Raw genomic sequence first — 225,857 nt, 5'->3', positions numbered from 1 at the left:
CTCCCGCCTACCGCGCCGCATGACCGTTGCCCCCGACATCGAGAACGCCCCGACGACGCATCCGCCGTCGTCGGTGCGTGATCGTGCGGCGACGACGACCCGTTTCATCGGAAACCGGCTCTCGACCCTGATCGTCCCGGTCACCAAGGCCGTCAACCCGATCCTCGCGACCGTGAGCGCGACCGGCTGGCTCGTCGCCGTGACAGGCGTGGTGCTTCTCGCCGCCGGGCGCGCGCTCGGCTGGTCGGAGCTCATCTTCCTCGGCGCCACTCTCGTCGCCGCGTTCGTCATCGCCGCGTTCTTCATCATCGGCCGCGCCCGCTTCACGGTGTCGGTGCGGCTGAACCCGCGCCGCGTCACCGTCGGCGAACGCGCCATCGGCGAGATGATCGTCACGAACGCCGCAAAGCGCACCTCGCTCGCGACGACGTTCGAGCTGCCGGTCGGCGCCGGGCTCGCCGTGTTCGGCGTGCCCGCGCTCGAGACGGGAGCGGCATCCGAAGAGCTCTTCGCCGTGCCGACCGAACGGCGCGCCGTCATCATCGCGGGCCCCGCGCGTTCCGTGCGCGGCGACCGGCTCGGCCTGTTCCGCCGCAGCGTCGACTGGACCGACCCGATCGAGCTCTTCGTGCACCCGCGCACCACCCGACTGCACCCGACGGCCGCGGGGCTCGTGCGCGACCTCGAGGGCCAGGTGACGAAGAAGATCACCAACAGCGACATGGCGTTCCACGCGCTGCGCGACTACGTGCGCGGCGATGACGTGCGCTACGTGCACTGGCGCAGCTCCGCCCGAACCGGTCAGCTGATGGTGCGCCAGTTCGAGGAGTCCCGCCGCTCGCAGCTCACGATCATCCACAGTTCGAACCGGCGCTACTACGCCTCCGACGATGAGTTCGAGATGGCGATCTCGGTGACCGCGTCGATCGCCTCCCAGGTGATCCGCGACGCCACCCAGATCAGCGTCGTGACCGAGGGGATGCTGCTGCGCACCCACACGGTGCAGGCCATGCTCGACGACTGCTGCCGCATCGACGGCGTCGACACCGACGAGCACGCGCGCATGTTCGCCCGTGAGGCGACGAAGCGTCTGCCCGACCCGAGCGTGCTCGTGATCGTCGCCGGCTCGCAGATGGAGCCCGCCGACTATCGCAGCATCCAGCGACTCTTCGGCGGCGAGCTCACGGTCGTCGCACTCCGCATCGCGCACGGCAGCACCCCGCGCGTGCAAGACGTCGCGGGACTGCAGGTCTACACGATCGGCCAGCTGACGGACCTGCCGAAGATCATGGCGAGGGCGCAGTGAGCGAGCAGCGAACGCGTCGCGAGAACAGGGCCGCGCGCACGACGAAGCCTCGGCGCACCGCGCCGCCGCGCACGCCGGGGACGGTGCGGGCGCAGGCGTGGGTCGACCTCGGCGTGATCAGCGGCCTGCTGGTCGTGGGCATGCTCGGCCTCACCCCGGTGTTCGGCGGCTACCGTCATCTCGTCGCCGGAGTCGGCGGGCTCCTCGTCGGCGCGGGCGTCGCGTATCTCTCGCATCGGCTGCGGGCGAACGCCATCACGACGGTGCTCGGGCTGTTCGTCGCCTACGTGCTGTTCGGCAGCGTTCTCGCGCTGCCGAACGATGCGCTGTGGTTCGTGCTGCCGACCGTCGACACGCTGCGCGACCTCGCGCTCGGCGCCGTGTTCGGCTGGACCGACGTCGTCACCCTCGGCGTTCCCGTCGAGGCGCCCGCGCGCCTCGCGGTGCTGCCCTACGTGCTCGGTGTCGCCGCCGGCGCCGTCACGGGCGTGCTCGCGCTGCGCTGGCTGCCGACCCGCTACCGCACGCTCTGGCGCTGCGCCATGCTGCTGATCGCTCCCGTCATCGTGTTCGCGGGAACGGTGCTCCTCGGCACCGCCGAACCGTTCCTGCCCGGCGTGCGCGGCGTCGTTCTCGCCGTCGGGGCGCTCATCTGGCTCGGCTGGCGCCGTCCCGAAGGCAAGAACATCAGCCTCTCGGAGCGCAGCGGCCTGCTGCGCGCCCGCGTGCTCGGCACCGCCGCGATCGGCGTCGCCGCCGTGCTGGTCGGGGGCGCAGCGGCATCCGCTCTCACGCCCGCGACCGAGGCGCGCTTCGTCCTGCGCGACAACGTGCAGCCGCCGTTCGACCCGCAGACCTACCCGAGCCCGCTCTCGTCGTTCCGCGAGTACACGAAGACCCTCAACGAGACCGACCTGCTGAAGGTCACCGGTCTGCGGCCGGGCGACCGCATCCGCCTCGCCGTCATGGACAGCTACGACGGCCACTTGTGGAACGTCGCAGGCCCCGAGCTCGCGACGGACGGCTCCGGACTGTTCGAGCTCGCGGGCCGCACGCTGCCGAAGGCTCCGCTCGCGACGATCGTCGACGAGCGCCGCGTGAAGGTCGACGTGCTCGGCTATCACGACGCGTGGCTGCCGACCGTCGGCGTTCCCGAGTCCATCGACCTCACGGGCCTCGACCGCAGCCACTCCACCGGCTTCCGCTTCAACGCGTCGACGTCGGCGGCCGTGCTCATCGACGGCGTCGACGGTGACACGGCGTACGGCATGCGCAGCGGCATCCAGTCCGTGCCCGGCGATGAGCAGCTCGAAGACGTGCCGGTCGCGAACGTGTCGATGCCGCCCGTCGAGAACGTGCCCGACATCGTCGTCGCCAAGGCGACCGAGTACTCCGCCGGCGCGAAGGCGCCCATCGACCAGCTGCGCGCCATCGAGTCTGCGCTCGTCACGAACGGCTACCTCAGCCACGGTCTCGAGACGGATGCCGCGTCCTCCCGCTCCGGCCACGGCGCCGACCGCATGGAGGAGCTGTTCACGCGCTCTCAGCTGATCGGCGACGAGGAGCAGTACGCGTCGGCGATGGCGCTCATGGCCCGCAGCCTCGGCTACCCCGCGCGCGTGGTCATGGGCTTCGCCCCCGAGAACGTCGTCGACGGCCGTCCCACGACCGTCACGGGCGAGGACGTCACGGCGTGGGTGGAGGTGCCGTTCGAGGGCGTTGGCTGGATTCCGTTCTACCCGACCCCCGACGAGACCGAGATCCCGCAAGACCAGAACCCGAAGCCGCAGAGCGAGCCGCAGCCGCAAGTGCGCCAGCCGCCGCGCACCGAGAAGAAGCAGGACGACCTGCTCACCGACAGCGACATCGACGACAAGGACGACAAGGACAAGAAGGACGCCTTCGCCCTTCCCGCGTGGGCGATCTGGTCGATAAGCGTCGTCGGCGGGCTCCTGCTGCTCTACCTCGTCCCGCTGTTCGTCATCGCGGCGGTGAAGGCGCGCCGCGCGAAGCGCCGTCGGCGGGCGGCGACCGCCGACGCGCGCGCCGCGGGAGCGTGGGACGAGTTCCTCGACCGCCACGAGGAGCTCGGCTACCGCGTGCCACCCGTCACCCGCACGGGCATCGCGCGCTCCCTCGCCGAACAGCGCCAGACGGATGCCGCCGGCACGGCGACCCTCGACGGCTTCGCCTTCGATGCCGACGCCGCCGTCTTCGCCGGAGACGCCCTGCCCGACGAGCGCGTCGACGCCCTGTGGCAGCACGCCGACGCGCAGTCCCGCGATGCACGCCGCGCGGTAGGCTGGTGGCGACGCCAGCTCAGCCGGTTCCGCGTGAGCCGCGCCCGCCGGCGTGCGGCGCGCTCCGATGCGCGGCGAAGGAGACGCGATGGCTTCCAGTGACAGCACGGAGAACACGCAGCCGGCCACCTGGAACGGCCGGCCCATTCCGCCGCGCCCGCCTCTTCCCGCCGCCGAGCCGTCGACTGACGAGCGGCCAGCCGCTCCGCGCCGCTTCATCGGCATGCCGCCCGGCATGCAGGCCGAGCTCGACACCGTCCCGGCGGGGGAGCGGCACGTGCCGGCGCCGCCCGCCCCGCCCGAGAACGTCGATGCTGCTGACGCACCGGTTCTGGTGTTCCCCGGCGACAAGCGCGTGGCGCTGACGGGCAGCATCCTCGTCGGCCGCGACCCCGGCCCGCACGACGGGTACCCGGATGCCGCTCTCGTCCCGCTCGGGGACCGCAGCGTCTCGAAGACGCACGCGGTCGTGCAGTTCTCCCGCGGCGGCGTGTGGGTGACCGACCTCGGCTCCACGAACGGCACGAACATCGTCGACCTCGCCCAGCGCGAGACGGTGTGCGTCCCCGGCGTCGCGACGGCCGCGTACGCCGGCGGCGGCATCCTGTTCGGTACCGTGCTCGCCACCCTCGCACCCGGGGATAGCGATGGAGGGCTCTGACGGCGGGGACCCCCGCCTGGTCTCTCTCGCGCTCGCCGCATTCGCGGTCGTGCTGTACCTCGCGCTGCTCGTCGCCTCGTTCGGCGTGATCAGCCTCGTCACCGACACCGACGTCATCGACACCAAGAACACGGGCCTGCTCGTCGGCCCCGCGATGTCCGGATCGGCCCTCGTCATCGTCGCCGTTCGCCTGGCCGGCGTCGCCATCCGCCACGTGCACGACACGGAGCACGGCTTCACGACCGCGCGCATCCCGCTCGGCGCCGGAGTCGTCACCGGCATCTGCGCCACGCTCGCCTACGTCGCGATCGGTGCGATGCTGCGCGCTCTCGAACAGTCCCAGCTCGTGGAGCTCGTGCTGTTCGGCGGGCACCAGCTGCTGCGCCCGTACGCGTGGACGGCGGGAATTCTCGCGCTCGTCGTGCACGTGCTCTTCGCCGTCGTGCTCGCCACACGCGGCAACAAGCCGGGCCGCCCGCTGTGGCCGTGGGAGAAGTGAAACCGAGTCGCTCTCAGAGTACGGTTGAGGCATGGAGCGGACCCTCGAGGCGCTGGTCGGCCGGGCCGTCGACGCGTGGATCGCGTGGCTTCCCCGGTGGAAGCCCGCTACCCACCGCACGCGCACGCGACTCTGCCGGCGCTGCATCGGCTCTCCGTTCCTCGCCGCCGCCGGCCTCGACGGCGACGTGCCGCACGCCGTGCAGCACGCACTCACCACCCGCATGAAGGGCATCATCGACACGGTCGTCGACGACTACACCGAGCACAACCTGCCCCTCCTGGCCAAAGAGCTGCGGGAGACCGAGAAGCGCAAGGAGCTCAGCTACCGCCCCGAGGTCGGCCTCGACCCCGAGTTCGACGGCCTGCAGCTCGACCCGGACCCGGTGCCGGGGGAGCCGTTCCTGTTCACCCTCGGCGAGCTCGCCGAGGACGGCGGTGTGCCCGAGTCGCTGCGACCCATCGAGCTGAGCGAGGAGGAGAAGCAGGCGCTGCGCACCGAGATCCGCCTCGCCGACGAATGCGCCGACCACGCCGGCCGGCTCGTGTGCCTCGCGCTGCAGGAGCACCGGATGCGCGCGCGAGAAGCCGTGCAGCGCATCATCGAGCCGCAAGTCGACGCCATGCTCGACGCGCTCTCCGAGAGCCTCGACATGCCGCCCACCCGCTGGTGAGCGCGGCAACATGCCGTCATGCGCTGCCGCATTCCGTCGGCGCCTGTGGTATTTGACCGCCACCGCGCGTGCGATTATCATAGATCGGGTGTGCGCTTTGCCGTGCGCTTGAGTCGTGCCTGAGGGCGCGCTCGGCGACGTCGGGCATGCACAACCGGGTCGGTTCGGTATGGAACGGCCCCCACGGCATATCCACCACGAAGACGCGTCAGTTCTGGCGAGCCGGTGGATCGTGGCGGTGCGCAGGCGACTGAGCACCTCACCATCGCAAACCCGCTGTCACCGTGCAGCACAACAAGGAGAAGCAGTGCCAACTATTCAGCAGTTGGTCCGCAAGGGTCGCTCGCCCAAGGTCACCAAGACCAAGGCGCCCGCTCTTAAGGCCAACCCCCAGCAGCGCGGCGTGTGCACGCGTGTGTACACCACCACCCCGAAGAAGCCGAACTCGGCGATGCGCAAGGTCGCTCGTGTGAAGCTCTCCAACGGCACCGAGGTCACCGCGTACATCCCGGGTGAGGGCCACAACCTGCAGGAGCACTCGATGGTGCTCGTCCGCGGCGGTCGTGTGAAGGACCTCCCCGGCGTGCGCTACAAGATCGTTCGCGGCGCGCTTGACACCCAGGCCGTCAAGAACCGCAAGCAGGCTCGCAGCCGCTACGGCGCGAAGATGGAGAAGAAGTAATGCCTCGTAAGGGACCCGCACCCAAGCGCCCCGTCGTTGCTGACCCCGTCTACGGCGCCCCCATCGTCAGCCAGCTCGTCAACAAGATCCTCGTCGACGGCAAGAAGGCCCTCGCCGAGCGCATCGTCTACGACGCGCTCGAGGGCGTCGCAGCCAAGAACGGCCAGGACGCCGTCGTCACGCTCAAGAAGGCGCTCGACAACGTTCGCCCGTCCATCGAGGTCAAGAGCCGCCGCGTCGGTGGTTCGACCTACCAGGTGCCGGTCGAGGTCAAGCCTCACCGCGCCAACACCCTCGCACTGCGCTGGCTCGTGAGCTACGCGAAGGGCCGCCGCGAGAAGACGATGACCGAGCGTCTCACGAACGAGATCCTCGACGCGTCGAACGGTCTCGGCGCCGCTGTGAAGCGTCGCGAGGACACGCACAAGATGGCCGAGTCCAACCGCGCCTTCGCCCACTACCGCTGGTAGCGGGCTGGTGACGCTCCGCGCCACCCGCGCGGAGCGTCACCCCACAACACCGCATTCTCATACTCCGGAGGAACCCCGTGGCACAAGACGTGCTCACAGACCTGAATAAGGTTCGCAACATCGGCATCATGGCGCACATCGATGCCGGTAAGACAACTACCACTGAGCGCATCCTGTTCTACACGGGCGTCAACCACAAGCTCGGTGAGACCCACGACGGTGGCGCGACCACCGACTGGATGGAGCAGGAGCAGGAGCGTGGCATCACGATCACCTCCGCCGCTGTGACCTGCTTCTGGAACAAGAACCAGATCAACATCATCGACACCCCTGGACACGTCGACTTCACTGTCGAGGTGGAGCGCTCGCTGCGCGTGCTCGATGGCGCCGTCGCCGTCTTCGACGGCAAGGAGGGCGTCGAACCCCAGTCCGAGACGGTGTGGCGTCAGGCCGACAAGTACGACGTCCCGCGCATCTGCTTCGTCAACAAGATGGACAAGCTCGGCGCCGACTTCTACTTCACGGTCGAGACGATCAAGAGCCGCCTCGGCGCGAAGCCGCTCGTGCTCCAGCTGCCGATCGGCGCGGAGAACGACTTCGTCGGCGTCATCGACCTCGTCAACATGCGCGCCCTGGTCTGGCCGGGCGACGCGAAGGGCGACGTCACGATGGGCGCAAAGTTCGAGGTGCAGGACATTCCCGCCGACCTCAAGGACAAGGCCGACGAGTACCGCACCCTGCTGCTCGAGACCGTCGCGGAGACGAGCGACGAGCTCATGGAGAAGTACTTCTCCGGCGAGGAGCTCACCGTCGACGAGATCAAGGGCGCGATCCGCAAGCTCACCGTGAACAGCGAGATCTACCCCGTGCTGTGTGGCTCCGCGTTCAAGAACCGCGGCGTGCAGCCGATGCTCGACGCGGTCGTCGACTACCTTCCGTCGCCGCTCGACGTGCCCGCCATCGAGGCGCACGACCCGCGCGACGAAGAGAAGATCATCCTCCGTCACCCCGACGCGAGCGAGCCGTTCTCGGCTCTCGCGTTCAAGGTCGCCGTGCACCCCTTCTTCGGTCGCCTTACCTACATTCGCGTGTACTCGGGCCACCTCGACAGCGGTGCGTCGATCGTGAACTCGACGAAGCAGAAGAAGGAGCGCATCGGGAAGATCTTCCAGATGCACGCCAACAAGGAGAACCCGGTCGAGTCGGTGACCGCGGGCCACATCTACGCGGTGATCGGCCTCAAGGACACCACGACGGGCGACACGCTCTGTGACCCCAACGACCAGGTCGTGCTCGAGTCGATGACCTTCCCTGAGCCCGTGATCGAGGTCGCGATCGAGCCGAAGACGAAGGCTGACCAGGAGAAGCTCGGCACCGCGATCCAGAAGCTCGCCGAAGAGGACCCGACGTTCCGCGTCGAGCTCAACGCCGAGACGGGCCAGACGGTCATCAAGGGCATGGGCGAGCTTCACCTCGACATCCTCGTCGACCGCATGAAGCGCGAGTTCAAGGTCGAGGCGAACGTGGGCAAGCCCCAGGTCGCTTTCCGTGAGACGATCCGTCGCACGGTCGACCGCCACGACTACACCCACAAGAAGCAGACCGGTGGTTCGGGCCAGTTCGCGAAGATCCAGTTCGCGGTCGCCCCGCTCGAGGTCGAGGGTGACAAGACGTACGAGTTCGAGAACAAGGTCACGGGTGGCCGCGTTCCGCGCGAGTACATCCCGTCGGTGGATGCCGGGTTCCAGGACGCTCTCCAGGTCGGCGTTCTCGCGGGCTACCCCATGGTCGGCGTCAAGGCGACGCTGCTCGATGGTGCGGCTCACGACGTCGACTCCTCGGAGATGGCGTTCAAGATCGCCGGTTCGATGGGTATGAAGGAAGCCCTCCGCAAGGCCAACCCGGTTCTTCTCGAGCCGCTCATGGCCGTTGAGGTTCGTACTCCTGAGGAGTACATGGGTGATGTCATCGGCGACCTCAACTCTCGCCGCGGCATGATCCAGTCGATGGAGGACGCGTCGGGTGTCAAGGTGATTCGCGCCAACGTCCCCCTCTCGGAGATGTTCGGATACGTCGGTGACCTGCGGTCGAAGACCTCAGGCCGTGCCGTGTACTCGATGCAGTTCGAGACGTACGCCGAGGTCCCGAAGGCCGTTGCCGACGAGATCGTCCAGAAGGCAAAGGGCGAGTAGCCCCTAGGCTGGGCGGCGTGCCTTTTCTGGTATGGCGCCCAGCCGGCACCTAGTAACATAAGTACACAAAATCCCGTAGAGAACCGGTCGCAATCCAGTGCCCGGTGTATCTACACGAGAGTCCTGAGGAGGACCCACAGTGGCTAAGGCCAAGTTCGAGCGGACCAAGCCGCACGTAAACATCGGAACGATCGGTCACGTCGACCACGGTAAGACCACGCTCACCGCAGCGATCTCGAAGGTTCTTGCCGACAAGTACCCGTCGGACGTCAACGTCCAGCGTGACTTCGCCAGCATCGACTCGGCTCCGGAAGAGCGTCAGCGCGGCATCACGATCAACATCTCGCACGTCGAGTACGAGACGCCGAAGCGTCACTACGCTCACGTGGACGCCCCTGGGCACGCCGACTACATCAAGAACATGATCACCGGTGCGGCTCAGATGGACGGCGCGATCCTCGTGGTCGCCGCCACCGACGGTCCGATGGCTCAGACGCGTGAGCACGTGCTGCTCGCGAAGCAGGTCGGCGTTCCGTACCTCGTCGTTGCTCTGAACAAGTCCGACATGGTCGACGACGAGGAGATCATGGAGCTCGTCGAGCTCGAGGTCCGCGAGCTCCTCTCGAGCCAGGACTTCGACGGCGACAACGCTCCCGTCGTGCGCGTCTCGGCTCTCAAGGCTCTTGAGGGCGACGAGAAGTGGGTCCAGTCGGTCCTCGACCTCATGGAGGCCGTCGACAACAACGTTCCCGACCCCGTGCGCGACAAGGACAAGCCGTTCCTCATGCCTGTCGAGGACGTCTTCACGATCACCGGTCGTGGAACCGTCGTCACCGGCCGTGCCGAGCGCGGTACTCTCGCCATCAACTCCGAGGTCGAGATCGTCGGCATCCGCCCGACGCAGAAGACCACGGTCACCGGTATCGAGATGTTCCACAAGCAGCTCGACGAGGCCTGGGCCGGCGAGAACTGTGGTCTGCTCCTCCGCGGCACCAAGCGCGAGGACGTGGAGCGTGGCCAGGTCGTCGTGAAGCCCGGTTCGGTCACCCCGCACACCGAGTTCGAGGGCACCGCGTACATCCTCTCCAAGGACGAGGGTGGGCGCCACAACCCCTTCTACACGAACTACCGTCCGCAGTTCTACTTCCGCACCACGGACGTCACCGGCGTCATCACGCTGCCTGAGGGCACCGAGATGGTCATGCCTGGCGACACCACCGACATGTCGGTTCAGCTGATCCAGCCGATCGCCATGGAAGAGGGCCTCGGCTTCGCTATCCGTGAGGGTGGCCGCACCGTCGGTGCCGGCACCGTCACCAAGATCAACAAGTAGTCTCCGGACTGCAGATCTCGAAAGGGGTCGGGCCTTCGGGTCCGGCCCCTTTCGCATGCCCGCTCCCCACCCGAAGAGGGGGGAGGGAAACTTCTCGAAAATAGCTGAGGAAAGCTCAGCTAAAGGATATGCTTGCCCCACTGCAGAGAGCAGTGGCGCGCCGAGCGGGAACGGACGATCGGGTTCAACGTTCCATCCCAAGGGCTTGCGTGCGCCTGCCGCGGCGTTCGACGCCGCCCACCGATGGCCCCGCTCCCCTCGCGGGGCCATCGGCTGGCCCTTGTGAGCGCTCTCCGGCCGCGGGAGAATGGGCCACAGGTTCAATCGACGGAAGGAGCTCCCATGGGATTCGACGATCTGGTGAACAAGGGCAAGAAGCTCTACGAGCAGAATCAGGACTCCATCGACAAGGCGATCCACAGCGAGAAGGCCGAAGGCATCAGCGACGACCTGCTCGATCGCGCCTCGGAAGGCGCACGCCGCCTGGGCGGCGGCAGGTTCGACGAGCAGATCAAGGGCGGCCGCGACGCCGCCGACAAGGCGATCGGCGACGAGTAGCCTCAGGACATGCAACGAGGGCGGATGCTGCGACGCGCAGCATCCGCCCTCTCTCATGTTCCGCTACGCGACTTCCGAGAGCCGACCGTGCTTCATGCGCAGCCGGCGCTCGGCCCGTCGTGCGACGGAGGCGTCGTGCGTCACGATCACGAGCGTGAGCCCGCGCTCGTGTGCCGCGCCCTCCAGCAGCGCCATGATCTCGTCGCGCGTGTCCTCGTCGAGGGAACCCGTCGGCTCGTCCGCGAGGAGCACGCGCGGCTGCTTCACGAGTGCACGGGCGATGGCGACGCGCTGCTGCTGTCCGCCCGACAGCTGACCGGGCAAGTGCCCGAGCCGATCACCGAGACCGACCTCGGCGAGGGCCGCAGCCGCGCGGGAGCTGCGCTCTCCCGCCGCAAGATTCAGCGGAGCGAGCGCGCACGCGACGTTCTCGAGAGCCGTGAGCGTGGGGATGAGGTTGAAGCTCTGGAACACGATGCCGATGGTCGAGGCGCGAAGCGCGGTGAGCCGGCGCTCGCTCGCCGCCGATACGTCCACGTCGTCGAGCAGCACCGTGCCGCTCGTGGGCGTGTCGAGGGCGCCGAGCAGCTGCAGGAGCGTCGACTTGCCGCCGCCTGTGGGGCCCTGGACGGCGACGAACTGGCCGTCGGGGATCTCGAGATCGACGTCCTTCAGGGCGGTGACGGCCGTGTTCTTGCCGGCGTACTTCTTGGTGACGTTCGTGAGGGTGTACATGGGTGTCCTTCTGTCAGGAGATTGAGCGGAGGGCCGCGGCGGGACGCAGGTGGGAGGCTCGCCAGCCGCCGATGGCGCCGGCGATCAGCCCACCGAGAACGGCGAGGCCGACGGCGAGGGCGATGACGGTCACGTCGACGGGGAGCGAGAGCGTGAGCGGAGTCGCGGATGCGGCTGCGTCGGACGCCCCGCCGGGAAAGCCGCCGTCCATCCTGCCGGGGCCGGCCGCCGCGGTGGTCGCCGAGCCGCTGAGTGTGATGCCGACGGCATTCAGGATCGCGATCGCCGCGCAGCCGATGGCGACGCCGATAGCGCCGCCGATGAGACCCTGCGTGACGGACTCGGCCGCGACCTGCCGCACGACGCGGCCGCTCGTCCAGCCGATCGCCTTGAGCGTGCCGAATTCGCGCGTGCGCCGCGTGACGCCCGACACCGTGAACAGGGCGGCGATGAGGAACGCCACCGCGATCACGAGCACCGAGAGCCAGAGGCCGAGCGACGACACGAGCTGCGTCGCCGTCGCGAGGGAGCCCGAGACGCTCTGCGCGAGGTCCGCTTGCGTCGACACCGTCAGATCGGGCAGTGCCGTCTCCACCGCGTCCTGCACGTCCGAGACCTCGTCTGCAGAGGCCGCGGAGACGTACACCGTGCTGAGCGTGCCCTCCGCGCCCGCGAGGGACTGCGCGACGTCGAGCGGGATGTACGCGTCCGCCGCAGTCGAAGCCGCGTCGGTGGTCGAGGCGACGGTGCCGACGACCGTGAACTCCGTGCCGCCGAGCGTGAGCGTGTCGCCGACGGCGAGTTCGGAGGCCGTGGCGTAGGCGGCGTCGAGGATGACGACGTCGGCTCCCGCGTCGTCGGCGCGCAGCATCCGTCCGTCTGCCGTCTCGACATCGGAGAGCGGGCCGACGGATGCTGCGCCCGGTGTGACGCCGAGCACCGCCGTGGCATCGACGTCGAACGATCCGCCGCCGCCCGGTCCCGCGTCCTGCGGCGCCTGCCCGGCGCTCGGCGGGGCTGCGGCCTGCGACCGGTCGGGGACCTCGCCGCTGAAGTTCGTGTTCGTGAGCGAGAGCACGCCGGCGGCATCCTTCACCCCGGCCGTGGCGGCGATCGTGTCCAGCGCGGAGGCGTCGAACCCGGTCGTTCCGAACCCGAGCGTCAGGCGCGACTGGGAGAACTGCTGCCCATCGGCATCCGAGCTGCCCTCGCCCGGGTCGAAGTCGAAGCGCTGGCCGGGTCCGTCGCCGCCCTCGGTCGGAGCCTCGGCCTTCTGCGACACCGTGATGTCGGTGCCCACGCCGTACACCGAGCTCAGAGCATCGGCCTGCGCGCTTCGCACGGCGGCGGAGAAGGAGGCGACGAGCATCACGAGGGCGATGGCGATCGCGAGTGCGATGGCGACGATGGCGCTCTGCCGTTTTCGGTTGCCGAGCTCTCGGCGAAGGTAGGTGATGAACATGCGCTTCCTCTGATCGGCGGGCGTCGATTCCGCCCGCATCCGATCGCCAACGCTAGGCAGAACGGCTATCGAAACCTCATGAACGAGCTATCGGGAAGCCGTGGTCGCCGGGTGCCGAGACAGCGTGATCCAGCGCGGGATTCCGCGGAACGCGCGCGCGACACGCCCGGGTTGCAAACAGGGCGCATTTCTGGCAAACTCAACTAGTTCAATATTTCGGACGCGCCCTGCGTGGTGCCCTCCGGATCACTGCCAGGCAGTGCATAGACGTCAGAGTCTAGGCCGCGGGCAGCAGGACAACGACTTAACCAACACACTCCCGACCGAGTAGAACTCTGCCCGGGATCCGGCGGACTGCCGGCGTGCTGGTGAAGCTTGACAGAAAAACAGTGGTGCGACAGCAGTGGTGCCTCGCGCAGACGGGCTCGCCGGTCTGCGCACACAGAAGAGCGTCCAATGCGAGAGCTATTCGTAAGACGCAAGACAGAGAGTGAGTCACACAATGGCGGGACAGAAGATCCGCATTCGACTTAAGTCGTATGACCACGAGGTCATCGACACCTCGGCGCGCAAGATCGTCGACACGGTTACCCGCGCGGGTGCCACGGTCGTCGGCCCCGTGCCGCTTCCGACGGAGAAGAACGTGGTGTGTGTCATCCGTTCTCCCCACAAGTACAAGGACAGCCGCGAGCACTTCGAGATGCGCACGCACAAGCGGTTGATCGACATCGTCGACCCGACCCCGAAGGCCGTCGACTCGCTCATGCGACTCGACCTGCCGGCCGACGTCAACATCGAGATCAAGCTCTAAGGGAACGCATGTCTACGCAGAACAAGACCAGCAAGGGTCTGCTCGGCAAGAAGCTCGGCATGACCCAGGTGTGGGACGAAGCAGGCAAGGTCGTTCCCGTCACCGTCATCGAGATCACCCCGAACGTGGTCACCCAGGTCCGCACCCCCGAGCGTGACGGCTACAACGCCGTCCAGATCGCCGCGGGCGAGATCGACCCCCGCAAGGTGACTCAGCCCCTCGACGGGCACTTCAAGCAGGCAGGCGTGACGCCTCGCCGCCACCTCACCGAGATCCGCACCGACGACGCTTCCGACTACTCACTCGGTCAGGAGCTCACGGTCGACGGTGTCTTCGAAGCCGGCCAGAAGGTCGACGTCGTCGGCACGTCGAAGGGTAAGGGCTTCGCCGGTGTCATGAAGCGCCACAACTTCCAGGGCGTGTCCGCCTCGCACGGTGCTCACCGCAACCACCGCAAGCCCGGCTCGATCGGCGCCTCCTCGACGCCGAGCCGCGTCTTCAAGGGAATGCGCATGGCCGGCCGCATGGGTGGCGAGCGCGTGACCGTTCTCAACCTCAGCATCCACTCGGTCGACGCCGAGAAGGGCCTGCTGCTCGTCAAGGGCGCTGTTCCCGGTGCGCGTGGTCGCATCGTTTTCGTTCGCAACGCAGTGAAGGGAGCGTAGTTCAATGGCTACCTCGCTCGACGTTCTCGACACCAAGGGCAACAAGGCCGGCTCGGTCGACCTGCCCGCTGAGGTGTTCGATGTTCAGACCAACATCCCGCTGATCCACCAGGTTGTCGTGGCACAGCAGGCCGCCGCGCGTCAGGGCACTCACAAGACCAAGGGTCGCGGTGAGGTCTCCGGATCCGGCAGCAAGCCGTTCAAGCAGAAGGGCACCGGCCGCGCTCGTCAGGGCTCGGTCCGCATGCCGCAGCACATCGGCGGTGGCGTCGTCCACGGTCCCGTGCCGCGTGACTACGCCCAGCGCACCCCCAAGAAGATGATTGCGGCTGCGCTTCGCGGCTCGCTCTCTGACCGCGCCCGCGGTGGCCGCATCCACGTCGTCGAGACGTTCGCCGTCGCCGATGAGCGCCTGACCAAGAACGCCGCCGAGTACCTCTCGAAGGTCGTCCAGTCGAAGAACGTCCTGATCGTTCTCGAGCGTGGCGACGACGTGAGCCTCCGCGCCGTGCGCAACATTCCGTCCGTGCACGTTCTCAGCTACGACCAGCTCAACGCCTACGACGTGCTCGTCTCCGACGACATCGTCTTCACGAAGGGCGCCTTCGACGGATTCGTCGCGGGTCCCGCCTCGGGCAAGTCGGTCAAGGCTGCTGCAAGCTCGGCTGAAGCAACTGAGGAGGTCTCGGCATGAGCCAGACAGGCAAGGACCCCCGCGATATCGTCATCGCGCCGGTCGTTTCGGAGAAGAGCTACGGACTGATCGACGAGGGCAAGTACACCTTCATCGTCGACCCCCGCTCGAACAAGACCGAGATCAAGCTCGCCATCGAGAAGATCTTCGGCGTGCAGGTCGCTTCCGTGAACACCCTGAACCGTCAGGGCAAGACGCGTCGCACCCGCTTCGGCATCGGCAAGCGCAAGGACACCAAGCGCGCCATCGTCACGCTGAAGTCCGGTTCCATCGACATCTTCACGGCTGTCGGCTAGGAGTACAGGGATAAACATGGCTATTCGTAAGTACAAGCCCACGACCCCGGGCCGCCGCGGCTCGAGCGTCTCGGAGTTCGCCGAGATCACGCGCTCGACGCCGGAGAAGTCGCTGCTTCGTCCGCTGTCGAAGACCGGTGGTCGCAACAACCAGGGCCGCATCACCACGCGTCACATCGGTGGTGGCCACAAGCGCCAGTACCGCGTCATCGACTTCCGTCGTAACGACAAGGACGGCGTGAACGCCAAGGTCGCTCACATCGAGTACGACCCGAACCGCACCGCGCACATCGCGCTGCTGCACTTCCTGGACGGCACCAAGCGCTACATCCTCGCTCCCGAGAAGCTCAAGCAGGGCGACATCGTCGAGTCGGGTGCGGGCGCGGACATCAAGCCTGGCAACAACCTGCCGCTGCGCAACATCCCGACCGGTACCGTCGTGCACGCGATCGAGCTGAAGCCGGGCGGGGGAGCCAAGCTCGCCCGCTCCGCCGGAGCCTCGGTGCGTCTCGTCGCGAAGGACGGCCCCTACGCCCAGCTGCGCCTCCCCTCGGGTGAGATCCGCAACGTCGACGCCCGCTGCCGCGCCACCATCGGCGAGGTCGGCAACGCCGAGCAGTCGAACATCAACTGGGGCAAGGCCGGCCGCAGCCGCTGGAAGGGCGTCCGCCCGACCGTCCGCGGTGTCGTCATGAACCCGGTCGACCACCCGCACGGTGGTGGTGAGGGCAAGACCTCCGGTGGTCGCCACCCGGTCAGCCCGTGGGGCCAGAAGGAAGGCCGCACCCGCCACCCGAACAAGGAGAGCGACAAGCTCATTGTTCGCCGTCGTCCCACCGGCAAGAAGCGTAAGTAGGAGTTAGAGAAGATGCCACGCAGTCTGAAGAAGGGCCCCTTCGTCGACGAACACCTGCTCCGCAAGGTGGTCACCGCGAACGAGGCCAACAGCAAGAACGTCATCAAGACCTGGTCGCGCCGCTCGATGATCGTGCCCGCGATGCTGGGTCACACCATCGCGGTGCACGACGGTCGCAAGCACATCCCGGTGTTCGTCACCGAGAGCATGGTCGGTCACAAGCTCGGCGAGTTTGCCCCGACCCGCACCTTCCGTGGACACGTGAAGGACGACAAGAAGGGCCGTCGCCGCTAACGCGGTGACGTGAAGGAGGAATAGAAATGGTGGAGTCGATCGCACGCGTGCGACACATCCGCGTCACCCCCCAGAAGGCTCGCCGCGTCGTCAACATGATCCGCGGCAAGCAGGCGCAGGAGGCCCTGGCCATCCTGAAGTTCGCCCCGCAGGGTGCTTCTGAGCCCGTCTACAAGCTGGTCGCCTCGGCCATCGCCAACGCTCGCGTGAAGGCGGACGCCGAGAACAGCTTCCTCGACGAGCAGGACCTGTACATCACCAAGGCATTCGTTGACGAGGGTGCGACCCTCAAGCGGTTCCAGCCGCGCGCCCAGGGCCGCGCCTTCCGCATCAACAAGCGCACCAGCCACATCACGGTTGTCCTCTCGACGCCGGACGAGGTCGGAGCAGCCACGGCAACAAAGAAGGCGAGCAAGTAATGGGCCAGAAAGTAAACCCGTACGGCTTCCGTCTTGGTGTCACGACCGACCACGTGTCGCGTTGGTTCGCCGACAGCACCAAGCCGGGCCAGCGTTACAGCGACTACGTAGCCGAGGACGTCAAGATCCGCAAGCTTCTGACCACCTCGCTTGACCGCGCCGGTGTGTCCCGCATCGAGATCGAGCGCACCCGCGACCGCGTCCGCGTGGACATCCACACGGCGCGCCCGGGCATCGTCATCGGCCGCCGCGGCGCCGAGGCAGAGCGCATCCGCGGTGAGCTCGAGAAGCTCACCGGCAAGCAGATCCAGCTGAACATCCTCGAGGTCAAGAACCCCGAGGCCGACGCTCAGCTCGTCGCGCAGGGCATCGCCGAGCAGCTCTCGGCTCGTGTGGCCTTCCGCCGCGCCATGCGCAAGGGCCTGCAGGGCGCACAGCGCGCCGGCGCGAAGGGCGTCCGCATCCAGGTGTCGGGCCGTCTCGGCGGCGCCGAGATGAGCCGCTCGGAGTTCTACCGCGAGGGCCGCGTTCCGCTGCACACTCTGCGCGCGAACATCGACTACGGCTTCTACGAGGCTCGCACCACCTTCGGCCGCATCGGCGTGAAGGTCTGGATCTACAAGGGCGACGTCACCAACAAGGAACTTGCTCGCGAGCAGGCCGGCTCCAAGTCGGGCCGCGAGCGCAACGACCGTCCCCGCCGTGCCCCTCGGGCCGCTGAGGCGCCGGTCGCAGAAGGAGCCAGTGCTTAATCATGTTGATTCCCCGCAGAGTTAAGTACCGCAAGCAGCACCGTCCGGTTCGCACCGGTCAGGCTACCGGCGGCACCAAGGTCAGCTTCGGCGAGTACGGCATCCAGGCTCTCTCGCCCGCCTACGTGACCAACCGTCAGATCGAGGCAGCTCGTATCGCGATGACCCGTCACATCAAGCGTGGTGGAAAGGTCTGGATCAACATCTACCCCGACCGCCCGCTCACCAAGAAGCCGGCTGAGACCCGCATGGGTTCCGGTAAGGGCTCGCCCGAGTGGTGGGTCGCAAACGTCAAGCCCGGCCGCGTGCTCTTCGAGGTCGCGGGTGTCGATGAGACGCTCGCCCGCGAGGCGCTCAGCCGCGCAATCCACAAGCTGCCCCTCAAGGCACGCATTATCAAGCGCGAGGAGGGCGACGCGTAATGGCGATCGGATCCAAGGAGCTCACTCCCGCAGAGCTCGACACTTTCGAAGACGAGCGACTGGTTGACGAGCTGCGCAAGGCGAAGGAAGAACTCTTCAACCTTCGCTTCCAGGCGGCGACCGGTCAGCTCGAGACCCACGGACGACTCCGTGCTGTCAAGCGCGACATCGCCCGCATCTACACGGTGATCCGCGAGCGCGAGCTCGGCATCCGCGCCACTCCGGCGCCTGTCGAGGTCCCCGCGAAGGAGACCCGCAAGAGCAAGAAGGCCAAGGCTGCCGAAGAGGCCGCCGAGGCTGACGAGACGAAGGAGGCCTAGTCATGGCTGAGACTGCAAAAGCAGCATCCGAGGCCGCGACTGCGTCCGCCCGCGGCTACCGCAAGACCCTTCGCGGCTACGTCGTCAGCGACAAGATGGAGAAGACCATCGTCGTCGAGGTCGAGGACCGCGTGAAGCACCCGCTGTACGGCAAGGTCATCCGCCGCAGCTCCAAGGTGAAGGCTCACGACGAGCAGGGCCTTGCCGGGATCGGCGACCTCGTGGTCATCAGCGAGACCCGTCCGCTGAGTGCCACCAAGCGGTGGCGCCTGGTCGAGATTCTCGAGAAGGCCAAGTAAGCCTCGCGCTTGCTTTGAGAAGGAGTAGGAAATGATTCAGCAGGAATCACGGCTCAAGGTCGCCGACAACACCGGCGCCAAGGAGCTGCTCACGATTCGCGTTCTCGGCGGATCGGGCCGTCACTACGCGGGCCTCGGTGACACCATCGTTGCGACCGTGAAGGACGCCATCCCCGGCGGAAACGTGAAGAAGGGCGACGTCGTCAAGGCCGTCATCGTTCGCACGAAGAAGCAGACCCGTCGCCAGGACGGTTCGTACATCAAGTTCGATGAGAACGCAGCAGTGATCTTGAAGAACGACGGCGAGCCCCGCGGCACCCGTATCTTCGGACCGGTCGGTCGCGAGCTCCGCGACAAGCGGTTCATGAAGATCGTCTCGCTGGCACCGGAGGTTATCTAAGTCATGGGAGCAAAGATCAAGAAGGGTGACCTGGTTCAGGTCATCAGCGGCCCGAAGCAGGACCGCGGTGGATACCGCGGCAAGCAGGGACGTGTCATCGAGGTGCTCGTCGAGAAGAACCGCGTGATCGTGGAGGGTGTCAACTACGTCACCAAGCACGTTCGCCAGGGACAGTCGCAGCGTGGAACCAAGACCGGCGGTCTGGAGACCCACGAGGCGCCCATCCACATCTCGAACGTCGCGCTCGTCGACCCCGACAGCAAGAAGCCGGTCAAGGTCGGCTTCCGCAACGAAGAAGTCGTGAAGGACGGCGTCTCCAAGACGGTCCGCGTTCGCTACGACAAGAAGTCTGGTAAGGACCTGAAGTAATGACAGATACCTCAGCTGCTGCGCCCGCTGGCAAAATCCAGCCGCGCCTCAAGCAGAAGTACAAGACGGAAATCTCCGACCAGCTGAAGCAGCAGTTCGGCTACACGAACGTCCACCAGGTTCCCGGCCTCGTCAAGATCGTCGTGAACACGGGTGTCGGCGAAGCCGCTCGCGACAGCAAGGTCATCGACGGCGCGATCGCCGACCTGACCAAGATCACCGGCCAGAAGCCCGTCGTCACCAAGGCGCGCAAGTCCATCGCGCAGTTCAAGCTGCGCGAGGGTCAGCCCATCGGTGCGCACGTCACCCTCCGTGGCGACCGTGCATGGGAGTTCCTCGACCGCCTTCTGTCGCTCGCGCTTCCGCGCATCCGCGACTTCCGCGGACTGAGCGACCGCCAGTTCGACGGAAACGGCAACTACACCTTCGGTCTGACCGAGCAGTCCGTGTTCCACGAGATTGACCAGGACAAGATCGACCGCGTTCGTGGCTTCGACATCACCGTCGTCACGACCGCGAAGACCGACGACGAGGGTCGCGCGCTGCTCAAGGCGCTCGGCTTCCCGTTCAAGTCGAACGAGGCCGCCGCGTAAGCACGGCCTCACATGGGGCCGGCGGCCGCCGGCCCCATACACACCACAGGTCGACATTCGTGTAACGGGTGCTCGAAACCTGGTGACCAAAGGAAAAACACATGACAATGACAGATCCGGTCGCAGACATGCTGACCAGACTGCGCAACGCCAACTCGGCACACCACGATTCCGTGTCGATGCCGCACTCGAAGCTCAAGGGCCACATCGCTGAGATCCTCACCAACGAGGGCTACATCAGCGGTTGGAACGTCGAAGACGCTCGAGTCGGCCAGACCCTCACACTCACCCTGAAGTTCGGCCCGGACCGCGAGCCCTCGATCGCCGGCATCAAGCGCGTATCGAAGCCCGGCCTCCGCGTCTACGCGAAGTCGACCGAACTGCCCAAGGTCCTCGGTGGCCTCGGCGTCGCCATCCTGTCCACCTCCTCCGGTCTTCTGACGGACCGCGAGGCCGAGAAGAAGGGCGTCGGCGGGGAAGTCCTCGCCTACGTGTGGTAACGCGTCATGTCACGTATTGGAAAGCTTCCCATCGAAATCCCCGCCGGGGTCGATGTCACGATTGATGGCCAGAACGTCACGGTCAAGGGCCCGAAGGGCGAGCTGACGCTCGCCGTCGCCGCCCCGATCGTCGCGAAGGTCGATGACGGCCAGGTCGTCGTCAGCCGTCCGGACGAAGAGCGCGAGTCTCGTTCGCTCCACGGCCTGACCCGCACGCTCATCGCCAACAACATCATCGGCGTCACCCAGGGCTACTCCAAGGGCCTCGAGGTCGTCGGCACCGGTTACCGCGTGCAGCAGAAGGGCCAGTCGATCGAGTTCGCGCTCGGCTTCTCGCACCCCGTCGTCGTCGAGCCGCCCGCGGGCATCTCGTTCACCGTCGAGGGCAACAACAAGCTCACGGTGTCGGGCATCGACAAGCAGGCTGTCGGCGAGACCGCAGCCAACATTCGTAAGATCCGCAAGCCCGAGCCGTACAAGGGCAAGGGTGTGCGCTACGCCGGCGAGGTCATTCGCCGCAAGGCCGGAAAGGCTGGTAAGTAAGCATGGCTGTCAAGACCAAGTCGTCAGCCCGCGACCGTCGTCACGCACGTCTTCGCAAGAAGATCGCGGGCACTGCGGACCGTCCCCGTCTCGTTGTCAACCGCTCGGCACGTCACGTGTTCGTGCAGGTCGTGGACGACGCCAAGGGCCAGACCATCGTGTCGGCCTCCACTCTCGAGTCGGACCTGCGCTCGTTCGACGGCGACAAGTCCGCCAAGGCCAAGAAGGTCGGCGAACTGGTTGCCGAGCGCGCCAAGCAGGCCGGGATCGAGTCCGTTGTATTTGACCGTGGTGGTAACCGTTACGCCGGGCGCGTCGCGGCGATCGCCGAAGGTGCTCGAGAGGGTGGACTGAACCTGTGAGCGAAGCAAAGAAGGAGCAGGACGTGGCTACTGACCAGACTGCTGAGAAGCCTGTCGAGACGGCAGCCGGTTCCGAGCCGCGCACCGAGGACACGCGTGGCGGCAACCGCCGCGGCGGACGTGACCGCAACCAGGGCCGTGACCGTGGCGGTCGCGACCGCGGCGGACGCGACGACAAGAACCAGTTCCTCGAGCGCGTCGTCACCATCAACCGCGTGTCGAAGGTCGTGAAGGGTGGACGTCGCTTCAGCTTCACCGCCCTCGTCGTCGTCGGCGACGGCAACGGCGTTGTGGGTGTCGGCTACGGCAAGGCCCGCGAGGTTCCCCTCGCGATCTCCAAGGGCGTCGAGGAGGCGAAGAAGAACTTCTTCCGCGTGCCTCGCGTCGCCAACACGATCCCGCACCCCGTCCAGGGTGAGGCCGCGGCCGGCGTCGTGCTGCTGCGTCCGGCGGCCGCCGGTACCGGTGTTATCGCCGGTGGTCCGGTTCGCGCCGTCCTCGAGTGCGCGGGCATCCACGACGTGCTGAGCAAGTCGCTCGGTTCGTCGAACACCATCAACATCGTGCACGCGACCGTCACGGCGCTCAAGCAGCTCGAGGAGCCTCGTGCTGTTGCAGCCCGCCGCGGCAAGGAGTATGACGAGGTCGCTCCTGCCAAGCTGCTGCAGATCGAAGCGCGTGCCGCCGAGGCCGCTGCCGCAGCAAAGGTAGGTGCGTAATGGCCGGTCGTCTGAAGGTCACGCAGATCAAGTCCAAAGTTAGTGAGAAGCAGAACCAGCGCGACACGCTGCGCAGCCTTGGGCTGAAGCGCATCGGCGACGTGGTCGTCCGTGAGGACAACGCGCAGAACCGCGGCTACGTCAACACTGTTTCCCACCTCGTGAAGGTTGAGGAGATCGACTAATGGCTGACGAGAAGAAGGACGTCACGGAAGAGACGACCGCTCCCGCCACGAAGGCCGCCAAGGCCCCCGCCAAGAAGCCGGCCGCGAAGAAGGCGGATGCTGCAAGCACCGCCGAGAAGAAGGCCCCTGCCAAGAAGGCTGCGGCGAAGAAGGCCGACGAGACCGCGGAGCCTCGCGTACCGGTTCTCAAGGTGCACCACCTGCGCCCCGCGCCCGGTTCCAAGACCGCACGCACTCGCGTCGGCCGTGGTGAGGGTTCCAAGGGCAAGACCGCGGGCCGCGGCACCAAGGGCACGAAGGCCCGCTACCAGGTCCGCCAGGGCTTCGAGGGTGGCCAGCTTCCTGCGCACATGCGCACACCGAAGCTGCGCGGCTTCAAGAACCCGTTCCGTGTGGAGTACCAGGTCGTGAACCTCGAGCGCCTCGCCGAGCTCTACCCGAAGGGCGGCGACGTCACCGTCTCCGACCTCGTGGCCAAGGGCGCCGTTCGCAAGAACGAGAAGGTCAAGGTTCTCGGCAACGGTGACATCGCCGTGAAGCTGAACGTCGAGGTCGACAAGGTCTCGGGTTCGGCGGAGCAGAAGATCGTCGCCGCCGGCGGCTCCGTCAAGTAACACGACCGGTCGTACGGCTCGCTCGTTTCGCGTGAATCGTGCCCCGATTGTTCGCTGGGCCCAGTAATCGGCTAGATTCGATTGCTGGGCCCTTCGACTTCGGACGGCTCAGAACGTCATGGCGAGCCGTACCCCACGGTTCAACCCAGGAGGCCCTTGTTGTTTAGCGCTATTGCGCGGATCTTCCGCACACCCGACTTGCGTCGGAAGATCGGCTTCACCCTCGGCATCATCGCCTTGTACCGACTCGGCTCGTTCGTGCCGACGCCGTTCGTCGACTTCGAGAACGTGCAGAAGTGTCTCGCGCAGAACCAGGGAACGCAGGGCCTGTACGAGCTCGTCAACCTGTTCTCCGGTGGCGCGCTCCTCCAGCTCTCGATCTTCGCCCTCGGCATCATGCCGTACATCACGGCCTCGATCATCACCCAGCTGCTCCGCGTCGTCATCCCGCACTTCGAGACCCTCCACAAGGAAGGCCAGGCGGGCCAGAGCAAGCTGACGCAGTACACCCGCTACCTCACGATCTTCCTCGGCGTCCTGCAGTCGACGACGCTCATCACCGTTGCGCGAAGCGGCGCACTTTTCGGCACGAACTCGAGCGCCGAGTGCAGCTCCCTGATCACCGACGACACCTGGTACGCCGTGCTGCTCATGGTCATCACCATGACCGCAGGGACCGGCCTCATCATGTGGATGGGCGAGCTCATCACCGAGAAGGGCATCGGCAACGGAATGTCGCTGCTGATCTTCACGTCGATCGCCGCCACCTTCCCGAGCTCGCTCTGGGCCATCCAGCAGTCGCACGGCTTCGAGACGTTCCTCCTCGTGCTCGCGATCGGCATCGTCATCGTCATCGCCGTCGTGTTCATCGAGCAGTCGCAGCGCCGCATCCCCGTGCAGTACGCGAAGCGCATGGTGGGCCGCCGCACCTACGGCGGAAACAGCACCTACATCCCCATCAAGGTGAACATGGCCGGTGTTATCCCGATCATCTTCGCCTCCTCGCTGCTGTACCTCCCCGCGCTCATCGCCCAGTTCAACCAGCCCGCCGCCGGGCAGGAGCCTGCCGCGTGGGTGACCTGGATCACGACGTACCTCACCAAGGGCGACCACCCGCTCTACATGGCGCTGTACTTCCTGCTCATCGTCGGCTTCACCTACTTCTACGTCGCGATCACCTTCAACCCCGAAGAGGTCGCCGACAACATGAAGAAGTACGGCGGGTTCATCCCCGGCATCCGCGCCGGGCGCCCCACCGCCGACTACCTCGACTACGTGCTGACCCGCGTCACGCTGCCGGGTTCGCTCTACCTCGGATTGATCGCCCTGATCCCGCTGATCGCCCTCGCGACAGTCGGGGCCAACCAGAACTTCCCGTTCGGTGGCGCGTCGATCCTCATCATCGTCGGTGTTGGGCTCGAGACGGTCAAGCAGATCGACTCGCAGCTGCAGCAGCGACACTACGAAGGGTTGCTGCGATGACCTCTCCATCCGAACAGCCCGGTGTGCGCCTGCTCATCGTCGGGCCCCCCGGAGCCGGCAAGGGAACTCAAGCGGCGGTGATCGCCACGACCTTCGGGATCCCCGCGATCTCCACCGGCGACATCTTCCGCCAGAACATCAAGGACGGCACCGAGCTCGGCAAGCAGATCGACGCGATCGTGTCGACCGGCGGCTACGTGCCCGACTCGCTCACGAACGCGATCGTCGCCGACAGGCTGGGCCAGGCGGATGCCGCGAACGGCTTCCTCCTCGACGGATACCCCCGCACGGCGGACCAGGTCGCCGAGCTCGACCGCATTCTCGCGGCATCCGGCACCGCCCTCGACGGCGTCGTGCAGCTCACCGCCGACCGCGACGAGGTCGTCACGCGACTGCTCAAGCGCGCCGCCGAGCAGGGCCGCGTCGACGACACCGAAGAGGTCATCCGGCACCGTCAGGACGTGTACCACGAGCAGACCGAGCCGGTCATCGAGGCGTACCGCGAGCGCGGTCTCGTCGTGAGCGTCGACGGCCTCGGCACGATCGACGACGTGAGCGCGCGCGTGCTCGACGCCCTCGCCTCGCGCGGCGTCGCCGTCTCCGCCTGATGCGCCCCGTCCGCCGCTCGATCTACAAGTCGCCCGCGCAGCTGCGCCTCATGCGCGAGCCCGGGCTGCTCACCGCCCGCGCCCTCGACGCCGCGCGCGAGGCCGTGCGGCGGGGCGTGACAACGCTTGAGATCGACGCCATCGCCGAGCAGACCATCGTCGCCGGCGGCGGCAAGCCGAACTTCAAGATGGAGCCCGGCTACCATCACACCCTGTGCGTGTCGGTGAACGACGAGGTCGTGCACGGCATCCCGGGCGACCGCGTGATCCGGCCCGGCGACATCGTGTCGATCGACTGCGGCGCCGACGTCGGCGGCTGGAACGGCGACTCGGCGTGCACGGTCGTCGTGCCCGACCCCGATCGGCCCGAGCTCGTCGCCGCCCGCGAGCGGCTCTCCCGCACGACGGAGGGCTCGATGTGGGCCGGCATCGCACGCCTCGCGCGCGCCGCGAAGCTCGGCGAGATCGGCGACGCCGTGCAAGGCTACATCGAGGACAACCCCGACGCCGACGGCCGCGAGTACGGCATCATCGAGGACTACATCGGCCACGGCATCGGACGCTCCATGCACGAGGAGCCGCCCGTGTTCAACTACCGCGTGCGGCTGCCCGGCCCCGCCGTGAAGCCGGGCCTCGTCGTCGCGATCGAGCCCATGATGGTCGAGCGCTCCGCCGACACCCAGGTGCTCGACGACGACTGGACCGTCACGACCGTCGACGGCGGCATGGCCGCGCACTGGGAGCACAGTGTCGCCGTGCACAAGGACGGCATCTGGGTTCTCACGGCCGCCGACGGGGGAGCCGCGGGCCTCGCCCCCTTCGGGGTCACCCCCACGCCCATCGCCTGAGCGATCGGATGCCGCCGGCGGCGGTATCGTCTGAGCATGGCACGCGCGTTCCTCATCACCCCGCTGCCCGCAGACTCCGCGGACACCGACTTCGAGGCGCGCCTGCGCCCGATCCTGCCCGAGGAGCGCGTGCTCAGCATCCACGATGCCGGTGCCACTCGCGGTGACGGCGTCTTCGAGACCGTCGGCATGACCGCGGGCATCGTGCGCAAGGCCGAGGCGCACGTCGAGCGGCTCGCGGCCTCGGCCGCGAAGATGGACCTGCCCGCGCCGCACCCGGGACAGTGGCTGAATGCGATCGAGCGCGTAGCGCGAGAGCTTCCCGACACGGGAGCCGCCGTCATCCGGCTTGTGATCACGCGCGGGCTCCCGGACGCCGGGCCGACGTGCTGGATCGTCGGCCAGCCGAGCCCCGCTCACGTCAGCGAACGCGTCGACGGCGTGCGCGTCGTGCTCCTCGACCGCGGCTGGCCCATCAACATCAACTCCCGCGCACCGTGGATGCTCGCAGGAGCCAAGACCCTCTCGTACGCGCCCAACATGGCGGCGCTGCGCGAGGCGCGCCGCCGTGGCGCCGACGACGTCATCTTCACCTCTCTCGAGGGATTCGCGATGGAGGGCCCGACGTCGTCGCTCATCGTGCGCATCGGCGACACCTTCGTCACGCCCGCCGCCGACGACGGCATCCTGCCCGGCACGACGCAGCAGGAGCTGTTCGCCTGGCTCCGCGCCCAGGGCCGCCAGACCGCGTCGCGGCGCGTGCTCGCCGACGAGGTGCGCTCCGCCGACGCCGCGTGGCTCGTCTCGAGCGTTCGCCTGGTGGTGCCGGTCACCGCGATCGATGGCGCCTCGACGCACGTCGATGCCGACCTGACCGCCCGCATGAACGAGGCGCTGCTCGCCGGCTGACCGCGGCGACTTCCCCTGTCACGAAGTGCGCTCTGAACGCCCCTGAGGGAGCACTTCGTGACAGGGGAAGACACGAGAGCGAAGGCGAGCGCCCGCTCAGCCGTCCATTGTGCGCACGAGCTCGTCGATGAACCCCGCGAAGTCGCGGCTCGCGCGAATGATGCGGTTCACGTCCTCGCGCTCCGAGAACACCTCGACGAACTGGTCGAACACGTCCTGGAACTGCGCGCGACCCGCCTCGCTGAACGCGATGAACGCGACGACGTTCACGCGACCGTCGCCCCACGGCAGGCTGTGCTCGTTCACCGCGATCGCGATCGACGTGCGCGTTGCCGTCATCGCCATCGCGTGCGGCACCGCGAGCGCCTCGGTGAACGCCGTCGACGACATGCGCTCACGCTCGATCGCCGCGCTCACGTACGCCTCGTCGACGATGCCGAGCTCGGCCATGCGCGCGCCGAGCAGCCGGATCATGCCCTCCTCGTCGAGCCCCGACACGTCGCGCACGAACAGGCGCTCGTCGAAGTAGCGCAGCAGCTCGTCGCGGATCGCCGCTCGTCTGCCCTGCCGGCGCACGCGGCTGAGCGTTGCGCGCACACGGTCGACGTCGCCGGGGCCGAAGAACGGCTGGATCCGCACGATGTTCTCCGCCGGCACGGGCGGCGCGATCGTCGTGAGCACGATCTCGGCATCCAACCGGTCCCACGGCACGTCGCTGCGGGCGATGACGCGCGTGACGACGAGGGCGTCGCCGAGCGACTGCGCGACGCGTTCGCGCAGCATCGCCTGCATGTCGTAGTAGTTGGGGCACACGATGATGCACGTCGCGAGGTCGTCGCGCCGCGTCTGCTGGTGCAAGTGCGCGCCCACGTGCATGGCGATGTAGGCGATCTCGTCGTCGTTGACGTCGATGCCCGTCGCGTCGTGCAGCTGGCTCGCGATGAACACGGCGAGCTCGTAGATCATCGGGTACGCCGACTTGATCGACTTCGTCAGCGGGTTGCGGGAGAACGCCTGGTCCTCGGCGCGCTCGAGCAGGTTCCGCACGTGCAGCGTGAGCCGGGTGAGGAAGTCCTCGTCGCTCAAGTCGACGAGGTACTCCTCCGCGGCGCGAGCGACGATGGCGCGCATCCGGCCGAGGTCGTCGTCGGAGAGATAGTCGGATGCCGCGGCCGCGGCGGCCGATTCGGGCCCCGGAGCCACGGCTCGCGTCGCGAGCAGATACGAGAGGTACCGGATGTCGCTCTCGTCGAGGCCGGGGGAGAAGTGCGTGGCCGCGAGAGAGCGCAGGATGCCGCCGAGCTCGGCCTCCGCGCCCGTCGACTTGCCCGTGTCGCCGATGGGCTGGTGCTTGCCCGCGCGGTCGGCGGCGATCGCGATGTGCAGCAGCACGTTGTCCATGCCGTAGTCGTTGATGTAGTAGCCGTGCCGCTCGAGCGCCGCGATCAGGTCGGTCTTGAACGAGCCGAGGCTCTCCGACTCGAACTCGCGCTGGATCGCGTCGAGCGCGGCCATGCCGTGCTCCGACTCCTCCCGGAAGAGGCGGGAGAGCAGGCGGCGCTGCGCGAGCTCCGAGCCCACGAGCGACACGCGGCTGCCGGCACGGCGCACCGCGAGGCCCGTGTCAGCGATGAGACCGCGCACGCGGGTGAGGTCGGCCTCGAGCGTCGAGTCGCTCACGAACAGGGCGGCGGCGGTGTCGTACACGTCGACGCCGTCGTCGGCGTCCACGAGCAGTCGCACGAGCCGGTACAGCCGCTCCCGCGGCGCGTCGCCGGGCGCGATGCTTCCCGTCTGAGCCCGGAACGCGGCGTAGCCCTCCGCGTTGAGCCGGTACCCCTCGGGACCGGAGTCGATGATCGTGTGCGGCTCCGCCTGCGTCTTGAGCGCCGCGATGTAGCTGCGGATGCTGCGCGGGGTCACGCCGATGGCGTCGGCGAGGTCGGCGGCGGTGAGCCACTCGTGCGAGCGCACGAGCAGTCCCATGAGGCTGCTCTGCCGGTCCTTGCTCACGCCGCTCCTGTCTGTCCCCGGTATCGAGTCAACCAGCTTCTGCGCTCGCGTGCGGGATTTCCGGGGCCCCGGCGCCTTCCTCCCCGGCGGAAGGTTGCGTGCTGGCCCCGACACGACCCGCGGGCGAGAGTGGAGGCTGGAGCTGAAAGCAGGCGGAACAGTGAAGATCCTTGTGGCGTGCGGTGCCGGAGCGTCGTCGACGTTCGTGGCGCTGCGCGTGCGTCGCGCCGCCGCTGCCCGCGGCATCGACCTCGCGGTCACGGCGACGCCGCTCAGCGCGCTCCCGGGCGCGCTCGCCGGCGCCGACGTTCTGCTGCTCGGCGCGCACCTCGCCGACCGCGCCGACGAGCTCGCCGTGATGGCTCGCGCGGCCGGCGTAGCGGTCGCCGTGCTGCCCGAAGCGGCATCCGCGAACGCTGACGGCTCCGCCGTTCTTGACCTCGCTCTCGACGTCGCTGGAGCAGGCCAATGATCCGCCACTCGTTGTGCCGCGCCGGGCACCCGGACTATGGTGATCAGCACAGCAGCCCTCAGCGACGAAGGAGGACCCCATGGCAGAACGCACAATTCGGATCGGATCGTCGCACGGACTGCACGCTCGCCCGGCCAAGCTCTTCACGCAGGCGGCAGCCGGCTCCGGCGCCACGGTCACGATCCGCAAGGGCGACAAGGCCGTCAACGCGGCGAGCATTCTCGGAGTCATCTCCCTCGGCGTCGACTTCGGCGACGAAGTCACGCTCACAGTCGAGGGCGGCGACGACGAGAAGGTCATGGGCGAGCTCGAGGAGCTGCTCGTCACCGATCACGACGAGGCCTGACCGCCCGATGCGCGGGGCGGCCTCGAGCAAACGAGGAGGTCGCTGATGGAGTACACGGGAACAGGAATCGGGCAGGGCGTCGCCATCGGGCAGACGATCCGCATGCCCGACCCGCTGCCGGAGCCGCGCGATGAGCGCAGCTCGCGCGGCACCGACGAGGAGTCGGCGCGCGCCGCCGCGTCGATGGCCGCCGTCGCGCGTGAGCTCGAGAAGCGCGGCGCCTCCGCCGGCGGAACCGCGAAGGACGTGCTCGAGGCGCAGGCCATGATGGCCGAGGACCCCTCCCTCGTCGAACTCGTGACCGCGGGCATCAGCGACGGGAAGACCGCCGAGCGGGCCGTGTTCGAGGCGTTCGCCTCCTTCCGCGACCAGCTCGCGGCCATGGGCGGCTACCTCGGCGAACGCGCCGCCGACCTCGACGACGTGTCGCAGCGCGTCATCGCCGACCTCGCCGGCGTTCCCGCTCCCGGCGTCCCGCAGCCCGCCGAGCCGTTCGTGCTCATCGCGCGCGATCTCGCGCCCGCCGACACCGCCCTGCTCGACCTCGACAAGGTGCTCGCGCTCGTCACGAGCGACGGCGGCCCCACCTCGCACACCGCGATCCTCGCCCGCGAGAAGTCCATCGTCGCCGTCGTCGGCACCGCGAACGCGCTCGACATCGCCGACGGCACGACGGTCGTTGTGGATGCCGCCGCCGGAAGCGTCCTCACGGACCCGTCCGCAGAGCTCGCCGCGCACGTGACGCAGCGCATCGCGGAGCGCTCCGCCGCGGCATCCGGCCCCACCGGCCCAGGCGTGCTGGCCGACGGCACGGCCGTGCCGCTGCTCGCGAACCTCGGCTCGAGCGACGGCGCCGACGCCGCCGTCGCCCTCGGCGCGGAGGGCGTTGGCCTGTTCCGCACCGAGTTCCTGTTCCTCGACGCGGGAGACACCGCGCCGAGCGTCGAGCAGCAGCGCGAGCACTACGTGCGGCTGCTCACCGCCTTCGCCGGCAAGAAGGTCGTCGTGCGCGTGCTCGACGCGGGCGCCGACAAGCCCCTGCCGTTCCTCTCGAACGCGGAGGAGGAGAACCCCGCACTCGGCCTTCGGGGCTTGCGCGCCCTGCGCGCCCGCGAGGAGATCCTGCGCGACCAGCTCACGGCGCTCGCCGAGGCCGACGCGCAGACCGATGCGGACCTGTGGGTCATGGCGCCCATGGTCTCGGGCGTCGAGGAGACCCGGTACTTCGTCGAGCTCGCGCGGGAGCTCGGCATCAAGACGGCGGGAATCATGGTCGAGATACCCTCCGTCGCCCTGCTCGCCGAGAAGGCGCTCGCCGCGTGCGACTTCGCGTCGATCGGCACGAACGACCTCACCCAGTACACGCTCGCCGCGGACCGGCTGCTCGGCTCCGTCGCGAGCTTCCAGGATCCCTGGCACCCGGCCGTGCTCCGCCTCATCGGCGAGGTCGGCCGCGCCGGCGCGCAGCTCGGCAAGCCCGTCGGCATCTGCGGCGAGGCAGCCGCGGATCCGCTGCTCGCCGTCGTGCTCGTCGGCCTCGGCGCGACAAGCCTCTCCATGTCGCCGTCGGCCCTGCTCGACGTCCGACTCTCCCTCGCCGGCTTCGACCTCGAAACGGCACAGAACCTTGCCCAGATCGCCCTTGCCGCCGATGACGCGGCATCGGCAAAGTCGGCCGTGCGCGACGCGGCCGACACAGCACAGAAAGTGAGACAACCATGACATCGACGTCTGCACCGTCGAAGCCGGGAGGGGCGCGCGTCCACGTCCAGCGCTTCGGCACGTTCCTCTCCGGCATGGTGATGCCCAACATCGGCGCCTTCATCGCCTGGGGTCTCATCACCGCCTTCTTCATCCAGACCGGGTGGACGCCGGTTCCTCAGCTCGGGGGCTTCCCCGACGCGGCGGGCAACGAGTACACGGGCCTCGTCGGCCCGATGATCACGTACATGCTGCCGCTGCTGCTCGCCTACACGGGCGGCAAGATGGTCTACGACACGCGCGGCGGCGTCGTCGGCGCGATCGCGACGATGGGCGTCATCGTCGGCAGCGACGTGCCGATGTTCATCGGCGCCATGATCATGGGACCGCTCGCCGCGTGGCTCATGAAGAAGGTCGACGCGATCTGGGACGGCAAGATCAAGGCCGGCTTCGAGATGCTCGTCAACAACTTCTCGGCCGGAATCCTCGGCGGCCTGCTCGCCCTCGCGGGCTTCTTCGGCATCGCTCCCGTCGTCACGTGGCTCAGCCACATCCTCGAGACCGCCGTCGGCTGGCTCGTCGGCATGCACCTGCTTCCGCTCGCGAGCCTGCTCGTCGAGCCCGGCAAGGTGCTGTTCCTCAACAACGCCATCAACCACGGCGTGTTCACGCCGCTCGGCGTCGACCAGGTCGCCCAGCAGGGCAAGTCGATCCTGTTCCTCATCGAGGCGAACCCCGGACCTGGCGTCGGCATCCTGCTCGCGTTCATGTTCTTCGGCGTCGGCATGGCGAAGGCGAGCGCACCCGGTGCGATCATCATCCAGTTCTTCGGCGGCATCCACGAGATCTACTTCCCGTACGTGCTCATGAAGCCCATGCTGATCATCGCGGCCATCGCGGGCGGCATGACGGGCGTCGCGATCAACGCGGCCTTCCAGACCGGCCTCCGAGCGCCCGCCTCGCCGGGAAGCATCATCGCCGTGCTCATCCAGACGGCGCCTGACAGCTACGTCGGCGTGATCCTCTCGGTCGTGGGCGCCGCCGCGGTGTCGTTCATCATCTCCGCTGTCATCCTGCGGGCGTCCCGCAAGCGTGACCTCGCAAGCGAGAACGCCGGCGACCTGAGCGCCGCCATCGCGCAGACCGAGGCGAACAAGGGCAAGAAGTCGAGCGTGCTCGGCACCATGGGCAGCGCCGCCGCCGAAGGCGCAGCGCCCGAAGCGCAGACGACGACGATCGCAGGCCCCATCGACAACATCGTGTTCGCCTGCGACGCTGGAATGGGCTCGAGCGCGATGGGCGCGTCCGTGCTGCGGAACAAGCTCAAGAAGGCGGGGGTCACCGACGTGAAGGTCACGAACCAGGCGATCGCGAACCTCACCGGTGACGCGGACCTCGTCGTGACGCAGAATGAACTGACGGAGCGCGCGCGGCAGAAGTCGCCGAACTCCGTGCACGTGTCGGTCGACAACTTCATGAACAGCCCGAAGTACGACGAGGTCGTGCAGCGGGTGAAGCAGAGCAAGGGGGACAGTGAGTGAGCGATGACATCCTGACGAAGGACAACGTGGTGGCCTCGGGGGAGGCCACCACGCGGGACGAGGCGATCGCCGAGGCCGGCCGGATGCTGGTTCAGGCGGGAGCCGTGACGGACGCGTACGTCGACGCCATGCGCGATCGTGAGAAGACAGTGTCGACGTACATGGGCAACTTCCTCGCGATCCCGCACGGGACGAACGAGGCGAAGGACGAGATCAGCCGTTCGATGCTCTCCTTCGTGCGCTACACGAACCCGATCGACTGGGACGGCGACGAAGTCCGCTTCGTCGTCGGCATCGCCGGGGTCGGCAACGAGCACCTCGAGATCCTGTCGAAGATCGCGATCGTGTTCTCGGAGGAGGAGTCGGTGCAGCAGCTCATCGACGCCCCCGATGCGGACGCGCTGTACGCGCTTCTCGAGGAGGTAAACGAAGAATGAAGGCTGTTCACTTCGGCGCGGGCAACATCGGGCGCGGCTTCGTCGGCCTGCTGCTGCACGACGCCGGCTACGATGTCGTCTTCTCCGATGTGAACCCCGTGCTGATCGACCAGCTCAAGGCGGCCGATCGGTACACGGTGCACGAGGTCGGTGAGGGCGGCGTGGACCGCGTCGTCACCGGCTTCGACGCCGTCAACTCCGCCGAGAACGAAGACGCGGTCGTGCAGGAGATCGCGACCGCCGACGTCGTCACCACGGCGGTCGGGCCGAACGTGCTCCGGTTCATCGCGCCCGTCATCGCCAAGGGGCTCGCCGCCCGCTCGGCGGATGCCGCGCCCGTCGCCGTCATGGCGTGCGAGAACGCGATCGGAGCGACCGACACGCTGCGCGAGTCGATCATCGAGAACGCGGGCGGCGACTGGGCGACGCTGCAGCAGCGGGCCGTGTTCGCGAACACCGCCGTCGACCGCATCGTTCCCGCCCAGGACGCCTCGTCGGGCATCGACGTCACCGTCGAGGCGTTCTACGAGTGGGCGATCGAGCGCGGACCCTTCGCCGGGAACGAGCCGCCCATCACGGGCGCCCACTTCGTCGACGACCTCGCCCCCTACATCGAGCGGAAGCTCTTCACCGTGAACACGGGGCACGCCTCGACCGCGTACTTCGGGTTCCTCGCGGGCATCGACAAGATCTCCGACGCGATCACCGACCCCAACGTGGGGGCGAAGGTGCGCCGGGTGCTCGAGGAGACCTCCGCCTATCTCGTGCAGACCCACGGTCTCGACGTGGCGACGCAAGACGCCTACCGGGAGACGATCCTCACCCGCTTCGCGAACCCGCACCTGCCCGACACGGTGCAGCGCGTCGGACGCCAGCCGCTGCGCAAGCTCAGCAGACACGAGCGGTTCATCGGACCGGCCGCCGCGATCGCGGAGAACGGCGGCTCGTGCGACGCGCTCATCGAGGCGATCGGCGCGGCCCTGCAGTTCCACATCCCGGAGGACGAGCAGAGCCAGGAGATGGCCGATCTGCTCGAGGAGCTCGATGCGGCGCAGTTCACCGAGCAGGTGACGGGCCTCGAGCCGCGGCATCCGCTCTTCGACCGGGTTCGCGACGAAGTCGCCGCCGTCAAGCGGCCCTGATTCCCGCCGGGCTCGACCCGCACCGCACAGCGCAACCTCAACTGGCGCAACGGCCATTTATCACATACGATTGTCTGTTGGTGCATTGTGCACGCCGCGCGGCGTGTCTTCCGGCACCGAAATCCAACGCACGACCAGTGCGACAAACCTGAGCGACAGTGAGTCTATGGCCAAAAAAGACGGTGTCATTGAGATCGAAGGATCTGTGATCGAGGCGCTGCCCAACGCGATGTTCCGTGTTGAGCTGACCAACGGTCACAAGGTGCTTGCCCACATCTCGGGCAAGATGCGCCAGCACTACATCCGCATCCTCCCCGAGGACCGCGTGATCGTGGAGCTGACCCCTTACGACCTCACCCGCGGCCGGATCGTCTACCGCTACAAATAAGTCGCGCTGTAAGTAACGGCTGAGCACAGCCATGCCCGAAAGGCAGAGCCGTGCTCTTCACGAGGACAGCGAACAGAGGAACAACATGAAGGTCCACCCCAGCGTCAAGCGCATCTGCGATCACTGCAAGGTGATCCGTCGGCACGGACGCGTGATGGTCATCTGCAAGAACAACCCGCGCCACAAGCAGCGCCAGGGCTAGCAGACGCGGCGCACGTCGCCGCACGCAACACAAATGAAAAACGGCAGTTCCAGAACCCGTAACGGGGGACACCCAGGGGCGGAGGCCCTGGCACCGGAACTGCTCCACACCTCCACTTACTCCAAGGAGAAGCCATCATGGCACGTCTCGCCGGCGTAGACATTCCCCGCGAAAAGCGCGTGGAAGTCGCACTGACGTACATCTACGGTGTGGGCCGCACGAGGGCCCTCAAGACCCTCGCCGACACCGGAATTGACGGGAACATCCGCGTCAAGGACCTCACCGACGACCAGCTCGTCGCACTTCGTGACTACATCGAGGGCAACTTCAAGGTGGAGGGTGACCTTCGCCGCGAGGTGGCCGCTGACATCCGCCGCAAGGTCGAGATCGGCTCGTACGAGGGCATCCGCCACCGTCGCGGTCTCCCGGTTCGCGGTCAGCGCACCAAGACCAACGCCCGCACCCGCAAGGGCCCGAAGCGCACCGTGGCCGGCAAGAAGAAGGCCCGCTAGGTCCGGCCTCGCCTCAAGGATTCAGGAGATAACCAATGGCAGCACCAAAGTCGGCCGTTCGTAAGCCGCGCAAGAAGGAAAAGAAGAACATCGCCGTGGGCCAGGCCCACATCAAGTCGACGTTCAACAACACGATCGTCTCGATCAGCGACCCCTCGGGCGCGGTCATCAGCTGGGCGTCCTCCGGTGGCGTCGGCTTCAAGGGCTCGCGCAAGTCGACCCCGTTCGCCGCACAGCTCGCCGCCGAGTCGGCCGCGCGCCAGGCGCAGGAGCACGGCATGAAGAAGGTCGACGTCTTCGTCAAGGGCCCGGGCTCTGGTCGCGAGACGGCGATCCGTTCGCTCCAGGCCGCCGGTCTCGAGGTCGGATCGATCAACGACGTCACGCCGCAGGCGCACAACGGATGCCGCCCGCCGAAGCGTCGCCGCGTCTAAGCACTTCATACCCGAGATCGGGCCGGAACACCCGGCTCGATTCTCGGGGTTAACACAACTCAATATCCCGTCAACGCAAGTGTCATATAGCGGACACTTAGCCGAAAGGAATACATAGTGCTTATTGCACAGCGTCCCACGCTCGCCGAGGAGAACATCTCGGAGTTCCGCAGCCGCTTCGTCATCGAGCCGCTGGAGCCGGGCTTCGGATACACCCTCGGCAACTCGCTTCGCCGCACCCTTCTCTCGTCGATCCCCGGCGCCGCCGTCACGAGCGTCCGCATCGACGGCGTGCTGCACGAGTTCAGCACGATCCCCGGTGTGAAGGAAGACGTCACCGAGATCATCCTCAACATCAAGGGCCTCGTCGTCTCGAGCGAGCACGACGAGCCGATCACCGCGTACCTGCGCAAGACCGGCTCCGGCCAGGTCACCGCCGCTGACATCTCGGCTCCCGCCGGTGTCGAGGTGCACAACCCCGAGCTCGTCATCGCGACGCTCAACGAGAACGCGAAGTTCGAGCTCGAGCTCACGATCGAGCGCGGCCGCGGCTACGTGTCGGCGAACCAGAACCGCAACGAGTTCTCCGAGGCTGGGCAGATCCCGATCGACTCGATCTACTCGCCCGTTCTCAAGGTCACCTACCGCGTCGAGGCGACTCGTGCCGGTGAGCGCACCGACTTCGACCGCCTCGTGGTCGACGTCGAGACCAAGCCCGCGATCACGCCGCGCGACGCGATCGCCTCGGCGGGAAGCACCCTCGTCGAGCTCTTCGGCCTCGCCAAGGAGCTCAACAACCAGGCCGAGGGCATCGAGCTCGGCGCGGCCCCCGCAGAGGCCGTGCTCTCGAGCGAGCTCTCGGTTCCGATCGAGGACCTCGACCTGTCGGTCCGTTCCTACAACTGCCTCAAGCGCGAGGGCATCAACACGGTGTCCGAGCTCGTCGCCCTGAGCGAGACGCAGCTGATGAACATCCGCAACTTCGGCCAGAAGTCGGTCGACGAGGTTCGCGACAAGCTCGTCGAGATGGGGCTCTCGCTCAAGGACTCGGTTCCCGGGTTCGACGGCGCGCACTTCTACTCGGGCTACGAAGACGAGAACAACTAACGGCCTGTCGCCTCGACAGCCCGAGATGATTTTGGAGAAATACGAGAATGCCTAAGCCGACTAAGGGACCCCGCCTCGGAGGCGGCCCGGCGCACGAGCGCCTGCTGCTCGCCAACCAGGCCGCAGCCCTGTTCACCCACAAGCGCATCACGACGACCGAGACGAAGGCAAAGCGCCTGCGCCCCGTCGCCGAGCGTCTCATCACGTTCGCGAAGCGCGGCGACCTGCACTCGCGCCGTCGCGTGCTCTCGAGCATCGGCGACAAGACCGTCGTGCACGAGCTCTTCACCGAGATCGCGCCGCTCGTCGCCGAGCGTGAGGGCGGCTACACCCGCATCACGAAGATCGGCAACCGCAAGGGCGACAACGCTCCCATGGCTGTGATCGAGCTCGTTCTCGAGCCCGTCACCCCCAAGGTGAAGAAGTCCTCGACAAAGACGGCCGCGAAGCCCGTCGAGGAGGCCCCTGCGGAGACGACCGAGGCTCCGGCCGAGGAGACCGCGCAGACCGAGGCTCCGGCCGAGGCTGAGGCTCCCGCGGAGACCGAGGCTTCCGCCGAGGACGAGTCGAAGTAACGACCGCGCGCCTGTCGAAGGCCCCGGCATCCGCACGGATGCCGGGGCCTTCGCGCATCCGGCGGGAGGCGTCCCAGGGTGGGCCGATATTCTGGGCGCATGGCTGATACCAGCGCACCACTTCAGGACCGTGTCACCGCCCCCGCCGAGCTGCCGCTCCCGCAGCATCCCGACGTCGCCACCTGGCGTCCCGCGAAACGCGACGATCTCGACGACATCATGACGATGCTGGATGCCGTCAGACGGGCGGATCACCCGGCGTGGTCCGTGACCCGTACCGAGATCGACGACGCCATGGGATCGTCGATGCTCGACCTCGCCACGGACTCGCTTCTCGCGCTCGACGAGAGCGGAACGGTCATCGCGTTCGGCATCGCCGCTATCGCACAGGGCCAGGCGACACGCGTGCAGGTGTACCTCGACGGCGCCGTGCACCCCGACTGGCGCGGCCGCGGCATCGGGCGGCTGCTTCTCGCCTGGCAGCGCGACCGCTCGCTGCAGCTGCTCGCCGCGAGTGACAAGCCGCTTCCCGGCTGGAGCATGCTGCACGAGGCCGAGAGCAACGTGCCCGCCCAGCACCTCGCCGAGCGCGCCGGTTTCACCCTCACGCGCTACTTCACCCAGATGGTGCGTCGGCTTGACGAGCCGATCGAGCCGATCCCGGCGAAGGCCGACGTGCAGATAGTTCCGCTGTCCGCCGACCTCATCGAGGCCACGCGGGTCGCACGCAACGACGCCTTCCGCGACCACTGGGGCAGCCAGCCGATGACCGTCGAGCGCTGGGGCCACTTGACCTCGTCGCCCGAGTTCCGCAACGACCTCTCCCGCGTCGCAGTCGTACCGGGGGAGGACGGTTCACGGCGCGTCGTCGCGTTCGCGCTCACGTCCGTCAACGAGTCCGACTGGGACGCCGCAGGGTACGCCAAGGCCTACATCGAGTACGTCGGCGTCGTGCGCGACCACCGCGGCCAGCGCCTCGCCCCCGCGGTCATCGCTGCCGCCCTGCAGGCGCACAAATCCGCGGGCATCGAGCGCTCCGAGCTCGACGTGGACTCCGACAGCCCAACGGGGGCGAACACGCTCTACCAGAGCATGGGCTTCAGCCTCGGCGATCGCGACCTGTCGTACGTGCTCGAGGTGTGACCCTCACCGCGCGACGGGCAGGTTGTGGCCGTGCTGCGTCCCCGCGGCCGGCGGCAGATCGGCGAGCGCCTGCAGGGCAGCGGCGATCGACTTCGCGTACACCTCGCCGCCCTTCTCGCCGGGATGGATGCCGTCGCCGGCGAGCAGCTCCCTCGAACGCGGCTCGATGTCGCCGCACCAGTCGGCGAGCACCGTCGTACGGTGTCGTGAGGCGAAGTCGCCGAGCTCGGCGTTGACGCCGGCGATCCAGTCGCGCGGCGCGAAGGCGCTCACGAGAACGAGCTGCCGCTGCGGGCCAAGCACGCGCGCGACGTCCGCGAGCGTGGACTTTGAGATCGGCCCGTTCGTGCCGAGGCCGAGCACGACCGTTCCGCGCAGCCGACCCTCGTCGTCGAGTCGCCGCAGGATGCCGGGAGCGGCATACATCGAGCGCGACACCTTCGCGTCCACGTCGATGCCGGGAAACGCCTCCTGCAGGGCCGGCGCCGCCGCGAGCATGACGGAGTCGCCGACGGCCGTGATGTTGTCGCCCGTGACCGTGGGTCGCGTCGACGGCTGCGCGCTCGGCGCCACGCTGCGCGTGTGCGCCGCCTGCCGGGCGTGCGCGATGAGCGCCTCGACAGTCGACTTCTGCGGAGCGACGGCGATCGCCGTCAGCGTCGAGCCGGCGAGGGCGACGAGTACGAGGGCCGTGCTCGCGGCCACGATCGTGCGCGGCGTCCGCGTCCGCACGGCCCGGCCGAACGCGCGCACGCACCCCGCGAAGCCGCGCCGACGCACCGGGTTCTCCGCGAAGCGGAATGACAGCTCCGCGACGACGAGCGTGATCAGAACGGCGAGAACGGATGCCGCGAGCGGCGGCGCCTGGCTCGTCGCACCGCCCGCGCCCGCGAGCAGCAGCGTGAAGATCGGCCAGTGCCACAAGTAGATGCCGTACGAGCGGCGGCCCATCCAACGCAGGGCGCCGGCGTCGAGTCGCGCGCCAAGCCGAGAGTCCGGCCGGATCGCCGCGGCAATCACGACGACGGTGAGCACCGAGGCGACGGCGAGACCGCCGCGATATGTGGCGTCCGCGGCGTCACCGAGAACGACCATCGCGACGCCGATCCCGACGAGAGCCGCTGTTCCGGCCGCGTCGATCGCGATCCGCGTCGCGCGACCGGCGGCGCGGGGCAGCCCCGCACCGAGCCTGCCCTCGAGCAGCACAGCGAGCGCCGCCCCGATCAGCAGCCCGAACGCGTGCGTGTCAGTTCCGTAGTACACCCGGGTCGCGTCACCGCCCGGCATGAAGAGCGTCGCCATCCAGATGGCCGAACCTGCGGCGGCGACGACGAGCACGGCCGCGCGCGCCCAGCGGGAGCGCACGAAGAGCAGGGCGAGAAGCAGCAGCGGCCAGACGATGTAGAACTGCTCCTCGACGGCGAGCGACCAGAGCGTGCGGAACATCTCGGGCGAGAGCTGGTCGAAGTACGAGCCGCCTCCCGCGACCGCGACCCAGTTGTAGCTGAACGTCGCCGCGCCGAGGATCTGCCGGCCGATGCGCACGAGCACGTCCCCGCCGACAAGCAGCGCCGCAGTCGTCGACGCCGTGACGACGATGACGAGGGCGGGAAGGATGCGGCGGGCGCGGCGCCCCCAGAATGAGCGGAGATCCACGCGCCCTGTGCTCGCTTTTTCGCGCAGCAGAAGGCTCGTGATGAGGAAGCCGGAGATGACGAAGAACACGTCCACGCCGATGAACCCGCCGGGAAGCGCGCGAGGGAACAGGTGATACACGAGAACCGCCGCGACGGCGATGGCGCGAAGGCCGTCGAGGCCCGCGTAGTGGATGCGGCCGGCGGCGAGAGCGAAAGTGGGGGCGGGTTCGTGACTCATAGTGCGACCGCCTCAGGGTAGCCCGTCCGTGTGCGCGAGCGATGAGAGAGCGCTGGGTGGCGCGCATAGACTGGCAGCCGTGATCGATCCGAGCGCCGGCACCGTGCGATTCCGCCTGGATATCGCCTATGACGGCACCGATTTCTCCGGCTGGGCGCGCCAGCCGGGGCTGCGCACCGTGCAGGGCGTGCTCGAAGACGCCATCGCGACCGTGTTCGGCCGCCGCGGCGACGAGCCCCGTCTGGTCGTCGCCGGTCGAACGGATGCGGGCGTGCACGCGACCGGTCAGGTCGCCCACGTCGACCTCGCCGAGCGGCACATCGACGTCCTCACCCGCCAGCGCCGCCGCGGCTACCCCGAGCAGTCGGCGGCCGAGGCGCTCGCGCGGCGGGTCGGGGGAGTGCTCGGCAGAAACAGCGACGTCGTCGTGATGGCTGCCGGAGAGGCGCCCTCCGGCTTCGACGCGCGCTTCTCCGCCTCCTGGCGCCGCTACGAGTACCGCATCGCCGACGCGGCGACGGGACGCAATCCGCTCGAGCGGCGCACTGTCGCGTGGCATCCGGGCCGCCTCGACGTCGACGCCATGGACGCCGCCGCCCGCTCGCTCGTCGGCCTGCACGACTTCGGCGCCTACTGCAAGCCGCGCGAGGGCGCCACGACGATCCGCACGCTGCAGGACTTCCGCTGGAGCCGCGATGCCGCGGGCCGCGTCGTCGCCGAGGTGCGTGCCGACGCGTTCTGCCACAGCATGGTGCGCTCGCTCACGGGCGCGTGCGTCGCCGTCGGGGAGGGGGCGCTCGCCGCCGCCGATCTCGTTCGCCTCCGCGATGCCGCTGAACGAACGAGCGCGTTCAAGGTCATGCCCGCGCACGGACTCACCCTGGTGCAGGTCGGCTACCCCGAGGACGAGCTGCTCGAGGCGCGCACGCTGCTCACACGCGCCAAGCGCACCCTGAGCTCGAATTGACCGCGACCGGGCGTGTCGCCTAGGATTGTTCTTTGGTGTCGTGGCTTCTGCAGCACGCACCCGAAGTTGAGCCCTCCACGTGCGGCGTTCCGGTTCCGGAACACCCGACGGAGCGGGATTCACGATCGTCCAACTTACGACAAGAAAGCAGCACTACTGTGACGCGCACTTACTCCCCGAAGGCTAATGAGATCCAGCGCGACTGGATCGTCATCGACGCCACCGACGTCGTGCTCGGCCGCCTGGCCAGCCACGCAGCGGTCCTCCTCCGCGGCAAGCACAAGCCGACGTTCGTCAACCACATGGACGCGGGTGACTTCGTCATCATCGTCAACGCCGACAAGGTCGCCCTGACCGGTCAGAAGGCCGAGAAGAAGAAGGCCTATCGCCACTCCGGCTACCCGGGCGGGCTCAAGGCCGTTACCTACGCCGAGCTCCTCGAGAAGAACCCCGTTCGCGCCGTCGAGAAGGCCGTTCGCGGAATGCTCCCGAAGAACTCACTCGGTGCCGCACAGCTCAAGAAGCTGAAGGTGTACGCCGGCAGCGAGCACCCGCACGCCGCGCAGCAGCCGAAGCCGTACACGTTCGACCAGGTCGCCCAGTAAGCGCCGACACAAGCTAAGGATTCATACAGTGGCGAAGATCGCAGACTCCATCGAAACCCCGGAGAACTACTCCACCGAGACGCCGGCTCAGGCCGCCGAGGCGGCACCGCGCCCGGCCCTCAGCGTTCCCGGCGCAGCCGTCGGCCGCCGCAAGCAGGCAATCGCCCGCGTGCGCCTCGTCCCCGGCACCGGCGTGATCACGGTCAACGGCCGTGCGCTTGCCGACTACTTCCCGAACAAGCTGCACCAGCAGCTCATCACCGACCCGTTCACGGTGCTCGACCTGACCGGCGGATACGACGTCATCGCTCGCATCTCCGGCGGCGGCCCCTCGGGCCAGGCCGGCGCTCTCCGCCTCGGCATCGCCCGCGCCCTGAACCAGATCGACGTCGAGAACAACCGTCCGAAGCTCAAGTCGGCCGGCTTCCTCTCGCGTGACGCCCGCGTCAAGGAGCGCAAGAAGGCCGGTCTCAAGAAGGCCCGCAAGGCTCCTCAGTTCTCGAAGCGCTAGTCAGCGAACAGCAGGCTCTTCATGGCTCGACTGTTTGGGACTGACGGAGTTCGCGGACTCGCGAACGGTCTCCTCACAGCCGACCTCGCACTCGGCCTTGCTCAAGCCACCGCAGTGGTGCTTGGGCAAGGCCGTCGTGCTGAGGCGCGGCGTGCTGAGGGGAAGCGTCCCGTCGCCGTCGTCGCTCGCGACCCGCGCGTCTCGGGGGAGTTCCTCTCCGCCGCCGTCGCCGCTGGCCTCGCGTCGAGCGGCGTGGACGTGCTCGACGCCGGCGTGATCACCACGCCCGCGGCCGCGTTCCTCGTGCAGAACATCGACGCCGACTTCGGCTTCATGATCTCTGCGTCGCACAACCCGGCGCCCGACAACGGCATCAAGATCTTCGCGTACGGCGGGACCAAGCTGCCCGATGTCGTGGAAGAGCGCATCGAGGAGCACATGCTGCGCGAGCAGCTGCTGCCCACCGGTGCCGACGTCGGCCGCATCCGCCGGTTCGCGGACGCCGAGGACCGCTACCTCATCCACCTGCTCGGCAGCCTCCCGCACACGCTCGACGGGCTGCACGTCGTCATCGACTGCGCGAACGGGGCGGCCGCCGGCGTCTCCCCACAGGTGTTCTCGGACGCCGGCGCGAAGGTCACCGTGATCGGCAACGACCCCGACGGCATCAACATCAACGACGGTTGCGGCTCCACGCACATCGACAAGCTCGCCGAGGCGGTTCTCGCGCACGGCGCCGATGTCGGGATCGCGCATGACGGCGATGCCGATCGCTGTCTCGCGGTCGACGCGAACGGCACCGTCGTCGACGGCGACCAGATCATGGCGATCCTCGCCCTGTCGATGAAGGAGCGCGGCACCCTCACCGACAACACGCTCGTCGCGACGGTCATGAGCAACCTCGGACTGCGCCGGGCGATGGCCGAGAACGGCGTGCAGATGCTGCAGACGAAGGTCGGCGACCGTTACGTGCTCGAGGCCATGAACGAGCAGGGCCTCGCCCTGGGCGGCGAGCAGTCCGGCCACGTGATCATGAGCGAATTCGCGACGACGGGCGACGGCATCCTCACGGGTCTTCACCTCGTGAGCGAGATGGCGCGCACGGGCAAGTCCCTCGCCGAGCTCGCGTCCGTGATGACGGTGTATCCGCAGGTCATGGTCAATGTGAAGGATGTGGACAAGAACCGGGCGCACTCGGATGAGTCCGTGCTGAAGGCCGTCGCTGACGCCGAGAACCTGCTCGGCGAGACCGGCCGCGTGCTTCTGCGGCCGAGCGGCACCGAGCCCCTCGTGCGCGTGATGGTCGAAGCGGCCGATCACGACACGGCCGGCCAGGTCGCCGAGCAGCTCGCGAACGTCGTGCGGGAAAACCTCAGCATCGCCTGACTCTCCCTCGAACGCGAATCGGCGCCCCGCACTTCCGCGCGGGGCGCCGATTCGCGTCTCGTCACATGGTTCGGCTCGAGCCGACGACGTCGCGGGACTTCCAGTCCTCCCAGCCCGGCTGGCCGGCCATGAACTCCTGGACCTGCTCGGTCGTCGCCTCGAGGGTCGGATCGTGGGAGAGGTAGTGCTTCGTCTCCCGGGCGATGAGCCCGGAGAGGATGAGCAGGCCGATGAGGTTCGGCAGCGCCATGAGTCCGTTCATCATGTCGGAGAACGCCCAGACGACGCCGAGCTCGACCGTGCAGCCGATGAAGACGATGAGCGAGAACACGATGCGGAACGGCATCACCGCCCGCCGGCCGAGGAGTCGCTCGATGTTGCGCTCGCCGTAGTACGACCAGCCGAGGATCGTCGAGAACGCGAACATAACCAGGCCGATCGTCACGATCCAGTGCCCCCATTCGCCGGGGAGGCCGTGGGAGAACGCCTCGCCGGTCATGAGCGCCGCGGAGATCTGCTCACCGGTGTTCGGGTCGATCTCGTTCCAGGTGCCGGTCGTGATGATGACGAGTCCCGTGCAGGAGACCACGATGATGGTGTCGATGAAGGTCTGCGTCATCGACACGAGTCCCTGCCGAACCGGGTGGCTCGTCTGCGCGGCGGCGGCAGCGATCGCCGCAGATCCCATGCCGGACTCGTTGGAGAAGATGCCGCGTGCGACGCCGAACTGCACGGCGATGATGATGGCGGAGCCAGCGAAGCCGCCGACCGCGCTCGTTCCCGTGAACGCGTCGGTGAAGATCTGCGCGAACGCCGCCGGCACCTCGCCGATGTTGGCGATGAGGATGTAGAGGGCGCCGATCACGTAGAAGATGATCATGATGGGCACGAAGCCGGCCGTGACCTTGCCGATCGACTTGATTCCGCCCACGAGCACCATGAGGGCGAGCACCGTGAGGATGATGCCGGTGACCCACGTCGGCACGTGGAAGCTCGACTCGACGTTCGTCGCTATCGAGTTTCCCTGTGTCATGTTGCCGATGCCGAAGCAGGCGATGACGGCGAAGATCGCGAAGGACAGGCCGAGGATCTTGCCGAGCGGGCCCTTGATGCCGCGCTCGAGGTAGTACTGGGGACCGCCCGACTTCTCGCCGGCGGCGTCGGTGCCGCGGAATCTCACACCGAGGAACGCTTCGGAGTATTTGGACGCCATCCCGAGAAGGCCCGTCACCCACATCCAGAACAGCGCGCCGGGTCCGCCGATGCCGATGGCCGTCGCGACGCCGACGATGTTGCCGGTTCCGACGGTCGCCGCGAGCGCCGTCGTGAGTGCTTGGAACTGGGAGATGTCGCCCTCGGATCCGGCATCCTTGCGTCGAAGGATGCCGAGACGCAGAGCGGCGCCGAGTTTGAGGAACTGCAGTCCGCCGAGGCGAATCGTCAGATAGAGGCCAGTGCCGAGAAGGAGCGGAATGAGGAAGTACGGTCCCCAGATGATTCCGCTCAGCCACTCGAATGCTGCCTGAAGTCCGCCTAAGTCCATGCGCTCCCCCTCTGTGCGCCCGTGCACGATGGCCCTATCTTAGGGGGTAGGCCGGGGCGGCAGAGGGCAACTCAGGCGCGTGCCGCGCGCCGGGCCGCGCGACGCTGCTTCTGCCACTCCCAGAATCGGGCCAGCATGCGCTTCAGCCAGCCGGAGAGTCGACGTGCCCAGCGGAACTCGGTGCCGAGGACGGCGAGTCCGAGGAACACGATGAGCCAGCCCGGCCCCGGGAGCGGAACGAGGACGAATCCCGTCAGAACGATGAGGATGCCGAACACAGCGAGCGCTATGCGGTAGCCGCGACGCAGTCGCGGGTAGCCGTCGAGGCGAGCGCGCAGCTGTCGCAGCATCCGATGAAGGGGATGGCTGCTGCTCTCGCCGCGCACGATGTCTGCGCTGATCTCGGACTCGAACGCCATGCGCCCAAGGTAGGCGGCGTGACTGCGAATGGGCAGTGAATGCCGCGGCTCAGATCTTGCGGAGCAGCACGGAGCTGACCGTGTGATCGCGCTCCTTGCGCAGCACGAGCTTCGCGCGAGCGCGCGTCGGACGGATGTTCTCGACGAGGTTCGGCGCGTTGACTTCGTCCCAGTAATAGCGCGCCTTCACCCTGGCCTGCTCGTCGTCGAGCTCGGTGAAGACGTTGAAGTACGAGTTCGGGTTCGAGAAGGCGCCGCGCTTGAGCTCCATGAAGCGCTCCTCGTACCAGTGCGCGATATCGCTCGTGCGCGCGTCGACGTAGACGCTGAAGTCGAACAGGTCGCTGATCGAGAGCTGGCCCGTCGACGCGGGCTGCAGCACGTTGAGACCCTCGACGATGAGAACGTCCGGCCGGCGCACGACGATGCTCGCATCGGGCACGATGTCGTACTGCATGTGCGAGTAGAACGGAGCGCGCACTTCCGCGGCGCCCGACTTCACCTCGGTGATGAAACGCAGCAGCGCGCGCCGGTCGTAGGACTCGGGGAAGCCCTTGCGGTCCATGATGCCGCGGCGCTCGAGCTCGGCGTTGGGGTAGAGGAAGCCGTCGGTCGTGATGAGCTCCACGCGCGGGGTGTCGGGCCAGCGTGCCATGAGCTCCCGCAGGAGGCGGGACACCGTGGACTTTCCGACGGCGACGGAACCGGCGACGGCGATGACGAAGGGGGTGCGGCCGGTGGACTCGCCGAGAAAGTCCTGGGTCGAATCGTGCAGGCGCTTCGCGTTCGCGACGTAGAGGCTCAGAAGTCGGCTGAGCGGAAGATAGACCTCGGCGACCTCGTTGATGTCCATGCGGTCGCCGAGGCCCCGCAGCTGGACGATCTCCGCGTTCGTGAGCGGCGACTGCATGTTCGGGGCGAGCATCGCCCACCGAGCGCGGTCGATCTCGACGAACGGCGTCGTGTGTACGGGAATTGCGCCTGTGGCTCTCGCAAGGGGCATAAAACGTCATTCTATGGGGAGGATGCAGCACAGTGGCTCGCCGCACTTCCGTCTCAGCTGATCGATGGCGCTCGTTGACGAACTCCGGAGAGGGCGGATCGTATGGGTCGCCCTCGATCCGACCAGCGGACACGAGCAGCGTGGCCACCGCCCCGTCCTCGTCGTGTCGGGGGAATGCGTACTTGCGAACGGTGACGACGCTCTTCATCGCGGTACCCGTGACGACGGTGAACAGAGGCTGGCCCAACCATGTGCTGCTCAAGGGGGAACTCGGGCCCGACCGAGCATCCTGGGCGATGACGGAACAGCCGCGCACGCTGAACCGAGACCGGGTCACCGCCGCTGCCGGCTTCGTCACGCCGGAATGCCTCGATTCCGTCACGATGTGGCTCTCGGACTTCCTCGACCTGCGACCATAGGCGACAAGAGTCACCCTCGCGCGAAAGGCGGAGACTTTGCCCTACGTGAACGGCAAGCGCATCGCTCAGATCATCGCCGTCGTGCTGGCGCTCGCCGCTGACGCGATGATCCTCTTCGGCACCCGCTACACGGACGTGACCTCAGATTCGAGCGGTCACGAGAGCACTGTCACGCGAAGCTTCCTCGAGGTGAACGGCCCGATGATCCTCATTTCGCTCGCCGTTCCCGTGGTCGTCGCGGCGCTTCCGCTGTTCTTCCCTCATCGCGGCTGGCAGGCCGCGTCGGTTGCGAGCGTCGTGCTGCTGGCGATCTTCGTGTTCCTCGGCGCACTCACGATCGGAGTGTTCTTCATGCCGGCGCTCATCGCTGCCATCGTGGGACTTGCGATGCGCCGGCCGGCGGTCACCCCTCGAACGGCGTGAGCTCGCCGAGCACTTCGTTCATCGCTTCGGCCGTCGACGGGTGCGTGTAGATGCGGTTCCTCAGCTGCGTCGCCGTCACTCCGGCGTCCATCGCGAGCGAGACGAGGTTGATCACGTCCTGCGCGTCGACGGAATACCAGGTGCAGCCGAGCACGGCATCGGTGTGCGCGTCGACGACGAACGAGATCACGCCGCGCGGGTCGCCCAGGATCTTGGGTCGCGGGCACGCGGCTATCTTCGCGACGGGCTTGCTCGAGGCGAGAACGGAATGTCCCGCGGCCGCTGCCTGCTCGGCTGTCAGCCCGACGGATGCGAACGGCGGAACGGTGAAGATCGTCGTCGGCACCGCTGTGCGGTCTGCCGTCGATCGGGTCGCATCGCCGGTCAACTGGTCGAGCACGATGCGGAAGTCGTCGAGCGAGATGTACGTCTGCTGCGGGCCGCCGTTGCAGTCGCCCACGGCGTAGACGCCGTCCGCGCTCGTGCGCAGCTTCTCGTCGACGACGATGTACCCGCGCTCGTCCACGTCGATTCCGGCCGCATCGAGGCCGAGGTCGTCGGTCGGGACCGAACGCCCGGACGCGAGAAGCACGGCGTCGCCGTTCCAGGTCCGCTCGCCCGCGTGCACGGTGAACTCGTGCCCCACCCGTTCGATCCGGTCGACCGAGAACCCGAGGTGCATGCCGATCCCGGCGTCCCTCAGGTCCTTCTCGAGCTCTGCGACGGCCGCCCGGTCGCGGCCGGGCAGCAGGCGCTCGGACCGTCCGAGCAGGTCGACCTGCGTGCCGAAGCCCGCGAACATCGTCGCGAACTCGACGCCCACGACGCCCGCGCCGATGATGACGAGCCGCGAGGGCCGCGGGGACGCGTGCTGAATCGTCGTCGAGTCGTACACTCCCGGCTCGTCTGCGCCCGGAATCCGCGTGCGGCCCGGCGTCGTCCCCACGTTGACGACGACGTTCTGCGCGAGCACCGTGACGGTCCCGCCGGCCGTCTCGACCTCGAGGCGCCTCGGTTCCACGAATCGCGCTCGGCCGTCGATCACGGTTGCCGAGTCGAGATCGTCGACCATGTGGAAGTTCACGTCGTTCATGGCGCCCGTGAGGGTGTCGCGACGCACGACGGACGTGGTGAACCAGTTGTCCGGATCATCGGAATCACGGCGCGTGCTCGCACTCGTGATGAGAGCCTTCGTCGGCACGCAGGCGACGTTGATGCACGAGCCGCCGTACATGCGCGGCGACTGCTCGATCAGTGCGATCTTCCGGCCCGAGGAAGCGAGGGTTCGCGCGAGGGTCTTGCCGCCTTTGCCCCAGCCGATCACTGCAAGCTCCACGTCGATGGTGTCCATGCGCTCCTCCTTGATCGCCGCTCGTTCGGCTGACCTCAGGGTATGCCGCCCGCGCGGTCGGACGCTCAGCTTTGTGCCCGTAAACTTGGGCCCATGTGTGGAATTGTGGGATACGTCGGCCAGCGCGACAGCATCGACGTACTGATGAACGGCCTCAGCAGGCTGGAATACCGCGGATACGACTCGGCGGGCGTCGCCGTCATCGGCGAAGACGGAACCCTGAGCACGCGCAAGCGCGCCGGCAAGCTCGCCGTTCTCGCGGAGGACGTCGCGGAGTCTCCCGTTCCGCAGAGCAGCACGGGCATCGGACACACGCGCTGGGCCACGCACGGCGGACCGACCGATGACAACGCCCACCCGCACTTGAGCGCCGACGGAAAGCTCGCGCTCATCCACAACGGCATCATCGAGAACTTCGCGGCGATCCGTGACGAGCTGCTCGCCGAGGGCTACACCTTCGCAAGTGAGACGGACACCGAGGCTGCCGCGATCCTGCTCGGCCGCGAATACGAGAAGACGGGCGACCTGCGTGCGGCGTTCCGACGCGTCGTGGGCCGCCTCGAGGGCGCGTTCACCCTCCTCGCCGTGCACCAGGACGAGCCCGACCTCGTCGTCGGCGCCCGCCAGAACTCCCCGCTCGTCATCGGGTTGGGCGAGGGCGAGAACTTCCTCGGCTCCGACGTCGCCGCTTTCGTCGAGTTCACGCGCTACGCCCTCGCGATCGGCGAGGGCCAGATGGTCGCGATCACGCCCGAGGGCGTCGAGGTCACCGACTTCGAGGGCAACCCCGTCGAGTCCACGCCCTTCGAAGTGCAGTGGGACGCGTCCGCCGCCGACAAGGGCGGCTGGTCGAGCTTCATGGCCAAGGAGATCAGCGAAGAGCCCGAGGCCGTGGCGAACACGGTCCGCGGTCGCGTCGGAGATGACGGGCTCGTGCACATTCCCGAGCTCGAGGGTCTCGACGAGCTTTTCGGCACGATCTCCCGCGTCGTCGTCGTCGCGTGCGGCACCGCCTCGTACGCCGGCATGGTCGGCAAGTACGCCATCGAGAAGTGGACGAAGCTTCCCGTCGAGGTCGCCCTCAGCCACGAGTTCCGCTACAGCGACCCCGTCATCGACGAGCACACGCTCGTCGTCTCGATCAGCCAGTCCGGCGAGACCATGGACACGCTCATGGCCGTCAAGTACGCCGCGGCCCACGGCGCGAAGACGCTCTCGATCTGCAACACGCAGGGCGCGACGATCCCGCGCGAGTCCGACGCCGTCGTCTACACGCACGCCGGCCCCGAGGTCGCTGTCGCGTCGACGAAGGCCTTCGTCGCGCAGATCACGGCCCTTTACCTGTTCGGCCTGCACCTCGCACGCGTTCGCGGCACCCTGTCCGAGCAGGCGCTCGCCGAGAACATCGCGCAGCTGCAGTCGGTGCCCGACAAGATCGCCGAGGTGCTCACCCAGCAGGACGAGATCGCCCAGCTCGCGCACTGGATGAGCGACTCCCGTGCGGTGCTGTTCCTCGGCCGCCACGTCGGCTACCCGATCGCGCTCGAGGGCGCGCTCAAGCTCAAGGAGCTCGCCTACATCCACGCCGAGGGCTTCGCCGCGGGCGAGCTCAAGCACGGCCCCATCGCCCTGATCGAGCCTGGCCAGCCCGTCTTCGTCGTCGTGCCGAGCCCGCGCGGCTCGCAGACGATGCACGCGAAGGTCGTCTCCAACATTCAGGAGATCCGCGCCCGCGGAGCGAAGATCATCGCGATCGCGGAGGAGGGCGACGTCGCCGTGCTGCCGTTCGCCGACACCGTCGTGCGCGTCCCTCTCGCAGCGCCGCTGTTCGAGCCGCTTCTCGCCGTCATCCCGACGCAGATCTTCGCGATGGAGCTCGCCACGGCGAAGGGGCTCGACGTCGACCAGCCGCGCAACCTCGCCAAGTCGGTGACCGTCGAGTAGCCATGAGCGCCGGTGAGCAGTGATCGTCGGAATCGGCGTCGACCTCGTCGACCTCGCGCGCTTCGAGCGGGCCGTCGACCGCACGCCTCGACTGCGTGAGCGGCTGTTCGCTGAGAGCGAACGGATGCTGCCGCTGCGCTCGCTCGCGGGCCGCTACGCCGCGAAAGAGGCGCTCATCAAGGCGCTCGGCAGCTCCGACGGTGTGCGCTGGCTCGACATCGTCGTGGACAAGTCGCCCGCGGGCGACCCGGGATTCACCCTATCCGGGTCGACGGCCGACGTCGTGCGGCGACGCGGGATCACGGCGCTGCACCTGTCGATGACTCACGATGCGGGAGCGGCCATCGCTTTCGTCGTCGCCGAGCGCGCAGAGGAGGCGGGCGCATGACGCTGTTCCGCGAAGCCGTCGTCGACCTCGGCGCGATCGCCGAGAACTATCGCGTGCTGCGCGAGCGCGTCGGCGTGCCCGCGCTCGCCGTCGTGAAGGCCGACGCCTACGGTCACGGCGCCGTGCCGGTCGCGAAGACGCTCGAAGCGGCGGGCGCCGACGCGCTCGGCACGGCTGACCTCGACGAGGCGCTCGCCCTGCGGGCCGCCGGCATTGCCGCTCCCATCCTGTGCTGGCTGCACGGCCCGGACACCGACTTCGCACCAGCGGTCGCGAACCGCATCGAGGTCGCCGTCTCGAGCGTCGAGCAGCTCGAGCGCCTCGCACGCGCGGCCCGTGCGGCCGCGGCATCCGATGTTCCCGTGCACGTGAAGATCGACACGGGACTCAGCCGCAACGGACTCGCGCCCGAGCTCGCGACCGAGCTGTTCGCGCGCGCCGCCGCACTCGAGAGCGAGCGCGTGCTGCGCGTGCGCGGACTCATGACGCACGTGTCGAACACCTCGCCGGAAGACGACCGCGCGGCGCTCGAGCTGTTCGCGCAGCTCACCACTGCCGCGCGCGACGCGGGGCTCGACCCCGAGCTGCTGCACGCTGCCGCGACCGCTGCCGCGCTGCGCATCCCCGATTCCCGGCTCACGATGGTGCGCCTGGGCATCGGGCTCTACGGCCTCACGCCGTTCGACGACGAGTCGAGCGCCGAGCTCGGCATCCGCCCCGCCATGACCCTGCGCGCGCAGGTCGCGGCCGTGCGGCGGGTGCCCGCTGGCGCCGGCGTCTCCTACGGCTACACGCACCGCACGCCCCGGCCGACGACGCTCGCGCTCATCCCGCTCGGCTACGCCGACGGCATCCCGCGGCAGGCGTCCGGCTACGCGACGGTGGCGATCGGCGGCGTGACGTGTCGCAACGTCGGTCGCATCGCCATGGACCAGTTCGTCGTCGACGTCGGCGACGCCGACGTGCGGGTCGGCGACGAGGCCGTGCTGTTCGGCGACGCGAGCGCGGGCGTGCCCTCCGCCGACGACTGGGCGGCAGCGGCATCCACCATCAACTACGAGATCGTCACGCGCATCGGCGATCGCGTGCCGCGCACTTGGATCGGCGCATGATCCAGATTCCCTCCACGACCGTGCTCGACACCGCCGACGACATGCACGCCTTCGGCGTCGAGCTCGGGCGGACGCTGAGCGCGGGCGACCTGCTCGTGCTCACCGGTCCGCTCGGCGCCGGCAAGACAACGCTCACGCGCGGCATCGGCGAGGGCCTCGGCGTGCGCGGGCCGGTCACGAGCCCCACGTTCGTTCTCGCCCGCACCCACCCGAGCCTTTCCGGTGGCGCGCCGCTCGTGCACGTCGACGCGTACCGCCTCGGCGACGCGATGGAACTTGACGACCTCGACATCGACTTCGCGGGCAGCGTCGTCGTCGTCGAATGGGGCAGGGGCATGCTGCACGGCGTCGCCGAGTCGTGGCTCGAGGTCGAGATCGACCGTCCGACGGGAGCCGTCGAGGCCGTCCACGGGGACGGGACGGATGCCGGCGACGAGGCCGACGAGCCCCGCACCGTGCGCATCAGCAGGGGCGCCGCCAGCGCGTAGGCTTGAGGCGTGCTTCTCGCCATCGACTCGTCCATCGGAACCTCCGTCGCGGTCGTCGACCACGATCGCGGCATCATCGCCGAACGCTCGAGCGACGACACTCGCGGGCACGCCGAGGTCGTCGGAGCGCTCATCCGCAACGTGCTCGAGGCGGCGGGCGTGCGCCCGGCCGAGCTCTCCGCGGTCGCCGCGGGCATGGGCCCCGGGCCCTTCACAGGACTGCGCATCGGCATCGCCGCAGCGCGCGCGTTCGCGTTCGGCGCCGGCAAGCCCGTGGTTCCGGTCGTCAGCCACGACGCGATCGCGGCCGACTGGTACGCGGCCGGCGGAACGGGGGAGCTGCTCGTCACGAGCGATGCCCGCCGCCGCGAGGTGTACTGGTCGCGCTACAGCGGAATGGATGCCGCCGGGCTGCCGATCCGCGTCGACGGGCCCGGCCTTGCCAAGCCGGCCGACGTCGAGGCGGGGGAGGCGACGCGATTCGACGCCGTCCGCGTTCCCGCGGGGCAGCTCGGCATGATCGCCGAGAACACGTGGGCAGCGGGCCGTGCCTTCGCGGCCGACGAGCCGCTGTATCTGCGCTCGCCCGATGTGTCGCCCTCCGCGGGCAAGCGAGTGACGGCGTGAGCGCGCTGCGTCGTGCGACCGCGGACGACCTCGACGCGATAATGCTGCTCGAGACGGTCACGTTCGCACCCGACGACTGGTCGCGCGACTCGATGCGCGCCGAGCTCGAGAGCGAGCACACGCGCTACCTCGTCGCCGAAGCGGAGGACGGCGCGATCATCGGCTATGCCGGAGTCCTCGCGCCGAGCGGCAGCACCGACGCGGACATCCAGACGATCGCCGTCGCAGCCGAGCAGCGCCGCGCCGGCATCGGCCGCGCCCTCATGCGCGCGCTCATCGCGCATGCGGCATCCGTCGGCGCTCGCGCCGTGTTCCTCGAGGTGCGCGCCGACAACCCCTCGGCCCAAGAGCTGTACCGCACGCTCGGCTTCAGCGAGATCGGCGTGCGTCCCCGCTACTACCGCGGCGGCATCGACGCCGTCGTGATGAAGCTCGACCACCCCGAAAACCGCACAGGAGCAGCATGAACCGCGAGAACCCGCTCGTGCTCGGCATCGAGACGAGCTGCGACGAGACCGGAATCGGCATCGTGCGCGGCTCGCAGCTGCTGTCGAACACGATCTCCTCGTCGATGGAGCAGCACGCGCGCTACGGCGGCGTCGTGCCCGAGGTCGCCGCGCGCGCCCACCTCGAAGCCCTCGGCCCCGCCCTCACCGCTGCCGTCGACGAGGCCGGCATCGCCGTGAGCGACATCGACGCCGTCGCCGTCACGAGCGGCCCCGGTCTCTCGGGCGCCCTCATGGTCGGGGTCGGCGCTGCGAAGGCGCTCGCGCTGTCGCTCGGCAAGCCCATCTACGCCGTCAACCACCTCGTCGGACACGTCGGCGCCGACATCCTCGACGACCGCGGCGAGCCGTTCGAGTACCCCACGATCGCGCTGCTCGTGTCGGGCGGTCACACCTCGCTGCTTCTCGTGCGCGACCTCACGAGCGACGTCGAGCTGCTCGGGGAGACGATCGACGACGCGGCGGGGGAGGCGTTCGACAAGGTCGCGCGCATCCTCGGCCTGCCGTACCCGGGCGGCCCTCAGATCGACAAGGCCGCCGCCGAGGGGGACCCGACGGCGATCCGCTTCCCCCGCGGACTGAGCCTGCCGAAGGACATGGCGAAGCACCGCTACGACTTCTCGTTCTCGGGACTCAAGACCGCTGTCGCGCGTTGGGTCGAGCAGAAGCAGGATGCCGGCGAAGTCGTGCCCGTCGCGGACGTCGCCGCATCGTTCCGCGAGGCCGTCGCCGACGTGCTGCTCACCAAGGCCGTGAACGCCTGCAACGACTACGGCGTGCCCCGACTGCTTCTCGGCGGAGGCGTCGTCGCGAACAAGCGCATTCGCGAGCTCGCGGTGGAGAGAACGGATGCCGCCGGCATCGCGCTGCGCATCCCGCCGCTGTCGCTGTGCACCGACAACGGCGCCATGATCGCCGCGCTCGCCGCCCAGCGCATCATGGCCGGGCACGAGCCCTCGACGCTCGATTTCGGTGCTGACTCGACGCTCCCGGTGACCGAGATTCAGGTAGCGTGAATCCAAACGCCGCACGCGCGAGGAGGGCAGAGATGACAGAGGCGAACGAGCCGGACGTGCCGCCGCGTCCGCCCCTGCCGGTCCAGCCGTCGCGCGAGCAGCCGGAGGGCCAGCCGCAGGTCCAGCAGGAAACGGACGCCTGGGCGCGCCCCGGCGGCGACCCCGCACGCGCTCCGTGGAACCAGCCCGCTCCGCCGGCCCCGCAGCAGACACCGCAGGTCCCCGACTACGGGCAGCAGAGCTACCCGTCACCCGGCTATCCGCAGGGTCAGCAGGCGCCATACGCGCAACCGCCGCAGGCGTACCCGCCGCAGCCCTATCCGGAGCAGGCTCACGCCGAGCACGCGCCGGTCGGATACGGCGGCTATCCGCAGCCGCAGGCCCGGCCGCGCACGCCGAAGAAGGGCCTCGCGGCCCTCGTACTCGGCATCATCGGCGTAATCGGAGGCGTGTTCTTCGGCTGGACGATCCCGCTCGCGGTCATCGCGATCATCCTCGGCTTCATCGCACGCCGCAACCCGAACGACGACCGCACCTTCGCACTGTGGGGCATCCTCACGGGGTTCGCGGGGACTGTCTTCGCCCTCGGCTGGTTCACCTACAGCATCATCTACGTCCTGACGAGATGACCCTCGTCGCCACAGAAAGGCACCCCTCATGAGCGACACCCCGCAACAGCCCGGCCCCCAACAGCCCGGCCCCCAGCAGCCGCAACAGCCGCAACAGCCTCAGCAGCCTCCGCAGTACGGGCAGCAGCAGCCGCCGTCGTATCCTCAGCAGCCGCCCGCGTACGGCCAGCAGGCCCCGGCGTACGGGCAGCAGCCCGCCGGGTACGGGCAGTACGGCTACCCTCAGCCGCCGCGCACGAACGTTCTCGCGATAATCGCGCTCGTCGCCGCGTTCGTGTTCTCGCCGGCCGCGATCGTGTGCGGGCACATCGCCCGCAAGCAGATCCGCCAGACCGGCGAGCAAGGCGACGGGCTCGCCCTCACCGGCCTCATCCTCGGCTACATCTTCACCGCCATCGCCGTCATCGCCATCGTGATCTGGATCATCGCGCTCATCGCGGTGATCGGAACCGTCGGCGTGACCGGAGGCGCCATCAACTCCTAGTCGTCTGAGGCGCCGCCCGCCCGCTCGACAACGAGCGCGGTGTGGCGGCCGTCGACGCGCGTGAGCACGAGCGTCGCCGAGCTCGCCCCGCGCGGGTTCAGGCGCTTTCGGAACGCCGCGGGATCCAGATCGACGCCGCGCTTCTTGATCTCGAGCGTGCCGATCTCGTTCTGCTTCACCCACCGACGCAGCGCCTTCTCGTCCAGCGGCATCCGCTCGATCACCCGGAATGCCGTCGCGAACGGCGTCGCCGTGAGCTCGTCTCCGCTGAGATACGCGATGCCGTCGCTGAGCGGCGCCGCCCCGATCTGTCGGGCGAGGTCGCCGATGAGTCGCGCCCTGATCACGGCGCCGTCCGGCTCATAGAGGTACTGCCCGAGCTCGCGCACGGGCTCGTCCTCGGCGTCCGAGGCGGCCGACAGCTCGTGGCTGCCCTCCCGGCCGAGAACGAGAGCAGAACGACGGATGCCGTCACGGGCGAGGCCGCCGAACCAGAGCCCGAGCTCGACGACGCTGCCGTCGACGCTCACCCACTGCGCCTCGGCGGCGTCGGGAATGATGTCGCGGTCGATGCCGGGGCCGAGCTTCACGCCCGTCGGCATCCGACTCGCCGTGTCGAAGACGAAGTCGAGCGACGGCGTGTAGTCCTCGGGACGGGTGAGCCTCGCCGTGTTCTGGTGTCCCGCCGTGCGCCTGGCCGGGTCGAAGTAGACGGCGTCGAACTCGGACAGATCGACGTCTTCCGCGCGCGCATGCCGGGCGGTCGCCGTGTGGAACGGGGCGAGGTTGTAGGCGGCCATCGTCGCGGTCACCTCGTCGGCGTCGACGGCGGTGACCTGCAGATCGAGAGCGGCGAGGGCCATCGCGTCTCCGCCGATGCCGCAGCCGAGGTCGGCGACGCGCGTGAGCCCCGCTCGCGCAAACCGCCCGGCGTGCAGGGCCGCGACCTTGAGCCGCGTCGCCTGCTCGAGGCCCGCTTGCGTGAACAGCATCCGATCGGCGAAGCCGCCGAACTTGGGTCGCGCGTGGCGCCGCAGACGGGACTGCGTGAGCGCGGCGGAGACGAGCTGCGGGTCGTGACCCGCCTTGCGCAGCGCCGACACGGTGGCGACGAGGTCGGTCGCCTCGCCCTGCGCCGAGACCTCGTCGAGCAGGGCGAGGCCCGTCGGAGTGAGAAGCAAGACCAGCTCGGCGCGTTCCATTCCGTCAACGTATCAGCACGTGGCCGCACGCCCTCAGCGAAACCCGACCCACAATTGGCACTCACGTTGCACGAGTGCCAGTGCATCCGTAAACTTGCAGTTAGCACTCGCGTAGTGAGGGTGCTAACTCAAGTCTTCTTACGAGAAAGAGGTCAACCGTGTCGGTCTCCATCAAGCCGCTCGAGGATCGCATCGTCATCAAGCAGGTCGAGGCAGAGCAGACAACTGCGTCGGGTCTGGTCATCCCTGACACCGCCAAGGAGAAGCCGCAGGAGGGCGAAGTTGTCGCCGTCGGCCCCGGCCGCATCGACGACAACGGCAACCGCGTTCCGCTCGACGTCGCCGTCGGCGACAAGGTTCTCTACTCGAAGTACGGCGGAACCGAGGTCAAGTTCGGCGCTGACGAGTACCTCGTGCTCTCGGCTCGCGACGTTCTCGCAGTCGTCGAGCGCTAAGCTCACGCTGCAAAGCGAAGACCCGGCGGTCACCCGCCGGGTCTTCGCTTTTCCCGCCTACACTGTGGGGCATGGCCGCCCCACGTGTCTTCGTCTTCGACATCGACGGCGTCGTGCGCACCTTCCGTCCCGAGCGCATGGCCGCGCGGCTGCGCGACGAGCTCGATGCACCGCTCGGCGTCATCGAGCGGGTCGCGTTCAGCGAGCCACTCGCGCGCGAGCTCGTCGAGGGCCGGCTGACGCGCGCCGCGTGGGTCGAGGTCGTGGCCGAGCGCGTCGCCCGTCACGCGCGGCACCCGGAACACGCCGCCTCCGTCGTCGCCGAATGGGCGAGCGACACGGGCCAGCTTGTGCCGCGCACGATAGCGCTCATCGACGAGCTGCGACGCGAGCACCCCGTCTTCGCCCTCACGAACGGCACCGACACGACGCGGCAGGAGCTCGAGGCACACGGGATCCTCGGTCATTTCGTGCGCGTCCTGAACTCCTACGAGATCGGCGTGGCGAAGCCGGACCGCGCGTGCTTCGCGGCCGCGCACGCGGGCATCGAGGCCGCTCTCGGCCACGCCGTGGACGCGGCATCCGTGCACTTCACCGACGATCTCGAGAACAACGTGGCCGCCGCGACCGAGTTCGGCTGGCACGCTCGCGTGTTCACGGACGCGGAGTCGCTCGCGCGCTCGATCAGGCAGCTGCTCGGCACCGCGAACTGAGCCGAGCCTCCGCCTGCGGAAAAGCCGGCCGTCCGGACCGGCAGGCACCCGGATCGGGCCGGCGGAGCGGTACTGTCGTGACAGTGAGTTCTCCTGCGACATCGGCCGTCAGCCGGCCCGGCATGGGCTATGCCGCCTCGGCGTACATCCTCTGGGGCGCGCTCCCGCTGTACTTCGTCGCGCTCCTGCCCACGGGGCCGTTCGAGGTCGTCGCGCTGCGGATTCTGTTCTCGCTCGTGTTCTGCGCGATCCTGCTCACCGTCATGCGCGGCTGGCGGGCGTTCCTCGGCCTGTTCCGGTCAGGTCGCGTGATGCTCGCGATGGCAATCGCGGCAGCGCTCATCTTCGTCAACTGGCAGACCTACGTCATCGGCACCCTCTCCGGACACGTCGTCGAGGCGTCGCTCGGATACTTCATCAACCCGATCGTGACCGTGTTCCTCGGCGTCGTCTTCCTGCACGAACGGCTCCGCGGCCTGCAGTGGGTCGCCGTGGGCATCAGCATCCTCGCGGTCATCGTTCTGTGGGTCGCCTACGGCAACCTGCCGGTGATCGCGCTCGTCCTCGCGTTCTCGTTCGGCCTGTACGGGCTCATGAAGAACCGCGTCGGCACGCGCGTCGACGCCGTCTCGGGGCTCACCCTCGAGACGCTGTTCCTCGCACCGGTCGCTGCCGTCGAGCTCGTCTGGGTCGGCATGACGACGGGCATCGTTTTCGGCACGGCGGGGGCGACGAACGTCGTTCTCCTCATCGGCTCTGGCGTCATCACGGCGGTTCCGCTGCTGCTGTTCGCCTCGGCCGCCCGTCGGCTGCCGCTCGTGTACATGGGACTGTTCCAGTATCTCGCCCCGGTGCTGCAGTTCATTGTCGGCGTCGTGATCATGCGCGAGCCCATGCCGCCCGAGCGCTGGGTCGGCTTCGGTCTCGTCTGGCTCGCTCTGATCGTGCTCACTGTCGACATGGTGCGTCACTCCCGATCGGTGCGGCGCCGCACGCTCGAGCTCACGTGAGCGGCGCTGGCGCCGCTCGCTCTCACACCTCGAGGGCGAGTGCGGCCGTGACGGCGCTGACGAGCCAGTCTCGGTAGCGGCTGAACGACCAGCCGGCCTGCGTGACGAGCTGCTCGTGGCTCTCGGGCGACATGAGGAACGAGAGCGAGTCTGCAAGACGGTTGAGCTGCTTCGCGTCGCGCTTTCCCGTGACGAGACCGCGCTCGTAGAAGAGGTGCGCGGCGGCACGGTAGTCGGCCTTTCGGCGCGAGCTGAGACCGTCGAGCGCCTCGCGGACGGCGGGCTCCCCGGACGCGGCGCTCACGAAAGCGGACCAGAGCCCGCTCGTGCGCGCGTTTGCCTCGGCGATGAACCCCACGGCTTCCGCGAGGAAGGCGTGGTCGTCGGGAATCTGCATGATCCGCTGCAGGTCGGGGCTCTCGGTCAGCGAGCGCTGCCCCTCGGCGCCGCCGAACGCCGTCTCGAACGCGGAGAGCAGCAGCCGGCCCTTCGGACCGTGCACCTTCACGCTCTCGACGGAGACTCCCGCCCCGGCGGCGATATCCGACAGCGATGTTCCCGCATAGCCCTTGTCGGCGAAAGCGCTCGACGCCGCGGCGAGGATTCGGCTCTTCGTCTGCAGCGCCTGTTCTTCACGCAGGCGCGACCGGTAGCGGCGCGGGGCAGGAGAGGACGAATCCGCGGATGACATATTGACTACCCTTCAAATGTAGTGAATACTTCTCACATTCATTCAATTCTAGATCAGAATCGAGAAGACATGACCTCCATCCTCGTGTGCAGCACTCCGGTGCACGGCCACGTGACCCCCGTGCTCGCGGCTGCACGCTTTCTCGTCGACCAGGGGCACGCCGTCTACCTGCTCACCGGCGCCCGCTACGCCGATCGAGTGGTCGCGACCGGCGCCACCTTCCTGCCCCTCCCGGCGGAGGCCGACTACGACGACACGGACATGGATGCCGCGTTCCCCGGTCGTGTCGGCCGCACGGGTCCTGACGGCATCCGGTATGACATGACGACGATCTTCCTCGCCCCCGCCATCGCGCAAGCCGCCGCGGTCGACAGCGCTGTCGCCGAGTACGCAATCGAGGTCGTGCTCGCCGAGAGCCTGTTTCTCGGTGCCGCCGGTCTGTGCGCGAGGCCGCGGGCGGCGCGACCGCCGATCATCAACCTCGGCATCGTCCCTCTCGGTCTCAAGCATCCCGATGTCGCCCCCTTCGGGCTGGGGATTCCGCCGCTGCCCGGGGCAGCCGGTCGGCTGCGGAACGCGCTGCTCACTCTCGTCGCCGAGAAGGGCATTTTCGCTCCCGTGCAGCGGGAGGCAGAACGAGTGGTCCGCGCGATCAGCGGCGCCGAGCCGCGCGGGTTCATTCTCAACTGGCCGTCAGCGGCCGACGCGATCGTTCAGTTCACCGTGCCCGAGTTCGAGTACCCGCGCACTGTAATCCCGGAGAACGTGCACTTCGTTGGCCCGATCTCTCGCACGCAGCCCTCCGACACCCCGCTGCCCCGTTGGTGGGGCGACCTCGACGACGGCCGTCCCATCGTGCACGTCACACAGGGAACGGTCGCGAACCGCAACTTCAACGACCTGCTCCTGCCGACGATCCGCGGCCTCGCCGCCGAGGACGTCTGGGTCGTGGCGAGCACCGGCGGCCGCCCGGTCGCCGAGCTCGACGGGGACCTGCCCGCGAACGCCCGCGTTGCCGACTACCTGCCGTATGACCGGCTCCTGCCGCGCACCTCGGCGTACGTCACGAACGGTGGATACGGCGGCGTGCACTATGCGATGGAGCACGGCGTGCCGATCGTGATCGCCGGAACCACCGAAGACAAGGTCGAGGTGTCGGCGCGCGTCGCCTGGTCGGGCGTCGGACTGCGTTTGCGCACGAACAGCCCGACGGCGAACCAGGTCGCGGCGGCCGTGCGGCGAATCCTGCGCGAGCCGGAGTTCGCCGCGCGCAGCGCAGCCGTGGGCGCCAGCATCCGTCGATCGTCGGGTCTCGCCGGATTGGAGGGCGTCGTTCTCGCTCACGCAAAGGGCCTCCGTCACGCGGCATAAACACCCGTGCCCGATGGTTACCATGGATTACCGGCGCCACACCCCTCTCTTCGCCGGTTCTCCCACCCACCCTCGAAGGGAAGCAATGGACAACACGGACCCGTTCGGTTACGTCGGCCTCACCTATGACGATGTGCTGCTTCTTCCGGCGCACACGAACGTCATCCCGAGCGAGGCGGACACCTCGTCTCGCCTGACAAAGCGGATCACCGTGGCAACGCCCCTGCTCTCCAGCGCGATGGACACCGTCACCGAGGCGCGCATGGCCATCGCCATGGCGCGCGAGGGCGGCATCGGCATCCTGCACCGCAACCTCTCGATCGCCGACCAGGCCGAGATGGTCGACCTCGTGAAGCGCAGCGAGTCGGGCATGATCATCGACCCCGTCACCACGACCGCTGACGCTACCGTCGCCGAGGTCGACGAACTCTGCGGGCAGTTCCGCGTCTCCGGACTCCCTGTCGTCGACGAGGCCGGGGTGCTGCAGGGAATCGTCACGAACCGCGACATGCGCTTCGTTCCCGATGACGAGAAGTCCACGACACCGGTGTCGCAAGTGATGACCCGGATGCCGCTGGTCACCGGCAAGGTCGGCATCTCGCCCGACGACGCGATCGCGCTGCTCGCGAAGCACCGCATCGAGAAGCTCCCGCTCGTCGACGACGCCGGCGTGCTCACGGGACTCATCACCGTCAAGGACTTCGACAAGAGCGAGAAGTACCCGCTCGCGACGAAGGACGAGAGCGGCCGCCTGCGCGTCGGCGCGGCCATCGGCTTCTTCGGCGACGCGTGGGAGCGCGCGTGCGCGCTGCGCGACGCGGGCGTCGACGTCCTCGTCGTCGACACCGCGAACGGCGACTCCGAGGGCGTGCTCGAGATCATCCGCCGCATCAAGTCCGACCCCTCGTTCGAGAGCGTCGACGTCATCGGCGGCAACGTCGCGACGGGCGACGGCGCCCGCGCGATCGCCGAGGCCGGAGCGGATGCCGTCAAGGTCGGCGTTGGCCCGGGCTCCATCTGCACGACGCGCGTCGTCGCGGGCGTCGGCGTGCCGCAGGTCTCCGCCGTGTACGAGGCGTGGAAGGCCGTGAAGGACCTCGACGTGCCGATCATCGCCGACGGCGGACTGCAGTACTCGGGCGACATCGCGAAGGCGCTCGTCGCCGGCGCCGACTCGGTCATGCTCGGCTCGCTGCTCGCGGGCTGCGACGAGTCGCCGGGCGAGCTCGTCTTCCAGGGCGGCAAGCAGTTCAAGACCTACCGCGGCATGGGCTCGCTCGGCGCGCTGCAGACGCGCGGGAAGAAGACGTCCTACTCGAAGGACCGCTACTTCCAGGCGGACGTGCCGAGCGACGACAAGCTCATCCCCGAGGGCATCGAGGGGCAGGTGCCCTACCGCGGCCCGCTCTCGGCCGTCGCCTACCAGCTCATCGGCGGCCTGCGTCAGTCGATGTTCTACGTCGGGGCGCGCACGATCACCGAGCTCAAGCAGCGCGGGAAGTTCGTGCGCATCACGCCCGCCGGACTCAAGGAGTCGCACCCGCACGACGTGCAGATCGTCGTCGAGGCGCCGAACTACCGCAAGTAGGTGACCTCGAAAACGACACGGTCGTGGATGCTGTCGTTGCGCAGCTTCCGCGGCCGTTTCGCGTTCTGCCTCGCCGTGCCATCGGGCACGGAACCGCCCGCCGGATCATCGTGCTGGGTGAGGCCGCGGTCATTCGCATCGCACGCGATACATCAGCCTCTGTGGAACGCGAGCGCTGTGTTCGAGCCATGGGCGCCGTCAGGCCGCCGCGATAGGGTGGAGTTGTGAGCATCGAAACCGAAATCGGCCGCGCCAAGCGGGCGCGCACCACATTCTCGTTCGACGACGTCGCGATCGTGCCGTCCCGACGAACGCGCGACCCCGAAGACGTGTCGACGACGTGGACGATCGACGCCTTCACCTTCGACACCCCGTTCATCGCCGCGCCGATGGACTCGGTCGTCTCACCGACGACGGCGATCATGATCGGCAAGCTCGGTGGCCTCGGCGTCCTCGACCTCGAAGGCCTGTGGACGCGCTACGAGGACCCGGAGCCCGTGCTCGCCGAGATCCGCTCGCTGCCGAGCGACCGCGTCGTCGAGCGGCTTCAGCAGCTGTACGCCGAGCCGATCAAGGCCGAGCTCATCACGCGTCGCCTCGCCGATATCCGCGAGGCGGGCGTCACCGTCGCCGGCTCGCTGTCGCCGCAGCGCACGCAGGAGTTCTACCAGACGGTCGTCGACGCGGGCGTCGACATCTTCGTCATTCGCGGCACAACGGTGTCGGCCGAGCACGTCTCGCAGAACCAAGAGCCGCTCAACCTCAAGAAGTTCATCTACGAGCTCGACGTCCCCGTCATCGTCGGCGGTGCCGCGACCTACACGGCCGCGCTGCACCTCATGCGCACGGGCGCGGCGGGCGTGCTCGTGGGCTTCGGCGGGGGAGCGGCGTCCACGACGCGTGCGACCCTCGGCATCCACGCCCCCATGGCGACGGCCGTTGCCGATGTCGCCGGCGCTCGCCGTGACTACCTGGACGAATCCGGCGGACGCTACGTGCACGTCATCGCCGACGGCGGTCTCGGCACCTCGGGCGACATCGTCAAGGCGATCGCGTGCGGCGCCGACGCCGTCATGCTCGGCACGACGTTCGCGCGCGCGACCGACGCCCCGGGCGGCGGCTACCACTGGGGAGCGGAGGCGCACCACTCGCTGCTGCCGCGCGGCAACCGCGTCGAGGTCGGCACGACGGGCACGCTCGAAGAGATCATCTACGGCCCCGCCGTGACGCCCGACGGCACCGCGAACCTGCTCGGCGCCCTCAAGCGCTCGATGGCGACGACCGGGTACAGCGACCTCAAGGAGTTCCAGCGCGTAGAAGTGGTTGTCGCGCCCTACAGACTGCGTTAGCGTCGAACCTGAGGGCGGAGCGCCGTAGCCGCCCGGTTGGAGGTTCGAATGAGCGCCAGGAAGACCGTCGCACGGTCACGCAAGCTCGGTCCCGACGAGCGAGCCGAAGCCATCGAGGCGATGAAGTCGAAAGAACTCGACATCCTCGTCATCGGCGGCGGCATCGTGGGAGCGGGAAGCGCGATGGATGCCGTCACGCGGGGCCTCTCCACCGGCATCCTCGAGGCCCGGGACTGGGCGAGCGGCACATCGAGCCGGTCGTCGAAGCTCGTGCACGGCGGCATCCGCTATCTCGAACAGCTCGACTTCGGACTCGTGCGTGAGGCTCTGATCGAGCGCGGCCTTCTGCTGCAGCGCATCGCGCCCCACCTCGTGAAGCCCGTGCGCTTCCTGTACCCGCTGACCAAGCCGATCTTCGAACGGTTCTACATCGGAACGGGGATGCTGCTGTACGACATCTTCAGCTACACGGGCGGCCGACCGCCCGGAGTGCCGCACCACCGGCACCTGTCGAAGCGGCAGCTGCAGAAGTCGATCCCGTCGCTGCGCAGCAACGCCTTCGTCGGGGGCCTCACCTACTACGACGCGCAAGTGGACGACGCGCGCTACACCGCGACGCTCGTGCGCACGGCCTCCTCGTACGGGGCGCACGCGGCGAGCCGCGTGCGCGTCGAGGGCTTCCTCAAGGTCGGCGAACGCGTCGTCGGCGTCAAGGCGCACGACCTCGAGACCGACGAGCACTTCGAGGTCAAGGCGAAGCAAGTCGTCAACGCGACGGGCGTGTGGACGGACGACACGCAGTCGATGGTGGGGGAGCGCGGCCAGTTCAAGGTGCGCGCGTCGAAGGGAATCCACCTCGTCGTTCCGCGTGACCGCTTCCAGTCGACGATGGGCATGATCCTGCGCACCGAGAAGAGCGTGCTCTTCGTCATCCCGTGGGGACGGCACTGGCTCATCGGCACGACCGACACCGACTGGCACCTCGACAAGGCGCACCCCGCTGCGACGGCCGCCGACATCGACTACCTGCTCGAGCACGTGAACGCCGTGCTCGCGGTTCCGCTCACTCGCGACGACGTCGAAGGCGTGTACGCGGGCCTTCGCCCGCTGCTCGCGGGGGAGAGCGACGAGACCTCGAAACTCTCGCGCGAGCACATCGTCGCGCACTCGGTCCCCGGCCTCGTCGTCGTCGCCGGCGGCAAGTGGACAACCTATCGCGTGATGGCGAAGGACGCGATCGACGCGGCCGTCGACGCTCTCGACGGCAAGATCGCCGAGTCCGCGACCGAGAACATCTCGCTGCTCGGCGCCGAGGGCTACCAGGCGGCGTGGAACAAGCGCGGCAAGATCGCCCGCGCGTTCGGCGTGCACAAGGCGCGCGTCGAGCACTTGCTCAACCGCTACGGCGTGCTCACCGACGACATCCTCGACCTCATCCGCGACCGGCCCGAGCTGCAGGAGCCGCTGCCCGGCGCCGACGACTACATCAAGGCCGAAGTGATCTACGCGGCGACGAGCGAGGGAGCGCTGCACGTCGAGGACGTGCTCGCGCGTCGCACGCGCATCTCAATCGAGGCGTGGGACCGAGGCGTCTCGGCGGCTCCCGTCGTCGCGGAGCTCATGGGCGAAGTGCTCGGCTGGGACGAGGCGAAGAAGGAGTCCGAGGTGCAGCACTACCTGCAGCGCGTCGCCGCCGAGCGCGCTTCGCAGCAGCAGCCCGACGACGAGTCCGCCGAGCGCGTGAGGCTGGAGGCTCCCGACATCTCACAGGCCTGAACGCGGCGCGGCGGATACTCCGTCGCGGTGCTCCCTGCAAGCCCCCAGCGGCACAGGGAGCGTTCAGAGGGTGCGCCGATAAACTGGCAGTCTCGGCAGTGAAGAGCGCTCGCCAGACGGAGGACCACGTGATCGGCAATGCAACAACTCGGTTCAGCAATGCCGCTTTGCTCTCCGTCGCGAGCACGCTGCCCTCACGCGTGACGACCTCGGCTGACATCGAGCTGCGACTCGCCTCGGCCCTCAAGAGGCTCCGCCTGCCGGGCAGCCTGCTCGAGCGCGTCGCGGGAGTGATGGAGCGGCGCAACTGGGCGCCTGACGAGAACTCCGACGACGCGACGGTGGCGGCGGGCAAGCGCGCGCTCGACGAGGCGGGCGTCGCGGCATCCGACATCGGACTGATCGTGAACACCTCGGTCACGCGCAAGCACCTCGAGCCCTCGGTCGCCGTGCGCCTGCACCACGGGCTCGGACTGCCCAGCTCTGCCGTGAACTTCGATGTCGCGAACGCGTGCCTCGGCTTCGTCAACGGCATGAGCCTCGCGGCCGGCATGATCGACTCCGGGCAGATTCGGTACGCCCTCATCGTGAACGGCGAAGACGCCGACGAGATCCAGACCAACACCGTGACCCGGCTGCTGCGCGACGACGTGAAGCGCGACGACTTCATGAGCGAGTTCGCCTCGCTCACGCTCGGCTCCGGCGCAGCGGCCGCCGTGCTCGGCCCCGTCGACGGTCACCCCGGCGGGCACCGCATCCTCGGCGGCGTCACGCGCGCCGCAACGCAATTCCACGGCCTGTGCGTCGGCAGCACCGACGGCATGTTCACCGACGCGAAGGCGCTGCTCAAGGGCGGCCTCGATCTCGTCGTCTCGGCGTGGAAGGAAGCGTCGAAGGACTGGAACTGGGGCGGCATGGACCGCTACATCACTCACCAGGTGTCGTCCGTGCACACCGACGCGATCGTGAAGGCCGCGAAGCTCGACCGGCGCCGTGTGCCGGTGACCTTCCCGTGGCTCGGCAACGTCGGCCCCGCCTCGATCCCGATCACGCTCGTCGAGGAGGCCAAGAGCCTCGTGAAGGGCGACCGCGTTCTGCTCATGGGCGTCGGCTCCGGCCTCAACACGGCCATGATGGAACTGGCGTGGTGACAGCCCGACCGACCCGGCTCCCCGCATCTCGGCCGACTCTCGGTCTCGCCGAGCTCGACGCGCGCCTCAGCCGCCTCATCGAGGTTCCCGGAGGCGGCATCGACGCGGGCGAGACGCGCACGTGGCACTACCTCGACAACATCGACCGTCTCGCCGGTGAACGGCCCGCGGGAACCATCCTCGCCGTCCACGGCAACCCCACCTGGTCGTACCTGTGGCGCCGCATCGTCACCGCGGCCGCCGACCGTGAGCAGCCGTGGCGCGTGATCGCCGTCGACCAGCTCGAGATGGGATTCTCCGAGCGCACCGGCGCACACCGCACGCTCGCGCAGCGCGTCGACGACCTCGGCGCCTTCACCGAAGCGCTCGAGCTCGAGGGACCTGTCGTCACGCTTGGCCACGACTGGGGAGGCGTCATCTCGCTCGGCTGGGCCCTGCATCACCGCGAGCTGCTCGCCGGCGTCGCCGTCCTCAACACCGCCGTGCACCACCCCGCCGGCCGACCCATCCCCGCACCGCTGCGTCTCGCCGGTGCCCGCGGCATGCTCGCTGCGGGCACGCAGGCGACGAGCGCGTTCCTCGACGTCACTCTCTCCCTCGCGCACCCGCCGCTCACGCTGCCCATCGCCGCCGGCTACCGCGCTCCCTACCGCTCGGCGGCCCGCCGCGACGGGATCCGCGGCTTCGTCGCCGACATCCCCGCCGACGACCGGCACGAGAGCCGCCCGGCGCTCGACGCCATCGCGGAGGGTCTCCGCAGCCTCGACGTGCCCGCGCTCATGCTCTGGGGCCCCCGCGACCCGATCTTCAGCGACCGGTACCTCGACGACCTCATCGACCGGATGCCGCACGCCGACGTGCACCGCTTCGAAGGCGCCGGGCACCTCATCGCCGAAGACGCGCCGTACGCCGACGCCATGCTCGACTGGCTCGCCGAGCGCGTCGCGTCGACAGGTGGGACGGATGCCGCCGAGTCGGCGCCCGCTCCCACGCCGTTCACTCCGCTGTGGAGCCGCCTCGAGGAGCACCGCGACGACACCGCGCTCGCCGTCGCGGACATGTCCGTAACCGAGCCCGTTCGCGTGAGCTGGTCACAGCTGGCGCGCCGCGTGCGGCAGCTCGCCGCCGGGCTTCACTCGATCGGCGTGCGCAAGGGCGACCGGGTCTCGCTTCTCGTGCAGCCAGGCCCCACCCTCACGGCCGTCGTCTACGCGTGCCTTCGCATCGGCGCCGTCGTCGTCGTGGCCGACGCGGGACTCGGCGTCGCCGGCCTCGGCCGCGCCATCCGCGGCGCACAGCCCGACGTGCTCATCGGCGACGCGAAGGCGCTCACGGCGGCGCGCGTGCTCGGCTGGCCGGGCACGCGCGTGTCGACGACGACGCTTCCACGCGGCTCCGCCGCGGCGCTCGGCGTCGCCCACACGCTCGTCGAGCTGACCGAGCGCGGTTGCGACGAGGCGCTCCCGCCGGAACCCGAGGCCGGCGACGAGGCCGCCGTGCTGTTCACGTCCGGTTCCACAGGCCCGGCGAAGGGCGTCGTCTACACGCACGCCGAACTGTCGGCCATGCGCGACCTCATCGCCGACCACTTCGACGTGACCGCCGACAGCGGACTCGTCACGGGCTTCGCGCCGTTCGCGCTTCTCGGTCCCGCGCTCGGCACCCGCTCGGTCACCCCTGACATGGACGTCAGCCGACCCCGCACGCTCACGGCGGCCGCCGTCGCCGCCGCCGTTCGCGCCTCGCACGCGCGCATCGTGTTCCTCTCACCCGCGGCGATCCTCAACGTCGTCGACACGGCGAGCGAGCTGACGGACGGCGACCGCGAGGCGCTCGCCGGCGTCGACACCGTGCTGTCCACAGGGGCGCCCATCAGTGAGCAGCTGCTCGCGTCAGTGGCGCGCGTCCTGCCGAATGCGACCGCGCACACCCCGTACGGCATGACCGAGTGCCTGCTCGTCACCGACACGACGCTCGACGGCATCCGCGACGCGAGCGCCGCTCCCGACCGTGGCGTGTGCGTCGGCCGGCCGATCGGCGAAGTCCGCGTGCGCATCAGCGCCCTCGACGAGGCAGGCGCGGCGACAGGGGAGCCCGGCGAGGAGCCGGGCGTGCTCGGCGAGATCGTCATCTCCGCACCGCACCTCAAGGACCACTACGACCGGCTCGCCCTCGTCGACCGCGCGTCGCGCCGTGACGTGCCGACGGACGGCCGCTGGCACCGCACGGGCGACATCGGCCACCTTGACGCCGACGGCCGGCTCTGGGTCGAGGGCCGACTGCAGCACGTCATCTCGACAGAACATGGACCCCTCGCTCCGGTGGGGCCCGAGCAGGACATCGAATGCGTCGACGCGGTGCGCCGCGCGGCCGTCGTCGGCGTCGGACCGCAGGGAGTGCGCCGAGCCGTCGCCGTCGTCGAGACCATCGAACCCGCCCGCGCCGCGCGGCTCGCGGCCCCCGACCTCGCCGCCGCCATCCGCGACAGCTGCGCCGAGCCGCTCTCCGCCGTCTTCGTCGTGCCGCAGCTGCCGTGCGACATTCGGCACAACTCGAAGATCGACCGCTCGCGACTGTCCGACTGGGCCGAGCGGATGCTGTCAGGCAGCCGGGTGACCGCGCCATGATCGTCGTCGCCACGGGAGCAAGCGGCCTGCTCGGCCGCTCCGTCGCCGAGCGGTTGCGCGACGCCGGGCACGAGGTGCGCGCCCTGCAACGCCGACCGAGCGGCGTCTCCGGGGTGACCGATGCGATCGGCTCGGTGACGGATGCCGCGGCCGTCGCCGCCGCCCTCGACGGCGCCGACGCCGTCGTCCACATGGCGGCGAAGGTGTCGCTCGCCGGCGACCCGCGGGAGTTCGACCGCGTGAACGTGGACGGCACGCGCATCGTCCTCGACGCGGCACAGCGCGCGGGCGTCTCCCGGTTCGTTCAGGTGTCGTCTCCGTCCGTCGCTCACGCAGGCAGTTCGCTCACCGGTGTCGGGGCGGAGCCGGCGGTTCCCGAGCGCGCCCGCGGCGACTACGCGCGCACGAAGGCGAAGGGCGAACTGCTCGCCCTCGGCCGATCGAGCAGCGACTTCCCTGTTATCGCGGTGCGCCCGCACCTCGTGTGGGGACCGGGCGACACGCAATTGGTCGAGCGCATCATCGACCGTGCCCGGCGCGGGACGCTGCCGCTTCTGAACGGCGGGACGGCGCTCATCGACACGACCTACATCGACAACGCGGCGAGCGGCATTGTCGCGGCGCTCGACGCCGCCCCTCGAGTGGCCGGCCGCAGCTTCGTGGTCACGAACGGTGAACCGCGACCCGTCGCCGAGCTGTTCGCCGGCATCTGCGCCGCCGCAGGGGTTCCCGCGCCGCGGTGGAGCGTTGCCGCGGGACTCGGCAAGGCGGCCGGAAGCCTCGTCGAACGGCTGTGGGCGATCCGGCCGGGGGAGGACGAGCCGCCGATGACGCGCTTCCTCGCCGAGCAGCTCTCGACCGCGCACTGGTTCGATCAGCGGGAGACCCGCGCCGCGCTCGACTGGGCGCCTGCCGTCAGCATCGACGAGGGCTTCGAGCGGCTTGCGCAGTACTACGGCGGCCACAGCCTGCCCACAGCGGCGGCTCGATAGGCTCGACTCGTCCCCTGTGGGACCTGTCTTCGAAAGAGTGAGCACCATTTCCCGACGCGACCCGGACCAGCCCGTCACGCTGCTTCGCACCATGCTCTCGGCGCGTTGGCTCGCGCTGCTCGTGCTCGCCCTCCTTGTCGCCGCGGCCTTCGCCGCCCTCGGCAAGTGGCAGCTCGAACGCGCCTACCGTGCCGCACCCACCCAACAGACCGCGCCGACGGAGACCGTCATGCCGATCGGTGACGTGGTGAAGCCGCGCAGCCTGCTGCGCGATATCGCGGTGGGGCAGCGCACAAGCGTGGACGGCACGTTCGAGCCGAAGGACTACATCGTCATCGCCGACCGGATCAACGGCGACGACACCGGGTACTGGGTGAGCGGACACCTCGTCACCGACGCGGGCGATCACCTCGCCGTCGCGCTCGGCTGGACCGCGACCCGGGAGAAAGCGGTGGAGGCCGCCGAGCGACTGAACGCCGAGCCGGCCGGCGCGGCGGAACTGACGGGGCGCGTGCTCTCGACGCAGTTCCCCGAGGTCGACGAGAAGCGGCCGTTCGAGCTCACCACGATGGCGGTCGCGGCGCTCGCGAACCGCTGGCACGACATGGCCGACGGGCAGGTGTACGAGGTGTACCTCGTCTCAGCCGAAGCGCCGGCCGGTCTCGAGACCATCGACGCTCCGCCGCCCGCCCAGGACGTGGAAGTGAACTGGCTGAACATCTTCTACGCCGTCGAGTGGGTCGTGTTCGCCGGCTTCGCCGTGTTCCTCTGGTACCGGCTCGCGAAGGACTCGTGGGAGCGCGCCGAAGAGGTGCGCGAGCTCGCGGCATCCGAAAATCAGACAACGAGTGAGAACGTAAACTAGACCCATGCGCTTTGAACCCCGTGCCCGCGATCTTCCGCGCATTCCCGGAGCCCTGAAGTTCTACCAGGTCGCCTCGATCATCACCGGAACGCTGCTGCTTCTGCTGTGCGCCGAGATGGTGATGAAGTACGCCTTCGGCCTCGAACTCGAGCTCGGCGGGGCGTACGGGTTCCTCGCGTTCGTGCCGAGCGGAAGCGTCGCCGCGATCAACCTGTCGATCGGCATTCTGGTCGTGCACGGCTGGTTCTACGTCGTCTACCTGTTCAGCGACTTCCGACTGTGGAGCCTCATGCGCTGGCCGATGATGACGTTCCTGCTCATCGCGCTCGGCGGCGTCGTGCCGTTCCTGTCATTCTTCGTCGAGGCCCGGATGGCCCGGCGCGTCAGAGCCTATCTCGCGGAGCGCGCAGCGCGCGACGCCCAGACTGTGGAGGCAACCCATTAGCGAGCAGCCCACGGCCCAGCGGCCTGTTCTCGTCGTCGACTTCGGAGCGCAGTACGCGCAGCTCATCGCCCGCCGCGTGCGCGAGGCCGGCGTGTACTCCGAGATCGTGCCGCACACGATCTCGGCGGACGAGGTGCGCGAGAAGCAGCCCGTCGGCATGATCCTCTCGGGCGGACCATCGAGCGTGTATGCCGACGAGGCGCCGAATCTCGACGAGGGCATCTTCGACCTCGGTGTCCCGACGCTCGGCATCTGCTACGGCTTTCAGGTGATGGCCCGTGCCCTCGGCGGCGAAGTGGCTCACACCGGTCAGCGGGAGTACGGGTCGACGCAGGCGACGCTCGCGGGTGACGGCGGGGTCCTGCTCGCCGAGCAGCCCGCCGAGCAGACCGTGTGGATGAGCCACGGCGACTCGGTCGCGAAAGCGCCCGAGGGCTTCGAGGTGCTCGCCTCGACGGCGTCCACACCCGTTGCCGCGTTCGGCAACGCGGACCGCTGCCTGTACGGCGTGCAGTGGCACCCCGAGGTGAAGCACAGCGCCTACGGCCAGGACGTGCTCGAGAACTTCCTGCATGACGCCGCAGGCATCGCGAACGACTGGAATCCCGGCAACGTCATCGCCGAGCAGGTCGAGCGGATTCGGGCCCAGATCGGAACCGGAAAGGTCATCGCCGGTCTCTCCGGCGGCGTGGACTCCGCCGTCGCGGCCGCGCTCGTGCACAAGGCCGTCGGCGACCAGCTCACGTGCGTGTTCGTCGACCACGGGCTGCTGCGGCAGGACGAGCGTCGGCAGGTGGAAGAGGACTACGTCGCCGCCACCGGCATCCGACTGGTCACCGTCGACGCGGCCGACACCTTCATCTCCGAACTCGCCGGGGTCAGCGACCCGGAGCAGAAGCGCAAGATCATCGGTCGCGAGTTCATCCGCACCTTCGAGCGCGCGCAGGCCGACCTCATCGCCGAGTCGCTCGAAGACGACGGCGACCCGATCCGCTTCCTCGTGCAGGGCACGCTCTACCCCGATGTCGTGGAATCCGGCGGCGGCACCGGTGCGGCGAACATCAAGAGCCACCACAACGTCGGCGGACTTCCCGAGGACATGACGTTCGAGCTCGTCGAGCCGCTGCGCACCCTGTTCAAGGACGAAGTGCGAGCCATCGGGCGCGAGCTCGGGCTGCCCGAGGCGATCGTGGCACGCCAGCCGTTCCCCGGGCCCGGACTCGGCATCCGCATCGTCGGCGAGGTCACGGCCGAGCGACTCGAGCTGCTGCGCAAGGCCGACGCGATCGTGCGCGCCGAGCTGACCGCCGCCGGGCTCGACAGCGAGATCTGGCAGTGCCCGGTCGTGCTGCTCGCCGACGTCCGCTCGGTGGGCGTGCAGGGCGACGGCCGCACGTACGGCCACCCGATCGTGCTGCGGCCCGTGAGCTCCGAGGACGCCATGACGGCCGACTGGACGCGACTGCCGTACGACCTGCTCGCGCGGATCTCGAACCGCATCACGAACGAGGTCGAAGACGTCAACCGCGTGGTGCTCGACGTCACGTCGAAGCCGCCGGGGACCATCGAGTGGGAGTAGCCTCCCGCTGAGAACGGCGCGCCTTCCTTCGGGAGCCGCGCCGTTCTCATTGTGGGGACCTCCAGACCATCGAGGCGGACCGGTTAGCTGCGTCCTCGCGTGGCGGCGACTCTGGTTCCGGCCAGTCGGTCGTGCACGCCGCGGCCCGACCCCACGAGCACACTGCCGACAAGGGCGCCGAGCAGCGGGTACGTCACGATCGTCGCTGCGAGCGTGCGCCGATCGCCGCGCTCGAAGCCGCCGGAGGCCGCTCCGATGGCGACCTCATGGCCGATCTGCCACGGAATGCCGATCTTGACGACGTTCCGCAGCAGCGCCGTTCCCCAACCAACTCGTTGCCCATCATCCGTGCTCACACGGAGACCCTCTGCCTTCTTGCCGGGCGTAGCGCCATCCCGGCTCTCTCGCGCTGCGGCAAACAGGGTCGCCGCGGCGGGAGGGACCATGCTCAGCGCCGTGACGAGGCGACGACTCGGCGCGCGGCCGGTCGCTTGCAACACGAGTCCGAGCGGCAGCATCGCCGCGGCGAACCCCGCGTACACGACGCAGTCCCGCGCATACGCCTTGCCTCGCTTTATCGCCAGGTGATGCATGCGCCCAAGGGTAGTCGGTCGCGTGGACACGCGAGCGACTGTGTTGCGTGCACAGGGCGAGAGGGGCAGGATGCTGGAATGAAGCCGTTGACCGCCGAAGACATCCGTTCATCGTTCGTCAATGCGACGCCGGAGCAGCTCGACCGCCTGCCAATACCGGGATTGCACGAGACCCTGTGGGACGAACGCGAGTATCTCGGCTGGCGGGATCCGCAGGCGGCGCGACTCGGCTACCTCGTGCATTGGGCCGACGATCGCCCCGTCGGAATCGTTCTTCGTGCCGCGCCTGGCGGTCTGCGACCGGGCATCGCCGCGATGTGCTCGCTGTGCCACTCGTCACAGCCTGCGACGCAAGTGCGCATGTTCACCGCGCCGAAAGCGGGGGAGGCCGGCCTCAACGGCAGCACGATCGGCACCTACCTCTGCGAAGACCTCGCCTGCTCGCTCCTGATCCGCATCACCCCGTCGCACCCGGGACTGCCTCACAACATCCACACACGAGCCGAAGGACTGCTCCAGCGAGTTCAACGGTTCACCGCCGACGTGATGAAGACGGCCTAGCCCAAAGCGCAGAAGAAGCTCCGTCGTCTCGGGCGGAGCTTCTTCGGGAGTGCGAAAGGTCAGTCGCGGGAGATCGCGAGCATCCGCAGGATCTCTAGGTACAGCCAGATCACGGTCATCATGACACCGAAGACGCCGGTCCAGCCGAACTTGCGGGGCAGGCCGTTCTGGGCACCCTGCTTGATGAACTCGAAGTCGAGAACGAGCGAATACGCCGCCATGATCACGACGAGGACGCCGAGGATCAGGCCGAGCGGAATACCGGCGATCTCAAACGAGCCGCGCAGGCCCCACGGGTCATCGTTGGCGCCGGTCCACATGAGCACCAGGTTGACAACCGAGAAGATCAGGTAGCCGATCATGGCGATCATGAAGACCTTCGTGGCGCGAGCGGACGCGCGAACCTTGCCGCTCGCGAAGAGGGCGAGGGTGACGCCGAACACCACGACCGTGCCGATGAGCGCCTGGCTGACGATTGCCGGGTAGAGCGTCTCGAAGAAGCTCGAGATGCCGCCGACGAAGACGCCCTGCACTGCCGCGTAGCTGAGCACGAGGGGAGCCGAGGGGCTCTTCTTGAAGATGTTGACGAGCGCGAGCACGAAGCCGACGATCGCCGCCGGGATCGCGAGTGCGGGGATGAACCAGCCGATCGCGGCGCCCACGAGCAGGATGCCGAAGGCGATGACCGACTTGCCCAGCGTGTCCTCGACCGTCATGCGGTCGGTCTGCGCTGCCGTAGCGGCCGGCTGGTCGTACATCTGCTGCAGCTGCTCGGCGGTCAGCGTCGCCTGCTGCTGAGCGGCGACGGCGCCGCCCTTCTGGAAGCCGGCGTTGCGGAAGGCCGGGTTGTCGATGGCCATGAGGCGTGATCCCTACTCTCAATCGGGGGTTGGAATACTTATGTCAACGCTATCGGACCGAGCATTGTTCCTGCCTGTCGAAGGGCTGATTATCAGCCGAATGTGACCTGCTCCCGGTTACGCGACGATGTTCCTGCTCGCGAGCGATTCGGCGCGCTCTCGCGTGAGTGGCCCGTCGACGATGATCATCGAGTACGTGCGCACGAGGGGAGTCCCGGGTTTCACGCGCGCGGCGGCGCCCCAGGCGAGGGCCGAGCCGACCGCCGGATACTCGGAGACGCGCACGAACCAGGGGTCGGCGGACTCCGGAGGGGCGAGGAAGACCACGCCGGCGCGACCGCCATCGAACGTGGCTTCCCACGCAAGCCAAGGTGTGACGGTACCGTGCGTCTGGCTCTCGACCTCCCGCTCGGCCGTGAAGACGTGAGTATCGGTGCAGGGCGCGAACCGCCAGAAGAGGCCGCCGTAGCCGGCGCCCGGTCGACCGTTCGACGCCGGGCTGCCGAGGGATACCGCGTGGTCGCCGGCGGTCGTGAGAGAAGTCTGCAGCGTGAGCTGCCAGCAGCTCTCGTCGATGTGCGACCACCGCAGGCGTCGGCGCTCCCGCAGCATCGTTCGTCCATCCGCGTCGAGCCACGCGAGCTCCTCGAGCGGGCCGGTCGGCTCCGGGGTCAGCCCGGAACGGACGATGCGGCCCTGGTCGTGCCGCCACTCGTACCGCGAGCCGGCGCGAACGAAGGTGGGACCGCCCCAGAAGTTGACGCCGTCGACATCGGGCACGGCGACGCCGACACCGAGATGCCAAGGATGGTCAAGCGGCATCGCGTCGGTCAGCACCGTGCCCTGCAGGGTGCTGACCGGATGCAGATACGGCCGGGGTGAGAGCGCGCGTTGGAGGGCCGTGCCCTCGTTCTCCCGGGCGGCTGCCGTGCTCTCCACGGTGAGCGTGAGACTGCCCGCCTCGGGCCGAGCCCAGGGGAGGCCGAGTTCTTGGAACGTCGCGCCGGCCGCGCACGCGCGCCGTGCGGCATCCTCAATGTTCCTGACAACGGGTCGCGCGGATGAGCCCTCCCCGATCCAGGTCACGAATTGCTGTGGGATCGGCTGCGGCGCGGGCGCGATTCGAATCGACTCGAGGACCTGCATGTACGCGCCGGAGTCGGCGAGGGAACTCAGCAGCGGAGTGCCCGTCTCTCGGTGGTCGAGGAGGTTCTCGAGCAAGTCCGTGCGCTCGAACGTGAGACGCCGGAGGTCGTCGCCGACGGAGACGACGACCTCATCGGTCGTGTAGGAGAGCGTGATGGTCCCGAGAGCGCCGTCGATGCGCACTTCGGGCTCCGTCTCAGCGGCTGCTGCCAGCGTCAGGGCGCACGTCACCGTGTGCCCGCGCGACGTGATGATGCGCACGACGGAGGTGTCGTCGCTCTCGACGTCGTGTGCGCGGTAGAGGTCCGCCTGGATCGAGCGGACGTCGTCCGCCTGACGCGCGCCGGCAAGCGCGAGCGCTGTCGCGACGGCGTGCGAGAGGGCGTTGGTGGCGACGCCGTCGACGACGGGAACTCCGTCGAGCATGCGCCGACCCGCCCACCGCGCCCGCGCGAAGTAGGCGCGGTCGCGCGACCACAAGCCGATCGCGGAGATCGCTCGGACGTCGCCGATCTCTCCTCGAGCGATGATCGAGGCGATCTCGGGCAAGGCGTGCGAGCCGAGACTTTGAAAACCGACCTGGATCCGCGCGCCGGCGGCATCCGCGGCTGCCGTGAGCCTGTCGAAGTCCGCCGCCGAGGCGACCGGGGGCTTCTCGAGGTAGACATCCGCTCCCGCCGCGAGCGCACTCAGGGCGAGCGGCATGTGGGTGGGGATCGGCGTGGACACGATCACGATGTCCACGTGCGACGTGGCCTCCAAGAGCGACCCGAGGTCAGCGTAGACGGGCACACCGTCAAGCTCGCCGGGCTCGGCCCCGGCGGGGTCCGCCGCAGCGACGAGACGGACCCGGCCGAGCGCCTCGAGTCGCGCCAGATTGCGGCGGTGGATCGCGCCGAAGCCGTGGATGCCGACGAGGGCGACCCGCGCTGGTGTCGCGGGGACCCCGCGCCCCGTGCTCATGCTTGGGCCGGCTCCTGCTCGGTGGTGTCACTCGTGATGCGTCCGCCCGCGGTCTCGGGCGAGAAGAACGCCGCTATGGACGAGATCGCCGCAACGACGAGCGTGAAGCCGCCGATGACGAGGGGGATGGATGCCGATCCGGGAGGGGCGACGAGGGTGAAGAGGCTCGGCAGGAACGCCACGAGGAGCAAGGCGATGTTCTGCGAGATCGCGAAGCCCGTCACGCGCGTGCGCGTCGGGAAGAGCTCCTGGAAGAAGCTCGCGAACGTCGCGTTCCACATCTGGTACAGCACGCCGAACATGAGAATCGCGAGAGCGACGGTGAGGACGACGTTGTTCTGGCTGACCGCCCACAGGTAGGCGAACGACAGGACGCCGGCGCTCAGGGGACCGAAGATCATGAACGGACGGCGACCGATGCGATCGGAGATGCGGCCGAACACGGGGATGAGCGCGATCGCGACGAGGTTCGCGATGACGGGAATCCACAAGTAGGTCGACGCGCTCATGTTCACACCGTAGGCCGGCTGGGTCGCATACGCGGTGCCGAACACGACGACCGTCGTGCCGATGACGTTGGCGAAGCCCATGCAGACCGCGCGCACGATCGTGCGCCAGTTCTCGCGGAACACCTGCAGCACGGGGGCTCGCATCACCCGCTGCTGCGCCGTCTCCGTGAGGAACACCTCGGTCTCCGCGACGCGACTGCGGATGACGAGCCCCGCGATGATCACCACGACGCTGAGCAGGAACGGGATGCGCCAGCCCCACGCCTCGAACGCGTCGGAGGGAAGCAGGCCGGCGAGGGGGATGAAGCTCGCGGACGCGAGGATGCTGCCGGCCTGCGTGCCCTGGAGGCTGAAGCTCGCGTAGAAGCCGCGCTTCTCACGCGGTGCGTGCTCGACGATCATCGCGCTCGCCCCGCCCAGCTCCCCGGCCACGGCGAAGCCCTGGATGAGGCGAAGCGCGACGAGCAGGATCGGCGCGAGCATGCCGACTTGCGCGTAGGTGGGCAAGATGCCGACCGCGAAGGTGCACACGCCCATGAGGAGCATCGCGAACACGAGCACCTTCTTTCGGCCGTGCTTGTCACCGAAGTTGCCGAGCACGAAGGCGCCGAGCGGCCGGGCGACGTACCCCACGCCGTAGGTTGCGAGGGAGGCGATGAGAGCGATCGCCGGCGACTCGTCGGGGAAGAACACTTGCGGGAAGACAAGCGCAGCCGCCGAGGCGTAGATCGTGAAGTCGAAGTATTCGAGGGCGCTGCCCACCCAGCCACTTGCGGCCGCCCGCCGTGACATGGATCGCGTGTTCGCGTGACCGTCGCGCTTCGGCACTGCGTCGTGCATGTGAGTTCCTTCCGGTCGACTCTGACAGCTTCCGCCGGAGACGGAGCTGCGGGGAAGCGTTTTCCAGAACACCATGAAACGATTCAGCTGTCAAGAAGAAATTCTGCCGCGATCCTCGCAGGCGCACCGCATAGCCTGGGACGATGACTTCGCTGCCCGCCAACTCCGCGCCGCGGCGCCCGCTCATCATCGGGCATCGCGGCACTCCCGGCTACCGGCCCGAGCACTCCGCGTCGAGCTACGAACTCGCGATCGCGCTCGGCGCCGACGCGCTCGAGCCCGACGTGGTCGCCACGCGCGACCGGGTGCTCGTGCTCCGCCACGAGAACGAGATCGGCGGCACGACCGACGTCGAGCAGCATCCGGAATTCGCCGATCGCCGCACGACGAAGCTCATCGACGGTCACGAGGTAACCGGGTGGTTCACCGAGGACTTCACGTGGGCGGAGCTGTCGACACTGACGCTCAGGGAGCGCATTCCCGACGTGCGGCCCGACAGTGCGAGCTTCGACGGGCACGAGCGGATGCTGCGCCTCGCCGAGCTGTTCGACATCGTGCGAACGGGGTCCGCCGAGCAGGGGCGGCGCATCGGGCTCGTCATCGAGGTCAAGCACCCCACGTACTTCGCGGAAATCGGGATGCCGCTCGACGAGCTGCTCGCCGCCGAGCTCGCCGGCAGCGGCTTCGACAGCTCGACCGGACTCGTTATCGAGTGCTTCGAGCTCACCGTTCTCGAGCAGCTCAAGAAGCGGGGCGTCGACGCGCGGTACGTGTACTTGCTCGAGAAGAAGGGGGCCCCGGCCGACCGCGTCGCCGCCGACGGAAAGAGCGCACGCCCGTTCGCGGACGACCTCACGGATGCGGGCCTCGACGCTCTTGCGAAGCGCGTCGACGGCATCAGCGTCGACAAGTCGTACCTGCTGCCGTGGACGAAGCCGGGGAAAGCGGTCCGCGACCTCGTGTCACGAGCGCACAAGCGAGGCCTCGACGTGTTCACCTGGACGCTGCGCCCCGAGAACGTCTTCCTCAGCAAGCCCAACCGCCGCGGCGACGACCGTGCGGCGTTCGGCGACTGGGAGAGCGAGTTCGCGCAGATCATGGGCACGGGCGTGGACGGCGTCTTCGCCGATCACACCGACCTCGCCGTCGCGGCCCGCGACGCGCTCAATACGGAAGGCTGATCCACTCCTCCATCTTCTTCAGACACGTCTCGACGGTCGCCTCGTCGGACTCCATCACGAACGCAAGAAGGTGGAGCGGCTCATAGCGGTGCCGCCGTGTTCCGGCACTCGGAAACTCGCTGCCGGTGCGCGACCGTCGAGTCGAGCGGATGGGCCGGCTGTCAGCTGCACAGCTTAAGCTGGAAGGGACATGACGAGCACCCCCATCTCTGACGCGCACGGTTCCGGATCCGCTTCGACACCGGTGATCGTCGACTGGCCGACGGCGACCATTCCGGGCGGCGAGAACGCAGCATCCGATCACTTGCTCGACGGCCTCAACCCTCAGCAGGCGGAAGCCGTCGAATACCGCGGGCAGGCGCTGCTCATCGTGGCCGGCGCCGGGTCGGGAAAGACGCGCGTGCTCACGCACCGCATCGCGCGCCTCATCGAGAACCGCGAGGCATGGCCGAGCCAGATCCTGGCGATCACGTTCACGAACAAGGCCGCCGCCGAGATGCGCGAGCGCGTCGAGGGGCTCCTCGGCGGCCGCGCCGAGGGCATGTGGATCTCGACGTTCCACTCCGCGTGCGTGCGCATCCTGCGACGCGAGGCCGACAACTTCGGCTTCAGCAAGAACTTCACGATCTACGACTCGTCCGACTCGCGCGTGCTGCTCAAGCGCATCATCAAGCAGCACGATGCCGACGTGCTCGGCTTCACGCCGGCGAACGCGTCGGCGAAGATCTCCAAGCTCAAGAACGAGCTTGCGGATGCCGAGAGCTACGCGCGCAACGCGAACATGTCCGATCCGAACGAGGTCGCCTTCATCGAGATCTTCCGCGACTACGAGCGCGCGCTGCGCTCCGCGAACGCGTTCGACTTCGACGACCTGATCGCGCAGACGGTGTACCTGTTCCGGGCGTTCCCGCAGGTCGCGGCGCTGTACCAGAACAAGTTCCGACACGTCCTCGTCGACGAGTACCAGGACACCAACCACGCCCAGTATTCGCTCATCCGCGAGCTCACGCGCGAACCGGAAGGCGCTGGTTACCTGCCGGGCACGAACCCGGGCGCAGCACTCACCGTCGTCGGCGACTCCGACCAGTCGATCTACGCCTTCCGTGGCGCCGACATCCGCAACATCGTCGAGTTCGAGCGCGACTTCCCGGGCGCGAAGGTCATTCTGCTCGAGCAGAACTACCGCTCCACCCAGAACATCCTCTCCGCCGCGAACGCCGTCATCGCCAACAACTTCGACCGCAAGGACAAGAAGCTCTGGACTGACGTGGGCGACGGCGAGAAGATCATCGGCTACACCGGCTACTCGGGTCATGACGAGGCACAGTTCGTCGCCGACGAGATCGAGAAGCTGCACTCCGCGGGCCTCGCCTACAACGAGATCGCCGTCTTCTACCGCACGAACGCGCAGACGCGAGCGCTTGAAGAGATCTTCGTTCGCTCGGCGCTGCCCTACAAGATCATGGGCGGCACGAAGTTCTACGAGCGCGCCGAGATCAAAGACGCCTTCGCCTACCTCACGGCCGTCGTGAACCCCGCCGACGAGCTCGCGGTGCGCCGCATCATCAACACGCCCAAGCGCGGCATCGGGCCCGCGACCGTGACGCAGCTCGCGAGCTTCGCCGAGAACGCGGAGACGACGCTGCGCGACGCCCTGCGGGAGGCGTCGACGCTCGGCTTCGGCCCGAAGATGACGCGGGCCATCAGCGACCTCTCCGCCGTTCTCGACGAGGCCGCCGCGCTCGCCGAGAAGGGCAAGGTGAGCGAGGTGCTCACGACGCTCATCACGAAGAGCGGCCTGATCGACGCGCTGCGCTTGAGCCGTGATCCGCAAGACGAGGCGCGCGCCGAGAACCTCGACGAGCTCGTCGCCGTCACCAAGGAGTACGAGCGCAACAACCCCGACGGCACCCTCATCGACTTCCTCACCGAAGTCGCTCTCGTGGCGGCCGCGGACGATATCGACGACGCGAGCGGAACCGTGTCGCTCATGACGCTGCACACCGCGAAGGGCCTCGAGTTCAACACCGTGTTCCTCACCGGCATCGAAGAGGACCTGCTGCCGCACCGCATGTCGGCGAACGAGCCCGGCGGACCGGCCGAAGAGCGCCGGCTGTTCTACGTCGGCATCACCCGAGCGCGCAAGCGCCTCTACCTCTCGCTCGCCATGACCCGCGCGCAGTACGGCGAGACGGCCGTGGCGATGCCGAGCCGCTACCTGCAGGAGATCCCTGCCGAGCTCATCGAGTGGAAGCAGTCTCCCGGCAGCGCGAACTCGCGCGGCGGAACACAGCCGCGCGCGCTCAACGCGAGACGGTGGCAGTCGAATCGGGGAGCGGATGCCGCGGCGCTCCCGCCCGCCGAGAAGAAGCAGTGGCCGAACCGCGTCACCGGCACCGTGCGCGACAACGGCGACCTCGAACTCGCGCCCGGCGACCGCATCCGCCACACGGACTTCGGCGAGGGTCGCGTCAACAACGTCACGGGAGAGGGCAGCAAGCGCGTCGCGCACGTGCAATTCGAGACGGCGGGCGCGAAGAAGCTCTTGATTAAGATCGCCCCCATCGAGAAGATCTGACATGAGCACCCCAGCGGAGGCGCCCGACGACGGCGCCGAGTCCCGGCGTGCCCGCCCGGAGTCCCTCAAGCAGTGGGCGCGCAACCTGCACGCCCTCGACATCGAGGTCGCCAGCCGTGCGGGCCTCGCCGTCGCGATCCCGCTCGTCGTGCTCGCGCTCCTCGGCCGACTCGACCTCGCCATTTACGCCTCGTTCGGCGCGTTCACCTCGCTCTACGGTCGCCGCGAGGTGTACCGGACGCGGTTGCGCACAGCGTCCACCGCGGCTGTCGTCCTCGTCGCGTGCATCACCGCCGGCGTGCTCGTGTCCCAAGCCGGCAGTCCCCTTGTCGCACTGTCGATCGGGCTCCTCCTCGTCGTCGCCGTCGGTGTCGTTCTGAGCCGCACCCTCTCGCTCCACCCGCCGACGCCGATCTTCTACGTGTTCGCCTTCCTGGTCTGCGGCATCGTGCCCGTACCGGGCGGCAACGTCGGCGTCGCGATCCTCATCGGCGTCGCCTCCGCCGTCCTCGCGCTCGTCATCACGATGTCCGGCTGGCTGCTGCGTCTCGGCCGCGACGTGGACCGCATCACGGCGAGCTTCAAGATGCTCAAGCCGCTCCCGCGCCGCGCCGACGTGCGCCCGAACGCGTGGCGCGATCCCGGTGTGTGGCTCAACATCGGCCAGCTCCTCGTCGGCGGCTTCCTCGCCGGGCTCATCGGCAGCGCCGTGGGGCTCGGGCATTCCTACTGGGCGGTCGTGAGCGTCATCGCCGTCGTCCCTCCTGTGCGCGCCGCGCACTCCATCACGCGATCCATCCATCGCACGCTCGGCACGTTCGCGGGCGTCATCGTCACGGGACTCATCCTGTGGGGGAGCCCGCCCGTGTGGCTGCTCATCATCATCGTCGCGCTGTGCCAGTTCGGCGCTGAGATCTTCGTCGGCCGCCACTACGGCACCGCCCTCGTGGTGATCACGCCGCTCGCCCTGCTCATGGTGCACTTGTCGAGCCCGAGCCTGCACGTCCCCGACCTGCTCCTCGACCGCGCCGTCGAGACCGCCATCGGGGCGCTCGTCGGCATGGTCATGGTGCTGCTCGCGCGCCTCGTGCGCGTTCCGGCGGAGAGGCCCTGATCCCGAGAGGCTAACTCCCGAAAACCCCGGGCGGTAGCGCGCCCTACCCGGCAGCTTCGCGCATTTCCGCTCGCACCTGGCGCAGGCAGCGGATCGCCGGCAGGTGACGGATGCCGCGGGACAACCGTGGCCACACGAGTCGCGTAACCGAGATCACGGCGTCGAAGCGTCGCTGCCGCGCGTCCGACCACGGCAGCCTGTAGGCGGCGCGCACGGATTCGGGCAGGAGCCCGGCCGTCATGAGCCGCGCGAGCGGCATCGCGGCGCGCAGCCACACCGGGCCGACACGCGGATGCAGCAGGTCCCGCGCGACCCGGCGGGCCTCGTCGCTGACCTCGAGCGCGGCCAGCGACTCGTTCCAGTAGGTCTCGAACGCGGCCCGATCGGCGGGCCAGAGCGCCGCCGGCATCCCGACGCCCGTGCCGAGCACCGCGTACTGGCGGTACACGCGATCCGCGACTTTCTCGTCGAGAGGACCGATGACGCGCTCGTGCAGCACGAGCGCCGTGCGGTACAGCGTGGCCGCGACCCAGAGCTGCAGCTGGGGGTCGAACGCCGAGTACGCGGGGCGCCCGTCAGCGGCATCCGCCCGAACCGGCCTGTGCGCGCGATTCACGGCTCTCGAGACGAAACGTCGCTCGGCGCCCGTGCCGTACACCTGCACGTACACGTAGCGCAGCGTCGCATGCAGCCTGTCGAGCGGGCGCGAGGCGAAGTCGCTGTGCTGCGCCACCCCGAGCCCCACGCGCTCGTCGGCGATCTGCAGCAGGATCGCCGCGCCCCCGCCCGCGACGAGAACCGACTCCGCCGCCATATCGCGAATGCCGTGAATCTGACGCATGGCCACAGGGTACGGCGTTCCGCTGAGTGAGCGCGGCTGGGGACATCGTGCCGCGCAGAGTACAGTGGAGAAGGCGAATTTTCTCTCGGCGTCGAGATACTCCGGTGTCGGGCTCGCCTCTCACATCGCACACCGAACGCAGCTGAAGCGGTTAGGAACCTACGTGGATCTTTACGAGTACCAGGCTCGAGACCTGTTTGAGAAGTACGAGGTCCCGGTGCTCCCGGGAATCATCGCGGACACGCCGGAGGAGGTGCGCGCAGCAGCTGAGAAGCTCGGCGGAGTCGTCGTCGTCAAGGCCCAGGTCAAGACCGGCGGCCGCGGCAAGGCCGGCGGCGTCAAGGTCGCGAAGAACCCCGACGAGGCGGAAGAGGCCGCGAAGGCCATCCTCGGGCTCGACATCAAGGGGCACGTCGTCAAGCGCGTCATGGTCGCCGGCGGCGCACGCATCGCGCAGGAGTTCTACTTCTCCGTTCTGCTCGACCGCGCCAACCGCTCGTACCTCTCGCTGTGCAGCGTCGAGGGCGGAATGGAGATCGAGCAGCTCGCCGTCGAGAAGCCCGAGGCGCTCGCCCGGGTCGAGGTCGACCCGCTGACCGGCATCGACGAGGCGAAGGCCCGCGAGATCGCCGAGGCCGCGAAGTTCCCCGCCGAACTGATCGAGAAGGTCGTCCCCGTCTTCGTCAAGCTCTACGGCGTCTACACGGGCGAGGACGCGACACTCGTCGAGGTCAACCCGCTCGTGCTCACCGAGGAGGGCGACATCATCGCCCTCGACGGCAAGGTCTCGCTCGACGAGAACGCCGGCTTCCGTCACCCCGGCCACGAGGAGCTCGAGGACAAGGCCGCCGCCGACCCGCTCGAGGCAAAGGCGAAGGCTCAGGACCTCAACTACGTCAAGCTCGACGGCGAAGTCGGCGTCATCGGAAACGGCGCCGGCCTGGTCATGTCGACCCTCGACGTCGTCGCGTACGCCGGTGAGAAGCACGGCAACGTCAAGCCCGCGAACTTCCTCGACATCGGCGGCGGCGCCTCCGCCGAGGTCATGGCAGCCGGTCTCGACGTCATCCTCGGCGACGAGCAGGTCAAGAGCGTCTTCGTGAACGTCTTCGGCGGCATCACCGCGTGCGACGCCGTCGCGAAGGGCATCGTCGGCGCGCTCGCCGAACTCGGCTCGGCCGCGAACAAGCCGCTCGTCGTGCGTCTCGACGGCAATAACGTCGACGAAGGCCGCCGCATCCTCAACGAGGCGAACCACCCGCTCGTCACCCTCGCCGCCACGATGGACGAGGGCGCCGACAAGGCCGCCGAACTCGCCAACGCCCGCTGAGACCACCAGAGCTTTAGGAACTGCAGAGATATGTCAATCTTCCTCAACAAGGATTCCAAGGTCATCGTCCAGGGCATCACGGGCGGTGAGGGAACAAAGCACACCGCCCTCATGCTCAAGGCCGGCACCAACGTCGTCGGCGGAGTGAACGCCCGCAAGGCCGGCACGACCGTCAAGCACGGTGAGACCGAGCTTCCCGTGTTCGGCACCGTCAACGAGGCGATCGAGAAGACCGGCGCCGACGTGTCGATCGCGTTCGTGCCGCCCGCGTTCACGAAGGACGCCGTGATCGAGGCCATCGACGCGGAGATCCCGCTTCTCGTCATCATCACCGAGGGCGTTCCCGTCGGCGACTCCGCCGAGTTCTGGGCCTACGCCAAGGAGAAGGGCTCGAAGACGCGCATCATCGGCCCGAACTGCCCCGGCATCATCACCCCGGGGGAGTCGCTCGTCGGCATCACCCCCGCCAACATCACGGGCAAGGGACCGATCGGCCTCGTCTCGAAGTCGGGAACGCTCACCTACCAGATGATGTACGAGCTGCGCGAGATCGGCTTCTCGACGGCGATCGGCATCGGCGGCGACCCCATCATCGGCACGACGCACATCGACGCGCTCAAGGCGTTCGAGGCGGACCCGGAGACCAAGGCGATCGTCATGATCGGCGAGATCGGCGGTGACGCGGAAGAGCGTGCGGCCGACTTCATCAAGGCGAACGTCACGAAGCCCGTCGTCGGCTACGTCGCCGGGTTCACGGCTCCCGAGGGCAAGACCATGGGACACGCGGGCGCTATCGTCTCCGGCTCTGCGGGAACCGCGCAGGCCAAGAAGGAGGCTCTCGAGGCCGCCGGCGTCAAGGTCGGCAAGACCCCGAGCGAGACCGCGGAGCTCATGCGCGAGATCATCTCCGCGCTGTAGCCAGATTCCTCGCAGGGCCCCGTCGCGTCGACGGGGCCCTGCGGCGTTTCGCGGGTAGGCTTGCCACCGGATGAACCGCCTCACTGCCTCCCTGCTCTCCGCTCTCGAAGCGTTCATCGTCGTGGCCATCGGCGTGTTCATCCCGCTCGTCCCGCTGACCGTGCTCTGGGGCGTGCAATACGGCTTCACCGTCGACTGGATGGTGTTCTGGCGCGCTGCCTGCGACATCTGGCTGCTCGGGAACGGCGTCGACCTCACGGTCACGCTTGACGAGGCGACGCTCCAGGTCGTCGGGATCAAGGATGCCGCCGCGCCGTTCGCCGTGACGATCGCCCCGCTCGCCTTCGCCCTGTTCACGGTGCTCATGGGGGTGCGCACGGGACGCCGCGCCGGACGCACCGCGGCGTGGCTGCAAGCCGGCAGCACCTCCGTCGTCGTCTTCGCCCTCGCCTCCGGGGCGATCGGCATCAGCGCCGTCAACGCCGTCGCGACGCCGTCGCTCCTCCAGGCCTTCTGCCTTCCCGCTCTGGTCTGGCTGCTCGGCCTCGCGATCGGAACGGGCATCGAACTCGTGCGCGCCGACGAGTCGGCCGAACCGCTGCTTGCCCGGCTCTCCGAGCTGCGCGACCGCGTTCCCCGTCACGTCGAGATCGTGCTCCTCGCGGGGCTGCGCGGTGCAAGCCTCGCCGTCGCCGCGACCGTGGCCGCTGCGGCCGTCACCGTCGCCGCCGGAACGTTCCTCAACTTCAGCACCGTCGTCTCCCTCTATCAGGCCTCCCAGCTCGGGGTCATCGGCGGCATCGTCGTCACGATCGGGCAGATCGCGTTCATGCCCAACATCGTCATCTGGGCGCTCGCGTGGTTCACGGGATCCGGCTTCTCGCTCGGCACCGGCTCGACCGTGGCGCCGGCGGGAACCGTGACGGGCCCGGTACCCGGCATCCCGCTGCTCGGCGTGCTGCCGAACCAGGACTTCACGTTCGGGTTCCTCGGCCTCGCCGTGCCGATCATCGCGGGCTTCCTCGCCGCCGTCGCGGTGCGCAAGAGCGTGCTCGCCGGCATCGGGGGCCGGTCCAACGCCCTGTGGCTCGCGGTCACCGCCGTGGTCATCGGCGTCATCGCCGGAATCCAGGTGCTGCTGCTCGCCTGGTGGTCCGGGGGAGCGGCCGGCCCGGGCCGCTTCGTCGAGATCGGTCCGGCGCCGTTCGCCGTCGGCGGCCTCGCCGCCGTGCTCGTCGCCGTCGGCTGTCTGATCGGCATGGCGTCGGGCAGCGCCGAGCACTCGCTCGCGCACCGTCATGACGAAAGGGCGCAGAACGCCGACCGCTAAGATGAGGGAGTGCTCTCACTGGTCGTCCTGATCTCCGGCGGCGGCTCCAACCTCCGCGCTCTTCTCGAAGCGGCATCCGACGCCGAATACCCCGCTCGCGTCGTCGCCGTCGGCGCCGATCGCGACGCCACTGGACTCGCGCACGCCGAGGAGTTCGGCATCCCGACCTTCACCGTTCCCTACAGCTCGTTCCCCTCGCGGGAGGCGTGGGGAGAAGCGCTTCTCGAGCAGATCCGCGTGTGGAACCCCGACCTCGTCGTCCTCTCCGGACTCATGCGCCTGCTTCCCGCGAACTTCGTCGCGCAGCTCGCGCCGAACCTCATCAACACGCATCCCGCCTACCTGCCCGAGTTCCCCGGAGCGCACGCCGTGCGCGACGCGATAACGGCGGGCGCGGCCCAGTCGGGAGCGTCCATCATCGTCGTTGACAACGGAGTCGACACCGGATCGATCATCGTGCAGGAGCGCGTGCCCGTCCTCGAAGGGGACACCGAGCACAGCCTGCATGAGCGCATCAAGCCCGTCGAACGCCGTCTGTTGGTGCAGACCGTGCTCGATATCGCCAACGGTCTCGACCTGACGAAGGTCTGACCCGTCACCAAAGGAGCAGCAATGAGCGGACCAAGCCACGACAAGAGCCTCTATCGCGAACGCGATGTGATTCCGATCAAGCGGGCGCTCATCTCGGTGAGCGACAAGACGGGCCTCATCGACCTCGCCTCCGCTCTCGCGAACGCGGGCGTCGAGATCGTGTCGACCGGGTCGACCGCGCAGACGATCCGCGACGCCGGCTACCCCGTGACCGACGTGTCGACGCTCACGGGCTTCCCCGAGTCGCTCGACGGTCGCGTCAAGACCCTGCACCCGAGCGTGCACGCGGGGCTTCTCGCCGACCTGCGCCTCGAGTCGCACGAGCAGCAGCTCGCCGACCTCGGCATCGAGCCGTTCGAGCTCGTCGTCGTCAACCTGTATCCCTTCGTCGAGACCGTCGCCTCCGGAGCCGAACCCGACGACATCGTCGAGCAGATCGACATCGGCGGCCCGTCCATGGTGCGCGCCGCCGCGAAGAACCACCCCAACGTCGCCGTCGTCGTCTCGCCCGAGAGCTACAGCCTCGTCGTCGACGCCGTCGCCGCGGGCGGAACGACGCTCGAGCAGCGCCGCGCGCTCGCCGCCCAGGCGTTCTCCCACACGGCGGCGTACGACACGGCCGTCGCCGGCTGGTTCACGGATGCCGCCGAGGGCTTCGGCTCCTCGCTCACCATCCAGGCCGAGCTCTCGCACGTGCTGCGCTACGGCGAGAACTCCCACCAGGAGGCCGCCCTCTACCTGCGCGCCGGCGGACAGGGCATCGCCCAGGCCACGCAGCTGCACGGCAAGGAGATGAGCTACAACAACTACACCGACGCGGATGCCGCCGTGCGGGCTGCCTTCGACTTCGCCGAACCGGCGGTCGCCGTCATCAAGCACGCGAACCCGTGCGGCATCGCCGTCGCGAAGCCGAAAGCGATCGACCCGATCGCGTCGGCGCACCGCCGCGCCCACGAGACCGACCCCGTGTCCGCGTACGGCGGGGTGATCGCGGCGAACCGCGAGGTCACGCTCGGCATGGCGGAAGCCGTGAAGGAGATCTTCACCGAGGTCATCGTCGCTCCGGCGTACGAGGCGGACGCACTCGCTCTGCTGAAGACGAAGAAGAACCTGCGCATCCTGCAGCTGCCCCAGGGATTCGCGCTCGAGCCGCTCGAGGCCAAGCAGATCTCCGGCGGACTGCTCGTGCAGCAGGCCGACCGCTTCGACGCCGACGCCGACATCACGACCGGCTGGCAGCTCGTCTCGGGCGAGCCTGTCGACGCGGACACCCTCGCCGACCTCGCGTTCGCGTGGAAGGCGTGCCGCAGCGTCAAGTCGAACGCGATCCTGCTCGCCAAGGGCGGCGCCGCCGTCGGCGTGGGCATGGGGCAGGTGAACCGCGTCGACTCCTGCGAGCTCGCGGTGCGGCGCGCCGGCGACCGCGCGGCAGGCTCGGTGGCAGCATCCGACGCCTTCTTCCCCTTCGCCGACGGGCTGCAAGTGCTGCTCGACGGCGGCGTGAAGGCCGTCGTGCAGCCGGGCGGCTCGGTGCGCGATGAGGAGGTCATCGCCGCGGCGAAGGCCGCGGGCGTCGCGATGTACTTCACGGGAGAGCGTCACTTCTTCCACTGATCGACGCGGAAGGCCCGGCGCATCCCGTGTGGTGCGCCGGGCCTTTCGGCATCCCGTAGGCTCGGAGGATGACCGTCACCTGGGCCCGTCGCGTCCTCGCCTCTCTCGCTTCCGCTGTTCTCGTCGCGATCCTCGCCCACGTGGCCGCCGTGCTGCCGTTCTTCATCATCAGCCAGCTCTCGCCGACGGTGCTGCCCGCCGCGAGCGAGTACTTCGTGCTCGCGAGCCTGTTCACGTTCCTGCTGCTGTTCATCGGCGGAATGCTCGGCGGCCTCACGAGCTGGCGGTGGGCGCTGCCGACCGGAATCATCGTCGGCATCGTCGCTCCCGTCATCGGCACGATGCTCAGCCACGTGCAGCAGGGCGGCCAGCTCACGGGCGAGGTCTTCGGACTCCTGATCGGCACTCTCGTCGGCACGAACGCCATCTACGCGCTCGCCGTGTTCATCGCGACCCCGACCCTCGGCCGCGCGGTGTACAAGGCCACAGTCGGGTTCCGGGAGGCGCCGCGCGCGGCGGAGCGCCGCATCGCCATCGTGCGGATGCCCGCAAAGAATCTCGCGCAGGGCATCGCCGCCGCTCCCGCCGAGATCGACATCGAGCGCGCCGATGAGCAGTGGGACGCCTACACGGCCGCGTTCGAGGAGCACGGCTGGACGACGACGGAGGCGCCGTCCGCCGACCAGCTCGCCGACTCCGTCTTCGTCGAGGACACCGTCGTGCTGTTCGACGAGCTCGCCGTGCTCACGCGCCCCGCGCTCGACACGCGACGCGGGGAGGTCGACGGCGTCGAGGAGACCGTCGCGGGCCTCGGTCTCACCGTCGAGCGGATCATGGCGCCGGGGACCCTCGAAGGCGGCGACGTGCTCAAGGTCGGCGACACGGTCTACGTCGGACGCAGCGCGCGCACGAACGCGGAGGGCATCCGCCAACTGCGTCGCATCGTCGCGCCGTACGGCTACTCCGTCGTGGGCGTTCCCGTGACGAAGGCCCTGCACCTCAAGACGATCGTCACGGCACTTCCCGATGGCACCTTCATCGGCGACCCCGACCTGATCGACGAGCCGGGGCTGTTCCCCGGGTTCCTCGCGGCCCGCGAGACCGTCGGCGCTCCCGTCATCGTGCTGAGCGACGACACGCTCCTGCTCTCGGCATCCGCACCGAAGACCGCCGAACTGCTCGAGGACCTCGGCTACACGGTCGTGAGCGTGGACATCTCGGAGTTCGAGAAGCTCGACGGCGGCGTCACGTGCATGTCGGTGCGGGTGCGCTGAACCCGCTCTTGCGCTTCCCGCCCGAGCGGCCATAGTCTGTAAGGCTGTGCGCCGCGCCCTTGCGGCGGCGGCACGAACCGCGAGAGCCAAGGAGGACGAGATGAAGACAACCATCAGCGCCGTGCAAGGCGTCCGTCCGTCCGGATTCCCGCAGTACGTCGGAAGCCCCGGGCCCGTTCGCGCCATGTAGCGCTCCCCAGCCGAAACCCAGCCCACCGCCGGAGCGACTCCGGCACCTTCCCGCCGCCCTCGCCGGGAGAGCACAACCGACACCGCGCTCGAGGCCGCCCACGCCTCCGCGCCGCCGCAACAATCTGAAGCGAGACCTTCATGTCCGGCCCTGCCGACACCACACGCACGTCACAGCTGACGACCGCTCGCGCCATCTGGCGCATCTACCCCTTCGCCAAGCACGCCATCCCGCGCATCAGCCTCGGCATGGTCGCCGCGCTGCTCGGCTCCCTCGTCGCGCTCGCGATCCCCATGGTTCTCGAGCGCCTCGTGAACGGCGCGCTCGCCGAGCGGGACCCGGCCGAGATCCTGCCCGCCGTCGCGCTCGTGCTCGGCCTCGGCGTCGTCGAAGCGCTCATGATCGCACTCCGCCGCTGGTTCGTGCTGCTTCCCGGCACGACCGTCGAGGCGAAGATGCGCAACGAGATCTACCGCGTGCTGCAGGACCTGCCCGTCGCCTTCCACGACAAGTGGCCGTCAGGGCAGCTGCTCTCGCGCATGATGCAGGACCTCAACCTGATCCGCCGGTGGCTGTCGTTCGGCATCGTGCTTCTCGTCGTCAATGTGCTCACGATCATCGTCGGCTCCGCCGTGCTGTTCACCTGGCACTGGCTGCTCGGCACCGTCTTCCTCGTCTGCGCGATCCCGGTGTGGATCTACGGCTACGCGTTCGAGCGCAAGTACCATGCCGTCGCGCGCCGCAGCCAGGACCAGGCCGGGGATCTCGCCACGGCGGTCGAGGAGGCCGTTCACGGCATCCGCGTGCTCAAGGCGTTCGGGCGTGGCAAATACGCTCTCGAGGGCTTCGCGACGCGCGCCGAGACGCTGCGCGGCACCGAGATCGAGAAGGCGAAGGCCATCGCCGGCATCTGGTACTGGCTCATCCTGCTGCCCGACGTCGCGTTCGGGCTGTGCCTGGTCTCGGGCATCTGGCTCGCCTCGATCGGGCAGCTGAACGTCGGCGAGCTGTTCGCGTTCTTCGCGACGGCGACGGTGCTGCGCTTCCCGATCGAGTCGATCGGCTTCCTGCTGTCGATGACGTTCGACACGCGCACGGCCGTCGACCGGGTGTTCGAAGTTCTCGACGAAGTGAACACGATCACCGACCCTGCGGCTCCGGCGCGAATCGACAACCCGCAGGGTCGCCTCCAGTTCGACGACGTGCACTTCCGCTACCAGGACTCGCCCGAGCGGCTGCGCGACCTGATCGACGGCGTCGACCTCACCCTCGAGCCGGGTGAGACCATGGCGCTCGTCGGGCTCACGGGGTGCGGGAAGACGACGCTCACCGCGCTCGCGACCCGCCTCTACGACGTCACGGGCGGAGCCGTTCGGCTCGACGGCGTCGACGTGCGCGAGCTCACCCGCACGGAGCTGCGCCGGCACATCGCAATGGCGTTCGAGGACGCGACGCTGTTCTCGGCATCCGTGCGCGAGAACGTTCTGCTCGGCCGCGATGATCTCGAACTCGACTCGGCCCAGGCGCAGCGCGTGCTCGACGACGCCCTCGCGATCGCGCAAGCGCAGTTCGTGCACGACCTGCCCGACGGCCTCGACACGACAGTCGGCGAGGAGGGTCTGAGCCTCTCCGGCGGGCAGCGGCAGCGGCTCGCCCTCGCGCGGGCGGTCGCGGCGGCGCCGTCGGTGCTCGTGCTCGACGACCCGCTGTCGGCGCTCGACGTCGACACCGAGGCGCTCGTCGAGGAGGCCCTTCGCCGCGTGCTCTCGTCCACGACCGCGCTGATCGTCGCACACCGCCCGTCGACGGTCGCGCTTGCCGACCGCGTTGCGCTCATGCAGAACGGACGCATCGCCGACGTCGGCACGCACACGGAGCTGCTCGCGCGCAGCGAGCACTACCGCTATGTCATCTCGTCGCTCGAAGACGAGCAGAGACGCGAACGGGCCGCGGGACGGCCGGAACGAGAGGAGGCGACGCGATGAGCGCTACCGACGTTCGCGGTGTCACCGGTGAGGAGCGCGACGACTTCACGCGCGAGGAGAGCCGCCAGATCCGGCGGCGCTCACTGCGGCTGCTCGGCTCGCTCCTGCAGCCGCTGCGCTGGCGCGTCGTCACGACGATGCTTCTCGTGATCTGCGCGACCGGGACGAGCGTCGCCGGCCCGGCGCTCATCGCGTACGGCATCGACACGGCCCTGCCCGCCGTGCTGGACCGTGCCGACTGGCTCCCCGCACTCGGCGTCGGGGTCGTGTACCTCGTCACCGCGATCGCGGCAGCGACGTTCATGTCGAGCTACGTCGTCGCGAGCGCGCGCATCAGCCAAGCGGTGCTGCTCGATCTGCGCAAGCGCGTGTTCCTGCACACGCAGAAGCTGAGCCTCGAGTTCCACGAGTCGTACACGTCTGGTCGCATCATCTCTCGGCAGACGAGCGATCTCGACGCGATAAAGCAGCTGCTCGATGAGGGGATCAGCCAGCTCGTCAACGGCATCCTGTACATGGGGTTCATCGGCGTCGCGCTGTTCCTTCTCGACTGGACGAGCGGAATCGTGCTGCTGTGCTCGCTCGTGCCGCTGTACGTGCTCACGCGCTGGTTCCAGAAGCGCTCGCAAGTGCTGTTCCGCTACTCGCGCGTCGTGTCGGCGAAGGTGATCGTGCAGTTCGTCGAGACCATGACGGGCATCCGCGCGGTCAAGGCGTTCCGCAAGGAGAAGCGCAACGAGAAGCGGTTCGGCGAGCTCGTCGAGGACTACCGCGACGTCAACGCGAAGACGATCCAGCTGTTCGGAATCTACGAGCCCGGCATCATCCTCATCGGAAATGTCACGGTCGCGGCCGTGCTGCTCGTCGGCGGCTTCCGCGTCGTGAACGGCGACCTCGAGATCGGAGCGCTGCTCGCGGCGGTGCTGTACGCGCGGCGCTTCTTCGATCCGATGGAGGAGATGGCGATGTTCTACAACGCCTACCAGTCGGCGGCCGCGGCGCTCGAGAAGATCTCGGGGGTTCTCGAGGAGCGCCCGAGCGTGCCCGATCCCACGTCGCCCATCGACCTGTGGACGGCGCGCGGTCGCGTGAGCTTCGAGGACGTGCGGTTCGCGTACAACGCCGAGACCGTCGTGCTTCCGCGCTTCTCGCTCGAGATCCCGGCGGGGCAGACGATCGCGCTCGTCGGCTCCACGGGAGCAGGGAAGTCGACGCTCGCGAAGCTCATCTCGCGGTTCTACGATCCGAGCGAGGGCCGCGTCGCCCTCGACGGCGTCGACTTGCGGATGCTGCACCCGAAGGATCTGCGCCGGGCGATCGTCATGGTCACGCAAGAGGCGTATCTCTTCTCGGGAACCGTCGCCGACAACATCGCGCTCGGCCGGCCCGACGCCTCCCGCGACGAGATCATTTCGGCGGCGAAGGCGGTGGGCGCGCACGGCTTCATCGAGGAGCTGCCCGACGGCTACGACTCCGACGTGAACAAGCGCGGCGGCCGCGTCTCGGCGGGGCAGCGGCAGCTCATCTCGTTCGCGCGAGCGTTCCTCGCCGATCCCGCTGTGCTCATCCTCGACGAGGCGACGGCGTCGCTCGACATCCCCAGCGAGCGGCTCGTGCAGCAGGCGCTGCAGACGCTGCTGGCCGACCGCACCGCCGTGATCATCGCGCACCGGCTCTCCACCGTCGCGATCGCCGACCGCGTTCTGGTCATGGAGCACGGCCGCATCGTCGAAGACGGAACGCCGGCCGAGCTCATCGGCGGCACGGGACGCTTCGCGCAACTGCACGCCGCCTGGCGCGACTCCCTCGTGTAGCGGCCTCGCACGGCGGCATCCGCTTTCTCACGTCCGGCCATCCGGATGCGGGAATCGGATGCCGCTACGCTTGGCCCTGTGGAGGTCCAAGCAGAGTCGCGCATCGCCCGCGCCGTGCACACGCTGCCACCCGGGTACTTCGCGCTCGTCATGGCCACGGGAATCATCTCGCTCGGCCTGAAGCTCGAGCACTTCGACGCGGCCTCGCTCGTGCTCTTCATCATCGCAGGGCTCGGCTACGCCGTGCTCGTCGTCATGACCGTGTGGCGCCTGCTGCGCTATCCGAGAGCTGTCGTCGACGACTTCGCCGGGCCGCGCAACGGCTTCTCGTTCTTCACGTTCGTCGCGGGCACGAACGTGCTCGGCGCGCGCATCGCCGCCGAGGGCACGACGCTCGTCCCCGGCATCCTGCTCGGCGTCTCGTTCGCCGCGTGGCTCGTGCTCGGCTATGTCATCCCCGGGCTCGTCATCGCGCGGCACCCGGGCGCCGACATTCTGAAAGGCGTCAACGGCACGTGGTTCATCTGGTCGGTCGCAAGCCAGTCGGTCGCCGTGCTCGCCGCCTCGCTCGAGCCGACGGCGGGAATCATGAGCGACGCCCTCTCGATCGTCGCCGTTCTCTCGTGGGGGATCGGCCTCATCCTGTACGGCGTGATCGGCTGCGCCGTCGTCATCCGCGTGCTCACGCGCGGCATCCCGGCCGAGGAGCTCGGGCCGCCGTACTGGGTCACGATGGGCGCGGGCGCCATCACGGTTCTCGCAGGATCGCGCATCGTCGAGATGACGGACACCGCGATGGTGAGCGTCGTGCGCGCTCCCGTCGCCGCGGCGGCCGTGGTGTTCTGGGCGTTCGCGACGTGGCTGATCCCTGCGCTGCTCGGCGTGGGGCTGTGGCGGCACCTGATCAAGAAGGTGCCGCTGCGCTACGAGGCCTCGCTGTGGAGCATGGTGTTCCCGTTCGGCATGTATGCCGTCGCGGGCATCTACCTCGGTCAGGCCGACGATCTGCCCCTCGTCGGGCGCATCGGCGGCGCGTTCCTGTGGGTGGCGCTCGCCGTGTGGGCGGCCGTGCTCGTAGCGATGCTCGCGGATCTCGCGGTGACGTGGCGCCGGCCAGCTCCGCGCGCCGACGTGGACGGCGCCGGCTGACATCACGTGCGGACACGTCGGCCGTCGTCGTCAGCAGGCGGCGCCGGCGATCATGAGCGCACATCGGAAAGGGCGGACTCGTCGCCCATCTTGTCGGTGCTGATCACACTGAGCCGGCCATCCGCTTCAAGAACGACGGCGCCGGCCGAGCTGACGTCGCCGATTCCCGAGTTGCGGATCTTCTGCATCACGTCTTCACGGGTCAATCGGGTCTTCCTCAGCGCACGCTCCTCATACAGGCCGTTCTTCAGCAGCAGCACGGGACGGCCGGCCACGAGACGTTTTGCGCGACCGAGGCGAGAGGTGATCAGTGCGAGCAGAAACTGCAAAGCGGCGAGCGTGAGGAATGCTGCCGTCCCGACCGCCCAGGTAACCTTCGAATCAAGCAGGATGGTGGAAAGCGTCGAGCCGATGGCAACCGTGACGACGAAATCGAAGGCGTTCAACTGCGACAGGCTCCGCTTCCCTGCAACCCGGAGCACGATGATCAGGGATGCGTAGGCGGCGCTGCCGATCAGAAGTGTTCGGGCGACGGACGTCAACGATTCAAACCACATTTCGGCTCCAAGGATCGGCGTACAGGGTGTCGCGAGCCTAGCCGCCGCTGGGGCTGAATGTCAGGGCATTGCGCATCGCCGGCCCTTGTCGTCAGCCGCCGGCGCCCTCTCGAGCGTCAGCGGGACGCCACGGATCGCGGGAGTGCGCGAGCCACACCAGCTGGGGATTGAGCGCTCTAATCAGCCGCTGCCCTTCGGTCTGAGGATGATCCAGCTCGCCGAACCATACGGCGGCGTCGCCCGCAATCACGACCGGCTGCTCGTCGGCATCGATGACGACGACCTGTGTGCCGCGCGTGTGGCCGGGAGCGGGAAGGAGCCGGATGCCGGGCAGCAGTTCGAGCTCACCGTCGACCGGAACGTAGCGCAGATCCACGTCGGGCGGGTCGACCCACTCGGGGATGGTGTAGTCGGTCTCGGTACGGGCGTCGAGGAGCTCCTGCCGTTGCACGTAGATCGGCGTGCCGGCGAACAGATGATTGCCGCCGCAGTGGTCGAAGTGCAGGTGCGTGTTGACGACGAGATCGATGCCGTCGAGGTTGAAGTCCTGCTCGCTCAGCGGCAGCAGCCGGGGATCGAGATCGGCGACGGCGGGGTGGAGCCGCGTCATGCCGGTGTCGACGAGAACGCGCGCATCGGGGTGCTCGATGACGTGGACGTAGACCGGCATGTGCTCGCCATCGGCCGAGAGATCGGCGACGTGCACTGGCGTGACGCTGATTGCAGCGGCGTTCATCGTGAAACGGCCGTGACGACGTGGGCGGCGAGCGTGACCGCGGTGGGATTCACGAGTACCTGAAAGTCCCTCATGGCGTCACCCTAGAGCCGGCAGCAAAAATTGTCACGGGCGAGTGATCGCCTGGAAGGACCCGATCGGGAGGGTCAGGCCCGTGCGCCGACGTGAATCGCGACGGCTGACATGGGATGGAGCACAAGGGTCGTGCGCCCCTCGGCGTCAACCGTCACGGTCTCCGCGCTGCAGCCGCTTGTCGTCGTCGCGTGAGCGCCGCCCGTGATGACGTCGCAGTAGTCCCCGGCCGGGAGGCCGGTGTCGAGGGTCGTTGTGATCGGCTCGGCTCCCGCGTTGAGTGCAACGAAGCCGAGGTCGCCGCGGGCCCAGGCGGCGGCGTCGCCCTCGCTCCACTCGCGTGTAACCGGAGCGTCGCCGACCGCGTTGTGGAAGCTGACCATTCCCGCGATGCCCGGCCAGCGGTGCTGGCACACCCAGTCGCCGTCCGCGAACGCCGTTTCGGAGCCGACGTCGTCGGCGCACGTCGCCGGCAGCACATTCCCGGCCGCGTCCTGGGCGGGGCCGGCGTCGCGGTCGGTGAAGGCGTAGCCAGAGTGCAGCTGCACGGTGCCGTAGCCGACGCCGAGCGTGAGCACGTTCGCGAGCAGATACTCGGCGCCGTCGGCGTAGCTCAGCGTCTCGCCGTTGCGCTCAGTGTCGTGGTTGTCGACGAAGACGACGGCGTCGTGAGCGGGCAGGTAGCCCCAGTCCTCGCCGAGCCCCGTCGCCTGCCCGACGGTCGCCGACTCGATCATTCCCTTCACGTCGCGTCCCCAGCCGAACTCGAGAACGCGCCCGTTCGCCGTGTAGTCCTCAGGCTGGATCGGCTCGCCCGCGCCGCGAATCACCTCTTGCTCGACGAACGTGCCCTCGGGGAGCCGGTCCACGATCGCGGCGATGTCATCGGCGGGGATGTGCTTGGCCGCATCGATGCGGAAACCGTCGACGCCCAGCGCGAGCAGATCGTCGAGGTAGGCGACGATCGCGTCCTGCACGTGCGGCTTCTCGGTGGCGAGGTCGGCGAGGTTCACCAGCTCGCAGTTCTGCACTTCGAACGCGTCGTCGTAGACGCTGATGTCATCGCCCGGCGTTATGCCGCAGTGGTGGAAGTCGTCCCCCGTGTAGAGGTCCGGATAGTCGTAGTGCGTGTAGCGGCTGCCGGCGAAACCCGTGCCCGGCTCGTCCTGCCCTGACATGTGATTGATGACGGCGTCGGCGATGACCTTCACGCCGGCCTCGTGGCACGTGCCGACCATCGCCGCGAACTCGTCGCGTGTGCCGAGGCGCGAGTCGACGGCGTAGCTCACGGGCTGGTAGCTCGTCCACCACGCGGTGCCCGTGATGTGCTCGTTCGGCGGACTTGTCAGTACCCAGCCGTACCCGGCGGGGCCCAGGAACGACGTGCACTCGGCGGCGAGCGAGCTCCACGGCCACTGGAACATCTGCACGCCCACATCGCGCGCGTTCGCCGGCCGCGGCCCGGGGGAGCAGGCGGCGAGGGCGATTGCGGCGACGGTGGCGAGGGCGATCGCCATAACGCGGCGCAGCACGCGCGGCATCCATCGTCTCGAGTGTTCCATCTCGCCCCTCACCGCATTGTGTAAACGCTTGCAGGTAGTGAGTGTAGCGGACGCGTCAGCGCACGAAGGCCTCGCGCGTGAGCTTGTAGCCAGAACCGGATGCCGCAACCGGCGTGCCCTCGGCATCGTAATGCTCGCGGGCCGTGTTCTCGTGGCAGGTCGGCGGCTTGCCGGAAGCCTGCACGACGCGCCACCACGGGACGGTGCTGCCGTACAGCGACATGACCCGGCCGACGCCCCGTGCCGAGCGCGAACCGATGCTCGCCGCCACTTGGCCGTAGCTCATGACCCTGCCCGGCGGGATGTCGTCGACGACAGCGAGCACCGCCTCGACGAAGTCCTCGTTCACGACGCCCCGACGCCGCTCAGAAGTCGAGGCGGCCGATAACCTCGCCGTACTCGGTCTCGTCGACCGGCTTGAAGCCGACGGCGAGGAAGAACTTCTCCGGTCCCACGTCGCCGGGCTCGTAGATGACGTTGAGGTGGTCGAAGCCGCGCTTGCGGGCCTCCGCGCCGAGCGACTCGACGGCGAACTTGCCGACACCGCGCCGCTGCGCTTCCGCGTCGACGTTGATGCGCCACAGCACGCTCTTGAAGACGTCTTGCATCGCATCGTGGTCGAAGTTGCCCTGGATGAAGCCCACGACGTCGTCGCCGTCGAGGACGACGCGCTGCCAGGTGGTCGCCGGGTTGCTCACAGCCGCGGCCACCGAGTACGAGACGGGAGCGACGAATTGCTCTTGTCCTGGCTTGAGCGAGAGGGCGTTCACCGCCACGATGGTCGACGCCGACAGTTCCACCACTCGCAAATCACCCATGGCAACAGGCTAGTCGGAACCGCTCGTGACCGGAAGCCTATGACGCCCCAGCCCGCTCGTGCTCACGAGTTGCAGACCTGAACGACCTTGCTCTCGGCGTTCTCCGCCGCAGTGAGGCTGTCGCTGAGCTGCTCCGAGTCGACGTCGTCCGAACCCTCGACTGTCGCGTCGGCGGCAGCGGCGAACTGCGCGTTGAAGGTCTTGAGCGCGCTCGTCATGCCGTCGGCCTTCGCCCTGACCTCGTCATGGCTGATCTTCGACACCGAGGATTCGAAATCGCCCACCGCTGAGTCGAGGTCGGTCTTCGCCGTGGCCGGGTCCTCGAGCAGCGACCCGCTCGAGGTCGAGATCGCCGTCACGAGCGCCTGATCGGCGTCGCTGAAGACGGCGCAGGCCTCGGCCTTGCTCTGCCCTCCCGCACACCCGGTGAGGGCCGCAGCGAGCACAGCGCTCGCCGCAATCGTGATCGTTCCGCGCGTGCGCGCCATTCTGCCCCCTCGGTAGCCTCAGCAGAGGGTAACAACCTCACCTGCGCGACGGGCGCCGGATTCCATCAGGAGAGAACCGCGCGTTTGTCAAAGCCCGATTTGTACGGTGTACTAACAAACATGGATCGCGAGCACATCGACGTCGCGGCGACGCTGCTGCCCGGATTCGCCGGGACCGTACTGCCGGACTGGCTCGCGGAACGGCTGCGGCACGGACTTGCCGGGGTGTGCCTGTTCGGACCGAACATCGTCGAGCCGGCCCAGCTGAGGCGGCTCACGGACGCGATCCGGGAAGCGAATCCGCGCGCGCTCATCGCAATCGACGAAGAGGGCGGCGACGTCACCCGATTGCACTACGCGAGCGGCTCTCCGTATCCCGGTAACGCCGTGCTCGGTCGCATCGACGACGAGACGACGACACGCCAGGTCGCGACCGCCGTCGCGGCCGAGCTCGCACGTGCCGGTTGCAACCTCGACTTCGCCCCGAGCATCGACGTCAATTCCAACCCCGCCAATCCCGTCATCGGCGTCCGCAGCTTCGGCGCCCCGCCTGAGCTCGTCGCCCAGCACGGGGTCTGGTGGATCGAGGGCCTGCAGCCCGGCGGTGTCGCCGCGTGCGCCAAGCATTTCCCCGGTCACGGCGACACGGCGGAGGACTCGCACCTCGCCCTTCCGACCGTCGACGTTGACGAGGCGACGCTCGAGGCCCGAGAGCTTGTCCCGTTCGAGGCCGCGATCCGCGCGGGCGTCGCCGCGATCATGACGAGCCACATCATGCTGCCGCAGCTCGAGCCTGATCATCCCGCGACGATGTCGTCCACGATCCTGCAGCAGCTGCTGCGCACGCGGCTCGGCTTTGACGGGCTCATCGTCAGCGACGCCCTCGACATGGCCGGCGCGAGCGCCGCGATCGGCATGGCGGAGGCCGCCGTGCGCGCGCTCTCCGCAGGCGTCGACCTGCTGTGCCTTGGCACGAACACCGCCGCCGAGCAGCTCGACGAGATCGAGGCGGCCGTTCGTTCGGCGATCGCCGTCGGGCGCTTGAGCGCCGAACGCGTGTCGGATGCCGCCACGCGGACGCTCGCGCTCGCCGACCGCTACCCCGTCCTTCCCGCGGCGGAGGACGGAACCTCTCCCGCCGGCGAGGTTGTCGACCTGGATCGCGTGCGCGAGAGCTTCACCGTCGACGTCCCCGCCGAGGTGCTGGCCGCGTACGCGCGACCCGGAGCCATCGTGCGCCTTGAGGCGACCGTGAACATCGCCGTCGGCACGGCCCCGTGGGGGCCCTTCGCCGACCACGACGCCTGGCCCGACGTTCCGGTCATCGGCGTGCCGATCGATGACGCGGCTCCGCTCAGCGACGACGAGCGCACGCGGCTTCTCGAGGCGGTGTCCCGCGCCGCAGGCGGCCGAGCGGTGCTCGTGATCGGGAAGAGCAACGACCGCTACCCGCGCGCTCGCGCCGTGATCGACGCGCTGCGCGCGGACAGCCCCGACACGCTCGTCGTCGACATGGGCTGGCCCTCACCCGACTCATCGACCGCCGACATCGCGACCTTCGGCGCCTCCCGGCTCGTCGGCCGCGCGCTCATCGCCCTGCTCACCGCCCACACACCCAAGGAGAACCGTGGCTGAAGTCATCATCGTCGACAGCGCCGACCAGGCAGGCGAACTCATCGCCAGCGAGATCATTGCGGTGATCACGGCCAAACCCGACGCTGTGCTCGGCCTCGCGACCGGCTCGACGCCGCTTCCCGTCTACCGGGCTCTCGCCGCCCGCCGAGACGAGGTCGACCTCTCGCGGGTGTCAGCGTTCGCCCTCGACGAGTACGTGGGCCTGCCCGTCTCGCATCCGGAGAGCTACCGCTCCGTCATCACGCGCGACGTCGTCGAGCCCCTCGGCCTCGACCCGCGTCGCGTGCACGTGCCGAACGGGAGCCTCGACACGATCCAGCATGCGGGCGCCGACTACGAGGCCGCGATCGAAGCAGCCGGCGGCGTGGACCTGCAGATCCTCGGCATCGGCACCGACGGGCACATCGGCTTCAACGAACCCGGCTCGTCGTTCGCCTCCCGCACCCGCGTGAAGACCCTCACGATGCAGACCCGGCGCGACAACGCGCGCTTCTTCGACTCGATCGACGACGTTCCCATGCACTGCATCACGCAGGGCCTCGGCACGATCAGCCGGGCACGGCATCTCGTGCTGCTCGCGTTCGGCGAGGGCAAGGCGCACGCCGTCGCGGGAGCCGTCGAGGGCCCGCTCACCGCTTCGCTTCCCGGCTCGGCGCTGCAGCTGCACGAGCGAGCGACAGTGCTCGTCGACGAGGCGGCCGCTTCCCAGCTGCAGAACGCCAACTACTACCGGCACGCGTACGCGAACAAGCCGTCCTGGCAGGGTCTGTAGGAGCTCAGGTTCGCCGTTTGAACCATCGGCGCCGACGAGGGGCGGATGCCGCGGCGGCGGCTTCTTCAGCGGCGCGCTGACGCGCGGCCTCACGGGCGCGCGCCGCGCGCCGCTCGCGCCATCCGACGAGCTCGTTCTCGACATCGCGAGTGGGAGTGATGACGGGCGGTCCGCCCATCAGTTGACGGCGCGCTTCGATGACGCGTCGGTTGAAGTCCTCGACATGCGCGCGCACGTCGGCTTCTCGCGTGATCGCGTCGAGGGTCTCGTGGAACTGCTCGTGCTCGACGCGCAAGCGCAGGGCGGGCGGTCCGAGCCCCGTGAGGTGCTCGGTCTCGATCTTGCGCCGGATCCACCAGTCCGGGTCATGGCTGCCGCCGATGTTGGGCAGCGGCTTGCCCGCTCCGGGAAGGTTGTCGAAGGCGCCGGCGCGCCTGGCCTGCTCGAGGGAATGCTCGACGAACGCCGCCCGGCGTTCCGCAGTGAAGGTGGGCTTCTCCTGCTCGACGCCGTCGTCGGGGTTCTCGCCGCGCGCTATCGCCTCCTGCCGGCGGGCCTGGTCGGCGCGATACTGTGCGGCGGCCTCACGGGGATCCTTCACGCTCGCACCTCCTGCCCCGATGGTAATACGCGGGTTCGGGCGTGCACAGAGCGCGCATGCCGCCCCTCGGTGAACGAAGGGCGGCATGCGCGCGCGGTTCTGCGGCTGCGGCTAAGCGGCATCCGATCGTGTCGTCGGCGCGGCCGGCTCGGCTGTGGCCGTGTTCTCCGCGGGGTCGTCGGTGACGTCGCGGATCTCCTTCTTGAAGATCTTGGCCGACTGGCCGACGCTGCGCGCGAGGGCCGGCAGCTTGGGCGCGCCGAACAGCAGCAGGATGATGAACAGGATGATGACGAAGTGCCATCCGGTGAGGTTGGCGAGCATGAGGACCTCCGTGTCTGGCGCTCGGAACGACGATTGCCTCAAGCATAGGCGCAACCCCTTGAGAAGTCGGCACGTGCGCCGGAATCATGGGCCGCATGGGACGGCTCAGAGACGGATCGAGCGGGTTCATCTACGGCGTCGACGTTCCGCGGTTTCGTGACGCGGACGGCGACGGTTTCGGAGATCTGCGAGGCGTGGCGGAGCGCATCCCGTACATCGCCTCGCTCGGTGCCGAATGGGTGTGGCTGCTGCCGTTCTATCTGAGTGAGCGACGCGACAACGGCTACGACGTCACCGACCACACCGAGGTCGATCCGCGGCTCGGCACGCTCGACGACTTCGACGCCCTCGTGGGGCGGGCGCACCGCTATGGGCTCAAGATCATGCTCGACCTCGTCGTGCAGCACACGTCCGACAGGCACCCCTGGTTTCTCGCCTCGCGACGCCATGACGAGCGCTATCACGACTACTACATCTGGTCGGATGTTCCCGTGCACGAGGACGGCGACGCCACGATCTTCCCCGGAGAGGAGGACGGCGTGTGGCAGGAGGATCCTGTGACTCGCCAGTTCTACCATCACCGCTTCTACAGCTCGGAGCCCGACCTCAACGCGGGCAGTCCTGCGGTGCGCGAGGAGATCATCGGCATCGCGATGTTCTGGGCGCGGCGCGGGGCCGACGGGTTCCGCATCGACGCCGCCCCGCACGTGCACACGGCCGTCGCTGGGCATCCCGGAGCCCCGTTCTCGTTCTACGACGAGCTGCGTGTGGCGCTCGACGAGGTCAACGCCGACGTCGAGCTCATGGCCGAGGTCGACGCCCACCCGCGGCAGATGAACGACTACCTCACAGGACGCCGCGTCGATGCGATCCTCGGCTTCACCTGGAACAACGCGGCGTACCTCGCTCTCGCCCGCGACGAGCCCGGCCCGCTCGCCGGCGCGAGCGGATCGATCGCCGAGCACACGGATGCCCGCCGCTGGGTGACGTTCATACGCAACGCCGACGAGCTCGACCTCGAGCAGCTGACGGATGCCGAGAGGCAGGAGGTGTTCGAGCGCTTTGCGCCCGAGGGGCGCATGCAACTGTATGGGCGCGGCATCCGTCGCGGCTGGGCGCCGATGCTCGGGCGCGAGAACCGCTACCGGATGAGCCTGAGCCTGCTGTTCGCCGCCCCGGGGACGCCGCTGCTGATGCACGGGCAGGAGCTCGGCATGGGCGACGACCTCGGCGTCGACGGGCGCAGCTCCGTTCGGCTCGCGATGCAGTGGACGAGCGGACACCTCGGCGGGTTCAGCGAGGCGTCGACGAGCGGCATGATGCTGCCGGCGCAGGCGAGCAGCGAGTTCGGCTACGCCAACGTGAGCGTCGCGGAAGAGGAGTCGCACGCGGACTCGATTCTGAACACCGTGCGCGAGCTCGCTCGCGTGCGCGCAGCGCGCGTCGCGCACGGCGACGACGTGAACGTGCGCGCGGAGGGCCCGCTGCTCGTGACGGAGACGACGAACAGCCGGTCGCTGCACAACTTCCGGGACGAGCCCGAGCGCGTGCCGGGCGGCGTGCCGTCGGCGGCATCCGTCTCCCGCATCCCGCGGGAGGCAGGCGGGGAGACCGGCGATGAGCTCGCCGGATACGGCTATGTGTTCTGGACGACGGAGGAGGAGCGATGATCATCGGATACCACGCATCGCACGAGCAGTTCGGGCCGCGAGAGCTTCTCGAGCTCGCGCTCGAGGCGGAGGATGCGGGCTTCGACGCGGTGTCGAGCTCGGATCACATCGCGCCGTGGGACGTGAAGCGGGAGAACGTGTGCGCGGCCGCGTGGCCGTGGCTCGGCGCGGTGCTCGAGCGCACGCGGCTCTCGGCGACGGTCGTGACGACGCCCGGCTACCGGTATCCCGTTCCCGTGCTCGCGCAGATGATCGCGACGCTCGCGGAGCTCAGTCCGGGCAGGTTCCGTGTGGCGCTCGGCAGCGGTGAGGCGCTCAACGAACGCTCGAGCACCGAGCGGTGGCCCGACAAGGACGAGCGCGATGCACGGCTGCGGGCGGCGGCGACGGAGATATCGACACTGCTTGAGACGGGGCGAACGAGCGAGAACCGGCTGTACCTGCGGCCCGAGGTGCCGCCCGAGGTCGCTGTCGCCGCGGTCACGGCGTACACCGCGGGCTCGGTTTCGACGTGGTGGCGCTCACTCGTCACGATCGCGGACACGCCGCCCGCAACGCAAGAGCGCATCGACGCGTTTCGCTCCGGCGCGGGCGAGGGCGCCCGCATCGCGCTCAAGGCGCAGTGCTCGTTCGCCTCCACCCGGGAGCACGCGGAACGCGAGGCGGTCGCGCAGTGGCGCAACCCCATGCTGCCGCCCGAGAAGCTCGCGGAACTGCCGACGCCCGAGGCCTTCGCCGCTGCCGGCGAGCAGGTCTCGCGGGACACCGTGATCGAGAAGATCCGGCCGATCAGCAGCGATCGCGAGCTCGGCGACTGGCTCGACGAGCTCGCCGCGTTCGACGTGGCGGAGATCACACTGCACAACGTCTCGGCGCACCAGCGGGAGTTCGTGCAGGCGCTCGGGCGTCTCGGCCTGGACCGCTGGCGTTAGAAGACCTTGCCGGGGTTAAGGATGCCGTCGGGGTCGAAGACCCGCTTGATCTCGCGCTGCAGCTCGAGCTGATCCGCGCCGAGCTCGTGGCCGAGCCAGCGCTTCTTCAGCAGGCCGATGCCGTGCTCGCCCGTGAGCGTTCCGCCGAGTCGCAGCGCGGCCTGGAACACTTCGCCGGCCGCCTCCCATATCTCGTCGGGAACGTCGGCGCCCTCGAAGATGAAGTTCGGGTGCAGATTGCCGTCGCCCGCGTGCGCGAGCGTGGGAATCGTCAGGCCGTACTTGCGCTCGACCTCGGCGATCGCGTCGAACATGTCGGGCAGCCGCGTGCGCGGAACGGAGACGTCCTCGATGAGCGTCGTGCCCATGGCGGCGAGCGACGGATGCGCAGCGCGTCGTGCGGCGAGCAGCGCTTCGGCTTCGGCGCGGTCAGTGGTCAGCTCCGCATCGCCGCCGAGTTCGGTGATGATCTCGAGCGCGCGGCGGGCCTCGTCGGCTGCGGCCGGGCCGTCGAACTGCACGGCCAGGTGCGCCGTGCCGCGCGTGGAGAGGCTGCTGCCGACGTAGGCGTCGATCGCGTTCAGCGTGGGCTGGTCGATGAGTTCCATGATCGCGGGCTGCAGGCCGGCCGCCGTGATCGCCGCTGATGCCGCCGCGGCATCCCGAACCCCGGGGTAGAACGACGCGATCGTCGCGACGGCGCCCTCGACGGCGCGGCGGATGCGCACCGTCGCCTCGACGATGACGCCGAGCAGGCCCTCAGAGCCGACCATGAGCGCCGTGAGGTCGAAGCCCGTGACGCCCTTGACACTGCGGTGGCCGAGGGTCAGCAGCCGCCCGTCCGCGAGCACGACCTTGAGACCGAGCACGGCGTCGCGCGTGACGCCGTACTTCGCGCACAGCAGGCCTCCCGCGTTCGTCGCGATGTTCCCGCCCACGCTTGAGATCGCCTTCGAGGCGGGGTCGGGCGCGAACCACAGCCCGCGCTCGCCGAGGATCTCATTGAGGCGGCCGTTCAGGATGCCGGGCTGCACGACGGCGAGCAGGTCGGCCTCGTTGATCTCGAGCACCTGGTCCATCGCCATGGTGGAGAGCACGATCTCGCCGGCGCTGCCGATCGCGCCGCCCGCGAGCCCCGTTCCTGCGCCGCGCGTCACGACCGGCGTGCGCGTCTGGCTGGCGATGCGCATCGTCGCCTGCACGTCCTCGATACTCCGGGCCTCGACGACCGCGAGCGGGGGAGCGTCGGAGCGGTGCCCCGATTCGTCGACTTGAGCGGATGCCAGTCTGGCGGCATCCGTCGTCACCGCGTCGCCGAGCGCTTCCTTGAGCAGGGCGAGTGCATTCGTCATGTCAGCCGATTTCCCGTCGTCCGTTGATGATTCCGCTCACGATAGCGATGATCGCGAACACGACAGCCACGATCGGCTGGCCCATGTCCCACCAGGCGAAGACCGCGGTTCCCATGACGGCGATCTCGACGATCGCCTTTCCGAACACGTCCATCTGGAACACGGCCTTGGGGGAGCGGAACAGCCCCCAGAGCACGATCGCGATGACGGGCGCGCCGATGCCGACTACGATGTTCCACGGGAAGGGGAACTGCACGAATCCCCAGATTCCGAGGCTGATGATGGCGAAGATCTCCAGCAGGAAGCGGATGACATCGTTGACCGTGACGCGGACGGGAGCGGGGGTTGAAGTCACCCTGCAAGTCTATGCGGGGCAGAACTCGTCCGCCTTCGGCCATCACACCCAGCGGTACTCGTACTCGGGTCGGCCGGGGGTGCCGTGCCGGGGCGCCTTCACCGCCTGCTTCTGCTGCGCGAGGTACTCGAGGTAGCGGCGCACCGTCACGCGCGACAGATCGAGCCGCGCGCCGACCTCGGTCGCTGACAGCGCGGTCCCCGCGGCGCGAAGTTCCGCGGACACGGCGGCGAGCGTCTCGTCAAGCAGCCCCTTGGGCAGCCGGCCCGGGCTCACGGTGCGCAGAGCGCCGAGCGCGCTGTCTATCGACGCTTGCGTGGCGAGCGGCCCGGTCTCGGTGAGTCCAAGCCGGAATCCGCGATGGTTCTCGAGCTTCTCCCGGAACACCGCGAACGTGAACGGCTTGATGAGGTACTGCGTGACGCCGGCCGAGATCGCGTTGCGCACAACGTCGAGGTCGCGGACCGCCGTTATCGCCATGATGTCGACGGTGTAGCCTCGCCGCCGGATGCGGCGGGCGACGTCAAGCCCGTGCAGGTCGGTGAGGGTCATGTCGAGAAGGATCAGGTCGATCGGCTCCTCACGCTCGGCCGCCTTCTTGAGCAGATCGAGCGCCGCCGCGCCCGTCGGCGCGATTCCCGCAACGACGAAGCCCTGCACGCGCTGCACGTAATCGGCGTGCGCTTGGGCGGTGAGCGGCTCGTCGTCGACGACGAGAACGCGCAGGTCTCGTTCACCGCTCATCGTCTGTGCTCCCTGCTCGAGCGACGAGGGGAATCGTGACCGTGAAGATCGCGCCGCCGTCGGAGTCCGCCTCGAGCGTGCCGCCGAGTCGCGACACGGCCTGCCGCACCAGAGCGAGGCCGAGTCCGTGGCCGCCGAGAGCGGCATCCGCCGTCTTCGTCGTTCCGCCCAGACGGAGGATGTCATCGATGCTCGTCTCGTCGAGGCCCGGTCCGGAGTCGGCTATCGAGATCACGAGCACTTCGCCGGCCGCGGAGAAGTCGGCCCAGACGGTCCGCTCCGCGGAGCCCGCGGCGGCGTCGAAGGCGTTGTCGAGAAGATTGCCGGTCACGGTCACCAGGTCGAGGGCGTCGAGAGCGTTCTTCGGCAACGATCCTTGGGCGGAGATGACGAGGCGGATGCCGCGCTCGTGGGCTTGCGCGGCCTTTCCCACGAGCAGCGCGGTGACGAACGGCTCGTCCAGCGCCTGGACGAACTCGTCGGTCAGGCGCTGCGACCCCTGCTCGTCCCGGACGGCGAGGTCGAGCGCCTCCCGCTCACGGCCGAGTTCGATCAGCGTCGCGACGGTGTGCATGCGGTTCGCGTGCTCGTGAGTCTGAGCTCGGAGCGCCTCGGACAGCGACCTCATCGACTCCAGTTCCCCCGTCAGCGCCTGGATCTCGGTGCGGTCGCGCAGCGTCGTGACGGTGCCGAGCGACTGCGCGGCGCGGCGGCCACGCGAGAATCGCACTCCGCGCCCCTCCGGCTGCGCCGCTCGCTGCTGGTTCACGACCAGGATGCGGTCGCGCGTCACGTGCAGCTCGTCCTCGACGACGCGACCGGACGCGAAGAGCGCGCGCAGCGAGGCGGGCAGGTCGAGTGAATCGACGGTCGTTGTCTCGCTCTCGCCCGTCGGCGGCAAGCCCAGAAGCGCGGCGGCCTGGTCGTTATAGAGGACGAGGCGTCCCGTGCCGTCGACGAGGACGAGCCCCTCCCGCAGCGAGTGCAGCGCGGAGTCGTAGTACACGAACAGACGTCGCAGCTGCTCGGGGCCGTAGCCGAGCGTGACGCGCCGAAGGTAGCGGCTCACGAGCCACGCGCCGAGGCCGCCGAGAGCGATCGCGGCAAGGGCGACGATGAGGATCTGGGGAAGCGCCGCCGCTTGAGCGACGGACAGGGTCTCGACAGTCACGCCGACCGCGACCATCGCCGTGATGCCGCCCGTGTCATCGAAGATGGGGGCGATGGCGCGCACCGAGGGCCCGAGCGTGCCGGTGTACTGCTCGACCTGGCTCCTGCCGTCGAGCGCAGCGGCAATGCTGCCGATGTACGGCTTCCCCAGCTCTTTCGGGTTGGGGTGCGTGTAGCGAGTGCGGTCGCGATCCATGATCGTGATGAAGTCCGCCCGCGCGCTCTTCATCACGCGAAGGGCGTATGGCTGCAGTCGTGCGGTCGGGTCGGCATCCTGAACCGAATCGATGACGAACGGGTCGTTCGCGAGGGTCTCGGCGAGGCTCAGCATGCGCGTTCCCGTCGCATCGCGCACCATCGCCGTCGTCTTGACGTACGACGTGATGCTGAGCGCCGCGCAGATGATCAGGACAAGGAGGATCTGCGCGAGAAACAGGCGCGCCGCAAGCGAGAGACCGCCCACCGCGGGGCGCGCTTCTGCGACAGCGCTGCGAGTTCCCATCCGGCTTCTCCTCGTGATCGTCATCTAGCTTCGCACCTCGCGCCGGTCATTCCACGACCGTTATGTACGCAATCGTGACAGCGCCGCAGCTCGCGAGAACCATGGGCAGGTATCACGAACCAGACCATAGGAGTTGACATGGCAATGACGCCTGAAACACGTGTGCCCCGCAAGAAGGATCGCACGCACTGGCTCTACATCGCGGTGATCGCCGCCGTCGTGCTCGGTGCCGCTATCGGACTGATCGCCCCCGAGGCGGGCATCGCGCTCAAGCCGCTCGGCACGGCGTTCGTCGCGCTCATCAAGATGATCATCGCGCCGATCATCTTCTGCACCATCGTGCTCGGTGTCGGCTCGGTCGCCAAGGCGGCGACGGTCGGCAAAGTCGGCGGACTCGCACTCATCTACTTCCTCGTCATGGCGACGTTCGCCCTGGTCATCGGACTCGTCGTGGGCAACCTCGTCCACCCGGGAAGCGGTCTCGACCTGAAGCCCTACGATGCCGCGGCCGGCGGCAGCTCCGGTGGCGCCGTCGACTTCCTGCTGTCGTTGATCCCCGGTGACATTCCCGTGCTGCCCACGCTGGTTCTGGCGCTGCTTGTCGGCTTCGCCCTGCAGTCGATGGGCAAGGCCGGAGAACCGGTGCTCACCGGCATCCGCCACATTCAGGCGGTCGTCTTCAAGCTCATGATGATGATCATGTGGGCTGCCCCGATCGGCGCGTTCGGAGCCATCGCGGCGGTCGTGGGGGCCACGGGCTGGGCGGCCATCGGCTCGATGGCGATCCTTATGGGGGCGTTCTACCTCACGTGCGCGGTGTTCATCGTCGTCGTGCTCGGCGGCATCCTGAAGCTCGTCACGGGCCTCAACATCTTCGCCCTCATTAAGTACCTGGCGCGCGAGTACCTGCTGATCTTCTCGACGTCGTCGTCAGAGTCCGCGCTGCCTCGGCTCATCGCGAAGATGGAGCACACCGGCGTCTCGAAGGCCGTGGTCGGCATCACGGTTCCGACCGGATACTCGTTCAACCTCGACGGCACGGCGATCTACCTCACGATGGCGTCGCTGTTCGTGTCGTCGGCGATGGGCATGCCCATGAACCTGGGCGAACAGGTGTCGCTGCTCATCTTCATGATCATCGCGTCGAAGGGCGCCGCGGGTGTCACGGGGGCCGGCCTTGCGACTCTCGCCGCCGGGCTTCAGTCGCATCGTCCGGAGCTGCTCGACGGCATGGGTGTGATCGTCGGCATCGACAAGTTCATGTCGGAGTGCCGCGCGCTGACGAACTTCACGGGCAACGCTGTCGCGACCCTGCTGATCGGGAAGTGGACGCACGAGATCGACGTCACGCGCGCTCGCGCCGTGCTCGCCGGCGACCTGCCGTTCGACGAGTCCTCGCTCGACTACGACGTGCATGCCTCGACATCATCGGATGCCGCGCTCGAATCAAGTGACGCGGCTCCGTCGGAGCGTCCGACCGTCGCAGAAGCTGTGCCGACTCGCTGACCGGTCCCGCCCGAGCGCACGATCGTTCGCCGTCATCGCGGTGAACCGATCGTGCGCTCTCGCGTTCTCGGCCCTTCCCTCACGGACCGGGCAATATAGCCCGCGCACGTTCGATAGTCGAGGTCTGGCGTCGTGTCGCCTTCCGAAGCGAAAGTAGGGGAAGCCGCAGACAAGTTGCGCTGGAGGGGATCATGTCGGGAAACCTGGAGCAGTCGTCGTCGCGCAAAGCGACCACGACAAGCACGAGCAAGGAACAGCACGCGCCTGCGCCCGATGACGCTCGCAAGCCGCAGACGCCTCCGCAAGTGTCGAAGCCGTCATGGAAATACGTGGCCAAGCGCGCCCTTGCCGAGTTCTCCCGTGACCGCTGCACGACTCTGGCGGCCGCACTGACCTACTACAGCGTCCTCGCGATCTTTCCCGGCCTCTTGGCGGTGCTGTCCCTCGTGGGCCTCTTCGGCCAGGCGAAGCAGACGACGGAGCTCATCCTCCAGGTGCTCGGGCAAGTGGCGGACAAGGAAGTCGTTCAAGTGCTGAAACAGCCGATCGGGCAGCTCGCCAGCACCAACGCCGCGGGGTTCGCTCTTGTCTTCGGTCTCCTCGGCGCGATCTGGTCGGCCTCCGGCTACGTGAGCGCCTTCTCGCAGGCGATGAACACCGTCTACGAGATCGACGAGGGCCGCCCGTTCTGGAAGCTGCGCCCGGTCGTGCTGCTGCTGACCGTGATTCTCCTCATCATCGCCGCGATCATCGTGATGCTGCTCATCATCTCCGGCCCGATTGCCCAGGCGATCGGCCAGACCATCGGACTGGGAAGCGTCGCGCTCACGGTGTGGAACATCGCAAAATGGCCGGTCATCGCGATCCTCGCCGTGATCGCGCTCGCGATTCTGTACTACGGCAGCCCGAACGTGAAGCAGCCGAAGTTCCGCTGGATGAGCATGGGCGCGTTCGTCGCGCTCATCATCATGGTCATCGCTTCGCTCGGCTTCTTCTTCTACGTGGCGAACTTCGGGCACTACCAGAAGACCTACGGGAGCATCGCGGGCGTCATCGTAATGCTGCTGTGGCTCTGGATCGTGAACCTCTCGCTCCTGTTCGGCGCCGAGTTCGACGCGGAGATGGAGCGTGCACGCGAACTGCAGGCGGGCATCGAAGCGGAGGAGAGCATTCAGCTTCCACCTCGCGACGACCGCAAGAGCAAGAAGATGCAGGAGAAGGAGGCGAAGACGATCAAGGAAGGCCGCGACCTGCGTCGCCGTTCCGTGCGAAACCGCGAGGAGAGCTCCGGCCGGGGCTGATACCCGACCGGCCCCGCGCTACGCTGCCTGCCGTTCCAGCGCCGCCGCCATGCGCACGATCGCCTCGCGCATCACGGGTCGGGGCATCGCGAAGATGAATCGCGCGCTGCCGACGCCCGCGACACCGCACGCGCTGCCGTCGGTGAGGCCGACGCCCGCGTGCTCGCGGAAGTGCTCGCCGGGGTTCTCGATTCCCGTGTCGCGGAAGTCCAGCCAGCCCACGTAGGTGCCCTGCGGCATCGACACGCGCACACCGGGCAAGTGCTGCTCGACGAGCGAGACCAGCTCGCGTCGGTTGCCGTCCAGGTAATCGACGACGCCGTCGAGCCACGGCTGCCCCTCGCGATACGCGACGGTGTTCGCGATCGCGCCGAGGTTCGAGGCTCCGTGACCGATCCACATGCCGATCTCGTCGAGCACCGCCTGATCCGCGTCATTGCTGACGATGAGCTGCGCGCACTTCAGGCCCGGCAGATTCCACGCCTTCGACGCGGACACTCCCGTGATCGTGTGCCCGGCCGCCACGTCGGAGACCGTCGCGTACGAGACGAGCTCGCTGCCCGGATAGACGAGCGGCGCCCAGATCTCGTCGGAGAAGACGCGGCCGCCGTTGCGATCGACGACCTCGCTGACCCCGGCGAGCTCCTCGCGCGTGAAGACGCGGCCGAGGGGGTTATACGGGTTGCACAGGATGAGCACGTCGCCGCCGTCATCGTAGGCGCGCTGGATCACGTCGAGGTCGAAGCGCCACACGCCATCGTCGTTCAGCATCGGCACCTCGATGACCTCACGGCCGAGCGTCGGCGGAACGAAGAGGAACGGCATGTACGAGGGCGTCGGCACGATGACCTTCGAGCCGGGCTTCGAGAAGTGCTCGATCGTGACTTCGAGCGCCTTGATCACGTCGGGAACGGGGAAGACCTGCTTCGCGGTGATTTCCCAGCCCTGCTTGTCGCGCAGCCGCTCGGCGGTCGCCTGCTTGAGCTCGTCGCCCATCGCCGGCGGCATGTACCCGAACACTCCCGCGTCGACAGCCTCGTGCAATGCGGTGCTGATCACGGGGGCGACGCCGAAGTCCATCTCGGCGACGAACGCGCCAATCGGGACATCGGGGTCTGTCCACTTGAGCCCGCCGGACGCGCGGAGCACGTCGAGCGTCTTTGCATCGATCTCGTCAGCGAATGTCATTGCTGTCTCCTCAGGAGTGGGACGTGGCGGCCGAGGGTTCGTCCTCGTCGCCGATTTGGTTGAGATAGTTGTAGATCGTGAACCGCGTCACGTCGAGTTCGCCGGCGATGAGCTCGACGGCATCCTTCAACATGAACAGGCCGCGCGACTTGAGATCGCGCACGACCTCCACTTTGTGTCGCTTCTGCATGAGGTCCACGGGAATGCCCGTGGCGGTGATCGCCTGCCGGATCAGGTGCGCGGCCAGTTCATCGACGTCGTGCACGAACATCTCGGGGCTGCTCTTCTCCGACACCGCCCGCACCGCCGGCTCAATCGTTCCAGCGGCCGACGCGCCGAGCATCCCGCCCGCGATGTGCTGGATCTGCTCCCACACCGTCATGTCCGCGTTGACGCACAACGCCGCAACCGGGTTGCCGCTCACATCCTTGATGATCATCGTCGAGGAGCGCAGCCGGCGCCCGTCCGGCAGACACGTCTCGTAGCCCAGACGGTTCTCGAAACGACCGGATGCCGCTTGCTCAAGCAGCAGGTCGGTCGCCGGATCGCCGATCGAGCGGCCCGTGACGGTGCCGCTGATCGCGACGATCGAGTTCGGCAGCTTGCTCAGGTCATGCAGCGTGACTTCGCAGTTCGCCGGCATGGTGTGCCCGAGCGGCTCGACAAGTGCAGCGAAGACGGCGATGAGTCGCTCGCCATCGATGCTCGGGGTGATCGTCATCGGCCATCTCCTTTGATTGAAGCAAACGTAGAACAAACTAACTCCGAGTTGCAAGCTTCAAAAATCTGTTGACAGATTCAACAAGAGCCTCTAGCGTTTCCACAACCTCAATTGGTGCCTCCCCACGGAGCAAGCCGGAAGGATTGACAAAGATGTCAACCACCACGTCAACGGAACAGCTGAATCAGGACAATCTCAAACGAACGATCAGTACGCCGGCCGCGGTCGGCGTCGCGTTCAACCAGATCGTCGGTGGCGGCATCGTCTCGCTTACCGGCGTCGCCATCGCCCTCACCGGCGGCGGCGTGAGCATCGCCTTCGTCCTCGCCGTCGTCTCGATCCTCATCGTGTCGATGCCGTATGCGGCGATCGGCTCGGCCATGCCGGCCACGGGAGGCGTCTACACCTACTCGACGCGGCTCATTCACCCGATCGCCGGCTACGCCGCGCTCGTCGTGAACTTCCTCGCGCAAGCGAGTCTCGGCCTCTACGGCGTCGCGGCGGGACAGTACATGCACAGCCTCAACGAGTGGTTCGACCCGACACTCACGGCCGTCGTGCTCATCGTCGCGTTCTACTTCGCGAACCTCATGGGAGCTGTCATCGGCGCGCGCGTCGGGCTTGTCATGTCGGCGCTCATGCTCCTCGGCTTCGGCCTGTTCATCGTGCTCGGTCTCGGCGGCGTCGACTGGGTCGCCTATCCGCCCATGCTGCCGAACGGCTTCTCGAACCTGATCCAGGCCGCCGCGCTGCTCACCTTCGCTACCGGAGGCGCCACCGTTGTCGTCGAGCTCGGCGGCGAAATGAAGAACCCCGGCCGCGCGGTGCCGATCTCGCTCATCGGCGGAACCGTGCTCGCGGGAATCATGTACGTGTTCATCGCGATCGTCGCGGCGGGCATTCTGCCGATCGAGCAGGTGGCGAACCAGCCGCTCAGCCTCGTCGCCGCCGAATTCCTGCCGCCGGCCGCGTGGGCGTTCTTCATCCTCGGCGGCGCGATGATGGCCGTGATCAGCACGATGAACTCGCAGCTGCTGACGGGATCGAAGAGCCTGCTCGCGGCGATCGACGACGGCTGGTTCCCGAAGCGCCTCGGTCACGTGAACAAGAAGTTCGGCACTCCGCACTACTTGCTCACGATCCTGCTCGTCGTCGGGCTCGCCCCCGTCGTCGCCAACGTGCCCCTCGACGTGCTCGCGAGCGCCGTCTCCGGCATCGCCCAGCTGATCTTCGTCTTCGTGCTGATCGCGTCGCTCCGGCTTCGATCGGTTCGGCCCGACCTGCACAAGGCCGCGATCTTCAAGCTGCCGGCTGGCGTGCACTGGGGGCTCGCACTCGTCGGCATCGGCGTCTGCTGCTACCAGTCCTGGCTGCTGATCTCGTCCGGCGTCTCGACGCAGATGCTCATCGTGCTTGGCTGCGTCGCCGTGGTCGCAACCGTATGGGGCGTCATCCGCTACCCGCATGTTCGCCGGGTCCTGCGGGCACGCGACGAGGCGCAGCGCGCCGCGAGCGGACTGCACGACCTGCCCTCGTCTCGCCTCTCGGCGCACGACGTCGAGCGCGAATCCATCATCGACTTCGAACCCTGAACCGAAGACTCAACCGGAAAGAAGGAATCACTCGCCATGACGTCGACCGAGACCGTGCACTATCACGATGCAAACGACAAGTCATTCGCCCGCCACTTGCGGAAGGGAGCTCCCGAGGCCTTCGCGAAGCTGCTCGAATTCGACGACGCGGCATTGCGCAGCGAGTCGAAGGTCATTCCGCGCAAGTACACGGAGCTGATGGCACTCGCCGTCGCGCTGACCACGCAGTGCGTGTACTGCATCGAGGCGCACACGAAGGCGGCGAAATCCGTGGGGGCGACACAGGAGGAGGTCGCCGAGACCGTGCTCACCGCCGCGGCGTTGCGGGCGGGCGGCGGCGTCGCCCACGGCTTCCTCGCCATGAAGTTCTTCGACGGAGAGGACTGACGGCGTAAACGCAATCGGCGGCGCACCGGCTTTCACCGGTGCGCCGCCGCCGTGCGACTACTTGAAGATGATCGTGCGGGCTCCGTCGAGAAGCACGCGATTCTCAGCGAACCACTTCACGGCCTGCGTGAGCGTGCGGCTCTCCTCGTCCTGGCCGATCGCCACGAGCTGCTGCGGCGACTGCGAGTGATCCACGCGCACGACGTTCTGCTCGATGATCGGCCCCTCGTCGAGGTCACTCGTGACGAAGTGTGCGGTAGCGCCGATCAGCTTGACGCCGCGGGCGTGTGCCTGACGGTAGGGGTTCGCGCCCTTGAAGCCGGGGAGAAAGGAATGGTGGATGTTTATCGCCCGGCCCTCGAGCGCGTCGCACAGCTCGGGGGAGAGGATCTGCATGTAGCGGGCGAGAACGACGAGCTCGATGTCGTGCTCGTCGACGATATCGAGGATGTGCTTCTCGAACGCCGCCTTGCTGGCAGCATCAACGATCGGGCGTGACTCGAAGGGCACGCCGTAGAACTCCGCGAGCGAGCGCAGGTTGCCGTGGTTCGCGAGCACGAGCGGGATCTCGATCGGCAGGTGCCCGGCGCGCTGCCGGAACAGCAGGTCGTTGAGGCAGTGCGCTGCAGTGGAGCCGAGCACGAGGGTGCGCACGTGCCGGCCGACGATGTCGACCTTCCACGTCATGCCGAACTTCTCGGCGACGGGCGAGAGCGCTGCCTCGAACTCCTCCCGCGTCGCGGGGGACTGCACTTGCAGACGCATGAAGAAGCGGTCGGTGTCGACGCTCGCGAACTGCTGGCTCTCGGTGATGTTCCCGTTCGCGGCGACGATCGCGCCGCTCACGTCGTGCACGATGCCGGGCTTGTCCGGGCACACGAACGTGAGCACCCAGTGGTTGTGGTGTTCGAGCGGGGTCTCGGCAAACGATGAAGCGGAAGTCACCCCCTTAGATTAGCCATTCCTCGGTGATCGGGGCCCGACATGGCTCAGCGCCGCGCGGGAGGCACACCCACGCGGCGCTGAGGTCGAGGTCAGACGATCTACTCGTCGTCGGGATCTTCAGGATGCCGCTGCAAGTGCACGATCGACACGGCCATCCCTCCCCAGACGGTCACGATCGCGATGATCATCATGACGATTGCGGAAGCGCTCATGACTCATCCTCCTTTCGCAGCGAGCGCCGACTCGGCACGGACCCGGCGGGTCCGGCCTCGAACGTCGGCTCGGCGTCGTTCACGGCGGCGAACTCATCCGTCTCCGCGTGGTGCCGGGAGATCTCCTTCGCGTCGATCTCCCGGTCGAGGATCGGCCCGGCAACCGGTTCGCCGTCGAGGTCCGCGTCGTGCAGCGCCGACTTCGGCGACCAGCGGATCTTCGACAGCAGGTACGCGATGACGATGAGCGCGATGGCCATGCCCCAGCCGAACGTGTTCACGAACCACGTGGGCATGTCGTTGTAGCCCTCGCTGATGCGTGTCTGCAGCGAGTCGATGAGCGTGTAGCCGAGCACGATCGGGGTGAGCCCGCCGACGAAGATCTGCCACGTGCGGCCCATCTTTATCGACGAGGTCTTGTTCAAGTGATCCCGCAGCGTCGGCAAGGCGGTGAAGCCGGCCGTGAGGAACACGACAACGACGAGCGCGACGGCGACGATGCCGAAGCTGTTCACGAACGCGTCGGTCACGTCGAGCAGGTTGAGTCCCGTCGTCGTGGGGAACAGGATGATCGACACGACGGCCATCGGGATGCCGACCCACAGCGTCGCCGAGACGCGGCCGAGGCCGAGCTTGTCCTTCACCGCCGAGATGACGACCTCGAGGATGCTCACGAGCGAGGTGAATCCGGCGAACACGAGCGAGGCGAAGAACAGCACGCCGAGGATCGCGCCGCCGGGCGCCTGCGAGATGATCGCCGGGAAGCCGATGAACGCGAGGCCGATTCCCGAAGCCGCGACCTCGTCGACTCCCGTGCCCTGCTGCGTGGCGATGAAGCCGAGCGCCGCGAACACGCCGATTCCGGCGAGAAGCTCGAAACCGCTGTTCGTGAATCCGACGACGAAGCCGCTTCCCGTGAGGTCCGTCTTCTTCTTCAGGTACGACGAGTACGTCAGCATGATGCCGAACGCGACAGAGAGCGAGAAGAAGATCTGGCCGTACGCCGCGATCCAGATCGAGCTGTCCGAGAGCCGCGACCAGTCCGGGGTGAACAGGGCATCGAGGCCCGTCGACGCGCCAGGGAGGAACAGCGACTGCACGACGAGGATGATGAACATGAGGAACAGCAGCGGGATGAAGATCATCGACGAGCGCGCGATGCCCTTCTGCACGCCGAACGCGAGGATGCCAACGGCCGCGACCCACACGAGAACGAGGGGGATCGTCACGCCCGGCACGAAGTCGAAGCCGACGTCCACGTTCTCGCTCACCTGCAGGTAGTCGTTCATGAGGAAGCCGGCAGGGTCATCGCCCCACGCCTTCGTCACCGAGAACACGGTGTAGCACGCGGCCCACGCGATGATCACCGCATAGTACACGGCGATGACGAAGCAGATGAGAACCTGCCACCAGCCGAACATCTCCGACTTCCGGTGCAGCCGGCGGAACGCCATCGGCGGCGATCCCCTGAACTTGTGGCCGATCGAGTAGTCGAGGAACAGCAGGGGAATGCCCGCCGTCAGGAGCGCCACGAGATAGGGGATGATGAACGCGCCGCCGCCGTTGTCGTACGCGACATACGGGAACCGCCAGATGTTGCCGAGTCCCACCGCCGAGCCGATCGCTGCGAAGATGAACGCGTTTCGGCCCGAGAACGTCTCGCGCCGGCGCCCGAGCGCAGGTGTTGTGTCTGCTTTCACTTTGCACCTCATTGTTTGAGTGACAGTGCCCCCATGATGCAGCAGTTCACGGCAGAATCACAGCATCCCGTGCCAGTGGAGCCGAAACTCGTCCTCGATCTCGCGGTGTCGTAGAATGTTCAGCGGTCGCCGGTTCTCGCGCGGCCCTGGGCGCGCACATCGGCGCGTAGACGAACTCGGATGCCGCCGACACCGGTGCAGCCCTGAGTGAACGCCGTTGTTGGATTCTTCCGATGACAACTTCCCCCATCCCTATCGCGCCGCGATCGGTGCGCGTTCCGACCGACCGTCGACCGTTCCCGTGGCTCGGGCTCATCATCCTGTCGCTCGGCGTCTTCCTCTCCATCTCGAGCGAGGTGACGCCGACGGGCCTCATGCCCGAGATGAGCGGCGAGCTCGGCGTGAGCGAGGCCCAGATCGGCCTGCTCGTGTCGTTCTTCGCGTTCACCGTCGTGATCACGAGCGCGCCGCTCACAGCGTTCACGCGACGTGTGCCGCGCAAGCCTCTCCTCATCGGCGTTCTGGTCGTGCTCGGCCTCGCGAACCTCGCGACGGGTCTCGCGCCCACCTATCCGCTCATCATCGTCGCGCGCGTCGTCGGCGGTCTCGCGCACGGCCTGTTCTGGTCGATGGTTCCGGCGTACTCCGCCCAGCTCGTTTCTCGCGAGCAGCTCGGCCGCGCCGTCTCCGTGACGCTCGCGGGCGGCACGCTCGCGCTTGTTCTCGGCGTCCCTCTCGCGACGGCACTCGGCCACGCGGTCGGCTGGCGCTGGGCGTTCGTCGCGATCGCCGTCGCGCTCAGCCTGGGCGCGCTCGCCGTCGCGCTCTGGCTTCCCGCCGTGCGCAAGGACCGCATCGAGCATGCGGATGCCGCGACGGGCGCGCGCCGGGACCCCACCGTCCTCCCGGTCGTGATCGTGTGCATCACCGTCGCGATAGTGATGATCGGCAACTACGCCTTCTACACGTACATCGCGCCCTACCTCATCGGGCCGCTGTCGGTTCCCGGCGATCTCGTGAGCGTCGTGCTCTTCGTCTACGGCGGCGCCGGTGCGATCGGGCTCGTTCTCACGGGGACGCTGTTCGCGCGCCGCACCCGCCTCGGACTCGTCATCGGCCTCGCCGTGACCGCCGCGGCCGTCGCGCTGCTCGCGGTCTCCGCCGCCGTTCCCGTTCTCTCGTTCACGGCGCTCGTGCTCTGGGGCCTCGCGTTCGGCATGGTGCCGCCGCTGCTGCAGACGCGCATGCTGCAGACGGCGAGCGACCGCTTCCGCGACACGGCGAGCGCGTTCTACACCACGGCCTTCAACGCGGGCATCAGCGGCGGCGCCTTCGTCGGGGCGCTCCTGCTGCCGCGGTTCGGCCTCGAGGCGCTGCCCGTCGCGAACGTCGTCCTCACGCTCGCCGGCCTCGTCATCCTGCTCACGGTCATTGCGAGGGGGCGCCGGCACCGCGCCATGTGACGGAAGTGCGTGTGACGGATATGAGCGGCTCTAACGCCCGCGGCATCCGACATATTCCTCTCTGGGAATCCGCCACCGAGAGCGGAGATCTGACCGGTGCCGCGAAAGCGCGCCCGGTAGACTGGGGAAAACCACCGCTACCACCTCGGAGACGCGCGCATGGCAGTGCTCTTGGCCGCATTTCTCGTGCTGTCAATTGTCACGCCCTCACTCACGAACTGGCTCTCCACTCGCGTCTTCTACCTCATCGCGGCGCTGCCGTTCGCGGCCTTCATCGTCACGCTCGCGCAAGGGCCGCTCGTTCTCGGCGGTGCAGAGGCGACCGAACGCTACCCGTGGATGCCGCTGCTCGACGTGTGGCTCTCCTTCCGCGTCGACGCGCTCGCGTGGGTGCTCGCACTCGTCGTCACGGGTGTCGGCGCGCTCGTTCTGCTGTACTGCGCACGCTACTTCTCGGCTGACGAGCCGGGACTCGGTCGCTTCGCCGCCCTGCTGCTCGCGTTCGCGGGCACCATGTACGGACTCGTCGTGAGCGACGACATCATCGTGATGTTCATGTTCTGGGAGATCACGAGCATCCTGTCGTATTTGCTCATCGGGCACTACACGGGCCGCAAGGAATCCCGCGGCGCCGCGCTGCAGGCGCTGCTCGTCACGACGTTCGGCGGGCTCGTCATGCTCATCGGCGTCGTCATGATGATGGTCGAGACCGGCACGTCGTCGATAGCGGCGATGGTCGCAGACCCGCCGCACGGCGCGGTGACGGCGACCGCGGTCATCCTCATCCTCGTCGGCGCCCTGTCGAAGTCCGCGATCGTGCCGTTCCACTTCTGGCTTCCCGCGGCCATGGCGGCGCCGACCCCCGTGAGCGCGTACCTGCACGCCGCCGCGATGGTGAAGGCGGGCATCTACCTCGTGGGGCGCTTCGCCCCCGGCTACGCCGACTCGCCCGGCTGGATGCCGACGCTCATGGTGCTCGGCGTCGGCGCGATGCTCGTCGGCGCGTGGCGCTCGCTGCGGCAGTACGACCTCAAGCTCGTGCTCGCGTACGGCACCGTGAGCCAGCTCGGATTCCTCATGGTCATCTCGGGCTTCGGCACGCACGACGCCGCGCTCGCGGCCGTGGCGCTGCTGATCGGCCACGCGCTGTACAAGGCCACGCTGTTCCTCGTCGTCGGCATCATCGACCACCGCGCCGGAACGCGCGACTGGCGCAAGCTCTCGGGCGTGGGCCGCAGCGCGCCCGTGCTCGCGACTGTGGCCGCTCTCGCGTGCCTCTCAATGGCGGGCGTGCCGCCCCTCCTCGGCTTCGTCGCGAAGGAGGGCGTGTTCAGCTCCCTCCTCGACGCCGCGTTCGCCGGCGACGGGTGGGCGCTGTTCGCGCTCATCGGTACGGCGATCGGCTCGGTGCTCACCGTCGCCTACACGTGCCGCTTCTTCTGGGGCGCCTTCGCCCGCCGCGCCGACGTGGAGACCACGCAGCTCGCCCCCGACGGCGGCAGCATCCTCACCGCTCCCATCGTTCTCACGATCGGGACCGTCGCCTTCGGCCTCGGCGCGGGGCTTCTCGACCCCGTCATCGCGCCGTATGCCCAGTCGTTCACGGACGACGGGCACGCGCACATCGCGCTCTGGCACGGCTGGCAGCCGGCCCTCGCCCTCTCGGCGATCGTGCTCGGCCTCGGGTTCGTGCTGTTCTGGCAGCGCACGCTCGTGGCGCGGCTGCAGGACGTCGTGCCCGCGTGGTTCGAGGCCGCTCGCGGCTACTGGCTGAGCATGCGCACGATCGACAGGCTCGCGGCGCGCAGCACGATCTTCGCCCAGCGCGGCGGCCTCTCGCAGTACCTGTCGACGATCCTCGTCGTCTTCGTCGCCCTCGTCGCCGTCGCTCTCGCCGTCAACGATACGTGGCCTTCCGGCATCCGCCTCTACGACTACCCGGCGCAGATCGTGATCGGCCTCGTGATGGCGACCGCTTCCGTTCTCGCGGCGCTCGCCGGACAGCGCATGACCGCTGTGCTTCTCGTCGGCGTCACCGGCTACGGCCTCGTCGCGCTCTTCGCCCTGCACGGCGCACCGGATCTCGCGATCACGCAAGGACTCGTCGAGATGGCGACGATCGTGATCTTCGTGCTCGTGCTGCGCCGGCTTCCCGTGAAGATCGCGCAGCACAACCGGCCCGAGCAGAAGAAGCGGCGCGCGCTCATCGGCATCCTCGTCGGCGTCACGATGGGCGTCGTCGGAACCGTCGCGCTCGCAGCCCGGCAGGCCGAGTCGATCGCCGCGGAGCTGCCCCGCCTCGCCGTCGAGGAAGGGCACGGCCGCAACATCGTCAACGTCATGCTCGTCGACATCCGCGCGTGGGACACGATGGGCGAGATCTCGGTCCTCGTCGTCGTCGCCACCGGTATCGCGAGCCTCCTGTTCGTCTCGGGCCGGCTCGGCGCGATGCCGCGCATGGAGGGCTCGCGCTCGCAACGCCGGCGGGCCAACCGTCGCCACGTCGTGAAGGATCCGCTCGCGCCCGCCGAGGAGCCCACCGAGACGCGGCACACGTGGATCTTCGCGGGACGCACGCTCTCGACCGACCACCGCTCGATCCTGCTCGAGGTCGTCATCCGGCTGCTGTTCCACCCGGCGATCCTCGTCTCCGTCTACCTGCTGTTCGTCGGGCACAACGCTCCCGGCGGGGGATTCGCCGGCGGCCTCCTCGCAGGCCTCGCCCTCATCGCGCGCTACCTCGCGGGCGGCCGCTTCGAGCTCGCCGAGGCTGTCACGATCGACGCGGGCAAGATCCTCGGCACGGGCATCGTTCTCGCCGCGGGAACGGCCGCCGCGTCGCTCTTCTTCGGCGCGGATATTCTCACCTCGGCATACATCGAGGGCGATGTGCCGCTTCTCGGTCACCTCTCGTTCGGCACCTCGACCATCTTCGACATCGGCGTGTACCTCGTCGTCGTCGGGCTCATCCTCGACATCCTGCGCAGCCTCGGCGGCGAAGTCGACCGGCAGCTCGAGGACTCCGAAGTCACGCTCGAGGCGAGGGGAGGTCACCGATGACGGCATCCCTCACTCTCGTCATCGTCATGGCGGTCGTGTACGCGGCCGGCGTCTACGTCATGCTCGAGCGCAGTCTCACGCGCGTGCTCATCGGCTTCCTGCTCGTGGGAAACGCCACGAACATCCTGATCTTCATCATGAGCGGGCCGAGCGGCTCCGCGCCGATCGTGAGCGACACGACGTCGGACGCCCCGATGGTCGACCCCGTGCCGCAAGTGCTCATGCTCACCGCCATCGTCATCAACTTCGGCATCACGGCGTTCCTGCTCGCACTCATCTACCGGTCGTGGTGGCTCGCGCGGCTCGGCGACCAGGGCGACACGGTGCCCGACGAGCACAAGGGCGAGACCGAGCAGTCGACGGATGCCGCTTTCGACGCCGTCGACCAGGACGACAAGGCGATCCAGGACATCCTCGACGCGAGCGATGAGCACGCCACGGAGGCCGACGCGCACAAGGGGGACGAGAGATGATCGAATCGCTCCTCCCGCTCGTCGTCGTCATCCCGCTGCTCGGGGCGGCCGTCACGCTGTCGCTCGGACGCCGCAGCCGCCTGCAGGTCGTCGTCAGCACCGCGAGCCTCGTGCTCGTGACGCTGCTGAGCTTCGCGCTCCTCTTCGACATCGACCAGAACGGCACAGCGGTCGTGGGCATCGGCGGCTGGGAGCCGCCCTGGGGGATCGTGCTCGTCGCCGACCGGCTCTCGGCGATCATGCTCGTGATCTCCGCCCTCATGCTGCTCGGCGTCCTCATCTTCTCGATCGGGCAGGGAATCGCCGACAACAGCGACGAAGAGACGCCGGTGTCGATCTTCCACCCGACCTACCTCGTTCTCGCGGCGGGCGTGTTCGACTCGTTCATCGCCGGCGACCTTTTCAACCTGTACGTCGGATTCGAGATGCTCCTCGCCGCGAGCTACGTGCTTCTCACGCTCGGCGGCACGGGCTCGCGCATCCGCGCGGGCGTGACCTACATCGTCGTGAGCCTGACCTCGTCGATAATCTTCCTCGCCGCGATCGCGCTCATCTACGGCGCGACGGGAACCGTCACGATCGCGCTCATCTCCGAGCGCATCCGCGACCTGCCGATGGACATCCAGATGATCCTGTGCGTCGCGCTGCTCGTGGCGTTCTGCATCAAGGCCGCCGTGTTCCCGCTCTCGTTCTGGCTGCCGGACTCGTACCCGACCGCGCCCGCTCCCGTGACGGCGGTGTTCGCCGGACTGCTCACGAAGGTGGGCGTCTACGCGATCATCCGCACTGACAACGTGCTGTTCGTCGACGTTCCGCTGCGTGTGCCGCTCATGGTCGTCGCGTTCTTCACGCTCATCGTCGGCATCCTCGGCGCGCTCGCGCAGGCCGACATCAAGCGGCTGCTGTCGTTCACGCTCGTGAGCCACATCGGCTACATGATCTTCGGCATCGCCGTCGGCGGCGAGCTCGCCCTCGCTTCGACCGTGTACTACATCGTGCACCACATCGCGATCCAGACAACGCTCTTCCTCGCCGCCGGGCTCGTCGAGCGCGTGGGCGGGACGACGTCGATCTCGAGGCTCGGCGGCGTGCTCAAGGCCTCCCCGATGGTCGCCGTGCTGTTCTTCATCGGTGCGATGAACCTCGGCGGGATTCCGCCGTTCTCGGGCTTCCTTGGGAAGGTTGCGCTGTTCCAGGCCGGACTCGCCGACGCCGACTGGCTCACCTATGTGCTCGTCGCGGCAGGCGCGGCTACCTCGCTGCTGACCCTGTACGCGCTCGTGCGCGTGTGGAACATGGGCTTCTGGCGCAACCGCGGCGAAGTGCGCGGATACTCGTCGCCGCTCCTCGCCTCGCTGCACGAGAGCCCTGACGACTCGGGCTCCGTCATGACGAAGAGCATCTCGAAGCTCATGCTCGGTGCGACGACCGGCATGGTCGCGATCACCGTCGCGCTCACCGTGCTCGCGGGCCCGATCCTCGACTACACCGCGCGCGCGGCCCACACGCTCATCAACCCCGACAACTACGTGTCGGCCGTATTCGGAGAAGACCGATGAGCCCGCGGCTGGCTCCGGGCGAGATCGGCGGGCAGGTCATGCTCGGCGCCGGTCTCGTGCTGCTCTGGATGCTGCTGTGGGGACAGTTCACGTGGCTGTCGCTGCTCACGGGACTGATCCTCGCGCTCGGCGTCTCCGTCGTCTTCTACCTCCCGGCCGTCGAGATGAGCATCCGCATCAACCCGTGGTACACGGCGGTGTTCCTGCTCCGGCTGCTTTTCGACATCTGCCGGGCGTCCGTGCTCGTCTCCTGGCTCGTGCTCAAGCCGCGCTACGAGCCGAGCAACGCCATCATGGCGATTCCGCTGCGCACGCGCTCCGACCTCATCATGACGTGGACGGCCGAAGCGATATCGATAGTCCCCGGCTCGATCGTCGTCGACGTCGACCGCGAGGTGTCGGTGCTCTACGTGCACACGATCGACGTGCACGACGACGCCGAGATGGCCGCGTTCGAGCGCGAGGTGCTCATGACGGAGAAGCGCATCACGCTCGCGCTCGGAACGAAGGCTGACATCGCGCGCGTGCGGGCCGGCGAGCCGGCCTCGCACGGACGCGGAGAGAGCGAGGAGGACGAGACATGATCATGAACATCCTGATCGGCATCGCGATCGTTTTGTTCGGCGCCGGCGCGCTCGTCGCCCTCTATCGGGTCGTGCGCGGGCCCAGTCTGCTCGACCGGGTCATCGCGACTGATGTTCTGCTCGTCACGGTGATGTGCGGGCTCGGCGCGGAGATGGCGATAAACCGGCACACGACGACGCTGCCGCTGCTGCTCGTGCTCGCGGCGTTCGCGTTCATCGGCTCGGTCAGCGTCGCGCGGTTCATGGGTGGGAGGGATGACACATGACCGGTGACGTGCGTGACTGGATCACGATCATCCTCGTGCTGCTCGCGGCCGTGCTGTGCCTCGCCGCGGGAGTCGGCCTCGTACGGTTCCCCGATGTTCTGTCACGACTGCACGCCGCGACGAAGCCGCAGATCCTCGGTCTGATCGCTGTGACGGCCGACGTCGCCATCAACAAGCCGACGATCGCCACGATCACCCTCGTGATAGCGATCATCTTCTTCCAAGGGCTCACGGCACCGATCTCGGCGCACATGGTCGGGCGCGCTGGCTACCGGAGCGGGAAGGTGCACATGCCCTCGCTCATTCGCGATGACCTGGCGCACCGGATCGAGCAGGCCGACCGCGAGAAGCGAGACTAGCTCTCTACCCGCCGCGATGGTGGCTGCGTCCGAACGCGACGTCGGTGGCTGAGGGGTGGATATCGGCACGAAGCTGGATCACTGACGGACTTCGGGAGAACGCCGCCAAAGCCGGAACATCTTCCACTTCTCCTCCACAGACCGATCATTGGCAAGGCTTTGTGCTTCGCACATATGTTCTAAGTCAATGTCGGTGGCTGCTGGTTGACTATCGTCATGAAATGCGAAGAAGAAGTGCGGGGCAGACCCCATGATCCCGGTGGCCCCCGGCCGTCGGGGGGACCGGCTCGCGGGCATGGTCGACACGATCGTCGCCCAGCAGGGCCGTATCGCGCGGGCGCAGGCGAAGATGACCGGCCAGCTGGTGAACGTTCTCGAGCTCGCCTTGTCGAGTCCGGAGGTGTTCACCGGCGCAGTCGAGGGCCGGACCGGGGAGCAGGTCCGGCGCTCCCTCACGTCGGAACTCGCGCTCGCGTTGCACCTTTCCGACCAGAAGGTGCGCTCCCTGCTGTCCACGGCGGAAGTGCTCGTGGCGGAACTGCCCGACACGCTGCGATCGTTGAAAGCGGGACGGATCACGATGCAGCACGCGGAGTGCCTCGTCCGAGAGTCCGTCGGCCTCGACCGGGAGGACGTGAAAGAGTTCGAGCGCGCGGCGTTGGAGTTCGCCGAGACCAGCACACCGCCGCAGCTGCAGACCAAGGCGATCCGTATCCGGGAGGGACTGAACCCGGACACGATCACCGAACGCCACACCAGCGCCGTCGAGGAACGGCGGGTGGAGCTGTGGAAGGGGCACGACGGAATGGGCTGGGTCGCCTGCTACGGCCCCATCGATGTTGTGCAGAGCCTGCACAACGCCTGTCATACGACGGCGAAGTCGCTGCGCGCGGCGGGAGATGAGCGCACCATCGCCCAGCTCATGGCCGACGTGTTCAGCGACGCGACCATGGCCGGCCTCACCCGCGAAGCCGCCAGCGAAGACGGCGACTCCAGCCGGGCGATCCGTCCCAGCGTGCACGTGACCGTGCCGGTGATGACCCTGATCGGGCTGAGCAACGAGCCGGCGGATCTGGAGGGGTACGGGCCGATCGACCCGGACACCGCCCGCCGGCTCGCCGCGCAGGCGCCAAGCTTCACAAGGCTGCTGACCCACCCGGAGACCGGGGCGGTGCTTTCCGTCGGACGAGACCGCTACGCCGTACCGGCGGACCTGCGGAAGGCGATCGAGATCCGAGATGTCACGTGCTGCTTTCCGGGGTGCAACCGGCCGGCACGCCAATGCGATATCGATCACCGTGTCGATTGGCAGTACGGCGGTGAAACGAACATCGACAACTGCCAGAGCATGTGTCGTTCGCATCACACCCTGAAACACGCGACCACTTGGGCCGTCGAACGTGACGACAGCGGTGCCGTGATCTGGACCTCACCCCTCGGACGCTCGTACCGGATCCGACCAGAGTCCAACGTCGGATTCGAACCCACCGACACTCTCAACGGAAGCGCGCCCTGCGTCGAACCGACCGTCGACGAGGAGCCTCTCGGAATCGAAACGGTGACACCGAGCCCCGACGACGAGAAATGGGCCGACCACTACCCAGACGAACCCCAGTTCTGATCGTGCCGAGGTACTCGGCATGAAGTGACCGGAGAGCGCCTATAAAGGAGTCTCGACCAACGCCCCGGGCGAGCAGTCAGCGCAGTTGATCGCCCGCCGCCCAGACGGAACGCACCTCGAGGGCATCGTTGAGCAGGACCGCGTCTGCCGCGAAGCCCGGCGAGAGACTCCCGAGACTCTCGTCGGCGCCGATCGCGCGCGCGGGCACGCGCGTGAGAGCGTCCACGGCGTCCGGGAGCGACAGGCCGACGTCGGTGACAGCGCGCCGCAGCGCCTCGTCCTGCGTCAGGGTCGAGCCGGCGATGGAGCCGCCGTCGACGAGGCGAGCCACGCCGTCGGTGACGGTGACGGCGAGGCCGCCGAGCGTGTAGGCGCCGTCAGCCGCGCCGGCGGCGGCCATCGCATCGGTGACGAGGGCGACCCGGCCGGGAGCGCTTGCGAACAGCAGCCGCACAACCTGCGGGTGCACATGGGTGCCGTCGTTGATGACTTCGATCGTGACGTCGTCGCGGCTGAACGCGGCGACCACCGGACCGGGAGCGCGGTGATGAATGCCGTTCATGGCGTTGAACGCGTGTGTCAGCAGCGTCGCCCCCGCGTCGAACGCGGCGCACGCCATGTCGAAGTCGGCGTCGGTGTGCCCGATGGCGACGGTGACGCCGGCGCGCGCGAACGCGCCGATCGCCTCGAGCCCGCCCGGCAGCTCGGGCGCGATCGTCACTTGCCGGAGGGTGCCGCCGGCGGCATCCAGAAGCGTGTCGACGGCATCGCGCGACGGAGCAGTGAGCAGCTCGGGCGTGTGCGCTCCCTTGTGCCCGACGTCGAGGAACGGCCCTTCAAGGTGTGAGCCGAGGATGAGCGGGTCGCGCCCCGCGAGATCGGCGATGACTCCGGCGCGGGCGGCGAGATCGTCGACGGATGCCGTGACGAGGGAGAGCACGGAGCGCGTCGTGCCGTGCGCGCGGTGCACGGCGACGGCCGTCGCGATCGCGTCGGCGCCGTCATCGTACGCGGCGGCGCCTCCGCCGTGACCGTGGATGTCGATGAATCCCGGGGTGAGGATGTCGCCCGCGGCGTCGACGACGGCGGCGCCCTGGGCGAGGGCGCGCCAGGCGTCGCCCGTGCCGCGCCCCGCGACGGCGGCATCCGACCCGAACACCACCCAGGCGTCGTCGGTGATCGTGCCGTCGGTGACGAGGCGGGCGGAGTGGATGACGGTGCTCATGCGGCGATCTTCACATCGATGCCGCACGCGACGAAGGCGGCGCGCTGCTCGTCGCTGAGACCCGCGTCAGTGATGAGGGTGCGGAACGTCGAGATGGGCGCGACGGACGCGAAGGCGCGGCGGCCGAGCTTGAGGGAGTCGGCGATGACGACCGCGTTCGCGGCGCGCTCGGCCATGAGCTGGTTGACGCGGGCCTCGCCTTCGTCGTGAACGGTCGCGCCGAACGCCGGATCGATGCCGTTGACGCCGATGAACGCGATGTCGATGCCGAGCTGGCCGAGCACGTGGTCGGCGTACGGGCCGGTGAGCTCATAGGAGCGCGCGTGCACGACGCCGCCCGTGACGACGACCTTGATGTGCGGGCGCAGCGCGAGCTGCGAGGCGATGTTGATGGCATTCGTGACGACGGTGAGGCCCGGCGCTCCGGAACTCGACTGCAGGTCGCCGCGCGTGGCGAGTTCGGAGGCGACGGCGGTCGACGTCGTTCCTCCGCACAGCCCGACGATGTCGCCCGGTCGCACGAGCGCGCTCGCCGCACGCGCGATCGCGGCCTTCTCGTCGGCGCGCTGTCCGCGCTTGTAACGCAGCGGGAGGTCGTACGAGACGGAGTGCCCGACAGCGCCGCCGCGCGTGCGCGTGAGCAGGTTCTGGGCGGCGAGCGTGTCGAGGTCGCGCCGCACCGTGGCGGGCGACACGTCGAGGGCGGTGACGACGTCGTCGACCTCGAGCTGGCCGTTCTCGGCGAGCAGGTCGAGCACGGCCATGAGGCGCTCGGAGCGGTTCATGCGGTCTCCTCCAGGGCGAACAGGCGCTGCAGTCGCGCGGCTTCAGCGGAGAGCGCCGCGCGCGCGGGAGCGATGTACTTGCGGGAATCGACGACGGCGGGGTTCTCGTCGAGAACGCGGCGAAGCGCGTGCGTGAAGAACCCGTTCAAGTGCGTCGACACGTTGATCTTCGTCATGCCCGCCCGCACCGCGGCCGCGAGCACGTCATCGGCGACGCCCGACGAGCCGTGCAGCACGAGCGGAACCTCGAGCGCGGCGTGCAGGCGCGCGATGAGCTCGAGGTCGAGGGCGGCGACGCGCTCGGTCATGGCGTGCGAGGAGCCCACGGCGACGGCGAGTGCGTCAACACCCGTCTCGGCGACGAAGCGCACCGCCTCCTCCGGATCGGTGCGCACGCCCGGAGCGTGAGCGCCGTCCTTCCCGCCGATCTCTCCGAGCTCTGCTTCGACGAAGACCCCGGCCGAGTGCGCGGCCTGCACGATGCGGCGGGTCGCCGCGACGTTCTCGGCGTAGGGCAGCGTGGCGCCGTCGAACATGACCGAGCCGAACCCGAGGTCGATCGCCTGAAGCGCGAGCGACTCGTCCTCGGCGTGGTCGAGATGCACGGCGACGCGCGCCGACGACTCCTCGGCCAGGGCGAGACACGCGCGACCGATCGGGGCGAGTCCTCCGTGGTACTTCGCGCAGTTCTCGCTCACCTGCAGGATCACAGGCAGCCCCGTCTCCTCGGCGGCGGTGACGAGTCCTTCGGCCGTTTCGAGGTGGATGACGTTGAAGGCGCCGACGCCGGTTCCCGCGGCCGCGGCCGAGGTGATGATCGAGCGAGCGGGGGTGAGGGTCATCGGGACTCCAGCGGTTCGACGGCGACCTCGGCGGCGAGATCGGGATGAGAGGAATGGATGCTGCCCGCGAGCGGCATGAGCACGGCCGCCGCTGACCAGGCCACCGCCCGGCGCAGCAGCGGCTCGAGCGCCGCGTTCGGATCGCGGGCGAGGCAGGCGGCGAGGGCGGCGACCGCCGCATCGCCCGCGCCCGTGGGGTTGCCGCGCAGCACGCGGCCGAGTCGGCCGCTCAGCACGGCGGCATCCGGGTCTCTGGGCACGGCGATCATGCCGTCCTCGCCGAGCGAGACGACGACGGTCCCCGCGCCGAGGGCCTGCAGCGCGCGGGCTCCCGCGACCGGGTCGTTCTCGCCCGTGGTGTCGGCGAGCTCCGCGCGATTGGGCTTGAGCACGCTCGCTCCCGCTCGTGCGGCGCCGAGCAGCTGTTCGCCGGTCGCATCGGCGATGCTCGGGATTCCCGCGTTGCGCGCGAGGGCGGTGAGACTCGCGGTGAGCGAGGCCGGCGCCTCGGGCGGGCAGCTGCCCGACACGACAAGGCACCGTGCCTCGGGCAGCCGGGAGCTCACGACGTCGCCGAGCTCGATCCACACCGTCTGCGGCTGCGGCGTTCCGGACTCGTTGAAGATCGTCGTCGTTCCCGTGCCGGTCTCGACGAACGCCGTCGACCGGCGCACGCGCTCGGGAGTGCCGACGAACGAGTGCGGCACGCTCGCAAGGTCGTCGGCGAACGCGACTTCGCTCGCGCTCACGGGCGCGATCGCCGTCACCTGCTCGCCCTGCTCGGCGAGCACGCGAGCGACGTTTATGCCCTTCCCGCCCGCGCGCAGCACCGCGGGCGCCACCCGATGGGTGCCACCCGGTGTGACGTGATCGAGCGTGATCGTGGCGTCGAGGGCGGGGTTCGGGGTGACGGTGATGATCATGCGTGCTCCAGGACGGCCCGTGCCCGCATGGCCGCGCCCACGAGCCCGGCGTTCTCGCCGATGCTCGCGTGCATGAGCTGCGGCCGGCGGTGGAAGGTGAGGAAGCGCTCGAGCCGTTCCGCGAGCGGCACGAACAGCGCGTCGCCGGCCTGCGCGAGACCGCCGCCGAGCACGATCGCCTCGGGCGCCAGAAGCGCGACCGCGTGCGAGAGCCCGAGGGCGAGGGCGTCGAGGGCGCTCGACCAGACGGCAGCGGCATCCGCATCGCCCGATTGCGCGCGGGCGAGCACGTCCTTGGCGCCCGTGACGCCGGCGCCCGCTACACGGTTGTAACGCCGCGTGATCGCGCCCGCCGAGGCGATGGCCTCGAGGCAGCCGCGACCGCCGCACGCGCACGATTCGCCGTCGGGCGTGATGACGGAGTGGCCGAGCTCGCCCGCGTAGCCGCCCGCGGCATACGGCTCTCCGTCGATGAAGACGGCGGCGGCGATTCCCGTGCCGATCGTGACGACGAGCACGTCGCGGAACCGCGACGACGGACCGAGGCGGTATTCGGCTTCGCCGGCCGCGCGCACGTCGTGCGTGAACGAGGCCGGCAGCCCGAACTGCTCGGCGGCGAGACGCCGGAACGGCACGTCGCGCCAATTGAGGTTCTCCGAGAACAGGCCGATGCCCGTCTCGTCGTCGACGACGCCGGGGGCGACGAGCCCGATGGCCTCGGGAACGACGAGCGGATGCTGCGCCCGCAGCTCGCGCGCGAGCTCGCCGAGCAGCGGGAGCACCGCCCGCTCGGTGTGCTCGGGCTGCACGGGCGTCGGCGTGCGCCGCACTCCGAGCAGCGCGCCGTCGGCGTCGACGAGCGCCGACTTCATGTCGGTACCACCCACGTCGAACGCGAGCACGGGTGCGCCGGCGCCCAGCAGCGGGCTCATGCGTCGAGGATGACCGAGCGCGTCAGGTTGCGCGGCGTGTCGGGGTCGAGGCCCGCGTCGAGGGCGCGCTGCAGGGCGACGCGCTGAGCCCGCACGAGGTCCGCGAGCGGATCGATTTTCGCGTTCTCGAAGTGCGCTCCCGCCGCGCCGACCTGGCCGGCGAGCCCCTCGGGCGCCTCGCCGAACATCCACGTCACTCGGCCGGGCGCGGCGATCGCGATGGGGCCGTGCCGGTACTCCATCGCGGAGTACGACTCCGTCCACGACTGCGAGGCCTCGCGCATCTTGAGGGCGGCCTCGTGCGCGAGTCCCGTCGTCCAGCCGCGGCCGAGGAACGAGAACTGCTCCGCCTGCACGAGCTCAGCCGGCAGTTCTTCCGCGAGCACGGCGTGCGCGTCGGCGATCTGCTGGCTCACGTCGGCGCCGGTTGAATGCCGGAAGAACGTGAGCGCCGTCGTCGCGAAGCGGGTCTGCACGACCGAGGTCTCGTCAGCGTAGGGGAACGCGATGACTTGGTCGACCATGTCGACGATGGGCGTCGCGGTGTCGCCGATCACGGCGACCGTGCGCGTCGAGCCGCCGAGATGCTCGAGGAGCTCGAGGACCTCCGTCGTGGTGCCCGAGCGGGTGAGGGCGACGACGGCGTCGTAGTCGCGATCGATGAAGGCCTCGCTCGCGGCGAAGGCGTCGGTGATGCCGAGCCCCGCGCTCTCCCGCAGCGCGGCGTACGACTGCGCCATGAACCAGGACGTTCCGCAGCCGACGACGGCGATGCGCGCGCCGGCGGGAGGCAGCTTTCCTTCGTCGCCCTGTGCGATCGCGCGCGACCACACATCGGGCTGGCTGGCGAGTTCTGTGGCCATGTAGGCGCCGGGCTGTGACATCGAAGTTCCTCTCAGAAGTGCGTGAAGTTGATTATTGCACGCATACTTCAATCACAAAAGCTCACGAAGTGCCCATGAGCGAGCTCAGGCGGGGCCGAAGCGGATGCCGGCGGCATCAAGCCGCGGCAGCAGCGCCGCGACCCGACGCGGCACGTCTGTCGCGGCATCCGCCCAGGCCATGTCGGCGACGCCGAGGACCCGCGGGAAGACCATGGCCTCGAGGTCTGCGCTCGTTTCGATCGTCTCCGTCCACACGGGCGCCTCGATGCCGAGGATGTGCTCTTCGCCGACGTCCGGCACGAGTGTGGCCGGGTCCCAGTCGACGACCTGCGCGAGCGGCGTCGGCGCTCCCGTCCACTCGAGGCCGAGGGGATACCCCGCCTCGGGCTTGATGTCGAGGTAGACGGCGTCGGCGGGGGAGAGGATGAGCGAACCGCCCTGCTCGACGATCGATCGCGCGCGCTCGCCGGCGTCGTCCTGCGGCACGCGGTAGCTCCAGTACTGACCGATCGTGCCGGCGGGGAGACCCCGGCACAGCCCGATCTCGTGCCAGCCGATCGGGGTCTTCCCGTGAGCGGCGATGATCGCCGTCGCGCGTTCGATGAACCGGCAGAAGTCCTCGTCCTTCGTCGCGAACGACTCGTCGCCGCCGAGGTGGACGTACGGCCCGGGAGTGAGGGAGGCGATGTGCCCGACGACCTCGTCGATGAAGCGATAGGTGACCTCCGCCTCGATGCTGAGGGACGAGAAGCCCACGTCCATGCCCGTGAACGGGGCGATCGCGTATCCCTCGGGCGCGAGCTCCGGGTACGCCACGATCGCGGCGTTCGTGTGCCCCGGCATGTCGACCTCGGGCACGATCGTGACGAATCGGGATGCCGCATGCCGCACGACGCGCTCGAAGTCGGCCGTGGTGAGGAAGCCGCCCGGCCCGCCGCCGACCGCGCTCGCCGCGCCGGAGCGTGTGAGCTCGGGCCAGCCCGGGATCTCGAGCCGCCAGCCCTGGTCGTCGGTCAGGTGCAGGTGCAGGTGGTTGATCTTCACGGCCGCGAGCTGGTCGATGAGCCGGATGATCTGGTCGGCGTCGAAGAAGTGGCGCGCGATGTCGAGCATGACGCCGCGGTAGGAGAAGCGCGGAGCGTCCTCGACAGTAACGGCGGGCACCGCCCACGCGGCATCCTGAACGGTGTCCCGCTCGATCTCGGCGGGCAGGAGCTGGCGCAGCGTCTGGATGCCCGCGAACAGCCCCGCATCATGCTCCGCCGTGATCGTGACCGCAGCCGCGTCGGCGCTCAGCGCGTAGGCCTCGGACGCGTCGCCCGCAGCGCCGCCGCCGGCGAGAACGATGTCCCCCTCGCTCCGCTCGCCGGCCGTGACGGGGAGCGCGAAGCCGGTGGCCGGGCGCAGCAGCCCCGCGAGGTACTCGCCGAGCTTCGGCCGCCGCGTGACGATGCGCGTCTCGCGACGCAGCAGGAAGAGGTCACCGCCCTGCTCCTCGACGACACGCGGACGGGGAATGAGGACGGGGATCACACGGCTCCAATCGACGCTGACGTTCGAGCGAGAGTCTAGGGGAGGGCAGACCGGATGCCGGGAGCACGCAGTAGCGTGGGGCCATGGCCAACCGCGCACCCCGCCTTGATCCCGTGACACTGTCCGGGCTGGTCGACGCCGACCTCGACGACTTCCTGCCGGGGGACCGCCGCGAGGGCGAGCGGATCGCCCGCGCCGATCTCGCCGGCCGCACGCTTCCCGACGTCGAGTTCCTCGAGTGCGCGATCGATTCGGCAGCCATCGAGGGCCTCAAGGCCCGCGGCGCGCGACTTCTCGAGTGCACGATCGCGAACGCGGACGGCGCCGTGCTGTCCGCGCCGTCCGGCACGTTGCGCGACGTCGAGCTGACCCATTCCCGCATCGGCTCGGCCGAGCTCTACGACGGCCGGTGGGACCGGGTGCTCGTCAGCGACTGCAAGCTCGGCTACGTCAACCTGCGCGGCAGCGCGCTCATCGACGTCGTCTTCGAGGACTGCCGCATCGACGAGCTCGATCTCGGGCAGGCGCGGGCGACGCGCGTTTCGCTCGCAGGCTGCCGCATCGACACTCTCGACGTCACGGGCGCGACCTTGCGCGACGTCGACCTTCGCGGTGTCGAACTCACGCGCATCACGGGCATCGGGGGACTGGCCGGAGCCATCGTCGACGAGGATCAGCTGCTGCGCCTCGCGCCGCTGCTCGCCGGGCATCTCGGAATCACGGTGGCCTGAGGTGCAGCCCCTCGACGACGACAACCTGCTCGCGGTCTCCGACCGCTACGCGCGCTTCGCCCGCTCGGAGGCGCACGGGAACTCCGCGTTCTACGAGGCCGTGTGCGAGGCGATCGCCGTCGACGAGGAACTCTGCGCGCGCATCGCCGAACTCCCGCCGGCGAAGCAGCAGCCCAACCTCGTTCTCGCCTCCGCGCGCTATCTGGATGCGCCCGAGCATGCGCCCGCCGACTTCACGGCGTGGCTCGTCGACGCGTGGCCCCGCGTGCGAGCGGTCGCGCTCGAGCACCGCACGCAGACGAACGAGCCGAACCGCACGGGCGTTCTGCTCACCCTCCTCGCGCAGATCGACGGCCCCGTCGCGCTCATCGAGGTCGGCGCCTCGGGCGGATTGTGCCTGTTCCCCGACCGCTACAGCCACACGTACGACGACGCGCACCGCCTCGATCCCGACGACGGCCGCTCCGCCGTCGTCACCCGCTGCGAGACGACGGGAGCCGTGCCGTTCCCGACGCGGATGCCGCGCATCGTGTCGCGCACGGGTGTCGACCTGCACCCTCTCGACGTGTCCCGGCCCGAGGACGCCCGCTGGCTGCGGGCACTGGTCTGGCCGGGGCAGCGCGAGCGTGAGGAACGGTTGGATGCCGCCATCGGCATCGCCCGCACGACTCCGCCCGCGCTCATCGAGGGCGACCTCAACGAGCGCATCGGGGATCTCGTGGCCGCCGTGCCGAGCGGGGTGACGCCCGTCGTGCAGCACACGGCCGTGCTCGCCTACCTCGACGCTGCTGGCCGAGATCGCTTCTTCGATCAGATGAGGTCGCTGCCCGCCCGCTGGATCTCCTACGAGGGTCGCGGTGTCTTCCCGCGCATCGATGCGCAGGTCCCAGGCGGCGTCCGCGCCGATGAGAATCGGTTCATCGTCTCGTTCGACGCGCGACCCGTCGCGTTCGCCGCGCCGCACGGGCAGCGCCTCGACTGGATGTGAGCGCTTTCTCCGCGCGGTGTGCAAGCCTTGCGGGGGAGGTGCCGAGTGAGCGAGCCGACTGAGACCCAGACCCGCATCGATGAGGCGATCGCCGAGGACCGGCTGTCCGATGTCGCCCGGCTTCTCCGCGAGCTCGGAACGCGCGAGATCGTGCACCGGATCGAGCACAGTCCGCGCCGTCGCGCCGCCGTGGTGTTCCGGCTTCTGCCGAAGGCACGCGCCGTCGACGTATTCGAGAAGCTCGGGACCGCGACGAAGGGCGAGCTCATTCGGGGGCTGCAGGACGCCGACGTCACTGCGCTGTTCGCCGAGCTGCCGCCCGATGATCGCGTGACGCTCCTCGACGAAGTGCCCGCGACTGTCGCGCAGCGGCTGCTGTCGGGGCTCGACGAGAGCGAGCGCGGGGTCACCACGATCATGCTCGGCTACCCGAGCCGCTCGGTCGGCCGCCGCATGAGTCCGGAGTTCACGCTCGCGCATCCGGAGTGGCGGGTCGCCGCCGCGCTTGAGAGCGTGCTCGCCGACGTCGATCGCGCCGACACGATCTACGCCGTACCCGTCACGGACGGCGAGCGGCGCCTCGTCGGCATCGTGAGCCTCAGGGAGCTGCTTGCGAACGACGGCGACACGCTCATCGGCGACATCATGCGCCCCGTCATCTCGGTGACGGCGAGTGAGGACGCGGAGGATGCGGCTCGGTTGTGCAGCCAACAGGGACTTCTCGCACTGCCTGTCGTCGACCGCGAGACGCGCCTCGTCGGAATCCTCGCCGCCGACGACGCGAGCCGCATCCTGCGCGAGGCCGAGGCGGAGGACGTCGCTCGCGCGGGAGGCAGCGAGCCGCTGCGGCGGCCCTACCTGTCGACGTCGATCCTGCGCATCGCGCGCTCTCGCGTCGTGTGGCTGCTCGTGCTCGCCGTCTCCGCGCTCCTGACCGTGCAAGTGCTTGAAGTGTTCGAGGCGACTCTCGGCGATATGGTCGCGCTCGCCCTCTTCATCCCGCTGCTCACGGGAACCGGCGGCAACACCGGATCGCAGGCGGCGACGACGATCACGCGTGCGCTCGCCGTGGGCGACGTGCGCACGCGCGACATCGCGAAGGTGATGCTGCGCGAGGTGCGCGTCGGCATCCTGCTTGGCCTGCTGCTCGGTACGCTCGGCTTCGCACTCGCGTCAGTCGTCTACGATCTGTCCCTCGGAATCGTCATCGGCACGACGCTGTTGTGCATCTGCGCTATGGCGGCGACAGTCGGCGGGTCGATGCCGCTCATCGCGAAGAAGATCAAGGTCGACCCGGCCGTCTTCTCGACGCCGTTCATCACGACGTTCTGCGATGCGACGGGACTGCTCATCTACTTCTCGATAGCGAAGGCCGTGCTGGGAATCTGAGCGGCTGGCTTTCCTGCGCCAAATGGCTATGGTGAGGCCATGGGCACGTTCACGGAGAGGCTGAAGGCGGCGTTCACGCGGCCGAAGCGCAGGCATGTCCCCGCCAAGCAGATCGACCGCTGGGAAGGCGAGGGCGGAGCGCTGCCGCCCGAGGAAGCGCCGGTGGAAGAGCGGACGGAGAGCCCGCGAAGCGAGGACTGAATTGCGACGGTCGCCGACGGCATCCGCTGTTATGCTTGACCCGTCGCGACTGGCGTATGAGATGGGCCACCATCGGGGAGCGACAGTGCATCCTCGTTCTTGAGGCGGATTCGGCCGCACGCCTGGGCCGAAACGGTTACGATCCAGTCCGCCCGTCACGAAGGAGCACCCATGACCGACACGTTCAACGCCCCGCTCGCGGAGGTCGACCCTGAGATCGCCGAGGTCCTCGAGAAGGAGCTCGGCCGGCAGCGCGACTACCTCGAGATGATCGCGAGCGAGAACTTCGTTCCCGTCTCGGTGCTGCAGTCGCAGGGTTCCGTGCTCACGAACAAGTACGCCGAGGGCTACCCGGGGCGCCGCTACTACGGCGGCTGCGAGTACGTCGACATCGCCGAGTCGCTCGCCATCGAGCGCGCGAAGAAGCTCTTCGGCGCCGAGTACGCGAACGTCCAGCCCCACTCGGGCGCTTCCGCGAACGCCGCCGTGCTATCGGCGATCGCGACTCCTGGCGACACGATCCTCGGTCTCGAGCTCGCCCACGGCGGCCACCTCACCCACGGGATGAAGCTCAACTTCTCGGGCAAGCTGTACAACGCCGTCTCGTACGGCGTCGACCCTGAGACGTTCCTCGTCGACATGGACGTCGTGCGCGACAAGGCGCTCGAGCACAAGCCGAGCGTGATCATCGCCGGCTGGTCCGCCTACCCGCGCCAGCTCGACTTCGCCGCGTTCCGCGCGATCGCCGACGAGGTCGGTGCGACCCTGTGGGTCGACATGGCGCACTTCGCCGGTCTCGTCGCCGCTGGCCTTCACCCCTCGCCCGTGCCGTACGCCGACGTCGTCTCGTCGACGGTGCACAAGACCATCGGCGGCCCCCGCTCCGGCTTCATCGTCTCGCGCGACACTGCTCTGGCGAAGAAGCTCAACTCCAACGTCTTCCCCGGCCAGCAGGGCGGCCCGCTCATGCACGTGATCGCGGCGAAGGCGACGGCGTTCCTTCTCGCGGCGACTGACGAGTTCAAGGACCGGCAGGAACGCACGCTGAGCGGCGCGAAGCTGCTCGCCGAGGCGCTCACCTCCGACGAGTCACGCGCCGCGGGCGTCAACGTCCTCACCGGGGGCACCGACGTGCACCTCGTGCTCGCCGACCTGCGCGAAAGCGCGCTGTCGGGGCAGGACGCCGAGGACCGCCTGCACGAGGTCGGCATCACGGTGAACAAGAACTCCGTGCCGTTCGACCCGCGCCCGCCGATGGTCACGAGCGGCATGCGCATCGGCACGCCGGCGCTCGCCACCCGCGGCTTCGGCGATGCCGAGTTCGCGGAGGTCGCCGACATCATCGCTCTCACGATGCGCCCCGACGCCGACCTTCCAGGACTGCGCGAGCGCGTGGCGAAGCTCACGCAGGCGTTCCCGCTGTACCCGGGCCTGCAGCAGTAGTCGGGGAGCCGAGCATGACCGCACAAATCCTCGACGGCCGCGCGGCGTCCGCTGAGATCCGCGCCGAACTCACCGAGCGCGTCGCCGCGCTGAAGGCGCGCGGCGTCACACCGGGAATCGCGACGGTGCTCGTCGGCGCCGACCCCGCCTCGCAGCTGTACGTCGGCATGAAGCACAAGCAGTCGGCAGCGATCGGGATGAACTCCATCCAGCGCGAACTGCCAGCCGACGCGACGCAAGAGGACGTGGAAGCTCTCATCGACGAGCTCAACGCCGACCCCGCATGTCACGGCTATATCGTGCAGCTGCCGCTGCCGAAGCACCTCGACACCGATGCGATCCTCGAGCGCATCGACCCCGCGAAGGACGCCGACGGACTCCACCCGACGAACCTCGGCCGGCTCGTGCTCAACGTCAACGCGCCGATCGCGACGCCGCTGCCGTGCACGCCGCGCGGGGTCATCGAGCTGCTGCTGCGCAACGACTACGACCTCAAGGGCAGGCACGTCGTCGTCGTCGGCCGCGGCGTCACGATCGGCCGCTCGATCGGGCTGCTGCTCACTCGCCGTGACCTCAACGCGACAGTGACCCTCACCCACACGGGCACCGTCGACCTGCCGAACTACCTGAAGCAGGCTGACGTGATCGTCGCCGCCGCGGGCGTCAAGCATCTCGTGAAGCCCGAGGACGTCAAGCCGGGAGCCGCCGTTCTCGACGTCGGCGTCACGCGGGAGGCGAATCCCGAGACCGGCAAATCGAAGGTGTTCGGCGACGTCGATCCGGGCGTCGCCGAGGTCGCCGGCTATCTGTCCCCGAACCCGGGCGGCGTCGGTCCGATGACCGTCGCGCTGCTCATGACGAATGTCGTCGAGGCGGCGGAGCGCCAGCTGGCCTGAGCGCCGGCAGGCGCATCAGACCGCCGTGCGGCCCACCAGGTGGAACACGCGGCTGAGCTGCCGGTACGGGTCGCGCCGCGCGGCCTCGAACTCGACGTCGACCATCGCCGCGAGCCGCTCCCGGTCCGACGTGTCGACGTGAGCCCCGCCGAACTCGAGCCAGTCGGCGAACAGCCACACGCCGTACCAGTCGACCGGTTCGACGCCGCGTGCACGCAGCAGCCCGCTGAGCGACTCGACCGTGTCGGCGCGTGACGGCACTCCGAGCACGCCGATCTCGGTGTCGGCGTCGAACGAGGCGAGCGCATCCGACCAGCGCTGCTCGAGCGCGGGCCGGACGGCCATCGTGGCCGCATTGCCCGTCATTATCGACAGGATGCCGGCAGGCGCGAGGAGCCGGCACAGCTCGTCGACCATCGGCTCAGGGTCGTCGAGGTAGCCGAGCACGCCGTGGCACAGCACTGCGTCGAACCGCCGGCCGTTCATGGCCCGTGCGGCATCCGTGCCGTCCCCCTCGACAAGGCTCACCCGGCGGGTGATGTCGGCGGGAAGCAGCGCGAGCCGTCGCCTCGCCTTGTCGAGCATCGCGGGCGACGAATCGAGAAGCGTCACGTCTTAGCCGGCCGCGGCGAGCGGGAACGACTGGTGTCCCGCCCCTCCACCGACGTCGAGAACGCTCGCGGGCGCTTTCGGCAGGTGCTCGAGCAGCTGCCGGTGCAGCACACGCGTTCGCACGTGACCTTTCGCCGAGGCGTAGGCCTCGTCGGCGAAGACGTCGGCCAGGCTGGCCCAGATGTCTGTGCTCACAACGTCACCATACGCGGGGTGCTGGCCTGCTCACACGTGAACGCGGATCCCGCCGCGGCTCACCCCGTGTTCTGCAGGCCCGCGGCAACGCCGTTGACCGAGAGCAGAAGCAGGCGGCGCGCCTCATCGAGCGCGTTCTCCGCCTCACTCGTGTCGGTGCTGCGCAGGAAGCGCAGCGCGCGCAGCTGCAGCAGCGAGAGAGCGTCGACGTACGGGCTGCGCAACCGGACGGCGCGCTGCAGCACGGGCCGGTTGTCGAGAAGATCGTCGCTTCCGCTCGCGATGCGCGACCACTTGCGCGTCAGCTCCATCTCGTCGAGAACGAGCTTCGCGAGCTCGTCCCGACCGCCGAGCGCGAGGTAGCGCGCGGCGATGCGAGCGTCGGTCTTCGCGAGCGACATCTGCACGTTGTCGATCATCGTCGTGAACAGCGGCCACTCGGCGTACGCCTTCTTCACCTGCTCGGCGTCGCCGACGGATTCGAGGGCCGTGCCGAGCCCGAACCAGCCGGCGAGGTTGATGCGCGCTTGCGACCATGAGAACACCCACGGGATCGCGCGCAGGTCCTCGAGCGACTCGACAGAGAGCCCGCGGCGCGCGGGACGCGAGCCGAGAGGAAGCAGGCCGATCTCCTCCTGCGGCGTCACTTGCGCGAACCACGGCGCGAAGCCGTCTGCATGCACGAGCTCGTAGAAGCGCTCGCGGCTCGAGTCGTCCATGGCCTTCGCCATGTCGGCGAACTGCGTCGCGGCCGAGTCGTTGAGGCGCCCATTCGACGGACTCGAGGCGAGCAGCGTCGCCGAGGCGATCTGCTCCAGGTGACGCACCGCGATCGTCGGGTTGCCGTACTGGGCGAAGATGACCTCGCCCTGCTCGGTGAGCTTGAAGCGTCCCTCGACGGAGCCGGGCGGCTGTGACATGACGGCCTCGTTGGCCGGCCCGCCGCCGCGGCCGAGAGCGCCACCGCGACCGTGGAACAGAGTGAGCACGATGTCGTTGCTCTCGGCCCACTTGACGATCTCGTCTTGAGCGTCGTAGAGCGTGAGCGTCGCCGAGACGGGGCCGACGTCCTTCGAGGAGTCGGAGTAGCCGAGCATGACCTCGAGCCGGCGCCCGGTCTGCTCCAGGCGGGCGGCGACCTCGGGCAGCCGGATCATCTCGTCGAGGATCTGCGGCGCCGCATGCAGGTCGGCGAACGTCTCGAACAGCGGAACCACGTCGAGAACCGGGGGAGTGGCCGTGCCATAGGCGTAGCGGGCGAGGCGGTAGACGTTCGCGATGTCCTCGGTCGACTGCGTGAAGGAGATGACGTAGCGTCTGGCGGCATCCACCCCGTACCGGTCCTGGAGGATGCCGATCGTGCGGAACACGTCGAGCACTTCGTCCGTCATCTCGCTGTGCGAGGCACCGGCGTCGAGTTCCGCGAGGGCCTGGCGGTGCACTTTGGAGTGCTGGCGCACTTCGAGCTCGGCGAGGTGGAAGCCGAAGGTCTCCACCTGCCAGATGAGCGTCTGCACCTCGCCGTAGGCGTTGCGGACATCGCCCGCGTCGACGAGGGAGGACTGCACGATGCGCAAGTCATCGAGCAGCTCCTGTGGGACCGCGTAGGCGAGGTCGGCGTTGCGGCGTCGCGTGGCGGCGATGCGCTCCGCGATCATGAGCACGACGCGCCGGTGCGGCTCGTTCGGGGAACGCGTCGCTATCTCGTTCGTGAGCTCGTCGGCGAGGCCGCGCTGGCGCTGCCAGAGCGCGAGAAGGTCGGCGCTCGGCGGAGTGTCGCCCGCGTCGAGCGTGAGGGTGCGGCCCACTCGGCTCGCCGCGTGCTCGAGACCGAGCAGCACGTGCTCGGACTGGATCTCGGCGGCCTGCCGGGTGATCTTCGCGGTGACGTTCGGGTTGCCGTCGCGGTCGGCGCCGATCCAGCTGCCGAAGTGCACGAAGGCGTGCGACTTGGGGGGAAGCGTTCCGGCGGCCTTGCCCGTGAGGCGGTCGTCGATGAGGCGGTACACCTCGGGCACCGTCTGGAAGAGCGTCTGGTCGAAGATGTTCATGGCCGTGCGCACCTCGTCGAGGGGCGTCGGCCGGGTCGAGCGCAGTGGGGCCGTGCGGTACAGCGTGTTGATCTCGCCGAGCAGCTGGCGCTTGATCTCGACGCGGGCGGAGCTGCCAAGACGTGGGTCGTCGTTCTCGGCCACGAGCTCGCCGATGCGGCGGATCGACGAGGCGACAGCGCGACGCCGCGCCTCTGTCGGGTGCGCGGTGAGCACGGGCCGGAATTCGAGGCCGTCGAGCATCGCCTGGGCGCCGTCCTCGCCGAGTTCGGACACGAGCGCGTCCATCGTCGCGGTGAACGAGCTCGCCACGTCGCCGTCGGCGTCGGGTTCGCGCTCGAGCAGCACGCGCACACGGTGCCGCTCCTCCGCGAGGTTCACGAGGTGGAAGTAGCACGTGAACGCGCGCGCCACCTGCTCCGCTCGCGCCGCAGTGAAGCCGTCGACGAGCTTCTCGGCCTTCTCGAAGGCTTCGGAGTCCTCGTTCTCGTAGGCGGCGATGGTGAGGCCGCGCAGCTGCTCGACGTCGGTCAGGAGATCCTGACCGCCCGTCTCGATGAGCACGCGGCCGAGCAGCTCACCGAGCTGGTGAACGTCGGCGCGCAGGGCTTCCGGCACGTCGAGGTGCTGGCGAGCGCGAACGATGGAGATTGCAGACGTAGGGGGATATGAGTCCGTCATTGTTCTTTCAGGCTAGCGAGAACTGCGTTGTCGCGGTAATCGACCGCGTCATATTCGGGCTCAGCGCACGCGACCGGCGCCGTCGGCGGCGCGCACCGTGAACAGCTCGGGCTCCCGGAAGCCCGCGTCGGCGAAGGCGCGCGTGACGGCATCCGACACCGCATCGATGCGTGCGGCGTCGACGAGCGCTATCGCGGCGCCGCCGAAGCCTCCGCCGGTCATGCGCGCGCCGAGCGCGCCGCTGCGCTGAGCCGTCGCGACAGCGAGATCAAGCTCGGGAACGGAGATCTCGAAGTCGTCGCGCATCGACACGTGCGAGGCGTCGAGCAGGGAACCGATCGCGCGCGGGCCCTCGGTGCGCAGGGTGCGCACGGTGTCGAGGACGCGCTCGTTCTCGGTGAGGATGTGACGGACGCGGCGGAAGGTCACATCGTCGAGCTCGCGCTCGGCCCGCGGGAGATCGCCGACGTCGAGGTCGCGCAGCGAGGAGACGCCCAGCTCTCGGGCGCCCTTCTCGCACGATGCGCGCCGCTCGGCGTAGCCGCCGGTCGCGTGCTCGTGGTCGACGCGGGTGTTGATGACGAGCAGCTGCAGGCCAGCCTGCTCGAAGCCCAGGTCGATGATCTCGGAGTCGAGCGAGCGGCAGTCGAGGAAGACGGCGGCGTCGCGGCGGCCGAGGAGGGATGCGCTCTCGTCCATGATCCCGGTCGGGGCGCCGACGGCCTTGTTCTCGGCGAGCTGGCCGATGCGGGCGAGGGTCGGCGCGTCGAAGCCGAGCTGCCATTCGTCGTTCAGCGCCGTCGCGACGGCGCACATGAGCGCGGCGGACGACGAGAGGCCGGCGCCCGTTGGCACGTCGGAGGCGACGTGGGCGTCCACGCCCGACACGGCCGACAGATCGGCGCCGAACCGGCCGAGCGCCCAGATGACGCCGAACGGATACGCCGACCAGCCGCTCAGCGTGCCGGGCGCGAGGGCCTCCGCGGCGAGGTCGTCGAGAGCGGCCGTCTCTGCGGCATCCGCGAAGTCGCTCGAAATGCGCACGGTGCGGTCGTCGCGCGCGCCGACCGCGACGACCGTCGAGCGATCGATGGCGAAGGGCAGCACGAACCCGTCGTTGTAGTCGGTGTGCTCGCCGATGAGGTTGACGCGGCCCGATCCCTGCCAGAGCCCGTCGGGCGTTCGACCATAGCGCGAGGTGAAGCCGTCGGCGGCGGTCTGCGGGGAGAGTGTCATCGGGACTCCTGGGGCTCGACGGGGTGGGCGCGGTCGGCGCGGGCAATCGCGTCGCGAAGGTTCTGGGCGGCGGTCTCGGGCGGGATGTCGCCGATCCACGCGCCCATCGCCGCTTCGGACCCGGCGAGGTACTTGAGCTTGTCGGCGGCGCGACGGGGCGAGGTCAGCTGCAGCATGAGCCGCACGCTGTCGCGACCCGTGTGCACGGGCGCCTGATGCCACGCCGCGATGTACGGCGTCGGTGTGTCGTAGAGGGCGTCGACGCCGCGCAGCAGGCGGAGATACAGCCCCGCGAGCTCATCGCGCTCCTCGGCCGTGGTCTCGGCGAAGTCGGCGACGTGCCGGTGCGGCAGCATGTGCACTTCGACCGGCCAGCGTGCCGCGAACGGCACGAAGGCGCTCCAGTGCTCGCCGCGCAGCAGCATCCGATCGCCGGCCTGCTCACGCGCGAGGATGTCGCCCATGAGGCTCGGCCCATAGGAGTCGATGGCGGCGAGCAGTCGCTGGGTGCGCGGAGTCACGTAGGGGTAGGAGTAGATCTGGCCGTGCGGATGCTGCAGCGTGACGCCGATCTCGACCCCGCGGTTCTCGAACGGGAATACCTGCTGCACGCCGGGGAGCTCGGACAGCGCTCGCGTGCGTTCGGCCCACGCTTCGATGACGGTGCGGGCTCGCGTGCGGCTGAGTGAGCCGAACGAGCCTTCGCGGGCCGGCGAGAAGCACACGACCTCGCAGCGGCCCACAGATGTGCGCGTTCGCTCGAGGCCGATCTCGGCGAGGTCGTCGAGTCCGGAAGGGGCGTGGTCGTCGACGGTGAGCGGGCCGAACGACGGCGAGCGGTTCTCGAACACGGCGACGTCGTAATCGCTCGGCACTTCCGACGGGTTCGTCGGCGACTGCGGAGCGAGCGGATCGAGCTCGGCAGGCGGCAGGAACGCGCGGTTCTGCCGGGCGGCTGCGATCGAGATCCACTCGCCCGTGAGGGGGTCCTGGCGCATCGTCGCCGTCGCCGGTCGAGGGTCGAGTTCGCGGGCGTCGGCCGCGCGCTCGCGGGGGAGCGTCGTGCCCGGATCGTCGAAGTAGATGAGCTCGCGGCCATCGGCGAGGCGGTGCGACTGCGTCGTGATGCCGCCGCTGAGAACTGTCGAAGAGGGGGAGGTCATGCGTTCCGTCCGTCGTGGATCTGCGCACCGAATCTAACGCTTGCGTATTGAAAAGTAAAGTAAAGTAAGCGAAACTGTGCGAGTGACGGATGCCGAGACCCTGCCTGCCGAGCTTCGCCGCGTTCGCATCCGCGAGCGGCTCGAGCAGCGCGGCTACATCCGCGTCGCCGATATCGCGCGCGACTTCGCGGTGTCGGGTGTCACGGCGCGCGGCGACCTCGACGCTCTCGTCGAGTCGGGCAGCGTGAGGCGCGTGCACGGCGGAGCGGTGTCGGCCGGCGCTGTTCCCGAGTCGCCCGTCGAGGAGTCGGAGCGATCGGAGGCCGAGTCCAAGCGCGCCATCGGCCGCCGCGTCGCCGCGATGATCGACTCCGGGCAGAGCGTCTTCCTCGACGTCGGCTCGACGGCGCTCGCCGTCGCTCGGGCCCTCGTCGAACGCGCAGACCTCCGCGATGTCGTCGTGATCACGAACGGGCTGTCCACGGCGCTCGCCCTCGAAGCGGCGGTGCCGCGGCTCAGCGTCATCGTCACGGGCGGCGCGCTCCGCCCGCTTCAGCACTCCCTCGTCAACCCGATGGCGCAGCAGATCATCGGCAGCGTGCATGCCGACCTCGCCGTGCTCGGCTGCAATGGCGTCGACGCAACTGCAGGAGTCACGAACGTGAACCTGCCGGAGGCGGAGATCAAGCGCGCCATGATCGCGGCATCCGACCGAGTGGTCATCACTGCCGACGCGTCCAAACTGGGCCGCGTGACCGTCGGCCACGTCGCCGACCTCGCGGACGTCGACACGATCGTGACGGATGCCGCCGCGGAAACCGCCGCGATCGAGGAGCTGCGCCGTGCTGGAGCCGCCGTGCTTCTCGCGTAGCGGCGATCAGAGGGGGAGGGCCCGGTCCTCGACGACGGTCTTCATCACGAGCGTCGACGTGAGGCGCTGAACCCCCGGGAGTCCGGAGAGCACCTCGTCGTAGAACGTCTGGAACGCCCGCAGGTCGCGTGCGATGACGCGCAACAGATAGTCCGGATCGCCGAAGAGCCGTTGCGCCTGCAGAATGTGCGGGATCTCGCCGATCTCGCGCTCGAACGCGATGAGCGTGTCGCGTGATGCATCGCGCATCGACACGAAGACGAGCGTCTCGAACCCGAGGCCGAGGGTCGCCGCGTCGAGCTGCGCCTTGTAGCCGGTTATCGCTCCCGACTGCTCGAGGGCGCGCAGCCGCCGGTGGCAGGGTGAGAGGCTCAGCTTCACCCGCTCCGCGAGCTCGGTGAGTGAGAGCCGGCCATCGTTCTGCAGCTCGGCAAGTATCTTTCGATCCACGGCGTCCATGCATCACATTCTTGCTCAGTAGTCCGCAGAGTGTCGAAACAACGGAAGCACTTTTCGGCACAATGCTCATAGTCTTCTTCTGTCGCGGCGCACGGTGCGTGCGGAAGGGAGCAGACGTGGCCATCGGAACCGTCGTCGCGTTCTGGGCGGTGTCATTCATGTTCGTGATCACCCCGGGCGCGGACTGGGCATACGCGATCTCGGCCGGGCTGCGCAATCGCACGGTGCTTCCGGCTGTCGGCGGCATGCTGAGCGGACACTTGCTCGCCGCCCTCGTCGTCGCCGCGGGCGTCGGCGCGCTCGTGGCCGGAGCCCCGGTTCTGCTCACGGTGCTCACGATCGCCGGCTGCGCCTACCTCGTCTGGCTCGGCATCGGACTGCTCCGGCGGCCGGCGGCGCCGTACGCCGGCGAAGCCGTCGGGGAGGCCGAGTCCCCGTGGCGCCAGGTGCTCACGGGCTTCGGCGTGAGCGGACTGAACCCGAAGGTGTTCATCCTCTTCGTCGCCCTCGTACCGCAATTCGCCGACGCGCACACGAACTGGCCCATCGGCGTCCAGATTCTCGTGCTCGGCCTCGTGCACATCGCGAGCAGCGCCCTCGTCTACACGGGAGTCGGCGCCGGAGCTCGCGTTGTGCTTCGCGCTCGCCCGAGCGTTGCCCGCATCGTCACGCGCTGTTCGGGCGCCGCGATGATCCTCGTGGGTATCGCGCTCTTCGTCGAGCGACTCGTGACCGCCTGATCGCTCGCGCCTGCGGTTAGTGTTGCGACATGACCGAGGAATCATCGATCTCCTGGCGCGCCGTCGTCGCAGCGCTCGCCAATGCCGAGGCGCGCCGCGCGTACGCGCACGTCGTGCTCGGGCACGACGTGGCCGACGCGCCGCCGAAGAGCGTGCGTCAGCTCGAACGTGCCGGTCTGATCGTCGCGGACGGCGATCGCTTCATCGCCGACGGCTCTGCGTTGCGAACGCTTCTGCGTGAGACCGCTGAGGAATCGCCGCAGGCAGGGCCCGAGCGCTACCTGCGCCGGGACGGCCGCGTCGACCGATACCCCTCGAAGCCTGACGATCGCGTCGAGCTCCTGGGATTCATCGCCGCCCACGTCATCGCTCCCGACGAGCGCCTCGCCGAGCCCGAGCTGAACGAGCGGCTCCTGAGGTTCGACGAGGACACCGCGAGGCTTCGGCGGCACCTTGTCGACTACGGCGTGCTGTCGCGAACGCCGTCGGGATCCGAGTACGCGCTCTCGCCTGCGGGGGAGTTCTCGCCACACTGAGGCGCTGCAGCTGTGTGCCGCGGAGAGGGTGCTTTCCGGGCGGCGCGCAAGTCCTTGCGAAGCAGCAGTCCGCGAGCGTAACTTGTTAGCATTGCTAATTTGATAGGCTAACAATCTATGCACGCAGCATCTGCTACAACTCGAGAGCGTGCCGATTCGTGACCAGCGCGACCTTCCGGTCTCTTGCCGGCTACAACTATCGGCTGTGGGCGGCGGGCGCCCTCGTTTCGAACGTCGGGACGTGGATGCAGCGCACCGCCCAGGACTGGCTCGTGCTCACCGAGCTCACCGACAACAACGCGGTAGCGGTCGGCATCGTGATGGCACTGCAGTTCGGCCCTCCCGTGCTGCTGCTCCCGGTCACCGGCTGGGTCGCTGACCGCTTCGACCGGCGCCACGTGCTCATGGCCACTCAGTCGGCGATGGGCGTGCTCGGCCTGCTTCTCGGTCTGCTCACGGTCACGGGCGTCGTGCAGCTCTGGCACGTCTACGTGTTCGCGTTCCTGCTCGGCTGCACCGCCGCATTCGACGCTCCTGCCCGTCAGGTCTTCGTATCGTCGCTCGTCGAACGCCATAACCTCTCGAACGCGGTCGGCCTGAACTCGGCGTCGTTCAACATCGCGCGCATGATCGGGCCCGCTGTCGCCGGGCTGCTCATCGCGGTCATCGGCACGGGCTGGGTGTTCCTGATCAACGCGGCCTCCTTCGCCGCGGTGCTCGCCTCGCTCGCGCTGCTGCGCAAGCACGAGCTGTACTCGACCGAGCGCGCGAGCGGCGGCAAAGCAGGATTGATCGAGGGATTCCGCTACATCCGGCACCGTCCCGACATCATGGTGATCCTCGTCATCATCTTCATCATCGGAACGTTCGGCCTCAACTTCCCGATCTTCACCTCGACGATGGCGACGACGGTGTTCCACAAGGGCGCCGGGGAGTTCGGCGTCCTCTCCTCGATCATGGCGATCGGCTCCGTCGCGGGCGCCCTGCTCGCCGCCCGACGCGAACGACCGCGCATCAGTCTGCTGTTCGCGGGCGGCGCCGTCTTCGGGGTCGGCTGCACCTTCGCCGCGGTCGCTCCCGGCTACTGGCTGTTCGCGGCATCCCTCACCATCATCGGAATCTCCGCGCAGACACTCACGACGAGCGCGAACAGTGTCGTGCAGCTCTCAACCGACCCGACGGTCCGAGGGCGGGTGATGGCCATCTACATGGCGATCTTCATGGGCGGCACCCCCATCGGTGCGCCCATCGTCGGCTGGGTCGCCGACACCTTCGGCGCCCGCTGGGGCCTCGCGGTCGGTGCCGGTTCCGGCTTCGCGGCGGCCATCGTCGGAGTGCTCTACCTCGTCAAGTTCCACAACATGCGCGTGCGCTTCGCCAACCGCCGGCTCCGGCTGCAGTTCGGCGACGTCGAGCAGGCGCAGGAGGAACTCGCGACGCAGGAGATCTCGATCCAGCGCACGAGCGGATCGTGAATTGCGCGTCTTCCCCGTGTCGGCCGGCCGCCATAGAGTGTGATTCGTGCCAGCACCTGTCATCGAAGCCACGAACCTCGTCAAGAAGTACAAGGACTTCGCCGCCGTCGACGACATCTCCTTCGCGGTGTCGCCCGGCGAATCGTTCGGGCTGCTCGGCCCCAATGGCGCGGGCAAGTCGACGACCATGCGCATGATCGGCGCCGTCTCCACACGCACCTCGGGCACTCTCAGCGTTCTCGGACTCGACCCGAACGACGCCGGCCCGGAGATTCGGTCGCAGCTCGGCGTCGTCCCGCAGGCCGACAACCTCGACGAGGAGCTGCGCGCTCGCGAGAACCTCCTCGTCTACGGTCGCTACTTCGGTCTGCCGCGCCGGCTCGTGGCCGGTCGCGCCGACGAGCTGTTGGCGTTCGCGCAGCTCGAGGACAAGGCGAAGGCGAAGGTCGACGACCTCTCCGGTGGCATGAAGCGGCGCCTCACGATCGCCCGAGCCCTCATCAACGACCCGCGCATCCTCCTGCTCGACGAGCCCACGACAGGTCTCGACCCTCAGGCCCGCCACATCCTGTGGGACCGCCTGTTCCGCCTCAAGGAGCAGGGCACGACGCTCGTGCTCACGACCCACTACATGGACGAGGCCGAGCAGCTGTGCGACCGCCTCGTCGTCGTCGACAAGGGCCGCATCATGGCCGAGGGCTCCCCATCGGCGCTCATCCGACAGTACTCGTCCCGCGAGGTGCTCGAGGTGCGCTTCGGCTCGCAGAACAACCACGTGGTCGCACGCGACCTCGAGAACGTCGGCGACCGCCTCGAGGTGCTTCCCGACCGCATCCTCATCTACTCGGCAAACGGCGAGGAAGCCCTCAGCGCCCTCACCTCCCGCGGCCACAACCCGATCACGAGCCTCGTGCGCCGCTCGAGCCTCGAGGACGTGTTCCTCCGCCTCACCGGCCGGAGCCTGATCGAATGACCACCCCGACCATGACGACGACGGATGCCGCTCGCGCGCGGTCCGCCTCCCGGGCGACGCGCCGATGGGGAGCCTGGTACGTTGCCGAGCACCGTTTCCGCAGCATGCTCGCCTACACCCAGACCGTGATCGCCACGGGCATCGGATCGCCGCTCATGTACCTTTTCGCCATGGGCGTCGGACTCGCGAGTCTCGTCGACGCGAACGTCGAGGGCAACGGGCTGAGCGTGAGCTACCTCGTCTTCGTCGCTCCCGCCCTCCTGGTCATGGCGTCGTTCCAGGCGGCATCCGAGGAATTCAGCTATCCGATCATGCTCGGCTTCAAGTGGAACCCGATCTTCACGGGCATGGGCGCGAGCCCGCTGACACCGGGCCAGATCATCGACGGGCAGGCCATCGCGACGACCGCCCGCCTGATCGTGACCTCGGTGCTGTACTTCGTGTTCATGCTGCTGTTCGGCGCTGTCCCCGGACCGTACGGCTGGCTCGCGCTCGTCCCGGCCGTGTTGACAGGCCTCGCCTTCGGCGCCCCGCTCATGGCCTACACCGCGACCCTCGAGCGAGACAGCGGGCAGCTCGCCATGGTCATGCGCTTCCTCGTGCTTCCGCTCACCCTGTTCTCGGGCACGGTGTTCCCGCTCACGCAGCTGCCGTGGTTCCTGCAGTGGATCGGCTGGGTCTCGCCGCTCTGGCACGGCACAGAACTCGCGCGCGTGTTCGCGTACGGCCACGTCGAACCGGTGTGGCTGAGCGTCGTCCACGTCGCGTACCTCGTGCTGCTGGCCGCGATCGGGTGGATGCTGGCACGGCGCGTCGCCGCACGAAGGCTCAACCGATGACCGCGCCGACTGTCGCCGCGCGCCGGCGCGGCGCCTCCGCGATCTACGCGGGCAACGCCCGCTCCGTCATGCTGCGCGGCTGGCGCGCCACCGCGAGCACGAACTGGCTCGTCATGCTCTCCGGCTTCTTCGAGCCCATCTTCTACCTGCTGTCGATGGGCATCGGTCTTGGCGCGCTCGTCGGCAACGTGGAAGGCCCGGGCGGGCACGAGATCCCGTATGCGGCTTTCATCGCTCCCGCGCTTCTCGCCGTCGCGGCGATGAACGGCGCCGTCTACGACTCCACGTGGAACGTGTTCTTCAAGATGAAGTTCTCGAAGATCTACGAGGGGATGCTGTCGACCTCACTCGGTCCGTTCGACATCGCTCTCGGCGAGATCTCGCTCGCCCTCATCCGCGGCGCGCTGTACGCCTTCGGCTTCATGGTCGTGATGCAGCTGCTCGGCCTCAACCTGTCGTGGTGGGCGCTGCTCGCGTTCCCGTCCGTGCTGCTCATCGCGTTCGCGTTCGCGAGCTTCGGCATGGCCGTGACGAGTTACATGAAGACGTTCCAGCACATGGACTGGATCAACTTCTTCCTCATGCCCATGTTCCTGTTCTCTGCCACGTTCTACCCGCTGAGCGTCTACCCGGAATCCGTGCAGTACGTCATCCAGGCGCTGCCGCTCTGGCACGGCGTCGAGCTCGTGCGCGGGCTCACGACGGGCGTCGTCAGCGTCGGGATGCTGTGGCACGTGCTCTACTTCGCCGTCATGATCGTCGTCGGCCTCGTGTTCACGACCCGGCGCCTGCGCGCCCTGTTCCTCGACTGAAGGCGCTGCTCGAGGATCTGCGGGGCGACCTGTGATCCGAGACGTCGACGCATCGGCCGAGCTAGGATCGCCGTTGCCGGGTCGGCCACTCATGCGTCGCGATCGGATGCAGAGTCTTCGGTCGGCGTGGAACCGGGCCGTCGCCCTCGTCATCGGCCCAGCGTCGCCCGTACTGATCTGGGATCTCTCCCCATCCCCAGTAGGGAAGCGGCGCCTTGGGGCGGATTCCCAACTCTTCCATCGGGTCGATCTTCTGCTCATGGACCCGACACAGGTGCTTCCAGTCGTCGCCCAAGTCGAAGACGAAGCGGAATTCGTCCCCCGGTTTCACGGTACGAGCAACGGTGGTCGTATCGATGTCGAGCGAAACCTCAAGAGGACCGAACGGGTCGGACGCGAACTCGATTCCCGTTTCCACGTCCATGATGTCGCGTCCATCAGCGAGCGTGAACATCGACAGGTGCGATTTGTCCCACCGCGCGAACGCATCGTTGATGGCATCCGCGAGCTGCGCGAAAGTGTGCGAGGGGCCGACCGCGAAGTAACGCCCGGGCCACGGCCACGGATACGTCCCCCGACCACCGATCAACTCGACAGAAACGGAGAGCCAGGTTCGCGCCATGGCATCAGGATGCCACGTGTGGCGGCTTGAGGTCGACACTGAGTCGTTCATCCCGCAGGAGGTTTCGTTCAGCTCCGGCATCCATGACCGTTTCCTCGTGCATATCGACGTGGAAGTCTCCGGGTGGGAACAGTCGTGCTGTGGCGAGCCGTTCGCGGTTGGTGAGGAGATCAGCTGGACCCTCAACGCCGCCCCGCCGAGACTCCGCCGGGCGGGCTGCCGCGTTACTACGAGGAGCATCACGGGCAGATGCCCGACGAGATTCGCGAAGCGGCGCGCGGCGAGGCGGTCGCGCTCGGCTCCGACGAGATCATCGGCCGTTCGCGGGATGGGGCCATCGTGTCGTTCGGCACGCGCGCTCCCACGTTCGCGGGACGTCGCTATGCGCCCTGGCGGTGAACGGGGTCACACGCCAGGGTTCGCGTCCCGCATCTCGCGCGCAAGCGCTTCGCTCGCGTAGGGGCCGTCGCCCGCGAGCTCCTCGGTGATGCGGCGAACGGTGTCCGCGGGGCGGGACTGGCTCATCTTGACCTTCGCCACGAGCTTCTCGGCGCGCAAGCGGAATCCGACCGTGCCGCGCATGAGGCGCCGCGAATACTCCGACTGCGCGGGGGAGTCGTGCAGCAGCCGCGGATGCGACATCCGGTTCTCGGATCGTTCGACGAGGCGCTCGAGGACCGCCATGTTCTCGTCATCGCTCAGGATTTCGGGCACGCCGCTCAGGTGCACGGTGACGAAGTTCCACGTCGGCACGGCCGGCCCCGGTTCGTACCAGGCTGGCGAGACGTAGCCGTGCGGCCCCTGCACGATAACGAGCATCTCGTGCGCGCCGAGCTCGTGCAGTTCCTCATCGGGACGTCCCATGTGGGAGACGACGCTGAGCGCATCGCCTTCGCCCTCGAGCAGCACGGGGTAGTGCGAGGCGACGAGGCCCGTGCTCGCGTTCGACACGATCGTCGCCCACGGGTTCTCGCGGATGACGCGCGCGATGACCTCAGGGTCGGTGAGCTCGTAGACGGGATTGTGACGCATGGTCGCAGTCTACGAGAGCGCCGTCAACGCGGGCGGCGCGCCGTTAACGGCGCTCGCGCCGCCGGACAGCGTCCGACGGCGCGAAGCCGAATGTGCAGTGAAGGCTACGCCTCCATGTCGACGTCCTTCGTCTCTTTGCTGACCAGCAGCGCGACGAGGGTGATGAGCGCCATCGCCGAGAGGTAGATGCCGACCCAGAACGGGCTTCCCCCGCCGGCGCTCCACAGGGCGACGGCGATGAACGGCGCCACCGCGGCGCCGAGGATCGACGAGACGTTGTAGCTCACGCCGGAACCGGTGTAGCGCACGTTCGTCGGGAACAGCTCGGGCAGCAGAGCGCCCATGGGGCCGAACGTGGATCCCATGAGGAGGAAGCCGATGATGAGGAACGCCATCACTGCCACGTGTCCGCCGTTCAGCAGCGGAACGAACAGCAGGCCGAACACGACGATCGCGAGGGTCACCCAGATGAGCGTGCGGCGGCGACCCCAGCGGTCGGCCCAGGGGCCCGACAGCAGGGTGAAGATGCCGAAGAACACGACGCCGATGATCGACATGAGCACGAAGTCGATGTACGAGTAGCCGAGGCCCGCGACGGCGGCATCCTTCGCCGTCGTTCCGTAGCTCAGCGTGAACGTCGTCATGAGGTAGAACAGCACGTACGTGGCGAGCATGAAGAACGTGCCGAGGATGAGCTGACGCCAGTTGTTGCGCAGAACCGTGCCAAGCGGGATCTTGCGCACGGCGCCCTGCTTGACGGTCTTCGAGAACGCCGACGACTCGACGAGCTTGAGCCGCACCCACAGGCCGACGATGACCATGACGACCGAGAAGAGGAACGGGATGCGCCAGCCCCAGCTGAGGAACGCCTCGGACGGGCCGCCGTCCTGCCCAGGCTGCAGGCCCGCGATGATGAGGAACAGGCCGTTGGCGATGATGTAGCCGATCGGCGCGCCGAGCTGCGGGAACGTGCCGTACCAGGCACGCTTTCCCTTCGGCGCGTTCTCGGTGGCGACGAGCGCGGCGCCCGACCATTCGCCGCCGAGCGCGAAGCCCTGCGCGAGACGCAGGATCACGAGAAGCAGCGGCGCGAACCAGCCGACCTGGTGGTACGTGGGCAGGAAGCCGATGAGGAACGTCGCGATTCCCATCGTGAGCAGTGAGGCGACGAGCGTGACCTTGCGGCCGCGGCGGTCGCCGAGGTGGCCGTAGAAGATCGCGCCGAGCGGGCGAGCGACCATAGCGGCGCCGAACACCGCGAATGATGCGAGCAGCGCGACCGTCGGGTCGCCGGTCGGGAAGAAGAGGTGCGGAAAAACGAGGACGGCGGCGGTCGCGTAGACGTAGAAGTCGTAGAACTCGATCGTGGTGCCGACCATGCTCGCGAGGATGACGCGCGAGCGCGGGTTCGCCGGAACGGGAACCTCGGGTGTTGCAAGAGGTGTCTGAGACTGGGACATGAGCCTTCGATTGCGATGTTGAGCTGCGGTCGGCAGCCGGAGCGCAGGGTGAGCGGCTCGACGGGAGCGACAAGAACGGATCGTCCGCTTGTGGCGGGACCTAGCAACACTACGCCTCGCCCATTTTCGAGACAAAATCCGCCGCAATCAGGAGCAAGAGCTTCCCTCTGCCGGAATCATGGAACCCATCGAAGGTTGGATGCCGCCGCACGAGGCGCTGGCTAGGCTGAGGAACATGGAAACTCTGTTCAATGTGCTGCACGTCGTGGCGGCCGTGTTCATCGTCGGCCCCATGGCGATCCTCCCGATGACGGCGATGCGGGCCGTGCGCGCCGGAAACGGTGCGCAGGTCGCCGTGCTCGCAAAGTCCACGATGATCTTCAGCTGGCTGTCGGTTCTCGTCGTGGTCTTCGGCTTCGGCATCATGGGCATGTCGGAATACGACATCTCGATCTCGACGCCGTGGATCCTGTGGTCGATCATTCTGTGGCTCGTCGCGATCATCCTCAACCTCGTTCTCGTCGTGCCGACGATGAACAAGGCTGCGCGCGCGCTCGCCGACGGCGCGGCAGAGGGGTCGGGATCGGGCTACCCCGCGATCGCCGCGGGCAGCGGACTCACCACGATCCTGCTCATCGCCGTCGTCGTGCTCATGGTCTGGAAGCCGTAGCCGCGCGGCCGCAGAAAAGATTTGGGGCTATCGAATGTCGCGCGATATTCGATAGCCCCAAAGCGTTTCTGGCTCCGCGCCCGGAGCGGGGGAGACGTCAGCCCCGCAGGGTCGCGAGCACGTGGGCGGTCGCGATCGCAGCCTCCGCGGCCTCGCGGCCCTTGTCCTCCTTCGAGCCGGGGAGCCCCGCCCGGTCGAGGCCCTGCTGCTCGTCGTCGAGAGTGAGCACGCCGAAGCCGATGGGCTTGCCCGTCTGCACGGAGACCTGCGTGAGGCCGCTCGTCGCGGCATCCGACACGTACTCGAAATGCGGCGTTCCGCCACGGATGATGACGCCGAGCGCCACGACGGCATCCGCTCCGCCCTCAAGCGCGGCACGGGAGGCGACGGGAAGCTCGAAGCTCCCCGGCACCCGATGCACCGTGAACGTCGCGCCGGACGCTTCGAGCGTGCGCACGGCGCCGTCGATGAGTCCGTTCATGATGACGTCGTGCCAGCTCGCGCCGATCACGGCGATCGTGAGGCCCGTGCCGTCGACGTCGAGTGTGGGGGAGCCTTCTGCGCTCATGTGTTCCTCTTTCTCGGCTTTCTCGGTTGTCAGTTCGGGGTCGCGCCCGGGGTGATGGGCTGCTCGAGCTGGTGGCCCATGCGGTCGCGCTTCGTCGCGAGGTACTCGGCGTTGAACGGCCCGATGCCCACGACGAGGGGCACGCGTTCGGTCACCGTGATGCCGTGCGCCTCGAGCTGGTGCACCTTCTCGGGGTTGTTCGTGAGCAGCCGCACCTCGCTCAGTCCGAGGTCGGCGAGGATCGCCGAGGCAGCCGTGTAGTCGCGTGCGTCGGCGGGCAGCCCGAGGGCGAGGTTCGCGTCGAGCGTGTCGAGGCCCTCCTCCTGCAGCTTGTAGGCGCGCAGTTTGTTGATGAGGCCGATGCCGCGCCCCTCGTGGCCGCGCAGGTAGATCACGACGCCGCCGTGCCGCTGGATCGTGTCGAGCGCCGCGTCGAGCTGGGGCCCGCACTCGCACTTGAGCGAGCCGAACGCCTCGCCGGTCAGGCACTCCGAGTGCACGCGCACGAGCGCACCCGCGTGAGGCTCCCCGGCGATGACGGCGACGTGGTCGGCGCCCGTCGCGCGGTCGCGGTATGCGCGGATGCGGAACGTGCCGTGCGTCGTCGGCACCGTCGTCTCGACCTCGAAGATCACCTCTCGCGACTCGGGCACGCTCGCTCCGCCGGAGGCCTCGCACACCGAGGAGGCGTCCGGGTTCGCCTCGATGTAGCGGATGAGCTCCGCGATCGTGATGACGGGAACATCGGATGCCGCTCCGAGCTCGATCAGCTCGGGCAGGCGCATCATCTCGCCGTCGTCGCGCGTGACCTCGCAGATCGCGCCGACGGGGCTGAGCCCCGCGAGCTTCATGAGGTCGACGGCGGCCTCGGTGTGCCCGTTGCGCTCACGCACGCCGCCGTCGACGGCGCGAAGCGGAAGCACATGGCCGGGGCGGATGATGCTCGCGGGCGTCGACGCGGGGTCGCCGAGCGTGCGCAGCGTGTGGGCGCGGTCGGCGGCACTGATTCCCGTGGACACGCGGTCGGACGCGTCGACGGAGATCGTGTAGGCGGTGCCCCGCGGGTCCTCGCTCTCGGTCACCATGAGCGGCAGCTGCAGGCGGTCGGCGATCTCGTTCGTCATGGGTGCGCAGATGTAGCCGCTCGTGTGCCGGATCGTCCACGCGAGCCACTCCTGCGTCGCAAGCTCGGCCGCGAGGATGACGTCGCCCTCGTTCTCGCGCGATTCGTCGTCGGCCACGAGAACGGGCTTGCCGGCGCGCAGCGCCTCGAGCGCCTCTGGGATCGTGGCAAGGCTCATGAGTCGCTCCTCCCGGCTTCCGCCCAGTCGGCCGCATCGCGCGCGAGCATCCGCTCGACGTGGCGGGCGATGATGTCGGTCTCGACGTTGACGGTGTCACCGACGGTGAGGGCTCCGAGCGTCGTCGCCGTGAGCGTCTCGGGGATGAGGGAGACCTCGAACCACTGCTCGCTGAGCTCGGCGGGGGCGACGGCGCTCACGGTGAGCGAGGTGCCGTCGACGGCGACGGAGCCCTTGTCCACGATGAGCCGTGCGTGCTCAGCGGGAACGTGGAAGCGCAGCACGCGCCAGTTCTCCTCGTCGCGCACGCTCGCCACGCGCGCCGTGCCGTCGACGTGGCCCTGCACGATGTGTCCGCCGAGCCGCTCGCCGACCGAGGCGGCGCGCTCGAGGTTGACGGCGTCGCCCACGTCGATGTGCTCGAACGTCGAGACGGCGAGGGTCTGGCCCATGACGTCGGCGGTGAAGCTCTCGGCGTCGTGCTCGACGACGGTGAGGCACACTCCCGACACGGCGATCGAGTCGCCGTGTCCCGCGTCGGACACCGCGAGCGGCCCGCGCACGGTGAGCCTCAGCGAGCTGCCGCGGCGTTCGATGGACGCGACGGTGCCGATCTCTTCGATGATTCCCGTGAACATTCAGTTCCTTCCCTTCGGGCGCAGGGTGAGTCGGACGTCGTCGCCCACGCGTGCGACGTCGATGAGCGAAAGGCGGTGGGCCTCGGCGATATTCCCGACCCCCAGATCGGTGAGCGCGAGGTGGTCCCCGCCGAGCACGGCGGGAGCGAGGTACACGACGAACTCGTCGACGAGCCCCGCGCGCACGAACGCCGAGGCGAGTGTGGGCCCGCCTTCGACGAAGAGCGAGCGGATGCCGCGCTCGCGCAGCGTCCGCAGGTCGGATTCGAGGTCGCGGCCGTCGAGCCGCACGTGCGGGTGCGGATGCTGCCGCAGCAGCGCGTCGACGGGCAGGTCGCGGATGCCGAAGACGACGGGAACGGGCTGGTCCTCGTAGAGTTCGCCGGTGGCCGTGCGAGCGGTGAGTGAGGGATTGTCGGCGAGCACCGTTCCGGTTCCCACGGCGATCGCGTCGCTGCGCGTGCGGAGCCGGTGCACGTCCGCGCGGGCCTGGTCGCCCGTGATCCACTTGCTCGAGCCGTCGGCGGCCGCCGTTCGCCCGTCAAGCGAGGACGCCCACTTGAGCATCACGAGGGGCCGGCCCGAGCGGGCCGTGGTGAGCCAGTCGCCGAGGAACGCCTCGGCCTGCTCGCGCAGCACGCCGCTCTCCACCGACACACCGTTTGCGGCGAGGCGTGCTCCGCCCCCGCTCGACACCGTGCCGGGGTCGTCAACGGCGTAGACGACGCGCGCGATGCCCGCGTCGAGGAGGGCGTCGACGCACGGTCCCGTTCGCCCGGTGTGATTGCACGGCTCGAGAGTGACGATCGCGGTCGCGCCGCAAGCGGCATCCGACCCGACATGCGAGAGCGCGTCGACCTCAGCGTGCGCGGATCCGGCGCCGCGATGCCAGCCCTCGCCGAGCACGGTGCCGTCGGGCGAGACGATGACGCAGCCGACCTGCGGGTTGACGCCGCGCGTCGGGCCGTTCGCCGCGAGCTCGAGGGCGCGACGCATGAGCTGCTGCTCGCGTTCCGTTGCCACCGGCTCTCCCTCATTCAGGGCTCCGGGTGTGGTCGCACGGCGACGGCGTCACCGCGGACGGGCGACGCCTCGTGCTTCCTCCCTTCCGGACTCGAGCCGTCGTAGACGACCCATAACCGTCGGTTCCGGAATTTCACCGGATCAGCCTCCGTGAGGAGGTTCGCGGACTGTCACCGCCGGTTCGGACTCTCACCGACCCCGGAGCACGTTGCTGTCACCCATGCTAGTCCACGCGCGCTCGGCGGCGGCTGTGTGACGGCGAGTGACGGTCGCGCGCAGTCAGGAGCTCGCGTCGAGCAGCATCCGAGCCGTCGTCGCGTCGACGATCAGGTCGGTGACGAGTCCGGCCGCGAGCGCCCCACGCAGACTCTGCAGCTTGCTCTCGCCCGCGACGATGCAGACGCGCCGCGCGACGCGGCGCTGCACCTCGAGGTCCGGGCCGGAGGAGCGCGTGTTGATCTCGATGCCGTCGTCGGAGCCGTCCTCTCGGTAGAACACCGTCGCTACGTCTCCGACGACCCCGGCCGCCTGCATCGCCTGCAGATCGTCCTCGTCGAGGTATCCGCCCACGTACACGTGGCTCGGCACGACGGCAAACGGGGAGCCGAGGCCGAACACGGTCATGTCCATCTCGCGCTGCATGTCGAGAACCCGTTTGACGCTGCGTTCGCGCCACATCGCCCGCTTCGTCTCGGCCGAGTCGAACAGCGCGGGCACCGCGAACTGCTGAACGGCAGCGCCGTATGCGGTGCCGAAGCGCTGCAGCAGCTCGCTCGCGTACACGAGGCCCGTCGTGCGCGGGTTCGCCGCGCCATTCAGCTGCACGATGCGCGAATTGTGCGTGTGCTTGGTCACGAGATGGCGTGAAACCGCCGTCATGGTCGCGCCCCACGCGACGCCGATCGACATGTTGGAGTCGACGAAGGTGCCGAGAATTCGTGCAGCAGTGAGCGCGACGCGCTCGAGGCGATCGACGTCGCTCGACTGATCGGGCACGGGAACCACGTGGGCGACGACACCGAACCGGCGGTTGATGTCGGTCTCAATCTGGTGCGGCGCGTCGAGCGGGGAGGACACCCGGATGCTCACCAGTCCGGTGTCGCGGGCATGGCTCAAGAGGCGAGAAACCGAGGATCTCGAGGTGTGCAGCTCCGCCGCGATGGCATCCATCGTGAGGTCCTGGAGGTAGTACAGCTGGGCGGCCGTGAGTGCGTCGCGCGTCTTCCCCGTGAGCGGATTCGAGGGGGTTCGGGCCATGGCGTCCTCCTTGCACGTTTGTGCACTGCGTTTGAACGCCAGTGTAGCGATGGCCAAGATGAGGGTGATGGCAGCGAGCGCCGCAGGCTCGCCTGTCCGAATGCAACGAGGAGTGGTTCCCATGGTGAGTGACAAGTCTGGCCCCACGACGGCACGCGACACGGTACGAACGCTGCGAGAGCGGCCGCACGCGCAGGTTCTCATCATCGGCGGCGGCATCAACGGGCTCTCGACATTCCGCGATCTCGCCCTGCAGGGCGTCGACGTGACCGTCGTCGAACGCGGCGACTGGGCCTCGGGAGCATCGTCGGCCTCGTCGCACATGATCCACGGCGGCATCCGCTACCTCGAGAACGGCGAGTTCCGGCTCGTGCGCGAGTCGGTGCAGGAGCGCAACGGTCTCGTGAAGATCGCTCCGCACTACGTGAAGCCGCTCGAGACGACAGTGCCGATCTTCTCGACGTTCTCGGGAATCCTCTCGGCGCCGCTGCGCTTCCTTACTCACAAGCAGGGCAAGCCGCAGGAGCGCGGCGCGCTGCTCATCAAGGTCGGCCTGTGCCTGTACGACTCGTTCTCGCGCGACGGCGGCTCCGTTCCGCGGCACACCTTCCGCGGGCGGGCGAAGTCGCTGAAGGCGCACCCGCAGCTGAACCCCGACCTGAAGTACACGGCGACGTACTACGACGCGTCCGTGCACGACCCCGAGCGACTCGCCCTCGACGTGCTGCACGATGGCCTGGCTGCCGGACCCCACGCTCGCGCGGCCAACTACGTCGAGGCCGTTGGCTTCGACGGCGGGGGAGTGACCCTCGCTGACACGGTCACGGGCGAGCGCTTCACGATGACCGCCGATCTCGTCGTCAACGCGAGCGGGCCGTGGACCGACCTCACCAACCGGGCACTGGGACAGGACACGACATTCATGGGCGGCACAAAGGGCTCCCACATCGTGCTCGACAACCCGGAGCTGCTCCAGGCGACCGGCGGCAACGAGATCTTCTTCGAGCACGAAGACGGCCGGATCGTGCTCATCTACCCGCTCAAGGGCCGCGTCATGGTCGGCACGACCGACATCGACGCCGACCCCGCAGAGCCCGCCGTCTGCACGGAAGAGGAGGTCGACTACTTCTTCGACCTCGTGGGGCACGTCTTCCCCGATGTCGCTGTCGACCGCTCGCAGATCGTCTACCGCTTCTCCGGCATCCGCCCCCTGCCGGGACACGGCGACACGCAGCCCGGGTTCGTGTCGCGCGACTACCGCATCGTCACGGGCGAGCTCGACGGCACCCCGCTGCTGAGCCTCGTGGGCGGCAAGCTCACGACCTTCCGGGCGCTCGGGGAGCAGCTGGGCGACGAAGTGCTCGCCGTTCTCGGCCGCAGCCGCAGCGTCTCGACGCTCGGCATGCCCATCGGCGGCGGACGCGACTACCCGGCGACGCCCGCCGCCCGCACGGCGTGGCTCGCGGCGCACAGCGACGCCCTCTCACGTGAACGCGTCGACACGCTGCTCGAGCGCTACGGCACGCGAGCGGCATCCGTCATCGACGAGCTCGAGGCGGCAGGCGATGACGCCCTGCAGACGGCGCCCGACTACTCGGCGCAGGAGCTTCGCTACCTCGCGCGCACCGAGCAGGCCGTGCACCTCATCGACGTTCTGAAGCGTCGAACGAGCCTCTCCTTCACAGGCAGCGTCACCGACGCCGTCCTCGACGAGACGGCACGCATCCTCGCCGGCGAGTTCGGCTGGGACGAGAGCGCGATGGCCGCCGAGCGCAACTCCGCCGCTCGCACGCTGCGCGACACGCACGGCGTCGCCGTGACGATTCGAGAGGAGAGCCAGACGCACGCATAATGCCGGGCTCACCCGGCCCTCTTGTTCCGAGCCTTGCTCACGGTTAGGTTCGAATCTAAGGAACAAAAATTCATCCGCAACACGTGCGGCAGGCGCAGCAGCCTGCCGACATTCCACTCATCTGGAAGGTCAAAGAAGACACATGGCACTTGGTTCTATATTCATCTCCGAAGTCGTGGGAACGGCCCTGCTGATCCTGCTCGGTGGCGGCGTCGTCGCCAACGTCGTGCTCGCCAAGACGAAGGGCTTCAACGGCGGCTGGCTGCTGATCAACTTCGGCTGGGGCCTCGCGGTGTACGTCGGCGTCGTCGCCGCAGCCGTCTCAGGCGCCCACCTCAACCCCGCGGTCACGCTCGGCATCGTCACGAGCGGCGCCGAGAACTTCGTCGACGGTGTACCCGTCACCGTCGGCACGACGTTCCTCTACTTCGGGTCGGAGCTGCTCGGCGCATTCATCGGCGCCATCCTCGTCTACCTGACGTACAAGAAGCACTTCGACGAGTCAGATGACCCATCGGCGAAGCTCGCCGTGTTCTCGACCGGGCCGGAGATCCGCAGCTACGGCTGGAACCTCCTCACCGAGATCGTCGGCACGTTCGTTCTCGTCTTCGTCGTCATCGCCTTCGGCCAGCACGGCGACGCGAAGGGTCTCGCCGCCCTCGGCGCGCTTCCCGTCGCGCTTCTCGTTCTCGTCATCGGCATCTCGCTCGGTGGACCGACCGGGTACGCGATCAACCCCGCCCGTGACCTGGCGCCGCGCATCGCGCACGCGATCCTGCCGATCAAGGGCAAGGGACCGAGCGACTGGGGCTACTCGTGGGTGCCCGTGGTCGGCCCGCTCATCGGCGGTGCGATCGGCGGCTGGGCCGGAACGGCAGGCCTGCTACCGGGACTCGTCTAAGCAACGGCGGGCTCAATGAGAAGCCAGTCGTTTCACATACAGAAGTCAACACAACAAAGGAGTTACCGCCATGGCTGACTACGTAATCGCTATCGATCAGGGCACGACCAGTTCGCGAGCGATTCTCTTCGACAAGGCCGGGACCATCGTCTCGACCGGGCAGCTCGAGCACGAGCAGATCTTCCCGAAGGCCGGCTGGGTAGAGCACGACCCGAAGGAGATCTGGAACAACACGCGCGAGGTGATCGGCCAGGCCCTGTCGAAGGCCAACGTCACACGCCACGACGTCGCCGCCGTGGGCATCACCAACCAGCGCGAGACGGCCGTCGTATGGGACAAGACCACGGGCGAGCCGGTCTACAACGCCATCGTCTGGCAGGACACCCGCACGCAGTCGATCGTCGACGAGCTCGCGAAGGACGGCGGCGTCGAGCGCTTCAAGGACATCGTCGGGCTTCCGCTCGCGACGTACTTCTCGGGCACGAAGATCAAGTGGATCCTCGACAACGTCGACGGCGCACGCGAGAAGGCCGAGGCCGGTGACCTCCTCTTCGGCACGACCGACACGTGGGTGCTCTGGAACCTCACCGGCGGCACCGACGGAGGCGTGCACGTCACCGACGTGACGAACGCGAGCCGCACGATGTTCATGGACCTCGAGACGCTAGAGTGGCGCGACGACATCCTCGAGGTGTTCGGCGTGCCGAAGTCGATGCTCCCCGAGATCAAGTCGTCGAGCGAGGTCTACGGCCACGCGCACAGCTCGAGCCTGCTGCGCGAGACTCCGATCGCCGGCATCCTCGGCGACCAGCAGGCCGCGACGTTCGGTCAGGCCGCCTTCCAGAAGGGCGAGTCGAAGAACACCTACGGCACCGGCAACTTCCTCATCTTCAACACGGGCGAGGAGATCGTTCGCTCGAAGAACGGGCTGCTCACGACGCTCGGCTACAAGCTCGGTGACGCCAAGCCGCACTACGCGCTCGAGGGATCGATCGCCGTCACCGGATCGCTCATCCAGTGGCTGCGTGACAACCTCAACCTGATCAACTCCGCTCCGGAGGTCGAGAAGCTCGCGGAGACGGTCGAGGACAACGGTGGCGTGTACATCGTCCCCGCGTTCTCGGGGCTGTTCGCGCCCTACTGGCGTCCCGACGCCCGCGGTGCGATCGTCGGCCTCACCCGGTATGCCAACAAGGGGCACATCGCACGAGCGGCGCTCGAGGCGACCGCCTTCCAGACGCGGGAGGTGCTGGATGCCGTCAACGCGGACTCCGGCGTCAACCTCGAGGAGCTGAAGGTCGACGGCGGCATGGTCGCGAATGACGCGCTCATGCAGTTCCAGGCCGATGTTCTCGGCGTCCCGGTCATCCGCCCGAAGGTGACCGAGACCACGGCGCTCGGCGCCGCCTACGCGGCAGGTCTCGCCGTCGGCTTCTGGTCGGACCTCGACGAGCTCTCTGCCAACTGGGCCGAGGACAAGCGCTGGGAGCCGCAGATGGACGACACCGAGGCCCAGCGTCAGCTGCGGCTCTGGAAGAAGGCCGTCACGAAGACCTTCGACTGGGTTGACGAGGACGTGCAGTAACGCGACTCGCGACACGCGAGGAGGCCGGGGTGCGCACGCGCCCCGGCCTTCGCCGTGTCAGCGCCCGATCAAGGCGGGCAGCTCCGCGAGGGACGTGATCGTCGTGACCCCGTGCTCGCGGGCGATCGCCGCGGCGTCCGCGTCGGAATCGTGACCGTGGCCGATCGCTCCCTCGGGCAGCTCCTCGCCGAAGCGGTTGAGCCACACGCCGGTGAGACCGGCGGATGCCGCGCCCGCGGCATCCGTGATGAGCCGGTCGCCGACATACAACGCCTCCGCCGGGCTGACGCCGTACGCCTCGCACGCCACCTGGAAGATGCGCGGATCGGGCTTCGCCACGCCGACAGTGCCCGAGGCGATGACGTGGGCGAAGCGGTGCTCGAGCCCCGTCTGGGCGAGCTTGACCTGCTGGTAGCCGGCCTCGCCGTTGGTGATGACGCCGATGCGCGCTCCCGCCTGCTCGACGGCATCGAGGCACGCGAGAGCGTCGTCGAACAGCTCCCACGAGTCGCGGTAATGCTGGAAGTAGTCGTCGTACCAGGCGTCGGCCGCGTCGGGATCGAGCACGATGCCGTGCGCGGCCGCGAACTCGAGCGCCCGCGTGCGGCGCTGCTCGGCAAAGCTCAGCTCTCCCGAGAGGTAGCGGTGGTAGTGCGCGTCCTCGAGCTCATGCCACAGCGCGGCGACATCGACCTCGCCCACACCGTAGGGCGCGCCGAGCGCGCCGACGTGCGCGTGGATGCCGCGAATGACGGCGCCTCGATGATCGAGCAGCGTGTCGTCGAGATCGAACAGTGCGAGCCTGATCATGCTCACGCCCTGGCGAGAAAGCCGACCCGCTCGTACACCGCAGCGAGCGTGGCCTCCGCGACCTCGTTCGCGCGCGCCGCGTTCACGGCGAGCAGCCGGTCGAGCTCCGCCGGATCGTGGAGAAGCTCGAGGGCGCGCGAGCGCACGGGCTCGAACTCGGCCACGACCACCTCGGCGACGGCCTTCTTGAAGTCGCCGTAGCCGCGGCCCGCGAACTCGTCGGCTATCGCCTCGTGGCTCGCGCCCGTGAGCGCCGAGTACATCGACATGAGGTTCGAGACGCCGGGCTTGTTCTCGCGGTCGTAGGCGACGACGCCCTCGTTGTCGGTGACGGCGCGCATGATCTTCTTCTGCGTCACCTTCGGCTCGTCGAGAAGCCACAGGATGCCCGCGGGCGACTCCGCCGACTTCGACATCTTGGACTCCGGCGTCTGCAGATCGTAGATGCGCGCCGAATCGGCCGGGATCTGCGCCTTCGGAATCGTGAACGTGTCGCCGAAGCGCGAGTTGAAGCGCTCGGCGAGATCGCGCGTGAGCTCGACGTGCTGGCGCTGGTCGTCACCGACCGGCACGACCTCTGTCTGGTACAGCAGGATGTCCGCCGCCATGAGCACGGGGTAGGCGAACAGCCCCACGTTCGTGGCGTCAGCGCCGTACCGCGACGACTTGTCCTTGAACTGCGTCATCCGGCTCGCCTCGCCGAACCCGGTGATCGTGTTGAGCACCCACGCCAGCTGAGCGTGCGCCGGCACGTGCGACTGCACGTAGAGCGTCGAGCGTGACGGCTCGATGCCGGCGGCGATGTACTGCGCAGCGGTGCGGCGCGTCTTCTCGCGCAGCTCCGCCGGATCCTGCGGCACCGTGATCGCATGCAGGTCGACGACGGAGAAGAACGCGTCGTAGTCCTCCTGCATCTGCTTCCACTGCACGAGGGCGCCGATGTAGTTCCCGGCGTGCAAGGAGTCGGCGGAGGGCTGCATGCCCGAATAGAGACGGGGTTTTGTCATGAGAGTGTCCTGAAATCTGGAGGAAGAAGAATGGATGCCGCCGCGCGCGGCGCTGCTCAGATGCGGTAGTCGACGACCACCGGGGCGTGGTCGGACCATCGCGTGTCCCACGAGTCCGCCCGGTCGATCGCGTAGTCGTTCACCGTCTCCGCGAGCGCGGGAGTGGCGACGTGATAGTCGATGCGCCAGCCCGTGTCGGTGTCGAACGCCTTGCCGCGCTGCGACCACCACGTGTAGGGGCCCTCGATCTCGCCGTGGAATCGGCGTCCGACGTCGACCCAGCCCAGCCCGGTGCCCGTGCTGCCGTCGGCTCCCGTGACGCTCTCGCCCGCGGGACCGAAGAAGCGATCGAAGTACGCCCGCTCCTCGGGGAGGAAGCCGGCCTTCTTGCGGTTGCCCTTCCAGTTCTTGATGTCGAGTTCCCGGTGGCCGACGTTGAGGTCGCCGACGACGACGGCGAGCTCGCTGTGCTTCTGCAGTTCGGGAAGCCGCTCGGTCATCGCGTCGAGGAACTGGTACTTCTCGACCTGCTTGGGCGTGTCGACGACCCCCGAGTGCACGTAGCACGACACGACGGTGACGACGCGGTCGCCGACCTCGTAATCGGCCTCAAGCCACCGGCCGGCGCTGTCGAACTCGTCGGGACCGAGCTCGACGCGGTGAATCGACGCCTTCGACCGGCTGGCGATGGCGACGCCTGCGCGGCCCTTCGCCGTTGCCGCGTCGTGCAGAATGTCCCAGTCGTCGCCGAGCAGGTTCTGCAGGTCGTCGGTGGAGGCACGCACTTCCTGCAGGGCGAGGATGTCGACGTCACGACCGTCGAGCCACTCACCCATCCCCTTGCGGAACGCGGCGCGAACGCCGTTGACGTTGACGGATGCAATGCGCAGGGGTGCCGAGTTCGCCATGGCATCCATTCTAGGTTGAGCGGCCGACGCGCTCGGTCTCAGCCGACGCTGCGGGCCACGGCGAGGGCTCCCTTGAGGCGCTTGCGGGCGCGCCGACGCTCGAAGAAGCCGCTGGCCTCGCGGAGCTCCGAGCGAGCGGCCCGCACGTCCGCGACCGCGACGAGGCGGCGGGCGCGGGCGAGTTCGGCGCTGCGCTCCGCCGCGCTCGGCTCGTGCAGCGAGACGTCGCTGTCGGCGAGGCGCACCGAGATCCACGATGCTGAGATGAGAATCACTCGGCTCACGAGGTTGAACCACAGCAGAAGTCCGACGAACAGCGTGAATCCGGCGAGCAGCGGGTTGCGGCTCGCGCCGTCGAGAACCGCGCCGCTCGCGACCGAGAGGCCCGCGAGAACGACGCTTCCGCCGAGCACGCCGCCGAGCAGGTCCCGCCACGGGATCCTCAGCCGTGACAGGATCCGGAACATCACGGTCAGGGTCACGGCGTTGATGAAGACGGAGCTGATCACGGCGATCGCGCCGCCGCTGGCGCGGCCGAGCATCGAGCCAGGGCCGAAGCCGAACAGGCCGAGCAGCCATTCGAGAAACTGGGTGCCGACGATCGACAGCGCCGCCGAGACGAGCAGCAGCACGCCGATGCCGGCGGCCAGCGCCAGGTCCCACAGCTTCTTCGTGATGAAGCTTCGGTCGTCGCGCGGGACCTGGAAGATCGCCCGCACCGCCTGCCGCGTGTAGTACATCCAGCCGATCGCGGTCCACGACAGTCCGAGGAGCGCGATGGCGCCCCACCAGCCGTAGTTCGAGGTGTTGAACAAGTCCTTCGGATCGATGAGCCCCTGTGTGCCGATGAGACCGGGGACGCTCGTGTTGATGATCGTGATGAGCGCGTCCGAGAGAGCAGGGCTGCTCGAGAGCCACACGCCTGCGACGGAGAAGCCCACGAACACGCCGGCGAAGACGGCGAAGACGGCGTAGAAGCTCATGCCCGCGGCCATGAGGTTGCCGTCTTCCCAGAGGTAGTGCTGCACGACCCTGTAGATCCGATTGCGGGTGACGCGGTGACTGAGCCGCGTAACGGCTCCGGCCGGCCGCCGCAGCCACGGGCTTCCCGTCCGGCCCACCGCACGACCGTCGTCGCCCGCGTGCTCCGGCGGCGACTGTTCAGATGCGGCGACCACACGATCAGCGTATCCGCGAGTCGATCGGCGACCGGATGCCGCGACGGAACGCCGCGGATTCGGGCGGTTCCGCGCACCACAGCGACATCGGCTCGCGCGAAACTGAGAATTAGGTCAGAATAGAGGAGTCCCCCGCTTGGGGAGTGCCGTGATCCCGAAGCGGCACGCTAGTGAGGTGGACCCGACGTGGCAGAACGCGTGAGCTATGCGTCGGTCGCTGACGCCGCCTGGACGGTGATCGCGGCTCCGCGAACGCTCGTCGCGCTCAGCAGACCGGTCGATCCGGGCCTCGTGCACCGCCTCTGGACTCTCATTCGCGACGGCTCGACGTTCGAATCGCTCGTCGCCGAGTTCCCGGCCGAGTCCGGCGGCCGTCCGCTGTCGTTCGTGCTTCTCGGCGACATCGACGAGAACAGCCGCGGCGCCTCGCTCATGGCGCTCGTGAACGGCCCCGTCGGCTTCGACATCGCGTCCGCGGGCGCGCCGCACCACATCTCGCCGACGGGAAGCGCGCCATGGCTGCGCACCCGTCTGCAGAACGTGTCGAACCTCGCGATCGGGCAGCAGCACAACGGGGCTCCGTTCCCGCTCGTGAGCGGCGTCGTCACCGCGGGCCGCGTCGACATGGTCTTCGGAACCGAGATGATCCAGCGCCCCGCCGCCGACAGCGCGAGCGCGCTCGCCCGACCGTCCGCGACGACGGTCGTGCCGGCCGCCGTTCCCACTCCGGCGGAGCCGGCCGTGCGCTCTGACGTCGTGTTCGACCACTCGGTCGAGCTGCACGACGGCATGACCATCCGCCGCACGCCGAGCCAGGCGCCGCCCGTGACCGGCCCCATCCGGCTGCCGAACCTGCCGGAGCATCCGCGCACCGTCATGTTCGGGTACCGCGTCAACAGCGGTCAGGCCTACGCGCTCGATCTGCCGCACCGCTTCGGCCGCAACCCCAAGACGCGGTCGCAGAACAGCGTGCGGCTCGTGCAGCTGCTGTCCCCGACGAAGACGGTCTCGGCGACGCACATGGACATCCGCCAGGTCGGCGATGTCGTCATCGTCTCCGACCTGAACTCCACGAACGGGACCTCGGTCATCGTGCCGGGCGGCCGTTGGGGGCGCCTCGCGCCGGGGGAGTCCCTCGTCGTGCCGGCGGGCAGCTTCGTCGACGTCGGCGACGGCAACGTCATCGAGATCATGCCGGGCGTGCCGCTGAGCTGAGCGAAGCGGCATCCGCTCGTCTCGAGGATCATGCGAAAGGCCGGGCGCCGCAGGAAAATTCTGCGGCGCCCGGCCTTTCGCGAAGCGGAAAGCCTTACGGCTTGCCGCGCATGATCGCCTGCTTGACCTCGGCGATCGCCTTCGTGACCTGGATGCCGCGAGGGCACGCCTCGGTGCAGTTGAATGTCGTGCGGCAGCGCCACACGCCTTCCTTGTCGTTGAGGATGTCGAGCCGCACTTGCGCGTGGTCGTCACGCGAGTCGAAGATGAACCGGTGCGCGTTGACGATGGCGGCGGGGCCGAAGTACTGCCCGTCGGTCCAGAACACGGGGCAGCTCGACGTGCACGCGGCGCACAGGATGCACTTCGTGGTGTCGTCGAAGCGAGCCCGGTCGGCGGCGGACTGCAGGCGCTCCTTGCCGGCCCCCGGCTTGCTGTCGGCCATGAGGAACGGCTGCACCTCGCGGTAGGAGTCGAAGAACGGCTCCATGTCGACGACGAGGTCCTTCTCGAGGGGGAGCCCCTTGATCGCCTCGACGTAGATCGGCTTCGAGATGTCGAGATCCTTGATGAGCGTCTTGCACGCGAGCCGGTTGCGGCCGTTGATGCGCATGGCGTCGGAGCCGCAGACGCCGTGGGCGCACGAGCGGCGGAACGTCAGCGAACCGTCCTGCTCCCACTTGATCTTGTGCAGCGCGTCGAGGACGCGCTCGGTCGGCAGCATCTCGACGTCGAAGTCCTGCCAGTGCGGTTCCGCGTCGACATCGGGGTCGAAGCGGCGGATGATCATCGTCACCGTGAAGGTCTGCGTCGGGTCGTTCGACACCGGCGCCTCTTCCAACACCTGCGACATGTCTAGTACTTCCTCTCCATCGGCTGGTAGCGCGTGATGACGACGGGTTTCCAGTCCAGGCGGATGTGGTCGGCGGCATCCGCCGAGTGGGGGTCGCCCGTGAGGTACGCCATCGTGTGCTTCATGTAGTTCTCGTCGTCGCGCTTCGGGTAGTCGTCGCGCATGTGTCCGCCGCGGGACTCCTTGCGGTTGCGGGCCGAGAAGACGACGACCTCGGCGAGGTCGAGCAGGAAGCCGAGCTCGACCGCCTCGAGCAGGTCGGTGTTGAACCGCTTGCCCTTGTCCTGAATCGAGATGTTCATGTACCGCTGACGCAGGTCGTGGATGGTCTGTGTGACCTCCGCGAGCGTCTCGTCGGTGCGGAACACCTGGGCGTTCTTGTCCATCTCGTCCTGCAGCGTCTTGCGCAGGGCGCCGATGCGCTCGGGGCCCGTGCCGTCCTTGATGCGCTCGATCGACTCGCGCACATTCTTGGCCGGGTCGTCGGGCAGCGGGACGAAGTCGACGTTCTTCACATACGCGACGGCGTTGTTTCCCGCGCGCTTTCCGAACACGTTGATGTCCAGCAGCGAGTTGGTGCCGAGGCGGTTGGAGCCGTGCACCGACACGCACGCGCACTCGCCCGCGGCGTACAGGCCCGGCACGACTGTCGTGTTGTCGGAGAGGACCTCGGCGTTGTTGTTGGTCGGGATGCCGCCCATGGCGTAGTGCGCCGTCGGCATGACCGGCACGGGCTCGGTCACCGGGTCCACGCCGAGATAGGTGCGCGCGAACTCCGTGATGTCCGGGAGCTTCGTCTCGAGCACCTCGGCGCCCAGGTGCGTGCAGTCGAGCAGCACGTAGTCCTTGTTCGGTCCGGCGCCGCGGCCTTCCTGCACCTCCTGCACCATGCTGCGGGCGACGATGTCGCGCGGCGCGAGGTCCTTGATGGTCGGGGCGTAGCGCTCCATGAAGCGCTCGCCCGAGGCGTTGCGCAGGATGGCGCCCTCACCGCGGGCGCCCTCTGTGAGCAGGATGCCGAGGCCGGCGAGCCCGGTCGGGTGGAACTGGAAGAACTCCATGTCCTCGAGCGGGAGGCCCTTGCGCCAGATGATGCCGACGCCGTCTCCCGTGAGGGTGTGGGCGTTCGACGTGGTCTTGAAGATCTTGCCGAAGCCGCCCGTCGCGAAGATCGTCGCCTTCGACTGGAAGACGTGCAGCTCGCCGGTCGCGAGCTCGAACGCGACGACCCCCGCGGGCTTCTTCACACCGTCGACCTCGGTCATGATGAGGTCGAGAACGTAGAACTCGTTGAAGAAGTTGATGCCGAGCTTGACGCAGTTCTGGAACAGCGTCTGCAGGATCATGTGGCCCGTGCGGTCGGCCGCGTAGCACGCGCGGCGAACGGCGGACTTGCCGTGGTCGCGCGTGTGGCCGCCGAAGCGGCGCTGGTCGATCTTGCCCTCGGGCGTGCGGTTGAACGGCAGGCCCATGTTCTCGAGGTCGATGACCGCGTCGATGGCCTCCTTCGCGAGGATCTCCGCCGCGTCCTGGTCGACGAGGTAGTCGCCGCCCTTGACGGTGTCGAACGTGTGCCACTCCCAGGTGTCTTCCTCCACGTTCGCGAGCGCGGCCGCCATGCCGCCCTGCGCGGCGCCCGTGTGCGAGCGCGTGGGGTAGAGCTTCGAGATCACTGCGGTCTTCGCGCCGGGGCCGGCCTCGATCGCGGCGCGCATGCCGGCGCCGCCTGCGCCGACGATGACGATGTCGAACTGGTGATAGTGGATGCCGTCGATCACTGTCGATTCGGCGGCCGTCGTGTTCGCAGCGGGAGTCGTCATATCGGTTTAGAGGTCCTTACAGATGGAGGGAAGCAAGTCAGCGGGGGAGCCGGCGGGGCACGGGTCGAACGTCGTGACCACGAGCGTGCCGAGCACGAGCAGCACGATGACCGCGACGAGGATCGCGATCTTCAGGATGCCGCGGAGCGTGCGGTTGTGCGCGTAGTCGTTGACGATGGTGCGCATGCCGTTGGCGCCGTGAATGAGGGCGAGCCACAGCATGAGCCCGTCCCACACCTGCCAGAACGGGTCCGACCACTTGCCGCCGACGAAGGCGAAGTCGATGGCGTGCACGCCCTTGCCGACCATGAGGTTGACGAACAGGTGGCCGAAGATCAGCACGACGAGCACGACGCCCGATGCGCGCATGTAGATCCAGCCCCACTTCTCCCAGTTCGTTCCCTTCGACCGGGTGACGGGAGTGCGGGGAGCAGCGATGGTGTGAGTCATGTCCGTTCCCTCTCTCAGTTCCCGAAGACGTTCATCAGGTGGCGCGGCGTGAACGCGAGCATCGTGAGCACCCAGACGACGATCACGATGTAGAACATGGGGCGCTGGAAGTGCGTGCCCTTCGACCACAGGTCGACGAGGATGATGCGGATGCCGTTGAACGCGTGGAACACGATGGCGCCAACGAGGGCGACCTCGCCGAGTCCCATGATCGGCGTCTGGTAGGTGCCGATGACGGCGTTGTACGCCTCCGGCGACACTCGCACGAGAGCCGTGTCGAGGATGTGCACCAGAAGGAAGAAGAAGATGGCGACACCGGTGACCCGGTGAAGTACCCAAGACCACATTCCCTCACGACCGCGGTACAGCGTGCCCGCTGGTCGCTTGGAGGTTGTGGAAGACAACGGTGCAGTCCCTGCAGTCTTCGCTGACACGGAACGACCCTCCCTGACGAATCGCGTGTTACGTCGGCCGGACAGCCGGCGAGCGCCGAGGCGCGTGGTCACCAGTCTATGCCGCCGCGAGGGGCCCTTGCCCCTAAGGGGACCCTAAATATCTTGATGTCGAGATATGCCGGATGCCGCGAGGCGCCCGCTATCGTGGGGGCATGAGCACAGCCCGCGCCAGGTTCTACAGCGTCATTCCCGCAGGAGGAATCGGCTCGCGGCTGTGGCCGCTCTCCCGAGCCGACGCACCGAAGTTCCTGCACGATCTCACGGGGTCGGGCGTCACGCTCCTGCGCGCGACGTGGGACCGGCTCACGCCGCTCGCGGGCGAGCAGCGCATCATGGTCGTCACCGGCCGCGCGCACCGCGCCGCCGTCGAGAAGCAGCTGCCCGAGATCGGCGACGAGAACATCGTGCTCGAGGCCGACCCGCGCGAGTCGACCGTCGCCGTGTGCCTCGCCGCCGCGATCCTGCGCAAGCGCGAGCCCGACGTCATCATCGGCTCCTTCGCCGCCGACCACGTGATCCGCGGCGACCGGCTGTTCCGCCAGGCGGTGTCGCACGCGATCGAGGCGGCGGACGCCGGCTACATCGCCACGATCGGCATCCGTCCCACCGAGCCCGCTATCGGCTTCGGCTACATCAAATCGGGCGCCCCGCTTGACATCGACGGCGCCGAGAGCGTGCTCACCGTCGACAGCTTCGTCGAGAAGCCCGACATCGAGCGGGCGAAGAAGTACGTCGCCGACGGAGGCTACCTGTGGAACGCCGGCATGTTCATCTCCCGCGCCGACGTGCTGCTCGAGGAGCTCGGCCGCAACGAGCCGCAGCTGCGCGACGCGATCCTCGAACTCGCCGACGCGTGGGACGACCCCGCGACGCGCGGCCCCGCCGTCGACAGGCTGTGGCCGACCCTCAAGAAGGTCGCGATCGACTACTCCGTCGCCGAGCCCGCGGCCGCGCAGGGGCGCATGGCTGTCGTTCCGGGCTATTTCAGCTGGGACGACGTCGGAGACTTCGCGTCGCTCGCGAAGCTCAACTCGCACGGCCGGCCGAGCGATCTCGCGATCCTCGGCGAGAACGCCCGCGTCCTCGCCGACTCGTCGAGCGGCATCGTCGTCTCGCACAGCAAGCGCGTGATCAGCCTCATCGGCGTGAAGAACATCGTCGTCGTCGACACCCCCGACGCCCTCCTCGTCACGACGAGCGAGAACGCGCAGCGCGTGAAGGGCGTGGTCGACGCGCTCAAGATCTCGGGCCGCGACGACGTGCTCTGAGCGAGGGCGCACGTCTCGTCGAAGCCGATCCTGTCTCGCCTCGACAGCGCTGTGCGCGGCCGATGCTTTACAACCTCCGACCGTCCGCCTATGCTCTGAGGCGATGTTTTCCTAACGCACCCTGACCTGTCCGCGTCCGAGGCTTGCCCGGCGGACCTCGATTTCAGGCGTGCAGGGAAACCTCTTCCCGCTCTCAGCGGCACTACGGTGTCGACGTGTGCGCCTGGCCGACTCGAAAGGGCACCGGATGCCGTCCACCATTCCTCAGCTGACACAATCACCCGCGCAGTCCCTCGACCACATCCGCGTCGACGGAGTCTCGCGCAGCTTCGGCGACCGGCGCGTGCTCACGAACGTGAGCTTCGCCGTGCCGCCGGGCGCCCGCATCGGCCTCATCGGCGAGAACGGGGCCGGAAAGTCAACGCTGCTTCGCCTCATCGCCGGATCCGACGCGCCGGACGCGGGAGCCATCGCGCGGCCGGCCGACACGGGCTTCCTCTGGCAAGAGGTGCCGCACGATGCCGACTACACCGTGAGCGACCTGCTCGAGCGTGCTCTCGCGAGCGTTCGGACGGCCGAGCGCGAGTTGACGGATGCCGCCGACTCGCTCGCCGCGGGCGGCGCCGCCGCCGAACGGCGGTACGCGGCCGCACTCGAGGCAGCCGAGGCGCGCGACGTGTGGGGCGCCGACGCGCGCCGCGACGCTGTGCTTGCGGGGCTCGGGCTCGACGGCATCCCGCTCGACCGTCGCCTCGACGCCGTGAGCGGGGGCCAGCGCAGCCGGTTCGCGCTCGCCGCGCTGCTGCTCGAACGTCCCGCGGCGCTCCTTCTCGACGAACCCACGAACCACCTCGACGACGTCGCCGTCGCGTTTCTGCGCGCGCAGCTGCTCGGCTGGAGCGGCCCCGTGCTCTTCGCGAGCCACGACCGGGCGTTCCTCGACGAGATCTCGACGGGGCTCGTCGACCTCGACACGGGACGCGGCTCGCTGCGCGGGCCAGGCGGAGTGACGGTCTTCGGCGGCTCGTTCAGCGACTACCTCGCCGAGAAGCAGCTCGAGCGCGAGCGCTGGGAAGCCCAGTTCGCGGCCGAGCAGGACGAGCTCAAGCAGCTCGCGCACACCGTCGACGTGACCGCGCGCCAGGTCGCGCACGGCCGCGGGCCGAGCGACAACGACAAGTTCATCCACGCGTTCAAGGGCGCCAGGGTGCAGGGGCAGATCAGCCGCCGCGTGAAGAACGCGCGCGGCCGGCTCGAGGAGCTGCGCGAGAACCAGGTGCGCAAGCCCCCGCAGCCGCTGCGCTTCGCCGGCATCCCGCGGGGCTCGCATCCGCTGGGAGATGGCTCGTCGCTCCTCGCCGTCACGAGCGCGCGCATCCCGAGGCGCCTCGCCGTCGACCGCCTCGTCATCGAGTCGCAGTCGCGCCTGCTCGTGACGGGTCCGAACGGGGCGGGCAAGTCCACGCTGCTGCGCGTTCTCGCGGGGACGACGCCGCTTGACCGCGGCAGCGTCGAGCGCCGGCGCGGTTTGCGCGTGCAGCTGCTCGAGCAGGACGTGCGCTTCGAACGGCCCGACCGCAGCCCGCGGCAGCTCTACACGGGCGCACTGGGGGAGCGGCGTGCAGAGCTGCTGCCCCTGAGCTCGCTCGGTCTCATCCCACCGCGGGATCTCGACCGTCCCGTCGGCGCGCTGTCGGTCGGGCAGCAGCGTCGCGTGGCGCTCGCGCTCATCATCGCGAAGCCGCCGCACGTGTTCCTGCTCGACGAGCCGACGAACCATCTGTCGCTCCAGCTCGCCACCGACCTCGAGGACGCGCTCGGCTCCTACCCCGGCGCCGTCGTGATCGCCAGCCACGACCGCTGGCTGCGGCGCCGCTGGCAGGGCGAGGAACTTCGCGTGCGCCCGGCGTAACGCGGCGGCGCGGGCGGGCAGAATAGGAGGATGCAGCGCTCGCAGACCCTCAATCGTCCGCTCGCGCTGCTCGTGGCCGCGACGTTCTTCATGGAGAACCTCGACGGCACCATCATCCAGACCGCCGCGCCCGCCATGGCAGCCGACCTCGGAGTGCGCGCCGTCGACATCAACCTCGCCATGACCGCGTACCTGCTCACGCTCGCCGTCGGCGTGCCGGTGAGCGGCTGGCTCGCCGACCGCTTCGGCACGAAGCGCGTGTTCTGCACCGCGATCGGCGTGTTCACGCTCGCCTCGCTGCTGTGCGCGCTGAGCCCGAGCCTTCCGCTGCTCGTCGCGGCGCGTGTTCTGCAGGGCGCCGGCGGCGCCATGATGGTGCCCGTCGGTCGCCTCGCCGTGCTGCGCGCCGTCGACAAACGCGACCTGCTCGACGCCATGGCGTACCTGACGTGGCCGGCGCTGCTCGCCCCCGTGCTCGCGCCGGCTCTCGGCGGCATCATCTCCGACACGATCGGCTGGCACTGGATCTTCCTCATCAACATCCCCATCGGCGCCGTCGCGCTGATCGCAGGCGTGAGGCTCGTTCCCGCGCAGGACGCCGAGCCGCGGCATCCGCTCGACGTCCTCGGCTTCGCGCTCGTCGGGGTCGCGCTCGCCGCGATCGTGCTCGGCATGGAAGAGGTCGGCCAGAACGTCGCGCTCGCTCTCGGCATGCTCGGTCTCGGCCTCGTCGTCGGCGCCCTCGGAATATGGCGGATGCTGCGAGCGGCGCACCCGCTGCTCCGCTTCGACGCGCTGCGCCTGCCCACGTTCCGCGTCGGCAACGTCGGCGGGGGTGTGTACCGGATGCTGATCAGCGCCGCGCCGTTCGTGTTCACGCTCATGTTCCAGGAGGGTTTCGGCTGGAGCGCGTCGCTCGCCGGACTGCTCGTCGTCGCCGTCTTCGTCGGCAACGTCGTGATCAAGCCCGCGACGAGCCCGCTCATCCGCCGCTTCGGCTTCCGCGCCGTCATCGTGGGAAGCAACCTCGCGGGCGCCGCCGTGTACGTCGGCTGCGCCTTCCTCACCGCCGAGACGCCGCTGTTCGTCATCGCGTTCGCGCTGTTCGCGAGCGGCGTCTTCCGCTCGATCGGCTTCAGCGGCTACAACTCCGTGCAGTTCGCCGACGTCGAGCCGGCGGACACGAACGCGGCGAACACGCTCGCCTCCACGATGCAGCAGGTCGCCGCGGGCCTCGGCATCGCCGTCGCTGCGCTGCTCGTGCGGCTGTCGACAGACGTCGCCGCGCTCGTCAACCCGGCCGACGCGGGTCTCGGCTTCCGCTGGACCTTCCTCGTCGTCGCCGCCCTGCTGCTGTTCCCCGCGATCGAGGCGGCGCGGCTGCCCGCGCAGGCCGGCTCCCACGTCGCCCGCCGATAGCGAAGGGACCCCCTTCATGCGCATCTTCCTTGCCGGCGGCACGGGCGTTCTCGGCAGTCGTCTCCTCCCCGCGCTCGTCGACGCCGGACACGAGGTCACGGCGACGACGAGACGCGCTGAGAGCCTGACGCGGCTCGCCGCGCTCGGGGCGCGACCCGTCGTCGTCGACGTGTACGACTCTGACCGGCTGGCGGGGGTCGTCGCCGACAGCGGCGCCGAGCTCGTGCTGCACGAGCTCACCGACCTCGGCGAGTACGATCTCGACGCGAACGCGCGACTGCGCCGAGAAGGCACGGCGAATCTCGTTTCCGCGGCGACTGCGGCGGGAATCGACCGCATGATCGTGCAGTCCATCGCGTGGGTGTTTCCCGACGGCAACACGCCCGCACACGAGACGGAGCCGATCATCCCCGGCACGGCCGTCGACGAGATGGAGCGGCTCGCCGCGTCGCTGCCGCACGCGACCGTGCTGCGGTACGGCATGCTCTACGGCCCCGGCACGTGGTACGAGCGCGGCGGGCGCATCGCCCGGCAGGTCGCTGAGGGCGCACTCGCGGCCACTCCTGCCGTCACCTCACTCGTGCACGTCGACGACGCCGTCGCCGCGACCGTGCTCGCGATCGGCTGGCCGGACGGCGTGTATCACGTCGTCGACGACGAGCCGGCCGCGGGGACCGAGTGGCTGCCGGTCTACGCCGCCGCGATCGGAGCGCCCGCGCCGCCGTCCGCACCGCTCGCTCCCGGTGCCCCGGCCGGACGGCCGATCTCGAACGCGAAGGCGCGCGCCGCTGGCTGGTCACCCGCCTACGCGAGCTGGCGCGTCGGCTTCCGCGACACATGAGCCGGCGACGCGTTGCTGTTCGCTACTGTTGTGGCATCCACCCGCGTCGCAAAGGACAGCAACCGATGTCACCGAAACCCGTCGCCCGCGTCGCCGCGCTCGTCGCGGCATCCGCTCTTCTGCTCACCGGCTGCGGCCAGGCGCCCGAGGCGAAGCCCGAGTCGACGGACCCCGACTACTGCGCGCGCATGGTGACGAACTCCGGCGGGCTCGAGGACCGCTCGTTCAACCAGTCCAGCTGGGAGGGGCTCGAGAAGGCGCAGGACGAGTACGGCATCGACGCGCAGGCCATCGTCTCGAAGAGCGAGACCGACCTCGGGCCGAACGTCGACCAGGCCGTCGACACGGGCTGCCGGCTCATCGTAACGGTCGGCTGGGAGCTCGCGGAGTACACGCAGGATGCCGCTGAGGCGAACCCCGACCGGCACTTCGCGATCGTCGACGAGACCCTCGAGGGCGACAACATCACCTCGATCGTCTTCGACACGGCGCAGGCCGCGTATCTCGCCGGATACCTCGCGGCCGGGGTGACGAAGACGGGCGTCGTCGGCACGTTCGGCGGCGGCAACCAGCCGCCCGTGACGCTGTTCATGGACGGCTTCGTCGACGGCGTCGCCCACTACAACGAGGTGCACGACGCCAACGTCGTCGTGAAGGGCTGGGACAAGCAGAAGCAGGACGGCCTGTTCACGGGTGACTTCGAGGACGTCAACAAGGGCAAGCGCACCGCCGAGACCCTCATCGGGCAGGGCGCCGACGTGATCCTCCCCGTCGCCGGGCAGGTCGGCGAGGGCGCGGCTGCCGCGATCGCCGACGCGGGCGACGTGTCGCTCATCTGGGTCGACAACGACGGCTACGAGACGCTGCCGAAGGAGTACGGGCCGTACATCCTCACGAGCATCCTGAAGAAGACGCAAGACGCCGTCACCGACCTCGTCGCACGCGATCTGGACGGCACGCTCGACAACACGCCCTTCGTCGGGACCCTCGAGAACGGCGGCGTCGACATCGCGCCGTTCCATGAGATGACGGATGCCGTCGACGCAGAGCTCTCCGACGAGATCGACGAGCTGCGACAGCAGATCGTGGCGGGGAAGATCGAGGTCTCCTCACCGAGCTCGCCGACGAAGTAACGCCGCCGCTCTGCTCGCTTGCGCGCGAGCGTGCGCGAATGTGACTGCGGGTCCAGCAGCCCTGCTCATATGAGCAGCATCGTGCGCACGCGACGTGTCGCGGCTTACGATCTCTCGACGGGGCCGGTTACTGATGTGTAACACTTCGAGGTCGAAGTGGGCGAGCGTGCAAATCGCGCTCGTCACGTTCGGTAACGTAAGCCTCAAAACCCGCGTCCCGCGCGGGCCCGCAACCTGGAGGTCACCTTGACAATCACAACCCGTAAGGCCGTCGTCAGCGGCCTTGCCGGCCTCGGCGTCGTCGCCCTGCTCGCCGGCTGCGGCCAGGCTCCCGAATCCGCCGGTGGCGGCGGATCGACGGGCGAGGCCATCGACTATCTTCCCTGCATCGTCTCCGACTCGGGCGGGTTCGACGACAAGTCGTTCAACCAGTCGAGCTACGAGGGCCTCGTCGAGGCCGCCGACAAGCTCGGCATCAAGGAGAAGCACGTCGAGTCGTCCTCCGAGTCCGACTTCGGCCCGAACATCACGAGCCTCGTCGACCAGGGCTGCGACATGATCATCACCGTCGGCTTCCTGCTCGCCGACGCGACGAAGGAGGCCGCGACGGCCAACCCCGACGTCGACTTCGTGATCCTCGACGACAACTCGATCGACATGGACAACGTCAAGCCCGTCGTCTACGACACGGCTCAGGCCGCGTTCCTCGCCGGCTACGTCGCCGCCGACACCTCGAAGACCGGCTCCGTCGGCACCTTCGGCGGCATGCAGATCCCGACAGTGACGATCTTCATGGACGGCTATGCGGACGGCGTGAACTACTACAACGAGCAGAAGGGCAAGGACGTCAAGGTCGTCGGCTGGGACGTCGACAAGCAGAACGGCGTCTTCACCGGTGGCTTCGACGCGAACGACACCGCGAAGCAGTCCGCGACGACGGTCATCAACCAGGGCGTCGACGTCCTGCTGCCGGTCGGCGGTCCGATCTACCAGTCCGCGATCGAGGCCATCAAGGACTCCGGCAAGGACATCGCCATGATCGGTGTCGACGCTGACCAGTACGAGACGGTCGACTCCGACAAGGACCTGTTCCTCACGTCGATCATGAAGCAGATGAAGCAGGGTGTCTTCGACATCGTCACCCAGGCTGCGAAGGGCTCCTTCAGTGCCGAACCGTACGTCGGCACGCTTGACAACGACGGCGTCGGAATCGCCCCCTTCCACGACTGGAAGGACAAGGTCAACCCTGACCTGCAGGGTGAGCTCGACACGATCAAGGCGGGCATCATCGACGGCTCGATCAAGGTCGAGTCCCCGTCCTCGCCGAAGTAGACCCGAGCGAGAACATTACGAGAGGGGGGGGGCCAGTCGTCCGGCTGGTCCCCCTACTCATGAGCCCCTCCCCACACGTAGGATCCCTGATATGAAGCTCGAACTTCGCGGCATCACGAAGCGGTTCGGATCGCTGACGGCCAACGATCACATCGACCTCGTCGTTCAACCCGGAGAAATCCACTGCCTTCTCGGTGAGAACGGCGCCGGAAAATCCACGCTGATGAACGTGCTCTACGGCCTCTACCAGGCCGATGAGGGCGACATCCTGCTCGACGACGAAGTACAGCACTTCTCCGGTCCCGGCGACGCCATGCGCGCCGGTATCGGCATGGTCCACCAGCACTTCATGCTCATCCCCGTGTTCACCGTCGCCGAGAACGTCATGCTCGGCCACGAGAGCACCAAGTTCGCCGGCACCCTCGACATCGCGGCCGCGCGCAAGAAGGTACTCGAGATCTCCGAGAGGTTCGGGTTCAACGTCGACCCCGACGCGCTCGTCGAAGATCTTCCCGTCGGCGTGCAGCAGCGCGTCGAGATCATCAAGGCGCTCTCGCGCGACGCGAAAGTGCTCGTCTTCGACGAGCCGACCGCCGTGCTCACTCCGCAGGAGACGGACGAACTCATGGCGACGATGCGCCGGCTCCGCGACTCGGGAACGTCTATCGTCTTCATCACGCACAAGCTGCGGGAGGTTCGCGAAGTCGCGGACCGCATCACGATCGTGCGCCTCGGCAAGGTCGTCGGCGAAGCCGAGCCGACAGCCACCAACAACGAGCTCGCCGCGCTCATGGTGGGCCGCGCTGTCGAACTCACCGTGCACAAGGACGAGCCCAAGCTCGGCGACGTCGCCCTGCAGGTCTCCAACCTCAACGTGATCGACCCGCAGGGCCTCAAGGTCGTCAACGACGTCAGCTTCGACGTGCGCGCGGGCGAGATCCTCGCGATCGCCGGGGTGCAGGGCAACGGGCAGACCGAGCTGACCGAGGCCATCATGGGACTCCAGCCGCGCGTGACCGGCAGCATCACGCTCAACGGCGAGGAGCTCACGGGCCTGAGCGTGCGCAAGGTCCTCGACGCCGGCGTCGGCTTCATCCCCGAGGACCGCTCGGAGGACGGCGTCGTGAAGGGCTTCAGCATCGCGGAGAACCTCATGCTCGACCGCGCCAACGGCGCGCCCTTCGTCAAGGTCGGCAACCTGCAGCTCGCGTACCGCGAGAAGTTCGCGCGCGAGACGAAGGACGAGTTCGACATCCGCGCGCAGTCCATCGAGACGAAGGCCGGCAACCTCTCGGGCGGAAACCAGCAGAAGGTCGTGCTGGCTCGGGAGCTGAGCCGCGAGCTCAAGCTCTTCGTCGCCGCGCAGCCCACCCGAGGCATCGACGTCGGCTCGATCGAATTCGTGCACAAGCGCATGGTCGCGACGCGCGACGCGGGGATCCCGGTCGTCGTGGTCTCGACGGAACTGGACGAGGTCACGGCTCTCGCCGACCGCATCGCCGTGATGTACCGGGGAGCGATCGTCGGCATCGTCCCTGGCGACACATCACGCGACGTGCTCGGACTGATGATGGCCGGAGAGAAGCCGACGGAGGCAGCCGCATGAGCGACGACACGCAGACCACCGCGGCGAAGGACGCCGGCACACCCGAGGCGCCGCGCGCCAACCAGCTCGCCGCGCAGATCATGAACAGCAGCACCGTCATCACGGTGCTCGCGATCATCATCTCCCTCGTGATCGGCGCCGTGCTCATCGCCTTCACCGACGAGGGCGTGCAGAAGGCGTCGAGCTACTTCTTCGCGCGACCGGGCGACACTTTCACCGCCATCTGGAACGCCGTCTCCGGCGCCTACATCGCCCTCTTCAACGGCGCGATCTACAACTTCAACCGACCGACCTTCGCGGGCGGCATCAAGTCGATAACCGACACGCTGCACCACGCGACCCCGCTCATCGCGGGCGGACTCGCCGTCGGCCTCGCCTTCCGCGTCGGCCTGTTCAACATCGGCGGTCGCGGCCAGATGCTCATCGCCGCCGGAGCGGCCGGCTGGGTGGGCTTCTCGTTCCACCTGCCGATCTGGATCCACCTCCCTCTCGCGATCCTCGCGGGCCTCGCGGGCGGCGCGCTCTGGGGCGGAATCGTCGGCTACCTGAAGGCGCGCACGGGAGCGCACGAGGTGATCCTCACGATCATGCTCAACTACGTCGCGTTCTACCTCATCGCCTGGATGCTGCGCACGCCCGGGCTGCTCCAGGCACCCGGATCCGTGAACCCGAAGTCGCCCGCGATCCTGCCGAGCGCCGTGCTTCCGCCGATCTTCGGCGATCGCTACGAGCTGCACGCGGGCTTCATCCTCGTGATCATCGCGACGATCTTCGTGTGGTGGCTCATGAACCGCTCGAGCCTCGGCTTCAAATTCCGCGCCGTCGGCGAGAACCCCAACGCGGCACGCGTCGCGGGCATCAGCGTCAAGGCGATGTACGTGTGGGCGATGATCATCTCGGGCGCCCTCATGGGCCTCGCGGGCGTCTCCCAAGTGCTCGGCACGATCACGACGGGCTTCAGCTCGGGCATCGACGCGGGAATCGGCTTCGACGCCATCACGGTCGCCCTGCTCGGGCGCAGTACGCCGTGGGGCACCTTCGCCGCCGGCATCCTGTTCGGTGCTTTCAAGGCGGGCGGCTACGCGATGCAGGCCGGTCAGGGCATCCCTGTCGACATCGTACTCGTCGTGCAGTCCGTGATCGTGCTGTTCATCGCAGCGCCCCCGCTCGTGCGCTCGATCTTCTTCCTCCCCAAGCCCGGCGGTCGCACGAAGCGGTCGACACCGTCCATCACGAAGGAGGTGACGGCCAAGTGAGCAACACCACAACCGCGGCCGACGTCCCGGTCTCCGAGAGTCTCGAGGTCGCCCGGATCCGCAGCTGGAAGGCGCCCATCACCTTCGGCGTCGTCACGCTCATCTCGCTCGTGCTGTTCGTGATCTTCCGCCGCGACGGCGTCACGACCTTCAAGCTCTCGAACGACTCCGACGCGATCGTGCTGCCGCCGCTCGTTCTCGAGAACGTGTCGACGGGCATCGTCGTGACGGTGCTGCTCGCCGCCATCACCGCCGTGTCGGTGTGGCTGACGGTGAACTACCGCAAGACCTGGCTGTGGCTCATCATCGTTTTCGCCGTGCTGTTCGTGATGGGCTTCTTCACGTGGGCGGCCGCGGGCGGCACGATCCCGCTTCCCGGGTTCCTGCTCGGCACCGTCGCCCTGTCGGCGCCGCTCATCTTCGGCTCGCTCGGCGGCGTCATCTCGGAGCGCTCCGGCGTCGTGAACATCGCGATCGAGGGCCAGCTGCTCGCGGGGGCGTTCAGCTCCGCCGTCGTCGCGTCCGTGACCGGCAACCCGTACCTCGGCCTCATCGCGGCGATGGTCGCCGGCGTGCTCGTGAGCTTCGTGCTCGCCGCGTTCTCGATCAAGTACTGGGTCGACCAGGTCATCGTCGGCGTCGTGCTCAACGTGCTCGTGCTCGGCCTCACGTCGTTCTTCTACTCGCAAGTGCTCACGAGCAATGCGCCGCTGCTCAACAGCCCGCCGCGCTTCCCGCGCATCAGCATCCCGTTCCTGTCAGAGATCCCGATCATCGGACCCGTGTTCTTCCGGCAGACGATCATCATCTACGTCATGTACATCGCCGTCGCCGTGACGTACTGGGGACTGTTCCACACCAAGTGGGGACTGCGCGCTCGCTCCGTCGGCGAGCACCCTCAGGCCGCAGACACGGTCGGCATCCACGTGAACACGACGCGGTTCTGGAACGTGTCCCTCGCGGGAGCCGTCGCCGGCTTCGGCGGCGCCTACTTCACGCTCGGCTCCGTCGGGCTGTTCACGAAGGACATGACGGCGGGCGCGGGCTTCATCGCCCTCGCCGCGGTGATCTTCGGCCAGTGGGATCCCATCAAGGCGACACTCGCGGCGCTGCTCTTCGGCTTCGCCACGAACCTGCAGAACGTGCTCGGCGCCGTCGGCTCGCCCGTCGCGAGCGAGTTCCTGCTCATGCTGCCGTACGTCGTGACGATCCTCGCCGTCGCCGGCTTCGTCGGCCAGTCGAGGGCGCCGGCCGCGTCGGGCAAACCGTACATCAAGGCGTAGGAGGACCAGCGGAATGGACGACGGCTCGATCGACTGGGGCGCGCTGCGCAGCGCGGCCGAAGAGGCGATGCGCAAGGCGTACGCGCCGTACTCGAAGTTCCCCGTCGGGGCCGCCGCGATCGCGACCGACGGCCGCATCGTGACGGGCTGCAACGTGGAGAACGCGAGCTACGGCGTGGGGCTGTGCGCCGAGTGCGGCCTCGTGTCGAACCTCGCGATGACGGGAGGCGGCCAGCTCGTCGCGTTCTCGTGCGTCGACGGGGACGGCAACACGCTCATGCCGTGCGGCCGCTGCCGCCAGCTGCTGTTCGAGCACGCCGTCCCGGGCATGCTGCTCGAGACGGTCTCCGGCATCCGCACGATCGACGAGGTGCTGCCCGACGCGTTCGGTCCGCGCCAGCTGGCGGAGTACGGCGCCTGAGCGGCATCCGACCCACCGAACACAGGAAGAGACACCATGCCTGAGCAGGCCATCGAGGCGTTCGACGCCGTCGACATCATCCGCACGAAGCGCGACAAGGGGGAGCTGTCGACCGCGCAGATCGACTGGCTCATCGACGCGTACACGCGCGAGTACGTCGGCAACGAGCAGATGGCGGCGCTCGCGATGGCGATCCTTCTCAACGGCATGAGCCGGCGCGAGATCAAGGACATGACCCTCGCGATGATCGCCTCGGGCGAGCGCATGGACTTCTCGGGGCTCGGCAAGCGCACCGTCGACAAGCACTCGACGGGCGGCGTCGGAGACAAGATCACGCTCCCGCTCATGCCGCTCGTCGCGTCGTTCGGCGTCGCGGTCCCGCAGCTGTCCGGCCGCGGCCTCGGGCACACCGGCGGCACGCTCGACAAGCTCGAGTCCATCCCCGGCTGGCGCGCGAACCTCACGAACGACGAGATGTTCGCCCAGCTGCGCGACATCGGCGGCGTCATCTGCGCCGCCGGGACGGGCCTCGCGCCCGCCGACAAGCGGCTCTACGCGCTGCGCGACGTGACGGGAACGGTCGAGGCGATCCCGCTCATCGCCTCGAGCATCATGTCGAAGAAGATCGCGGAGGGCACGGAGGCGCTCGTCCTCGACGTCAAGTTCGGCTCCGGCGCGTTCATGACCGACTACGCGAAGGCCGAGGAGCTCGCGCGCACGATGGTCGAGCTCGGCCGGGACGCGGGCGTGGCGACCTCCGCGCTGCTCACCGACATGAATGTTCCGCTCGGACGCGCGATCGGCAACGCCAACGAAGTGCAGGAGTCGTTCGACGTGCTCGCGGGCGGCGGGCCCGCCGACATCGTCGAGCTCACCGTCGCCCTCGCGCGCGAGATGCTGAGCCTCGTCGGCCAGCCCGACGCCGACGTCGAGGAAGCGCTGAAGGACGGCCGGGCGATGGACGTGTGGCGCAAGACCGTCATCGCGCAGGGTGGGGATCCGGATGCCGCGCTGCCGACGGCGCGCGAATCGCACACGGTCACGGCCGAGGCCGACGGCGTGCTCGTGCGCCAGGAGGCGCTGCCGTTCGGCATCGCCGCGTGGCGCCTCGGCGCGGGCCGCGCCCGCGCCACTGACCCCGTGCTGCACGCTTCGGGCATCGAGCTGCACGCGAAGCCGGGCGACACCGTTGCCGCAGGGCAGCCGCTCTTCACGCTGTCCGCCGACGACGACGCGCGCTTCGACCGCGCGCTCGACGCGCTCGACGGCGCCTTCGAGATCGCGCCGCCCGGCACGAGCTTCGAGCGCGGCCCGCTCGTCGCGAACCGCATCGGCTAGCGGCATCCGCTCGTCTCAGGCGAGGTGGAAGTACTCGGTGAGTCGCTCGCTCGCCCGGTCGGGGTCGCTCTCGGACACGAAGTAGGGCGCCATCGACGCCTGCCAGCGCGCGTTGACGTCGGTGCGCTCCATCGCGGCCTGCGCGGCCGCGTAGTCGTCGGTCTCGAGGTAGCCGACGACGAGGCCGTCGTCGGCGCGCAGGAACAGCGAGTAGTTGCGCCAGCCGGCCTGCCGCAGCGCCTCGAGCATCTCGGGCCACACGCGCTCGTGCACGGCGAGGTAGTCGGCGACGCGGTCGGGCTTGAGGTGCATGAGGAAGCAGACGCGCTCGGGCGATGATGACATGTGAACTCCTTCGGTCTCCACCGCAATGATACGTTTCAGCACGGTACCCTGAGGGCGTGACTGAACTGGATGAGGACTACACGATCGGCCGAGTCAACCTGCGCGATCTGCCGAAGGTGTCGCTGCACGACCACCTCGACGGCGGCCTGCGCCCGCAGACCATCATCGAGCTCGCCGACGAGGCCGGCGTCGACGTGCCCGAATCGGATGCCGCGGCCCTTGGCGACTGGTTCCTCACCCAGTGCAACGCGGGCAACCTCGTGGACTATCTCACGACGTTCGACCTCACGACCTCGGTCATGCAGACCGCCGACGCTCTCGAGCGCATCGCGCGCGAGTTCGTTCTCGACCTCTCCGCGGACGGCGTCGTCTACGGCGAAGTCCGCTGGGCGCCCGAGCAGCACCTCGCTCGCGGACTGAGTCTCGACCAGGCCGTCGAGGCTGTGCAGTCAGGACTCGAGGCCGGGGTCACGGAGGTCGAGCGGCAGGGACGCAGCATGCGCGTCGGGCAGCTCGTCACGGCGATGCGGCACGCCGACCGCGGGCTCGAGGTCGCCGAGCTCGCCGTGCGGCACCGCGACCGCGGCGTCGTGGGCTTTGACATCGCCGGCGCCGAGGCCGGGTTCCCGCCGAGCCGACACCGCCTCGCCTTCGACTACCTCGCGCAGAACCACTTGCCCGTCACCGTGCACGCGGGAGAGGCCGACGGACTGCTCTCGATCGAGAGCGCGCTCTTCGACGGGCGCGCGCTCCGGCTCGGCCACGGAGTGCGCCTCGCCGAGGACGTCACGATCGAGCGCGCGGACGCCGACAGCACCTACGTGACGCTCGGCGAACTCGCCGAATGGGTCAAGGACCGCGAGATCGCGCTCGAGCTGAGCCCCTCATCGAACCTGCAGACGGGGGCGATAGCCGCGTGGGGCAGCGAGCTCGCCGACCACCCGTTCGACCTGTTCTACCAGCTCGGCTTCCGCGTCACCGTCAATGTTGACAACCGCACCCAATCGGGCACGACGCTCACGCGCGAGCTGAGCCTGCTCGCCGACGCGTTCACGTACGACCTCGCTGATCTCGAGACGTTCCAGCTGAACGCCGCGTCGGCCGCGTTCCTGCCGCTCGAGGAGCGTGAAGACCTGGCCGACGTCATCAGTCAGGGCTTCGAGGATGCCGAGAGTTACGGGGCGTGAACCGCGCGTTCAGGCGCCGCGCCTAAAATAGGCGGTGAGGCAGGGCCCTTCACGACCGAGAGCCCGATCGCCTCACCCGAACCATACGGAGAGAGTGCCGATGCCGCTGCCACCGCTTCCCGATTCCGCCTTGAATCTCGGCGCGAACGCAAGCAACTGGCGGCAGGCGATCCGTCTGGCCGGCGACGCTCTCGTCGCAAGCGGCGTCGCGACAGACGAGTACACGACGCGCATGATCCAGGTCATCGAGCAGTACGGCGCCTACATCGTCATCGCGCCCGGCCTCGCGCTCGCGCACGCCCGCCCCGGCGCCGACGTTCTCGGCGACGGGCTGTCTGTCGTGACCCTCGAGACTCCCGTCACGTTCGGCCACCCGCACAACGACCCAGTCTCCGTCGTCGTCGGGCTCGCCGTCACCTCGCCCGACGCGCACGTCACCCAGGTGGCCGCTCTCGCGAACGTGTTCAACGACGAGACCGCGATCCCGGCGCTCGCCGCCGCTCGCGAGCCCGACGCGGTGCGTGAGATCCTCGGCGTCGCGAAGCAGGGCGTGAGCTCGTGAAGCACATCGTCGCGATCTGCGGCGCCGGCGTCGGAACCTCCGCGATCCTCACCGTCAACGCCGAGCGCGCACTGCAGAAGCTCGGCATCGCCGCTCGCGTCACGGCGAGCGATGTCGCGAACGTTCAGAATGCCGCCGCGAACGCGCAAGTGATCCTCACGTCGCCGGAGCTCGTGTCGCACATCGGCAGGACCTTCGCCGACATCGTCGTCATCGAAAACTACTTCGACGTCGCGGAGATCGAGCGGAAGCTCGACGAGGCGCTCGGCTAAGCGGCATCCGACCCGCCCTGGGAGTCACAAACGCGCGCCGGAGCCAGAATCGGTTTCGGGAGCCACGATGTCCTGGCTCCCGAAACCGATTCTGATTCCGTCAGCCTAAGCGGGCGGCGACGTTCTTCGAGAACGCGTCGAGGTCGCTGCGGATGCCCGCCAGCACCTCGCGCGCCCGATCCCGCTCGCCCGCGGGCGCCGTCACGTCGATGTAGTACTTGAGCTTCGGCTCGGTGCCGCTCGGCCGCGCCATGACGCGCGAGCCGTCCTCGAGCACGAAGCGCAGCGCGTCGGTCGCCGGCAGCCCCTGCAGCCCGTTGGCGAAGTCGTCGATGCGCGTCACGACCTGCTCGCCGAGCACTTGCGGCGGGTTCTGCCGCAGCTCCGCCATGATCGCGGCGATGATCGAGAGATCGGTCACGCGCACCGAGAGCTGGTCGCTCGCGAAGAAGCCGAACGTCTCGGTGAAGCCCTCGAGCAGGTCCGCGACCGTGAGCCCTTCCGCCTTCGCATCGGCGGCGAGGGCGAGGAACGCGATTCCCGCCGTGATGCCGTCCTTGTCGCGCACGACGTCGGGGTTCACGAGGTAGCCGATGGCCTCCTCGTAGCCGAACACGAGTCGCGGCACGCGCGAGACCCACTTGAAGCCCGTGAGCGTCTCGACGAACCGGAGGTCGTACTTCTCCGCGACCTTCGCGAGCGCGGGCGACGACACGATCGTGCACGCGAGCGCACCACCCGTCTCACCCGTGGCGCTCGCGCGGCGCGCGGCGTCCCAGCCGAGCAGCCAGCCGACCTCGTTGCCCGTGAGCTGTCGGTACCCCTCGGGGCTGTCGCCGTCGGGGATCGCGATCGACATGCGGTCGGCGTCGGGGTCGTTCGCGATGATGAGCTCCGCGCCCGTATCGCGGGCGAGCGAGAACGCGAGATCGAGTGCGCCCGGCTCCTCGGGGTTCGGGAACGAGACCGTCGGGAACGCGGCATCCGGCTCCTGCTGCTCGGGCACCGAGGCGACTTCGCCCCAGCCTGCGGCCGCGAGCACGCGACGAAAGGTCTCCCAGCCCACGCCGTGCATCGCCGTGTACACGACCTCGAGGCGTTCGCCGCCCTCGGGCAAGAGAGCGGATGCCGCCGCAACGTACGCGTCGAGGACGCTCTCGTCCGCGATCTCATAGTCCGTGCGGCGCGGCAGTTCGAGCACGCTGTCGTCGTTCGCGACGCGCTCGATGTGCGCGGCGATCTCGCTGTCCACGGGCGGCACGATCTGCGAGCCGGCGTCGTCGCCGCCGAGGTACACCTTGTAGCCGTTGTCCTTCGGCGGATTGTGGCTCGCCGTCACCATGACGCCGGCGGAGGCGTTCAGGTGGCGCACCGCGAACGCGAGAACGGGCGTGGGCAGAAGGCGCGGCAGCAGGATCGCGCGCACGCCCGCGCCGGCAAGCAGCTCGGCGGTGTCGCGCGCGAACACGTCGGAGTTCGTGCGGCCGTCGTAGCCGATGACGACGCTGGGCGCCTCCTCTCGCTCAAGCAGGAACCGGCCGAGGCCGACCGCGGCCTGGGCGACGAGAACGCGGTTCATGCGGGCGGAGCCGGCGCCGATGCGTCCACGCAGCCCGGCCGTGCCGAACGCGAGGCGCGAGTCGAAGCGCGAGTGCAGCTCGTCGAGGGCGATCTCGCTTCCGGCCTCGGCGTCCCGCACGAGCGTGTCGAGTTCGCTGCGCGTCGTCTCGTCGGGGTCTTGCACGAGCCACGCGCGCGCGGTCGTGACGATGGGGTCGTTCTCGTGCGTTGTCATCAGAGCTCCGCGATGATCGAGGCGAGAAGACGGCTGATCGTGGCTTCGGCGGCTCTGCCGGCCTCGATCACCTCTTCGTGGCTGAGCGGGGTGGCCTGGATGCCGGCCGCGAGGTTCGTGATGAGCGACATGCCCAGCACCTCCATGCCCGCCTGGCGAGCGGCGATCGCCTCGAGCGCGGTCGACATGCCGACGATGTGACCGCCGATGGTCTTCGCCATCTGCACTTCGGCGGGCGTCTCGTAGTGCGGACCGCGGAACTGGCAGTACACGCCCTCATCGAGCGACGGGTCGACGCGGTGGGCGATGTCGCGCAGGCGCTGCGCGTACAGGTCGGTGAGATCCACGAACGTCGCGCCCTCGAGCGGCGAGTCGCCGGTGAGATTGATGTGGTCGCTGATCAGCACGGGTGTGCCGGGAGTCCACGTCTCCTTGATGCCCCCGGCGCCGTTCGTGAGGATCATCGTCTTCGCGCCGGTCGCGGCGGCCGTGCGCACCGAGTGCACGACGCGTCGCACGCCGTGTCCCTCGTAGTAGTGGGTGCGCGCGCCGATCACGAGGGCGCGCTTGCCGTTCGGCAGCAGGATCGAGCGAATCGTGCCGACGTGGCCCTCGAGCGCGGGCTTCGAGAATCCGGTGATCTCGGTCGCGGGGATCGTGGCCGTCGTCTCTCCGATGAGTTCGGCCGCCTTGCCCCAGCCGGAGCCGAGCGTGAGAGCGATGTCGTGGTGGGCGACGCCGCTTTTGTCGGCGATGTCCGCGGCCGCTGCGGCGGCGACCTCGAAGGGGTCAGCTCCCGCGGCATCCAAGGGATTCGTGTGCATCTCTGGCATTCAATCAGTCTAAGCGGTGCCGATAGACTCGGGGATATGGCGTATGAGTTCGAGCGCAAGCAACGCGTTGCCGTTGTCGGCGGAGGCCCTGGCGGATACGAGGCGGCGCTCGCGGCGGCCCAGCTCGGAGCCGACGTCACACTCGTCGAGCGAGTGGGCGTCGGGGGCTCTGCGGTCATCACCGACGTCGTCCCGTCGAAGGGACTCATCGCCACGGCCGAGGCCGCGAAGGCGATCGGCGGCGCCGCCGACCTTGGCGTGCAGTTCTTCGCCCGCTCGGGGGAGACGGGGAAGCCGGTCCGGCCGGAAGTGACCGTGAACCTCGCGGCGGTGAACAAGCGCCTCACCTCGCTCGCGCGTCAGCAGTCGGAGGACATGCGCGCGAACCTCGTTCACGCGGGAGTGCGCATCGTGCACGGTGAGGGCCGGCTCGACGGAAACGACGCGGTCATCGTCTCCACGGGCCGCGGCGGAACCGACTTCGACCGCATCGAGGTCGACACGATCATCGTCGCCGTCGGCGGAAGCCCTCGCGAGCTGCCCACCGCGAAGCCCGACGGGGAGCGCATCCTCACCTGGAAGCAGCTGTACTCCCTCGACCGCCTGCCCGAGCACCTCATCGTCGTCGGCTCGGGCGTCACGGGCGCCGAGTTCGCGTCGGCGTATTGCGTGCTCGGCGCGAAGGTGACGCTCATCTCCAGTCGCGATCAGGTTCTCCCCGGTGAGGACTCGGATGCCGCTGCCGTGATCGAGCGCGTCTTCAAGCGCGACGGCATGACCGTTCTCAACAAGTCACGCGCCGAGAAGGTCGAGCGCACCGCCGACGGCGTCGTCGCGACGCTCACCGACGGGCGCACCGTCACCGGAAGCCACTGCCTCATGGCCGTCGGCGCCGTGCCGAACACGGCCGGCGTCGGCCTCGAGGAGGCCGGCGTGCAGATGGACGACTCGGGTCACATCCGCGTCAACCGCGTCTCCCGCACCTCCATCCCGAACATCTACGCCGTCGGCGACTGCACCACCGAGATCCCGCTCGCCTCGGTCGCGTCGATGTCGGGCCGCACGGCGGTGTTCCACGCGATGGGCGACGCCGTGACCCCGATCGAGGTGCGCAACATCACCTCGAACATCTTCACGCAGCCCGAGATCGCCACGGTCGGCTGGAACCAGAAGCAGATCGAAGAGGGAATCGCGCAAGGCAACATCTACAAGCTGCCGCTCTCGGCGAATCCGCGCGCGAAGATGATCGGCGTGCGCGACGGCTTCGTGAAGCTCTTCGCCCGCACGGGGTCGGGCACCGTCATCGGCGGCGTCATCGTCGCTCCGCGCGCGTCGGAGCTGATCTTCCCCCTCGCGCTCGCCGTCGAGCACCGGCTCACGGTCGACCAGGTGGCGAGCGCGTACACGGTGTACCCGTCGCTCACCGGCTCGATATCGGATGCCGCTCGGGCGATGCACATCGTGCTGTAGTCAGCTCGGCAGCATCCGACGTCCCTCGCAGGGGAGTCCCGCTTCGGTGAGGATCCGATACAACCGAGCAGGGTCGTTGAGGTCCCGCACATCCCAGCGGGAGAAGGCCGCGACGTTCCTTCGGATGGCGTCTTCTCGCCGCTTCTCGGCGACGACGATCTGATCGGGGGTGCGGCCTGCCTGGAATTCGGCGGAGAGATACTTCCCGAGCCCATCGAACTCACCCCAGTGGCGCTGGACGGGCCACCAGAAGTCGGCGAGATACCGTCGACCGTCACATACGAGCTCATACTGAAGCACAGGGCACGGGAAGCCGAACTCGTAGATGAGCACGCGGCTGCGCGACTCCTGCACGCTATCCGACAGGTCCGTCGAGAAAGCGAACACCCGCGAAGCCTTTTCGGCGCCGTGCCGGTTTCCGAGGGCATCGAGGGCGGCCGACAACTGGTCAAGTGTGAGGATCGGACGACGGCGACTCCTGACGGCGTCGACGAGAGCCACGCCCTCTGTGAACGGCAGCAGGCAGGCCAAGGTCGGCAGCGGTTCGCGCGGGACTCGTCACGCGCACTCCGTCGATCTCCACGACATCGTCCTCGGCGAGGTCGGACATACGTCGGATCACCGCGCCGCTGGAACGGCCGCCGTTCCCGGGTGCCCGCGGAACCGTCACCCACACTTTCTCAGGCCACGGGCCCAGCATCTTGAAGCCGTGGATGGCCGCAGCAGAGTGGTGCGAGAAGACGACGTCACCGAGCCGCTCCGCTTGTGCGAAGACACGGAGCGCGTGCTGCGTCTCTCCGTACAGCGAGGCCCACATTCCGGTGGGCGCGTACACGCCGGGCGCGACTCGTGCGAGAGACCCTCGCTTCAGTCCCTGGGCAAGGTCGTGGTGAGAACGTCCGCTTGCGACATAGTGAGCACGGCGGACAAGCAATTCCTGAGCTTCAGCGCGATCCATGACGCCGATCTTCGTCGTCGGGCGACCGCTTCTGCTCCGCCCGGCGATATTTTGTGGATTGTCGGCCTCGCGAGAGCCCTGTGGACGACAAACAGCCGCGTCGATGGAAGAACGGAGGCAGAACGATTTTCGGGAGCCACGATGTCGTGGCTCCCGAAAATGATTCTGCTTCCGTTCCCGCGATGGGCGGGAAGCGCCTACGCCTCGACGAGGGAGAGCAGGCGGTGACCGCTCGAGACCGTCTGTCCGACGGGCGCGTCGATCTCCGAGACGACGCCGTCGCGCGGCGCGGCGATCGGCTGCTCCATCTTCATCGCCTCGAGCACGAGCAGCAGGTCGCCCTTGACGACCTTCTGTCCCGTCTCGACGACGACCTTCACGACGGTCGCCTGCATGGGCGAGTTGATGTCGTTCCCGCTCGACGACGCGACCGCCTTCGCATGTCCGCCACGGCGCGGTGCCGTCGGGGCGACGCGGGAGGTGCCGCCCGTCGTCGGCAGGATGCGCGAGGGAAGGCTCACCTCGATGCGCTTGCCTGAGACCTCGACGACGACGTTGTGGCGCTCGTCGGCGGGCGCGGCGTCGCTGAGTTCGCCGTCCCACGGCTCGATGTCGTTGTCGAACTCCGTCTCGATCCAGCGCGTGTACACGCCGAAGTTCCCGTCCTCGGCCGTGAATGCGGGGTCGCGCACGATCTTGCGGTGGAAGGGAAGCACGGTCGGCATGCCCGTGACCTCGAACTCGTCGAGAGCGCGGCGGGCACGCTCGAGCGCCTCTTCGCGATCCTTGCCCGAGACGATGAGCTTGCCGAGCAGCGAGTCGAACGCTCCCGAGATCACGTCACCGGTCGTGACGCCCGAATCCAGGCGGATCCCGGGGCCGCCGAAGGTGCGGAACTCGTGGATCGGACCGGGCTGCGGCAGGAAGTTGCGGCCCGGGTCCTCGCCGTTGATGCGGAACTCGAACGAGTGGCCCTGCGGTTCGGGGTCGTCGTAGTCCAGAGCGCCGCCCTCGGCGATGCGGAACTGCTCGCGCACGAGGTCGATGCCCGTGACCTCTTCGGACACGGGGTGCTCGACCTGCAGCCGCGTGTTGACCTCGAGGAACGAGACGGTGCCGTCTTTGCCGATGAGGAACTCGCACGTGCCTGCGCCGACGTAGCCGACCTCCTTGAGGATGGCTTTCGAGGAGTCATACAGCTTCTGCTTCTGCTCGTCGGTGATGAACGGGGCGGGCGCCTCCTCGACGAGCTTCTGGTGACGACGCTGCAGCGAGCAGTCGCGCGTCGAGACGATGACGACGTTCCCCCCGGCATCCGCGAGGCACTGGGTCTCGACGTGGCGCGGCTCGTCGAGGTACTTCTCGACGAAGCACTCGCCGCGACCGAACGCGGCGACGGCCTCGCGCGTCGCGGAGTCGAACTGCTCGGCGACCTCGTCGCGTGTGCGGGCGACCTTGAGGCCGCGACCGCCGCCGCCGAACGCCGCCTTGATCGCGACGGGCAGGCCGTGCTCGTCGACGAACGCGAGAACCTCGTCGGCGCCCGAGACGGGATTGAGGGTTCCGGGCGCGAGCGGCGCGCCGACCTTCTCGGCGATGTGCCGTGCGGAGACCTTGTCGCCGAGCTTCTCGATGGCCTTGGGGCTCGGTCCGATCCACGTGAGTCCCGCGTCGATGACGGCGCGCGCGAAGTCGGCGTTCTCGGCGAGGAACCCGTAGCCCGGGTGCACGGCGTCGGCGCCGGAGCGGCGGGCGACCGAGAGGATCTTGTCGATCACGAGGTACGTGTCGGCGCTCGTGGTGCCGTCGAGGGCGTACGCCTCGTCAGCGAGCTTGACGTGCAGCGCGTCGCGGTCCTGGTCCGCGTAGACGGCGACCGAGCCTCTGCCGGAGTCGCGCGCGGCGCGAATGATACGAACGGCGATCTCGCCGCGGTTGGCAATCAGGACCTTCGATATACGTGGCACAGTTCCCAAGCCTAAACCGAGAGCCAGCGCCGAAATTGGGTGACCTCCACAAAAATGCGGGAGCGGGGCTGGCGTCAGTCCACAACGGATCGCGCGTTGCGGCTCAATCGGCGGGAGTGGGCGCCGGCGCGTCGGCGTCGCTCGACGGCCCCCACAGCTCGGTCCACTCGTGGCCGAGTTCCCGCACGAGGCGGCGCAGCGTGGGGATCGACAGGCCGACCACCGTCGAGGGGTCGCCCGTCACCCGGTCGATGAACGCCGAGCCGAGGCTGTCGATCGTGAACGCTCCCGCGACCTTCAGGGGCTCGCCGCTCGCGATGTACGCGTCGATCTCGGCGTCGGTCATGTCGGCGGTGAACGAGACATCGGATGCCGCGACGGCGTGCGCGGCGGCATCCGTCGCCAGATCGATCACATGGTGGCCCGAGTGGAGCGTGCCGGTGCGGCCGCGCTGCAGCAGCCAGCGGCGGCGGGCCTCCTCCGCGGTGTGCGGCTTGCCGTAGATGACGCCGTCGAGCACGAAGACGGAGTCGCCGCCGAAGACGAGGCCCGAGCGCACGCCTCGCGCGCGCAGCATCGCGGCGCCCGCCTCGGCCTTGGCCTGGGCGAGAAGCGCAACGGTCTGCTCGGGACTGAGCGGGGCTCCGGCGTCGCGCTCGGCTGCCGCGACGGCGGCGTCCTCATCGACCTCGGGCGAGAACGCCTGGGCGGTGAGGCCGGCCTGGGCGAGCAGCATCCGCCGCGCGGGCGAGGTCGAGGCGAGGTGGAAGGCGGGCATGGCGTCCTCTCGGGTGCGGTGTGACATGCTCGGAGCATGGCAGCGCACGACTCGGAGCAGGTCCTTGAGCTCGACGTCACAAACGTAGCCCACGGCGGCGTCTTCGTCGCCCGCCACGAGGGCCGCGTCGTGTTCGTCGCCGACGCGATCCCGGGGGAGAAGGTGCGGGCGCGCGTCACGGAGGCGAAGAAGTCGTTCTGGCGCGCCGAGACCCTCGAGGTGCTCGAGGCCTCCCCGCAGCGGCGCGAGCACGTGTGGGAGGCCGCGTCGATCGACCGCGACCCCGATGAGCGCGCGGGAGGCGCCGAGTTCGGGCACATTGAGCTCGCGCACCAGCGCGAGCTCAAACGCCAGGTGCTCGCCGCCGCGCTCGGCCGGTTCGGCCGCATCGAGCCGCCCGCCTTCACTGTCGAGGCGATGCCCGGCGACGACGACGCGCGGGGCACGGGGTGGCGCACGCGGGTGCGGCTGCACGTCGACGACGCAGGCGCCGTCGGACCGTACGCGGCACGCTCGCACCGAGTCATTCCCGTCGCCGAGCTGCCGCTCGCGCTGCCGCGCCTCGTGAAGGCGGCGCCGCTCTGCGCGCGAGTGTCAGCGGCATCCGTTGACGTGGTCGCCCCGAGCACGGGAGACGCCTTCGCGCTTGCCGCAGGCGAGTCGCGGTCGCCGATCGTCGAGCGCGTCGGCGACCGCGACTTCACGCTCGAGGCGACGGGCTTCTGGCAAGTGCACAAGGACGCCGCCGCGACCCTCTCGCGCGCGGTGAAGGACGCCATCGACCTCGCGCGCGTCGCAGCGGAGGCGCCGAACCTCGACCTGTACGGCGGCGTCGGCCTGCTCGCGGCCGCGTTCGGCGACGCGGTCGGCGCGAGCGCGCGCATCACGAGCGTCGAGGCGGATCGCGCGGCGACGGGTCACGCGCGTGAGAACCTCGCCGAGTGGGCGAACGCCTCGGCCGAGACGGCTCGCGTAGACCGCTACCTGCAGCGCCTGGTGAAGACCGTGGACGCCGCCGAGCGTCGAGCCCTGCGGGACGCGACAGTCGTGCTCGACCCGCCGCGCTCCGGCGCGGGCACACAGGTCGTCGCGCAGCTCGCCGAGCTCGCTCCGGCGCAGATCGTGTACGTCGCGTGCGACCCCGTCGCGCTCAGCCGCGACACCGGGTCGCTCGCCGAGGCCGGCTACGCCCTCACGGGACTGCGCGCCTTCGACCTGTTCCCCAACACGCACCATCTCGAGGCCGTCGCGAGCTTCGTCCCCGTCGCGCGCGGCTGACGGCTCGCGGCGCCGCCTGGCGCGCGCCGGTTTGCCGATAGCATGTGAACCATGGTGCGAGTGGCGATCATCGATGATCATGAGTCCGTGCGACTGGGGCTCGAGGCCGCGTGCACGAACGCGGGTCTCGAGGTCGCGCACAGCGTCTCGAGCGTCGCCGCCTATCTTGCCGCCGCGGAAGGATCCGACCCGGTCGCCCTCGTCGTCCTCGACCTGTCGCTCGGCGACGGCACCGACGTCACCGCCAACGTCACGCGCGTGCAGGGCACGGGCGCCGCGGTGCTCATCCACAGCATCGCCGACCGCGTCTCGCTCGTGAGGCAGGCGCTCGCCGCTGGCGCCGCCGGCGTCATCCCGAAATCGGCGCCCACGAACGAGGTGATCTCGGCGATCGAGCAGGTCGCCTCCGGCGGCGTGCTCAACAACCTCGAGTGGGCGAGCGCGATCGAGGCGGACAGCGAGTTCGCCGCCGTGCAGCTCGGTCGTCGCGAGCGCGACGTGCTGCACCTGTACGCGTCCGGGCTGCCCATGAAGCAGGTCGCGAGCCAGCTCGGCGTCGCGCCGTCGACGGTGAAGCAGCACCTCGACCGGGTGCGGCGCAAGTACGTCGAGGTCGGTCGGCCCGCGCCGACGAAGGTGGACCTGTTGCGACGCGCCGTCGAGGACGGCATCCTGCCTGAGCTCAATCCGGGCGGAACGGATGCCGACTGAGCAGTCCGCGCAAGCGCCTCCCGGTCACCCCGATGCGGCCCGGCCGGGCACGCGCGTGTTCACGAGCACGCGCGTCGAGCAGCTCATGGCCCGGGTTCTCGGCATCGCCGTGCTCATCTTCGGCGCGCAGGCGTTCGCCTTCGCGCTCATGCCCGAGGAGGGCATCGCCGGCTGGGCGGTGATCGCCTACCGGCTGTTCGTCTTCGTGCCCATGATCGCCGTCGCCGTCGCGTCCGCGGTGCAGCGCGGCGTGCGCGTGACGAGCGTCGTCTTCACGATCGTCTACCTGCTCGCGCTCGTGATCTGGCCGTTCTACAGCGGCTTCGCGTTCGGCGGAGCGGCCGGGGAGCCATGGGTGTGGTACCTGCTCACGCTCGCGACGGCGTGCGCGGCCGTCGTCTACACCCCGGCCTGGGCCGTCGCGTACACGATCGCCGCTCCCGTGCTGTTCGGCGTCGTGCGATCGCTCACCCCGACCGGAGTGCTCAATCCGCACATCGGTCTGCTCGACGCCGTGTACGGCATCATCTTCGGAATGATCATCGTCGTGCTCGCCGTGCTGTTCCGGCAGGCGGCACGGCGCGTCGACACGGCACGGGATGCCGCGCTCGAGCGCTACGACCGCGCGGTGCGCGCGCACGCCGTCGAAGCGGAGCGCGTCGAGGTCGACGCGCTCGTGCACGACAACGTGCTCGCGGCGCTGCAGGCCGCGGAACGCGCCGAGGGCGCCGAGGGCGAGCGCGCCGCCGTCGTCATGGCGCAGCGAGCGCTCGATGAGCTGCGCGCGTCGGGCGCGGACCCCGACCCCGGTGAGACGACCGTGACGCTGCGCGAGATGGCGAGCCGGCTGGCGATCGCCGCGCGCATGATGGAACGCGAGTTCACGGTGCAGAGCACGGCGGAAGCGGGAGTCGTGCTTCCGCAGCACGTGGCGAACGCGATGGGGCTCGCGGCCGTGCAGGCGATGGTGAACAGCGTGCAGCACGCCGACGGGTCGGCTCTCGGCCCGGACGAGGCCTCCCGCGTCGCGCGCACCGTCTCGGTCTCGAGCGCCGGGGGAGTGCCGACGGTCGAAGTGCACGATGACGGCGTCGGCTTCGAACCGGCATCCGTTCCCCACGACCGACTCGGCTTGCGCGTGTCGATCAGCGAGCGCATGACGACGGTGGGCGGCAGGGCGGACGTGCAGAGCATTCCCGGAGACGGCACGCGCATCGTGCTGCGCTGGGATCCCGCCGAGCAGCGGGAGGGCAGCGGCGCATGAGCGGCTTCTCCCGATCGAGTCTCATTGCCCTGGCCGCGGCGTTCTCCGCCTACCACATCGTGCGCGGCATCCTGACGCTCGGCATCCCCGTGGACCCCGTGCCCGTCGTCATCGCGCTCATGATCTACGCCGCCGTCACGGCGATGACGCTGCTGCCCTTCGGCGGGAAGGGGATGCCGCTGTGGGCGTCGACGCTCGCCGTGTCGTGCGCTGTCGTCATCACCCTCATCGTGACGAGCCAGCTCGACGCGACAGCGGAGAACGGCTACGCGACGTGGCACACGAACGCGGTCGGCACGCTCATGACGATCCTCATGGTGCGCCGCAAGCGGGTCGAGGCGGCCGCGGGAACGCTGTTCCTCGTCGTCTACTCGATCGTCTGGTGCGGCGTGCTCGGCTCCGCGCAGATCGGCGTGACGGGAGCGATCGCGTGGGTCGTTCTCGCCGACGTCATGACGCGCACGCTGCAGCGCGCCGCGGCGGACGCCGAGCAGCTGGTTCTCGCCGAGCGGGAGGCCGTGCGCTGGGAGGCGGCGCAGCACGCGCACCGCTCGGAGCGCCGCGCGCGGCTCGAGACCGCGAGCCGCATCGCGGGGCCGCTGCTGCGCGACGTGGTGCTCGCCGACGGTTCGCTCACGACGGCGGAGCGCGAGGAGGCGCGGCTGCTCGAGGCGCGGCTGCGCGACGAGATCCGCGGACGCGCGCTGCTCGACCCCCGGGTGCGGCAGGCGGTGCTCGCCGCCCGGCGGCGCGGCGCCGTCGTGCAGCTGCTCGACGAGGGCACGATCGACGAACTCGACGACGATCAGCGCGAGCGGGTGCTCAGCGTCGTCGCGGAGGCGCTCGATTCGGCGGAGTCCGACCGCATCATCGTGCGCACGGCGCCCGAGACGACAACTGTGGCCGTGACCGTGGTGGGGCTCAGCGCACCGCCGCCCGGTTCGGACGACCCGGAGGACGACGTCGACTTGTGGCTCGAGATTCCCCGCGACGCGTGATCGCAGCGGCATCCGGTTCGAAACCCGCCCAGACATGAGGAAAGGGGGACCGGCTCCCTAATTCCGGTCCCCCTCAAGCCCCGGATGACAACGACAACCCGAATATCGTTCTCATCCGCCCCCAAACCAGTCGCCGCATTCCCTAGTGGGCGACTGGCTGATGGTGTAACTCTGAGAGTGCCACCTAGCAATAACTATTCTCATGGGGTTGGGCAACCGACGCTAGTCGGCATTTTGGGGGACACGAATGTCCCCCCAAGTGGGCATTGCCCACGTCTATTGTGCCGGATTCGCGGAGAAGTTTCGCCACCGGCCCGGACCGGGTGTCAGGGGCGTGCGAATGGGGCGCTGGGAACGCGCCCACGCCGTCGTCGTCGGCGATTCCTCGGTCACGGCATCCGCCCTGATCTCCGCCACGGCGGCGGCGATCACGGTGCTGATCGCCGCGATCTCCTCATCGCTCGGGCTGCCGCGGACGATGCGGAACGCGTCGTCCGGGTGGCTCTTCTCCCCGTCGACCGAGGGGGAGGCGTGTCGTCCGGGAGCCATCAGAGCGGGATGTTTCCGTGCTTCTTGGGCGGCAGGCTCGCGCGCTTGCCCTTGAGGGAGCGGAACGCCTTCGCCACCGACACGCGCGTCGCCGCGGGTTCGATGACGCCGTCGAGCTCGCCGCGCTCGGCCGCGAGGAACGGGCTCGCCACGTTGTAGGTGTACTCGTTCGCGAGGCGGGTGCGCACGGCGGCGACGTCCTCGCCGTTCTCCTCCGCCTTCTTGATCTCACCGCGGTAGAGGATGTTCACGGCGCCCTGACCGCCCATGACGGCGATCTCGGCCGTGGGCCACGCGAGGTTGATGTCGGCGCCGAGCTGCTTCGAGCCCATGACGATGTAGGCGCCGCCGTACGCCTTGCGCAGGATCACCGTGACGAGCGGAACCGTCGCCTCGGCGTACGCGTACAGGAGCTTCGCGCCGCGGCGGATGACGCCCGTCCACTCCTGGTCGGTGCCGGGGAGGTAGCCGGGCACGTCGACGAGCGTGAGGATCGGGATCGAGAACGCGTCGCAGAACCGCACGAAGCGGCTCGCCTTCTCGCCTGCCTCGATGTTGAGGGTGCCGGCCATGGCGTTCGGCTGGTTGGCGATGATGCCGACGGAGGTGCCCTCGATGCGCGCGAACCCGATCACGATGTTCGGCGCGAACAGCGGCTGGATCTCGAGGAACTCGCCGTCGTCGACGATGTGCTCGATGACCGTGTTGATGTCGTACGGCTGGTTCGGCGAGTCGGGGATGATCGTGTTGAGCTTGCGATCGGCATCCGTCGTCTCGAGATCGAACTCGGCCGCGTAGTGCGGCAGCTCCGCGAGGTTGTTGTCGGGCAGGAAGCCGATGAGCGTGCGCGCGTAGTCGAGCGCGTCGTCCTCGTCGCTTGCGAGGTAGTGCGCGACGCCCGAGCGCGTGTTGTGGGTGAGAGCGCCGCCGAGCTCCTCCATGCCGACGTCCTCGCCCGTGACGGTCTTGATGACGTCGGGGCCCGTGACGAACATCTGGCTCGTCTTGTCGACCATGATGACGAAGTCGGTGAGCGCGGGGGAGTACACGGCGCCGCCGGCCGCTGGACCCATGACGATGGAGATCTGCGGGATGACGCCAGAGGCCTCGGTGTTGCGGCGGAAGATCTCGCCGTACTTGCCGAGAGCGACGACGCCCTCCTGGATGCGCGCGCCGCCCGAGTCGAGAATGCCGATGATCGGCACGCCGCACTTGATCGCGTGGTCCATGACCTTGATGATCTTCTCGCCCGCGACTTCGCCGAGCGAGCCGCCGAAGATCGTGAAGTCCTGCGCGTACACGGCGACCTGGCGACCGCCGATCGTGCCGGTTCCCGTGACGACCGAGTCGCCGTAGGGGCGCTTCTTCTCCATGCCGAACGCGTGCGTGCGGTGGCGCACGAACTCGTCGAGCTCGACGAAGCTGCCGTGGTCCAGCAGCTTCTCGATGCGCTCGCGCGCGGTCATCTTGCCCTTGGCGTGCTGCTTGACGATCGCAGCCTCACCGGATGCGGTCACGGCTTCGTGATAGCGGCGCTTGAGGTCGGCGAGCTTTCCCGCCGTCGTGTGCAGGTCGGGCTGGTCGCCGTCGTTCTGGCTCACATCTTCAGTCACTGGTTCAGCCTATCCCGCGCATGCACGCGGACCCCCTTGGAGCTTTGCGACAAGCCGAAACCGCGTCGTTCGTCGGATTCGGCAACGATGGATGCCGCGAGGCGCCGCCTCGCGGCATCCGTCGTTCTAGTCTTGAGCAATGAGCACACCTCTGCTTGACGAGAGCGGCCGCGTCGCGCCTCGCGTGGACTGGCGCGAGAGCTCGCCGTCGACGAACGCGGAGCTCGTCGCCGCTGCCGTCGCGGATCCGGACGCCTGGCCCGACTTCTCTGTCATCGTCACGGATGCGCAGACCGCAGGGCGAGGCCGCCTCGGCCGGCCGTGGACGGCGCCGCCCGGCTCGGCCCTCGCGATCTCGGTTCTGCTGCGCCCGGGGGTGCCGATCGACCGGCTCGGCTGGATTCCGCTCATCGGCGGCCTCGCGATGACGCGAACCGTCAGGTGGCTGCTCGCCGACGCGGGAATGCGCGCCGCTGACGCGGCTCTCAAGTGGCCGAACGACGTGCTCGTGCACGGGCTCAAGGTGTGCGGGGTGCTGAGCGAGCTCGTGACCGACCTCTCTGTCGTCGTGGGGGCGGGCCTCAACACGGGCATGACGCGCGAGCAGCTGCCGGTCGAGACGGCGACCTCGCTCGCGATCGAGTGCCGCCGCACGTACAGCGTCGACGAGGTGCTCGCGCGCTACCTCCGCGAGCTGCGGGGGCTGTACGAGCGGTTCACGCACGCCGGGGGCGACGCGCGGTCGAGCGGCATCCTCGCCGACGTGAGCGCGGCGTGCGACACGCTCGGCCGCCGGGTGCGGGTGCAGCTTCCAGGCGACACGGTCCTCGAGGGCGTGGCTCGCGGCATCGACGCCGACGGCCGCTTGAACGTGCAGGCCGACGGCCGGGCGCAGCTCACGAGCATCTCGGCCGGCGACGTGACGCACGTTCGCCTGGCCTGAGGCAAGCACCTGTCTCGCGACGCGGTCCGCGGCTGAAGTGCTGGGGATAACTCGCGGCCCCCTGACGGCTGTCGCGGTAATCTCGGCCTCGTGAGAGCTTTCGACGCCGCCGATGTCACGCTGTTCGGCGTGCCGTGGGACGGGGCGTTCGTGGCCGCGCTCATCGCGGCTGCCGTTTCTGCCGCGTCCTGGTACTTCCTGAGCAGGCAGGTCAGGACCGTGTCGAGCGACGCCAGGCGAACGGAGAACTACCACCGGTACCTCACAGCGATCAACCTCGTCTATGGGGGAAATCCAGGGCTCGTGGACCGCGGGCTCGATGTTCTTGAACAACTGACCTCGAGCGAGTACAACAACGACGAGGACAAGGCGCTCGCCATCTCTGCACTCGATGCCTACACTAGGCCTAGATCAACGAAGCCGGGAGGTGGCTCGTGATTGATGAAACAGCCGTCGTCGCGCGCGCACTCGCTTTGCAGGCAAAGCTGCTGGAAAGCTCGGGCCGGCTGGAGGAGGCTGCTGAGGTTCGCAGCCGCGTGCCCCGTGTCGCGTCGAGCGGGACGCAGACGGGCTCGGAGACCTCTGATGAGACGGATTCCGCGGACGTTGTGCTTGTTGAACGCGTCGACGGAGCGAAGAACCTCAAGGGCGTGAGAGCTCTCGTCCACAAGTTCGGCCCCGAGCGGGCTAAACCCCACGGCAGTCCTCATTCGAAACTGTGGAAGTCGCAGAAGCTTGACGGCACCCTGTTCGTCGTCTATCCCGCTGATTCCGCAGATGAAAGCGATCGCAGTGTTTTTGCTTCTCAGCAGGAAGCGATCGAAGCGGCGATACGGTCAAAGTCGAGGCCGTTCGAGCCGCGCTAGGTAAAGGATCTCGTGGCGGCAGCGCGTGCGCGGCGGGCGGCGCGCTGACACGCTGCTCTCGGCGACGTGCGGCACAATAGTGCCATGCAGAACACCACGGGCGAGCCGATCGCCGAGCGCGTCGTCGCGCGCTTGCGCCGTCACGGGCGCGTGCTGATTCTGCCGGTCGTCGTGCTTCTGGCATCCGTCGGCGCCGTCTCGTACCTCTACGGCACGTTCCGCGAGCAGTGGATCAGCACGCTCGTGCTCGTCGGCGGGGTCGCCGTCATCGTGCTCCTCGTGCTGCTGCCGTACCTCATGTGGCTCAACCACCGGTACACCCTCACGACACGGCGAGTGATCGTGCGGCAGGGCTTCTTCGTGCGCACCCGCCAGGAGGTGCTGCACTCCCGCGGCTACACCGTGACCGTCAAGCGCGGCCCGCTGCAGGCGCTGTTCCGCTCGGGCGACATCGTCATCACCTCGGGCGTCGACAAGCCCATCCTGCTCAAGGACATCCCGGGCGCGAACCAGGTGCAGGCCGTTCTGCACGATCTCATCGAACGCGCGCAGGGCCAGATCGGCTACGGCGCCTACGCGGCCGGCTCGGCCTCGCGCGACGAGACCTCCATGCTCTGAATTCCGTCGGGTTCCGGATGCCGCCAGCCGGCCGCCCTGCTCGGGGCGAACACCCACAGTCGGTAGAGGCTGAACCGGAACGCCGCCCCGAGGGCGAGGCCGATGACGTTCGACGCGATGTTGTCGGCGAGCACGCTCGTGTAGCCGAGCACATAGTGCGAGACCCACAGGCAGGCGAGTCCGATGCCCATTCCCGCGACGCTCACGGCGAAGAACTCGGCGCCTTCGCGGACGGTGTTCGCCTGACGCTGCCGCGAGAACGTCCAGAAGCGGTTGCCCACCCAGTTGGTGAGGATCGCGAGGCTCGTGGACACGGTCTTCGCAAGGAGCGGACCGGCGGCGATGACCTCGGGGGAGAGCACGGTCAGGCGGAGCGCGTTGAACACGACGATGTCCACGGCGAAGCCGGCAGCGCCGACGAGGCCGAACCGAACGAGCTGCACCAGCAGGGCGCGAAGCCCGGCGGCGCGAGACGGCGTCATGCGGCGATCCTGTCCATGCGAGAAGATAGAGGAGTTCGCAGTTTAGCGAACACGGTTCCCGGCAGACTGGGAATCTCGCCGAGACGACAGGAGCTTTGCGCATGCCCGTAGTCGGTGTTATCGGAGGCGGCCAGCTGGCCCGCATGATGATTCCGCCCGCCATCAACCTCGGACTCGAGATCCGGGTGCTCGCCGAGCAGGAGGGCATGGCGGCATCCCTCGCCGCGACCCAGGTCGGCGACTACCGCGACCTCGACACCGTCATGGCGTTCGCGAAGGGCGTCGACGTCGTCACGTTCGACCACGAGCACGTGCCGCAGTCGGTGCTCCACGCGCTTGTGGATGCCGGCATCGCCGTGCACCCCGGACCCGATGCCCTGCAGTACGCGCAGGACAAGCTGCTCATGCGACAGAAGCTCACCGAGCTCGGCCTTCCGGTTCCCGATTGGGCGGCGGTGGAGAACGAGGGGGAGCTGCAGGACTTCCTCGACGCGCACAAGGGCCGCGCTGTCGTGAAGACGCCGCGCGGCGGCTACGACGGCAAGGGAGTGCGCGTCGTCTCGGCCGCCCACGAGGCCGCCGACTGGTTCGGCACGCTCGACGAAGACGGTCGTGGCGGTGCGCTTCTCGTCGAGGAGCTCGTGGGCTTCCGTCGCGAGCTCGCGCAGATGGCTGCCCGCCGCCCCTCGGGAGCGCTCGCCGTGTGGCCCGTCGTCGAGACAGTGCAGAAGGACGGCGTGTGCGCCGAGGTCTTCGCTCCCGCGCCGCAGTCCGCGGGGCGTGTCGCCGAGGTCGCGGCGCAGATCGCCGTCGACGTCGCCGAGGGGCTCGGCGTGACGGGGGCGTTCGCGGTCGAGCTGTTCGAGACGAACGATGACCGTCTGCTCATCAACGAGCTCGCGATGCGCCCGCACAACTCGGGCCACTGGTCGCAGGACGGGTCCACAACGAGCCAGTTCGAGCAGCACTTGCGAGCCGTTCTCGACCTTCCGCTCGGCGCGACGGGACTGCGCGACAACTGCACAGTCATGATCAACATCCTCGGCGGCCCCGAGCACGGCACCGTTCCCGACCGCTATCCCGCCGCACTCGACAAGCACCCCACCGTGAAGGTGCACTACTACGGCAAGGAGCCGCGCCCCGGCCGCAAGATCGGCCACGTGAACTCCGTCGGCGACAACCTCGACGACACCGTCTTCGAGGCGCGCGAGGCGGCCTCCTACTTCCAAGACTGAGCGGCCCGCGGAAGGAAGAGACTCACAGCTACCCCAAAGGAGGGCACTTCGTCCCTGGCCGTATCGAGCAGCGCGATACGGTACGGCGGGAAGGAGCCTCCTGTGACACAACCGAACCACCCGAAACCCCGGCCCCGCAATTCCCTGAAGAGCTGGATCGTCGGCGGCATCCTCGCGATCGTCGCCCTGTTGGGACTCAGCGCCGGAGTGGGAGGCTTCCTCGTCATCGTCGGCCTGATCGCGCTGATCACCGGCACGTACGCGCTCGCCACGGGGCGCCGCACGTGGGCGGCTGTGCCGAGCCGGCCGGTCGCCGCCGGCGTGACCGCAGCGGCCCTCGTCGTCACGCTGATCGGCGGCGGCGTATACGGGGCCGAGAACCCCGACAGCGATCCCGTCGCCGCACCAACGCCGACCGTCACCGCGACGAGCAGCGAAGCCGCGTCGTCGACGCCGACCCCGACGGTTGAGCCGGTCGACGACGAGACGCCGCTCGACCCTGAGACTGTGGTCTCTCCGACGGCCGCTCCGAGTGTTCCGGTCGCCGACGCTGCTGCGACAGACGTCAACGCTCTCGCTCTTCTCGACACCCTCGCTGTCAAGGGGCGTGCACCGAAGACCGGCTACGACAGAGCCGGCAAGTTCGGCACGGCGTGGCTCGACGTCGACCGCAACGGCTGCGACACGAGAAACGACATCCTCGCCCGCGACCTTTCGGCATCGACCCTCTCCGGTCCGTGCAAGGTGATCACCGGTATGCTCAGCGATCCGTACACCGGGAAGACGATCGACTTCACGCGCGGAGTCGACACCTCGCGAGCCGTCCAGATCGACCACGTCGTCGCTCTCATGGATGCCTGGCAGAAGGGTGCGCAGCAGCTGTCGCAGGACCAGCGCGTGGCGTTGGCGAACGATCCGATGAACCTCATGGCGGTGGACGGACCGACAAACGCCCAGAAAGGCGCGAGCGATGCCGCGTCGTGGTTGCCGCCGAACAAGTCGTTCCGCTGCGAATATGTCGCGCGGCAGGTCTCCGTCAAGGCGACCTACAAGCTCTGGGTGACAGCCGCTGAGAAGACGCAGATCGCTTCGGTCCTGTCCAATTGCCAGGATCAACGGTCTTTCACCTCACCGTTCGCTCCGGTTGCGCCCAAGCCCGCACCGCCCGCGCCCAAGCCTGCGCCGCCCGCTCCCAAGCCTGCGCCTCCCGCTCCCAAGCCTGCGCCTCCCGCGCCCAAGCCCGCACCACCCGCGCCGAAGCCTGCTCCTCCCGCGAACCCGTCGGTCGTCCACCCTGGCTCGTTCTGCTCGACGGCCGGAGCGACAGGAGTCACCAAGAAGGGCACGCCGATGGTGTGCAAGACCACCAGCAGCGACAGCCGGCTCCGCTGGCGGGCCGCGTAGCGCACGCTTTCGATCCGCCGAGCAGGAGTGAGGCTATATGAAATCGTCGAGACCGTCCTCGGTCGCGTGAGCGTCGCCTCATCCATGCGTTCGAGTACAGCGCATCGATGACGCGCCAGCGGTAGGTCGACGCCTTCTGTGGAAAGCGGGAACCCGCGCGGCGCTGTGAGCGACGAGTGCCTAGCGCGCGTCGCGGAGCAGGCGCAGATGACTCGGGTTCTCGGCAGCTGCACGCAGGTCACGCTGCCCTCTGGCATGGTTGTCGAGAATTGTCAGTAGACCGGCATTTCTCGAATGAGGCGTTCCGCCAGGTCGATGAGCTCCGAGGCGTAACTTCGCGCGGTGGAGGCGTCCACGCGGTCTGCGATCGGTTCGTCGAAACTCGGGTACTCGGACGCGTTGCGTACCGACCGCATCCAGCCGAAGCGATCAATGAGCCGCCCGAGTGGAGGATCAAGCTGTGCACGCAGTGCGTCCTCAACAGCTCGATGTCCACCTCTCGATGTGGGCCGAAGCCCCTGGTGGATGAGTACTCCAGCAAGCGCCTTGCGCGCTGCGTCATACGCAAGCTGGAAGCTGCCGACGGGATCGCGGTCGGAAACGAGATGGGCGCCGGCGAGGTGGTCTCGGGCCTGGTCGAGGTGGACGCTCGCGAGGTCACTGTCGGCGTGAACGCGCTCGAGTTCCCGCCTCTGCAGGAGGCCCTCGATCTGGGAGCGTCCCTGTTCCCATCGGCGGATCACTGTGGCGGCTCCAGTACTCGGATGAGCGGCCGAGAACGAACGGTCGTCATGAACCCGTCGTTACCCGATTCCCAGCGCTCCTGGGAAACTTGACGCACATTGACTTCCTTGCCCACGGCATCCGTTGCGCGTTTGGCCAGATCGTAGAGCGCGCCATTGTCAGCGTGGCCGATGACGAGTACGTCGATGTCCTGCGGGTCGTGGCCCGGAACCCCGTTGGCCCGTGCCGCCCACGATCCGTAGATGTACGCGTCTTGGACGTCGGCGACATCTTCGAGAAGCTGCGCGAGTACGACTTCAGGCCCGTATCCATAGAGCACGATCTCTCGAAGCGGGTGGAATAGCGGGTGAGCTGTGTTCGCTCGGATGAGGCGGGATCTTCCTATCCGCCGGTCTTCGAGGTAGCCGCCCGAGACCAATCGATCGACGTCCCGAAGGATCGTGGGCACGGCGGCGTTGCTCCTCTGCGCCAGCTCCGTCAGAGAGAGTTCGACGTCAGGGCTCATCATGAGCGCAGCCAACATTCGGCCCTGCGTGTCTGAGCGCAGAATCGGTGCGAGAAGCGGAGCTGACGATTTCATAAGACCTAGCATAAGTTAGGCGATATGAAATCGTCGAGGCCGTCCTCGGTCGCGTGAGCGTCGCCTCATCCATGCGTTCGAGTACAGCGCATCGATGAGGTGCACCGCGGTCGGTCGACGCCTTCTGTGGAAAGCGGGACCCCACGCGGCGCTGTGAGCGACGAGCGCCTAGCGCGCGTCGCGGCCGTCGAGGTCGTGGTCGGGTGCCTCGGTGTCGGCGAGCTTCACGTCCTGCCACGGGGGAACCCACGCGTTCTCCGCACCGCGCGCGTAGAGCATGCACGCGTTCACGTTGCGCTCGAGGCGTCGGCGGCGTTTGCCCTGCGGCATCCGTGTGATCGACTCGATCTCCTCGTCGGTGAACGGGATGGCCATCGGATCGGTCTCGCGTCGCTTCTCCCACTCGCGGTTCCAGCGCGGTGTGGCGAATCGCGGCCACCACACCAAGGAGACGACTGTCAGAAGCCACGGACCCCAGAACAGCGGGAGCCTCCACCACAGCTGGCGCAGCGCTTCGTCGCCGGCGGCTTCGAAGTAGATCGTCGGGAGCGCGAACACGATCGCGACGGCCGGGCACAGCAGCATGTACGGCCACGTGTGGCGTGACGACAGCCACGTGATCGGAAGGGTGATGACCCGCGGCGCGAGCACCCATGATCGCCAGTCGCCGCGCAGCGCCCTGATCGCCGGGTAGCCGAGGCCGACGAGCAAGACGGCAATGAGCACGAGGCCGAACAGGTACGTTCCGTCGGTGACGATGAACGCCAGCACCTCGAGCGGGTTGGCGGGGGAGGCGTCCGCTGAGGCGTGGGAAAGGTTCAGGTCGAGCATCCACGCCACCGTACCAAGGCGCGTGCCCGCTGCCGATGGGGAGAGCTGCCCGCCGCTCTCGAGTGCGGAACGAGATTCAGCCGGCGAGCTCCTCGAGCGGAATCGACGTGTCGGTCAGTCGCGACGACGGAACCTCCCGGCCGACGATGCCGCGCAGCGTCTCGTTGACGTCCCAGATGTTGACGTTCATGGCGGCGGTCACGCGGCCGCCGCTCGTCCAGAACGCGATGAACTCGCCCGCGTCGAGGTCGCCGCGGATGTGCACGTCATCGTCGGAGCTGCCGTGCCCGACGTACTCCATGCCGAAGTCGAACTGGTCGGTGTAGAAGTACGGCTGCCAGTCATAGACCTCTCCCGTGCCGACGATCGACTGTGCGGCGAGCTTCCCGAGCCGGATCGCGTTGTCCCAGTGCTCCACGCGAAGCGCCCGACCGAGGAGCGTGTTGTAGGCGAGCGCGACGTCGCCGGTCGCCAACACATTCGGGTTCGCGGTGCGCAAGTGCTCGTCGACGTGGATGCCGCCGTCGACATCGAGACCGGCGGATGCCGCGAGCTGCGTGTTGGGAGCCGCGCCGACGCCCATCACGACGAGGTCGGCCGGCACGGTTCCGTCGGCGGTCGTCACGCCCGTGGCGCGGCCGTCGCGTCCCTCGATGCCCGTGACAGACACGTTTGTGCGCAGATCGACGCCGTGCGCCTTGTGGACGCGGTCGATGTAGCGCGCGAGCTCGTCGCCGAGCACGCGCTGCAGGGGCAGCGGCGCGTATTCGAGCACCGTGACGGTGCAGCCGGCCTGCACGGCGGCGGAGGCGACCTCGAGGCCGATCCAGCCCGCGCCGATGAGCACGATGCGCTTTCCGGGTCCGAATGCGGAGCGGATGGCCTCGCTGTCGGCGATGCGTCGCAGCGAGACCACGCCGTCGAGGTCGGTGCCCGGGATGGGCAGCGACCTGGGCGAGGAGCCGGTCGCGAGAACGAGGGAGTCGTAGCGGATGTTGTCGCCGGAGTCGACGGTGACGGCGCTGTGGGCGAGGTCGAGGCCCGTGACGGTCGTGCCGAAGCGCGTGGCGACATCGTGGTCGGCGTACCAGGTCGGCTCGTGCACGAAGAGGCTCGCGGCATCCGTCTCGCCCTTCAGGAACTCCTTGGAGAGGCCGGGGCGCTCGTAGGGGCGGTCGACTTCGTCGCCGATGAGGGTGATGGGGTCGGCGTAGTCGAGCGAGCGGAGGGTTTCGACAGTGTGGGCGGCGGCGAGTCCGGCGCCGACGACGACGGTTCCGTGAGTGGACATGGCGGCTTCTTTCGGTGAGGGAGCGGGGTCAATCGGCGAGGGCGGCGAGGAAGTCGGCGCGCCCGGCGGGCTCGGCGAGAGCGCCGGTGAAGGCGCTCGTGCGGGTTGTCGCGCCGGGTGCGCGCACGCCGCGCAGGGTCATGCAGCTGTGCTCGGCCTCGATGACGGCGCCGACGCCGCGCGCATCGAGAGCGGCATCCAGTCGGTCGACGATCTGACGGGTCAGACGCTCTTGCGTCTGGGGCCGGTGGGTGAACTCCTCGACCACGCGCGCGAACTTCGACAGGCCGAGGATGCGCTCGCCGGGCAGGTAGCCGACGTGGGCGACACCGGTGAACGGCAGCAAATGGTGCTCGCACAGCGAGCGGACGGGGATGGAGCGCACGATGACGAGCTCGGCGTAGTCCTCGTCGTTGGGGAACGTCGTCATCGAGAAGGGGTCGGAGGAGAGCATCTCGAGGTACGCCTTGGCCATGCGCAGGGGGCTGCGCTGCAGGCCCGGCGCGTCGCAGTCGACGCCGAGGGCCGTGAGGAATCCGCGCGCGTGCTCGGCCGCCGCGTCAAGATCGGGAAGAGTCGCGGGTACTGCGGTGGAGAGAGTCATGGCGCTACACCCTTCTAACGGATACAATTACTAACGTTAGAACCGTTGCCACGCACCGTCAAGGTGTCCGTCCAAGAAGGTGACCATGTCAGACCTCGAAGGGGACAAGGAGCTCGCTCGCGACATCGAGGGAGTGAGCGCGCTCGCCGAGCCCACCCGGCGGGCGCTGTACCTGTACGTGTGCGCTCAACCGCACCCGGTCAGCCGCGAGCAGGCCGCCGAGGCGGTGGGCGCCGCCGTGCACACAGCGAAGTTCCACCTCGACCGGCTCGAGCAGGAGGGGCTGCTCGAGTCCTCGTACGCGCGCACGAGCGGACGCACGGGGCCGGGCGCCGGGCGCAGCTCGAAGCTGTACCGGCGCTCCGACCGCGAGATCGCGGTCTCGCTGCCCGATCGCGACTACGCGCTCGCCGGCAAGCTCATGGCGCAGGCGATCACCGAATCGGCGCGCACGGGTGAGGCGGTGAGCAAGACCCTTGGCCGTGTCGCGACGGATGCCGGTGCGGCGCTCGCTCGGGACACGGATGCCGCCGACGCCGACGACGCGCTCGAGATCGCGCGCGCGGTGCTGCGCTCGCAAGGCTACGAGCCGCGCTGGGAAGGGCAGCGCATCGTCATGGCGAACTGCCCGTTCCACGATCTCGCGCAAGCGCACACGGGACTCGTGTGCGGCATGAATCACGACCTGCTGTGCGGCTTCGCCGAGTCGCTCGCGCCCGGCGAGCTCGACGTCGTGCTCGATCCGGCGCCGAACCGCTGCTGCGTCACGATTGGCCGGCGGGCGCGCGAAGCTCAGTCGAACGGCTGATTCCGGTCGATTCCGCGTCGTCCGCTCGTGAAGCTGAGCGAAGTCGAGAGCGCCGAGGCGTGGTTCGTGAAGCACGGGAAGAAGGCGATCTTCTTCGGCCGGATGCTGCCGATCTTCCGCAGCCTCATCTCGATCCCCGCCGGAATCGAGCGCATGAACCTGGTGACGTTCACGCTGCTCACGGCGGCGGGCAGTGCGATCTGGAATGCGGCGTTCATCGCCGCCGGCTACCTGCTCGGCGAGAACTGGCACATCGTCGAGACCTACGCCGACATCCTCAAGTACGTCGTCATCGCGGGTGTGCTCGCTGGCCTCGCCGTGTGGATCGTCTTCCGCATCCGCACGACGCGTCAGAAGCAAAGCGCAGACGAATCTGAGTTTCAAAGCGTGGCGTAGCGGGCTTCTCCCAGCGGTAAGGGCGCCTCTCGACCGGAGTCGAGAGGCGCCCTTTTTGTGAACTGACTACTTGCAGCTCGTCAAGATTCCCGCTGCGTTCGACACGACGGTCGGGCCACCGAGGACGAAGATCTCACTCGGCTTCTGCTTCGTGATCGTGCTCTTCACGCTCGAGGGCATGCAGGTCGGTCGAGTCACGAACAGCGGTGCATCCTTCGCGCCGGCGGTAGCGCTGCCCGCCAGAGCGTCAGCGAAACTCAGCCCGGTCGCAATGTATGCCGACTTCGCCTTGCTGAAGTACTTCGCATTGATCGCGTTCGCCGTCGCGTAGCGGTCTGCCCCGGAGAGACGGCTCACCTTGTAGCCAGCCTTCTGAAGCTGCGCGGATATACCCGAGCTGACGACTCCTGTTCCGCCCGCGACGACAACATTCTTCACCTTCAGGCTCTTGAGCAACTGTGAAGTGGAAGCAGTGACGGACTTCTTAGCACCGTCGACGAGCACGACGGGGGCATCGATCGACCCCGCGGCAGCTCCTGCCGCCAGTGCGTCGGGGAAGTCGCGACCGGTCGCGATGAACGCAGTGTCCGCCTTTGCGAAGCGCTTGGCGAGGCCCTGGGAAGTCGCATAGCGGTCCGCGCCAGTGACGCGGGTCACCTTTGGGGCGTACTGTCCCAGCTGCTTCTGAACTGTCGCGGAGATGACACCGGTGCCCCCGACGACGACAATCTCATCGGGCCACTGACGAAGCAGTTCCTTCTTCACCGAAGCCGGAATTTTTCCCTTTTCGACCAGGAGGAGGGGAGCGTCATCGGAGCCGGCGAGTGCAGCCGCGCTAAGAGCGTCCGGATAGTCGAACCCGGTAGCGACGTACACGCGCCGGGTCTTTCCCTCTTCAGAGAAGTTGTGCGCGTGGCGTGAAAGGCTGACACTCGTGTCGAAGCGATCAGCTCCATACAGACGGTTGAACGCCGACTTCTTCACCTCGAGCGAAAACCGCACGTTGACGAAGACGCTCTTGTTGGTCGCCATGTCATAGACGCTCGCCTCAAGCTCGTACAGCCCGCCGGACTTGAGGTCCTGGGGAAGTGACACAGTGAGCAGGTCACCCTTGCTTGACACAACGGTGTCCGTGAAGCGGTCGTCTTCGATGTTGCCGCTGTTACTCATGAGGTACGCGTAGGTGCTGCCAGTCGATGACTTTTTCCAGAACCCGGCCGGAGCCTTGATCTTTATCGTGTCGTTTGAGCCGACAAACTTGGCCGTTTCATCGACCCGTGATTCCGACGTGCTGGTTCCCGTGGCATTCGCGATCGCCAAATCAATCGTCGCTGCAGCTCCGGAGCCCTCTGTGGGGAAAATGTCGCCTGAGAAGCTGGTTGAGTAGTCCTCGCCGTCATAAGAGTCGATCCGGAACGTATAAGCGTCCCAGCCGTCTTCAAGAGGGAAGTTCTCGAAAAAGTTTGCCGGGAGTGTGACGGTTAGAACGCGTGATGCGGAGTCGAATGAGGAGACGATCTGCTCGTTTGCCGCATCATCGACAGACATGAACATGAGCCGATAGTCGTCTCCTGTTGCCTTTTCGGGAAGCAGGAACGTCAGGGTTTCGCTCTTGCTCGGTACCGAAGTGAGCGACGCATCCTGGTACTGGTAGTCCACGAAGGTGTCTGTCACCGGCGGCAGGGTGAAGTTATAGGTCGCCGCTGTCGCCGATGAGGCTGGCAGCAGTGTCGCCGCTCCTGTCGCGATGGCTGTCGCGAGAGCTGCAGGAAGCACCCATTTTCGAGTGCGCGAAAGCTTCACTTTGTGAATCCCCCAAGTTGCTATTTAAGGCGGATCCGTTCCGCCTCGGTAAGGATAGAAAAACATACCGCTCGACCGGTATCGCCAGTATTGGGTACACGTTGGGAGGCATCTATGAACCTCCAATGTGCTAACCCTGCTGAGCTCCGACGCAAGGGCCGGCGAGTATCTGTGGCTGGCCAGACGAATCTGAGTTTCAAAGCGTGCCGTAGCGGGCTTCTCCCAGCGGCAGCGCATAGATTATCCGCATGCCACATCACGATTCCGAGCGTCCGCTCGTCGGCGTCGTCATGGGCAGCGACTCCGACTGGCGCGTCATGAGCGACGCGAGTCAGCTGCTCAGCGACTTCGGCATCGACCACGAAGTCGAGGTCGTCAGCGCCCACCGGACGCCCGAGAAGATGATCGCGTACGGCCGGGACGCCGCCGCACGCGGACTCAAGGTGATCATCGCGGGCGCCGGCGGCGCCGCGCACCTTCCCGGCATGCTCGCCGCCGTCACGACGCTTCCCGTCGTCGGCGTTCCCGTTCCGCTCGCTACGCTCGACGGCCTCGACTCGCTGCTGTCGATCGTGCAGATGCCCGGCGGCGTTCCCGTCGCCACCGTCTCGATCGGCGGCGCCAAGAACGCCGGGCTGATCGCCGCGAAGATCCTCGCCACCTCCGACACCGGGCTGCAGAAGAAGCTCGAAGACTATGCCGCCGATCTCGCCGCCCAGGTCGAGGTCAAGAACGAGAAGCTCAAGAACTCTCTATGACGTCACTGATCGCCAACCCGATCAGATACCCCGATACCGCGTCGTCGCCGCTGATGACGCGGCGGGCGTGGTGGCTCGTGGTGCTCAACTTCCTGATTCCGGGCTCCGCGCAGGTCCTCGCCGGCAACCGCCGTCTCGGCCGCTTCGGCCTCGGCGCCACCCTCGTGACCTGGACGATCGCGATCGTCGGGCTTCTCCTGTTCTTCTTCATGCGCACCGCCCTCATCAGCCTCATCGCGCAGACGTGGTTCCTGCTCGGCCTTCAGGTGCTGCTCGTCGCCTACGCCGTGCTCTGGCTCGTGCTCACGATCGACACGTTCCGGCTCGTTCACGTGCTGAAGGCGGCGCCCGGCGCGCGCTTCTGGATCGCGGCGGCGACCGTGTTCTTCCTCGTCCTCTCGGTCGGCACGGCGAGCTGCGCCGCGTACTACGCGGGCGTAGCGAACGGCGCGCTGTCGTCGATCTTCGGAAACTCGGCCCCCGTCGCTCCCGTCGACGGTCGCTACAACATCCTCCTGCTCGGCGGCGACGCGGGGGAGGACCGCGAGGGGCTCCGCCCCGACAGCATCTCCGTCATGAGCATCGAGGCCTCGACGGGCAAGGCCGTCATGATCGGCCTGCCGCGCGACATGCTGCACGTTCCCTTCTCCGACGGGCCCTTCCACGACGCGTACCCGAACGGCTACGAGCACTGCGACGTGAGCGCGTGCAAGCTCAACTCCGTCTATACGGAGGCTCAGCTCGTGCACCCCGACTGGTATCCGGATGCCGAGGGGCGCAGCAGCTCCCCGGGCATCGAGGCGACGCGCGACGCCGTCGAAGGCGTCACGGGCCTCACCGTGCAGTTCTATGCGCTCATCGACATGGCGGGATTCGCGCAACTCGTCGACGCCCTCGGCGGAGTCGAGATCGACGTCAAGCAGCGCCTGCCGATCGGCGGAGACGAGAACCTCAACGGTGTCGACGGCTGGATCGAACCAGGCAAGCAGAAACTCGACGGCTACCACGCCGAGTGGTACGCGCGCTCCCGGCACTCCACGAGCGACTGGGATCGCATGCGCCGCCAGCGGGAGCTGCAGGAGGCGATCCTCAAACAGTTCACGCCGGGCAACGTGCTCACGAAGTTCCAGGCCATCGCCGAAGCGGGCAGCCAGGTCGTCAAGACCGACGTGCCGCAGTCGATGCTCGGCTACTTCAGCGACCTCGCGATGAAGACGCGCACGCAGAAGGTCGAGAACCTCGAGCTCACCCCGCCCACCGTGCCGGATCCCGACAACCCCGACTTCCCGCACATCCGCGATCTCGTCGCAGCCGCCGTGGCCCCGGCCACTCCCGAGCCGACCGGCTGACTCGCTCAGATCACGGGCACGTACCAGCGCTCCTCCGCGTGCGGCCGGGCGCGCTGCTCCGCCTCCTCGAGGGCAGCGAGATACGCGTGCAGCGCGTCGATCGCGTAACGGGGCGTGAACCCGACACTCTCGATCTTGCGCGTGTCGAGCGTGCTGTTCGCCGGCCGCGGCGCGATGGCCCGCGCGTGGCCGTACTCGTCCGTCGTGACGCGTCGGACGTCCCCGCCGTCTCGTCCGCACGCCTCGAACACCTGCGCGGCGATGCCCGCCCACGACTGCACGGGGCCCGCGTTGGTGATGTTGTAGGTGCCCCATGGCGCCCGCGAATCCAGCAGATGACGGATGCCGCGGGCGAGATCCTCCGCGAACGTCAGTCGCCCGTACTGGTCGTCGACGACCGACGGTGAGAGCCCGTTCCTCGCCATGTCCCGGATCGTGCGCACGAAGTTGCTGCCGTCGCCGATGACCCAGCTCGTGCGCACGATGAAGTGGTGCGGCGCCGTGCGCGCCGCAATGTCGCCCGCGGCCTTCGACTGGCCATATGCGCCGAGCGGGCTGAACGGCTCGTCCTCGGTGTGCACGCTGCGTGTCCCGTCGAAGACGTAGTCGCTCGACACGTGCACGAGAGTCAGCCGGTGCTGCGCGGCGACTCGCGCGAGGCTCGCGACGGCCTCGGCGTTCGCCGCCCACGCGCTGCTCCGGCCATCGGGAGTCTCCGCCTCATCGACCTTCGTGTAGGCGGCGGCGTTGATGATCGTGTCGTACTGTCGCCAGGGGACGCGCGCGAGCTGATCGGGCGCGGTGACGTCGAGATCGTCGCGCGCGACGAAGTCGGCGCGCGGGAACACACGGCGCAGGGCGCGTCCGAGCTGCCCGCCGGCTCCCGTGACGAGAGTGGCCCGCGGGGGAACAGGGGAGACCATCTCCAGCGCCGGATGCTGCCGGTCCTTGTCCGACAGAACGGCGCGCTCGAGTGGAATCGGCCAGGCGATCCGCGTCGTGTCACCCGCGACGTTGAGGAACGTGTACGCCGCCTCGGGCGACCAGTGGTCGTTGACGAGATAGCTGTACGCCGTTCCCGCCTCGAGCGTCTGGTAGCCGTTGGCGACGCCGCGCGGAACGAACACGGCACGATCGGGCCCGAGCTCAAGCGTGAACACTCGCCCGAAGCTCGGGCCCTCCCGCAGATCGACCCACGCGCCGAAGATGCGCCCACTCGCGACCGACACGAGCTTGTCCCACGGTTCGGCGTGCATGCCCCGCGTCGTTCCGGGCTCCGCGTTGTACGAGATGTTGTTCTGCACCGGGCCGAAGTCGGGCAGCCCGGCGGCCAGCATCGCCTCCCGCTGCCAGTTCTCCTTGAACCAGCCGCGGGCATCCCCGTGAACGGGGAGCTCGATGACGAGCAGGTCGGGAATCGGGCTGTGCGACACCGTCAGCTGTTCGGTCACGGTTCCGCCTATCGGCTCTGTGCGGCGTACCGCAGCTCGGTCGCATCCTTGGTGGGCTCCCACCAGGTGCGATTGTCCTGATACCACTGGATCGTCGCCGCGAGACCCGCCTCGAAATCGACGAAGCGCGGCCGCCAGCCCAGCTCGTCGCGCAGCTTCGTCGGGTCGATCGCGTAGCGGCGGTCGTGTCCCGGACGATCGGCGACGTGGTCGTACGCGTCACGGGGATGCCCGAGCAGCTCGAGCACCCACTCGATCACGTCCTTGTTCGAGCGCTCGCCGTCCGCGCCGATGAGATACGTCTCGCCGCTGCGGCCGTGCTCCAGGACCGCGAGCACGGCCGACGAGTGGTCGTCGGCGTGAATCCAGTCGCGCACGTTCAGTCCGTCGCCATAGAGCTTGGGTCGGATGCCGCTGAGCACGTTCGTGACCTGTCGGGGGATGAACTTCTCCACGTGCTGAAAGGGCCCGTAGTTGTTCGAGCAGTTGCTGATCGTGGCATCGAGGCCGAAGCTGCGCACCCAGGCGCGCACGAGCAGGTCCGAGCCGGCCTTCGTCGAGGAGTAGGGGCTCGAGGGGTTGTACGGCGTGGTCTCCGTGAACCGGTCGGCGTCGTCGAGGGCGAGGTCGCCGAACACCTCGTCGGTCGAGACGTGGTGGAACCGCACGTTGCGGCGCCGGCACGTCTCGAGCAGCGTGAACGTGCCGAGCAGGTTCGTGGTCAGGAACGGTGACGGGTCGCTCAGCGAGTTGTCGTTGTGCGTCTCCGCAGCGAAGTGCACCACCGCGTCCGCGGCGGCGACCAGGGAGTCGACGAGCTCGGCGTCGCCGATGCTGCCGTGCACGAACGCGAAGCGGTCCATCGGCAGCCCGTCAAGCGACGCGATGTTTCCTGCGTAGGTGAGCGCGTCGAGAACCGTCACCGAGTAGTCGGTGTTGCGAATGACGTGGTGCACGAAGTTCGAGCCGATGAAGCCGGCGCCTCCGGTCACTAGCAATCGGGTCATATCGCCACCACCTCACGCTCGAGCAGTTCCAGCAGGTAGTTGCCGTAGCCGGATTTGACCAGTCGCACCGCCTGATCGTGCAGTTCCGTGTTCGAGATGAATCCGCGCCGCCATGCGACTTCCTCGGGGGAACCGATCTTGAGGCCCTGCCGCCGCTCGATCGCCCGCACGAATTCACCCGCCTCGCTCAACGCGTCGATCGTTCCCGTGTCGAGCCAGGCCGAGCCGCGGGGGAGCACACCGACGTGCAGCTTCCCCGCCCTCAGGTACGCCGCGTTCACGTCCGTGATCTCGTACTCGCCGCGTGACGACGGTT

General features: G+C 68.4%; 231 protein-coding genes, 3 pseudogenes and 2 riboswitches (2 of these 236 only partly in view). Of the genes and pseudogenes, 155 read left to right on the top strand and 79 right to left on the bottom strand.

Features of this window, described 5'->3' with window-relative positions:
• The 11 genes from BLV49_RS02270 to BLV49_RS02220 all read left to right on the top strand — a co-directional run.
• Positions 1-23, top strand: partial view of an AAA family ATPase gene (locus BLV49_RS02270; protein WP_176980694.1) — the 3' end only. The gene continues 946 nt to the left of window position 1, outside the view; the window shows 23 of its 969 coding nt (coding positions 947-969); its start codon lies beyond the left edge, outside the window; its stop codon occupies positions 21-23.
• On the top strand, positions 20-1,306 hold the full coding sequence (locus tag BLV49_RS02265) for a DUF58 domain-containing protein (RefSeq protein ID WP_091179412.1): 1,287 nt from the start codon (positions 20-22) through the stop codon (positions 1,304-1,306). The genes BLV49_RS02270 and BLV49_RS02265 overlap by 4 nt, the downstream gene beginning before the upstream one ends.
• On the top strand, positions 1,303-3,708 hold the full coding sequence (locus tag BLV49_RS02260; protein WP_091179411.1) for a transglutaminaseTgpA domain-containing protein: 2,406 nt from the start codon (positions 1,303-1,305) through the stop codon (positions 3,706-3,708). The genes BLV49_RS02265 and BLV49_RS02260 overlap by 4 nt, the downstream gene beginning before the upstream one ends.
• Positions 3,695-4,267, top strand: coding sequence for an FHA domain-containing protein (locus BLV49_RS02255; RefSeq protein ID WP_176980693.1), 573 nt, complete (start codon positions 3,695-3,697; stop codon positions 4,265-4,267). Before BLV49_RS02260 ends, BLV49_RS02255 begins: the two co-directional genes overlap by 14 nt.
• The gene (locus tag BLV49_RS02250) at positions 4,254-4,766 is read left to right on the top strand and encodes a DUF6121 family protein (RefSeq protein ID WP_091179406.1); all 513 of its coding nucleotides are present in this window, start codon (positions 4,254-4,256) and stop codon (positions 4,764-4,766) included. The genes BLV49_RS02255 and BLV49_RS02250 overlap by 14 nt, the downstream gene beginning before the upstream one ends.
• 31 nt (positions 4,767-4,797) lie before the next feature.
• Positions 4,798-5,439 (top strand): spermidine/putrescine ABC transporter substrate-binding protein, encoded by a 642-nt coding sequence (locus BLV49_RS02245; protein WP_091179404.1) that lies wholly within the window; start codon positions 4,798-4,800, stop codon positions 5,437-5,439.
• A 307-nt stretch (positions 5,440-5,746) separates the two neighbouring features.
• The gene (gene rpsL / locus BLV49_RS02240; RefSeq protein WP_091179402.1) at positions 5,747-6,121 is read left to right on the top strand and encodes a 30S ribosomal protein S12; all 375 of its coding nucleotides are present in this window, start codon (positions 5,747-5,749) and stop codon (positions 6,119-6,121) included.
• Positions 6,121-6,591 carry a 30S ribosomal protein S7 gene (gene rpsG, locus BLV49_RS02235; RefSeq protein ID WP_091179400.1) on the top strand — a complete coding sequence of 157 codons (471 nt, stop codon included), beginning with the start codon at positions 6,121-6,123 and terminating at the stop codon, positions 6,589-6,591. Before rpsL ends, rpsG begins: the two co-directional genes overlap by 1 nt.
• Before the next feature lie 77 nt (positions 6,592-6,668).
• Positions 6,669-8,783 (top strand): elongation factor G, encoded by a 2,115-nt coding sequence (fusA, locus tag BLV49_RS02230; RefSeq protein ID WP_091179398.1) that lies wholly within the window; start codon positions 6,669-6,671, stop codon positions 8,781-8,783.
• Between the two features lie 139 nt (positions 8,784-8,922).
• Positions 8,923-10,116 (top strand): elongation factor Tu, encoded by a 1,194-nt coding sequence (gene tuf, locus BLV49_RS02225; protein ID WP_091179397.1) that lies wholly within the window; start codon positions 8,923-8,925, stop codon positions 10,114-10,116.
• Between the two features lie 342 nt (positions 10,117-10,458).
• Entirely contained in the window at positions 10,459-10,674 is a 216-nt protein-coding gene (locus BLV49_RS02220; protein WP_091179395.1) for a hypothetical protein, read from the top strand.
• A gap of 63 nt (positions 10,675-10,737) precedes the next feature.
• On the opposite strand, the gene BLV49_RS02215 is transcribed toward BLV49_RS02220, so the two are convergent.
• On the bottom strand, positions 10,738-11,409 hold the full coding sequence (locus BLV49_RS02215) for an ABC transporter ATP-binding protein (RefSeq protein ID WP_091179393.1): 672 nt from the start codon (positions 11,407-11,409) through the stop codon (positions 10,738-10,740).
• Positions 11,410-11,422: 13 nt separating this feature from the next.
• Positions 11,423-12,871: an ABC transporter permease gene (locus BLV49_RS02210; protein ID WP_091179391.1), complete on the bottom strand. Its 1,449-nt coding sequence runs from the start codon at positions 12,869-12,871 to the stop codon at positions 11,423-11,425.
• Between the two features lie 502 nt (positions 12,872-13,373).
• On the opposite strand from BLV49_RS02210, the gene rpsJ reads away from it, so the two are divergent.
• The 24 genes from rpsJ (at position 13,374) to BLV49_RS02090 (ending at position 26,831) form a co-directional block, all read left to right on the top strand.
• The gene (gene rpsJ, locus BLV49_RS02205) at positions 13,374-13,682 is read left to right on the top strand and encodes a 30S ribosomal protein S10 (protein WP_017201594.1); all 309 of its coding nucleotides are present in this window, start codon (positions 13,374-13,376) and stop codon (positions 13,680-13,682) included.
• An 8-nt stretch (positions 13,683-13,690) separates the two neighbouring features.
• Complete coding sequence (rplC, locus tag BLV49_RS02200) at positions 13,691-14,347, top strand: 50S ribosomal protein L3 (RefSeq protein ID WP_091179389.1); 657 nt, start codon at positions 13,691-13,693, stop codon at positions 14,345-14,347.
• Between the two features lie 4 nt (positions 14,348-14,351).
• Positions 14,352-15,041, top strand: coding sequence for a 50S ribosomal protein L4 (gene rplD, locus BLV49_RS02195; RefSeq protein WP_091179387.1), 690 nt, complete (start codon positions 14,352-14,354; stop codon positions 15,039-15,041).
• Positions 15,038-15,337 carry a 50S ribosomal protein L23 gene (gene rplW / locus BLV49_RS02190; RefSeq protein WP_091179384.1) on the top strand — a complete coding sequence of 100 codons (300 nt, stop codon included), beginning with the start codon at positions 15,038-15,040 and terminating at the stop codon, positions 15,335-15,337. The genes rplD and rplW overlap by 4 nt, the downstream gene beginning before the upstream one ends.
• A 16-nt stretch (positions 15,338-15,353) precedes the next feature.
• Positions 15,354-16,193 (top strand): 50S ribosomal protein L2, encoded by an 840-nt coding sequence (rplB, locus tag BLV49_RS02185; protein ID WP_091179383.1) that lies wholly within the window; start codon positions 15,354-15,356, stop codon positions 16,191-16,193.
• A 12-nt stretch (positions 16,194-16,205) separates the two neighbouring features.
• Positions 16,206-16,487 carry a 30S ribosomal protein S19 gene (gene rpsS, locus BLV49_RS02180; protein ID WP_091179381.1) on the top strand — a complete coding sequence of 94 codons (282 nt, stop codon included), beginning with the start codon at positions 16,206-16,208 and terminating at the stop codon, positions 16,485-16,487.
• A 26-nt stretch (positions 16,488-16,513) separates the two neighbouring features.
• Complete coding sequence (gene rplV / locus BLV49_RS02175) at positions 16,514-16,906, top strand: 50S ribosomal protein L22 (RefSeq protein WP_091179379.1); 393 nt, start codon at positions 16,514-16,516, stop codon at positions 16,904-16,906.
• Positions 16,906-17,658 carry a 30S ribosomal protein S3 gene (gene rpsC, locus BLV49_RS02170; protein ID WP_091179377.1) on the top strand — a complete coding sequence of 251 codons (753 nt, stop codon included), beginning with the start codon at positions 16,906-16,908 and terminating at the stop codon, positions 17,656-17,658. Before rplV ends, rpsC begins: the two co-directional genes overlap by 1 nt.
• A gap of 2 nt (positions 17,659-17,660) precedes the next feature.
• Positions 17,661-18,080, top strand: a complete 420-nt coding sequence (gene rplP / locus BLV49_RS02165) for a 50S ribosomal protein L16 (RefSeq protein ID WP_091179375.1) — start codon at positions 17,661-17,663, stop codon at positions 18,078-18,080.
• Complete coding sequence (gene rpmC, locus BLV49_RS02160) at positions 18,080-18,400, top strand: 50S ribosomal protein L29 (protein WP_091179372.1); 321 nt, start codon at positions 18,080-18,082, stop codon at positions 18,398-18,400. Before rplP ends, rpmC begins: the two co-directional genes overlap by 1 nt.
• Before the next feature lie 2 nt (positions 18,401-18,402).
• Positions 18,403-18,699, top strand: coding sequence for a 30S ribosomal protein S17 (rpsQ, locus tag BLV49_RS02155; RefSeq protein ID WP_091179370.1), 297 nt, complete (start codon positions 18,403-18,405; stop codon positions 18,697-18,699).
• A gap of 31 nt (positions 18,700-18,730) precedes the next feature.
• Entirely contained in the window at positions 18,731-19,099 is a 369-nt protein-coding gene (gene rplN / locus BLV49_RS02150) for a 50S ribosomal protein L14 (protein WP_091179368.1), read from the top strand.
• Between the two features lie 3 nt (positions 19,100-19,102).
• Complete coding sequence (rplX, locus tag BLV49_RS02145; RefSeq protein ID WP_091179366.1) at positions 19,103-19,468, top strand: 50S ribosomal protein L24; 366 nt, start codon at positions 19,103-19,105, stop codon at positions 19,466-19,468.
• Positions 19,468-20,061: a 50S ribosomal protein L5 gene (rplE, locus tag BLV49_RS02140; RefSeq protein WP_091179364.1), complete on the top strand. Its 594-nt coding sequence runs from the start codon at positions 19,468-19,470 to the stop codon at positions 20,059-20,061. Before rplX ends, rplE begins: the two co-directional genes overlap by 1 nt.
• A 101-nt stretch (positions 20,062-20,162) precedes the next feature.
• Positions 20,163-20,561 (top strand): 30S ribosomal protein S8, encoded by a 399-nt coding sequence (rpsH, locus tag BLV49_RS02135; protein WP_091179362.1) that lies wholly within the window; start codon positions 20,163-20,165, stop codon positions 20,559-20,561.
• 6 nt (positions 20,562-20,567) lie between these two features.
• Positions 20,568-21,104: a 50S ribosomal protein L6 gene (gene rplF / locus BLV49_RS02130; RefSeq protein ID WP_091179359.1), complete on the top strand. Its 537-nt coding sequence runs from the start codon at positions 20,568-20,570 to the stop codon at positions 21,102-21,104.
• A 2-nt stretch (positions 21,105-21,106) separates the two neighbouring features.
• The gene (gene rplR, locus BLV49_RS02125; RefSeq protein WP_091179358.1) at positions 21,107-21,466 is read left to right on the top strand and encodes a 50S ribosomal protein L18; all 360 of its coding nucleotides are present in this window, start codon (positions 21,107-21,109) and stop codon (positions 21,464-21,466) included.
• A 23-nt stretch (positions 21,467-21,489) separates the two neighbouring features.
• On the top strand, positions 21,490-22,185 hold the full coding sequence (gene rpsE / locus BLV49_RS02120; protein WP_143033932.1) for a 30S ribosomal protein S5: 696 nt from the start codon (positions 21,490-21,492) through the stop codon (positions 22,183-22,185).
• Positions 22,185-22,370, top strand: a complete 186-nt coding sequence (gene rpmD, locus BLV49_RS02115) for a 50S ribosomal protein L30 (protein WP_091179353.1) — start codon at positions 22,185-22,187, stop codon at positions 22,368-22,370. The genes rpsE and rpmD overlap by 1 nt, the downstream gene beginning before the upstream one ends.
• Positions 22,370-22,984 (top strand): 50S ribosomal protein L15, encoded by a 615-nt coding sequence (gene rplO, locus BLV49_RS02110; RefSeq protein WP_091179352.1) that lies wholly within the window; start codon positions 22,370-22,372, stop codon positions 22,982-22,984. The genes rpmD and rplO overlap by 1 nt, the downstream gene beginning before the upstream one ends.
• A 159-nt stretch (positions 22,985-23,143) precedes the next feature.
• Entirely contained in the window at positions 23,144-24,466 is a 1,323-nt protein-coding gene (secY, locus tag BLV49_RS02105) for a preprotein translocase subunit SecY (protein WP_091179350.1), read from the top strand.
• Positions 24,463-25,074, top strand: a complete 612-nt coding sequence (locus BLV49_RS02100) for an adenylate kinase (RefSeq protein WP_176980692.1) — start codon at positions 24,463-24,465, stop codon at positions 25,072-25,074. Before secY ends, BLV49_RS02100 begins: the two co-directional genes overlap by 4 nt.
• A complete protein-coding gene (gene map / locus BLV49_RS02095) occupies positions 25,074-25,922 on the top strand; it encodes a type I methionyl aminopeptidase (protein WP_091179348.1) in 849 nt (282 codons plus the stop codon). The genes BLV49_RS02100 and map overlap by 1 nt, the downstream gene beginning before the upstream one ends.
• 36 nt (positions 25,923-25,958) lie before the next feature.
• Positions 25,959-26,831, top strand: a complete 873-nt coding sequence (locus BLV49_RS02090) for an aminotransferase class IV (protein ID WP_091179346.1) — start codon at positions 25,959-25,961, stop codon at positions 26,829-26,831.
• 96 nt (positions 26,832-26,927) lie between these two features.
• On the opposite strand, the gene BLV49_RS02085 is transcribed toward BLV49_RS02090, so the two are convergent.
• Positions 26,928-28,844 carry a BglG family transcription antiterminator gene (locus tag BLV49_RS02085; protein WP_281245298.1) on the bottom strand — a complete coding sequence of 639 codons (1,917 nt, stop codon included), beginning with the start codon at positions 28,842-28,844 and terminating at the stop codon, positions 26,928-26,930.
• Positions 28,845-29,004: 160 nt separating this feature from the next.
• Here BLV49_RS02085 and BLV49_RS02080 point away from each other — a divergent pair, with 160 nt between their 5' ends.
• The 13 genes from BLV49_RS02080 to BLV49_RS02020 all read left to right on the top strand — a co-directional run bounded on the left by BLV49_RS02080 (position 29,005) and on the right by BLV49_RS02020 (position 38,844).
• Positions 29,005-29,316, top strand: coding sequence for a PTS sugar transporter subunit IIB (locus tag BLV49_RS02080; RefSeq protein WP_091179342.1), 312 nt, complete (start codon positions 29,005-29,007; stop codon positions 29,314-29,316).
• Positions 29,317-29,395: 79 nt separating this feature from the next.
• The gene (locus BLV49_RS02075) at positions 29,396-29,662 is read left to right on the top strand and encodes an HPr family phosphocarrier protein (RefSeq protein WP_091179340.1); all 267 of its coding nucleotides are present in this window, start codon (positions 29,396-29,398) and stop codon (positions 29,660-29,662) included.
• Between the two features lie 45 nt (positions 29,663-29,707).
• Positions 29,708-31,384: a phosphoenolpyruvate--protein phosphotransferase gene (gene ptsP, locus BLV49_RS02070; RefSeq protein WP_091179338.1), complete on the top strand. Its 1,677-nt coding sequence runs from the start codon at positions 29,708-29,710 to the stop codon at positions 31,382-31,384.
• Positions 31,381-32,904 carry a PTS mannitol transporter subunit IIBC gene (locus tag BLV49_RS02065; protein WP_091179336.1) on the top strand — a complete coding sequence of 508 codons (1,524 nt, stop codon included), beginning with the start codon at positions 31,381-31,383 and terminating at the stop codon, positions 32,902-32,904. The genes ptsP and BLV49_RS02065 overlap by 4 nt, the downstream gene beginning before the upstream one ends.
• Positions 32,901-33,341 (top strand): PTS mannitol transporter subunit IIA, encoded by a 441-nt coding sequence (locus BLV49_RS02060; RefSeq protein ID WP_091179335.1) that lies wholly within the window; start codon positions 32,901-32,903, stop codon positions 33,339-33,341. Before BLV49_RS02065 ends, BLV49_RS02060 begins: the two co-directional genes overlap by 4 nt.
• Entirely contained in the window at positions 33,338-34,483 is a 1,146-nt protein-coding gene (locus tag BLV49_RS02055; protein WP_091179333.1) for a mannitol-1-phosphate 5-dehydrogenase, read from the top strand. Before BLV49_RS02060 ends, BLV49_RS02055 begins: the two co-directional genes overlap by 4 nt.
• 166 nt (positions 34,484-34,649) lie before the next feature.
• Entirely contained in the window at positions 34,650-34,871 is a 222-nt protein-coding gene (gene infA / locus BLV49_RS02050; RefSeq protein ID WP_091179331.1) for a translation initiation factor IF-1, read from the top strand.
• 85 nt (positions 34,872-34,956) lie between these two features.
• Positions 34,957-35,073 (top strand): 50S ribosomal protein L36, encoded by a 117-nt coding sequence (rpmJ, locus tag BLV49_RS02045; RefSeq protein WP_091179328.1) that lies wholly within the window; start codon positions 34,957-34,959, stop codon positions 35,071-35,073.
• Between the two features lie 137 nt (positions 35,074-35,210).
• Complete coding sequence (rpsM, locus tag BLV49_RS02040; protein WP_091179326.1) at positions 35,211-35,585, top strand: 30S ribosomal protein S13; 375 nt, start codon at positions 35,211-35,213, stop codon at positions 35,583-35,585.
• A gap of 35 nt (positions 35,586-35,620) precedes the next feature.
• On the top strand, positions 35,621-36,019 hold the full coding sequence (gene rpsK / locus BLV49_RS02035; protein WP_091179324.1) for a 30S ribosomal protein S11: 399 nt from the start codon (positions 35,621-35,623) through the stop codon (positions 36,017-36,019).
• 117 nt (positions 36,020-36,136) lie between these two features.
• Positions 36,137-37,126, top strand: coding sequence for a DNA-directed RNA polymerase subunit alpha (locus tag BLV49_RS02030; RefSeq protein ID WP_091179322.1), 990 nt, complete (start codon positions 36,137-36,139; stop codon positions 37,124-37,126).
• Between the two features lie 47 nt (positions 37,127-37,173).
• Positions 37,174-37,701: a 50S ribosomal protein L17 gene (gene rplQ, locus BLV49_RS02025; RefSeq protein WP_091179321.1), complete on the top strand. Its 528-nt coding sequence runs from the start codon at positions 37,174-37,176 to the stop codon at positions 37,699-37,701.
• Between the two features lie 99 nt (positions 37,702-37,800).
• Positions 37,801-38,844, top strand: coding sequence for a GNAT family N-acetyltransferase (locus BLV49_RS02020; RefSeq protein WP_091179319.1), 1,044 nt, complete (start codon positions 37,801-37,803; stop codon positions 38,842-38,844).
• 3 nt (positions 38,845-38,847) lie between these two features.
• Here BLV49_RS02020 and BLV49_RS02015 read toward each other — a convergent pair whose 3' ends face one another.
• A complete protein-coding gene (locus BLV49_RS02015) occupies positions 38,848-40,719 on the bottom strand; it encodes an acyltransferase family protein (protein ID WP_091179317.1) in 1,872 nt (623 codons plus the stop codon).
• A gap of 103 nt (positions 40,720-40,822) precedes the next feature.
• Between BLV49_RS02015 and truA the strand changes: the two genes are divergently transcribed.
• From truA to glmM, 4 genes are all read left to right on the top strand, one after another.
• A complete protein-coding gene (gene truA / locus BLV49_RS02010) occupies positions 40,823-41,686 on the top strand; it encodes a tRNA pseudouridine(38-40) synthase TruA (RefSeq protein WP_091186612.1) in 864 nt (287 codons plus the stop codon).
• A gap of 158 nt (positions 41,687-41,844) precedes the next feature.
• Positions 41,845-42,291, top strand: coding sequence for a 50S ribosomal protein L13 (rplM, locus tag BLV49_RS02005; RefSeq protein ID WP_091179315.1), 447 nt, complete (start codon positions 41,845-41,847; stop codon positions 42,289-42,291).
• Positions 42,292-42,319: 28 nt separating this feature from the next.
• On the top strand, positions 42,320-42,802 hold the full coding sequence (rpsI, locus tag BLV49_RS02000) for a 30S ribosomal protein S9 (protein ID WP_091179314.1): 483 nt from the start codon (positions 42,320-42,322) through the stop codon (positions 42,800-42,802).
• A 21-nt stretch (positions 42,803-42,823) separates the two neighbouring features.
• The gene (gene glmM / locus BLV49_RS01995) at positions 42,824-44,188 is read left to right on the top strand and encodes a phosphoglucosamine mutase (protein WP_091179312.1); all 1,365 of its coding nucleotides are present in this window, start codon (positions 42,824-42,826) and stop codon (positions 44,186-44,188) included.
• Positions 44,189-44,249: 61 nt separating this feature from the next.
• On the opposite strand, the gene BLV49_RS01990 is transcribed toward glmM, so the two are convergent.
• From BLV49_RS01990 to coaA, 3 genes are all read right to left on the bottom strand, one after another.
• Positions 44,250-45,731, bottom strand: a complete 1,482-nt coding sequence (locus BLV49_RS01990) for an alanine/glycine:cation symporter family protein (protein WP_091179310.1) — start codon at positions 45,729-45,731, stop codon at positions 44,250-44,252.
• Between the two features lie 71 nt (positions 45,732-45,802).
• Positions 45,803-46,150, bottom strand: coding sequence for a TIGR02611 family protein (locus BLV49_RS01985; RefSeq protein WP_091179309.1), 348 nt, complete (start codon positions 46,148-46,150; stop codon positions 45,803-45,805).
• A 49-nt stretch (positions 46,151-46,199) separates the two neighbouring features.
• Complete coding sequence (coaA, locus tag BLV49_RS01980; RefSeq protein ID WP_091179307.1) at positions 46,200-47,153, bottom strand: type I pantothenate kinase; 954 nt, start codon at positions 47,151-47,153, stop codon at positions 46,200-46,202.
• 64 nt (positions 47,154-47,217) lie between these two features.
• Between coaA and BLV49_RS17395 the strand changes: the two are divergent.
• The 3 genes and pseudogenes from BLV49_RS17395 to BLV49_RS01970 form a co-directional block, all read left to right on the top strand.
• Positions 47,218-47,286 (top strand): annotated as a pseudogene (locus tag BLV49_RS17395) (hypothetical protein); the annotation flags it as partial.
• A gap of 58 nt (positions 47,287-47,344) precedes the next feature.
• Positions 47,345-47,572: a type II toxin-antitoxin system PemK/MazF family toxin gene (locus BLV49_RS17280; protein WP_281245297.1), complete on the top strand. Its 228-nt coding sequence runs from the start codon at positions 47,345-47,347 to the stop codon at positions 47,570-47,572.
• A 36-nt stretch (positions 47,573-47,608) separates the two neighbouring features.
• Positions 47,609-47,995: a hypothetical protein gene (locus tag BLV49_RS01970; RefSeq protein WP_143033930.1), complete on the top strand. Its 387-nt coding sequence runs from the start codon at positions 47,609-47,611 to the stop codon at positions 47,993-47,995.
• Here the strand turns inward: BLV49_RS01970 and BLV49_RS01965 are convergent.
• The gene (locus BLV49_RS01965) at positions 47,976-49,346 is read right to left on the bottom strand and encodes an FAD-dependent oxidoreductase (protein ID WP_176980691.1); all 1,371 of its coding nucleotides are present in this window, start codon (positions 49,344-49,346) and stop codon (positions 47,976-47,978) included. The two genes, BLV49_RS01970 and BLV49_RS01965, sit on opposite strands and share 20 nt — an antisense overlap.
• 93 nt (positions 49,347-49,439) lie before the next feature.
• Between BLV49_RS01965 and glmS the strand changes: the two genes are divergently transcribed.
• Genes glmS through BLV49_RS01920 form a run of 9 tightly spaced genes read left to right on the top strand, consistent with a single transcriptional unit; the run spans position 49,440 to position 56,540 of the window.
• Complete coding sequence (gene glmS, locus BLV49_RS01960) at positions 49,440-51,290, top strand: glutamine--fructose-6-phosphate transaminase (isomerizing) (RefSeq protein WP_091179304.1); 1,851 nt, start codon at positions 49,440-49,442, stop codon at positions 51,288-51,290.
• Between the two features lie 19 nt (positions 51,291-51,309).
• On the top strand, positions 51,310-51,678 hold the full coding sequence (locus BLV49_RS01955) for a holo-ACP synthase (protein WP_091179301.1): 369 nt from the start codon (positions 51,310-51,312) through the stop codon (positions 51,676-51,678).
• Positions 51,675-52,790 (top strand): alanine racemase, encoded by a 1,116-nt coding sequence (alr, locus tag BLV49_RS01950; protein WP_091179299.1) that lies wholly within the window; start codon positions 51,675-51,677, stop codon positions 52,788-52,790. The genes BLV49_RS01955 and alr overlap by 4 nt, the downstream gene beginning before the upstream one ends.
• Positions 52,787-53,278 (top strand): tRNA (adenosine(37)-N6)-threonylcarbamoyltransferase complex ATPase subunit type 1 TsaE, encoded by a 492-nt coding sequence (gene tsaE / locus BLV49_RS01945; RefSeq protein ID WP_091179297.1) that lies wholly within the window; start codon positions 52,787-52,789, stop codon positions 53,276-53,278. Before alr ends, tsaE begins: the two co-directional genes overlap by 4 nt.
• Before the next feature lie 9 nt (positions 53,279-53,287).
• Positions 53,288-53,905 carry a tRNA (adenosine(37)-N6)-threonylcarbamoyltransferase complex dimerization subunit type 1 TsaB gene (tsaB, locus tag BLV49_RS01940; RefSeq protein WP_091179295.1) on the top strand — a complete coding sequence of 206 codons (618 nt, stop codon included), beginning with the start codon at positions 53,288-53,290 and terminating at the stop codon, positions 53,903-53,905.
• Entirely contained in the window at positions 53,902-54,372 is a 471-nt protein-coding gene (gene rimI / locus BLV49_RS01935; RefSeq protein ID WP_091179294.1) for a ribosomal protein S18-alanine N-acetyltransferase, read from the top strand. Before tsaB ends, rimI begins: the two co-directional genes overlap by 4 nt.
• Positions 54,369-55,427 carry a tRNA (adenosine(37)-N6)-threonylcarbamoyltransferase complex transferase subunit TsaD gene (gene tsaD / locus BLV49_RS01930; protein WP_091179292.1) on the top strand — a complete coding sequence of 353 codons (1,059 nt, stop codon included), beginning with the start codon at positions 54,369-54,371 and terminating at the stop codon, positions 55,425-55,427. The genes rimI and tsaD overlap by 4 nt, the downstream gene beginning before the upstream one ends.
• Before the next feature lie 32 nt (positions 55,428-55,459).
• Entirely contained in the window at positions 55,460-56,056 is a 597-nt protein-coding gene (locus BLV49_RS01925) for a DUF4190 domain-containing protein (RefSeq protein WP_091179290.1), read from the top strand.
• A 28-nt stretch (positions 56,057-56,084) separates the two neighbouring features.
• Complete coding sequence (locus BLV49_RS01920) at positions 56,085-56,540, top strand: DUF4190 domain-containing protein (RefSeq protein WP_091179287.1); 456 nt, start codon at positions 56,085-56,087, stop codon at positions 56,538-56,540.
• Here the strand turns inward: BLV49_RS01920 and BLV49_RS01915 are convergent.
• The gene (locus BLV49_RS01915) at positions 56,537-57,742 is read right to left on the bottom strand and encodes a class I SAM-dependent methyltransferase (RefSeq protein WP_091179285.1); all 1,206 of its coding nucleotides are present in this window, start codon (positions 57,740-57,742) and stop codon (positions 56,537-56,539) included. The two genes, BLV49_RS01920 and BLV49_RS01915, sit on opposite strands and share 4 nt — an antisense overlap.
• Before the next feature lie 158 nt (positions 57,743-57,900).
• Between BLV49_RS01915 and groES the strand changes: the two genes are divergently transcribed.
• The 3 genes from groES to rarD all read left to right on the top strand — a co-directional run bounded on the left by groES (position 57,901) and on the right by rarD (position 59,920).
• Positions 57,901-58,197 (top strand): co-chaperone GroES, encoded by a 297-nt coding sequence (groES, locus tag BLV49_RS01910; protein WP_091179284.1) that lies wholly within the window; start codon positions 57,901-57,903, stop codon positions 58,195-58,197.
• Positions 58,198-58,268: 71 nt separating this feature from the next.
• Complete coding sequence (locus BLV49_RS01905; RefSeq protein WP_091179282.1) at positions 58,269-58,910, top strand: HAD family hydrolase; 642 nt, start codon at positions 58,269-58,271, stop codon at positions 58,908-58,910.
• Positions 58,911-58,993: 83 nt separating this feature from the next.
• Positions 58,994-59,920 (top strand): EamA family transporter RarD, encoded by a 927-nt coding sequence (rarD, locus tag BLV49_RS01900; protein WP_434061447.1) that lies wholly within the window; start codon positions 58,994-58,996, stop codon positions 59,918-59,920.
• A 22-nt stretch (positions 59,921-59,942) separates the two neighbouring features.
• On the opposite strand, the gene BLV49_RS01895 is transcribed toward rarD, so the two are convergent.
• The gene (locus BLV49_RS01895) at positions 59,943-60,611 is read right to left on the bottom strand and encodes a TetR/AcrR family transcriptional regulator (RefSeq protein WP_091179277.1); all 669 of its coding nucleotides are present in this window, start codon (positions 60,609-60,611) and stop codon (positions 59,943-59,945) included.
• A gap of 69 nt (positions 60,612-60,680) precedes the next feature.
• On the opposite strand from BLV49_RS01895, the gene BLV49_RS01890 reads away from it, so the two are divergent.
• The 10 genes from BLV49_RS01890 (at position 60,681) to guaA (ending at position 74,354) form a co-directional block, all read left to right on the top strand.
• On the top strand, positions 60,681-61,982 hold the full coding sequence (locus BLV49_RS01890; protein WP_091179275.1) for a glycosyltransferase: 1,302 nt from the start codon (positions 60,681-60,683) through the stop codon (positions 61,980-61,982).
• Positions 61,983-62,067: 85 nt separating this feature from the next.
• Positions 62,068-63,570, top strand: a complete 1,503-nt coding sequence (gene guaB / locus BLV49_RS01885) for an IMP dehydrogenase (protein ID WP_091179272.1) — start codon at positions 62,068-62,070, stop codon at positions 63,568-63,570.
• A gap of 230 nt (positions 63,571-63,800) precedes the next feature.
• A complete protein-coding gene (locus tag BLV49_RS01880; RefSeq protein ID WP_091186604.1) occupies positions 63,801-64,919 on the top strand; it encodes a GuaB3 family IMP dehydrogenase-related protein in 1,119 nt (372 codons plus the stop codon).
• Between the two features lie 48 nt (positions 64,920-64,967).
• The gene (locus tag BLV49_RS01875; protein ID WP_091179262.1) at positions 64,968-66,695 is read left to right on the top strand and encodes a glycerol-3-phosphate dehydrogenase/oxidase; all 1,728 of its coding nucleotides are present in this window, start codon (positions 64,968-64,970) and stop codon (positions 66,693-66,695) included.
• Between the two features lie 128 nt (positions 66,696-66,823).
• A complete protein-coding gene (locus tag BLV49_RS01870; protein WP_091186601.1) occupies positions 66,824-67,846 on the top strand; it encodes a 3-oxoacyl-ACP synthase III in 1,023 nt (340 codons plus the stop codon).
• Entirely contained in the window at positions 67,840-70,473 is a 2,634-nt protein-coding gene (locus BLV49_RS01865; protein ID WP_245723502.1) for an alpha/beta fold hydrolase, read from the top strand. The genes BLV49_RS01870 and BLV49_RS01865 overlap by 7 nt, the downstream gene beginning before the upstream one ends.
• Positions 70,470-71,465 carry an NAD-dependent epimerase/dehydratase family protein gene (locus BLV49_RS01860; protein ID WP_091179260.1) on the top strand — a complete coding sequence of 332 codons (996 nt, stop codon included), beginning with the start codon at positions 70,470-70,472 and terminating at the stop codon, positions 71,463-71,465. Before BLV49_RS01865 ends, BLV49_RS01860 begins: the two co-directional genes overlap by 4 nt.
• A 37-nt stretch (positions 71,466-71,502) precedes the next feature.
• Positions 71,503-72,330 (top strand): SURF1 family cytochrome oxidase biogenesis protein, encoded by an 828-nt coding sequence (locus tag BLV49_RS01855; RefSeq protein WP_245723501.1) that lies wholly within the window; start codon positions 71,503-71,505, stop codon positions 72,328-72,330.
• Between the two features lie 4 nt (positions 72,331-72,334).
• A complete protein-coding gene (locus tag BLV49_RS01850; RefSeq protein WP_091179259.1) occupies positions 72,335-72,775 on the top strand; it encodes a DUF3817 domain-containing protein in 441 nt (146 codons plus the stop codon).
• On the top strand, positions 72,771-74,354 hold the full coding sequence (gene guaA, locus BLV49_RS01845; RefSeq protein WP_091179257.1) for a glutamine-hydrolyzing GMP synthase: 1,584 nt from the start codon (positions 72,771-72,773) through the stop codon (positions 74,352-74,354). The genes BLV49_RS01850 and guaA overlap by 5 nt, the downstream gene beginning before the upstream one ends.
• Before the next feature lie 83 nt (positions 74,355-74,437).
• On the opposite strand, the gene BLV49_RS01840 is transcribed toward guaA, so the two are convergent.
• The gene (locus tag BLV49_RS01840; RefSeq protein WP_091179255.1) at positions 74,438-74,947 is read right to left on the bottom strand and encodes an RDD family protein; all 510 of its coding nucleotides are present in this window, start codon (positions 74,945-74,947) and stop codon (positions 74,438-74,440) included.
• Between the two features lie 78 nt (positions 74,948-75,025).
• On the opposite strand from BLV49_RS01840, the gene BLV49_RS01835 reads away from it, so the two are divergent.
• Entirely contained in the window at positions 75,026-75,508 is a 483-nt protein-coding gene (locus BLV49_RS01835; RefSeq protein WP_176980690.1) for an FBP domain-containing protein, read from the top strand.
• A 59-nt stretch (positions 75,509-75,567) separates the two neighbouring features.
• Here BLV49_RS01835 and BLV49_RS01830 read toward each other — a convergent pair whose 3' ends face one another.
• The 3 genes from BLV49_RS01830 to BLV49_RS01820 all read right to left on the bottom strand — a co-directional run bounded on the left by BLV49_RS01830 (position 75,568) and on the right by BLV49_RS01820 (position 79,826).
• Complete coding sequence (locus BLV49_RS01830; RefSeq protein ID WP_091179251.1) at positions 75,568-76,368, bottom strand: Bax inhibitor-1/YccA family protein; 801 nt, start codon at positions 76,366-76,368, stop codon at positions 75,568-75,570.
• 117 nt (positions 76,369-76,485) lie between these two features.
• On the bottom strand, positions 76,486-78,477 hold the full coding sequence (locus BLV49_RS01825; RefSeq protein ID WP_091179250.1) for a DUF6807 family protein: 1,992 nt from the start codon (positions 78,475-78,477) through the stop codon (positions 76,486-76,488).
• Positions 78,474-79,826 (bottom strand): MFS transporter, encoded by a 1,353-nt coding sequence (locus BLV49_RS01820; protein WP_091179248.1) that lies wholly within the window; start codon positions 79,824-79,826, stop codon positions 78,474-78,476. Before BLV49_RS01820 ends, BLV49_RS01825 begins: the two co-directional genes overlap by 4 nt.
• A 143-nt stretch (positions 79,827-79,969) precedes the next feature.
• Here BLV49_RS01820 and BLV49_RS01815 point away from each other — a divergent pair, with 143 nt between their 5' ends.
• The 3 genes from BLV49_RS01815 (at position 79,970) to BLV49_RS01805 (ending at position 84,699) form a co-directional block, all read left to right on the top strand.
• A complete protein-coding gene (locus BLV49_RS01815; protein WP_091179246.1) occupies positions 79,970-81,007 on the top strand; it encodes a glycerophosphodiester phosphodiesterase family protein in 1,038 nt (345 codons plus the stop codon).
• Positions 81,008-81,197: 190 nt separating this feature from the next.
• Positions 81,198-83,585, top strand: a complete 2,388-nt coding sequence (locus BLV49_RS01810) for an ATP-dependent helicase (protein WP_091179245.1) — start codon at positions 81,198-81,200, stop codon at positions 83,583-83,585.
• Position 83,586: 1 nt separating this feature from the next.
• Entirely contained in the window at positions 83,587-84,699 is a 1,113-nt protein-coding gene (locus BLV49_RS01805; RefSeq protein ID WP_091179243.1) for an FUSC family protein, read from the top strand.
• Between the two features lie 43 nt (positions 84,700-84,742).
• Here the strand turns inward: BLV49_RS01805 and BLV49_RS01800 are convergent, their stop codons facing one another.
• Entirely contained in the window at positions 84,743-85,540 is a 798-nt protein-coding gene (locus BLV49_RS01800; RefSeq protein ID WP_091179242.1) for an oxygenase MpaB family protein, read from the bottom strand.
• 163 nt (positions 85,541-85,703) lie between these two features.
• Here BLV49_RS01800 and sucC point away from each other — a divergent pair, with 163 nt between their 5' ends.
• The 9 genes from sucC to BLV49_RS01755 all read left to right on the top strand — a co-directional run bounded on the left by sucC (position 85,704) and on the right by BLV49_RS01755 (position 97,735).
• Positions 85,704-86,870: an ADP-forming succinate--CoA ligase subunit beta gene (gene sucC, locus BLV49_RS01795; RefSeq protein ID WP_091179240.1), complete on the top strand. Its 1,167-nt coding sequence runs from the start codon at positions 85,704-85,706 to the stop codon at positions 86,868-86,870.
• Between the two features lie 30 nt (positions 86,871-86,900).
• Positions 86,901-87,788 carry a succinate--CoA ligase subunit alpha gene (gene sucD, locus BLV49_RS01790; RefSeq protein WP_091179239.1) on the top strand — a complete coding sequence of 296 codons (888 nt, stop codon included), beginning with the start codon at positions 86,901-86,903 and terminating at the stop codon, positions 87,786-87,788.
• Between the two features lie 70 nt (positions 87,789-87,858).
• Entirely contained in the window at positions 87,859-89,118 is a 1,260-nt protein-coding gene (locus BLV49_RS01785; RefSeq protein WP_091179238.1) for a cell division protein PerM, read from the top strand.
• Positions 89,119-89,127: 9 nt separating this feature from the next.
• Entirely contained in the window at positions 89,128-89,709 is a 582-nt protein-coding gene (gene purN / locus BLV49_RS01780; RefSeq protein ID WP_091179236.1) for a phosphoribosylglycinamide formyltransferase, read from the top strand.
• A 21-nt stretch (positions 89,710-89,730) separates the two neighbouring features.
• Positions 89,731-91,323 (top strand): bifunctional phosphoribosylaminoimidazolecarboxamide formyltransferase/IMP cyclohydrolase, encoded by a 1,593-nt coding sequence (purH, locus tag BLV49_RS01775; protein WP_091179235.1) that lies wholly within the window; start codon positions 89,731-89,733, stop codon positions 91,321-91,323.
• Between the two features lie 68 nt (positions 91,324-91,391).
• Positions 91,392-92,597: a dimethylargininase gene (ddaH, locus tag BLV49_RS01770; protein ID WP_091179232.1), complete on the top strand. Its 1,206-nt coding sequence runs from the start codon at positions 91,392-91,394 to the stop codon at positions 92,595-92,597.
• Between the two features lie 330 nt (positions 92,598-92,927).
• Entirely contained in the window at positions 92,928-94,772 is a 1,845-nt protein-coding gene (locus tag BLV49_RS01765) for an ABC transporter ATP-binding protein (protein ID WP_091179230.1), read from the top strand.
• Complete coding sequence (locus BLV49_RS01760) at positions 94,769-96,586, top strand: ABC transporter ATP-binding protein (RefSeq protein ID WP_091179228.1); 1,818 nt, start codon at positions 94,769-94,771, stop codon at positions 96,584-96,586. The genes BLV49_RS01765 and BLV49_RS01760 overlap by 4 nt, the downstream gene beginning before the upstream one ends.
• A gap of 78 nt (positions 96,587-96,664) precedes the next feature.
• A complete protein-coding gene (locus BLV49_RS01755) occupies positions 96,665-97,735 on the top strand; it encodes a tellurite resistance/C4-dicarboxylate transporter family protein (RefSeq protein ID WP_245723500.1) in 1,071 nt (356 codons plus the stop codon).
• Between the two features lie 50 nt (positions 97,736-97,785).
• Here BLV49_RS01755 and BLV49_RS01750 read toward each other — a convergent pair whose 3' ends face one another.
• The 6 genes from BLV49_RS01750 to BLV49_RS01725 all read right to left on the bottom strand — a co-directional run bounded on the left by BLV49_RS01750 (position 97,786) and on the right by BLV49_RS01725 (position 101,968).
• Positions 97,786-98,292: a DUF421 domain-containing protein gene (locus BLV49_RS01750; RefSeq protein ID WP_091179224.1), complete on the bottom strand. Its 507-nt coding sequence runs from the start codon at positions 98,290-98,292 to the stop codon at positions 97,786-97,788.
• Positions 98,293-98,383: 91 nt separating this feature from the next.
• Positions 98,384-99,028 carry an MBL fold metallo-hydrolase gene (locus BLV49_RS01745; RefSeq protein ID WP_091179223.1) on the bottom strand — a complete coding sequence of 215 codons (645 nt, stop codon included), beginning with the start codon at positions 99,026-99,028 and terminating at the stop codon, positions 98,384-98,386.
• A 146-nt stretch (positions 99,029-99,174) separates the two neighbouring features.
• Positions 99,175-100,641 (bottom strand): alpha-amylase, encoded by a 1,467-nt coding sequence (locus BLV49_RS01740; protein ID WP_091179221.1) that lies wholly within the window; start codon positions 100,639-100,641, stop codon positions 99,175-99,177.
• 76 nt (positions 100,642-100,717) lie between these two features.
• On the bottom strand, positions 100,718-101,011 hold the full coding sequence (locus BLV49_RS01735) for an MGMT family protein (protein WP_091179219.1): 294 nt from the start codon (positions 101,009-101,011) through the stop codon (positions 100,718-100,720).
• A gap of 16 nt (positions 101,012-101,027) precedes the next feature.
• Positions 101,028-101,480, bottom strand: a complete 453-nt coding sequence (locus BLV49_RS01730) for a GNAT family N-acetyltransferase (RefSeq protein WP_091179217.1) — start codon at positions 101,478-101,480, stop codon at positions 101,028-101,030.
• A 62-nt stretch (positions 101,481-101,542) separates the two neighbouring features.
• Positions 101,543-101,968 carry a hypothetical protein gene (locus BLV49_RS01725; RefSeq protein ID WP_091179216.1) on the bottom strand — a complete coding sequence of 142 codons (426 nt, stop codon included), beginning with the start codon at positions 101,966-101,968 and terminating at the stop codon, positions 101,543-101,545.
• 120 nt (positions 101,969-102,088) lie between these two features.
• Here BLV49_RS01725 and nagZ point away from each other — a divergent pair, with 120 nt between their 5' ends.
• Both nagZ and nagB read left to right on the top strand, forming a co-directional pair.
• Entirely contained in the window at positions 102,089-103,603 is a 1,515-nt protein-coding gene (gene nagZ / locus BLV49_RS01720; RefSeq protein WP_091179213.1) for a beta-N-acetylhexosaminidase, read from the top strand.
• Positions 103,596-104,375, top strand: a complete 780-nt coding sequence (gene nagB / locus BLV49_RS01715; RefSeq protein ID WP_091179211.1) for a glucosamine-6-phosphate deaminase — start codon at positions 103,596-103,598, stop codon at positions 104,373-104,375. The genes nagZ and nagB overlap by 8 nt, the downstream gene beginning before the upstream one ends.
• Before the next feature lie 4 nt (positions 104,376-104,379).
• On the opposite strand, the gene BLV49_RS01710 is transcribed toward nagB, so the two are convergent.
• Positions 104,380-104,976, bottom strand: coding sequence for a DnaJ family domain-containing protein (locus tag BLV49_RS01710; protein ID WP_245723499.1), 597 nt, complete (start codon positions 104,974-104,976; stop codon positions 104,380-104,382).
• Between the two features lie 111 nt (positions 104,977-105,087).
• Positions 105,088-105,300: a twin-arginine translocase TatA/TatE family subunit gene (gene tatA, locus BLV49_RS01705; RefSeq protein WP_091179206.1), complete on the bottom strand. Its 213-nt coding sequence runs from the start codon at positions 105,298-105,300 to the stop codon at positions 105,088-105,090.
• Between the two features lie 95 nt (positions 105,301-105,395).
• Between tatA and BLV49_RS01700 the strand changes: the two genes are divergently transcribed.
• A complete protein-coding gene (locus tag BLV49_RS01700; RefSeq protein ID WP_176980689.1) occupies positions 105,396-106,970 on the top strand; it encodes an alpha-amylase family glycosyl hydrolase in 1,575 nt (524 codons plus the stop codon).
• Complete coding sequence (locus BLV49_RS01695) at positions 106,967-107,902, top strand: LLM class flavin-dependent oxidoreductase (RefSeq protein ID WP_091179202.1); 936 nt, start codon at positions 106,967-106,969, stop codon at positions 107,900-107,902. Before BLV49_RS01700 ends, BLV49_RS01695 begins: the two co-directional genes overlap by 4 nt.
• Here the strand turns inward: BLV49_RS01695 and BLV49_RS01690 are convergent.
• The 4 genes from BLV49_RS01690 to BLV49_RS01675 are packed head-to-tail and all read right to left on the bottom strand — an operon-like array spanning position 107,899 to position 112,025.
• The gene (locus tag BLV49_RS01690; RefSeq protein WP_091179200.1) at positions 107,899-109,254 is read right to left on the bottom strand and encodes an FAD-binding oxidoreductase; all 1,356 of its coding nucleotides are present in this window, start codon (positions 109,252-109,254) and stop codon (positions 107,899-107,901) included. The two genes, BLV49_RS01695 and BLV49_RS01690, sit on opposite strands and share 4 nt — an antisense overlap.
• A gap of 1 nt (position 109,255) precedes the next feature.
• Positions 109,256-109,609, bottom strand: coding sequence for a YrdB family protein (locus BLV49_RS01685; RefSeq protein WP_091179198.1), 354 nt, complete (start codon positions 109,607-109,609; stop codon positions 109,256-109,258).
• 42 nt (positions 109,610-109,651) lie between these two features.
• The gene (locus BLV49_RS01680; RefSeq protein WP_091179196.1) at positions 109,652-110,353 is read right to left on the bottom strand and encodes a response regulator; all 702 of its coding nucleotides are present in this window, start codon (positions 110,351-110,353) and stop codon (positions 109,652-109,654) included.
• The gene (locus BLV49_RS01675; protein WP_091179194.1) at positions 110,343-112,025 is read right to left on the bottom strand and encodes an ATP-binding protein; all 1,683 of its coding nucleotides are present in this window, start codon (positions 112,023-112,025) and stop codon (positions 110,343-110,345) included. The genes BLV49_RS01680 and BLV49_RS01675 overlap by 11 nt, the downstream gene beginning before the upstream one ends.
• A gap of 138 nt (positions 112,026-112,163) precedes the next feature.
• Here BLV49_RS01675 and BLV49_RS01670 point away from each other — a divergent pair, with 138 nt between their 5' ends.
• Both BLV49_RS01670 and BLV49_RS01665 read left to right on the top strand, forming a co-directional pair.
• A complete protein-coding gene (locus BLV49_RS01670) occupies positions 112,164-113,531 on the top strand; it encodes a cation:dicarboxylate symporter family transporter (protein ID WP_091179193.1) in 1,368 nt (455 codons plus the stop codon).
• A gap of 191 nt (positions 113,532-113,722) precedes the next feature.
• Positions 113,723-114,832 carry a YihY/virulence factor BrkB family protein gene (locus BLV49_RS01665; protein ID WP_091179191.1) on the top strand — a complete coding sequence of 370 codons (1,110 nt, stop codon included), beginning with the start codon at positions 113,723-113,725 and terminating at the stop codon, positions 114,830-114,832.
• Between the two features lie 18 nt (positions 114,833-114,850).
• On the opposite strand, the gene BLV49_RS01660 is transcribed toward BLV49_RS01665, so the two are convergent.
• Positions 114,851-116,020, bottom strand: coding sequence for a MalY/PatB family protein (locus BLV49_RS01660; RefSeq protein WP_091179189.1), 1,170 nt, complete (start codon positions 116,018-116,020; stop codon positions 114,851-114,853).
• Between the two features lie 10 nt (positions 116,021-116,030).
• Entirely contained in the window at positions 116,031-116,741 is a 711-nt protein-coding gene (locus BLV49_RS01655; protein ID WP_091179187.1) for a helix-turn-helix transcriptional regulator, read from the bottom strand.
• A 152-nt stretch (positions 116,742-116,893) separates the two neighbouring features.
• Here BLV49_RS01655 and BLV49_RS01650 point away from each other — a divergent pair, with 152 nt between their 5' ends.
• Positions 116,894-118,333: an APC family permease gene (locus tag BLV49_RS01650; RefSeq protein WP_091179185.1), complete on the top strand. Its 1,440-nt coding sequence runs from the start codon at positions 116,894-116,896 to the stop codon at positions 118,331-118,333.
• A gap of 36 nt (positions 118,334-118,369) precedes the next feature.
• Positions 118,370-118,720, top strand: coding sequence for a carboxymuconolactone decarboxylase family protein (locus BLV49_RS01645; RefSeq protein ID WP_091179183.1), 351 nt, complete (start codon positions 118,370-118,372; stop codon positions 118,718-118,720).
• Between the two features lie 57 nt (positions 118,721-118,777).
• On the opposite strand, the gene purU is transcribed toward BLV49_RS01645, so the two are convergent.
• From purU to BLV49_RS01630, 3 genes are all read right to left on the bottom strand, one after another.
• Positions 118,778-119,665, bottom strand: coding sequence for a formyltetrahydrofolate deformylase (gene purU / locus BLV49_RS01640; RefSeq protein WP_091179181.1), 888 nt, complete (start codon positions 119,663-119,665; stop codon positions 118,778-118,780).
• A gap of 98 nt (positions 119,666-119,763) precedes the next feature.
• The gene (locus BLV49_RS01635) at positions 119,764-119,877 is read right to left on the bottom strand and encodes a methionine/alanine import family NSS transporter small subunit (RefSeq protein ID WP_091179179.1); all 114 of its coding nucleotides are present in this window, start codon (positions 119,875-119,877) and stop codon (positions 119,764-119,766) included.
• The gene (locus BLV49_RS01630) at positions 119,874-121,589 is read right to left on the bottom strand and encodes a sodium-dependent transporter (protein ID WP_091179177.1); all 1,716 of its coding nucleotides are present in this window, start codon (positions 121,587-121,589) and stop codon (positions 119,874-119,876) included. The genes BLV49_RS01635 and BLV49_RS01630 overlap by 4 nt, the downstream gene beginning before the upstream one ends.
• A 221-nt stretch (positions 121,590-121,810) precedes the next feature.
• Here BLV49_RS01630 and BLV49_RS01625 point away from each other — a divergent pair, with 221 nt between their 5' ends.
• The 8 genes from BLV49_RS01625 (at position 121,811) to BLV49_RS01590 (ending at position 130,962) form a co-directional block, all read left to right on the top strand.
• Positions 121,811-123,040 (top strand): MFS transporter, encoded by a 1,230-nt coding sequence (locus BLV49_RS01625; protein WP_091179175.1) that lies wholly within the window; start codon positions 121,811-121,813, stop codon positions 123,038-123,040.
• A 159-nt stretch (positions 123,041-123,199) separates the two neighbouring features.
• Entirely contained in the window at positions 123,200-126,100 is a 2,901-nt protein-coding gene (locus BLV49_RS01620; protein WP_091179172.1) for a Na+/H+ antiporter subunit A, read from the top strand.
• A complete protein-coding gene (locus tag BLV49_RS01615) occupies positions 126,097-126,573 on the top strand; it encodes a sodium:proton antiporter (RefSeq protein WP_091179170.1) in 477 nt (158 codons plus the stop codon). Before BLV49_RS01620 ends, BLV49_RS01615 begins: the two co-directional genes overlap by 4 nt.
• A complete protein-coding gene (locus tag BLV49_RS01610) occupies positions 126,570-128,132 on the top strand; it encodes a Na+/H+ antiporter subunit D (RefSeq protein WP_091179168.1) in 1,563 nt (520 codons plus the stop codon). The genes BLV49_RS01615 and BLV49_RS01610 overlap by 4 nt, the downstream gene beginning before the upstream one ends.
• Positions 128,129-128,716: a Na+/H+ antiporter subunit E gene (locus tag BLV49_RS01605; protein ID WP_091179166.1), complete on the top strand. Its 588-nt coding sequence runs from the start codon at positions 128,129-128,131 to the stop codon at positions 128,714-128,716. The genes BLV49_RS01610 and BLV49_RS01605 overlap by 4 nt, the downstream gene beginning before the upstream one ends.
• Complete coding sequence (locus BLV49_RS01600) at positions 128,713-128,982, top strand: MrpF/PhaF family protein (RefSeq protein ID WP_342706608.1); 270 nt, start codon at positions 128,713-128,715, stop codon at positions 128,980-128,982. The genes BLV49_RS01605 and BLV49_RS01600 overlap by 4 nt, the downstream gene beginning before the upstream one ends.
• Positions 128,979-129,341, top strand: a complete 363-nt coding sequence (mnhG, locus tag BLV49_RS01595) for a monovalent cation/H(+) antiporter subunit G (RefSeq protein ID WP_091179163.1) — start codon at positions 128,979-128,981, stop codon at positions 129,339-129,341. The genes BLV49_RS01600 and mnhG overlap by 4 nt, the downstream gene beginning before the upstream one ends.
• A 295-nt stretch (positions 129,342-129,636) precedes the next feature.
• Positions 129,637-130,962, top strand: a complete 1,326-nt coding sequence (locus tag BLV49_RS01590; RefSeq protein WP_176980688.1) for an HNH endonuclease signature motif containing protein — start codon at positions 129,637-129,639, stop codon at positions 130,960-130,962.
• Between the two features lie 76 nt (positions 130,963-131,038).
• Here BLV49_RS01590 and nagA read toward each other — a convergent pair whose 3' ends face one another.
• The 7 genes from nagA to BLV49_RS01555 all read right to left on the bottom strand — a co-directional run bounded on the left by nagA (position 131,039) and on the right by BLV49_RS01555 (position 138,086).
• Entirely contained in the window at positions 131,039-132,187 is a 1,149-nt protein-coding gene (gene nagA / locus BLV49_RS01585; protein WP_091179160.1) for an N-acetylglucosamine-6-phosphate deacetylase, read from the bottom strand.
• Positions 132,184-132,972, bottom strand: a complete 789-nt coding sequence (locus BLV49_RS01580; protein WP_091179158.1) for a DeoR/GlpR family DNA-binding transcription regulator — start codon at positions 132,970-132,972, stop codon at positions 132,184-132,186. The genes nagA and BLV49_RS01580 overlap by 4 nt, the downstream gene beginning before the upstream one ends.
• Complete coding sequence (locus tag BLV49_RS01575) at positions 132,969-133,814, bottom strand: class II fructose-bisphosphate aldolase (RefSeq protein WP_091179156.1); 846 nt, start codon at positions 133,812-133,814, stop codon at positions 132,969-132,971. The genes BLV49_RS01580 and BLV49_RS01575 overlap by 4 nt, the downstream gene beginning before the upstream one ends.
• The gene (locus BLV49_RS01570; RefSeq protein ID WP_091179154.1) at positions 133,811-134,737 is read right to left on the bottom strand and encodes a 1-phosphofructokinase family hexose kinase; all 927 of its coding nucleotides are present in this window, start codon (positions 134,735-134,737) and stop codon (positions 133,811-133,813) included. The genes BLV49_RS01575 and BLV49_RS01570 overlap by 4 nt, the downstream gene beginning before the upstream one ends.
• A complete protein-coding gene (locus tag BLV49_RS01565) occupies positions 134,734-135,669 on the bottom strand; it encodes an ROK family protein (protein WP_091179152.1) in 936 nt (311 codons plus the stop codon). Before BLV49_RS01565 ends, BLV49_RS01570 begins: the two co-directional genes overlap by 4 nt.
• Positions 135,666-136,553 (bottom strand): SIS domain-containing protein, encoded by an 888-nt coding sequence (locus tag BLV49_RS01560; RefSeq protein ID WP_091179151.1) that lies wholly within the window; start codon positions 136,551-136,553, stop codon positions 135,666-135,668. The genes BLV49_RS01565 and BLV49_RS01560 overlap by 4 nt, the downstream gene beginning before the upstream one ends.
• Before the next feature lie 84 nt (positions 136,554-136,637).
• Positions 136,638-138,086 carry a beta-N-acetylhexosaminidase gene (locus BLV49_RS01555; RefSeq protein WP_143033929.1) on the bottom strand — a complete coding sequence of 483 codons (1,449 nt, stop codon included), beginning with the start codon at positions 138,084-138,086 and terminating at the stop codon, positions 136,638-136,640.
• A gap of 83 nt (positions 138,087-138,169) precedes the next feature.
• Here BLV49_RS01555 and BLV49_RS16650 point away from each other — a divergent pair, with 83 nt between their 5' ends.
• From BLV49_RS16650 to BLV49_RS01525, 6 genes are all read left to right on the top strand, one after another.
• The gene (locus BLV49_RS16650; RefSeq protein ID WP_143033928.1) at positions 138,170-138,817 is read left to right on the top strand and encodes a pentapeptide repeat-containing protein; all 648 of its coding nucleotides are present in this window, start codon (positions 138,170-138,172) and stop codon (positions 138,815-138,817) included.
• A gap of 1 nt (position 138,818) precedes the next feature.
• Entirely contained in the window at positions 138,819-139,805 is a 987-nt protein-coding gene (locus BLV49_RS01540; RefSeq protein WP_218132585.1) for a DUF2332 domain-containing protein, read from the top strand.
• A gap of 45 nt (positions 139,806-139,850) precedes the next feature.
• Entirely contained in the window at positions 139,851-141,194 is a 1,344-nt protein-coding gene (gene mgtE, locus BLV49_RS01535; RefSeq protein WP_091179142.1) for a magnesium transporter, read from the top strand.
• A gap of 39 nt (positions 141,195-141,233) precedes the next feature.
• Positions 141,234-141,395 (top strand): hypothetical protein, encoded by a 162-nt coding sequence (locus BLV49_RS16795; protein WP_176980687.1) that lies wholly within the window; start codon positions 141,234-141,236, stop codon positions 141,393-141,395.
• Between the two features lie 35 nt (positions 141,396-141,430).
• Positions 141,431-141,530: riboswitch (ZMP/ZTP riboswitch) on the top strand.
• A 36-nt stretch (positions 141,531-141,566) separates the two neighbouring features.
• Complete coding sequence (gene glyA, locus BLV49_RS01530) at positions 141,567-142,838, top strand: serine hydroxymethyltransferase (protein WP_091179140.1); 1,272 nt, start codon at positions 141,567-141,569, stop codon at positions 142,836-142,838.
• Positions 142,839-142,852: 14 nt separating this feature from the next.
• Positions 142,853-143,734 (top strand): bifunctional methylenetetrahydrofolate dehydrogenase/methenyltetrahydrofolate cyclohydrolase, encoded by an 882-nt coding sequence (locus tag BLV49_RS01525; protein WP_091179138.1) that lies wholly within the window; start codon positions 142,853-142,855, stop codon positions 143,732-143,734.
• A 15-nt stretch (positions 143,735-143,749) separates the two neighbouring features.
• Here the strand turns inward: BLV49_RS01525 and BLV49_RS01520 are convergent, their stop codons facing one another.
• The 5 genes from BLV49_RS01520 to galT are packed head-to-tail and all read right to left on the bottom strand — an operon-like array spanning position 143,750 to position 149,672.
• Positions 143,750-144,346 carry a class I SAM-dependent methyltransferase gene (locus BLV49_RS01520; RefSeq protein WP_218132584.1) on the bottom strand — a complete coding sequence of 199 codons (597 nt, stop codon included), beginning with the start codon at positions 144,344-144,346 and terminating at the stop codon, positions 143,750-143,752.
• A gap of 3 nt (positions 144,347-144,349) precedes the next feature.
• The gene (locus BLV49_RS16995) at positions 144,350-144,541 is read right to left on the bottom strand and encodes a class I SAM-dependent methyltransferase (RefSeq protein WP_218132583.1); all 192 of its coding nucleotides are present in this window, start codon (positions 144,539-144,541) and stop codon (positions 144,350-144,352) included.
• A 59-nt stretch (positions 144,542-144,600) separates the two neighbouring features.
• Entirely contained in the window at positions 144,601-147,273 is a 2,673-nt protein-coding gene (locus BLV49_RS01515; protein WP_091179136.1) for a phosphoenolpyruvate carboxylase, read from the bottom strand.
• A gap of 60 nt (positions 147,274-147,333) precedes the next feature.
• Complete coding sequence (gene galK, locus BLV49_RS01510) at positions 147,334-148,509, bottom strand: galactokinase (protein ID WP_091179133.1); 1,176 nt, start codon at positions 148,507-148,509, stop codon at positions 147,334-147,336.
• Positions 148,506-149,672: a galactose-1-phosphate uridylyltransferase gene (gene galT, locus BLV49_RS01505; RefSeq protein ID WP_091179131.1), complete on the bottom strand. Its 1,167-nt coding sequence runs from the start codon at positions 149,670-149,672 to the stop codon at positions 148,506-148,508. The genes galK and galT overlap by 4 nt, the downstream gene beginning before the upstream one ends.
• 82 nt (positions 149,673-149,754) lie before the next feature.
• Between galT and BLV49_RS01500 the strand changes: the two genes are divergently transcribed.
• A complete protein-coding gene (locus BLV49_RS01500) occupies positions 149,755-150,543 on the top strand; it encodes a DeoR/GlpR family DNA-binding transcription regulator (RefSeq protein WP_091179129.1) in 789 nt (262 codons plus the stop codon).
• A gap of 6 nt (positions 150,544-150,549) precedes the next feature.
• Here BLV49_RS01500 and BLV49_RS01495 read toward each other — a convergent pair whose 3' ends face one another.
• The gene (locus BLV49_RS01495; RefSeq protein WP_091179127.1) at positions 150,550-151,002 is read right to left on the bottom strand and encodes an Lrp/AsnC family transcriptional regulator; all 453 of its coding nucleotides are present in this window, start codon (positions 151,000-151,002) and stop codon (positions 150,550-150,552) included.
• A gap of 116 nt (positions 151,003-151,118) precedes the next feature.
• On the opposite strand from BLV49_RS01495, the gene BLV49_RS01490 reads away from it, so the two are divergent.
• From BLV49_RS01490 to BLV49_RS01465, 6 genes are all read left to right on the top strand, one after another.
• A complete protein-coding gene (locus BLV49_RS01490; RefSeq protein ID WP_091179126.1) occupies positions 151,119-151,742 on the top strand; it encodes a LysE family translocator in 624 nt (207 codons plus the stop codon).
• Between the two features lie 29 nt (positions 151,743-151,771).
• Positions 151,772-152,278 carry a DUF2087 domain-containing protein gene (locus BLV49_RS01485; protein ID WP_091179124.1) on the top strand — a complete coding sequence of 169 codons (507 nt, stop codon included), beginning with the start codon at positions 151,772-151,774 and terminating at the stop codon, positions 152,276-152,278.
• A 158-nt stretch (positions 152,279-152,436) separates the two neighbouring features.
• Positions 152,437-153,753, top strand: coding sequence for an MFS transporter (locus BLV49_RS01480; protein WP_245723497.1), 1,317 nt, complete (start codon positions 152,437-152,439; stop codon positions 153,751-153,753).
• A 46-nt stretch (positions 153,754-153,799) separates the two neighbouring features.
• Positions 153,800-154,726 carry an ABC transporter ATP-binding protein gene (locus BLV49_RS01475; RefSeq protein ID WP_091179122.1) on the top strand — a complete coding sequence of 309 codons (927 nt, stop codon included), beginning with the start codon at positions 153,800-153,802 and terminating at the stop codon, positions 154,724-154,726.
• The gene (locus BLV49_RS01470) at positions 154,723-155,565 is read left to right on the top strand and encodes an ABC transporter permease (RefSeq protein ID WP_091179119.1); all 843 of its coding nucleotides are present in this window, start codon (positions 154,723-154,725) and stop codon (positions 155,563-155,565) included. The genes BLV49_RS01475 and BLV49_RS01470 overlap by 4 nt, the downstream gene beginning before the upstream one ends.
• Entirely contained in the window at positions 155,562-156,377 is an 816-nt protein-coding gene (locus tag BLV49_RS01465) for an ABC transporter permease (RefSeq protein ID WP_091179117.1), read from the top strand. Before BLV49_RS01470 ends, BLV49_RS01465 begins: the two co-directional genes overlap by 4 nt.
• Before the next feature lie 61 nt (positions 156,378-156,438).
• Here the strand turns inward: BLV49_RS01465 and BLV49_RS01460 are convergent, their stop codons facing one another.
• Positions 156,439-157,080, bottom strand: coding sequence for a plasmid pRiA4b ORF-3 family protein (locus BLV49_RS01460; RefSeq protein WP_218132581.1), 642 nt, complete (start codon positions 157,078-157,080; stop codon positions 156,439-156,441).
• On the opposite strand from BLV49_RS01460, the pseudogene BLV49_RS17390 reads away from it, so the two are divergent.
• Positions 156,998-157,195, top strand: a pseudogene (locus tag BLV49_RS17390) (DUF6578 domain-containing protein); the annotation flags it as partial. The gene BLV49_RS01460 and the pseudogene BLV49_RS17390 overlap by 83 nt on opposite strands.
• 53 nt (positions 157,196-157,248) lie before the next feature.
• The gene (locus BLV49_RS16790) at positions 157,249-157,398 is read left to right on the top strand and encodes a hypothetical protein (protein ID WP_176980685.1); all 150 of its coding nucleotides are present in this window, start codon (positions 157,249-157,251) and stop codon (positions 157,396-157,398) included.
• A 6-nt stretch (positions 157,399-157,404) separates the two neighbouring features.
• On the opposite strand, the gene BLV49_RS01455 is transcribed toward BLV49_RS16790, so the two are convergent.
• Positions 157,405-158,031: an FMN-binding negative transcriptional regulator gene (locus BLV49_RS01455; RefSeq protein ID WP_091179115.1), complete on the bottom strand. Its 627-nt coding sequence runs from the start codon at positions 158,029-158,031 to the stop codon at positions 157,405-157,407.
• A gap of 104 nt (positions 158,032-158,135) precedes the next feature.
• Entirely contained in the window at positions 158,136-159,491 is a 1,356-nt protein-coding gene (locus tag BLV49_RS01450; protein ID WP_091179113.1) for an MFS transporter, read from the bottom strand.
• A 235-nt stretch (positions 159,492-159,726) separates the two neighbouring features.
• On the opposite strand from BLV49_RS01450, the gene BLV49_RS01445 reads away from it, so the two are divergent.
• A complete protein-coding gene (locus tag BLV49_RS01445) occupies positions 159,727-160,161 on the top strand; it encodes a DUF2269 family protein (RefSeq protein WP_091179111.1) in 435 nt (144 codons plus the stop codon).
• Positions 160,162-160,258: 97 nt separating this feature from the next.
• Here the strand turns inward: BLV49_RS01445 and ribH are convergent, their stop codons facing one another.
• The 5 genes from ribH to BLV49_RS01420 form a co-directional block, all read right to left on the bottom strand.
• Positions 160,259-160,729: a 6,7-dimethyl-8-ribityllumazine synthase gene (gene ribH, locus BLV49_RS01440; RefSeq protein ID WP_091179109.1), complete on the bottom strand. Its 471-nt coding sequence runs from the start codon at positions 160,727-160,729 to the stop codon at positions 160,259-160,261.
• Between the two features lie 29 nt (positions 160,730-160,758).
• On the bottom strand, positions 160,759-162,030 hold the full coding sequence (gene ribA, locus BLV49_RS01435; protein WP_091179107.1) for a GTP cyclohydrolase II: 1,272 nt from the start codon (positions 162,028-162,030) through the stop codon (positions 160,759-160,761).
• On the bottom strand, positions 162,027-162,668 hold the full coding sequence (locus BLV49_RS01430) for a riboflavin synthase (RefSeq protein WP_091179105.1): 642 nt from the start codon (positions 162,666-162,668) through the stop codon (positions 162,027-162,029). Before BLV49_RS01430 ends, ribA begins: the two co-directional genes overlap by 4 nt.
• On the bottom strand, positions 162,669-163,691 hold the full coding sequence (gene ribD, locus BLV49_RS01425; RefSeq protein WP_281245296.1) for a bifunctional diaminohydroxyphosphoribosylaminopyrimidine deaminase/5-amino-6-(5-phosphoribosylamino)uracil reductase RibD: 1,023 nt from the start codon (positions 163,689-163,691) through the stop codon (positions 162,669-162,671).
• Positions 163,692-163,759: 68 nt separating this feature from the next.
• Positions 163,760-163,901: riboswitch (FMN riboswitch) on the bottom strand.
• Between the two features lie 69 nt (positions 163,902-163,970).
• Positions 163,971-164,948, bottom strand: a complete 978-nt coding sequence (locus tag BLV49_RS01420; RefSeq protein WP_091179103.1) for a sugar-binding transcriptional regulator — start codon at positions 164,946-164,948, stop codon at positions 163,971-163,973.
• 121 nt (positions 164,949-165,069) lie between these two features.
• Between BLV49_RS01420 and BLV49_RS01415 the strand changes: the two genes are divergently transcribed.
• The 3 genes from BLV49_RS01415 (at position 165,070) to glpK (ending at position 169,286) form a co-directional block, all read left to right on the top strand.
• Positions 165,070-166,800 carry a glycerol-3-phosphate dehydrogenase/oxidase gene (locus tag BLV49_RS01415; protein ID WP_091179101.1) on the top strand — a complete coding sequence of 577 codons (1,731 nt, stop codon included), beginning with the start codon at positions 165,070-165,072 and terminating at the stop codon, positions 166,798-166,800.
• Between the two features lie 142 nt (positions 166,801-166,942).
• Positions 166,943-167,701 carry an MIP/aquaporin family protein gene (locus BLV49_RS01410; protein ID WP_091179099.1) on the top strand — a complete coding sequence of 253 codons (759 nt, stop codon included), beginning with the start codon at positions 166,943-166,945 and terminating at the stop codon, positions 167,699-167,701.
• Between the two features lie 70 nt (positions 167,702-167,771).
• On the top strand, positions 167,772-169,286 hold the full coding sequence (glpK, locus tag BLV49_RS01405; protein WP_091179097.1) for a glycerol kinase GlpK: 1,515 nt from the start codon (positions 167,772-167,774) through the stop codon (positions 169,284-169,286).
• Positions 169,287-169,343: 57 nt separating this feature from the next.
• Here the strand turns inward: glpK and BLV49_RS01400 are convergent, their stop codons facing one another.
• Genes BLV49_RS01400 through BLV49_RS01385 form a run of 4 tightly spaced genes read right to left on the bottom strand, consistent with a single transcriptional unit; the run spans position 169,344 to position 173,189 of the window.
• The gene (locus BLV49_RS01400; RefSeq protein WP_245723496.1) at positions 169,344-170,096 is read right to left on the bottom strand and encodes an HAD family hydrolase; all 753 of its coding nucleotides are present in this window, start codon (positions 170,094-170,096) and stop codon (positions 169,344-169,346) included.
• Positions 170,097-170,098: 2 nt separating this feature from the next.
• Positions 170,099-171,103 carry a tryptophan--tRNA ligase gene (trpS, locus tag BLV49_RS01395; RefSeq protein ID WP_091179092.1) on the bottom strand — a complete coding sequence of 335 codons (1,005 nt, stop codon included), beginning with the start codon at positions 171,101-171,103 and terminating at the stop codon, positions 170,099-170,101.
• A 56-nt stretch (positions 171,104-171,159) separates the two neighbouring features.
• Entirely contained in the window at positions 171,160-172,020 is an 861-nt protein-coding gene (locus BLV49_RS01390; RefSeq protein ID WP_434061446.1) for an exodeoxyribonuclease III, read from the bottom strand.
• A 29-nt stretch (positions 172,021-172,049) separates the two neighbouring features.
• Positions 172,050-173,189, bottom strand: a complete 1,140-nt coding sequence (locus tag BLV49_RS01385; protein ID WP_091179088.1) for a YihY/virulence factor BrkB family protein — start codon at positions 173,187-173,189, stop codon at positions 172,050-172,052.
• A gap of 186 nt (positions 173,190-173,375) precedes the next feature.
• Here BLV49_RS01385 and BLV49_RS01380 point away from each other — a divergent pair, with 186 nt between their 5' ends.
• Positions 173,376-174,404: an FHA domain-containing protein gene (locus BLV49_RS01380; RefSeq protein ID WP_091179086.1), complete on the top strand. Its 1,029-nt coding sequence runs from the start codon at positions 173,376-173,378 to the stop codon at positions 174,402-174,404.
• Between the two features lie 94 nt (positions 174,405-174,498).
• Here BLV49_RS01380 and BLV49_RS01375 read toward each other — a convergent pair whose 3' ends face one another.
• Genes BLV49_RS01375 through sdhC form a run of 4 tightly spaced genes read right to left on the bottom strand, consistent with a single transcriptional unit; the run spans position 174,499 to position 177,961 of the window.
• Positions 174,499-175,257, bottom strand: a complete 759-nt coding sequence (locus BLV49_RS01375; RefSeq protein WP_091179084.1) for a succinate dehydrogenase iron-sulfur subunit — start codon at positions 175,255-175,257, stop codon at positions 174,499-174,501.
• A gap of 2 nt (positions 175,258-175,259) precedes the next feature.
• Entirely contained in the window at positions 175,260-177,077 is a 1,818-nt protein-coding gene (sdhA, locus tag BLV49_RS01370; protein ID WP_091179081.1) for a succinate dehydrogenase flavoprotein subunit, read from the bottom strand.
• Positions 177,078-177,083: 6 nt separating this feature from the next.
• Positions 177,084-177,527: a succinate dehydrogenase, hydrophobic membrane anchor protein gene (sdhD, locus tag BLV49_RS01365; protein ID WP_091179078.1), complete on the bottom strand. Its 444-nt coding sequence runs from the start codon at positions 177,525-177,527 to the stop codon at positions 177,084-177,086.
• Positions 177,528-177,541: 14 nt separating this feature from the next.
• Entirely contained in the window at positions 177,542-177,961 is a 420-nt protein-coding gene (gene sdhC / locus BLV49_RS01360; RefSeq protein ID WP_091179075.1) for a succinate dehydrogenase, cytochrome b556 subunit, read from the bottom strand.
• Positions 177,962-178,134: 173 nt separating this feature from the next.
• Here sdhC and BLV49_RS01355 point away from each other — a divergent pair, with 173 nt between their 5' ends.
• From BLV49_RS01355 to BLV49_RS01305, 11 genes are all read left to right on the top strand, one after another.
• Positions 178,135-179,250, top strand: a complete 1,116-nt coding sequence (locus tag BLV49_RS01355; RefSeq protein WP_245723495.1) for a mannose-1-phosphate guanylyltransferase — start codon at positions 178,135-178,137, stop codon at positions 179,248-179,250.
• A 247-nt stretch (positions 179,251-179,497) separates the two neighbouring features.
• The gene (locus tag BLV49_RS01350; RefSeq protein WP_091179072.1) at positions 179,498-181,162 is read left to right on the top strand and encodes an ABC-F family ATP-binding cassette domain-containing protein; all 1,665 of its coding nucleotides are present in this window, start codon (positions 179,498-179,500) and stop codon (positions 181,160-181,162) included.
• Between the two features lie 30 nt (positions 181,163-181,192).
• A complete protein-coding gene (locus tag BLV49_RS01345; RefSeq protein ID WP_091179070.1) occupies positions 181,193-182,581 on the top strand; it encodes an MFS transporter in 1,389 nt (462 codons plus the stop codon).
• A 16-nt stretch (positions 182,582-182,597) separates the two neighbouring features.
• A complete protein-coding gene (locus BLV49_RS01340; RefSeq protein WP_091179068.1) occupies positions 182,598-183,422 on the top strand; it encodes an NAD-dependent epimerase/dehydratase family protein in 825 nt (274 codons plus the stop codon).
• Between the two features lie 65 nt (positions 183,423-183,487).
• The gene (locus tag BLV49_RS01335; protein ID WP_091179065.1) at positions 183,488-184,555 is read left to right on the top strand and encodes a BMP family lipoprotein; all 1,068 of its coding nucleotides are present in this window, start codon (positions 183,488-183,490) and stop codon (positions 184,553-184,555) included.
• 246 nt (positions 184,556-184,801) lie between these two features.
• Complete coding sequence (locus BLV49_RS01330; RefSeq protein ID WP_091179063.1) at positions 184,802-185,887, top strand: BMP family lipoprotein; 1,086 nt, start codon at positions 184,802-184,804, stop codon at positions 185,885-185,887.
• Between the two features lie 91 nt (positions 185,888-185,978).
• Positions 185,979-187,493, top strand: a complete 1,515-nt coding sequence (locus BLV49_RS01325) for an ABC transporter ATP-binding protein (protein ID WP_091179061.1) — start codon at positions 185,979-185,981, stop codon at positions 187,491-187,493.
• A complete protein-coding gene (locus BLV49_RS01320; RefSeq protein ID WP_091179059.1) occupies positions 187,490-188,749 on the top strand; it encodes an ABC transporter permease in 1,260 nt (419 codons plus the stop codon). Before BLV49_RS01325 ends, BLV49_RS01320 begins: the two co-directional genes overlap by 4 nt.
• Entirely contained in the window at positions 188,746-190,032 is a 1,287-nt protein-coding gene (locus BLV49_RS01315) for an ABC transporter permease (protein ID WP_091179058.1), read from the top strand. The genes BLV49_RS01320 and BLV49_RS01315 overlap by 4 nt, the downstream gene beginning before the upstream one ends.
• 13 nt (positions 190,033-190,045) lie before the next feature.
• Positions 190,046-190,453, top strand: coding sequence for a cytidine deaminase (locus BLV49_RS01310; protein ID WP_091179056.1), 408 nt, complete (start codon positions 190,046-190,048; stop codon positions 190,451-190,453).
• A gap of 36 nt (positions 190,454-190,489) precedes the next feature.
• Positions 190,490-191,791, top strand: a complete 1,302-nt coding sequence (locus BLV49_RS01305) for a thymidine phosphorylase (protein WP_091179054.1) — start codon at positions 190,490-190,492, stop codon at positions 191,789-191,791.
• A 15-nt stretch (positions 191,792-191,806) separates the two neighbouring features.
• Here BLV49_RS01305 and BLV49_RS01300 read toward each other — a convergent pair whose 3' ends face one another.
• Entirely contained in the window at positions 191,807-192,136 is a 330-nt protein-coding gene (locus BLV49_RS01300) for an L-rhamnose mutarotase (protein ID WP_091179052.1), read from the bottom strand.
• A gap of 56 nt (positions 192,137-192,192) precedes the next feature.
• On the opposite strand from BLV49_RS01300, the gene BLV49_RS01295 reads away from it, so the two are divergent.
• From BLV49_RS01295 to BLV49_RS01285, 3 genes are all read left to right on the top strand, one after another.
• Entirely contained in the window at positions 192,193-193,323 is a 1,131-nt protein-coding gene (locus BLV49_RS01295) for an adenosine deaminase (RefSeq protein ID WP_091179050.1), read from the top strand.
• A gap of 100 nt (positions 193,324-193,423) precedes the next feature.
• Entirely contained in the window at positions 193,424-193,885 is a 462-nt protein-coding gene (locus tag BLV49_RS01290) for a PTS sugar transporter subunit IIA (protein WP_091179048.1), read from the top strand.
• Positions 193,882-194,157 carry a PTS sugar transporter subunit IIB gene (locus tag BLV49_RS01285; RefSeq protein WP_245723494.1) on the top strand — a complete coding sequence of 92 codons (276 nt, stop codon included), beginning with the start codon at positions 193,882-193,884 and terminating at the stop codon, positions 194,155-194,157. The genes BLV49_RS01290 and BLV49_RS01285 overlap by 4 nt, the downstream gene beginning before the upstream one ends.
• A 100-nt stretch (positions 194,158-194,257) precedes the next feature.
• Here the strand turns inward: BLV49_RS01285 and BLV49_RS01280 are convergent, their stop codons facing one another.
• Positions 194,258-195,952: a phospho-sugar mutase gene (locus tag BLV49_RS01280; protein WP_091179045.1), complete on the bottom strand. Its 1,695-nt coding sequence runs from the start codon at positions 195,950-195,952 to the stop codon at positions 194,258-194,260.
• On the bottom strand, positions 195,952-196,785 hold the full coding sequence (locus BLV49_RS01275) for a purine-nucleoside phosphorylase (RefSeq protein ID WP_091179043.1): 834 nt from the start codon (positions 196,783-196,785) through the stop codon (positions 195,952-195,954). Before BLV49_RS01275 ends, BLV49_RS01280 begins: the two co-directional genes overlap by 1 nt.
• A gap of 36 nt (positions 196,786-196,821) precedes the next feature.
• Between BLV49_RS01275 and BLV49_RS01270 the strand changes: the two genes are divergently transcribed.
• A complete protein-coding gene (locus tag BLV49_RS01270; protein WP_091179042.1) occupies positions 196,822-198,255 on the top strand; it encodes an NAD(P)H-quinone dehydrogenase in 1,434 nt (477 codons plus the stop codon).
• Here BLV49_RS01270 and BLV49_RS01265 read toward each other — a convergent pair whose 3' ends face one another.
• The 3 genes from BLV49_RS01265 to BLV49_RS01250 all read right to left on the bottom strand — a co-directional run bounded on the left by BLV49_RS01265 (position 198,256) and on the right by BLV49_RS01250 (position 201,985).
• Positions 198,256-198,756 carry a hypothetical protein gene (locus BLV49_RS01265; RefSeq protein WP_143033927.1) on the bottom strand — a complete coding sequence of 167 codons (501 nt, stop codon included), beginning with the start codon at positions 198,754-198,756 and terminating at the stop codon, positions 198,256-198,258.
• Between the two features lie 654 nt (positions 198,757-199,410).
• Positions 199,411-201,180 (bottom strand): acetyl/propionyl/methylcrotonyl-CoA carboxylase subunit alpha, encoded by a 1,770-nt coding sequence (locus tag BLV49_RS01255; protein ID WP_091179037.1) that lies wholly within the window; start codon positions 201,178-201,180, stop codon positions 199,411-199,413.
• A gap of 103 nt (positions 201,181-201,283) precedes the next feature.
• On the bottom strand, positions 201,284-201,985 hold the full coding sequence (locus tag BLV49_RS01250; protein WP_245723493.1) for a Maf family protein: 702 nt from the start codon (positions 201,983-201,985) through the stop codon (positions 201,284-201,286).
• Positions 201,986-201,994: 9 nt separating this feature from the next.
• On the opposite strand from BLV49_RS01250, the gene BLV49_RS01245 reads away from it, so the two are divergent.
• Genes BLV49_RS01245 through BLV49_RS01230 form a run of 4 tightly spaced genes read left to right on the top strand, consistent with a single transcriptional unit; the run spans position 201,995 to position 206,209 of the window.
• Positions 201,995-203,236, top strand: coding sequence for a class I SAM-dependent RNA methyltransferase (locus tag BLV49_RS01245; protein ID WP_091179035.1), 1,242 nt, complete (start codon positions 201,995-201,997; stop codon positions 203,234-203,236).
• 51 nt (positions 203,237-203,287) lie between these two features.
• Complete coding sequence (locus tag BLV49_RS01240) at positions 203,288-203,947, top strand: response regulator transcription factor (protein ID WP_091179033.1); 660 nt, start codon at positions 203,288-203,290, stop codon at positions 203,945-203,947.
• Positions 203,937-205,211, top strand: a complete 1,275-nt coding sequence (locus BLV49_RS01235; RefSeq protein ID WP_091179031.1) for a sensor histidine kinase — start codon at positions 203,937-203,939, stop codon at positions 205,209-205,211. The genes BLV49_RS01240 and BLV49_RS01235 overlap by 11 nt, the downstream gene beginning before the upstream one ends.
• Positions 205,208-206,209, top strand: a complete 1,002-nt coding sequence (locus BLV49_RS01230) for a DUF8320 family protein (protein WP_091179029.1) — start codon at positions 205,208-205,210, stop codon at positions 206,207-206,209. The genes BLV49_RS01235 and BLV49_RS01230 overlap by 4 nt, the downstream gene beginning before the upstream one ends.
• Positions 206,210-206,485: 276 nt before the next feature.
• Here BLV49_RS01230 and BLV49_RS01225 read toward each other — a convergent pair whose 3' ends face one another.
• Together BLV49_RS01225 and BLV49_RS01220 are read right to left on the bottom strand one after the other, a co-directional pair.
• On the bottom strand, positions 206,486-206,758 hold the full coding sequence (locus BLV49_RS01225) for an acyl-CoA carboxylase subunit epsilon (RefSeq protein WP_091179027.1): 273 nt from the start codon (positions 206,756-206,758) through the stop codon (positions 206,486-206,488).
• Positions 206,758-208,371: an acyl-CoA carboxylase subunit beta gene (locus BLV49_RS01220; RefSeq protein WP_245723492.1), complete on the bottom strand. Its 1,614-nt coding sequence runs from the start codon at positions 208,369-208,371 to the stop codon at positions 206,758-206,760. Before BLV49_RS01220 ends, BLV49_RS01225 begins: the two co-directional genes overlap by 1 nt.
• 139 nt (positions 208,372-208,510) lie before the next feature.
• On the opposite strand from BLV49_RS01220, the gene BLV49_RS01215 reads away from it, so the two are divergent.
• The 4 genes from BLV49_RS01215 to BLV49_RS01200 all read left to right on the top strand — a co-directional run bounded on the left by BLV49_RS01215 (position 208,511) and on the right by BLV49_RS01200 (position 210,798).
• Complete coding sequence (locus BLV49_RS01215) at positions 208,511-209,314, top strand: biotin--[acetyl-CoA-carboxylase] ligase (RefSeq protein ID WP_091179025.1); 804 nt, start codon at positions 208,511-208,513, stop codon at positions 209,312-209,314.
• Between the two features lie 90 nt (positions 209,315-209,404).
• Complete coding sequence (locus BLV49_RS01210) at positions 209,405-209,752, top strand: hypothetical protein (protein WP_091179024.1); 348 nt, start codon at positions 209,405-209,407, stop codon at positions 209,750-209,752.
• Positions 209,749-210,180 (top strand): hypothetical protein, encoded by a 432-nt coding sequence (locus BLV49_RS01205; RefSeq protein WP_091179023.1) that lies wholly within the window; start codon positions 209,749-209,751, stop codon positions 210,178-210,180. The genes BLV49_RS01210 and BLV49_RS01205 overlap by 4 nt, the downstream gene beginning before the upstream one ends.
• A gap of 84 nt (positions 210,181-210,264) precedes the next feature.
• Positions 210,265-210,798 (top strand): PH domain-containing protein, encoded by a 534-nt coding sequence (locus tag BLV49_RS01200; protein WP_091179021.1) that lies wholly within the window; start codon positions 210,265-210,267, stop codon positions 210,796-210,798.
• Here the strand turns inward: BLV49_RS01200 and BLV49_RS01195 are convergent.
• Positions 210,753-211,280, bottom strand: a complete 528-nt coding sequence (locus BLV49_RS01195) for a GtrA family protein (RefSeq protein ID WP_091179018.1) — start codon at positions 211,278-211,280, stop codon at positions 210,753-210,755. The genes BLV49_RS01200 and BLV49_RS01195 overlap by 46 nt on opposite strands.
• 92 nt (positions 211,281-211,372) lie before the next feature.
• Here BLV49_RS01195 and BLV49_RS01190 point away from each other — a divergent pair.
• Positions 211,373-212,515, top strand: a pseudogene (locus tag BLV49_RS01190) (5-(carboxyamino)imidazole ribonucleotide synthase); the annotation flags it as partial.
• 102 nt (positions 212,516-212,617) lie between these two features.
• Positions 212,618-213,919: an HNH endonuclease family protein gene (locus tag BLV49_RS16785; RefSeq protein WP_245723491.1), complete on the top strand. Its 1,302-nt coding sequence runs from the start codon at positions 212,618-212,620 to the stop codon at positions 213,917-213,919.
• Between the two features lie 272 nt (positions 213,920-214,191).
• On the opposite strand, the gene BLV49_RS01180 is transcribed toward BLV49_RS16785, so the two are convergent.
• From BLV49_RS01180 to folE, 5 genes are all read right to left on the bottom strand, one after another.
• Positions 214,192-214,662 carry a HEPN domain-containing protein gene (locus tag BLV49_RS01180; RefSeq protein ID WP_091179015.1) on the bottom strand — a complete coding sequence of 157 codons (471 nt, stop codon included), beginning with the start codon at positions 214,660-214,662 and terminating at the stop codon, positions 214,192-214,194.
• Positions 214,659-215,111: an ArsR family transcriptional regulator gene (locus BLV49_RS01175; RefSeq protein WP_218132580.1), complete on the bottom strand. Its 453-nt coding sequence runs from the start codon at positions 215,109-215,111 to the stop codon at positions 214,659-214,661. Before BLV49_RS01175 ends, BLV49_RS01180 begins: the two co-directional genes overlap by 4 nt.
• A gap of 300 nt (positions 215,112-215,411) precedes the next feature.
• Positions 215,412-216,074: a hypothetical protein gene (locus BLV49_RS01170; protein ID WP_091179013.1), complete on the bottom strand. Its 663-nt coding sequence runs from the start codon at positions 216,072-216,074 to the stop codon at positions 215,412-215,414.
• 76 nt (positions 216,075-216,150) lie between these two features.
• Positions 216,151-217,365, bottom strand: a complete 1,215-nt coding sequence (locus tag BLV49_RS01165; protein ID WP_091179012.1) for an NAD(P)/FAD-dependent oxidoreductase — start codon at positions 217,363-217,365, stop codon at positions 216,151-216,153.
• A 28-nt stretch (positions 217,366-217,393) separates the two neighbouring features.
• Positions 217,394-217,969 (bottom strand): GTP cyclohydrolase I, encoded by a 576-nt coding sequence (gene folE, locus BLV49_RS01160; RefSeq protein ID WP_091179010.1) that lies wholly within the window; start codon positions 217,967-217,969, stop codon positions 217,394-217,396.
• 85 nt (positions 217,970-218,054) lie between these two features.
• Here folE and BLV49_RS01155 point away from each other — a divergent pair, with 85 nt between their 5' ends.
• The gene (locus BLV49_RS01155) at positions 218,055-218,777 is read left to right on the top strand and encodes a helix-turn-helix transcriptional regulator (RefSeq protein ID WP_091179009.1); all 723 of its coding nucleotides are present in this window, start codon (positions 218,055-218,057) and stop codon (positions 218,775-218,777) included.
• A gap of 27 nt (positions 218,778-218,804) precedes the next feature.
• A complete protein-coding gene (locus BLV49_RS01150; RefSeq protein ID WP_245723490.1) occupies positions 218,805-219,173 on the top strand; it encodes a DedA family protein in 369 nt (122 codons plus the stop codon).
• Positions 219,174-219,239: 66 nt separating this feature from the next.
• Here the strand turns inward: BLV49_RS01150 and BLV49_RS01145 are convergent, their stop codons facing one another.
• The gene (locus BLV49_RS01145; RefSeq protein ID WP_176980684.1) at positions 219,240-220,976 is read right to left on the bottom strand and encodes a cell wall-binding repeat-containing protein; all 1,737 of its coding nucleotides are present in this window, start codon (positions 220,974-220,976) and stop codon (positions 219,240-219,242) included.
• Positions 220,977-221,224: 248 nt separating this feature from the next.
• Here BLV49_RS01145 and purE point away from each other — a divergent pair, with 248 nt between their 5' ends.
• Both purE and BLV49_RS01135 read left to right on the top strand, forming a co-directional pair.
• Entirely contained in the window at positions 221,225-221,734 is a 510-nt protein-coding gene (purE, locus tag BLV49_RS01140; RefSeq protein WP_245723489.1) for a 5-(carboxyamino)imidazole ribonucleotide mutase, read from the top strand.
• Positions 221,731-223,083 (top strand): LCP family glycopolymer transferase, encoded by a 1,353-nt coding sequence (locus BLV49_RS01135; protein ID WP_245723488.1) that lies wholly within the window; start codon positions 221,731-221,733, stop codon positions 223,081-223,083. The genes purE and BLV49_RS01135 overlap by 4 nt, the downstream gene beginning before the upstream one ends.
• A gap of 5 nt (positions 223,084-223,088) precedes the next feature.
• On the opposite strand, the gene BLV49_RS01130 is transcribed toward BLV49_RS01135, so the two are convergent.
• The 3 genes in view from BLV49_RS01130 to rfbA are tightly spaced (at most 8 nt apart) and all read right to left on the bottom strand, a layout consistent with a single transcriptional unit that may run on beyond the window.
• Positions 223,089-224,534 (bottom strand): sugar nucleotide-binding protein, encoded by a 1,446-nt coding sequence (locus tag BLV49_RS01130; RefSeq protein ID WP_218132579.1) that lies wholly within the window; start codon positions 224,532-224,534, stop codon positions 223,089-223,091.
• A gap of 8 nt (positions 224,535-224,542) precedes the next feature.
• Positions 224,543-225,541 (bottom strand): dTDP-glucose 4,6-dehydratase, encoded by a 999-nt coding sequence (gene rfbB / locus BLV49_RS01125; protein WP_091179003.1) that lies wholly within the window; start codon positions 225,539-225,541, stop codon positions 224,543-224,545.
• Positions 225,538-225,857, bottom strand: partial view of a glucose-1-phosphate thymidylyltransferase RfbA gene (rfbA, locus tag BLV49_RS01120; protein ID WP_091179001.1) — the 3' end only. Its footprint extends 559 nt past the window's final position; only the last 320 of its 879 coding nucleotides appear in the window; its start codon lies beyond the right edge, outside the window; the stop codon is at positions 225,538-225,540. The genes rfbB and rfbA overlap by 4 nt, the downstream gene beginning before the upstream one ends.

This window comes from Paramicrobacterium humi, from assembly GCF_900105715.1.
In the GTDB taxonomy this organism is placed as follows: domain Bacteria; phylum Actinomycetota; class Actinomycetes; order Actinomycetales; family Microbacteriaceae; genus Paramicrobacterium; species Paramicrobacterium humi.
This window is presented reverse-complemented; position numbering and strand designations above follow the sequence as displayed.

Coding starts and splice junctions, on each gene's coding strand:
- BLV49_RS01905 (WP_091179282.1), top strand. CDS start 58,269: ATGGCCGCCCCACGTGTCTTCGTCTTCGACATCGACGGCGTCGTGCGC.
- mnhG (WP_091179163.1), top strand. CDS start 128,979: ATGACCGGTGACGTGCGTGACTGGATCACGATCATCCTCGTGCTGCTC.
- BLV49_RS01170 (WP_091179013.1), bottom strand. CDS start 216,074: ATGCTCGACCTGAACCTTTCCCACGCCTCAGCGGACGCCTCCCCCGCC.
- rpsQ (WP_091179370.1), top strand. CDS start 18,403: ATGGCTGAGACTGCAAAAGCAGCATCCGAGGCCGCGACTGCGTCCGCC.
- galK (WP_091179133.1), bottom strand. CDS start 148,509: ATGACACTCTCCCCGCAGACCGCCGCCGACGGCTTCACCTCGCGCTAT.
- BLV49_RS02220 (WP_091179395.1), top strand. CDS start 10,459: ATGGGATTCGACGATCTGGTGAACAAGGGCAAGAAGCTCTACGAGCAG.
- BLV49_RS01690 (WP_091179200.1), bottom strand. CDS start 109,254: ATGACGAATGCACTCGCCCTGCTCAAGGAAGCGCTCGGCGACGCGGTG.
- rplR (WP_091179358.1), top strand. CDS start 21,107: ATGGCTGTCAAGACCAAGTCGTCAGCCCGCGACCGTCGTCACGCACGT.
- purE (WP_245723489.1), top strand. CDS start 221,225: ATGCCACATCACGATTCCGAGCGTCCGCTCGTCGGCGTCGTCATGGGC.
- BLV49_RS02265 (WP_091179412.1), top strand. CDS start 20: ATGACCGTTGCCCCCGACATCGAGAACGCCCCGACGACGCATCCGCCG.
- BLV49_RS01915 (WP_091179285.1), bottom strand. CDS start 57,742: ATGGAACGCGCCGAGCTGGTCTTGCTTCTCACTCCGACGGGCCTCGCC.
- BLV49_RS01695 (WP_091179202.1), top strand. CDS start 106,967: ATGATCATCGGATACCACGCATCGCACGAGCAGTTCGGGCCGCGAGAG.
- BLV49_RS01580 (WP_091179158.1), bottom strand. CDS start 132,972: ATGAACCGCTCCGAGCGCCTCATGGCCGTGCTCGACCTGCTCGCCGAG.
- BLV49_RS01785 (WP_091179238.1), top strand. CDS start 87,859: ATGAACCGCCTCACTGCCTCCCTGCTCTCCGCTCTCGAAGCGTTCATC.
- BLV49_RS01760 (WP_091179228.1), top strand. CDS start 94,769: ATGAGCGCTACCGACGTTCGCGGTGTCACCGGTGAGGAGCGCGACGAC.
- BLV49_RS01465 (WP_091179117.1), top strand. CDS start 155,562: ATGACCGCGCCGACTGTCGCCGCGCGCCGGCGCGGCGCCTCCGCGATC.
- BLV49_RS01575 (WP_091179156.1), bottom strand. CDS start 133,814: ATGACCCTCACCCCCGCTCGCTCGATCATCACCTCGGCCGCGGCCGCG.
- BLV49_RS01920 (WP_091179287.1), top strand. CDS start 56,085: ATGAGCGACACCCCGCAACAGCCCGGCCCCCAACAGCCCGGCCCCCAG.
- BLV49_RS01320 (WP_091179059.1), top strand. CDS start 187,490: ATGAGCGACGACACGCAGACCACCGCGGCGAAGGACGCCGGCACACCC.
- BLV49_RS16790 (WP_176980685.1), top strand. CDS start 157,249: ATGCCCGACGAGATTCGCGAAGCGGCGCGCGGCGAGGCGGTCGCGCTC.
- BLV49_RS01600 (WP_342706608.1), top strand. CDS start 128,713: ATGATCATGAACATCCTGATCGGCATCGCGATCGTTTTGTTCGGCGCC.
- rfbB (WP_091179003.1), bottom strand. CDS start 225,541: ATGACCCGATTGCTAGTGACCGGAGGCGCCGGCTTCATCGGCTCGAAC.
- BLV49_RS01300 (WP_091179052.1), bottom strand. CDS start 192,136: ATGTCATCATCGCCCGAGCGCGTCTGCTTCCTCATGCACCTCAAGCCC.
- BLV49_RS01675 (WP_091179194.1), bottom strand. CDS start 112,025: ATGGGAACTCGCAGCGCTGTCGCAGAAGCGCGCCCCGCGGTGGGCGGT.
- tatA (WP_091179206.1), bottom strand. CDS start 105,300: ATGCTCGCCAACCTCACCGGATGGCACTTCGTCATCATCCTGTTCATC.
- rpsS (WP_091179381.1), top strand. CDS start 16,206: ATGCCACGCAGTCTGAAGAAGGGCCCCTTCGTCGACGAACACCTGCTC.
- BLV49_RS01670 (WP_091179193.1), top strand. CDS start 112,164: ATGGCAATGACGCCTGAAACACGTGTGCCCCGCAAGAAGGATCGCACG.
- BLV49_RS01655 (WP_091179187.1), bottom strand. CDS start 116,741: ATGACGATCACCCCGAGCATCGATGGCGAGCGACTCATCGCCGTCTTC.
- BLV49_RS02210 (WP_091179391.1), bottom strand. CDS start 12,871: ATGTTCATCACCTACCTTCGCCGAGAGCTCGGCAACCGAAAACGGCAG.
- BLV49_RS02065 (WP_091179336.1), top strand. CDS start 31,381: ATGACATCGACGTCTGCACCGTCGAAGCCGGGAGGGGCGCGCGTCCAC.
- infA (WP_091179331.1), top strand. CDS start 34,650: ATGGCCAAAAAAGACGGTGTCATTGAGATCGAAGGATCTGTGATCGAG.
- ribH (WP_091179109.1), bottom strand. CDS start 160,729: ATGAGCGCAGAAGGCTCCCCCACACTCGACGTCGACGGCACGGGCCTC.
- BLV49_RS02020 (WP_091179319.1), top strand. CDS start 37,801: ATGGCTGATACCAGCGCACCACTTCAGGACCGTGTCACCGCCCCCGCC.
- BLV49_RS01515 (WP_091179136.1), bottom strand. CDS start 147,273: ATGACGGACTCATATCCCCCTACGTCTGCAATCTCCATCGTTCGCGCT.
- BLV49_RS01375 (WP_091179084.1), bottom strand. CDS start 175,257: ATGTCGCAGGTGTTGGAAGAGGCGCCGGTGTCGAACGACCCGACGCAG.
- BLV49_RS01430 (WP_091179105.1), bottom strand. CDS start 162,668: ATGTTCACGGGAATCATCGAAGAGATCGGCACCGTCGCGTCCATCGAA.
- BLV49_RS01850 (WP_091179259.1), top strand. CDS start 72,335: ATGCGCTTTGAACCCCGTGCCCGCGATCTTCCGCGCATTCCCGGAGCC.
- rplB (WP_091179383.1), top strand. CDS start 15,354: ATGGCTATTCGTAAGTACAAGCCCACGACCCCGGGCCGCCGCGGCTCG.
- BLV49_RS01620 (WP_091179172.1), top strand. CDS start 123,200: ATGGCAGTGCTCTTGGCCGCATTTCTCGTGCTGTCAATTGTCACGCCC.
- ddaH (WP_091179232.1), top strand. CDS start 91,392: ATGACCGTCACCTGGGCCCGTCGCGTCCTCGCCTCTCTCGCTTCCGCT.
- BLV49_RS01820 (WP_091179248.1), bottom strand. CDS start 79,826: ATGCACGACGCAGTGCCGAAGCGCGACGGTCACGCGAACACGCGATCC.
- BLV49_RS01965 (WP_176980691.1), bottom strand. CDS start 49,346: ATGGACACCATCGACGTGGAGCTTGCAGTGATCGGCTGGGGCAAAGGC.
- BLV49_RS01325 (WP_091179061.1), top strand. CDS start 185,979: ATGAAGCTCGAACTTCGCGGCATCACGAAGCGGTTCGGATCGCTGACG.
- BLV49_RS01455 (WP_091179115.1), bottom strand. CDS start 158,031: ATGCGTCACAATCCCGTCTACGAGCTCACCGACCCTGAGGTCATCGCG.
- sdhD (WP_091179078.1), bottom strand. CDS start 177,527: ATGACTCACACCATCGCTGCTCCCCGCACTCCCGTCACCCGGTCGAAG.
- BLV49_RS01390 (WP_434061446.1), bottom strand. CDS start 172,020: ATGGATGCCATGGCGAACTCGGCACCCCTGCGCATTGCATCCGTCAAC.
- guaB (WP_091179272.1), top strand. CDS start 62,068: ATGGACAACACGGACCCGTTCGGTTACGTCGGCCTCACCTATGACGAT.
- BLV49_RS01470 (WP_091179119.1), top strand. CDS start 154,723: ATGACCACCCCGACCATGACGACGACGGATGCCGCTCGCGCGCGGTCC.
- BLV49_RS01415 (WP_091179101.1), top strand. CDS start 165,070: ATGGTGAGTGACAAGTCTGGCCCCACGACGGCACGCGACACGGTACGA.
- BLV49_RS02100 (WP_176980692.1), top strand. CDS start 24,463: ATGACCTCTCCATCCGAACAGCCCGGTGTGCGCCTGCTCATCGTCGGG.
- BLV49_RS01250 (WP_245723493.1), bottom strand. CDS start 201,985: ATGTCACACCGCACCCGAGAGGACGCCATGCCCGCCTTCCACCTCGCC.
- BLV49_RS01990 (WP_091179310.1), bottom strand. CDS start 45,731: ATGGACTTAGGCGGACTTCAGGCAGCATTCGAGTGGCTGAGCGGAATC.
- BLV49_RS01740 (WP_091179221.1), bottom strand. CDS start 100,641: ATGCCGCGCGTGCTGCGCCGCGTTATGGCGATCGCCCTCGCCACCGTC.
- BLV49_RS02075 (WP_091179340.1), top strand. CDS start 29,396: ATGGCAGAACGCACAATTCGGATCGGATCGTCGCACGGACTGCACGCT.
- BLV49_RS01810 (WP_091179245.1), top strand. CDS start 81,198: ATGACGAGCACCCCCATCTCTGACGCGCACGGTTCCGGATCCGCTTCG.
- BLV49_RS01310 (WP_091179056.1), top strand. CDS start 190,046: ATGGACGACGGCTCGATCGACTGGGGCGCGCTGCGCAGCGCGGCCGAA.
- BLV49_RS01240 (WP_091179033.1), top strand. CDS start 203,288: ATGGTGCGAGTGGCGATCATCGATGATCATGAGTCCGTGCGACTGGGG.
- BLV49_RS01805 (WP_091179243.1), top strand. CDS start 83,587: ATGAGCACCCCAGCGGAGGCGCCCGACGACGGCGCCGAGTCCCGGCGT.
- glyA (WP_091179140.1), top strand. CDS start 141,567: ATGACCGACACGTTCAACGCCCCGCTCGCGGAGGTCGACCCTGAGATC.
- rplC (WP_091179389.1), top strand. CDS start 13,691: ATGTCTACGCAGAACAAGACCAGCAAGGGTCTGCTCGGCAAGAAGCTC.
- BLV49_RS01215 (WP_091179025.1), top strand. CDS start 208,511: ATGAGCACACCTCTGCTTGACGAGAGCGGCCGCGTCGCGCCTCGCGTG.
- BLV49_RS01895 (WP_091179277.1), bottom strand. CDS start 60,611: ATGTCATCCGCGGATTCGTCCTCTCCTGCCCCGCGCCGCTACCGGTCG.
- BLV49_RS01730 (WP_091179217.1), bottom strand. CDS start 101,480: ATGGGTGATTTGCGAGTGGTGGAACTGTCGGCGTCGACCATCGTGGCG.
- BLV49_RS01525 (WP_091179138.1), top strand. CDS start 142,853: ATGACCGCACAAATCCTCGACGGCCGCGCGGCGTCCGCTGAGATCCGC.
- BLV49_RS01155 (WP_091179009.1), top strand. CDS start 218,055: ATGTCAGACCTCGAAGGGGACAAGGAGCTCGCTCGCGACATCGAGGGA.
- BLV49_RS01450 (WP_091179113.1), bottom strand. CDS start 159,491: ATGTCCCAGTCTCAGACACCTCTTGCAACACCCGAGGTTCCCGTTCCG.
- BLV49_RS01765 (WP_091179230.1), top strand. CDS start 92,928: ATGTCCGGCCCTGCCGACACCACACGCACGTCACAGCTGACGACCGCT.
- BLV49_RS01565 (WP_091179152.1), bottom strand. CDS start 135,669: ATGAGCCCGCTGCTGGGCGCCGGCGCACCCGTGCTCGCGTTCGACGTG.
- rpmC (WP_091179372.1), top strand. CDS start 18,080: ATGGCGATCGGATCCAAGGAGCTCACTCCCGCAGAGCTCGACACTTTC.
- BLV49_RS01340 (WP_091179068.1), top strand. CDS start 182,598: ATGCGCATCTTCCTTGCCGGCGGCACGGGCGTTCTCGGCAGTCGTCTC.
- BLV49_RS01745 (WP_091179223.1), bottom strand. CDS start 99,028: ATGAACGCCGCTGCAATCAGCGTCACGCCAGTGCACGTCGCCGATCTC.
- BLV49_RS01725 (WP_091179216.1), bottom strand. CDS start 101,968: ATGGCGCGCACGCGCGGAACGATCACGATTGCGGCGAGCGCTGTGCTC.
- BLV49_RS01355 (WP_245723495.1), top strand. CDS start 178,135: ATGAGCACAGCCCGCGCCAGGTTCTACAGCGTCATTCCCGCAGGAGGA.
- BLV49_RS02245 (WP_091179404.1), top strand. CDS start 4,798: ATGGAGCGGACCCTCGAGGCGCTGGTCGGCCGGGCCGTCGACGCGTGG.
- alr (WP_091179299.1), top strand. CDS start 51,675: ATGACGCTGTTCCGCGAAGCCGTCGTCGACCTCGGCGCGATCGCCGAG.
- nagA (WP_091179160.1), bottom strand. CDS start 132,187: ATGAGCACCGTCATCCACTCCGCCCGCCTCGTCACCGACGGCACGATC.
- rplW (WP_091179384.1), top strand. CDS start 15,038: ATGAGCCAGACAGGCAAGGACCCCCGCGATATCGTCATCGCGCCGGTC.
- BLV49_RS01135 (WP_245723488.1), top strand. CDS start 221,731: ATGACGTCACTGATCGCCAACCCGATCAGATACCCCGATACCGCGTCG.
- BLV49_RS01650 (WP_091179185.1), top strand. CDS start 116,894: ATGTCAACCACCACGTCAACGGAACAGCTGAATCAGGACAATCTCAAA.
- BLV49_RS01410 (WP_091179099.1), top strand. CDS start 166,943: ATGGCACTTGGTTCTATATTCATCTCCGAAGTCGTGGGAACGGCCCTG.
- BLV49_RS01200 (WP_091179021.1), top strand. CDS start 210,265: ATGCAGAACACCACGGGCGAGCCGATCGCCGAGCGCGTCGTCGCGCGC.
- ptsP (WP_091179338.1), top strand. CDS start 29,708: ATGGAGTACACGGGAACAGGAATCGGGCAGGGCGTCGCCATCGGGCAG.
- BLV49_RS01605 (WP_091179166.1), top strand. CDS start 128,129: ATGAGCCCGCGGCTGGCTCCGGGCGAGATCGGCGGGCAGGTCATGCTC.
- BLV49_RS01245 (WP_091179035.1), top strand. CDS start 201,995: ATGGCAGCGCACGACTCGGAGCAGGTCCTTGAGCTCGACGTCACAAAC.
- sdhA (WP_091179081.1), bottom strand. CDS start 177,077: ATGACGACTCCCGCTGCGAACACGACGGCCGCCGAATCGACAGTGATC.
- BLV49_RS01840 (WP_091179255.1), bottom strand. CDS start 74,947: ATGCATCACCTGGCGATAAAGCGAGGCAAGGCGTATGCGCGGGACTGC.
- glpK (WP_091179097.1), top strand. CDS start 167,772: ATGGCTGACTACGTAATCGCTATCGATCAGGGCACGACCAGTTCGCGA.
- rpsC (WP_091179377.1), top strand. CDS start 16,906: ATGGGCCAGAAAGTAAACCCGTACGGCTTCCGTCTTGGTGTCACGACC.
- rplD (WP_091179387.1), top strand. CDS start 14,352: ATGGCTACCTCGCTCGACGTTCTCGACACCAAGGGCAACAAGGCCGGC.
- BLV49_RS01625 (WP_091179175.1), top strand. CDS start 121,811: ATGACAACTTCCCCCATCCCTATCGCGCCGCGATCGGTGCGCGTTCCG.
- BLV49_RS01225 (WP_091179027.1), bottom strand. CDS start 206,758: ATGGCTCCCGGACGACACGCCTCCCCCTCGGTCGACGGGGAGAAGAGC.
- rpsJ (WP_017201594.1), top strand. CDS start 13,374: ATGGCGGGACAGAAGATCCGCATTCGACTTAAGTCGTATGACCACGAG.
- rplV (WP_091179379.1), top strand. CDS start 16,514: ATGGTGGAGTCGATCGCACGCGTGCGACACATCCGCGTCACCCCCCAG.
- BLV49_RS02015 (WP_091179317.1), bottom strand. CDS start 40,719: ATGAGTCACGAACCCGCCCCCACTTTCGCTCTCGCCGCCGGCCGCATC.
- BLV49_RS01925 (WP_091179290.1), top strand. CDS start 55,460: ATGACAGAGGCGAACGAGCCGGACGTGCCGCCGCGTCCGCCCCTGCCG.
- rpmD (WP_091179353.1), top strand. CDS start 22,185: ATGGCCGGTCGTCTGAAGGTCACGCAGATCAAGTCCAAAGTTAGTGAG.
- rpsH (WP_091179362.1), top strand. CDS start 20,163: ATGACAATGACAGATCCGGTCGCAGACATGCTGACCAGACTGCGCAAC.
- BLV49_RS01560 (WP_091179151.1), bottom strand. CDS start 136,553: ATGTCACAGCCCGGCGCCTACATGGCCACAGAACTCGCCAGCCAGCCC.
- trpS (WP_091179092.1), bottom strand. CDS start 171,103: ATGACAAAACCCCGTCTCTATTCGGGCATGCAGCCCTCCGCCGACTCC.
- BLV49_RS01280 (WP_091179045.1), bottom strand. CDS start 195,952: ATGACAACGCACGAGAACGACCCCATCGTCACGACCGCGCGCGCGTGG.
- rpsM (WP_091179326.1), top strand. CDS start 35,211: ATGGCACGTCTCGCCGGCGTAGACATTCCCCGCGAAAAGCGCGTGGAA.
- rplO (WP_091179352.1), top strand. CDS start 22,370: ATGGCTGACGAGAAGAAGGACGTCACGGAAGAGACGACCGCTCCCGCC.
- rpsG (WP_091179400.1), top strand. CDS start 6,121: ATGCCTCGTAAGGGACCCGCACCCAAGCGCCCCGTCGTTGCTGACCCC.
- BLV49_RS01400 (WP_245723496.1), bottom strand. CDS start 170,096: ATGATCAGGCTCGCACTGTTCGATCTCGACGACACGCTGCTCGATCAT.
- glmS (WP_091179304.1), top strand. CDS start 49,440: ATGTGTGGAATTGTGGGATACGTCGGCCAGCGCGACAGCATCGACGTA.
- BLV49_RS01665 (WP_091179191.1), top strand. CDS start 113,723: ATGTCGGGAAACCTGGAGCAGTCGTCGTCGCGCAAAGCGACCACGACA.
- BLV49_RS01195 (WP_091179018.1), bottom strand. CDS start 211,280: ATGACGCCGTCTCGCGCCGCCGGGCTTCGCGCCCTGCTGGTGCAGCTC.
- BLV49_RS16795 (WP_176980687.1), top strand. CDS start 141,234: ATGGGCACGTTCACGGAGAGGCTGAAGGCGGCGTTCACGCGGCCGAAG.
- nagZ (WP_091179213.1), top strand. CDS start 102,089: ATGGATCGCGAGCACATCGACGTCGCGGCGACGCTGCTGCCCGGATTC.
- BLV49_RS01460 (WP_218132581.1), bottom strand. CDS start 157,080: ATGCCGGAGCTGAACGAAACCTCCTGCGGGATGAACGACTCAGTGTCG.
- rpmJ (WP_091179328.1), top strand. CDS start 34,957: ATGAAGGTCCACCCCAGCGTCAAGCGCATCTGCGATCACTGCAAGGTG.
- sucD (WP_091179239.1), top strand. CDS start 86,901: ATGTCAATCTTCCTCAACAAGGATTCCAAGGTCATCGTCCAGGGCATC.
- BLV49_RS01830 (WP_091179251.1), bottom strand. CDS start 76,368: ATGGCCATCGACAACCCGGCCTTCCGCAACGCCGGCTTCCAGAAGGGC.
- BLV49_RS01445 (WP_091179111.1), top strand. CDS start 159,727: ATGGAAACTCTGTTCAATGTGCTGCACGTCGTGGCGGCCGTGTTCATC.
- BLV49_RS01890 (WP_091179275.1), top strand. CDS start 60,681: ATGACCTCCATCCTCGTGTGCAGCACTCCGGTGCACGGCCACGTGACC.
- BLV49_RS01335 (WP_091179065.1), top strand. CDS start 183,488: ATGTCACCGAAACCCGTCGCCCGCGTCGCCGCGCTCGTCGCGGCATCC.
- BLV49_RS01680 (WP_091179196.1), bottom strand. CDS start 110,353: ATGAGCGGTGAACGAGACCTGCGCGTTCTCGTCGTCGACGACGAGCCG.
- rpsK (WP_091179324.1), top strand. CDS start 35,621: ATGGCAGCACCAAAGTCGGCCGTTCGTAAGCCGCGCAAGAAGGAAAAG.
- BLV49_RS01615 (WP_091179170.1), top strand. CDS start 126,097: ATGACGGCATCCCTCACTCTCGTCATCGTCATGGCGGTCGTGTACGCG.
- BLV49_RS02250 (WP_091179406.1), top strand. CDS start 4,254: ATGGAGGGCTCTGACGGCGGGGACCCCCGCCTGGTCTCTCTCGCGCTC.
- BLV49_RS01570 (WP_091179154.1), bottom strand. CDS start 134,737: ATGATCATCACCGTCACCCCGAACCCCGCCCTCGACGCCACGATCACG.
- BLV49_RS02255 (WP_176980693.1), top strand. CDS start 3,695: ATGGCTTCCAGTGACAGCACGGAGAACACGCAGCCGGCCACCTGGAAC.
- coaA (WP_091179307.1), bottom strand. CDS start 47,153: ATGCCCCTTGCGAGAGCCACAGGCGCAATTCCCGTACACACGACGCCG.
- BLV49_RS01800 (WP_091179242.1), bottom strand. CDS start 85,540: ATGCGTCAGATTCACGGCATTCGCGATATGGCGGCGGAGTCGGTTCTC.
- BLV49_RS01750 (WP_091179224.1), bottom strand. CDS start 98,292: ATGTGGTTTGAATCGTTGACGTCCGTCGCCCGAACACTTCTGATCGGC.
- BLV49_RS01660 (WP_091179189.1), bottom strand. CDS start 116,020: ATGACATTCGCTGACGAGATCGATGCAAAGACGCTCGACGTGCTCCGC.
- BLV49_RS16650 (WP_143033928.1), top strand. CDS start 138,170: ATGGCCAACCGCGCACCCCGCCTTGATCCCGTGACACTGTCCGGGCTG.
- BLV49_RS01645 (WP_091179183.1), top strand. CDS start 118,370: ATGACGTCGACCGAGACCGTGCACTATCACGATGCAAACGACAAGTCA.
- BLV49_RS01345 (WP_091179070.1), top strand. CDS start 181,193: ATGCAGCGCTCGCAGACCCTCAATCGTCCGCTCGCGCTGCTCGTGGCC.
- tsaD (WP_091179292.1), top strand. CDS start 54,369: ATGAACCGCGAGAACCCGCTCGTGCTCGGCATCGAGACGAGCTGCGAC.
- BLV49_RS01635 (WP_091179179.1), bottom strand. CDS start 119,877: ATGAGCGCTTCCGCAATCGTCATGATGATCATCGCGATCGTGACCGTC.
- rplP (WP_091179375.1), top strand. CDS start 17,661: ATGTTGATTCCCCGCAGAGTTAAGTACCGCAAGCAGCACCGTCCGGTT.
- BLV49_RS01860 (WP_091179260.1), top strand. CDS start 70,470: ATGATCGTCGTCGCCACGGGAGCAAGCGGCCTGCTCGGCCGCTCCGTC.
- BLV49_RS02090 (WP_091179346.1), top strand. CDS start 25,959: ATGGCACGCGCGTTCCTCATCACCCCGCTGCCCGCAGACTCCGCGGAC.
- BLV49_RS01350 (WP_091179072.1), top strand. CDS start 179,498: ATGCCGTCCACCATTCCTCAGCTGACACAATCACCCGCGCAGTCCCTC.
- folE (WP_091179010.1), bottom strand. CDS start 217,969: ATGACTCTCTCCACCGCAGTACCCGCGACTCTTCCCGATCTTGACGCG.
- tsaE (WP_091179297.1), top strand. CDS start 52,787: ATGATCCAGATTCCCTCCACGACCGTGCTCGACACCGCCGACGACATG.
- purH (WP_091179235.1), top strand. CDS start 89,731: ATGAGCGGACCAAGCCACGACAAGAGCCTCTATCGCGAACGCGATGTG.
- rplN (WP_091179368.1), top strand. CDS start 18,731: ATGATTCAGCAGGAATCACGGCTCAAGGTCGCCGACAACACCGGCGCC.
- rplQ (WP_091179321.1), top strand. CDS start 37,174: ATGCCTAAGCCGACTAAGGGACCCCGCCTCGGAGGCGGCCCGGCGCAC.
- galT (WP_091179131.1), bottom strand. CDS start 149,672: ATGACCTCCCCCTCTTCGACAGTTCTCAGCGGCGGCATCACGACGCAG.
- BLV49_RS01420 (WP_091179103.1), bottom strand. CDS start 164,948: ATGGCCCGAACCCCCTCGAATCCGCTCACGGGGAAGACGCGCGACGCA.
- BLV49_RS01825 (WP_091179250.1), bottom strand. CDS start 78,477: ATGAGCACGGGGCGCGGGGTCCCCGCGACACCAGCGCGGGTCGCCCTC.
- BLV49_RS01985 (WP_091179309.1), bottom strand. CDS start 46,150: ATGGCGTTCGAGTCCGAGATCAGCGCAGACATCGTGCGCGGCGAGAGC.
- BLV49_RS02055 (WP_091179333.1), top strand. CDS start 33,338: ATGAAGGCTGTTCACTTCGGCGCGGGCAACATCGGGCGCGGCTTCGTC.
- rplX (WP_091179366.1), top strand. CDS start 19,103: ATGGGAGCAAAGATCAAGAAGGGTGACCTGGTTCAGGTCATCAGCGGC.
- BLV49_RS01230 (WP_091179029.1), top strand. CDS start 205,208: ATGAGCGGCTTCTCCCGATCGAGTCTCATTGCCCTGGCCGCGGCGTTC.
- ribA (WP_091179107.1), bottom strand. CDS start 162,030: ATGAGCCTTGCCACGATCCCAGAGGCGCTCGAGGCGCTGCGCGCCGGC.
- BLV49_RS01235 (WP_091179031.1), top strand. CDS start 203,937: ATGCCGACTGAGCAGTCCGCGCAAGCGCCTCCCGGTCACCCCGATGCG.
- BLV49_RS01835 (WP_176980690.1), top strand. CDS start 75,026: ATGAAGCCGTTGACCGCCGAAGACATCCGTTCATCGTTCGTCAATGCG.
- BLV49_RS01305 (WP_091179054.1), top strand. CDS start 190,490: ATGCCTGAGCAGGCCATCGAGGCGTTCGACGCCGTCGACATCATCCGC.
- BLV49_RS01610 (WP_091179168.1), top strand. CDS start 126,570: ATGATCGAATCGCTCCTCCCGCTCGTCGTCGTCATCCCGCTGCTCGGG.
- BLV49_RS01630 (WP_091179177.1), bottom strand. CDS start 121,589: ATGAGGTGCAAAGTGAAAGCAGACACAACACCTGCGCTCGGGCGCCGG.
- BLV49_RS01875 (WP_091179262.1), top strand. CDS start 64,968: ATGAGCGCCAGGAAGACCGTCGCACGGTCACGCAAGCTCGGTCCCGAC.
- glmM (WP_091179312.1), top strand. CDS start 42,824: ATGGCTCGACTGTTTGGGACTGACGGAGTTCGCGGACTCGCGAACGGT.
- BLV49_RS01815 (WP_091179246.1), top strand. CDS start 79,970: ATGACTTCGCTGCCCGCCAACTCCGCGCCGCGGCGCCCGCTCATCATC.
- BLV49_RS01290 (WP_091179048.1), top strand. CDS start 193,424: ATGCCGCTGCCACCGCTTCCCGATTCCGCCTTGAATCTCGGCGCGAAC.
- BLV49_RS01495 (WP_091179127.1), bottom strand. CDS start 151,002: ATGGACGCCGTGGATCGAAAGATACTTGCCGAGCTGCAGAACGATGGC.
- BLV49_RS01700 (WP_176980689.1), top strand. CDS start 105,396: ATGGGACGGCTCAGAGACGGATCGAGCGGGTTCATCTACGGCGTCGAC.
- BLV49_RS02215 (WP_091179393.1), bottom strand. CDS start 11,409: ATGTACACCCTCACGAACGTCACCAAGAAGTACGCCGGCAAGAACACG.
- BLV49_RS01275 (WP_091179043.1), bottom strand. CDS start 196,785: ATGCCAGAGATGCACACGAATCCCTTGGATGCCGCGGGAGCTGACCCC.
- BLV49_RS01590 (WP_176980688.1), top strand. CDS start 129,637: ATGGTCGACACGATCGTCGCCCAGCAGGGCCGTATCGCGCGGGCGCAG.
- rplE (WP_091179364.1), top strand. CDS start 19,468: ATGACAGATACCTCAGCTGCTGCGCCCGCTGGCAAAATCCAGCCGCGC.
- BLV49_RS01270 (WP_091179042.1), top strand. CDS start 196,822: ATGGCGTATGAGTTCGAGCGCAAGCAACGCGTTGCCGTTGTCGGCGGA.
- rplF (WP_091179359.1), top strand. CDS start 20,568: ATGTCACGTATTGGAAAGCTTCCCATCGAAATCCCCGCCGGGGTCGAT.
- BLV49_RS01485 (WP_091179124.1), top strand. CDS start 151,772: ATGACCGAGGAATCATCGATCTCCTGGCGCGCCGTCGTCGCAGCGCTC.
- map (WP_091179348.1), top strand. CDS start 25,074: ATGCGCCCCGTCCGCCGCTCGATCTACAAGTCGCCCGCGCAGCTGCGC.
- BLV49_RS01165 (WP_091179012.1), bottom strand. CDS start 217,365: ATGTCCACTCACGGAACCGTCGTCGTCGGCGCCGGACTCGCCGCCGCC.